General features: G+C 59.5%; 200 protein-coding genes and 23 pseudogenes (1 of these 223 only partly in view). 96 read left to right on the top strand and 127 right to left on the bottom strand.

Translation table 11 applies throughout. The features are described 5' to 3' along the window. Positions 1-2: 2 nt before the first annotated feature. The 5 genes from J2Z31_RS14620 to dapA all read right to left on the bottom strand — a co-directional run bounded on the left by J2Z31_RS14620 (position 3) and on the right by dapA (position 5518). The gene (locus tag J2Z31_RS14620; RefSeq protein ID WP_028002802.1) at positions 3-761 is read right to left on the bottom strand and encodes an SDR family NAD(P)-dependent oxidoreductase; all 759 of its coding nucleotides are present in this window, start codon (positions 759-761) and stop codon (positions 3-5) included. Continuing rightward, entirely contained in the window at positions 758-2248 is a 1491-nt protein-coding gene (locus J2Z31_RS14615) for an aldehyde dehydrogenase family protein (protein ID WP_028002801.1), read from the bottom strand. The genes J2Z31_RS14620 and J2Z31_RS14615 overlap by 4 nt, the downstream gene beginning before the upstream one ends. A gap of 24 nt (positions 2249-2272) precedes the next feature. Continuing rightward, positions 2273-3520 (bottom strand): NAD(P)/FAD-dependent oxidoreductase, encoded by a 1248-nt coding sequence (locus J2Z31_RS14610; protein ID WP_209602397.1) that lies wholly within the window; start codon positions 3518-3520, stop codon positions 2273-2275. Positions 3521-3536: 16 nt separating this feature from the next. Next, positions 3537-4571: a proline racemase family protein gene (locus J2Z31_RS14605; RefSeq protein ID WP_028002800.1), complete on the bottom strand. Its 1035-nt coding sequence runs from the start codon at positions 4569-4571 to the stop codon at positions 3537-3539. A gap of 68 nt (positions 4572-4639) precedes the next feature. After that, a complete protein-coding gene (gene dapA / locus J2Z31_RS14600) occupies positions 4640-5518 on the bottom strand; it encodes a 4-hydroxy-tetrahydrodipicolinate synthase (protein WP_028002799.1) in 879 nt (292 codons plus the stop codon). Between the two features lie 170 nt (positions 5519-5688). On the opposite strand from dapA, the gene J2Z31_RS14595 reads away from it, so the two are divergent. Both J2Z31_RS14595 and J2Z31_RS14590 read left to right on the top strand, forming a co-directional pair. Beyond that, positions 5689-6447, top strand: a complete 759-nt coding sequence (locus J2Z31_RS14595) for a GntR family transcriptional regulator (RefSeq protein WP_050577639.1) — start codon at positions 5689-5691, stop codon at positions 6445-6447. 8 nt (positions 6448-6455) lie between these two features. Beyond that, positions 6456-7229: a pyrroline-5-carboxylate reductase gene (locus J2Z31_RS14590; RefSeq protein ID WP_033058494.1), complete on the top strand. Its 774-nt coding sequence runs from the start codon at positions 6456-6458 to the stop codon at positions 7227-7229. On the opposite strand, the gene lhpI is transcribed toward J2Z31_RS14590, so the two are convergent. Next, positions 7219-8952: a cis-3-hydroxy-L-proline dehydratase gene (gene lhpI / locus J2Z31_RS14585; protein WP_028002796.1), complete on the bottom strand. Its 1734-nt coding sequence runs from the start codon at positions 8950-8952 to the stop codon at positions 7219-7221. The genes J2Z31_RS14590 and lhpI overlap by 11 nt on opposite strands. An 86-nt stretch (positions 8953-9038) precedes the next feature. Next, positions 9039-9836 carry an SDR family NAD(P)-dependent oxidoreductase gene (locus tag J2Z31_RS14580; protein WP_028002795.1) on the bottom strand — a complete coding sequence of 266 codons (798 nt, stop codon included), beginning with the start codon at positions 9834-9836 and terminating at the stop codon, positions 9039-9041. 189 nt (positions 9837-10025) lie between these two features. Between J2Z31_RS14580 and J2Z31_RS14575 the strand changes: the two genes are divergently transcribed. The 5 genes from J2Z31_RS14575 (at position 10026) to J2Z31_RS14555 (ending at position 15280) form a co-directional block, all read left to right on the top strand. Next, positions 10026-11024, top strand: a complete 999-nt coding sequence (locus J2Z31_RS14575) for a 4-hydroxyproline epimerase (protein ID WP_028002794.1) — start codon at positions 10026-10028, stop codon at positions 11022-11024. 83 nt (positions 11025-11107) lie between these two features. Continuing rightward, positions 11108-12100: an AraC family transcriptional regulator gene (locus J2Z31_RS14570; RefSeq protein ID WP_209602396.1), complete on the top strand. Its 993-nt coding sequence runs from the start codon at positions 11108-11110 to the stop codon at positions 12098-12100. Between the two features lie 386 nt (positions 12101-12486). Next, positions 12487-14496, top strand: a complete 2010-nt coding sequence (locus J2Z31_RS14565) for a methyl-accepting chemotaxis protein (protein WP_084617849.1) — start codon at positions 12487-12489, stop codon at positions 14494-14496. After that, a complete protein-coding gene (locus tag J2Z31_RS14560; RefSeq protein ID WP_028002791.1) occupies positions 14496-14966 on the top strand; it encodes a chemotaxis protein CheW in 471 nt (156 codons plus the stop codon). Before J2Z31_RS14565 ends, J2Z31_RS14560 begins: the two co-directional genes overlap by 1 nt. A gap of 77 nt (positions 14967-15043) precedes the next feature. Next, positions 15044-15280 (top strand): S-adenosylmethionine synthetase N-terminal domain-containing protein, encoded by a 237-nt coding sequence (locus tag J2Z31_RS14555; protein ID WP_028002790.1) that lies wholly within the window; start codon positions 15044-15046, stop codon positions 15278-15280. A gap of 17 nt (positions 15281-15297) precedes the next feature. On the opposite strand, the gene J2Z31_RS29630 is transcribed toward J2Z31_RS14555, so the two are convergent. The 4 genes from J2Z31_RS29630 to J2Z31_RS14540 are packed head-to-tail and all read right to left on the bottom strand — an operon-like array spanning position 15298 to position 19029. After that, a complete protein-coding gene (locus J2Z31_RS29630) occupies positions 15298-15420 on the bottom strand; it encodes a hypothetical protein (RefSeq protein ID WP_268828466.1) in 123 nt (40 codons plus the stop codon). A gap of 31 nt (positions 15421-15451) precedes the next feature. Then, positions 15452-16597, bottom strand: a complete 1146-nt coding sequence (locus J2Z31_RS14550) for a M20 aminoacylase family protein (RefSeq protein ID WP_028002789.1) — start codon at positions 16595-16597, stop codon at positions 15452-15454. Beyond that, positions 16598-17833: a Zn-dependent hydrolase gene (locus J2Z31_RS14545; RefSeq protein ID WP_028002788.1), complete on the bottom strand. Its 1236-nt coding sequence runs from the start codon at positions 17831-17833 to the stop codon at positions 16598-16600. Continuing rightward, the gene (locus J2Z31_RS14540) at positions 17830-19029 is read right to left on the bottom strand and encodes a diaminopropionate ammonia-lyase (RefSeq protein WP_028002787.1); all 1200 of its coding nucleotides are present in this window, start codon (positions 19027-19029) and stop codon (positions 17830-17832) included. The genes J2Z31_RS14545 and J2Z31_RS14540 overlap by 4 nt, the downstream gene beginning before the upstream one ends. A gap of 101 nt (positions 19030-19130) precedes the next feature. Between J2Z31_RS14540 and J2Z31_RS14535 the strand changes: the two genes are divergently transcribed. Continuing rightward, entirely contained in the window at positions 19131-19607 is a 477-nt protein-coding gene (locus J2Z31_RS14535; RefSeq protein WP_028002786.1) for an Lrp/AsnC family transcriptional regulator, read from the top strand. A gap of 326 nt (positions 19608-19933) precedes the next feature. On the opposite strand, the gene J2Z31_RS14530 is transcribed toward J2Z31_RS14535, so the two are convergent. The 3 genes and pseudogenes from J2Z31_RS14530 to J2Z31_RS14520 all read right to left on the bottom strand — a co-directional run bounded on the left by J2Z31_RS14530 (position 19934) and on the right by J2Z31_RS14520 (position 25393). Further along, complete coding sequence (locus tag J2Z31_RS14530; protein ID WP_028002785.1) at positions 19934-23197, bottom strand: error-prone DNA polymerase; 3264 nt, start codon at positions 23195-23197, stop codon at positions 19934-19936. After that, positions 23197-24712 (bottom strand): annotated as a pseudogene (locus J2Z31_RS14525) (Y-family DNA polymerase). Before J2Z31_RS14525 ends, J2Z31_RS14530 begins: the two are co-directional and overlap by 1 nt. After that, positions 24633-25393, bottom strand: a pseudogene (locus J2Z31_RS14520) (ImuA family protein). The pseudogenes J2Z31_RS14525 and J2Z31_RS14520 overlap by 80 nt, the downstream one beginning before the upstream one ends. Before the next feature lie 174 nt (positions 25394-25567). Between J2Z31_RS14520 and J2Z31_RS29320 the strand changes: the two are divergent. Together J2Z31_RS29320 and dinB (J2Z31_RS14515) are read left to right on the top strand one after the other, a co-directional pair. Further along, on the top strand, positions 25568-25834 hold the full coding sequence (locus tag J2Z31_RS29320; RefSeq protein WP_234939443.1) for a hypothetical protein: 267 nt from the start codon (positions 25568-25570) through the stop codon (positions 25832-25834). A gap of 3 nt (positions 25835-25837) precedes the next feature. Further along, positions 25838-26929, top strand: a complete 1092-nt coding sequence (dinB, locus tag J2Z31_RS14515) for a DNA polymerase IV (protein WP_028002783.1) — start codon at positions 25838-25840, stop codon at positions 26927-26929. Here dinB (J2Z31_RS14515) and J2Z31_RS14510 read toward each other — a convergent pair. From J2Z31_RS14510 to J2Z31_RS14455, 12 genes and pseudogenes are all read right to left on the bottom strand, one after another. Beyond that, a pseudogene (locus J2Z31_RS14510) lies at positions 26926-27321 on the bottom strand (SOS response-associated peptidase family protein); the annotation flags it as partial. The gene dinB (J2Z31_RS14515) and the pseudogene J2Z31_RS14510 overlap by 4 nt on opposite strands. Then, positions 27306-27499: pseudogene (locus tag J2Z31_RS14505) on the bottom strand (NAD(P)-binding domain-containing protein); the annotation flags it as partial. The pseudogenes J2Z31_RS14510 and J2Z31_RS14505, both read right to left, overlap by 16 nt. Before the next feature lie 28 nt (positions 27500-27527). Next, a complete protein-coding gene (locus tag J2Z31_RS14500; RefSeq protein ID WP_028002781.1) occupies positions 27528-28559 on the bottom strand; it encodes an L-idonate 5-dehydrogenase in 1032 nt (343 codons plus the stop codon). Positions 28560-28568: 9 nt separating this feature from the next. Next, the gene (locus tag J2Z31_RS14495; RefSeq protein ID WP_028002780.1) at positions 28569-29516 is read right to left on the bottom strand and encodes a 2-hydroxyacid dehydrogenase; all 948 of its coding nucleotides are present in this window, start codon (positions 29514-29516) and stop codon (positions 28569-28571) included. Next, positions 29516-30091, bottom strand: coding sequence for a gluconokinase (locus J2Z31_RS14490; RefSeq protein ID WP_050577638.1), 576 nt, complete (start codon positions 30089-30091; stop codon positions 29516-29518). The genes J2Z31_RS14495 and J2Z31_RS14490 overlap by 1 nt, the downstream gene beginning before the upstream one ends. Next, complete coding sequence (locus tag J2Z31_RS14485) at positions 30060-30827, bottom strand: SDR family oxidoreductase (RefSeq protein ID WP_028002779.1); 768 nt, start codon at positions 30825-30827, stop codon at positions 30060-30062. The genes J2Z31_RS14490 and J2Z31_RS14485 overlap by 32 nt, the downstream gene beginning before the upstream one ends. Positions 30828-30903: 76 nt before the next feature. Next, the gene (locus J2Z31_RS14480; RefSeq protein ID WP_028002778.1) at positions 30904-31578 is read right to left on the bottom strand and encodes a 4-carboxy-4-hydroxy-2-oxoadipate aldolase/oxaloacetate decarboxylase; all 675 of its coding nucleotides are present in this window, start codon (positions 31576-31578) and stop codon (positions 30904-30906) included. Between the two features lie 154 nt (positions 31579-31732). Then, positions 31733-32569: an ABC transporter substrate-binding protein gene (locus J2Z31_RS14475; RefSeq protein WP_028002777.1), complete on the bottom strand. Its 837-nt coding sequence runs from the start codon at positions 32567-32569 to the stop codon at positions 31733-31735. Between the two features lie 30 nt (positions 32570-32599). Beyond that, on the bottom strand, positions 32600-33364 hold the full coding sequence (locus J2Z31_RS14470; RefSeq protein ID WP_028002776.1) for an amino acid ABC transporter ATP-binding protein: 765 nt from the start codon (positions 33362-33364) through the stop codon (positions 32600-32602). Next, positions 33361-34119 carry an amino acid ABC transporter permease gene (locus J2Z31_RS14465; RefSeq protein WP_028002775.1) on the bottom strand — a complete coding sequence of 253 codons (759 nt, stop codon included), beginning with the start codon at positions 34117-34119 and terminating at the stop codon, positions 33361-33363. The genes J2Z31_RS14470 and J2Z31_RS14465 overlap by 4 nt, the downstream gene beginning before the upstream one ends. Then, positions 34116-34823: an amino acid ABC transporter permease gene (locus J2Z31_RS14460; protein ID WP_028002774.1), complete on the bottom strand. Its 708-nt coding sequence runs from the start codon at positions 34821-34823 to the stop codon at positions 34116-34118. Before J2Z31_RS14460 ends, J2Z31_RS14465 begins: the two co-directional genes overlap by 4 nt. Further along, positions 34816-35583 carry an SDR family oxidoreductase gene (locus tag J2Z31_RS14455; RefSeq protein WP_028002773.1) on the bottom strand — a complete coding sequence of 256 codons (768 nt, stop codon included), beginning with the start codon at positions 35581-35583 and terminating at the stop codon, positions 34816-34818. Before J2Z31_RS14455 ends, J2Z31_RS14460 begins: the two co-directional genes overlap by 8 nt. Before the next feature lie 284 nt (positions 35584-35867). On the opposite strand from J2Z31_RS14455, the gene J2Z31_RS14450 reads away from it, so the two are divergent. Beyond that, positions 35868-36773: a LysR substrate-binding domain-containing protein gene (locus J2Z31_RS14450; protein ID WP_028002772.1), complete on the top strand. Its 906-nt coding sequence runs from the start codon at positions 35868-35870 to the stop codon at positions 36771-36773. A gap of 28 nt (positions 36774-36801) precedes the next feature. On the opposite strand, the gene J2Z31_RS14445 is transcribed toward J2Z31_RS14450, so the two are convergent. From J2Z31_RS14445 to J2Z31_RS14405, 9 genes are all read right to left on the bottom strand, one after another. After that, positions 36802-38004 (bottom strand): pyridoxal phosphate-dependent aminotransferase, encoded by a 1203-nt coding sequence (locus J2Z31_RS14445; protein ID WP_028002771.1) that lies wholly within the window; start codon positions 38002-38004, stop codon positions 36802-36804. A gap of 55 nt (positions 38005-38059) precedes the next feature. Next, positions 38060-38839: a 5-oxoprolinase subunit PxpA gene (locus tag J2Z31_RS14440; protein ID WP_028002770.1), complete on the bottom strand. Its 780-nt coding sequence runs from the start codon at positions 38837-38839 to the stop codon at positions 38060-38062. Positions 38840-38876: 37 nt separating this feature from the next. Then, positions 38877-39875, bottom strand: a complete 999-nt coding sequence (locus J2Z31_RS14435) for a 5-oxoprolinase subunit C family protein (RefSeq protein WP_028002769.1) — start codon at positions 39873-39875, stop codon at positions 38877-38879. After that, positions 39872-40582, bottom strand: coding sequence for a 5-oxoprolinase subunit PxpB (pxpB, locus tag J2Z31_RS14430; RefSeq protein WP_028002768.1), 711 nt, complete (start codon positions 40580-40582; stop codon positions 39872-39874). The genes J2Z31_RS14435 and pxpB overlap by 4 nt, the downstream gene beginning before the upstream one ends. Beyond that, positions 40579-41043 carry a hypothetical protein gene (locus tag J2Z31_RS14425; RefSeq protein WP_028002767.1) on the bottom strand — a complete coding sequence of 155 codons (465 nt, stop codon included), beginning with the start codon at positions 41041-41043 and terminating at the stop codon, positions 40579-40581. The genes pxpB and J2Z31_RS14425 overlap by 4 nt, the downstream gene beginning before the upstream one ends. Further along, entirely contained in the window at positions 41040-42434 is a 1395-nt protein-coding gene (gene accC, locus J2Z31_RS14420) for an acetyl-CoA carboxylase biotin carboxylase subunit (RefSeq protein WP_209602395.1), read from the bottom strand. The genes J2Z31_RS14425 and accC overlap by 4 nt, the downstream gene beginning before the upstream one ends. Continuing rightward, complete coding sequence (locus tag J2Z31_RS30000) at positions 42431-42871, bottom strand: acetyl-CoA carboxylase biotin carboxyl carrier protein (protein WP_028002765.1); 441 nt, start codon at positions 42869-42871, stop codon at positions 42431-42433. Before J2Z31_RS30000 ends, accC begins: the two co-directional genes overlap by 4 nt. A gap of 325 nt (positions 42872-43196) precedes the next feature. After that, positions 43197-44699 carry a radical SAM family RiPP maturation amino acid epimerase gene (locus J2Z31_RS14410; protein WP_050577636.1) on the bottom strand — a complete coding sequence of 501 codons (1503 nt, stop codon included), beginning with the start codon at positions 44697-44699 and terminating at the stop codon, positions 43197-43199. 82 nt (positions 44700-44781) lie between these two features. Continuing rightward, positions 44782-45162, bottom strand: a complete 381-nt coding sequence (locus J2Z31_RS14405; protein WP_028002763.1) for a hypothetical protein — start codon at positions 45160-45162, stop codon at positions 44782-44784. A gap of 142 nt (positions 45163-45304) precedes the next feature. Between J2Z31_RS14405 and J2Z31_RS29315 the strand changes: the two are divergent. Then, positions 45305-45516: pseudogene (locus tag J2Z31_RS29315) on the top strand (site-specific integrase); the annotation flags it as partial. A 449-nt stretch (positions 45517-45965) separates the two neighbouring features. Here J2Z31_RS29315 and J2Z31_RS14400 read toward each other — a convergent pair. From J2Z31_RS14400 to J2Z31_RS14390, 3 genes are all read right to left on the bottom strand, one after another. Further along, positions 45966-46814, bottom strand: a complete 849-nt coding sequence (locus J2Z31_RS14400; RefSeq protein WP_234939442.1) for an HNH endonuclease — start codon at positions 46812-46814, stop codon at positions 45966-45968. Between the two features lie 244 nt (positions 46815-47058). Continuing rightward, on the bottom strand, positions 47059-47976 hold the full coding sequence (locus J2Z31_RS14395) for a nucleotidyl transferase AbiEii/AbiGii toxin family protein (protein ID WP_028002761.1): 918 nt from the start codon (positions 47974-47976) through the stop codon (positions 47059-47061). Continuing rightward, positions 47963-48754: a type IV toxin-antitoxin system AbiEi family antitoxin gene (locus J2Z31_RS14390; protein ID WP_028002760.1), complete on the bottom strand. Its 792-nt coding sequence runs from the start codon at positions 48752-48754 to the stop codon at positions 47963-47965. Before J2Z31_RS14390 ends, J2Z31_RS14395 begins: the two co-directional genes overlap by 14 nt. 128 nt (positions 48755-48882) lie before the next feature. Here J2Z31_RS14390 and J2Z31_RS14385 point away from each other — a divergent pair, with 128 nt between their 5' ends. Together J2Z31_RS14385 and J2Z31_RS14380 are read left to right on the top strand one after the other, a co-directional pair. After that, a complete protein-coding gene (locus tag J2Z31_RS14385) occupies positions 48883-49047 on the top strand; it encodes a DUF2188 domain-containing protein (RefSeq protein ID WP_209439324.1) in 165 nt (54 codons plus the stop codon). A gap of 583 nt (positions 49048-49630) precedes the next feature. Then, the gene (locus tag J2Z31_RS14380) at positions 49631-49957 is read left to right on the top strand and encodes a hypothetical protein (RefSeq protein WP_028002758.1); all 327 of its coding nucleotides are present in this window, start codon (positions 49631-49633) and stop codon (positions 49955-49957) included. A 174-nt stretch (positions 49958-50131) separates the two neighbouring features. On the opposite strand, the gene glmS is transcribed toward J2Z31_RS14380, so the two are convergent. After that, positions 50132-51955 (bottom strand): glutamine--fructose-6-phosphate transaminase (isomerizing), encoded by a 1824-nt coding sequence (gene glmS, locus J2Z31_RS14375; protein WP_028002757.1) that lies wholly within the window; start codon positions 51953-51955, stop codon positions 50132-50134. 843 nt (positions 51956-52798) lie between these two features. Here glmS and J2Z31_RS14370 point away from each other — a divergent pair. The 5 genes and pseudogenes from J2Z31_RS14370 to J2Z31_RS14350 form a co-directional block, all read left to right on the top strand. Beyond that, on the top strand, positions 52799-53992 hold the full coding sequence (locus J2Z31_RS14370) for a CaiB/BaiF CoA transferase family protein (RefSeq protein WP_028002755.1): 1194 nt from the start codon (positions 52799-52801) through the stop codon (positions 53990-53992). Next, a complete protein-coding gene (locus J2Z31_RS14365; protein ID WP_028002754.1) occupies positions 53989-54804 on the top strand; it encodes a citrate/2-methylcitrate synthase in 816 nt (271 codons plus the stop codon). The genes J2Z31_RS14370 and J2Z31_RS14365 overlap by 4 nt, the downstream gene beginning before the upstream one ends. A gap of 115 nt (positions 54805-54919) precedes the next feature. Beyond that, the gene (locus J2Z31_RS14360) at positions 54920-55321 is read left to right on the top strand and encodes a cupin domain-containing protein (RefSeq protein ID WP_028002753.1); all 402 of its coding nucleotides are present in this window, start codon (positions 54920-54922) and stop codon (positions 55319-55321) included. Positions 55322-55843: 522 nt separating this feature from the next. Then, on the top strand, positions 55844-56875 hold the full coding sequence (locus tag J2Z31_RS14355; RefSeq protein WP_028002752.1) for a DUF3991 and toprim domain-containing protein: 1032 nt from the start codon (positions 55844-55846) through the stop codon (positions 56873-56875). Between the two features lie 18 nt (positions 56876-56893). Continuing rightward, positions 56894-57268, top strand: a pseudogene (locus tag J2Z31_RS14350) (hypothetical protein); the annotation flags it as partial. A gap of 17 nt (positions 57269-57285) precedes the next feature. Here J2Z31_RS14350 and J2Z31_RS14345 read toward each other — a convergent pair. Continuing rightward, the gene (locus J2Z31_RS14345; RefSeq protein WP_050577635.1) at positions 57286-58197 is read right to left on the bottom strand and encodes an endonuclease/exonuclease/phosphatase family protein; all 912 of its coding nucleotides are present in this window, start codon (positions 58195-58197) and stop codon (positions 57286-57288) included. Positions 58198-58377: 180 nt separating this feature from the next. Beyond that, positions 58378-58704, bottom strand: coding sequence for a hypothetical protein (locus tag J2Z31_RS14340; protein ID WP_033058281.1), 327 nt, complete (start codon positions 58702-58704; stop codon positions 58378-58380). A gap of 18 nt (positions 58705-58722) precedes the next feature. On the opposite strand from J2Z31_RS14340, the pseudogene J2Z31_RS14335 reads away from it, so the two are divergent. From J2Z31_RS14335 to J2Z31_RS29310, 7 genes and pseudogenes are all read left to right on the top strand, one after another. Then, positions 58723-59517: pseudogene (locus J2Z31_RS14335) on the top strand (DUF7007 domain-containing protein). A 592-nt stretch (positions 59518-60109) separates the two neighbouring features. Further along, the gene (locus J2Z31_RS14330; RefSeq protein WP_028002748.1) at positions 60110-60697 is read left to right on the top strand and encodes a hypothetical protein; all 588 of its coding nucleotides are present in this window, start codon (positions 60110-60112) and stop codon (positions 60695-60697) included. Positions 60698-60821: 124 nt separating this feature from the next. Beyond that, a complete protein-coding gene (locus tag J2Z31_RS14325) occupies positions 60822-61067 on the top strand; it encodes a type II toxin-antitoxin system VapB family antitoxin (protein ID WP_028002747.1) in 246 nt (81 codons plus the stop codon). After that, a complete protein-coding gene (locus tag J2Z31_RS14320; RefSeq protein WP_028002746.1) occupies positions 61067-61471 on the top strand; it encodes a type II toxin-antitoxin system VapC family toxin in 405 nt (134 codons plus the stop codon). Before J2Z31_RS14325 ends, J2Z31_RS14320 begins: the two co-directional genes overlap by 1 nt. Positions 61472-61995: 524 nt before the next feature. After that, positions 61996-62121: a hypothetical protein gene (locus J2Z31_RS29995; RefSeq protein ID WP_268828461.1), complete on the top strand. Its 126-nt coding sequence runs from the start codon at positions 61996-61998 to the stop codon at positions 62119-62121. Next, positions 62118-62180, top strand: coding sequence for a hypothetical protein (locus tag J2Z31_RS29990; RefSeq protein ID WP_408022037.1), 63 nt, complete (start codon positions 62118-62120; stop codon positions 62178-62180). The genes J2Z31_RS29995 and J2Z31_RS29990 overlap by 4 nt, the downstream gene beginning before the upstream one ends. Before the next feature lie 207 nt (positions 62181-62387). Further along, positions 62388-66602, top strand: a complete 4215-nt coding sequence (locus tag J2Z31_RS29310; protein ID WP_234939441.1) for a Ulp1 family isopeptidase — start codon at positions 62388-62390, stop codon at positions 66600-66602. Positions 66603-66679: 77 nt separating this feature from the next. Here the strand turns inward: J2Z31_RS29310 and J2Z31_RS14305 are convergent. Then, positions 66680-66757: pseudogene (locus J2Z31_RS14305) on the bottom strand (IS6 family transposase); the annotation flags it as partial. A gap of 201 nt (positions 66758-66958) precedes the next feature. On the opposite strand from J2Z31_RS14305, the pseudogene J2Z31_RS14300 reads away from it, so the two are divergent. The 3 genes and pseudogenes from J2Z31_RS14300 to J2Z31_RS14295 form a co-directional block, all read left to right on the top strand. Further along, positions 66959-67186, top strand: a pseudogene (locus J2Z31_RS14300) (ATP-binding protein); the annotation flags it as partial. A 573-nt stretch (positions 67187-67759) separates the two neighbouring features. Next, a pseudogene (locus J2Z31_RS29305) lies at positions 67760-67861 on the top strand (ArdC family protein); the annotation flags it as partial. 697 nt (positions 67862-68558) lie between these two features. Then, complete coding sequence (locus J2Z31_RS14295) at positions 68559-69482, top strand: ArdC family protein (RefSeq protein ID WP_028002741.1); 924 nt, start codon at positions 68559-68561, stop codon at positions 69480-69482. Positions 69483-69497: 15 nt separating this feature from the next. On the opposite strand, the gene J2Z31_RS14290 is transcribed toward J2Z31_RS14295, so the two are convergent. Next, positions 69498-69926 carry a MerR family transcriptional regulator gene (locus tag J2Z31_RS14290; RefSeq protein ID WP_028002740.1) on the bottom strand — a complete coding sequence of 143 codons (429 nt, stop codon included), beginning with the start codon at positions 69924-69926 and terminating at the stop codon, positions 69498-69500. A gap of 85 nt (positions 69927-70011) precedes the next feature. Between J2Z31_RS14290 and J2Z31_RS14285 the strand changes: the two genes are divergently transcribed. The 5 genes and pseudogenes from J2Z31_RS14285 to J2Z31_RS14265 form a co-directional block, all read left to right on the top strand. Continuing rightward, on the top strand, positions 70012-70410 hold the full coding sequence (locus J2Z31_RS14285; RefSeq protein ID WP_028002739.1) for a mercuric transporter MerT family protein: 399 nt from the start codon (positions 70012-70014) through the stop codon (positions 70408-70410). Between the two features lie 23 nt (positions 70411-70433). After that, a complete protein-coding gene (locus tag J2Z31_RS14280) occupies positions 70434-70724 on the top strand; it encodes a heavy-metal-associated domain-containing protein (protein ID WP_033058277.1) in 291 nt (96 codons plus the stop codon). Position 70725: 1 nt separating this feature from the next. Beyond that, the gene (locus J2Z31_RS14275) at positions 70726-70902 is read left to right on the top strand and encodes a mercury transport protein (RefSeq protein WP_234710700.1); all 177 of its coding nucleotides are present in this window, start codon (positions 70726-70728) and stop codon (positions 70900-70902) included. Between the two features lie 66 nt (positions 70903-70968). Then, positions 70969-73194, top strand: a complete 2226-nt coding sequence (merBA, locus tag J2Z31_RS14270) for a bifunctional organomercurial lyase/mercury(II) reductase MerBA (RefSeq protein WP_028002737.1) — start codon at positions 70969-70971, stop codon at positions 73192-73194. A 33-nt stretch (positions 73195-73227) separates the two neighbouring features. Further along, a pseudogene (locus J2Z31_RS14265) lies at positions 73228-73443 on the top strand (zincin-like metallopeptidase domain-containing protein); the annotation flags it as partial. Positions 73444-73475: 32 nt separating this feature from the next. Here J2Z31_RS14265 and J2Z31_RS14260 read toward each other — a convergent pair. Continuing rightward, positions 73476-73652: a hypothetical protein gene (locus tag J2Z31_RS14260; RefSeq protein WP_167333624.1), complete on the bottom strand. Its 177-nt coding sequence runs from the start codon at positions 73650-73652 to the stop codon at positions 73476-73478. Between the two features lie 457 nt (positions 73653-74109). Here J2Z31_RS14260 and J2Z31_RS14255 point away from each other — a divergent pair, with 457 nt between their 5' ends. The 5 genes and pseudogenes from J2Z31_RS14255 to J2Z31_RS14240 all read left to right on the top strand — a co-directional run bounded on the left by J2Z31_RS14255 (position 74110) and on the right by J2Z31_RS14240 (position 76417). Continuing rightward, positions 74110-74421: a DUF736 domain-containing protein gene (locus J2Z31_RS14255; protein WP_028002734.1), complete on the top strand. Its 312-nt coding sequence runs from the start codon at positions 74110-74112 to the stop codon at positions 74419-74421. Positions 74422-74559: 138 nt separating this feature from the next. Then, positions 74560-74826 (top strand): type II toxin-antitoxin system prevent-host-death family antitoxin, encoded by a 267-nt coding sequence (locus J2Z31_RS14250; RefSeq protein ID WP_028002733.1) that lies wholly within the window; start codon positions 74560-74562, stop codon positions 74824-74826. After that, positions 74823-75052: pseudogene (locus J2Z31_RS29790) on the top strand (hypothetical protein); the annotation flags it as partial. The gene J2Z31_RS14250 and the pseudogene J2Z31_RS29790, both read left to right, overlap by 4 nt. A 375-nt stretch (positions 75053-75427) precedes the next feature. Continuing rightward, positions 75428-75592 (top strand): hypothetical protein, encoded by a 165-nt coding sequence (locus tag J2Z31_RS14245; protein ID WP_167333623.1) that lies wholly within the window; start codon positions 75428-75430, stop codon positions 75590-75592. A gap of 333 nt (positions 75593-75925) precedes the next feature. Beyond that, a complete protein-coding gene (locus tag J2Z31_RS14240) occupies positions 75926-76417 on the top strand; it encodes a hypothetical protein (protein WP_028002732.1) in 492 nt (163 codons plus the stop codon). Positions 76418-76856: 439 nt separating this feature from the next. Here the strand turns inward: J2Z31_RS14240 and J2Z31_RS14235 are convergent, their stop codons facing one another. The 4 genes from J2Z31_RS14235 to traC all read right to left on the bottom strand — a co-directional run bounded on the left by J2Z31_RS14235 (position 76857) and on the right by traC (position 79811). Then, positions 76857-77114: a WGR domain-containing protein gene (locus tag J2Z31_RS14235; protein ID WP_028002731.1), complete on the bottom strand. Its 258-nt coding sequence runs from the start codon at positions 77112-77114 to the stop codon at positions 76857-76859. 229 nt (positions 77115-77343) lie between these two features. Beyond that, positions 77344-79308, bottom strand: a complete 1965-nt coding sequence (gene traG / locus J2Z31_RS14230) for a Ti-type conjugative transfer system protein TraG (protein ID WP_028002730.1) — start codon at positions 79306-79308, stop codon at positions 77344-77346. Beyond that, entirely contained in the window at positions 79295-79510 is a 216-nt protein-coding gene (gene traD, locus J2Z31_RS14225) for a type IV conjugative transfer system coupling protein TraD (RefSeq protein WP_028002729.1), read from the bottom strand. Before traD ends, traG begins: the two co-directional genes overlap by 14 nt. A gap of 4 nt (positions 79511-79514) precedes the next feature. Beyond that, positions 79515-79811 carry a conjugal transfer protein TraC gene (gene traC, locus J2Z31_RS14220; RefSeq protein ID WP_028002728.1) on the bottom strand — a complete coding sequence of 99 codons (297 nt, stop codon included), beginning with the start codon at positions 79809-79811 and terminating at the stop codon, positions 79515-79517. Between the two features lie 258 nt (positions 79812-80069). On the opposite strand from traC, the gene traA reads away from it, so the two are divergent. The 4 genes from traA to J2Z31_RS14200 are packed head-to-tail and all read left to right on the top strand — an operon-like array spanning position 80070 to position 85733. Then, entirely contained in the window at positions 80070-83393 is a 3324-nt protein-coding gene (gene traA / locus J2Z31_RS14215) for a Ti-type conjugative transfer relaxase TraA (protein ID WP_028002727.1), read from the top strand. Next, positions 83390-83956, top strand: a complete 567-nt coding sequence (gene traF / locus J2Z31_RS14210; RefSeq protein WP_028002726.1) for a conjugative transfer signal peptidase TraF — start codon at positions 83390-83392, stop codon at positions 83954-83956. The genes traA and traF overlap by 4 nt, the downstream gene beginning before the upstream one ends. Continuing rightward, positions 83946-85109, top strand: coding sequence for a conjugal transfer protein TraB (locus tag J2Z31_RS14205; protein ID WP_028002725.1), 1164 nt, complete (start codon positions 83946-83948; stop codon positions 85107-85109). Before traF ends, J2Z31_RS14205 begins: the two co-directional genes overlap by 11 nt. A gap of 15 nt (positions 85110-85124) precedes the next feature. Continuing rightward, positions 85125-85733, top strand: a complete 609-nt coding sequence (locus J2Z31_RS14200; RefSeq protein ID WP_209602394.1) for a TraH family protein — start codon at positions 85125-85127, stop codon at positions 85731-85733. 226 nt (positions 85734-85959) lie between these two features. On the opposite strand, the gene J2Z31_RS14195 is transcribed toward J2Z31_RS14200, so the two are convergent. Next, the gene (locus J2Z31_RS14195) at positions 85960-87348 is read right to left on the bottom strand and encodes a transposase (protein ID WP_209602393.1); all 1389 of its coding nucleotides are present in this window, start codon (positions 87346-87348) and stop codon (positions 85960-85962) included. A gap of 463 nt (positions 87349-87811) precedes the next feature. Between J2Z31_RS14195 and J2Z31_RS14190 the strand changes: the two genes are divergently transcribed. Both J2Z31_RS14190 and J2Z31_RS14185 read left to right on the top strand, forming a co-directional pair. After that, positions 87812-89587, top strand: a complete 1776-nt coding sequence (locus tag J2Z31_RS14190; RefSeq protein WP_033058269.1) for an adenylate/guanylate cyclase domain-containing protein — start codon at positions 87812-87814, stop codon at positions 89585-89587. 492 nt (positions 89588-90079) lie between these two features. Next, positions 90080-90655: a hypothetical protein gene (locus J2Z31_RS14185; protein ID WP_234710699.1), complete on the top strand. Its 576-nt coding sequence runs from the start codon at positions 90080-90082 to the stop codon at positions 90653-90655. Between the two features lie 108 nt (positions 90656-90763). Here J2Z31_RS14185 and J2Z31_RS14180 read toward each other — a convergent pair whose 3' ends face one another. Both J2Z31_RS14180 and J2Z31_RS14175 read right to left on the bottom strand, forming a co-directional pair. Continuing rightward, a complete protein-coding gene (locus tag J2Z31_RS14180) occupies positions 90764-91057 on the bottom strand; it encodes a DUF982 domain-containing protein (protein WP_084617846.1) in 294 nt (97 codons plus the stop codon). A 134-nt stretch (positions 91058-91191) separates the two neighbouring features. After that, complete coding sequence (locus tag J2Z31_RS14175; RefSeq protein WP_028002722.1) at positions 91192-91395, bottom strand: hypothetical protein; 204 nt, start codon at positions 91393-91395, stop codon at positions 91192-91194. 99 nt (positions 91396-91494) lie between these two features. Between J2Z31_RS14175 and J2Z31_RS14170 the strand changes: the two are divergent. Then, positions 91495-91956, top strand: a pseudogene (locus J2Z31_RS14170) (DUF433 domain-containing protein); the annotation flags it as partial. Positions 91957-92131: 175 nt separating this feature from the next. Here J2Z31_RS14170 and J2Z31_RS14165 read toward each other — a convergent pair. Beyond that, positions 92132-92368, bottom strand: coding sequence for a helix-turn-helix domain-containing protein (locus J2Z31_RS14165; RefSeq protein ID WP_028002721.1), 237 nt, complete (start codon positions 92366-92368; stop codon positions 92132-92134). Positions 92369-92568: 200 nt separating this feature from the next. Between J2Z31_RS14165 and J2Z31_RS14160 the strand changes: the two genes are divergently transcribed. Further along, positions 92569-92898 carry a transcriptional repressor TraM gene (locus J2Z31_RS14160; protein ID WP_028002720.1) on the top strand — a complete coding sequence of 110 codons (330 nt, stop codon included), beginning with the start codon at positions 92569-92571 and terminating at the stop codon, positions 92896-92898. A 3-nt stretch (positions 92899-92901) separates the two neighbouring features. On the opposite strand, the gene J2Z31_RS14155 is transcribed toward J2Z31_RS14160, so the two are convergent. The 4 genes from J2Z31_RS14155 to J2Z31_RS14140 all read right to left on the bottom strand — a co-directional run bounded on the left by J2Z31_RS14155 (position 92902) and on the right by J2Z31_RS14140 (position 96417). Continuing rightward, on the bottom strand, positions 92902-93606 hold the full coding sequence (locus tag J2Z31_RS14155; protein WP_028002719.1) for an autoinducer binding domain-containing protein: 705 nt from the start codon (positions 93604-93606) through the stop codon (positions 92902-92904). A 161-nt stretch (positions 93607-93767) separates the two neighbouring features. Next, positions 93768-95339 carry a GMC family oxidoreductase gene (locus J2Z31_RS14150; protein WP_028002718.1) on the bottom strand — a complete coding sequence of 524 codons (1572 nt, stop codon included), beginning with the start codon at positions 95337-95339 and terminating at the stop codon, positions 93768-93770. A 78-nt stretch (positions 95340-95417) separates the two neighbouring features. Then, positions 95418-95948 (bottom strand): hypothetical protein, encoded by a 531-nt coding sequence (locus J2Z31_RS14145; RefSeq protein ID WP_028002717.1) that lies wholly within the window; start codon positions 95946-95948, stop codon positions 95418-95420. Between the two features lie 73 nt (positions 95949-96021). Then, entirely contained in the window at positions 96022-96417 is a 396-nt protein-coding gene (locus J2Z31_RS14140; RefSeq protein ID WP_028002716.1) for a VOC family protein, read from the bottom strand. A 191-nt stretch (positions 96418-96608) separates the two neighbouring features. Here J2Z31_RS14140 and J2Z31_RS14135 point away from each other — a divergent pair, with 191 nt between their 5' ends. Further along, on the top strand, positions 96609-96908 hold the full coding sequence (locus J2Z31_RS14135; protein WP_028002715.1) for a ribbon-helix-helix domain-containing protein: 300 nt from the start codon (positions 96609-96611) through the stop codon (positions 96906-96908). Positions 96909-96955: 47 nt separating this feature from the next. Here J2Z31_RS14135 and dld read toward each other — a convergent pair whose 3' ends face one another. The 4 genes from dld to J2Z31_RS14115 form a co-directional block, all read right to left on the bottom strand. Next, a complete protein-coding gene (gene dld / locus J2Z31_RS14130; RefSeq protein WP_028002714.1) occupies positions 96956-98671 on the bottom strand; it encodes a D-lactate dehydrogenase in 1716 nt (571 codons plus the stop codon). Between the two features lie 350 nt (positions 98672-99021). Continuing rightward, positions 99022-100107: a patatin-like phospholipase family protein gene (locus tag J2Z31_RS14125; RefSeq protein WP_028002713.1), complete on the bottom strand. Its 1086-nt coding sequence runs from the start codon at positions 100105-100107 to the stop codon at positions 99022-99024. 42 nt (positions 100108-100149) lie between these two features. Further along, on the bottom strand, positions 100150-100902 hold the full coding sequence (locus J2Z31_RS14120; RefSeq protein WP_028002712.1) for an acetoacetate decarboxylase: 753 nt from the start codon (positions 100900-100902) through the stop codon (positions 100150-100152). Positions 100903-101548: 646 nt separating this feature from the next. Then, positions 101549-101719 carry a hypothetical protein gene (locus J2Z31_RS14115; RefSeq protein WP_158500213.1) on the bottom strand — a complete coding sequence of 57 codons (171 nt, stop codon included), beginning with the start codon at positions 101717-101719 and terminating at the stop codon, positions 101549-101551. 353 nt (positions 101720-102072) lie between these two features. On the opposite strand from J2Z31_RS14115, the gene J2Z31_RS14110 reads away from it, so the two are divergent. Further along, the gene (locus tag J2Z31_RS14110; protein ID WP_028002711.1) at positions 102073-102555 is read left to right on the top strand and encodes a hypothetical protein; all 483 of its coding nucleotides are present in this window, start codon (positions 102073-102075) and stop codon (positions 102553-102555) included. Between the two features lie 140 nt (positions 102556-102695). Then, positions 102696-104678, top strand: coding sequence for a sigma-54-dependent Fis family transcriptional regulator (locus J2Z31_RS14105; protein WP_028002710.1), 1983 nt, complete (start codon positions 102696-102698; stop codon positions 104676-104678). 144 nt (positions 104679-104822) lie between these two features. On the opposite strand, the gene katG is transcribed toward J2Z31_RS14105, so the two are convergent. From katG to J2Z31_RS14060, 9 genes are all read right to left on the bottom strand, one after another. After that, positions 104823-107021 (bottom strand): catalase/peroxidase HPI, encoded by a 2199-nt coding sequence (gene katG / locus J2Z31_RS14100; protein WP_028002709.1) that lies wholly within the window; start codon positions 107019-107021, stop codon positions 104823-104825. A gap of 97 nt (positions 107022-107118) precedes the next feature. Continuing rightward, positions 107119-108747 (bottom strand): molecular chaperone GroEL, encoded by a 1629-nt coding sequence (gene groEL / locus J2Z31_RS14095; RefSeq protein ID WP_028002708.1) that lies wholly within the window; start codon positions 108745-108747, stop codon positions 107119-107121. Between the two features lie 63 nt (positions 108748-108810). Further along, positions 108811-109620 (bottom strand): iron-sulfur cluster assembly protein, encoded by an 810-nt coding sequence (locus J2Z31_RS14090; protein WP_050577634.1) that lies wholly within the window; start codon positions 109618-109620, stop codon positions 108811-108813. 5 nt (positions 109621-109625) lie between these two features. Further along, complete coding sequence (locus J2Z31_RS14085) at positions 109626-110648, bottom strand: amidohydrolase family protein (RefSeq protein ID WP_028002707.1); 1023 nt, start codon at positions 110646-110648, stop codon at positions 109626-109628. Between the two features lie 69 nt (positions 110649-110717). Continuing rightward, a complete protein-coding gene (locus J2Z31_RS14080; protein WP_028002706.1) occupies positions 110718-111086 on the bottom strand; it encodes an MmoB/DmpM family protein in 369 nt (122 codons plus the stop codon). A 17-nt stretch (positions 111087-111103) separates the two neighbouring features. Further along, complete coding sequence (locus tag J2Z31_RS14075) at positions 111104-112162, bottom strand: aromatic/alkene monooxygenase hydroxylase subunit beta (protein ID WP_028002705.1); 1059 nt, start codon at positions 112160-112162, stop codon at positions 111104-111106. Positions 112163-112213: 51 nt separating this feature from the next. Beyond that, on the bottom strand, positions 112214-113275 hold the full coding sequence (locus J2Z31_RS14070) for an NADH:ubiquinone reductase (Na(+)-transporting) subunit F (protein ID WP_028002704.1): 1062 nt from the start codon (positions 113273-113275) through the stop codon (positions 112214-112216). Next, a complete protein-coding gene (locus tag J2Z31_RS14065) occupies positions 113272-113466 on the bottom strand; it encodes a hypothetical protein (RefSeq protein WP_150852069.1) in 195 nt (64 codons plus the stop codon). Before J2Z31_RS14065 ends, J2Z31_RS14070 begins: the two co-directional genes overlap by 4 nt. A gap of 51 nt (positions 113467-113517) precedes the next feature. Continuing rightward, positions 113518-115188 (bottom strand): aromatic/alkene/methane monooxygenase hydroxylase/oxygenase subunit alpha, encoded by a 1671-nt coding sequence (locus J2Z31_RS14060; RefSeq protein ID WP_209439326.1) that lies wholly within the window; start codon positions 115186-115188, stop codon positions 113518-113520. Between the two features lie 511 nt (positions 115189-115699). Here J2Z31_RS14060 and J2Z31_RS14055 point away from each other — a divergent pair. After that, positions 115700-116173: a hypothetical protein gene (locus J2Z31_RS14055; protein ID WP_028002701.1), complete on the top strand. Its 474-nt coding sequence runs from the start codon at positions 115700-115702 to the stop codon at positions 116171-116173. A gap of 8 nt (positions 116174-116181) precedes the next feature. Here the strand turns inward: J2Z31_RS14055 and J2Z31_RS14050 are convergent, their stop codons facing one another. After that, a complete protein-coding gene (locus J2Z31_RS14050) occupies positions 116182-116445 on the bottom strand; it encodes a hypothetical protein (protein WP_028002700.1) in 264 nt (87 codons plus the stop codon). Positions 116446-116501: 56 nt separating this feature from the next. Between J2Z31_RS14050 and J2Z31_RS14045 the strand changes: the two genes are divergently transcribed. Genes J2Z31_RS14045 through J2Z31_RS14035 form a run of 3 tightly spaced genes read left to right on the top strand, consistent with a single transcriptional unit; the run spans position 116502 to position 118137 of the window. Further along, positions 116502-116816 (top strand): hypothetical protein, encoded by a 315-nt coding sequence (locus tag J2Z31_RS14045; RefSeq protein ID WP_150852068.1) that lies wholly within the window; start codon positions 116502-116504, stop codon positions 116814-116816. Between the two features lie 12 nt (positions 116817-116828). Continuing rightward, the gene (locus tag J2Z31_RS14040) at positions 116829-117953 is read left to right on the top strand and encodes a WD40 repeat domain-containing protein (RefSeq protein ID WP_028002698.1); all 1125 of its coding nucleotides are present in this window, start codon (positions 116829-116831) and stop codon (positions 117951-117953) included. Between the two features lie 10 nt (positions 117954-117963). Then, a complete protein-coding gene (locus tag J2Z31_RS14035; protein ID WP_167333622.1) occupies positions 117964-118137 on the top strand; it encodes a hypothetical protein in 174 nt (57 codons plus the stop codon). Between the two features lie 67 nt (positions 118138-118204). Here J2Z31_RS14035 and J2Z31_RS14030 read toward each other — a convergent pair whose 3' ends face one another. Both J2Z31_RS14030 and J2Z31_RS14025 read right to left on the bottom strand, forming a co-directional pair. Continuing rightward, the gene (locus J2Z31_RS14030) at positions 118205-118465 is read right to left on the bottom strand and encodes a ribbon-helix-helix domain-containing protein (protein WP_028002697.1); all 261 of its coding nucleotides are present in this window, start codon (positions 118463-118465) and stop codon (positions 118205-118207) included. A 118-nt stretch (positions 118466-118583) separates the two neighbouring features. Beyond that, positions 118584-119636 (bottom strand): NAD(P)-dependent alcohol dehydrogenase, encoded by a 1053-nt coding sequence (locus J2Z31_RS14025; RefSeq protein WP_028002696.1) that lies wholly within the window; start codon positions 119634-119636, stop codon positions 118584-118586. Positions 119637-119857: 221 nt separating this feature from the next. Here J2Z31_RS14025 and J2Z31_RS14020 point away from each other — a divergent pair, with 221 nt between their 5' ends. Next, positions 119858-121720: a sigma-54-dependent Fis family transcriptional regulator gene (locus J2Z31_RS14020; RefSeq protein WP_050577633.1), complete on the top strand. Its 1863-nt coding sequence runs from the start codon at positions 119858-119860 to the stop codon at positions 121718-121720. A gap of 163 nt (positions 121721-121883) precedes the next feature. On the opposite strand, the gene trbI is transcribed toward J2Z31_RS14020, so the two are convergent. The 12 genes and pseudogenes from trbI to traI all read right to left on the bottom strand — a co-directional run bounded on the left by trbI (position 121884) and on the right by traI (position 132018). Next, entirely contained in the window at positions 121884-123182 is a 1299-nt protein-coding gene (gene trbI, locus J2Z31_RS14015) for an IncP-type conjugal transfer protein TrbI (protein ID WP_028002695.1), read from the bottom strand. A 13-nt stretch (positions 123183-123195) separates the two neighbouring features. Further along, positions 123196-123633, bottom strand: coding sequence for a conjugal transfer protein TrbH (trbH, locus tag J2Z31_RS14010; protein WP_028002694.1), 438 nt, complete (start codon positions 123631-123633; stop codon positions 123196-123198). A 3-nt stretch (positions 123634-123636) separates the two neighbouring features. Next, entirely contained in the window at positions 123637-124449 is an 813-nt protein-coding gene (trbG, locus tag J2Z31_RS14005; protein WP_028002693.1) for a P-type conjugative transfer protein TrbG, read from the bottom strand. Between the two features lie 17 nt (positions 124450-124466). Next, positions 124467-125129 (bottom strand): conjugal transfer protein TrbF, encoded by a 663-nt coding sequence (locus J2Z31_RS14000; protein ID WP_028002692.1) that lies wholly within the window; start codon positions 125127-125129, stop codon positions 124467-124469. A gap of 24 nt (positions 125130-125153) precedes the next feature. Then, positions 125154-126332 (bottom strand): P-type conjugative transfer protein TrbL, encoded by a 1179-nt coding sequence (gene trbL, locus J2Z31_RS13995; RefSeq protein WP_028002691.1) that lies wholly within the window; start codon positions 126330-126332, stop codon positions 125154-125156. Positions 126333-126336: 4 nt separating this feature from the next. Further along, positions 126337-126504, bottom strand: a complete 168-nt coding sequence (locus J2Z31_RS13990; RefSeq protein WP_028002690.1) for a transfer trbK protein — start codon at positions 126502-126504, stop codon at positions 126337-126339. Next, positions 126498-127301, bottom strand: coding sequence for a P-type conjugative transfer protein TrbJ (gene trbJ / locus J2Z31_RS13985; protein WP_028002689.1), 804 nt, complete (start codon positions 127299-127301; stop codon positions 126498-126500). The genes J2Z31_RS13990 and trbJ overlap by 7 nt, the downstream gene beginning before the upstream one ends. After that, positions 127273-129729 carry a conjugal transfer protein TrbE gene (locus J2Z31_RS13980; RefSeq protein WP_028002688.1) on the bottom strand — a complete coding sequence of 819 codons (2457 nt, stop codon included), beginning with the start codon at positions 129727-129729 and terminating at the stop codon, positions 127273-127275. Before J2Z31_RS13980 ends, trbJ begins: the two co-directional genes overlap by 29 nt. Before the next feature lie 10 nt (positions 129730-129739). After that, the gene (locus J2Z31_RS13975) at positions 129740-130039 is read right to left on the bottom strand and encodes a conjugal transfer protein TrbD (protein ID WP_028002687.1); all 300 of its coding nucleotides are present in this window, start codon (positions 130037-130039) and stop codon (positions 129740-129742) included. Next, positions 130032-130415, bottom strand: a complete 384-nt coding sequence (locus J2Z31_RS13970; protein WP_028002686.1) for a TrbC/VirB2 family protein — start codon at positions 130413-130415, stop codon at positions 130032-130034. Before J2Z31_RS13970 ends, J2Z31_RS13975 begins: the two co-directional genes overlap by 8 nt. After that, positions 130405-131381 (bottom strand): annotated as a pseudogene (trbB, locus tag J2Z31_RS13965) (P-type conjugative transfer ATPase TrbB). The gene J2Z31_RS13970 and the pseudogene trbB overlap by 11 nt, the downstream one beginning before the upstream one ends. 10 nt (positions 131382-131391) lie before the next feature. Then, entirely contained in the window at positions 131392-132018 is a 627-nt protein-coding gene (traI, locus tag J2Z31_RS13960) for an acyl-homoserine-lactone synthase (protein WP_028002684.1), read from the bottom strand. Between the two features lie 354 nt (positions 132019-132372). Between traI and repA the strand changes: the two genes are divergently transcribed. The 5 genes from repA to J2Z31_RS13935 all read left to right on the top strand — a co-directional run bounded on the left by repA (position 132373) and on the right by J2Z31_RS13935 (position 140334). Beyond that, positions 132373-133596, top strand: coding sequence for a plasmid partitioning protein RepA (repA, locus tag J2Z31_RS13955; protein ID WP_028002683.1), 1224 nt, complete (start codon positions 132373-132375; stop codon positions 133594-133596). Beyond that, complete coding sequence (gene repB, locus J2Z31_RS13950; RefSeq protein WP_028002682.1) at positions 133593-134621, top strand: plasmid partitioning protein RepB; 1029 nt, start codon at positions 133593-133595, stop codon at positions 134619-134621. The genes repA and repB overlap by 4 nt, the downstream gene beginning before the upstream one ends. A 196-nt stretch (positions 134622-134817) precedes the next feature. After that, a complete protein-coding gene (repC, locus tag J2Z31_RS13945; protein ID WP_028002681.1) occupies positions 134818-136032 on the top strand; it encodes a plasmid replication protein RepC in 1215 nt (404 codons plus the stop codon). 439 nt (positions 136033-136471) lie between these two features. Next, on the top strand, positions 136472-138493 hold the full coding sequence (locus J2Z31_RS13940) for an ATP-dependent nuclease (RefSeq protein WP_158500212.1): 2022 nt from the start codon (positions 136472-136474) through the stop codon (positions 138491-138493). Then, entirely contained in the window at positions 138490-140334 is a 1845-nt protein-coding gene (locus J2Z31_RS13935) for a UvrD-helicase domain-containing protein (protein ID WP_084617842.1), read from the top strand. Before J2Z31_RS13940 ends, J2Z31_RS13935 begins: the two co-directional genes overlap by 4 nt. 476 nt (positions 140335-140810) lie before the next feature. Here J2Z31_RS13935 and J2Z31_RS13930 read toward each other — a convergent pair whose 3' ends face one another. From J2Z31_RS13930 to J2Z31_RS13920, 3 genes are all read right to left on the bottom strand, one after another. Beyond that, positions 140811-141743: a hypothetical protein gene (locus J2Z31_RS13930; RefSeq protein WP_150852066.1), complete on the bottom strand. Its 933-nt coding sequence runs from the start codon at positions 141741-141743 to the stop codon at positions 140811-140813. 606 nt (positions 141744-142349) lie between these two features. Further along, positions 142350-143447 carry a beta family protein gene (locus J2Z31_RS13925; protein WP_084617841.1) on the bottom strand — a complete coding sequence of 366 codons (1098 nt, stop codon included), beginning with the start codon at positions 143445-143447 and terminating at the stop codon, positions 142350-142352. Between the two features lie 9 nt (positions 143448-143456). After that, positions 143457-144731: an XRE family transcriptional regulator gene (locus J2Z31_RS13920; RefSeq protein ID WP_150852065.1), complete on the bottom strand. Its 1275-nt coding sequence runs from the start codon at positions 144729-144731 to the stop codon at positions 143457-143459. A 403-nt stretch (positions 144732-145134) separates the two neighbouring features. Between J2Z31_RS13920 and J2Z31_RS13915 the strand changes: the two genes are divergently transcribed. The 4 genes from J2Z31_RS13915 (at position 145135) to J2Z31_RS13900 (ending at position 149509) form a co-directional block, all read left to right on the top strand. Then, entirely contained in the window at positions 145135-146058 is a 924-nt protein-coding gene (locus J2Z31_RS13915; protein ID WP_150852064.1) for a dCTP deaminase, read from the top strand. Continuing rightward, entirely contained in the window at positions 146055-146744 is a 690-nt protein-coding gene (locus J2Z31_RS13910) for a class I SAM-dependent DNA methyltransferase (protein WP_084617839.1), read from the top strand. The genes J2Z31_RS13915 and J2Z31_RS13910 overlap by 4 nt, the downstream gene beginning before the upstream one ends. 465 nt (positions 146745-147209) lie before the next feature. Further along, positions 147210-148811 (top strand): adenylosuccinate synthetase, encoded by a 1602-nt coding sequence (locus tag J2Z31_RS13905; protein WP_028002670.1) that lies wholly within the window; start codon positions 147210-147212, stop codon positions 148809-148811. Between the two features lie 2 nt (positions 148812-148813). Next, entirely contained in the window at positions 148814-149509 is a 696-nt protein-coding gene (locus tag J2Z31_RS13900; RefSeq protein WP_028002669.1) for a DUF7002 family protein, read from the top strand. Between the two features lie 51 nt (positions 149510-149560). Here the strand turns inward: J2Z31_RS13900 and J2Z31_RS13895 are convergent, their stop codons facing one another. The 3 genes from J2Z31_RS13895 to J2Z31_RS29785 all read right to left on the bottom strand — a co-directional run bounded on the left by J2Z31_RS13895 (position 149561) and on the right by J2Z31_RS29785 (position 152434). Next, positions 149561-150109, bottom strand: coding sequence for a hypothetical protein (locus J2Z31_RS13895; RefSeq protein WP_028002668.1), 549 nt, complete (start codon positions 150107-150109; stop codon positions 149561-149563). Positions 150110-150319: 210 nt separating this feature from the next. Continuing rightward, positions 150320-151678, bottom strand: coding sequence for a hypothetical protein (locus J2Z31_RS13890; RefSeq protein WP_028002667.1), 1359 nt, complete (start codon positions 151676-151678; stop codon positions 150320-150322). A 444-nt stretch (positions 151679-152122) separates the two neighbouring features. Then, positions 152123-152434, bottom strand: coding sequence for a hypothetical protein (locus J2Z31_RS29785; RefSeq protein ID WP_209602392.1), 312 nt, complete (start codon positions 152432-152434; stop codon positions 152123-152125). Between the two features lie 648 nt (positions 152435-153082). Between J2Z31_RS29785 and J2Z31_RS29285 the strand changes: the two are divergent. After that, positions 153083-153279, top strand: a pseudogene (locus J2Z31_RS29285) (integrase); the annotation flags it as partial. Between the two features lie 1578 nt (positions 153280-154857). Further along, positions 154858-155199, top strand: coding sequence for a hypothetical protein (locus J2Z31_RS13880; RefSeq protein ID WP_028002664.1), 342 nt, complete (start codon positions 154858-154860; stop codon positions 155197-155199). Positions 155200-155205: 6 nt separating this feature from the next. Here J2Z31_RS13880 and J2Z31_RS13875 read toward each other — a convergent pair. Then, positions 155206-155790 (bottom strand): annotated as a pseudogene (locus J2Z31_RS13875) (integrase); the annotation flags it as partial. A gap of 334 nt (positions 155791-156124) precedes the next feature. Beyond that, positions 156125-157042 (bottom strand): recombinase family protein, encoded by a 918-nt coding sequence (locus tag J2Z31_RS13870; protein ID WP_028002661.1) that lies wholly within the window; start codon positions 157040-157042, stop codon positions 156125-156127. Positions 157043-157569: 527 nt separating this feature from the next. Here J2Z31_RS13870 and J2Z31_RS13865 point away from each other — a divergent pair. Next, positions 157570-158706, top strand: a complete 1137-nt coding sequence (locus J2Z31_RS13865; protein WP_209602391.1) for an RHE_PE00001 family protein — start codon at positions 157570-157572, stop codon at positions 158704-158706. Positions 158707-158779: 73 nt separating this feature from the next. On the opposite strand, the gene J2Z31_RS13860 is transcribed toward J2Z31_RS13865, so the two are convergent. The 6 genes from J2Z31_RS13860 to J2Z31_RS13835 all read right to left on the bottom strand — a co-directional run bounded on the left by J2Z31_RS13860 (position 158780) and on the right by J2Z31_RS13835 (position 166496). Beyond that, a complete protein-coding gene (locus tag J2Z31_RS13860) occupies positions 158780-159175 on the bottom strand; it encodes a hypothetical protein (RefSeq protein WP_028002659.1) in 396 nt (131 codons plus the stop codon). Next, entirely contained in the window at positions 159172-159729 is a 558-nt protein-coding gene (locus tag J2Z31_RS13855) for a hypothetical protein (protein WP_028002658.1), read from the bottom strand. The genes J2Z31_RS13860 and J2Z31_RS13855 overlap by 4 nt, the downstream gene beginning before the upstream one ends. A 3-nt stretch (positions 159730-159732) precedes the next feature. Further along, the gene (locus J2Z31_RS13850; RefSeq protein ID WP_028002657.1) at positions 159733-161667 is read right to left on the bottom strand and encodes a DUF3732 domain-containing protein; all 1935 of its coding nucleotides are present in this window, start codon (positions 161665-161667) and stop codon (positions 159733-159735) included. Then, positions 161664-162173 (bottom strand): three component ABC system middle component, encoded by a 510-nt coding sequence (locus tag J2Z31_RS13845; protein ID WP_028002656.1) that lies wholly within the window; start codon positions 162171-162173, stop codon positions 161664-161666. The genes J2Z31_RS13850 and J2Z31_RS13845 overlap by 4 nt, the downstream gene beginning before the upstream one ends. Further along, a complete protein-coding gene (locus tag J2Z31_RS13840) occupies positions 162160-163350 on the bottom strand; it encodes an ABC-three component system protein (protein ID WP_150852062.1) in 1191 nt (396 codons plus the stop codon). Before J2Z31_RS13840 ends, J2Z31_RS13845 begins: the two co-directional genes overlap by 14 nt. A gap of 209 nt (positions 163351-163559) precedes the next feature. After that, positions 163560-166496 (bottom strand): DEAD/DEAH box helicase, encoded by a 2937-nt coding sequence (locus J2Z31_RS13835; protein ID WP_234710697.1) that lies wholly within the window; start codon positions 166494-166496, stop codon positions 163560-163562. A 118-nt stretch (positions 166497-166614) separates the two neighbouring features. Between J2Z31_RS13835 and J2Z31_RS13830 the strand changes: the two genes are divergently transcribed. The 4 genes from J2Z31_RS13830 to J2Z31_RS13815 all read left to right on the top strand — a co-directional run bounded on the left by J2Z31_RS13830 (position 166615) and on the right by J2Z31_RS13815 (position 172294). Further along, the gene (locus tag J2Z31_RS13830; RefSeq protein WP_028002654.1) at positions 166615-167544 is read left to right on the top strand and encodes a DUF2971 domain-containing protein; all 930 of its coding nucleotides are present in this window, start codon (positions 166615-166617) and stop codon (positions 167542-167544) included. A gap of 585 nt (positions 167545-168129) precedes the next feature. Then, positions 168130-169221 carry a trypsin-like serine peptidase gene (locus J2Z31_RS29780; protein ID WP_050577631.1) on the top strand — a complete coding sequence of 364 codons (1092 nt, stop codon included), beginning with the start codon at positions 168130-168132 and terminating at the stop codon, positions 169219-169221. A 7-nt stretch (positions 169222-169228) separates the two neighbouring features. Continuing rightward, on the top strand, positions 169229-170161 hold the full coding sequence (locus J2Z31_RS13820; RefSeq protein ID WP_028002653.1) for a caspase family protein: 933 nt from the start codon (positions 169229-169231) through the stop codon (positions 170159-170161). 237 nt (positions 170162-170398) lie between these two features. Further along, positions 170399-172294, top strand: coding sequence for a trypsin-like serine peptidase (locus J2Z31_RS13815; protein ID WP_028002652.1), 1896 nt, complete (start codon positions 170399-170401; stop codon positions 172292-172294). Here J2Z31_RS13815 and J2Z31_RS13810 read toward each other — a convergent pair. The 5 genes and pseudogenes from J2Z31_RS13810 to J2Z31_RS13795 form a co-directional block, all read right to left on the bottom strand. After that, the gene (locus tag J2Z31_RS13810; protein ID WP_150852060.1) at positions 172291-173967 is read right to left on the bottom strand and encodes a phospholipase D-like domain-containing protein; all 1677 of its coding nucleotides are present in this window, start codon (positions 173965-173967) and stop codon (positions 172291-172293) included. The genes J2Z31_RS13815 and J2Z31_RS13810 overlap by 4 nt on opposite strands. Positions 173968-174270: 303 nt before the next feature. Next, positions 174271-175212: a hypothetical protein gene (locus J2Z31_RS13805; RefSeq protein ID WP_234939438.1), complete on the bottom strand. Its 942-nt coding sequence runs from the start codon at positions 175210-175212 to the stop codon at positions 174271-174273. Next, positions 175209-175703, bottom strand: coding sequence for a hypothetical protein (locus J2Z31_RS29275; protein ID WP_234939437.1), 495 nt, complete (start codon positions 175701-175703; stop codon positions 175209-175211). The genes J2Z31_RS13805 and J2Z31_RS29275 overlap by 4 nt, the downstream gene beginning before the upstream one ends. Then, positions 175700-176770 (bottom strand): DUF2252 family protein, encoded by a 1071-nt coding sequence (locus tag J2Z31_RS13800; RefSeq protein ID WP_028002650.1) that lies wholly within the window; start codon positions 176768-176770, stop codon positions 175700-175702. The genes J2Z31_RS29275 and J2Z31_RS13800 overlap by 4 nt, the downstream gene beginning before the upstream one ends. A 195-nt stretch (positions 176771-176965) precedes the next feature. Next, a pseudogene (locus tag J2Z31_RS13795) lies at positions 176966-177555 on the bottom strand (SOS response-associated peptidase family protein). Positions 177556-177613: 58 nt separating this feature from the next. Here J2Z31_RS13795 and J2Z31_RS13790 point away from each other — a divergent pair. Beyond that, positions 177614-178112 (top strand): annotated as a pseudogene (locus tag J2Z31_RS13790) (SOS response-associated peptidase family protein). Here J2Z31_RS13790 and dinB (J2Z31_RS13785) read toward each other — a convergent pair. Continuing rightward, the gene (dinB, locus tag J2Z31_RS13785; RefSeq protein ID WP_028002649.1) at positions 178109-179200 is read right to left on the bottom strand and encodes a DNA polymerase IV; all 1092 of its coding nucleotides are present in this window, start codon (positions 179198-179200) and stop codon (positions 178109-178111) included. The pseudogene J2Z31_RS13790 and the gene dinB (J2Z31_RS13785) overlap by 4 nt on opposite strands. A 3-nt stretch (positions 179201-179203) precedes the next feature. Then, positions 179204-179488, bottom strand: coding sequence for a hypothetical protein (locus J2Z31_RS29270; protein WP_084617838.1), 285 nt, complete (start codon positions 179486-179488; stop codon positions 179204-179206). On the opposite strand from J2Z31_RS29270, the pseudogene J2Z31_RS13780 reads away from it, so the two are divergent. After that, a pseudogene (locus tag J2Z31_RS13780) lies at positions 179457-179697 on the top strand (IS66 family transposase); the annotation flags it as partial. The gene J2Z31_RS29270 and the pseudogene J2Z31_RS13780 overlap by 32 nt on opposite strands. Before the next feature lie 51 nt (positions 179698-179748). Here the strand turns inward: J2Z31_RS13780 and J2Z31_RS13775 are convergent. Further along, a pseudogene (locus J2Z31_RS13775) lies at positions 179749-180772 on the bottom strand (IS110 family RNA-guided transposase). Between the two features lie 36 nt (positions 180773-180808). Here J2Z31_RS13775 and J2Z31_RS13770 point away from each other — a divergent pair. From J2Z31_RS13770 to J2Z31_RS13725, 10 genes and pseudogenes are all read left to right on the top strand, one after another. Continuing rightward, positions 180809-181105: pseudogene (locus J2Z31_RS13770) on the top strand (IS66 family transposase); the annotation flags it as partial. Between the two features lie 381 nt (positions 181106-181486). Beyond that, entirely contained in the window at positions 181487-181735 is a 249-nt protein-coding gene (locus tag J2Z31_RS13765) for an Os1348 family NHLP clan protein (RefSeq protein ID WP_028002647.1), read from the top strand. Positions 181736-181798: 63 nt separating this feature from the next. Beyond that, entirely contained in the window at positions 181799-182800 is a 1002-nt protein-coding gene (locus J2Z31_RS29985; protein ID WP_150824046.1) for a radical SAM/SPASM domain-containing protein, read from the top strand. Then, entirely contained in the window at positions 182790-184799 is a 2010-nt protein-coding gene (locus tag J2Z31_RS13755; protein WP_050577630.1) for a RiPP maturation radical SAM C-methyltransferase, read from the top strand. The genes J2Z31_RS29985 and J2Z31_RS13755 overlap by 11 nt, the downstream gene beginning before the upstream one ends. After that, positions 184789-186189: a clostripain-related cysteine peptidase gene (locus tag J2Z31_RS13750; RefSeq protein ID WP_209602390.1), complete on the top strand. Its 1401-nt coding sequence runs from the start codon at positions 184789-184791 to the stop codon at positions 186187-186189. Before J2Z31_RS13755 ends, J2Z31_RS13750 begins: the two co-directional genes overlap by 11 nt. A 61-nt stretch (positions 186190-186250) precedes the next feature. Next, positions 186251-187408 carry a patatin-like phospholipase family protein gene (locus J2Z31_RS13745; RefSeq protein WP_050577629.1) on the top strand — a complete coding sequence of 386 codons (1158 nt, stop codon included), beginning with the start codon at positions 186251-186253 and terminating at the stop codon, positions 187406-187408. Positions 187409-187487: 79 nt separating this feature from the next. Then, a complete protein-coding gene (locus tag J2Z31_RS13740; RefSeq protein WP_209602389.1) occupies positions 187488-189707 on the top strand; it encodes a gluzincin family metallopeptidase in 2220 nt (739 codons plus the stop codon). Beyond that, the gene (locus J2Z31_RS13735; RefSeq protein ID WP_028002645.1) at positions 189695-191296 is read left to right on the top strand and encodes a ComEC/Rec2 family competence protein; all 1602 of its coding nucleotides are present in this window, start codon (positions 189695-189697) and stop codon (positions 191294-191296) included. The genes J2Z31_RS13740 and J2Z31_RS13735 overlap by 13 nt, the downstream gene beginning before the upstream one ends. A 513-nt stretch (positions 191297-191809) precedes the next feature. Then, positions 191810-192337: a hypothetical protein gene (locus J2Z31_RS13730; protein WP_028002644.1), complete on the top strand. Its 528-nt coding sequence runs from the start codon at positions 191810-191812 to the stop codon at positions 192335-192337. 575 nt (positions 192338-192912) lie between these two features. Continuing rightward, a complete protein-coding gene (locus J2Z31_RS13725; RefSeq protein WP_158500211.1) occupies positions 192913-193083 on the top strand; it encodes a hypothetical protein in 171 nt (56 codons plus the stop codon). A gap of 584 nt (positions 193084-193667) precedes the next feature. On the opposite strand, the gene J2Z31_RS13720 is transcribed toward J2Z31_RS13725, so the two are convergent. Continuing rightward, complete coding sequence (locus J2Z31_RS13720; protein WP_028002642.1) at positions 193668-194981, bottom strand: hypothetical protein; 1314 nt, start codon at positions 194979-194981, stop codon at positions 193668-193670. 82 nt (positions 194982-195063) lie between these two features. Then, a complete protein-coding gene (locus J2Z31_RS13715; RefSeq protein WP_209602388.1) occupies positions 195064-196230 on the bottom strand; it encodes a gluzincin family metallopeptidase in 1167 nt (388 codons plus the stop codon). 526 nt (positions 196231-196756) lie between these two features. Here J2Z31_RS13715 and J2Z31_RS13710 point away from each other — a divergent pair. The 4 genes and pseudogenes from J2Z31_RS13710 to J2Z31_RS13695 all read left to right on the top strand — a co-directional run. Further along, positions 196757-197833, top strand: coding sequence for a tyrosinase family protein (locus J2Z31_RS13710; protein WP_209602387.1), 1077 nt, complete (start codon positions 196757-196759; stop codon positions 197831-197833). Between the two features lie 10 nt (positions 197834-197843). Beyond that, entirely contained in the window at positions 197844-198719 is an 876-nt protein-coding gene (locus J2Z31_RS13705; RefSeq protein WP_028002640.1) for a HEAT repeat domain-containing protein, read from the top strand. Between the two features lie 5 nt (positions 198720-198724). Next, positions 198725-199960 carry an SCO family protein gene (locus tag J2Z31_RS13700; RefSeq protein ID WP_028002639.1) on the top strand — a complete coding sequence of 412 codons (1236 nt, stop codon included), beginning with the start codon at positions 198725-198727 and terminating at the stop codon, positions 199958-199960. A gap of 339 nt (positions 199961-200299) precedes the next feature. Beyond that, positions 200300-200810, top strand: a pseudogene (locus J2Z31_RS13695) (ATP-binding cassette domain-containing protein); the annotation flags it as partial. 120 nt (positions 200811-200930) lie between these two features. Here the strand turns inward: J2Z31_RS13695 and J2Z31_RS13690 are convergent. The 9 genes and pseudogenes from J2Z31_RS13690 to J2Z31_RS13655 form a co-directional block, all read right to left on the bottom strand. Further along, on the bottom strand, positions 200931-203105 hold the full coding sequence (locus J2Z31_RS13690; protein ID WP_028002637.1) for an anthranilate synthase: 2175 nt from the start codon (positions 203103-203105) through the stop codon (positions 200931-200933). A gap of 704 nt (positions 203106-203809) precedes the next feature. Beyond that, positions 203810-204538, bottom strand: coding sequence for an MIP family channel protein (locus J2Z31_RS13685; RefSeq protein WP_050577626.1), 729 nt, complete (start codon positions 204536-204538; stop codon positions 203810-203812). A gap of 896 nt (positions 204539-205434) precedes the next feature. After that, a pseudogene (locus tag J2Z31_RS29265) lies at positions 205435-205554 on the bottom strand (NYN domain-containing protein); the annotation flags it as partial. A 128-nt stretch (positions 205555-205682) separates the two neighbouring features. Continuing rightward, positions 205683-205904 (bottom strand): hypothetical protein, encoded by a 222-nt coding sequence (locus J2Z31_RS13680; protein WP_028002635.1) that lies wholly within the window; start codon positions 205902-205904, stop codon positions 205683-205685. Next, complete coding sequence (locus tag J2Z31_RS13675; protein ID WP_167333626.1) at positions 205891-206607, bottom strand: acyl-homoserine-lactone synthase; 717 nt, start codon at positions 206605-206607, stop codon at positions 205891-205893. The genes J2Z31_RS13680 and J2Z31_RS13675 overlap by 14 nt, the downstream gene beginning before the upstream one ends. Before the next feature lie 67 nt (positions 206608-206674). Further along, a complete protein-coding gene (locus J2Z31_RS13670; protein ID WP_028002634.1) occupies positions 206675-207418 on the bottom strand; it encodes a helix-turn-helix transcriptional regulator in 744 nt (247 codons plus the stop codon). A gap of 217 nt (positions 207419-207635) precedes the next feature. Further along, positions 207636-208211: a hypothetical protein gene (locus tag J2Z31_RS13665; protein ID WP_150852059.1), complete on the bottom strand. Its 576-nt coding sequence runs from the start codon at positions 208209-208211 to the stop codon at positions 207636-207638. Between the two features lie 135 nt (positions 208212-208346). Beyond that, positions 208347-208784 (bottom strand): type II toxin-antitoxin system VapC family toxin, encoded by a 438-nt coding sequence (locus J2Z31_RS13660; protein WP_050577625.1) that lies wholly within the window; start codon positions 208782-208784, stop codon positions 208347-208349. Further along, positions 208784-209029 (bottom strand): type II toxin-antitoxin system VapB family antitoxin, encoded by a 246-nt coding sequence (locus J2Z31_RS13655; protein ID WP_028002631.1) that lies wholly within the window; start codon positions 209027-209029, stop codon positions 208784-208786. Before J2Z31_RS13655 ends, J2Z31_RS13660 begins: the two co-directional genes overlap by 1 nt. 715 nt (positions 209030-209744) lie before the next feature. Between J2Z31_RS13655 and J2Z31_RS29980 the strand changes: the two genes are divergently transcribed. From J2Z31_RS29980 to J2Z31_RS13620, 7 genes are all read left to right on the top strand, one after another. Next, complete coding sequence (locus J2Z31_RS29980; protein ID WP_150852058.1) at positions 209745-210089, top strand: HNH endonuclease; 345 nt, start codon at positions 209745-209747, stop codon at positions 210087-210089. A 176-nt stretch (positions 210090-210265) separates the two neighbouring features. Then, positions 210266-211294, top strand: a complete 1029-nt coding sequence (locus J2Z31_RS13645) for a metallophosphoesterase family protein (protein ID WP_028002630.1) — start codon at positions 210266-210268, stop codon at positions 211292-211294. A 417-nt stretch (positions 211295-211711) separates the two neighbouring features. Further along, entirely contained in the window at positions 211712-212563 is an 852-nt protein-coding gene (locus J2Z31_RS29260; protein WP_234710696.1) for a COG3904 family protein, read from the top strand. Positions 212564-213728: 1165 nt separating this feature from the next. Next, the gene (locus J2Z31_RS13635; RefSeq protein WP_028002629.1) at positions 213729-215681 is read left to right on the top strand and encodes a multicopper oxidase family protein; all 1953 of its coding nucleotides are present in this window, start codon (positions 213729-213731) and stop codon (positions 215679-215681) included. A 28-nt stretch (positions 215682-215709) separates the two neighbouring features. Continuing rightward, entirely contained in the window at positions 215710-216102 is a 393-nt protein-coding gene (locus tag J2Z31_RS13630) for a hypothetical protein (protein ID WP_028002628.1), read from the top strand. Positions 216103-216165: 63 nt separating this feature from the next. Then, complete coding sequence (locus tag J2Z31_RS13625; RefSeq protein WP_028002627.1) at positions 216166-217776, top strand: tyrosinase family protein; 1611 nt, start codon at positions 216166-216168, stop codon at positions 217774-217776. Positions 217777-217904: 128 nt separating this feature from the next. After that, the gene (locus J2Z31_RS13620) at positions 217905-218237 is read left to right on the top strand and encodes a hypothetical protein (RefSeq protein WP_028002626.1); all 333 of its coding nucleotides are present in this window, start codon (positions 217905-217907) and stop codon (positions 218235-218237) included. A gap of 328 nt (positions 218238-218565) precedes the next feature. Here the strand turns inward: J2Z31_RS13620 and J2Z31_RS13615 are convergent, their stop codons facing one another. The 5 genes from J2Z31_RS13615 to J2Z31_RS13595 all read right to left on the bottom strand — a co-directional run bounded on the left by J2Z31_RS13615 (position 218566) and on the right by J2Z31_RS13595 (position 226593). Beyond that, the gene (locus J2Z31_RS13615; RefSeq protein WP_028002625.1) at positions 218566-218808 is read right to left on the bottom strand and encodes a helix-turn-helix domain-containing protein; all 243 of its coding nucleotides are present in this window, start codon (positions 218806-218808) and stop codon (positions 218566-218568) included. Positions 218809-220172: 1364 nt separating this feature from the next. After that, the gene (locus tag J2Z31_RS13610) at positions 220173-223391 is read right to left on the bottom strand and encodes a hypothetical protein (protein ID WP_028002623.1); all 3219 of its coding nucleotides are present in this window, start codon (positions 223389-223391) and stop codon (positions 220173-220175) included. 23 nt (positions 223392-223414) lie between these two features. After that, positions 223415-225310 carry a flagellar biosynthesis protein FlhA gene (locus J2Z31_RS13605; protein ID WP_028002622.1) on the bottom strand — a complete coding sequence of 632 codons (1896 nt, stop codon included), beginning with the start codon at positions 225308-225310 and terminating at the stop codon, positions 223415-223417. After that, complete coding sequence (locus J2Z31_RS13600; protein ID WP_150852057.1) at positions 225307-226308, bottom strand: hypothetical protein; 1002 nt, start codon at positions 226306-226308, stop codon at positions 225307-225309. Before J2Z31_RS13600 ends, J2Z31_RS13605 begins: the two co-directional genes overlap by 4 nt. A 117-nt stretch (positions 226309-226425) precedes the next feature. Next, a complete protein-coding gene (locus J2Z31_RS13595; protein ID WP_167333621.1) occupies positions 226426-226593 on the bottom strand; it encodes a hypothetical protein in 168 nt (55 codons plus the stop codon). 313 nt (positions 226594-226906) lie between these two features. On the opposite strand from J2Z31_RS13595, the gene J2Z31_RS13590 reads away from it, so the two are divergent. After that, the gene (locus J2Z31_RS13590) at positions 226907-227449 is read left to right on the top strand and encodes a hypothetical protein (protein WP_150852056.1); all 543 of its coding nucleotides are present in this window, start codon (positions 226907-226909) and stop codon (positions 227447-227449) included. Then, positions 227449-227868: a hypothetical protein gene (locus J2Z31_RS13585; RefSeq protein ID WP_028002619.1), complete on the top strand. Its 420-nt coding sequence runs from the start codon at positions 227449-227451 to the stop codon at positions 227866-227868. The genes J2Z31_RS13590 and J2Z31_RS13585 overlap by 1 nt, the downstream gene beginning before the upstream one ends. Before the next feature lie 111 nt (positions 227869-227979). Here J2Z31_RS13585 and J2Z31_RS13580 read toward each other — a convergent pair whose 3' ends face one another. The 5 genes in view from J2Z31_RS13580 to sctQ are tightly spaced (at most 6 nt apart) and all read right to left on the bottom strand, a layout consistent with a single transcriptional unit that may run on beyond the window. After that, complete coding sequence (locus J2Z31_RS13580; protein WP_028002618.1) at positions 227980-228765, bottom strand: EscU/YscU/HrcU family type III secretion system export apparatus switch protein; 786 nt, start codon at positions 228763-228765, stop codon at positions 227980-227982. Then, entirely contained in the window at positions 228752-229561 is an 810-nt protein-coding gene (locus J2Z31_RS13575) for an EscT/YscT/HrcT family type III secretion system export apparatus protein (protein ID WP_028002617.1), read from the bottom strand. The genes J2Z31_RS13580 and J2Z31_RS13575 overlap by 14 nt, the downstream gene beginning before the upstream one ends. Before the next feature lie 6 nt (positions 229562-229567). After that, on the bottom strand, positions 229568-229837 hold the full coding sequence (locus J2Z31_RS13570; RefSeq protein WP_028002616.1) for a flagellar biosynthetic protein FliQ: 270 nt from the start codon (positions 229835-229837) through the stop codon (positions 229568-229570). Positions 229838-229839: 2 nt separating this feature from the next. Beyond that, positions 229840-230493, bottom strand: a complete 654-nt coding sequence (sctR, locus tag J2Z31_RS13565) for a type III secretion system export apparatus subunit SctR (protein WP_028002615.1) — start codon at positions 230491-230493, stop codon at positions 229840-229842. Then, positions 230493-230686 carry the 3' portion of a type III secretion system cytoplasmic ring protein SctQ gene (sctQ, locus tag J2Z31_RS13560; protein WP_050577623.1) on the bottom strand. 823 nt of this gene lie beyond the right edge of the window, so 194 of the gene's 1017 nt are visible here — the last part of the coding sequence; its start codon lies beyond the right edge, outside the window; it ends in the stop codon at positions 230493-230495. Before sctQ ends, sctR begins: the two co-directional genes overlap by 1 nt.

Raw genomic sequence — 230686 nt, 5'->3', positions numbered from 1 at the left:
CCCTAACGGATGTAGCTGCCGCCATTGACGTCGAGTGTCGCGCCGTTCAGCGATGCCTGGGAGGCGCGAAGGGAGAAGGCAACCAATTCAGCAACCGCTTCCGGTTCCGCCATTTCGCCAATTGGAATTTCTCCGACAGCCGCCTGCTTGCCGTTCTTGGCAACGAATTCCTCAGCCATGCGAGTACGCACCCATCCGGGTGCGATCGCAATCGCGGTCACACCATCGGCGCCGAAGCTGCGGGCGATCGATTTGGTCAAATTGACAAGCGCCGCCTTTGTCGCGCCATAGGGCATCGCGTCCGCCGCATAGCCCCGCTGGCCGGCCCGGCTCGCCATGTTGATGATACGTCCGCCACCGTTTGCCTTGAAATGCCGGATTGCTTCTTTCGCGAGATCGGCGGCGGCAAAGAAATTGACCTGGAAATCCTTTTGCCAAACTGAGCGCCATTGATCGGGTTCGGCGGCGATCGCAATGCGGCTCAGGATTCCGGCATTGTTGACCAGCCCATGGATGCGACCCGCCGCGTCGAGCGAGCGCTGCCAGAGCGCGAAAGCGCCATCCGGTGCCGACAAATCGGCTGACACGATGATGCCTTTCCCGTCGATCTCGGCATTCAGGCTTTCCGCGCCGGCTCGGTTGCGGCCATAATGGATAATTGGTCGGGCCCCGTCCTCTGCCAAAGCCTTGATGATGGCGCGGCCAATCTCGCCCGATGCGCCGGTCACCAGGATTGTCTGGCCGGAAAGAGGCTTGTTCATTGACCTGCCCCCGGCTTGATATACCAACCCCAGGGGTCATCGGTGGCAAATCGGGTGATCTGCTTGGTTTCGAGATAGTTTTCAAAACCCCAGCGGCCAAGTTCGCGGCCGATGCCGGACTGCTTGTAACCGCCCCACGGCGCTTCGGTGAAGGTCGGCTGCGAGCAGTTGATCCAGACGATGCCGGCGCGGAAGGCCGCGGCAACGCGTTCGGTGCGCGCATCGTCCTTCGACATGACGGCAGCGGCAAGCCCGAAGCGGCTGTCATTGGCGAGTTGGATCGCTTCTTCTTCCGTAGCGAATGGGCGGATGCAAACCACCGGCCCGAAGATTTCCTCCGTCCAAGCCTCGCTGTCGAGCGGCACGTCAGTCAAGATGGTCGGCTCAAGATAATAGCCCTTGTCAAGGCCTTCCGGCCGGTTGCCGCCACAAGCAACGGTCGCGCCGGCTGCCTTTGCTTTTTCTATATCGCGCATGACATTGGAATATTGCCGCGCAGAAACGAGCGGTCCGAGCAGGATCCCGTCATCGAGGCCATTGCCGATGGTGATCTTCCTGGTTTCCTCGATCAGGCGGGCAAGCAGCCTCTCGTAGATGCCCTGCTGCACCAGAACGCGGGAGGTGGCCGAGCAGACTTGGCCCTGATTCCAGAAAATACCGAACATGATCCATTCGACGGCCTGTTCGATATCGGCGTCATCGAAAACGACGAAAGGCGACTTGCCGCCAAGCTCGAGGCTGATGCGCTTTACGTCCCGCGCCGCCTGCGCCATCATCTTCGAACCGACCGGGCCGGAGCCGGTGAAGGCGAGCTTGTCAACCAGGGGATGGTCGACGATCGCCTGTCCGGCGATCGAACCCGCGCCTGTCACAACGTTCAGTACGCCGGCAGGCAATCCGACCTCATCGGCGATGGCGGCCAGTTCAAGCGCGGTCAGCGAGGTGAGTTCAGCCGGTTTCAGCACGACTGTGCAACCCGCCGCAAGCGCCGGCGCCACCTTCCACGATGCCATCAGCAACGGATAGTTCCAGGGGACAATCGCTCCCACGACGCCCATCGGCTCCTTGACCGCCTTGGAGGTGAAGCGGGCATCGCCGAGCAGGACAGGCTCGACGGATTTCGTATCGAATTCCTCAGCCAGTCCGGCATAAAAATCGAAGCAGCCGGCAGCGTCGGCGATGTCCCAGTCCGCTTCCGGGAAAGGCTTGCCATTGTCGAGCACTTCAAGCCGGGCGATATCGGCCTGCCGGGCGCGAATGCCGGCGGCGATGGCGCGCAGATATCTGGCGCGCTCGGCGCCGGCGAGTTTCGGCCAACCATCCTTGTCGAAGGCGCGTCGCGCTGCCTTCACGGCGAGATCGACATCCTCCTCGGTTGCCAGCGCAATCTGCCGGATCACCTCTTCTGTCGCGGGATTGATGACATCGGCCGTGCCGCCCTTTGCGGGGGCAACCCATTTTCCATCGATGTAGAGTTTGTCCTGCATGAGATACTCCATTGGCAACCCGGCTCAGAACCGGTCGGCGCGAAAGGGGGTAAGATCGACGGGCGGCGTGACACCGGAAATCAGGTCCCCCATCAGCCGCGCATTGGTCGCGGCATAGGTGAGCCCGAGATGGCCATGGCCGGTCGCATAATAGAGATCGCGATGCTTGGCAGAGGCGCTCATGACAGGCACCGTGTCTGGGAAGGCCGGACGGTGGCCCATCCATTCACTCGTCTGACGCACTTTCAGATCGGGCAGCGCTTCGAGCGCGCGCTTGACCGTGATCTTGGCGCGGCGATAGTCCGGTGCAGCGTCAATGCCCGCCATTTCCACCGTGCCGCCGATCCGGATGCCGCCTGCCGTCGGCGTCACCATGAAGGCCTTGGCCGGCCAGATGATCGAATGGCGCATGGAAATACCGGGATCCATGATCTGGGTGTGATAGCCGCGTTCGGTTTCAAGCGGAATCGGCTCTCCGAGATCCCGGGCCATGCGGGCGGTAAAAACGCCCGCCGCGAGCACGGTCTTTTCGGCTTTGATCGCACGACCATCCTTTAGGCGGACAGCCTTGATCCCGCCCTCGCCCGTCTCAAAGCCGCCGACGTCGCCGCGGACGATCGTACCGCCTAGGGCCTGGAAGCGTTCGGCAAGCGCCGTGACGAGTTTGTATGGGTCTGCCACCGACCGGTTGTCGGGAAAGAGCACCGCCTTGGTGATCTTGGTCGTCAGTGCCGGTTCAAGGTCGCGGATCGCATTACCGCCCAAAATCTCGTGACGAAAACCGAAGCGCTCGAGGATTTCGATATGATCGCGATCGGCCTTGAACTCGGCCTCGTCGGCATAAAGGCTGAGGCAGCCTTCCGCACTCAGCATGTGAGTCAGACCGGTCTCTTTCAAGAGCGCATCAAGGTCCTCCTGCACGCGGTGGCAGAGCACCGCGCCTGCTGCCTCGAGTTCGCGAAGCTTCGAGGGACGGCTTGCTGCCAGAAAACGCAGGAACCAGGGGATAAGTCGCGGCATATAGGACGGCCGGACGCGCACCGGGCCTTCCGGATCGAGAAGCCATTTCGGCATCTGTTTCCAGATTGCCGGTCGCGAGGCCGGCATGAACTCGGTCACCGCGATGCTTGCCATATTGCCGAAGCTTGCGCCGGTGCCCGGACCATCCCGCTCGATTAGCCGGACGGCATGCCCGCGGCGTTGCAGATCATAGGCAAGCGTGGTGCCGATAATGCCGGCGCCGACAATTGCGATCGTGGATGAAGTGTTCATGTTGCTGTCTGCCGGATCAAACGGTTGCCATCCAGGTGTCGGCCACGGTGAAGCCATTCGGATACGGATCGGTCGGATCCATGCCCATCTGGTGAAAACCGGTGATCCAGGCCTGGCCTGATATGGCGGGAATGACGGCATCGTATCGGCCGACCTTGGCCAGACCGTCAATCGAGCACAAAAAGCGGCTGCCGGTGATGGATTCATGCACTAGCGTTTCGCCGGGCGCGATCAGACCTTTGGCATGAAGCAGGGCCAAGCGGGCCGACGAACCCGTGCCGCAGGGCGAACGATCGCAACGCCCCGGGGAAACGACGACGCAATTTCTCGATACCAGTTGGCCGTTCTCGCGGCGTAGCGGACCCATGAATTCCGTGTTGGTGATGCCCGGAATGGCAGGGTTTTCGGGATGTTCCACCGCAAGCTGCTCCACGGCGGCGGTTTTCAGCCTCTGACCGACCTCGCACAGTTCCCGTGCTTCGGACGGGTCGACTGAAAAGCCGAGTGCTGCGGCGTCGACCATCACATAGGTCATACCGCCATAGACGATGTCGACCCCGACCGTACCCAGGCCGGCGACCTCGATCTTGCTGTCGACGTGATAGCAAAAGGCAGGCTGGTTCACGAGGCGGACGCTGGTCACCTTCCCATCGCGGCACTCGCAGCGTACACGGATGAGACCCGCCGGCGACTCGAGCGTCAGGTTTGTAACGGGTTCCTGCATCGGCAGGATGCCCGTCTCGAGCAGCACGGTCGCAACGCACATGGTGTTCGACCCGGACATCGCAGGATACTCGGTGGTCTCCAGGATCACATAGCCCATATCCGCGTCAGGATGGTTGGACGGCAGCACGATATTGGCATTGTGCCAGACGGCGCCGCGCGGCTCGAACAGCACCATTTTGCGGATGTCGTCCATGTAGTTTTCAAGATGAAGTTTCTTGTCGAACATTGTCTTACCCGGCACCTGTCCGACGCCGCCGACGATGACCTTGCCGCTCTCGCCTTCCGCATGGCATTCGACGACGGAGAGCACCTTTTTGAACCGCATGACCCCGATCCCTGAACCCAAGAAGCAATAAGGGCGCCCGACGCAACCGGGCGCCACCGGCTCGAAACTTACCAGTTGAGGATCGGCTGCATGGCGGCCTTGAACTCGGCCTTCTCGGCATCGGTCAGGGGGCCGAGCGGCGCGCGGCACTCGCCGACGGGCAAGCCCTGCAGCTCGCAGCCATACTTGATCTTCTGTACGAATTTTCCGGATTCGAGGATGTTCATCGCACGATAAAGGGTCTTCATCATGTCGCGCGCCTTGGCGATATCGCCTGACTTGTAGGTGCGGTCGAGATCGCAGCACGCTTTCGCCATGCAGTTCGACGGTCCGCAAATCCAGCTTTCCGCACCCCAGAACATGAAGTCGAGCGCAATATCGTCGGAACCGCTGACCAATTGGATCTTGCCCTCGTAGCGGCTGGCGATATCGATCGCCCGCTGCAGCACGCCCGAGCTTTCTTTGATGCCAATGACACGCGGATTGTCGGCAAAGTGGTCCATCAATTCGAAGCTGATATCGGAGCCGTCCTTTGCCGGGTAGCTGTAGAGCACCAGGTTGACGTCGACCGCAGCCAGCACGGTTTCATAGTGCTTGATCAGCTCTTCCTGGGTCGGGCGGGTGTAGAAGGGCGGCGCGAGCAAAACCGTGTCATAGCCGATCTTCCTGGCGAGCTCGGTCTGCTCGATAACCTCGCGCGTGGCCGGCGCATTCGTGCCGGCGATCAGGATTTCGCCCGGCTTGGCGAAGTCCTTGACGAACTGCAGGACGTCGCGGCGCTCCTCGGTGGTCTGGCTGAAATATTCACCCGTCGAACCGTTCGGTACCCAGCCGGTCACCCCGGCCTCGCGGAGATGGGCCAAAAGCTTTTCAAAGGACTTGAAATCGATCTTGTTGTTTTTGTCGAAGGGGGTGACGAGGGCGGGCATGACGCCGGTGAGTTTCATCGCGAGGCTCCATTTGACAAGAATTTAGAAGTGACTGTTTCGATCCGAGGGTCTTGGCAGTTCATTTGCGCCGTCCAGCGGCACCTGCATCCATCCTCTGCCTGCCGATGTTATGTCGTCTTAATGTCGACAAAGTCAAGCTGAAAGTTCCTTGTCGACACGGTGTCCTTATGAATCTATGGTCAAGGCATACAGGCGGGAAGGAATTTGAAGTGGAAGAACAGGAATCTAGGCGCATCCGTGGCACCGGCTGGAAAAGCGTCTACGACACGCTGCGAGCCGAGATCCTGGGGCTGAGGTTGCAGCCCGGCCAGCTTCTCGACGAGACGACGCTTGCCGAGCGTTTCGACATGTCGCGCTCCCCCGTCCGTGAGGCGCTGATCCGCCTGGCGGGCGAAGGTCTGGTGGTCACTCTGTCCAATCGCAGTACTATCGTCGCGCCGATCGAAATCGGGACGTTCCCCAAATATGTCGAGGCGCTGGATATCGCTCAGCGTATGAACACTCGCCTTGCGGCGACACTGCGTACCGACGCCGATCTCAAGATCATCGCCAAGCGCCAGAAGGAGTTCGAGGCGGCGGTCAAGACCGGCGTTCATCTCTCGATGTCGGAAGCCAACAAGCGTTTCCACATGGCCATTGCGGATGCCGGAAAAAATCCTTTTCTTGCTTCGTTCTATGAACGGCTTCTGGGACAAGGCCAGCGCATGCTGCACCTGCATTTCGAATATCTCGAGAGGACGCATGAGGGCTATCTCCTCACCGACGAGCACAACCTGATGCTGGAAGCGATCCGCAACCGCGATGTGGAGCGGGCGGACGAACTCGCCCACGCCCATACCCGCCAGTTCCAAGACAACTTCATCAATTTCATGCGCGAGAACTACACAACCGAAGCTCCTCTCATGCCATTGAACGCCGCAGAATGAGCCATGTCATGACCGGTCCGATTGGCTTTCTCGGAACGGGAACGATCACCAGGGCGATCATCACGGGTCTGCTTGCCGACCCTGAATTCGCAAACCCGATTATTGTCGCGCCCCGCAACGCCGAGATCGCGACGGATCTCGCGGCCACCTATCCGCAGGTCACGATCGCCGAAGACAATCAGGCTGTTTCAAACAGCTCCGAGGTGGTCTTTCTGGCCGTGCGGCCGCAAATCGCATCAGACGTCATTCCGCAAATCGGATTTCGTGACGGCCAACTCGTCATCAGTCTGATCGCCGCCACGGAGCGCGAGACTTTGCACGAATGGATCAAGTCCGATGTCGAGCTCGTACAGGCCATACCCCTGCCCTTTGTCGAGGACCGCGAGGGTGTGACCGCCATTTTTCCACGCAGCCCTCGCGTCGCAGATCTCTTCAACAGGATCGGGACGGCCGTGGAATGCGAGACGCGCACGGAATACGACCTGTTGGCTGCCGCCAGCGCGACCATGTCGCTTTATTTTGGCCTGATGGCACGCGCCGTCGATTGGCTTGAAGCGCAGGGTCTACCCGAGGACAGCGGTCGCGCGTACCTCTCGGCTCATTTTCAAACCCTTGCGAAGGTCGCGAGCCGTCGGTCCGACACCTCCCTTCACAGGCTGTCGCGGGAATACGCCACCAAGGGAGGCCTGAACGAACAGGTCTGGACGGATTTCGACCAGAACGGCGGAACGCGCGCTCTGGTCGACGCACTCGATCGGGTGCTGTTGCGTATCACGAAATAGAGCCTGCCGTCAGCCATCCGGGAAGCGCGGTCTCGGCAAAGCCGCTGCAGGCAGCGTCGACGCAGCGTTGTAGGCTTCCGAAATGGAACTCCCTGCCCACGGCGGCGGGACCGTAATGCGCATATTTGCCGGAATTGGTCATGATATATCTGACGCGGGGGGCAATGACAGGCTCAGAGATCAGGCACCAGCAGGTATCGTTGAGGAACCGGCCGCCGAACCTCGAGATCACATCGACAAAGCCTTCCTTCTTGGCTTTCTCGAAAACGTCCCTTCCGCAGGTCACGATCATGTCGACCTTATCCGACTTCATCCTGCCAGTACAAAGTGCCGCGAGCCGTTCGCATTCCGTCAGCGAGAAATGCGGGTTGCCCAGCGATACGAGATCGACATCCGCGGAGCCGGCATTGTTGAGCTCGCGCCACGTCTCGATCAACGCCTCGATCGTAATCGTGTGACGGCCCACCCCATGCGAGCCGCCCGTCGCCTCTTCGACGGTCCTTGCCTCCGGTGTTGCGCCAACAATGTGGAACATCGCCACAGCCGACGTCGTGGCAAAAGCCGCGCCGAAAGCCTTGAGATCATCGAGGGAGATCGGTAGCTCCTCCAGTCCGGTAAGAACGGGAATATCGTTCGTTGCGATCTTGCCCACGTGATATCCCAATGCCGGCCAGAAGGAATCGTCGAGCACATCAGGACGCGGAACATTTATCTGGAGCGTGGCGAGACGCTTCTCGGGAAGGTAACAATCGGCATTCGGCGCGCGCCCGGTTATGGCCACAAGAATATCGAGATAGTCCGGATATTTCATCGTGCGCGCACCCAGCACCGCGTTGGCAAACACCACGGCATTTGATTCCGCCCAGGCGATCCGCTGGCCGAATGCAGGCGCTCCATCGAGTAGATAGGGCGCACATGTATAGGTCGGCTCGACGCCCATGGCCCTATAGGTATCGGCCAGCTCATCGGACGGCCTGCCAAGACCCGGATCGACGCCGAGGCCTTGCCACAGGCGCCGATCGACGCAAAGCGAATTCATGGTCGAGCGTATGCGAACGCGGCCACCCAGTTCGAACAGTCTCCTGGCAAATTGAAGAACGCCCGACCCGTGGTAAAAGCATCCGTCGATATGCGCCATATCGACATCGATAAGGCTGTGGGCCCCTTCGATCTGCGCGGTTCTAATGATGATGCGCATGGCGACCCGTGCCGCCTCGCCGAATTCACCGTCGAGAAACCGCTGGTCAGTCTCGGTCAGTTCGAAACCTTCGAGATCGACGGTGATAGAATCGCCGTCATCGGCCATGAAGGCGGGAGCGGCTGCGTGGAGATCTACCTGGCCATCGTGGACGACCGCATGCCGAGCCTCGGCAAGTGAGGCAAAGTCCTCCGCGGACAGACGGACGACCGGAATGCTCTTCCGGAACAGCTCCTTCGCAATGAGCACGCCCAAGGTCAAGATCGTCTCCTTGTGCTGCAAGACGAGCGCGCTCGGAGCATGGCCGTTCATGATAAGTTCGAAGATGGCCAGACTTCCTGCGCAGGAACCCCGCCCGCTGGGGATTGCGAGGATCTTCCCGCAAACGCTTTGTCCATGCAGTGGATGGTGCGTGTCGATCACGACTCCGGTCTTGGGATGCACGCCTCCCATGAAACTGAGGCCGACGTTGGAAAACAGAAGCTCACCCGCTCCTATGCCGGCGACAAGACATTCTCCATTCATCGCTCAATACCCCGATGATTGCTGCTAGCGTCGCTGATTGACGTGCTTCTCGACACCATGTACCCGTTCGGGGCTACGTTATTCGTCTACGCCGGCTGGGCAGCTGCGTTAGTGTAAACCGAGTAGACCAGCCAACCGCAGTCCACTGGCAATGTCACACCTGTGATGGCAGCGGCTGCAGGCGAACAAAGGAAGAAGATCGCTTCTCCAATTTCGCTCGGCTCGACAAACCTGCCGAGAGCCGACTTGGAGATAACCTTCGATGGATCGCGTTCTCCCCTATCGATCCTGTCCTTCATCGCCGGAGTAAGGGTGTATCCCGGGGCCACGGCATTTACCCTTACCCCCTGCGGGCCCAATTCGGCTGCCATCACTTCCGTTAGAGTTTTCAGAGCCGCCTTGCTCATCGCATATGCGGGCTGCGGCAGCGCATGAAACGTCGTCAATGAGCACAGGTTGATAATCGCACCATGGCCTGACTCAGCCATTTTTTTCCCAAAGGCTTTGCCGGTCAAAACGCTTCCACGCAGATTAACATCGAGAATTCTGTCGAAATCCTCGATGCGCATCGATGTCAACCGCGTGGCGTTTTGAAGTATGCCACCCGAATTGATCAGAGCTGCAACTCCGCCTTCTAGAGAAAACACCTGCTCTGAAAATGATTGGACTGCCGCCTCGTCTGTAACATCGAGATAAACAGACTGCACGTCGAAGCCCCGAACGCTTAGCTCGCCAGCTATCTCTCGGCCGCGGTCAGCATTGATATCGGCGATAATGACTTTCCACCCCGAGGAGGCAAACTTCCGCACCGTCGCCTCACCGATTCCACTTGCTCCACCCGTCACTACCGCCCGTAGCGTCTGGCTGCCGGCGCTTGCGCTCATATCACCGCTCCCTTTCTCGGCAAGGCTTAAAGGCGTCGATCTAATGTCGACACAAACCTTCTGTCAACCGGCTCATTTGAAAACGGCTGTTCGATCGATGTTTCTGTCGACATTTGCACGACAATCTGCAACATATCGCTACCTGCCCCTCATGGGCGCTGTGTTCAACACTCAACGGAAGTGATTGGTATGACCCGCTACACGTTCGACTGCATTGAGGGCCATACGGCCGGCATGCCCGTTCGCCTAATTGTCTCTGGGCAGCCAGAGCTCGTAGGCGAGACACAGAGCGAGAGGCGACTGGATTTTATCACAAGGTACGATTGGATCCGCAGTGGACTGATGTGTGAACCGAGGGGCCATGAGATGATGTCGGGGGCAATGCTGGTTCCCTCGACACGGGAAGACTGCGATACAGGCGTACTCTACCTTGAGACATCAGGATGTATTCCGATGTGCGGTCATGCCACGATAGGATTGGTGACATTCATCATCGAAAAGGCGTTACTCGAACCGACTACGCCAGGAGTTGTGCGGCTAGACACCCCTGCCGGGGTTGTAGAGGCAAAATACGAAAAGACCGGCGACAAAGTCAGTGGGGTTCGGTTCAGCAACGTACCCTCGTTTGTTCTTGCCCGGAGCGTAGAATTGAACCACCCCGACCTCGGTCCCATCGTTTTCGACATAGCTTACGGGGGCAATTTCTATCCCATCGTCGAGAGCCAGAAAAACTTCAGGGACTGCGCCGACTATTCGCCTGAAGAGTTGCGGCGAATGGCGCAGGTTCTCGTGAAAATGCTGCCCGGCGTCATTGACGTTGTCCACCCGGATAACCCCAGTATTCGAGGCGCGCATCATACAATGTGGTGCGGCGCACCCACGAACGGCGGCGATGCACGTGCTGTCGTGATCGCCACTCCGAAGATCATCGATCGCTCACCCTGCGGTACAGGCACGTCGGCGCGTGTAGCGCTCAGGGCAGCCCGAGGAGAGCAGGAAATCGGCGATGTCTTCATCCATGAGAGCTTGATAGGATCAACGTTCAAGGGCCGGATCGAGCGGCACGTAACCCTGGCGGCAGGCATGCCTGCAATCATTCCAAGCGTCGAAGGGAACGCCTACATAACAGGCGCATCCACTCACTTGATTGATGACCAGGAACCATATGTTGAGGGTTTCCTGAGCTGACCTTAGGTCACCTGTTGATCTAAGCGTCAGCAATTTTTTGGCCAATATCCTTCGCAGCCGTCACTTGACCCACTTGCAGCAACATGCCGCATAACAATCCTTCCAAGCTCGTTTCGCGCTTTTCTGGCACTGATTTTGAAGAGATGGTCGATACCTTCACGCGCCATTTCGGCCCGTTGGAAGCATCCCCCACCGGCCCTTCGCAAAAGTTCCAATGGAATGCCGATTTTTGGAGCAGTGGCACCACGACGTTGGTCGCCGGTCAGTATTTAACCGGGTGGCAGGTGCGCGCCGAACCCGAAATGGCCGAATGGCTATCAATTCTCCTGCCACGCGAGGGCGCTATCGATGTGACTGTCGGTCACCGTGCCTTTGAAGGACTGCCTGGAAAACTGCTTCTGGTCAACAATCATCAGGCTGATCGCTTCGTCGTGCGCGGCGCTCCACACGTGTCCGATGTCTTGCGTTTGGACTGGACCCTCATCGCGAAGGCGGTCTCCGGAGTCCTTGACGTGCCATTGACTGGGACGCTGGACTTACATCCCCCGATCGACCTCTCTTCTGTCGAAGGAAAAGTCATGCAAAATTTACTGGAAGCGATCGTGACCGGCATGCGAAACGATGGGCCGCTCCTTCACGCGCCTGTTGCGATGTCGAATTTGACCAGTGCACTGGCGGAACTGGTGGTGCGATCGGTGCCTCATCGGCTCTCATATCTCCTGGACAAGAATGCTGCGATGATTGCCCCGTGGCATGTGCATCGGGCCATTGATTTCATGCGCGCGAATATCGATCGGCCAATTACGATGGCTGCGGTCGCTGAAACGGTGGGTGTTTCGATACGCGCTCTTGAGAACGGCTTTCGGACGTTCAAGGAAACGACACCTTCGGCCTATCTGCGCGCTATCCGGCTCCGCGCTGCGCATGCCGACCTTCTTGATCCTGCGAATCAACAATCCATCAAAGAGATATCCCTCAAATGGGGCTTCTTTCATTTCGGCCGTTTTTCCACTGCGTATCGAGAGGCATACGGAGAGAAGCCATCCGATACAAAAAGGCGAGCGACAAGCGCTTAAACAGAGTTCCCTTGTCCAATCTTGGAAGTTTTGTCCGCCTTCCGCACCGTGACACAGCTCAGGGTAGCGAACTTTAGGACCTGTTAAGCTTTACAATAAATTCATGGGGCGCCCATCCGGTCCGCGGCGGAAACGTCTGCACGGGAGCGGGCAGGGCCACTTGCTATTGCGCAGCAGGCAATTCCGTCCGACGCCTTTTCGAATGATTTGAAAGGTGGTTTCGCTCAAAACGACGTGGAAGCATGACGCCCTCCTGTCCTCATGAACCGGAGAACGCGCATCCTGCGAACCATGTCATTGCCTCTTCCCGCGTATAGCGCAAGCAGCTGAAAGTCAGCGCTATGCATCACTGAAGCATATTCAGCCCAAACTGGACGATTTTTGCCATGCCACACATCAAGCATCTGAGAACATCATCTAAGATCGCGACCATCTTCGCCATCCTTCTTGTCGTAGCCTGTACGATAAGCGTCTTCAACTATCGCAGCCTTCACTTCGTCGATCAGACGAGCGGGTGGGTCCAGCATACCAATGAGGTCCTCAGGGCTACGAACCGACTGCTTCTTGGGATGGTCAACCAAGAGACAGGGGTTCGCGGCTATCTCATCTCCGGCGACGAATCATTCCTGGGCCCCTTCAGAGAGGGACAGCAACTCTACGAAGAATCGCTGGCGCAGGCGAAAGAGTTGACGGCGGATAATCCGACGCAGCAAAAACGCCTCGACGATCTGGATGTGCTGGCAAGAGCGTGGCGCGCAAATGTCGCCGACGAGGAGATCGCCCTCATCAAGAAGTCCGACCAAATAGAGGTCGCCCGGAAAATGGAGGCGAGCGGGGCCGGAAAACAATCCATGGATGGCATCCGAAAGCTTGTTGCAGAGATCCAGGCCGAAGAACGCGCTCTCATGATCGAGCGCAACGCCGCTGGACGCGCGGCCGTAGACTCGTCGGACTGGACCGCCATGGGAGGAATGGCGGTGATGGCGGCATTTGCGGTGCTTGCCGGTTTCGCCCTCTATCGTGGTATTGCAGCTCCGATCGCCAGCACGACGGGCGTCATGCGCAAGCTCGCCGATGGAGACCTCGCGGTCGAAATTCCTTTTACCGATCTCAGGAATGAGCTTGGCGATATGGCGCGCGCTGTCGAGGTGTTCAAGCAGAACGGCATCAAGGTGCGTGAGATGAGCGACCAGGAAGCAGCGCTGCAGGCCAAGAGCGCCGACCTTCAGTCGAGCATCGGCCAGGTGGTGGCGGCGGCCGTCGCCGGCGATTTCACACAGCGCATCTCCAAGGACTATGACAACGCCGATCTCAATCGGTTTGCCGCCCAAGTCAACGACCTGGTGACATCGGTCGATACAGGTATCGCTGAAACACGCAGGGTGGTGTCGGCTTTGGCTGCGGGCGATCTGACCGAGAGCATGCGCGGGGAGTTCCAGGGAGCCTTTGGCGAACTGCAGCAAAACGTCAATGCGACGATGGCCAATCTCCGCGCGGTGCTCGGCGAAGTCCGTTCCGCGGTGGAGACCATCAACAGCGGTGCGACCGAGATGCGAAGCGCCTCCGGTGATCTGTCGAAGCGCACGGAGCAACAGGCGGCCTCGCTGGAGGAAACCTCCTCGGCGCTCGAGGAAATCACCGTCGCGGTTAGAAGCTCTACAGAGCGGGCGACGGAAGCCAGCCATATGGTCGACGAAGCCCGCAGGAGCACCGAGCAGTCGAGCGCCGTCGTGACGGACGCGGTCTCGGCCATGGGAAGAATCGAGCAGGCCTCCGGCGAGATCGGTCAGATCATCAACGTCATCGACGAGATCGCCTTCCAGACCAATCTTCTGGCATTGAACGCCGGCGTCGAAGCAGCGCGTGCGGGAGATGCGGGCAAGGGTTTCGCCGTCGTTGCCCAGGAAGTGCGCGAGCTTGCCCAGCGCTCAGCCGGGGCGGCCAAGGACATCAAGGCGCTGATCTCGCGTTCGAGCGGCGAGGTCCAATCCGGCGTAAAGCTTGTGACTGCGACCGGCGAAGCCCTCACCCTGATCCAGGGACATGTGGTCAAGATCAACGAGCATGTGCATTCGATCGCGAGAGCCGCCAAGGAGCAATCGACAGGCTTGTCGGAGGTCTCGACCGCCGTCAACCACATGGATCAGGTGACACAACAGAATGCGGCGATGGTCGAGGAATCGACGGCGGCGACCAATCGGCTCGCCGACGAGGCGTCCAATCTCTCACGGCTGATCGCCCGCTTCAGGGTGGATGGCTCGACATCGGGTCCGCGTATCGTCGCCCACGACGCCCGCCCCGCCGCCTCGCCGGCGCGTGCACTCGGGCTAAAGGTCGCCGGCGCGTTCGGTGGAGGCCGAACCGCGACTGCGGCGGCAGGATGGGAGGATTTCTGATGACTTGGGACAGCAAACGCAGCCCGGGTACGCCGTTGGAAATCATCGCCTTTCATCTCGGCGACCAGCAATTCTGCGTCGAGACCACCTCGATCCGGGAAATCCGAGGATGGGCAGCGTCAACACCGCTGCCCCACGCGCCGCCGCATGTGCTCGGCGTGATGAATCTGCGCGGCTCGGTCATCCCCATTATCGATCTGGCTGCGCGTCTCGGCGTCCGCAGCACGATCGACACAAGCCGTGCCGCCATCGTCGTTGCAGAAGTGGGAAACAACATCGTCGGCCTTGTGGTCGATCAGGTCTCCGATATTCTTTCGATCCGCGGCGACCAGATTCAGCCGGTGCCCGATCTCGGCATGACCTTCAACGCCAGCTATTCGCACGGCATCATCCCGCTTGAACGCGGCATGGTTTGCTTCCTCGACCTCGACAACATGTTCGCCAATCTCGATGAGACTGCGGCAGCCTGACCGATCGCCAGCAAACGCAGGCGCAAGCTCGCGGTCGACGCTGCGTTCATCGACAAAAAACGAAGTGAGAAGAACAAATGTCCCATACTGCTGTATTTACACCTGACAACCAGAACCGCTCGCAAGAAGCCGAGATCACTGGCCAAATGGATGTCGCTGTCTTGGAAATCCTCGAACGTGGCCGCAGTGAGATTCTCCAAATAACCAACTACCTGGAGGCACTTTATGCAAGAGTTCTCGCCGAGACAGCTGGAGCGACTGCCCTCTTGGTGATCGCGGGCGAGACGTCATCCAACCCTCTCCAAGCTGCTTAAGCCAAACCGGTTAGCGTTCACTTCCAAGCCGTCCAGCGCACGCCTCGATCGGCCATCGTCTGATTGACGTGTTGCTGCAGGACGAACTGATGCTCGAAGCGATCGCGCAGGATGTCGAACGGGCCGACGAACTGGGCCACGCAAGAAGCCCTGGTCTGGTTGCCGGCCCGATCAAAGCCGCCTGCGGACGATGCTCGCGTGGAATTGTGCGCCATAGATGAGCGCCTCGTCGTTAAAATCGTAGGTCGGATTGTGCAACGGGGCAGAGTGTGTGCCATTGCCGAGGAAGACGAAGCACCCAGGTACGAAGTCGAGGAAACGGGCGAAATCCTCCGAGCCGGTCATCGGCTCCCGACGCACGGCGACGTTATTCGGCTCGAAAACATCTGCGGCGGCTGCGAATGCCTCGTTGGTCAGCGCGGCGTCGTTCAGGAGCGGCACGAATTCCCTGGTATAGCTGACCTCGGCCGAGACATTGTAGGTCAGCGCCGTGCCTTTGGCGATCACGCGCATCTGCTTCTCGATCTCGGCGCTCACCTCCGGCCGGAAGCTTCGAGCGTCACCCAGAATGCGCGCCAGCCCCGGCAGGGCATTGCGCGTGCCGTCGGTGACAAGCTCGGTGACTGAGACGACGCTGATATCAGTCGGGTTCAGCCGGCGCGAGACGATCGTCTGGAGATTCGTGACAAGTGCGCAGGCCGCCACCAGCACCTCGTTTCCGCCATGCGGCCGCGCCGCGTGACCGCCGATGCCACGCAGCACGATCTCGAAATTGTCCTCGGCCGACATGATCGCGCCGGGACGCGTCTCGAAATGCCCGACTGGAAGACCCGGCATGTTATGGATGCCGTAGATCTCGTCGAAGGGGAAGCGGTGCATGATGCCATCCTCGATCATCGCCAGCGCGCCCCTGCCCCATTCTTCGGCGGGTTGGAAGACGAAGCGAACCGTGCCATCGAAGCCACCCTCTTCGGCGAGCATCTTTGCAGCACCCAGCAACATCGCCGTATGGCCGTCGTGCCCGCAGGCATGCATGACACCAGCATTCTTCGAGGCATAGGGCAGGTTGCCCTGTTCGGGAATGCGAAGCGCATCCATATCGGCACGCAGCGCGACCGAGCGATTACCGCTTCCCCGCTTCAATGTGCCTACAACGCCAGTGCCGCCAATCCCCTCGACGACCTCATCGAAACCGAATTCCCGAAGCTTTGCGGCGACGAAAGCCGATGTCCGCTTCTCTTCGAAGCCAAATTCGGGGTGAGCGTGAAGGTGGTGACGCCAGGCGCGCATGTCAGAAACCAGTTGATCGATGTCCATCTATTCCCCTCCCACGAGCTTGCGGACGACGTCGAGCAGGACATTGGCACCCGCGACCAGTTCGTCGTCTCCGGTGAATTCCTTGGGATTGTGACTGATGCCGCCCTTGCTCGGCACAAAAATCATGGCCGCCGGCGCCATGCGCGCGATCATTTGCGCATCATGGCCAGCACCGGAGGTCATGCGCCGCCAGGAGAGCCCCCGTGCCCTGGCAGCCGCCTCGATGCCCGCGACGATGCCGGCATCGAAGGTCACCGGCTCGAAGCGGGCCAACCGCTCGACGCTGATGGCCACACCCTCCTCCCCCGAGAGCATCTTGAGGAAATCGGCAAGAGCCGCCTCCTCCTGCTTCAGCCGCTCTTCATCCGGATCGCGCAGATCGACCGTGAAGGTCACCCGAGAGGGAATGACGTTGATCGCGTTGGGCTCGAAGGCCATGCAGCCAACCGTCGCCACCGTCGGCGTGTTCGAGGCCTTGGCGCGATCACGCAGGAATGTGATGACGCGGGCGGCAGCATAGCCGGCATCGCGGCGCATGGAGATCGGGGTCGTACCGGCATGGTTTGCATCACCCTCGACACTCACCTTCTGCCAGGAAATGCCCTGCAGGTTTTCCACTGCCCCGATCGCAACGCCCTCGCGCTCCAGCACTGGGCCCTGCTCGATATGCAATTCCATATAGGCACACGGTTTCAGAAAGCCCGGCTCGCGGTCGCCCGCATAGCCGATGCGGCGAAGCTCGTCGCCGAGCACAGATCCGTCAGTCCCGACCGTCGCCAGCGCCGTCTCGACATCCAGCCCGCCGGCATAGACGAGTGAGCCCATCATGTCGGGCGTGTACCGCACGCCCTCCTCATTGGTGAAGGCGACAACGACGATGGGCCGCACCGGCACGAAGCCAGAAGACTTTAGCGTCTCGATGACCTCCAGTCCCGCAAGCACGCCGTAGCATCCGTCATAGATGCCGGCATTGATGACGGTGTCGATATGCGAGCCGAGCATCAGCGGCGGACGATCCGCCGTGTCCTCTGCCCAGATGCCGAAGATGTTGCCGATACGGTCGACCGCGATCTCAAGCCCCGCCGCTTCCAGCCAGGAGACCAGGCGGTTACGGCCGTCCCGTTCGCTGTCGGACGCGGCAAGCCGTGTCAGCCGGCCCTCGCCATTTCGGCCGATAGCGCCGAGTTCACGCAAACGGCCGAGCAGCCGGACGGCGTCGATGGAAGGCGCCGTCATGCGGCACCCCGCGATAGGACCTCAGCGGGCGAAGCTCCGACGATCTCCTGATAGCGACCGGGATCGGTCGCACCCTCTGTATTGACCACGAAGACGCGGGATTCTTTACCGATGGAAAGGGCGGCCTTGACTTCGGGATCAGCAACCGCCTTCAGGAAGCCTGCGAGGCCCACGCCGCCGCTTTCGCCGGAGACGACCGCCGGATCACCCGCGACAGGATTGGCAAGACGCCGCATCACCGAGAGGGCATCCTCCTCATCGACCGTCAGGAAGGCATCGGCGGCGCGCGAGAGGATGCGCCAGGCAACGCGCGACGGTTCGTAGCATTCGAGCATCGCCATAACTGTTGGCTCGCCATGCGGCACCTTCACCGGATGGCCGGCACGCGCCGTCTCGAACAGGCAGGCAGCGCGCGCTGGATCGACGACGGTGAAGACCGGCCGCTCATCGCCGAGCACGATCGCCAAATGTCCGGCGACGGCCGCCGCGATGCCGCCGACGCCGGCTTGGATGAACACGTGGGTGGGCGGTGCCGGGATCTGGCGCAGCGCCTCGCGTACGAGCGCGGTGTAACCCTGCATCACCAGCCCCGGAATGCGCTCATAGCCGGGCCATGAGGTGTCTGAGACGATCGTCCAGTTGCGCTCCTCGGCAACGCGAGCGGCCTCCTGCACGGAATCGTCGTAGCTGCCCTCAACGCGAATCATCTCCGCACCAAACCGGGCGATCGCCCGCACGCGCGCATCGCTGACGCCGGAATGCACGAAGATAGCCGAGCGCGCGCCAACGAGCTGGGCACCCTGGGCAACCGAGCGGCCGTGATTGCCATCGGTGGCGCAGGCGAAGGTCATGCTTTCTGCGATCTGCCGAACGTCCGAAGAATGCAGCGCTGCCATATCTATCGTCCGTCCCTGTCGCACTGAAGCTTCCTCCAAGACGAGGCGGATGACAGCGTAGGCGCCGCCAAGTGCCTTGAAGCTGCCGAGCCCCAGCCGCTGCCCCTCGTCCTTGACGTGGATCGCCCCGACGCCGGTTGCCGCGGCGAGACCGGGCAGAGAAACGAGCGGCGTCTCCGCGTGATGGTCACGGTATTGCAGATGATGCTCCACGTCTGCCGCCGCTTCGAGAGCGAGCATATCAGCATCGGCAGGCTCGAGCGCACGTCGGTGATCGGAATGGGCGTTGCGGAGAAACATGCGGGCCTCCTTGGCTGTCCTGCAGAAACATATTGCAGGGGAGGCGAAAAAGGCGCTGATACTTGGAGGTGTTTTTGCAAGTTTGTTTCGCGGAGTCGCTCTTGCCACCCTCTTCTACCCCGCGGCTCGATGGATTCGACCGCAAAATCCTCGACATTCTGCAGCGCGACAACACGACCCCGCAGAGGACGATCGGCGAGGCCGTTAATCTTTCCGCGCCGGCCGTGCAGCGCCGCATCAAGCGCATGACGGAGGAAGGGGTCATCCGCGCAAATGTCGCCGTGGTCGATCCCGCTGCCGTCGGCCATGCGATTACGATCTTCGTGGAGATAGAGGTTATCAGCGAGACCGCAGAACAGATCGAAGAAGCGAAGCGCCAATTCGCCGCCGAACCGCAGATTCAGCAGTGCTATTACGTCACTGGCGAGGCAGATTTCGTGCTCGTCATTGTCGTGCCGTCCATGGCCGAGTATGAAGCCCTCACGCGCCGCCTCTTCTTCGGAAACAACAACGTCAAGCGCTTCCGCACCTTCGTTGCCATGGATCGCATCAAGGTGGGGCTCGGCGTTCCCACTTAGCGTGTAGCACCCGACGTTGGCGGACCTATGCGTGAGCTTGCCTCAAGTCACGGCGTATCAGATGGACCGACGACAGGACACTGATGAATACGGTCCTCATCGAGTCTTGGATTGACTGCGGCCAAGCGCGTGAGGCTCGACCATTTCCGTCGTCAACGCGGGCTGTTCGGCCAGATCGATGTGATCGCTTCGCGAGTCTCGCAATCCTGCCGGATACGGCCAGTATGGGCCATCAGATCAAACCGCCGTTCACATGCAGGGCTATCGTCAGCGCCAGCGGGTTTTCGGATGAAGGGAAAACTAAGCCAAATCATCCACATTCAGCATCACTGAAAATTCCGGCTCTTGATCTTCAGCGTATCGATATGAAGATCAGGCACGAACATGTCCCTCGCCCGAACGCCCGGAGGCGCTTTTTCGCGGGAATCCGGACTTCCAGGGGAGCCGTGAGCGAACTCATCGCCACGGCCGGTCGCCGGCCGGAATTCGCCATCGCGCTCGGCAAGGCTCGACAGATCGGCCGAGAGATCGAACAGTTGCTGGGCGACCAGGCGAACCACCTCGCCTTCCCGCTGGATCCTGCCGTTGATCGCCATCATGCTGGCGCCGAGCACCACACGCCTCGATCGCTCGAAAAGCCTTGGCCAGACGACGACATTGGCAATGCCGGTTTCATCCTCGATGGTGATGAACATCACGCCTTTGGCCGAACCAGGGCGTTGACGCACCAGCACCAGGCCGGCCGCCATCAGCCATTGCCCGTCCCGCGCCGTCATTGCCTCGGCACAGGTGACGATTCGGCGCTTCGCAAGATCGTCCCGCATGAAACGCAACGGATGCTGCCGGAGCGTCAGGCCGGTGTGGCTATAGTCCTCGACGACGTTATGGCCGTCGGTCATCTGTCTTAGCTCGACTGTCGGCTCCTGCTGCTCGGCAATCGCCCGGACTTCCCGTTCCGCCGCGGCCGTGAAGAGCGGAAGCGGTTCGTCGCGCAACGCCTTGATCGCCCAAAGTGCATCCCGTCGCTCGAGATGGAGAGACGGCAGGAAGGCATCGGCTTCGGCCAACTCCACGAGCGAGGCGACCGGCACACCCGACCGCCGCCACATGTCGTCGACGGAGGCAAAGGGTTCTTCGGCGCGGGCTGCAACGATGCGTGCTGCATCTGCCGTGGCCAATCCGCGCACCAGGCGCATGCCGAGCCGCACCGCATGCCGGCCCGTGCCTTCGACTGGCTCGAGCGTGCAGTCCCAGCGCGATTGGTTGATGCAGATCGGGCGGACCTCGACACCGTGCCCGCGGGCATCACGGACAATCTGGGCAGGAGCATAAAAGCCCATCGGCTGGGAGTTCAGCAGTGCCGCACAGAACACATCAGGGAAATGGCATTTTACATAGTTGGAGGCATAGGCGATCAGCGCGAAGGAGGCGGCATGGCTTTCGGGGAAGCCATAGGAACCAAAACCTTCGAGCTGCGAGAATGTCTTTTCAGCGAATTCCGGCGAATAACCGTTCCGGACCATGCCGGAGACGAGCTTGTCCTTGAACCGTGAGACGCCGCCGGTGAACTTGAAGGTCGCCATGGATTTCCGGAGCTGGTCGGCTTCGCCGCCGGTAAATCCAGCGCAGACCATCGCGACCTTCATCGCCGACTCCTGGAACAGCGGAACACCCAATGTCTTGTGGAGGACCGCCTCCAACTCCGGCGTCGGATATTCGACCTTCTCCTTGCCTTCGCGCCGGCGCAGATAGGGATGTACCATATCGCCCTGGATCGGCCCGGGGCGAACGATCGCCACCTGGATGACGAGGTCGTAGAAGGTCCGCGGCCTCATGCGCGGCAGCATGGACATCTGCGCACGGGATTCGATCTGGAAGGTGCCGAGCGTATCGGCCTTACGGATCATCGCATAAGTGGCCGGATCCTCCTGCGGGATGGTGGCAAGGTCGAGGGTTGCATGCTTGTGCTCGCTGATCAGCGCGAAAGCCTTCGCCATACAGGTCAGCATGCCAAGCGCCAGCACGTCGACCTTCATCATTTTGAGCGCCTCGACGTCATCTTTGTCCCATTCGATCACCTGGCGGTCAACCATCGCCGCCGGCTCGATCGGCACGAGATGATCCAACCTGTCATGGGTCAGAACGAAGCCGCCGGGATGCTGACCGAGATGCCGCGGCGCGCCCATCAGCTGCTGGGCAAGACTCAGGGTCAAAGCGAGGCGGCGATCTCCCGGATTAAGGCCCAGTTCCTTGACCTGCCGCTCACCGACCGTCTCCGACCACGACCAGATCCCCGATGACAATGCGTTGATCAGGTCCTCGGGCAGGCCCAACGCCTTGCCGACATCGCGGATGGCGCCTTTGGCGCGATAGCGGGTCACCGTCGAGCAGAGTGCGGCCTTGTCATGGCCATAGGTCTTGTAAATCCACTGGATCACCTCTTCGCGCCGTTCGTGTTCGAAGTCGACATCGATGTCGGGCGGCTCGTCGCGTTCCTGGCTGACGAACCGTTCGAACAAAAGGTCGTTCGTGTCGGGATCGATCGAGGTGATACCGAGCACATAGCAGACGGCGGAATTGGCCGCCGATCCCCTGCCCTGGCAGAGAATGCCTTGTGACCGGGCATACCGGACGATCGAGAAGACGGTGAGGAAGTAAGGCGCGTACTTCATCGTCTCGATCAGCGTCAGTTCGTGGCGGATCGTCTTTTCGACATGCGCCGGCAGCCCCTCGGGATAGCGCGTTCCGATGCCCTGCCAGGTGTAGTGCTCGAGCGACTGCTGTGCGGTCATGCCCGGGATCAGCGCCTCTTCAGGATACTGATAGACCAGTTCCTCGAGCGAAAACCTGCAGTGCTCGACGATCTCCATCGTGCGTGCGAGGGCTTCCGGGTAGCAGGGAAAGAGACGCGCCATTTCGTCCGGCGGCTTCAGGTAGCGATCGGCATGCCGCTCACGCTCGAAGCCGACATCATCGATGGTGGTGCCGGTGCGGATGCAGGTGACGACATCTTGGAGCTGCCGGCGGCCGGGCTCGTGAAACAGCACGTCATTGGTGACGACGGTCTTCACCCGGTGCTTTATCGCCAGGTTCCACAGCTCATGCAGGCGAAGCTGATCGTTCGGACGACGGCGCAGGCAGAGCGAGACATAGGCGCGGTCGCCGAATACATCGGCCATCTTCCTGAGCTGCACGGCACAGGTCTCATCGGCCAAGTCCGGCACCAGGATACCGATCAGCCCTTCGGCATAGAGCGCGACGTCGTCGAGATGCAGGATGCAGTTGGCTTTCCCGCCTCGTCCCTTGCCCAGCGTCAGAAGCCGGGTCAGCCGGGAATAGGCGGCGCGATCGGTGGGATAGACGAGGATCGACATGCCGTCCTGCAGATCGAGCCGGCAGCCGACGACCAGCCGCAAGCCGGTGGCGCGTGACGCTTCCAGCGCCCGGACGATACCGGCAAGGCTGTTGCGGTCGACAATGCCGAGCGCCTCGATTCCCATGAGCTTTGCGGTGGCGAACAGTTCCTCCGCCGAGCTTGCGCCGCGGAGGAAGGAGAAATGCGTGGTGACCTGGAGTTCGGCATAGCGCATCAGGCGAACACCCCGTGCAGGAACCATTTGTGCGATCCGGTTTCCACATCGACGCCGTCGCCCGATCGAAAGATCCAGAAACGTTCGCCACTGTCATCCTCAATCACGAAGTAGTCGCGAACCGCAGTCCATTCGGAGCCGCGTTTCCACCACTCCCCAAAAATCCGTTCCGGACCGTCGGCGCGCTTCACGCGACGCCGCTTGCCGCGCCAGGTGAAGGACACCGGCGGATGATCGGGCAAGAGTGCAATCACCTCGATCAGTTCTGGACGCGTTAGAAGCCGTGTCGGCCTCGGCCAGTGCATCGGCCAGGTGGCGCCGTCCTCATCGGCCGTCGGCACGATCCGATGGACGCTGCGCTCCGGGACGTCGCTTGCAACCGGCGCGACGCGGAAAATCCGCTGGCCGCCACGATTGCAAAGCACATCGATGAGCGGCGTCACATCGGTAACCTGCTCTTCGATCAGCGAAGAGGCTGACTGCACGTCAATGAGTGGCTCGGCGATAATGGCGGCCAGGCTGAGCTTCTCGATGCCGAAGCCGGGTTCGATCTTCTCGATCCGATCGCGGAAGAGTTTTGTCAGCCAGGCGATATCGCGGACTGGCTTCGCCGTGCCTGCCCGGAGCGACTGAAGCGTGTTGTCGACGCGGTGGATGATGAGGTCGGCTCGCCGCACGCCAAGTCCGCGCTTCTCGAGCTCCAGACAGAGCTGCCGCACCAGACGGCTCACGTATTTCTCAATGGTTTCCGGTGCGCCGATCGGCTCGGCGAAAGATTTTTGGACTTCGACGAGATCCGCGGGCCGGATCGGGTCGATCGGCTCGGCGACGCGGCCGAACAGCTGGTCGAGACGCCGTGCGACCTCGGGACCGAAGCGGAGCGTCAGCGGCGCCCGCGGCGTGGCGGCGAGTTCGCCGACAGTGGCGAAGCCGAGCGTGCGGAGACCTGCAACGGTATCGACCGGCAATCGCAGCGATGACAACGGCAGCCGGTTCACAGCCTTGGCGGTCTCGCCGCGGCCGACAATAACCGTCTCACAGCTGGTGGCACGGGCAAGCGCATGCGCGGCCCCCCAGGTATCGGCGATCGCCGCATGGGCAGCGAGACCTCGGCCGCGGAAGCGATTGACGAGACCGGAGAGCATCAGTTCCTCGCCGCCCTGGAGATGATCGGCGCCTTCCGTATCCATGACGATGCCATCCGGAGGATCCATCGCGACGACGGGGGGAGTATTGCGACAAGGCCCAGAGTGTCAGCCGCTCCAGCGTAGCGAGGTCGGCGACCGGATCGGCATTGATCATCGTGAGACCTTGGACCAGCGCCTGCGCCTTCGCGGCCGGCATGCCGACGCGAAGCCCGAGCTTGAGCGTTGCCCGATCAGCCGCCACAACCCATCGCTTCGAGCCGCTCCTGGCGATCACAACAAGGGGCGTGTCAGGAGACAGCGAAGGATTGGCGCGCCTGATCCGGTCGGTCGGCAGTGTCGGAAGAAAGACAGATACGACCCTGGCCATCGCATGCTCCGATAATAAATTCTCCTCCCTCCCCTGCCCTGACCCGCATGAGCTCCGCCAGCCAGCGCACCCTGCCGACGCCCGGCACAGGGAGCGGCTCGGACGGCAGCACCGAGATCCGCCAGCGGGTTGCCGCGGCCGTCGGCATCCCGAAGTCGGAAGCTTCTGTCTGGCGCCGCCAGCGGCGGATGACCAGACCCAACGTGCCCGACTTTTCCGCCGCCAGCTGCAGCCGGCGGGATGCCGTCATCGGCAGGCGCACCAGCTCGGCGACCACCGCGCCGAGGCCGCCATAGCGCAACGCCTCCTCGAAGCTTGCGAGCACCGTCTCTTCCTTGTCGCACTCGACGAAGATGACGCGGTCGGGATGAAGCCCGACCTGGGCGAGCGCCGGAAAGAAAAGATCGAAGCGCGTCAGGCACCAGACCACCTTGCCGGTCGTGCGCGCCGCGATGCCGCCGATGAAGAGTGCCGCGGCCGCGCCGTCGACCGCGCCGTTGCCGCCGCTGGCCACTTCGTGCAGCGCGCCATAGGCCAATCCTCCGCCCGGCAGCTGCGCATCGATCTCGGGACACCGAACGGCAAGACGCTTCGTTGGCGTGAGCCCGCCCCTTCCAGGCTGGCGATTTTCTCGCGCAGCTCGTCGAGGACGGCATTCGAAGTGGCGACAGCTGCGGTCATGATCTCCTATACGGCAACCCGTTTTCGGCTTGAGATGATGAAATATGTTCTGTATTTGTTCTCAAAGCGAACATGAGTCAATGCGCATGTGGCGCGTGGAAGTTGCGCGAGAGTGCCCATCGAAGAAATCCATGAAGGGATTCAATTCGATGGCAGGAATGGGAATTTTTTCGCATGGCGCGACCGGAGCCTGTGAACGATCTGGATCCGAGACTGAGGGATCACCGTGAGCCGATCATTGAATTTATCTGTCACCCATGTCATCGCCACTGCGCAGTTGAGCGCAAGCTGTTGGTGAAAGCATTCGGCGCCGGTGTAAGCTTCGCTGTGATCCGCCGCCGCATGGCAATGGGCTGCGAGCGTATGCAGACGCCGGAGGGTGACAAATGCGGCGCGCACTTCCCATTTCTGGACGAGCGAGATAGTCCTGATGGAAGCTAGGCGATGACAAACGACGAAAACAGCCAGCGTCCGCGCAAGATCGTTCACATCGACATGGATGCGTTCTACGCATCCGTCGAACAGCGCGACAATCCGGAACTCAGGGGCCTGCCGGTTGCGGTCGGCTATCCTGCTGCCCGCGGCGTCGTGGCGGCCGCCAGCTACGAGGCACGCAAGTTCGGCGTTCATTCGGCGATGCCTTCGGTGTCCGCGAAGCGCAAATGCCCCGACCTCATCTTCGTCAGACCGCGCTTTGACGTCTACAAGGCCGTCTCGTTGCAGATCCGTGCGATCTTCGCCGAATACACGCCGATGATCGAGCCACTCTCGCTCGACGAGGCCTATCTCGACGTCACCGAAAACCTGAAGGGGATGGAGATCGCCACCGAGATTGCCGCGACGATCCGGGCGAAGATCAAGCAGGTCACCGGTCTCAATGCGTCGGCCGGAATTTCCTACAACAAGTTCCTGGCCAAGATGGCATCCGACCTGAACAAGCCCAATGGTCAGGCTGTCATCACGCCGAAGAACGGCCCGGCCTTCGTCGAGCAGCTTCCCATCAAGAAGTTTCACGGCGTCGGACCGGCGACTGCCGAAAAGATGCACCGGCTGGGGATCGAGACAGGCGCAGACCTCAAGGACAAGACCCTCGAGTTCCTGGTAGAACATTTCGGGAAGTCGGGGGCCTATTTCTATGGAATTGCCCGGGGCATCGACAATCGCCAGGTCAAGCCGGACCGCGTGCGGAGATCCGTCGGCGCCGAAGACACGTTCTCCGAGGACATCCACTCCTACGGACCGGCGCGCGACGGTCTTCAGCCGCTAATCGAGAAGGTGTGGGGCTATTGCGAGGCCAATGAGATCGGCGCCAAGACCGTCACGCTCAAGGTCAAATATGCCGATTTCAGCCAGATCACCCGCAGCAAGACGGTTGCGGCACCTCTGCAAACGATCGGCGACCTCGAGGAGGTGGTCGGCCTGCTTCTCGCGCCGATCTTTCCGCCGCGCAGGGGAATCCGCCTGCTCGGCGTCACGCTGTCATCATTGGAACGGCAGATCTCTGAAATGGCACCGCAGTTGCGGCTGGCGCTTTAGACCGCCAGCGTTGCCTGGACAGGATCGATCGAATGGCGTTTGACCCGGAATGTCCCTGCCGGCAGCGAGCGAAGGATTTCGGCTTCGGGGAGAAGTCCGTCGAGCCACGCCAGGCGTTGATCTCGTGTCAGTACCGCCATCTGCCGGTCGTGAAACGGCGCGAGATCGGCATTCGCCTCGATTGTCAGGATGGCGTAAGCCTCCGGCCAGTCCTCGATCGCCGGCCGCCAGACCCCCGCGAAATAGAACCAGTCGCCATTGGCGAGCGAAAAGCTGAAGCTCCTGTGGCGAAACTCGGAAGCGGGCACCAGGCAACGGTGGGTTGGAAACGTCCTTCCCTCCGACCGGACGACGTTCACGGCGCGCGCATCGCCGTCGCGCGGGCGCAGTCCTCGATCGTCTCGCGGGGGACGATCTGCTCCTTGAGCGCGCCGGCATCGGCGTAGAAATTGCGCGTCGCCGCGGTGGTGCGGTTGAAAACGGCGATCCTGTAGCCCTTCTCCGCGATCTGAGCGCGAGGTTGGCTCCCATGACGCCGAGGCCGATTAGGCCGATTTCCGCCTGTGACATTGCGGGTCTCCAAACCTCTTTCGTCGCTTCAGAAGCTCAACTGGACCTTCATCGAACGGTTGCGGTCGCCGGCCGTCTCGAAGGCTGCAACCGCCTCCTCCAGCGGGAAGACGCCGGTCAGAAGCGGCTTCAGATCGACACGTCCTGCATTGATGATATCGACGGCCAGCCCGAATTCCTCATGGAACCGGAATGTGCCTCGCATCTCGATCTCCTTCGCCACCACCAGGTTCTGCGGAATGGAAACATCACCGCCGAGGCCGAGTTGTACGAGCACCGATCGCGGCTTGAGAACTTCGAGACCGGAACGGACCGCCAGGGCATTGCCCGAGGCTTCGAACTGGACGTCGAAATGCCCCTTGTTTGCGGCGTAGGCGGTAAGTCGATCGGCGTTCTCGGCGACGTTGATCACGCGATCCGCGCCAATCGACTGCGCCTTTTCGAGAACGCCATCCATCACGTCGGTCGCAACGACCTCCCGAGCACCATGAACGCGAGCGGCAATGATCGCCAGGGCCCCGATCGGGCCACAGCCAGTGACAAGAACCCGTTTGCCGAGCAGCGAGCCTGCCCGTGCCACGGCATGCAAGGTGACGGCAAACGGCTCGGCAAGCGCCGCTTCGTTGACCGAGACGCGGTCAGCGATCTTGTGGCACTGCCACTCCTCCGCGACTAGACGCTGGCTGAACGCCCCCTGGATATGCGGCATGGGCATGGCGCTGCCGTAGAAGCGCATGTTCAGGCAATGGTTCTGTTGACCGCACTGGCAAAAAGCGCATGATCCGCAGGGCCGGCTGGGCGACACTGCCACCCGGTCGCCGACGGCGAACCTGGAAACGCCTCCGCCGAGCGCCTTGATCGTACCTGCGACCTCGTGCCCCAAAATCATCGGTTCACGCAGGCGCACCGTGCCGAAGCCGCCATGATTGTAGTAGTGCAGATCGGATCCGCAGATGCCGCCAGCTTCGATCTGGACCTCGACCTGACCAGAGCCCGGAGCCAGCTCTTCTCGCTCCTCGATCCGCAAATCCTTGGCGGCGTGAATGACGACAGCCTTCATGGGCGAACCTCAAATAACAGGCGTGATGAGCGGAGCGCCGGCGAAATGGGCGGCAAGATTGTCACGGACAAGCTGTCCCATGGCCTTGCGCGTCTCGACGGTTCCGGATGCGTGATGCGGCTGCAGCAGGACATTGTCGAGCGCGAGGAACCGCGGATTCAGCTTCGGTTCGCCCTCGAAGACGTCGAGCGCTGCTGCCCCCAACACTCCGCTTCCCAGGGCATCGAGCAGAGCTTCCTCGTCGATGTTGGAGGCCCGCGAAATATTGATCAACATTCCCTCCGGTCCGAGCGCCGCGATGACGTCGCGCGAAACGATATGCCTCGTGGCGGCGGAGGCCGCCAGCGTAACGAACAGGAAATCCGACCTCTCGGCCAGTGCAACCGGATCGGCAACGAAGGTCATGCCTTCCGCATGGGGCTTCTCGGCAACATCGCTGTACGCGATGTCCATGTCGAAACCGCGAAGGCGCTTCGCAACCTCAAAACCGATGCGGCCGAGCCCGAGCACGCCCGCCCTGCGGCCCCAGACGCGCCGTTTCAGCGGATAGAGGCCCTTCGCCGCCCAGCTTCCGTCCGTTACCCAACGTTCGGCGCCGATCATGCCGCGCGACTGGCAAAGCATCATGGCAACACCCAGATCGGCGACGTCGTTGGTCAGCACATCGGGTGTATTGGTGACGCGGATGCCTCTTTCCCGGCAGGAAGCCAGATCGACGGCGTCGTATCCAACCCCGTAAACGGAGATAATTTCGAGCTTCGGCAGATTTTGGATCAACGCCGCCGACGCGCCGAGCTCGCCCCGGGTTGCAATGGCGCGGATGTTGGGCCCATGCTCGCTGATGTAGGCGTGCCGATCCGAGGCCTCATAGATCTTGTGGACCGCGTAACGGTTTTCGAGGTCGACAAGGTCCCAGTCCGGATACGGCCCCATGAGCAAGATTTTCGGTTTCGCCATCATACTCCTCCCGTGATTTCTTCGGTGGTCGAGCGACCCCAGCGGATCGCCAGGTTGCTCATCGCCAGCGCCACGACGCGTTCCGGCGACTGATCGATTTCGATCGTCACGACGTCCGTCTCGCCCGAAGGCAATTCGAGCGTGGCGAGCTGGCTGTCGAGCAGCGACGGCGGCATATAATGGTCCTCGCGCCCGCCCATGCGCCGGGCGAGCGTCGCCCGGCTGCCCTGCAGGAAGACAAAGGTGATCGGCCGTCCGGCGACGGCGCGCAGCCGCTCCCGGTAGGAGCGCTTCAATGCGGAGCAGGACACGACGACGGGCGGTCGGCGCGCCAAGAGCCCGCCGATCTCGTCGAGCCAGGGCCAGCGGTCGGCATCCTCGAGCGGAATGCCGCGCCGCATCTTGCCGACATTCGCCGGCGAATGCAGACTATCTCCTTCGACGAACGGACAGCCGAGATAATCCGCAAGCCGTTCGCCAATCGTCGATTTGCCGCAACCCGATGCGCCCATGACGACGACCGGCCCGAAGCTGCGACCGGCATCAGAGGCTTGTGGTGATGCCGCCGTCGACATAGAGCGTGTGTCCGTTGACAAAGGAGGAAGCGCGGCTCGCCAGGAAGACCGCCGAGCCGACCAGTTCCTCGACCTCTCCCCAGCGGGCCGCAGGCGTCCGCTTTTCCAGCCACGACGTGAATTCCTGGCTGTCGACCAGCGCCTGATTCAGCGGCGTCTTGAAATAGCCCGGCGCGATGGCGTTCACCTGCAAGCCATACTTCGCCCAGTCGGTGCACATGCCGCGGGTCAGGTTCCTGACCGCGCCCTTGCTCGCCGTATAGGGGGCGATGCCCGGGCGCGCGAGTTCACTCTGAACCGAGGCGATATTGATGATCTTGCCGCCGCCGCGCGCAATCATATGTCGGGCGACGGCCTGGCCGACATAGAAGACGCTGGAGACGTTCGTCCTCAACAATTGCTCCCAGCGCTCGGCCGGGAAGTCCTCGAGCGGCGTGCGGAACTGCATGCCGGCATTGTTGATCAGGATGTCGATCGGCCCGATATCCCTCTCGATCGCGTCGACCCCGCGCTTCACCGCATCGGGGTCGGTCACGTCGAAATCCGAGACCGCAACGTCATGATCGGCCTCTTTGAGAGAGCTCGCAGCCGAGGCCAGCTTCGAACGATCGCGGCCGTTGAGAACGATGGCCGCCCCGTGCTCGGCCAGCCCGCACGCCAGCGCATAGCCAATGCCTTGCGACGAACCGGTGACGAGAGCCCGCCTGCCTGTGAGGTCAAAAAGTGGAAAAGCCATAACTTCATATTCTCCTGTGCCGTCGCGCCTGACGGCGTATGCAGCGTGCCATCGTCGAGGCGAAGCAGGCCACATGTCAGTCTTCGACGACGAGACCCTTTGCCTTCAGCACCGCTTCCAATTTGCTGACCTCGACGACCGACTTGCCGGCTTTGTATGCGGCGATGTATTCGGCCTCGGCATCCTCCCTGGCCTGCGCCAGCTTCGCCACATCGCGTGCCTCCGACCGCCGCACGACGACCAGCCCGTCCGCGTCGCCGACGATGATGTCGCCCGGATGCACGATTTCGTCGCCGATCAGGATTGGCTCGTTGGTGGCGCCGAGCGTCTCCTTGACAGTGCCCTTGATGCAGACGCTCAAGGAAAAGACCGGGAAGCCAAGCTCGCGCAATTGAAGCGTGTCTCGAACGCCCGTGTCGGTTACGAGGCCGCCGATGCCCTTCGCTAGGCAGGCGTTGGCGAGGACGTCGCCGAAAGATCCGGCCTCTTCATACTCGCCGGCGGAAACGACGATGATGTCTCCCGGCTGAGCGTAGTTGATCGCGACCTGGAGCATGATGTTGTCGCGCGGCGCGCATTTGACCGTGAAGGCAGGGCCGCAGAGTTTCATTCGGTAGTCGATCGGCTTCAACCGGGAAGACAGCGCGCCTCTGCGACCCTGCGCTTCGTGAAGGGTCGCCGGCGAAAACTTGGCGATGGCCGCGATCTCGTCCTTGCTCGGACGTTCAAACCGTTGCTTCAGTCTGATCATTGAAACTCTCCTGGGGCCGCCGGCGGCTGCCGGCATTATTTTTGATCAACGCTGCGTGCAGCGCCCGCATGCGGGGCGCGCGCACGATTGCTCGATGACGCGGCCCAAGCTCGGGCCGCATCTTGGGAAAGCGATGTTCATCGCCATTCAGTGATTACGGGATCGGCTCGAACTTCAGTTCGGTGATCGGGACGACCTTGTCCGTGCGGGTCATCTTGTACTCGGTGTTCGGTCCGAGCCATTTGTCCCAGATCTTGTTGATCTCGCCCGACTTGTCGAGCGAGACCAGGATTTCGTTGATCTTCGCGGTCAATGCCGGCTCGTCCTTCTTCATGCCGATGCCGATCGGCTGGTAGAGCATGGGCTCTTCGATCATGCGCATCTCGGCGCCCTTGGTCTTCGACTCGTTGACGATCTTGGTCGTCGTCATCGTGTTGGCGACCAGTCCCCGAGCCTTCCCCTGCTGAACGGCGAGATATGCAGAACCGGTGTCCTGGAACGTCAGCGGCTTGGACTCGTTCTTGCGGATGGCTAGTTCGGACGTCGAGCCCTTTGTCGAGGCAAGCCGGACACCGGCAAAATCGGCCTTCTTCTTGCCAGGGTCATCCGCCTTCACGATCAGCATCTCCTTGGCAAGATAATAGGGATGGCTGAACTCGATCTGCTCTGCGCGGCTCAGAGTGTAGGCAAGATTGGCCACGGCGATATCAACATGCCCAAGCTTCACCTCGGGAACGCGTGCTTCGACCGAGAGCGGCTTGATCTCGGCCTTGACGCCGAGCTCGCGGGCAATCGCGTTGCAGAGATCGACGTCGAAACCCGCCATCTCGCGCGTTTTCGGATCCGGGGCAGCGAAAGGCGGCACGTCGGAAAAGGTTCCGCAACGGATCACCTTGGCCGCGGTGATCTCCGCAAGCTTGTCTGCCTTTGCCGGACCAGCGATCGCGGTCACCACGAGCGCGACGCCCAGGGTCCATGACTTCAATTTCATTGCTCGTTCTCCTCTGGAGTTGGTTTTTGGTTAATGCCGCAGATCGCTCAGGAAGCGCTGCGCTCGCGTCGTTTGGGGGCGAGAGAAGAATTCTTCGGGCGGGGCGGACTCGACGATCTGTCCCTGATCGATGAACCAGACGCGATCCGCGACATCACGGGCAAACCCCATCTCGTGCGTGACGCACATCATAGTCATGCCGTCGGCCGCCAATCCCTTCATCACGGCGAGGACCTCGCCGACCATTTCCGGGTCGAGTGCGCTTGTCGGCTCGTCGAACAGCATCACTGGGGGCTCCATCGCCAGTGCCCGCGCGATGGCGACCCGCTGCTGCTGACCGCCCGACAACTGAGCGGGATAGGCATGGGCCTTGTCGGCCAGACCTACGCGCTCCAGAAGTTGCGTAGCCTTGGCATAGGCAACGTCGCGCGGAACGCCTTTCACCCGGATCGGCGACATCGCGATGTTGTCGATGGCCGACAGGTGAGGAAAGAGGTTGAAGCTCTGGAAAACGAAGCCGATGCGGCTGCGCAACCGGTTGAGCTCCTTGGCAGGCATCGGCCGATGGATATTGTTGCCGTCGCAGATGATCGAGCCGCTTCCGATTTCCTCCAGCCGGTTTACGGTTCGGATCAATGTCGACTTGCCTGAGCCGGACGGGCCGCAGATCACCACGACCTCGCCACGAGCCACGTCGGCATCGATCCCCTTGAGAACCTCGTAGATACCGTAGCTCTTGCGGACGCCTTTGAGCTGAATCATGGGCGAGTTGTTCGAGGACACGGTCGTGTTCATGATGGCTGATCCGTGAGAGCTGCGAGTTTGAGGGATTTTGCCGTTGGCTGCGGCGCGGTGCCAGCGCGTTTGCGGGTGATCCGGCGCTCCGTGAGCACGGCCACCCGGCTCAGTGACCAGCAGATCACGTAGTAGACCGCAGCGAGGATGAAGAAGACCTGGAACGGCTGGGTCAGCAGTTGATTGTTGATCTGGCTGGCGGCGAAGGTCAGGTCCGGCACGTTGATCACGTAGCCGAGCGTCGTGTCCTTGATCGTCGCAACGAATACCGAAATGATGCTCGGGATCACGTTGTAGAGCGCTTGAGGCAGGATGACGAAGCGCATGGCACCGAGATAGCTGTGGCCAAGCGCCCGCGCCGCCTCCATCTGGCCGTGCCCAAGTGCCACGATCCCCCCGCGCACCACCTCGCTCAGGAATGCTCCCTGATAGACGACGAGCGTCACCAGCATCGTCAGGAAGCTCGGGACATTGGCCCCCGTGACGAGCGGCACGAGGAAATATCCCCAGAGGATCAACATCAGCAGCGGCACGCCGCGTGTGAAGTAGACGAGCGCGGTTACGGGCCAGTTCAGGAATGGCGACTTTGAAAGCCGGGCAAGCGCGAGCGCAATGCTCACCGGAAAGGCGAAGGCGATCGCCAGGACCGAAAGCAGCAACGTTGCCGCGAGCCCTCCGAGCGGTCCGTTCGGATACTGCCCGATGAGCAGCAGCAGCCAATAGTCGCGGATGATGGCGATGATGTCGCTGATCATGCTCGGCCGCTCCTGACTGGGTCCGCTCTGCGGGCGGTATAGGCGCCGAGCGCCATGATCATCAGCGAGAAGACGAGGTAGAGGACGGTGACAAGCAGGTAGCTCTCGAAGGTGCGGAAGCTTAAGTTCTCGATCTCCTTGACCGCGTAGGTAAGCTCCGCCACGCCGATCGCGACGGCAAGGCTGCTGTTCTTGAAGAGAGAGACGCTGTGGTTGATCAGCGCCGGCAGCGCGTTTCGGCTCCCTTGCGGTACCATCACGAAGCGCATGGCCGAAACGTAGCTGTGGCCGAGAGCGCGGGCCGCCTCCATCTGGCCGGGGCTCACCGCCCGCATGCCGGAGCGAAGGTCCTCGCTGAAATAGGCCGCCTGGCAGAGGCCTAGCGCGATCACTGCGAAGATCGCCTCTGCATTGTGGTCGTTCAGCCAGAAGGTGACCGGGTCCGGCATCAGCGTGAAGATGCCGAAATACCAGAGCAGGAGCTGCACCAGCGTCGGGACGTTGCGGTGATAGGAGACGTAAGCCGTGACGAACGCATTGCCGACCGGACCGGGCGCGTAGCGGAGGCCGAGCAGAAGCAGTGCAAGTGTCATTGCGAGAACCCAGGAGCCGATCGCCACGATGAAGGTCATCTTGATGCCCAGGAGCAGCATCGACACGTATTCGGGATTGCCCAGGATCTCAGAGAGGTCGAAGCTACTCACGCCTTGATCCCCGCTCCGGAGACTGCGGTTTTGCCGTCTGCAGGCCGCCCATCACCTGAAGTGTCGGCGTGATCTCCATATGACCTATGTTGACGGCGACCGGCGCAGCGATCGCAAAGGCTATGGCATTGGCGATGTCCTTTGCTTCGGGGAGCTCAAAGCCATCGATGAAGCGTTCGCGGATCTCCGGGCTGTCGCCATGGACATGCGCGAATATATCGGTTGCCACCCGCCCGGGGCAGATTTCCGTAACACGCACGCGCTTGCCGAAGGCATCGATGCGCAACTGGTTTGAGAGCATGCGCACGCCGGCTTTCGTCGCGTGATAGGTAGAATTTCCCCCGAAATTGTAGGCGCCCGCGATCGAGGAGATGTTGACGACATGGCCGCGATCACGCGCAACCATTCCGGGGACCACCATCCTGCAAAGGTGAAGAACCGCCCGAAGATTGACATCGATGAGGAGATCGATGTCGCCATCCTCCGCTTCGAGGAACTTCTTAGGGCGGTCGACGCCGGCATTGTTGACGAGAATGTCGAACTCGACGCGACTCGTGAGATCCGCAAGCGCCGCCCTATCCGTGACGTCGATCCCATGCGCCACACAACCGGTGCGCTCCGCGAGCTTGCGCAACGGCTCCGCACTGCGCGCGATTGCGTGCACTTCAAGCCCTTCGGCGCAAAAGCGCTCGACGACTGCGGCTCCAATTCCAGAGGAAGCACCGGTGACAAGGGCGGTTCTGTAATCGGAAAATGGCATCAGCGATCCCCTTTTGTTTCGGGAACATTAGCTGACCTTTCGAGCGCGCGATAATTCCGATTATCTTTGGAGGGATAAGCCTATCTTATGAAGGCGACGACTGCCTTCTATCGGATTGATTTCACTCGGGTAATTTGTATCGTCGCCGCACGGCGGACCAGCTTCCTTCGACCTGAGCCTCGCATTTCTCCCCCAAGTTTGGCTTGGGAAAGAAGGCGTTACAAGCTAACAGCCAGGTTGTAGTATTCGGATCCACTACAGCAACAGTGAGCGCAATTTCATCAATGGATATCAGGCGTTTCAAATCGTTTGTCGTGATCGTCGATACGGGCAGCATTACGAGAGCCGCGGATATCCTCCACATCGCACAGCCTGCGCTCAGCCAGCAGCTAGCCGCCTTGGAGGAGCACTTCGGGACGAAGCTGCTCACGAGAAGCCAGCAGGGTGTCGTCATGACGGACGCGGGCGCTCAGGTCTATCGCCACGCTCAGATCATCCTGCGGCAGATGGAGCAGGCGCATGCCGACGTCGCGGCTGCGGGAAAACACCTTGCCGGCCGCGTTTCCGTTGGACTGACGCCATTCAGCAGCGCAGCGACCCTGTCGTTCGAACTTCTTGCGGAAACAAGGCGGCGTTATCCCGGCATCGTGCTTCACCTCACCGAGAGCGTCGGGCAGACCTACAGCCAGATGCTGATGAACAATCGACTAGAAATCGCATTGATCCACGGTGCCGGTCCGATGAAGGGCCTGCGGTTCGAACCGCTTCTCAGGGAGGATTTCTACCTCGTCGCGCACCAGAAGTTCGGTATCGAGGCCGGCGATACACCTGTTCCGATTTCGGCGCTCGAACCGCTGCCTTTTTTGATGCCGCCGGCCTACAACTTCGTGCGACGCGCGGTGGAGACCGCTTTCGCGAGAAGCCGGGCGGATTTGACGGTGATCGGGGAGGTCGAGGTTATCCGGACGCTGACGCGAGCGGTGGGGAGTGGTCTCGGTGCGACGGTCATGCCGAAGGCCGTGGCGGATCGTATTGTCGCGGAAGGGGCGGGCCCGACCATCTGCCGGAGCATCTCACCGAAAATCGAAGAGACACTCTCTCTGTGCGTGTCGGAATACGCACCGCTGTCGGAGCCCGCCATAGCGGTGCAGGCGTTGCTGCGCGAACTGACGGAGCGGCTGAAGCAGTAAGCGCCGGAACCGCTCAAGCTCCCACATCTTACCTAAGATCACTGCAGAACTGCGCGATCCGATCGCAGCCGTCCGCAAGTTTCTCCATGCTGGTCGCGTAGGATATGCGGAAGAACGGGCTCATGCCGTAGGCTGCGCCCTGCACGGTCGCGACGTGCTGCTCATCGATGAGCGCCATGACGAAGTCCGTGTCGGTTTCGATCCTGCGCCCCGACTTGCTCGTCCTGCCGATCAGCCCCGCGATGCTCGGAAAGAGATAGAAAGCGCCCTCCGGCCTATGGCAGGTCAGGCCCTCGATGCCGGCGAGCCTGTCGAGCACGAAATCACGTCGCCGGCGATAGATCGCGGCGCGCTCCTTCAAGAGATCCTGCGGTCCGTCGAGCACTGCCACCGCCGCGGCCTGGGTGATCGTCGAGGTGCCGCCGCTGTTTTGGCCGTTGACGTTGCTTATTCCGGAAATGAGAAACTTCGGCCCGCCACAGAATCCCAGCCGCCAGCCCGTCATCGCGTAAGCTTTGGAGGCACCATTGACCGTGAGGACTCGGTCGTAGAGCCGCGGCTCCACCTCGGCGATCGTGCAGAACTCGAAGTCGTCATAGACGAGATGCTCGTACATGTCGTCGGTCATGATCCACACGTCAGGATGACGCAGCATGACCTCGGCAATCGCCACCATCTCCTTGCGGGAGCAGGCGGCGCCGGTCGGATTGTTGGGAAAGTTGAGGAACAGCCATTTCGTCCGCGGGGTAATGGCCGCTTCCAGGTCATCGGCGCTGAGCTTGAAGCCGTTCTCCTGGCCGCATGCGACGGAAACCGGCACGCCCCCTGCGAAACGAACGATGTCGGCATAGCTGATCCATGCCGGGGACGGAATGACGACCTCGTCCCCCGGATTGCAGGTTGCAAGGACCGCATTGAAGATCACCTGCTTGCCGCCACCGGAGACGAGAATCTGGCTGGGCTCGTAATCGAGATTGTTGTCGCGCTTGAATTTGCGGGCGATGGCCGCCTTGAGGGCCGGCGTACCGTCGAGCGGCGGATATTTGGTGTCTCCCGCCAAGGCCGCGGCATGGGCGGCCTCGATTGCATGCGGCGGCGTCGCGAAATCCGGTTCGCCTGAGGACAGAGAAACGACGTCGATGCCCCGCGACGCGAGGTCACGGGCACGCTGCGTCATCGCGGCAGACGCGGATACGGAGACATTCTTGAGACGGTCAGCAAGAGTCGGCATGGATTTCTCGTCTTTCAGCTTCGTTGACGATGTCAGATTTCCTCACGCCGAAAAGTCAGCGTGGATTTGACGCGAGGACTTCACGGGCGGGCGCGATCGTCGCTCCGGCAGCCTCGATCTCACTGCGGACGATGCGGGCAAGCTCGAGCGAACCCGGCGTATCGCTGTGGACGAGGATCGAGCGGGCGCGAACCGTAATCACCTGGTTGTCGATCGTGGTTACCGTCCCACTTTCGAGGAACTGCCGCACCCGAGCACGAACCGCTGCCTCTTCTTTCAGGACGGCGTTCGGCAATTTGCGCGAAACGAGCTGTCCATTGGAATCATAGGCCCGGTCTGCCAGGAAGAGCGTGAGGGTTCTCAACCCGGCACGGGTGGCCGCTCTTTCTATTTCGGTATCGGGCATGGAGAAGACGATGAGCTCGGGGTCCACCGATCTGATGGCTTGCATGATCAGGTCGGCAAGCGCGGCATCGCGGTTGATCATGTTGCCCATCGCCGCGTGGAACCCGATATGCGCGACCGGGACTCCTTCGGCCTTGGCGATCGCGGTCAACGCCCCTAGCTGGTAAAGGACCTGCTGGCGCATCTCATCCGCCTCGACAGGCATTTCCCTGCGCCCGAAACCGAGCCGGTCGGGGAAACCCGGATGAGCGCCGACGCCGACCCCGCGGGCCTTTGCCAGCCTCACCATCCGCGCCATCGTATCCGGGTCGCCGGCGTGAAAACCGCATGCGATGTTCGCCGACGATACCACGTCCATGAGCGCTTCGTCGTCGCAGAGCCGGTAGGGTCCGAAGCCCTCCCCCATGTCCGAATTCAGGTCGATCTTCATCCTTGCCTCTTCTGTCTTGGCTTTCTCAGCGCACGAACTATCGGCGTGACATCGCCGCCAATGCCTGGGTGAGCATGGGCAGCGTGCGACGAATATCGTCGAGATAGGCCTGTACCGCCCGCTCTGCGCCGCGCGCCTCGGCGACGCTCGATTGGACAAACCGGATGCGGCTGCCGATCCGCGCCTGGCCCAGCCGCCAAAGGTCGACGTCGATAACGCCCGCTATTTTGGGATAGCCCCCGGCGGTGTTGGCATCGCTCATCTGGATGATCGGCTCGCCCGACGGCGGCATTTGCACGACTCCGGGAACAACGCCGTGCGAACGCAACTCAACGGGAGAGGCAAGCCTGATGGGCTCCCCCGAGAGCCGGTACCCTGTACGGTCGCTTTGCGAGGAGATCTTCCACGTCTGCGACCAGAAGCGTTCGGCCTCGGCACCGAAGAGAACGTATTCCCCGGCGGGAATGGCTCGCACCAGAAGCGTGCCGTCCTCTGAAGCCGGAAAGTGTTCGGCAAGCGCGGCCGCCGGCGGCAGGGCCCCGAAGCCGCCCGGCGGTACAGCACATGCAAGCGCACCGCCAATTGCCAGTCGGTCATTCGCCGCTAGGAAGCGGCCCTCGAGCCCGCCGAACCCGCCGCGAAGAGACGTGCTACGCGATCCCATCACCGGCTCGACGTCGATCCCGCCGGCAAAGCTCAGGTAGGCGCGTGCGGAGCGCCGTGGCGCCTCGAGTTCAAGCACCTGTCCGCTTGAAACGGGAAGTGCCCACCAGGGCGGGAGCCGCCGTCCATCCACGCGCGCATCGCAATCCGCGCCGGTAATCGCGACTGTCATGTCCCTCTCGAATCGAAGGCGAAACGGAAAGGTCTGGACTTCGACAACGGCCTCCCCTTCATCGTTGCCGACAAGCAGGTTGCCCACCATCAGGGCAAGCCGGTCCATCGCGCCGCTTGAGGTCACGCCCGCGTTGCGGAAACCGAAACGGCCGAGGTCCTGCACCGTGTTCAGGGGACCGGTTTGAAGAACTTCGATCACAGTTCGATCCTCTCGGGAAGGAAGCGGACCCGATCACCGGGAGCGAGCAGCGCCGGCGGCGTCTTCGCCGGGTCGAACAGTTGCATTTCGGCGAAGCCGATCGAATTCCAACCGTTTGGTCCCGTCAGAACCGAGACGCCCGTCTGCATGCCGCCGATCGTGACCGTTCCCTTGAGCATCCTGAGGGACGGCACGGTCTTGCGCGGCATGTAGATACGTGGATCGAGCCCGTGCAGGTATCCAAAGCCGGGCGCGCTTCCCAGTGCGACAACCGTGTAGTTGCCCTGCCAGTGCAGCCGCACGATCTCTCGATCGCTCAGTCCCGAATAATCGCAAACGGCCGCAAGGTCCGTTGCATGCTCGCCGCCGTAGGTGACTGGGATTTCGACCGTCTTTCCGGTCAGGTCGACACTGCGCGCGCAATTCCATTCGTGCCTCAGACGAGCCTGCAATTGCTCCGGTTCCTCAGGCGTCTGCTTGAGGATCACGAGCAGGTTCGTGACTCCGGGAACGATTTCCCGAACCTCGGGCCAGGTCTCGACCGCATGCGACAGGGCCCAGATGCGCCTTTGTGTCGGGAGGTCGAACCCCCCCGGCGCCTCTATGAGGTAGGCGCCCGTGCCGATCATGGAGATCTTCGGCTCGTCGGCGGTGACCGCCGAGATCGTTGCGGGCGTCGGGAGAGCTTTGCCTTGCATGAAACTCATTGTGCGGGCTCAATCAGAAAAACGGTGTCGCCATATCCGACGAGGTCGCCGGACTCGACTGTGCAGGCCCCCAGTGTCCCCGCCTCTTCGGCGTGGATCGGCATGATGAGCGGCCCAACGCTGACGAAGCCGAGGATTTGCTCTGGCCGGACGGAAGCACCGATGGCCGCTTCGGCGGCATGGCGCGCCGGATGCACGGAGAGGAAGTGCCCTGCGATCGGTGCCTTGGCGGGGCTCACACTGGGAGGCTCCGTCGGACCCAACACAGGCCGATCCATGCCGGCGCCATGCGAGGCGGCGTCCTCCCCGGCCACGATCCGGACGAGCCGGCCGCCTTCCGTCTCGATCTCGATCGATCTCACACCGGCGTTTTCGAGCCAGAGCGCGATCTCCTCCAGCGTCGCCGGATCCAGTACTTGCTCGGCGAGCGATCCGCTCTTTCGCTTACGAGCCTTCGTCATTTTTTTCGCTCGCCCAACCACTTCTCAAGATAATGGATATCGGTCTCGCCAGCGCAGAACGCAGGGTCCTCGAAAAGCTCCTGATGGAGCCGAAGATTGGTCGAGATCCCGTCGATTCTGGTGTCCGCCAACGCCACCCGCATGCGGCGAATGGCCTGATCTCGCGTCGGCGCGTGGACGATCAGTTTGGCGATCAGGGAATCGTAGTGCGGCGACACCTTGTAGCCCGTCGTCACATGGCTATCGACGCGGACGCCAGGACCTCCCGAAAACTCAGCGGCGGTGATCCGGCCGGGTGACGGTGCGAAGGTGAACGGATCTTCAGCATTGATCCGGCATTCGAAGGAATGGCCATGTGCTGCCACATCGACTTGTGAAATCGTCAATGGCAGCCCCTGGGCAACGCGAAGCTGTTCACGCACGATATCAATGCCCGAAGTCATCTCCGTTACCGGGTGCTCGACCTGAAGGCGCGTGTTCATTTCGATGAAGTAGAACTCGCCGTCCTCATATAGAAACTCGAAGGTACCAGCCCCCCGATAACCGATCTGGCGGCACGCATTGGCGCAACGTTCACCCACCGCAGCGACGATTTCCGCGGGGATGCCGGGTGCAGGTGCCTCCTCGACCACTTTCTGGTGGCGTCGTTGCATCGAGCAGTCTCGGTGGCCGAGCCACACGGCATTGCCGTGCTCGTCGCAAAGCACCTGAATTTCGATGTGGCGTGGATGCTCGAGGAATTTCTCCATGTAGAGCTCCGGCCTGCCGAATGCCCTTCGAGCCTCCTCCCGGGTGACCGACACGGCATCGCTGAGCGCCGAGGGATTGTGCACGACGCGCATGCCCCTGCCGCCACCGCCGCCCGCCGCCTTCACGATCACCGGATATCCTATGGCGTCGGCAATGGTCTCGATCGATCTGATGTCTTCTGGAAGAGCCGCATCCGGACCGGGCACGCACGGAACACCCGCTTCGATCATTGCCCTTTTGGCAGCGATCTTGTCGCCCATCGTGCGGATCGCCGAGGCGGGTGGTCCTATGAAGATGAGACCCGCGCGCTCGACGGCTTCGGCGAAAGCCGCGTTCTCCGAAAGAAATCCGTAGCCCGGGTGAATAGCGCCGGCGCCGGTCGCCCGCGCGGCAAGCAGGACCGCAGCCTGGTTGAGATAACTTTGACCTGGAGCAGCGGGCCCGATGCAAACAAAATCGTCGGCCGTCTTCCGATAGGGCGCGTCCCGATCGGCGTCGGAACAGATCATGACAGTACGCAGGCCCAGCTCACGGCATGCGCGTTGAACACGCATCGCGATCTCGCCGCGATTGGCGATCAGCACCCTCTCGAACCGAAGTCCGCTTTCCCCATGGCACCGCATCTGAACGGGTGACATCATCCGATCTCCATCAGCGGCTGTCCCGCTTCCACGTCCTCACCATCGTTCGCGAAAATGCGGGTAATCGGCCCGGCCCTGTGCGCAGATACGGTGTTGAAGACCTTCATCGCCTCGACGATGCAGAGGCTCTGCCCCACCTCGACGACGTCTCCCAACTCGACGAAGGCGGGCGCGCCGGGATTGGGCGATCGATGCAGGACGCCAAATACGGGCGCCACGACAATTTGGCCGTCGGACGTCCGATTTTGCCGCCTATCGTCCTTGTCAGCAGCGATCGCCTCTGCTTGGCGGCTGCCTTTCGGAATTGGGTTTGATGAGTTTCTTTTGAACGAGCCACTCGATATCCGAATGGTGACACCGTCCTCGCTCACCATCAATTCGGAAACGCGCGAACGGCCGACAAATTCAATAAGCGTTCTGATCGTTTCCAGATCCATCCCGTTCCCACCCACTCATCGCTTTCGAGCCATCTTCCAGATGACCATTCAGATCGGTGGCCGATTAGGCCAACGATCAAACGAAGCGACTGGGATAGTTACACGACGGCTCAATTGATGGGGGCACACAAAGTTTCTATGGCAGTGCCCTGGCGCGGTGGTGCGCACAAAGAGGCAGTTGTCCGCCCCAGGACGGGTTCCCGGCGATGGACTTTTGCGCACAGACGGGAACATTCCTCGCTTTGAGACTTGAGGCACACCTGGGGGTGCAGACGCCTGAGCGTGCGCTCGCCCATTTTTGAGATCGCGCGGAGCTCCAGGGATATCAGACCCATTCGATGCTGCCCGTCATCTCGTTGCTTGTCTGCCAAGCAAAGCGGTCGTCGAGGTCCTCTTCGATCACCCCGGCCGCGTATAACTGATCGAGGAGGTCGGCGACTGCGAGCACGCTGGTTCCGTCCGTCGTGACCCGCATAACCAGCTCGGAGGCTGTGCAGTTACCACATGCGATCAGATCGCCAATGGAAATCGGAGCGACGTCGTCGAGCACTCGGTGTTCCCTGCTGCGTGAGCGGAGATCGAAGTACCGGTTCCCTGCTTTGTATTGCAGGTCCCTGCGGAAGCGGAGCGGCAGGTCGGGGGCGGGGCTCTCGAGCATGTGCTGATCGATCATGCTCTGTAGTCCTTCACGGAACTCGTCACGCGTCCTGAAGAAACATTGACCCACGATGCGGTACCCGAGAGGCCAGCGTTCGCTACCCGGTACCGGCGTCACCAGTTGAATACGTCCCTTCGGTATATTTACGAGGAAGCCGGAAACACAGGCGATCGTCGACGGAGAGCCTTCCGGCAAAGCGACCCCGAGCTTCTTCTTCCGCCCGCGCGCGCGCCCGGTGAAAGCCTTTGCCGTCGGCCCCTCTTTGCCCTGCAGGATCAGTTCGACCCCCATCAGCTCCTCAGGCGAAAACGCCATGTGAATCTGATTGAGATGTTCCGTGCTCAGCACTGAGAAACGATTCGTCGTAGTGCCATAAAGGTCGAAGAGCCCGAGCACGCGCCTGGTGAGTGCCTTATCCTTGAGCGGTGCGGCCGTCGTTGTTTGCGGCAATGCGCCCGTGATCTGATAATAGTCGAACAGAAAGTGGTCGTAGTGTGGGTTGTCCATAGGCTCTGTGGCCCAGTAGCAGAAGCCAGTACGGGCTGCCGAACCAAACATCTCGCTCGCGACACCAACCACGCCCCGCCAAAGCTCTGCATGCTCTTTGCTGTAGTCATAATAGCCTTTGAAGCGATCGGCCGAGAGGCCACAGAACCAGCAACCGACGCTGCAGCCTTCGCTCAGCTCGAAAGCGAGGATGGGGTGCGTGATCGACGGCGCCGATCCGCCCAATTCGTCGTTACAGCGCCGGATTTGGCGTTCGCGCCAGGCATGAAAGCGAGGGCTGATGATTGACATTTCGCCTTGGTCTCGCAGGAGGTCGCGATGGCGCAACACTGCGCGCATATAATCGTCCCACATCATAGCCAGCGGCCACGGGGCCGACTCCGGCGTGAAGCGGTATTTCAGGTAGTCACCACGCCAGAGCGGTAGCATCTCCGCTGGATCAACTTCGATGCCGTAGCGCTCTGTTACCGCCCGAGGGGCGTCGACGTTCTCTGAAAGAGCCGTACGGAACTTCATGTCACCAGCCAGCCGCTCCATGAAGCGCTTTACGTGTGACAACGTGCGCCGTTGCTCCGGCGTGCGCCGCTCAAAGATCTGTCGCCAATGTTCGTCCTGAGAGTGCAGGTGAGTCCTTGTAGCCGCATCTTGTAGGCCTGATGGCATGATCTCATCCGACGAGGTTTGCTTTCATGTTCTCTTCGCACCGGACCGTCCCGGCCAATGCGGTCAGAGCTAGGAAATTCCGTCAGGTCGCGACCACAACAACAACTACAACAAGTAGGACGACCGCGGCGAAGCTAGTGCCCTTTTCCGCGACTTGCACAAGGCTCGTGGGTACATCGGTAGCGTTATTGGCCAAGGCATTAGTCTGTACAAGGCTGGTCAATGCCGCACGGCTCGAACCACGCTTGCGACCCGCGATCGCGTCGAGCTTCTTGCTAGGTGACTTCTGTCGGCTGTTCAAACGGATGTAACTTTGAACCTCGTCGAGCGTGATGTTGTAGTTCAGGCTCTTTCCTATCGCTACAATCGATGCAAGGCCTGTAGCCCTTGGTTTGAGGTCTTCAAGCAGACTGCCTTCTTTTCCTAAATCGTTGACGAATCGCTCTACGTCAGTTCGCGGCATAGCAAATTTCCTCTTTGCTCAATGGTGTCAAACTATCGTCTCGCTCTCGCAAGCGATCGGATGAAGCCGTGAACAAGCAAGCACCGTACCAACCTGAAAATTTCTGATTTTGCGCGTGGTCTGACCGTACTTATCGGACTTGCTCTATCGCTGGCTCGAATGCCCCACACGCCCGTCCATCCGCCTTACACGCGCGCCGTCAGAATTCTCATGCTGACTGGACAGCGCGTCGAGGAGATCGCGCGCCTACATTTCGATCAATGGGATGCCAAGGAACGCATCACAGATTGGTCGACGACGAAGAATGGCAAACCGCATGCCATTCCTGTGCCTGAGATCGCGGCGGAGCTAGTCACTTGTGCAAGTCGAACGGCACACTAGAGGCAACCCGGGCGTACGTCCTTCTGAGGACGTGTCCAAGGCCGAACTCGCCGTCACAATTGTCGCAGTACCAGAACAGCTTCCATTCGTGCCAGTCAACAACCACGCCCTCTTGAGATTTGTGCATGAACCGTACGTTGATCGTCATACCAGACGCGCGCGCCAGTTCGCGGATAGACGGTCCGGACACTGAGCAAATGTCTCATGGAAGCCGGCTTGAATATTCCTCGCTGGGGGTTGATCAGCGGAACTCGCTGCCCGTCTATAAGGAATCCCGCCCGTAAATCGTCTGCTGTGATTACCCCACCAGCGCTCGCACGTTTGATATGTTCGACGGCTGCCAATCGAATGCGCGTATCTATCGGAGCTTCACTCATGGCGTCGTCCAGTCGGCAGCAAAAGCCCGGTTATGAGAGAAGCGTTCATCCCAGATACCGATGCTCTCGATGCCACGACAACGCGTCGACTGATGGCGCAGCATGTCGGTTCTTGGGAGGGCGAATGGGCGTTCCCTGAAGATCATAGTAGTGTCGACCGTTATCGAAGTCAGCTTTCAGACGGCCACTGACCTCGAACCGACCATCCGGCGAGACTGTGACGTATCCCAGGTCAAAAAGCCGGTGGATGTCAGTGCGAAGGAGCAAACCGTTCGAAGCCGCGTGCTCTCCACCGGCCTCGAAAGCACGGATGTGGGCGGCATCCAAAATCGGCAGGGTCTTTTCACCCGAGACAGCACAACGGCGTTCATAGCTATCGGTGATCGTCAGGCGAAACGCGCCCTGCCCTAATCTCGGCTTGATCAGCGTCGGCTTGCCGAAGCGCTCAGCTATGACCGGCTCTGTATGTCGAATCTCAGGAACCGAGTTCAATCGCTCTGTGACTGCGGACCATAGATATTGCCCATCCCCTTCCTCCGCGCTGAATCCCTTGCCGGTCACGATGTTTGGCGACCAGCTAGCTGGAATAGGCAGCCAGAGTTCTTTCGGCCAAAAGAACGGCTGGGTCAGTATCCGACAACCGATGACGGGATCCTGTCGATCGTCCAGGGCAATCGGATCGCGGCGATAGCTCGCAATTCGCGCCCGCATTTCAGAGCGACTGGAAACGCCGTTCTTAAGGCCAAAGGCTTCCCAGGCCAGAGACAGTGGCGCGATTGACGCGTGACCGAAAATGCCGCCGCCAACGATGAAGTTGTTTGGCGCATGCAGCTTGAAGAGGAATAGTTCGCCGGGCTGAAGCGCGCGAAACTGCGTCGTCCCGCTGGTTGCCAAAAATTGACTTCGTCATGAGGAACAGAGGCGCTCAACTGATCGAACCAGGCCTTGTCCGTAACGCCGACGAAGAGGCGAACCATGGCCTAGCCTCTCAGCTCGGCTGTGTTTTGAAGCGCCGACGTTCTGGCAATCCACATTGCCAGCGCCACAGCCCGAGAGCCAACTACTGCGGAGCATAGCTTGCAGATCGTCGTCGTCTTGTTCCTTTTCACTTCGGCGTTCCTCACGCGTCCACCGTGTCTCATGTCGCGAGCACCCGCCTGAGATCCGACAACAGCTTTTCTCGTCGGCCCTCCGAAAGTTCGGCCAAGTTGTCGACCTTCCAGCGCACCGCCGGCAAGTCCGCGGCTCCAGGCACTCCTAGCAAGTCCCACTCTGGCTCGCCGGCCTTGAAGGAGAGAAGAAAGCGCCGGTGCTCGGCAGGCATCTTGCCAACGACCTCGGCGATTAAAGCTTCACGAGCATCGTACAACGCCTCCAGGGTCACGGGCTCTTCCGTCATTCCGGCAAACCCAGCCTCGAACTCCTGCCGCAGGTCTTTGCGCGTCGGCGCCAAAACCTCCGCCATCGGCCTATTGTGGCTCAGCATGTATACAATGAAGGCGCGCCGTAGCTCATCGGATATACCCTCATTCGCGAGCAGATATCTGACATCGAACAGATCTCGCGGGTGCTGCCGATCCAAGGCGGCGACGATCTTGCCGGCGTAGAGGTCCGGGAAGGACACAACAGGCACCTCGGCATAGCCGAAGAGCTCTTCGACCCGGTCGCAAACTGCCCGTGTCTCGGGAGAGTAGACGCAGCCACGAATGACAGGTGTCACCTCGATCTTGATCTGCACACCGTCGGAGGTAACCAGCACCTTTGTTGCAGCGCCTTCGCTGTGCAGCGGCACGACCTGGGTGCGGCTGCGCGGTACATTCTCCCCTATTCGAGCAGCAATCCGTCGTATGGCAGCGTCAATGTTGGCGAGAGAAGTCGCGCGATCCTCGACCGGCAGATAGGTCAGATCGATATCGACCGACAGGCGTGGAAGGTCTCTAACGAAAAGATTGATGGCCGTGCCACCCTTCAATGCAAAGACATTCTCCTCTGCAACGAGCGGCAGAACTCGAACGAGGAGGCTGACTTGCGCGCGATAAGCTTCAGACGCCGGCATCGAGTGTCTCCGGCACAGTGATCTGATACTTGCTGTCCAGCCGACCGCCGACCACGATCTGGCGCTTACCACGACCGAGGTCGATACGTTTGAGATCGAGCCGGCCGAACCATGGATGGGCGTGTCGCTCGGCGAACCAGAGAAACAGCCTCTTCACCTTCACGCTGCGGCACGCTTCCAGCACGGCCTGAACCCGCTTCGGACTTAGAATGCGAACCGACTCCATTAGAACATCCGCTTGATGGAAGGTCTCCTGGGAAGGGAGAAGGTCAAGAAGCTCGCAAAATGCTCGCTCCGGCGCGGAGACGTCGAGCTCCCATCCCCAATGTCCCCATGCCATGCGCGTCCTTCCAGGTGCGTCGGCATCGAAGAGCTTGTCTGCCTTATGTTCGACGAACTGAGCGTCGGTCGGTATCCGCTGGACCCAGCCAGGCAGACTTCCATAGGCATAGAGGTGTATTTCTGGCTTGCCAGAAAAGCGGAGGTAGTGCGTCAAGCCTTGTAGCTCGAGGGCACTGCGGCCGCCGACGTGCACGGATTTGTCCAGAAGTCGCTGGAGCGAGATGATCACGCGCTGCCAGGCTATCGCCTGATCAACGTTGCCTGTCGGTCGCTGATAGACGCCACGAACGACACCTTCGAGCCAGCCCTGCGCCACGTACTTTTCGCGCCACTGCCGACGGTAGCCGTGTTTTTCCAGCCAAGCGGTGTCAACCACCAGCCCCTCGGGGAGCAGGCGACGAAGTTGGTTTATCTTTTCGTTCTTTTGACCTACCATTAGTGGGTGAAAATAGCACGAGTCCAAACCGCGGGACAAGTTCGGGAATTCGCATTTTCGACCCATCAATGGTAGGCATAAAAGCGCAATATTCAAACCACCAAGACACAACAGGCCTGGAGGAGGAAATGGCCAAGCTGCCGAAATTCACGCTTACGCACAATGAGAAGAAGGATCGGTGGGACCTGACCAAAGACGGCGCCAGCCGTCCCACGACGACCTTCGCCACCAAAGCCGAGGCCACCAAGGTGCCGCGCTCGAGAAGGCTGTCGGCAAGGCCGGCGGATCGGTGAAAATTCAGAAGGTCAATGGCGACTTCCAGGAGGAACGGACATATCCGCGTGCCTCCGACCCCAAAAAAATCACCGGGCTAATTCGTGTCCGTCTATCGTACATCGGTGAGAGCAAACAGCATAACCCGGACCATTAACGCAGTCGTAGCCGATCTTCCACCGGCCCAGCAGGAGGAAATCGCGAGGCGATATCACGCGTTGCGTCAAGTTTTGGCGCCCCCGCAGCGCGACAAGGCGCCAGACAACCTGCCGACCGGCGAAGGTACGGGTTCTCGCCTGCGCCGCCATTAATCTATTGGGACTTCCACACCCTCACCACCTACCACCGCGAGGGCGGGAAGCCGTGATCGTCATCGTCACCAAATAGCTGCTCCGCCTCAAAGCGACCCTCGATCGCCTGCGGGGACAGGCGAGCCTCGCGCTGCGCCAAGTGCTCTCTGGTCCAAGGCAGAAACGCTGACAATCTGGGGCTCGGTTCGGCCGGAACCTTCTCGGTGAGCATGGAGATGAGACGACGGAGCCGTTCCAGTTCGTCAAGTTCGGAGAGAATCGCCGCCAGTCCGGCGGTACGGCGATCCTCAACATGTTTGATACGCGCTACCAGTTCGCGGCGACGACGCTCTTCCTCGATCTTTCGCTGCTCTGCTTCTCGCCTGAGCCGATCTTCAGTTTTCGCTGCAGCAAGCACCGCAAGGCCGACAGCGATGTCACTGGCCATATTCTCGAGTCGCTGGACTTTGGCGTCGCGGAAGCTCCGGCGCGGCGCGGAGCCTCGGTAAACACATACCTGCTCGAACTCAAACGAGAGCTGGCCGGTCGGATGGTAGTCCCACTCCGGAAAGCGGGGCCTATCGAAGAAAACGTCGTCCCAGGAGTTTCGCCGCGGGAGGAATATATCGTCTTGAACTGATCCAGAAGATTCGGCCAGCGCAGCCTGACAGTCGTCCAGGGGCCGCCGAGTTGCACGGGCTCAGCCGCAGACCCACGGTTTTGCTCGCATTCCGGGATTTCGGCCCAACTGGGTACAAGGCGGCCGTCACAGCTGCCATGGACTCCCGACTTCGTCCCGTTTCCGGCGTGACGATCATTCGACAGTGACCGATTTTGCCAGATTGCGCGGCTGATCCACGTCCGTGCCCAAGAGAACTGCCGTGTGATAGGCAAGGAGCTGCACCGGCAGCGAGAAGATCATCGGAGCGATGATCTCGTCGACGTCGGGCAGCACGATCGTGTGCATCGTATTGAGCTTCGACACCGCCGCACCCTTTCCGTCGGTGATGAGGATGATCCGGCCGCCTCGTGCCGCCACCTCCTGCATGTTCGAGACCGTCTTGTCGAAGAAGCGGTCATGGGGCGCGATCACGATGACCGGCATGTTTTCGTCGATCAGCGCGATCGGTCCGTGCTTCAGCTCGCCGGCGGCATAGCCCTCCGCATGGATGTAGGAAATCTCCTTGAGCTTCAGCGCGCCTTCCATGGCCAGCGGGAAGCTGGTGCCACGGCCGAGGTAGAGCACGTCGCGGCATTTCGACAGCTCGCGCGAAAGGAGCTCGATCTTCGGCTGGATGCTGTTCAACACCTCACCCATGATACGCGGCATTTCGGCGAGGCTTTGGACGAGCACCTGCTCCTCCTCCTCATTGACCGTTCCGCGCGCCCTGCCGGCGCCAATCGCGAGCGCGGCGAGCACGGCGAGCTGGCAGGTGAAGGCCTTGGTCGAGGCAACGCCGATCTCCGGCCCGGCCAGGATCGGGAACACGGCATCGGACTCTCGCGCAATGGTCGATTCGCGGGCGTTGACGACGGCGCCGATCTTCAGCCCATGTTCCTTGCAATATCGAAGCGACGCCAGCGTGTCGGCCGTCTCGCCGGATTGCGAGATGAAGAGGGCGGCCGATTGCGGCGACAGCGGAATTTCCCGGTAGCGGAACTCGGAGGCGACGTCGATTTCGACCGGCAGACGGGCATAGCGCTCGAACCAGTATTTGCCGATCAGGCCAGCCAGATAGGCCGTACCGCAGGCGGAGATCGCGAGGCTCGGCAGCTTGGCGAAATCGATGTTGGAACTCGGCGCGACCAGGTTGTCGATGAAGTTGACGTATTGGCCGAGAGCGTGGGCCACGACCTCCGGCTGTTCGTAGATCTCCTTCTCCATGAAATGGCGATGGTTGCCCTTATCGACCAGATAGGCCGCCGCCATCGAAACCTGCCGCGGACGCGTGGCGATATTGCCGTCGATGTCGAAGATGTGCACGCCGGTCGTGCCGATCACCGCCCAATCGCCATCGATCAGATAGGTGATTTCATTGGTGAACGGTGCCAGCGCGATCGCGTCCGATCCCAGGAACATCTCTCCATTGCCGTGACCGATCGCGAGCGGCGGTCCGTTGCGCGCTGCCATGATGGTCGAAGGGTCGTCCTCGAAGAGGACAGCCAGAGCATAGGCGCCCCGCACGCGCTTCAGCATCGCATGCATGGCCTGCCATCGGCCCATGCCGTCCCGCCGATACTTGGCGACGAGCTGTGCCACAACCTCCGTGTCGGTCTCGGTCTGAAACTCGGCACCCGTGGCGATCAACTCATCCTTGATCTCCGCGAAATTCTCGATGATGCCGTTGTGGACCACTGCAACGCCGTCGGTGAAATGCGGATGCGCATTGCGTTCGGTCGGCGCTCCATGGGTTGCCCAGCGTGTATGGGCGATGCCGATGGCGCCAGGGAGAGGCTCCTCCTTCAGCTTGGTCTCAAGATTGACAAGCTTGCCCTCGGCGCGCCTGCGACGTAGTGCTCCGCCCTCAATCGTTGCGACGCCGGCCGAATCGTAGCCACGGTACTCCAAGCGCCTCAGCGCATTGACGAGCCGCTCCGACACCGGCTGGTTGCCGACGATGCCAACAATACCGCACATATCGCCTTTCGCGCTCCTTCCATGCCGATCGCGCCGTACTCAAACCCGCACCTGACCAGGGCTACATCAGCAGCTCCCGCATGGCTTCAGACGCCAATAATTTCTTCGACGGGCGCCACCTGTTGGTCGAACTTTCGTGCCGAGAATCGACGTACCGTGAGACACTTCAGCGCTTTCTAATAGCACTCAACCGGCTGGAAAAATTGATTCTTTGGATCACATCCATCCAAGGCATGGATTCACTAGCAACGTGTTTCGACAATTTGATGCGATGGGTCGCCTGGCGGTGCCACGCAAGGAAATCCGTTTTGTTTTGGAGCAAGCGCCGCAATGGACGACGTGCATTTCGGTGGCTGAACGCCGGCCATACCAACAGCGGAGTTTCGCCCCCCTAATGGAACTCCTGCGCTGCCGCCTCACGTTCAAGAACGCAGCTACGGTCGCGATCGAGATCGATCCGCGCACCTTTACGACGGAAATGGCCGAAGCCTCCGAAAGCAGCCGAGGTGTGTGCAGTTCGAGGTACGGCACCTCACACCTTCTGTCCGGCTTTGTCGGGCCCGCTACACAGAGTCCTTTAGCCAATCACCTATTTTTCTTCAGGCTAACTTGCTGACAAGTAACCGTTAAGGCTGTTCATCAGTCCGCGAGCGGAATTGGCACGAATCTTGAGTGTCTTTTGTAGAGGCGGCGGGAGCTGCCGAGCTGCAGTTAGGTCGCAGCTAGCGCCGAGGATTGGACAAAGCGAGGAAATGACATGTCATATCCGCTTCAGACTCCCTACGCACAGGCAGGCCGGCAAGTCCACGACCTCCCGAAAGGGGTGCAAGAAGGAAGAGCTAAGTGACGCGTGCGGCACTTACAGGTGTGAAGGTACTCGACTTGTCGCGGCTCGTCGCCGGCAATATGGCGACGTTGCAGCTGGCTGATTTCGGTGCCGATGTCATCAAGGTGGAACAGCCGAAGGTCGGAGACCCGCTGCGTCAATGGCGAAAAGGCAATCTCGATCTCTGGTGGCGCGAATACGGGCGAAACAAGAGAAGCCTCGCACTAAATATCAAAACGCAGCGCGGGCAGGAACTGCTTCTGTCACTGGTCAGGCGGGCCGACATTCTCGTGGAGAACTTTGTTCCCGGCAAACTGGAGGAGCTCGGCTTGCCGCATTGCCGCTTTCTCATCGAAAACTCCCGGCTTGTTATCCTGAGCATCAGTGCGTGGGGGCAGGATGGTCCCTATCGTAATCGTCCGGGGTTCGGCACGCTCGTCGAAGCGACGAGCGGTCTTGCATCCATGCTCGGTTTCGCTGATGGTCCACCCACGCTACCCCCTATTCCGATGGCTGACATGATCACCGGAATTTACGGTGCATTTTCAGCCCTTACCGCTCTACGGCACCGCGACGCGACCGGCGAAGGCCAGATAATTGATCTTTCCCTTCTTGAGGCCATCTATTCGGTCCTTGGGCCGGTGGCCGCAGAGTACGAAAGAACGGGCCGCTATCCGAAGAGGAACGGAAACCGCTCTACCAACTCGTCACCTCGCAACACCTATGCGACATCGGACGGGAAATGGATCGCGCTTTCCGCGTCGACACCGAAAATGGCGGAGAAGCTTTTTCAACTGACAGGGCTTGGTGATCTTCTTGATGACGAGCGCTTTGCAACCAATGAAGCCCGCGTCCGTAATGGCGACGAAACCGATCGGATCGTCGCCGAGGCACTCGGCAAGTTCACGTTGGACGAACTGATGCGCCGGTTTGACGAGGCGGGCGTTGCGGGCGCGCCGGTCTATGAAGTCCCGGATTTCGTGACGGATCCGCATGTGAAGGCCCGAGGCATTCTGGCCGAGTTCGACGATCCAGAACTCGGGGCTTACAGGATGCACGCGCCGCTTCCGCGCATGAGCGCGACGCCGGGCCGGATTCGCGCGCAGGGCCCACGGCTTGGAGAGCACAGTGCTGCAATTCTGGAGGAGAGTCTTGGTTTAACGCCGCAGGAAATCTTGTCGCTCGCCAGAGAAGGAGTCGTCGGCCAATGACCACCGGGCCGTTCACCAATTCCCATCTCTGGCCGACTGCGATTACTGCCTTCGACGAAGATCAGATCCTTATCCGCGGTAGGAATGTCGTGGATTTGATGGAGGCTCGAGATTTCGGCGCCGTCGCCTTTCTCCTGCTGACCGGTCGGCAGCCCACACTGGCAGAATCCGCCGTGTGGAACGCGATCATGATCGCATCGTCCGATCACGGTCCGACATCGCCTTCAACGTTTGCCGCGAGGGTCATAGCCAGCGGAAACCGCCGCGCGCCGGAAGCGGCGGTCGGAGGCGGCATTCTTGCAATCGGTGATGCGCACGGCGGCGCCGGTGAGGAGGCTATGGTTTTTCTCCAGGAGGGCTTGTCCCTGGCGCGACGGTCGGGCGGAAGCTTGCGGCTTTCGGCCAAGGAGATCGTCCGGAATTACAAAAGAGCGGGGCGCCGTATGGCGGGCCTCGGGCATCGTTTCCATGTCGTCGATCCGCGGACCGACCGGCTTTGGTCCCTGTCGCAGTCGTTCGGGCTGTCCGGCGACGGCATCGCCCTGATGAGAGAAATCGCGACAGAACTCAGTGAAGCGGTCGGACGGCCAATGCCCGTCAATGTGGACGGGGCGATCGCGGCGACCCTGACCGACATGGGATTGGCGCCCCCCGTTGCACGCATGGTGTTCATTCTGGGGAGGACCGCGGGTATTGCGGCCCATGTGCTTGAGGAGCTCGCACGGGAGAAGCCGATGCGCTTCCGGTTCGGTTTCCAATACGACGGCCCGTCGGCGGAGCAGAGCTTCAGCGGCAAGCGAGAGGAGGCTTGATCATGTCCAAAGCCAATATTCTGCGGCGCGGCACCCGGTGCGTTGGTGCATGTCATGGCGGCGCATGGCCAAGCTTGGAAGCTACCTCCCCCTACGTCAGGAGCAATACATGACAGTGGAATCACTAGGAGGAGGCATCACACGCGACTCCAAGGCGTTCGAACACGTGGAGTGGAATATTCTTGGCCAGAGATATCTTCACAAGGCAGACTGCGATTCGACATTCGCGTTCGAGACCAACTCCGAACCTGTGGTACCGGAGGGTGAGCTGGACCTGAAGCTCGACGGAGAATGGCAAACGGCGAGATCCGGTGACTTGGTGCGCATGCCACGCGGCGTTCCCCATGGTTACTTCAACAAGTCGGACAGGCCAGCCAGGGCACTTTTCTGGGCGTCCCCTGCTCGCAACCTCCACGATCTGTTCAAGGTCTTGCATAACATGTCCGACGTCGAAGCGGTCATTCGCGCCTCGGCCGAACACGAAGTCGATTTTCTTCCGCCGGAAGCCAACAATTGAATCGGTGGCAATCGTGGCGCATGTCTGAGGCCCAGATGAAGCAAGCCATTCCCGTTGTCTTGTAATAGTGTCCTGGCTCGGTTCCGGATCTGCCACGATCAACCCGCAAGGGGGCCGCTAAAAAGTTGCGGCCGCTCGGGGCTTTCGCCTTTGCGATGATCGCGCCCAGCTCCGGCCCTAGCCCGCGACCTGATGGTCCCGCTCACCGTCTTCGAAGTGGACGGCGTCTGCCGCCAAGCGAGATCGACGCCTCCGACGACCTTGAACTCCTGCATGAGTTCTTTCCCTAGGCGGCTGATTGAGCCGCTCCTTGTTCGTTCTCTGGGCCGTACCGGCTGCCGCTTGCGAGCCGGCTGCCGCAAGGGAGGCTGCGCCGTGGCTGGGGAGGCATGCACTGTTGAATCCGACAATTGCCAGCCACGCCCTTGCAGCCTTTGCTCTTCGCGGCGGCCAGGAGTGGTCCCGCGATGCTCCGGGGAAGAAAAAAGGTGAGAGGCCGATCGTGAGCGATCGGGAGAAAATATGACAAGGGAAGATATCGAGCAGTTGCGACAGCGTGTCTGTTGCTCCGCAGTGCTGGAGACGTCAGGCTTTGCTGTCGACGTCAAGGAAAGCACGCGCCGGGCCGTGAAGTTTCGCCGCGGTTCCGAAATTGTCATCGTGACGCACGAAGGTCGTGGCTGGTTCGATCCGCTCACGGACAGCAAGGGCGACATCTTTTCGCTCGTTGCGCACCTCGATGGCGTCGGGTTTGTCGAAGGTCTTGAGCGGATCGCCGCGCTTGTCGGCTTTCAGCCGTCGCTACCCACCTGGCGCAAGCTGCCGCCGCACCGGACGACTGTTACGTCAATCGCCGATCGGTGGGCACCGCGCGAAAGCCCTGTCCCAGGTTCGGGGGTGTGGCGGTACTTGAGATGGGAACGCTCATTGCCTGCCGCGATCATTCAGACGGCGATCAGACAGGGTGTTCTGCGCGAGGGGCCTTGCGGCAGCATGTGGGCTGCACATACCAACGAAACAGGCGCGGTGACCGGTTGGGAAGAACGGAGCGCGAACTGGCGCGGCTTCGCAACAGGTGGAGCCAAGGTTCTTTTTCGCCTTGGTTCCTCCCCTGCTTCACGGCTGTGCGTGACGGAGGCTGCGATCGACGCGATGAGCCTTGCTGCCATGGAAGGAATGCGAGAGGGCACGCTTTATCTCAGTACGGGCGGTGGCTGGTCGCCGGCGACGGACGCCGCCCTCCGCGCGCTTGCAGCCGATACCGAAGTTCAGCTCGTTGCTGCCACGGACGCCAATTCGCAGGGCGACGCGTATGCTCAACGACTTCGGGCCGTAGCCGAAGAAGTGGGCTGCGATTGGCTGCGCTTGCGGCCATCAGCGGACGACTGGAATGACGTGCTGAAGCAGCAGGAGAACGACAAAGCGGAAAGAGGAAGGTGGACACGTGCCGCATGCCCGATCGGCGCGTCAACGGTGAAGCTTCGCCCCGCAAAGCCGGCCCTTGACCCACCGATGCGCGATCGCGGCGGCCCTGGAGGTGTCAAGAAGGACTGAAGAGGATGGAGAGGTTGTAAGCTTCAGAAGGAAGGCACAGTCCCCATCGCATCGATCGGCGGCTTCGATTTCATCTTTGAGGGAGGGCGCTTCGGCAAGGGCGACAACTATAATTACCAGACGTTGCTACAGCGCACTGGGGCGACGTACGAGATCGATCTCGCCGTCACCGTCACGCCGCTGGGCGCCATCGCCCGGCTTGAACATGCGCTCAACGGCTTCGAGGACGAGCGGGAGCGTTATCGCCAGCGTCTCGAAGAGGCGCGTTGGCGGCTCGCCTCGTGTCGCTCGCGTGAGGGCGGCAAGTTCGCCTTCGCTGAGGAACTCGCGGAAAAGCGGCGCAAGCTGGCCGAAGTCAGTGCCGAACTCGCTGCCACCAAGGAGGCGGCTTGACGCTCAGCGAACTGGCTTTAGAACTTGAAGTCGATCGACTTCGCGCAATGATCGCTGAGGCGATTTCCGAGTTCGGCTGCTTCGGTTTCATCGTAGAGAAGCTCAACAAAGCTCTGATCGATAATGGCCTCCGTCGCAAGCTTGTTTGTGACGATGAAATCGATCGGCTCGGGGCGATCCGATTCCCTTGTTGTCGGGCATCGGGAGGCCTCCCTGAATGGAGTTCTGATCAGATCCAGCGATGCGGGATCGGCATCATCTATCTCGGCCCAAAGATGATCGTTCTGACCGTGTACATCAAACTTGCGGTTAAAGTCTCCAGCGATCACCACGGGCAAGCCCGTCGCTTCCTTCTCGTCGATCCAGTCTTCGAGCGGCTTCATCTGCATGGCCAAGGTCTTGCAATCGTCCGAAACCGGTTGCGTGAGGGATTTTGCAAAACAGGCCGACTTCAGATGCACACCGAGAAGCCAGAAGCGTTTCTCGTCCGCCTCGACGAGGACCTGTATGCCGCGGCGGACCGGGCGGCCATCACCGGGATTGATCACGCCGAGCGGCTCGTAGTCCTTGCCTTCCACAATCGTAGCCCGACCTTTTTTCACGACGACCGCAGTAAAGATGTCGGGATCGTTTCCGGGCTTGTAGCGGCTTTCGAACACCATATCCCATTCACTCTCCGGGAACACTCGGCGCAGTGCCGCGGGGTTTCCCATCTCCTGAAGGGCAATTACGTCAGCACCGAGCTCGGCCGCGTATTTCTGTAGCAGAATGTAATCGTTGTCCTCCCGGATGGGAGCGCGATCACGAAGAGCGACACCTGACTTGTCGTTCAGATTGTTGATGTTCCAGGTCGCGATCCGAATGGTCTCAGCCGACGCGGACGTTGCCGCGAGAAAACCGCTCACAACGAGCGCTGCAAGAGTCTTCATGACGTTCCTCCCGATCCCGACCGAAGTATGTTGCGGAGAAAGGAGAAACTCAAGTGATAGTTGTGTGATGAGCCGAGAGGAATGAAAGGGGAGAAGAGGAAACCTTTCGCAGAACGGTCCTCCCGCCGCCGCTGTCGATGGCCGGCTGATCCGCAAGGAGGGGCCGCGCAAGCTCCGTAGCTACACGTCGCCGGGATACTTCACCCTTTGCCAGGGTGACATCGGCAGCAAAACCACCATCATCGTGAACATCCACCGGACCTTCGCGCTGGATTCCGATCTCACTTTCAAGGTGCTCGAGCGTCCACCAGTGGGCGCGCGGTCCGCATCTTCGGCCGCGCCGGCGAAGCCCGCGAGCTGCTCCTCCTGGCCGAAAACCAGACCTCCGCCGAAACCTGGTTGAAGGCCCACCGCTATCCTGGCGCTGTTATGGAAGAAGTGACGGCCGATGAAGTGGCCGCCGCCGATGTCGAAGGGAGGGCGGCATGACCCTGCCCGATCTTCCAAACGATTACGCCAACTCGTATGCAGGGGGTGGAGTTCGGCATCAGCGCAGATGGATTTCCTGTCGCCCGCATCGGCGAATTGCTGCTCGCCATGGTCATCGGTTGCGATCGATCCGGCTTCCTTGCGAGCGCCTGGCGGCTTTCCCGGCCGCTCTCGGACCTGGAGCGTGAGGACTTCTACGGTCGCAACGGCCGCCTTGAGAGTGAGGCGGCTTTTCGCGCCGCGTGCTGGAGACAGCTCAGCATAAACGCGAGCTGGCGGCGCTTCGTCGGGTCCAGACCCGGATGTCCGCGAGCACACCATGGGGCATGTCGCAGCTTGCTATGATCTATGCCGAGGGCGTGGCGTCGCATAGCACCGCCACTCATAGGGGCATTCATCTGTCTTCCGACCGAAACAAACGCGTCAATGTGGCGCTTCGCGCGGATGGTGGCTGGTATGAGCAAGATGCCGAGTGGCGATCGTCGCGATCACGTTTCCTGACCTCTTCACGTCCCACGAGCGCAAATGCGCCGACGAGACTATCCGGAACAGTTGGCCGGATGTCTGGGAGAGAACCTACGGAGGCGAACTTGCCCCCGGCGAGTCGTGGGCCAAAGACAGGACCGCTTTCGATCGAGCCCATGCCGACGACTGGATCGCCGTCTCGGCGATCCAGTCCGATCATCACCCGGATATGACGGAAGTAATCGCAACCCGCGGCGGCCGGCGCAACGGCCACGCCGAGGAGATGCGTTTCCTCGTGCCCGCGCCGAATACGCAGCGCGTGGCCCCTTCGGCCTCGTCATCGATCCTGGCCGTCACGCTCCCTAAGAGGGGGCTTCCAGTTTTGTAAGCTGGCGCGGGAGGGCTGCGTGATGGCTCCAACGCCAACCCGCAACGCGCAACTCTCGCGCATAAGAAGCGCGGCGGCAGACGGAGCGCCAGCTGAAACTGATCGATCGCCAGATCCCACGCCGAATGGACGGGCCGCCCCGGTCCGACGGCTGCAACTCTATCGGCTGCCCAAGTGAACGGCCCCGGCCAAGACGGTCATCGCGTCTGTCGAGCGTGAGCCCAGCCTGGCAGGCGACGAAGTGCAGCGGTTTGGCAGCCAATTCCCTGTCCACATGTGGTTGGGCCGGACCCGTGCCGGTTTGCCCTTTCGGTTTTGCTGCGGTCTGACCCAGCGGCCGTTCGCTTCAAGGCCGCTTCGCGCCGCGGCGCGGCCGAAGACGCCGTTCTTCACGGAGCAGGCTCGCTTGGCTTCGCAAGGCAGGATGACCCGCTTGCCCGCAAACCGGCTCCGCTCTGCCTGTCGTCTTCGGACCTTGAAGCGACCGTCTTCCGCCGGTTCGGGGCGACCGCACCGAAGGGCACGCCGGCACGGGGCCGGAGCCACTTCGAGATTGGAAAGGAAGAAACCATGGCAAAGCCCGCTACCGCCTCTCGTCAATCCGCCCGCGTCGTACAGCTGCGCAAGGGCGCCACCGTCGAAATGGTCCGGCTCACATGCCCTGATAGCGCCCAGGCGCTGAAGATCGCCGAGAGCTTCGGAACCGCGATCGTCGACAGCGACGGAATTCGTGACCTCCACGAGCGCCTCATCTCCGAGACGGCTGATGCTCTGAGCGAGGGGCTCGGTGAGAAGGCCATGCAGATCCACCTGCAGCGGATCGTCGGCGCCTTCGTCGGTTCCGCGCACGGCGCGGGACAGTTCTACAGCCGCGCGGTCACCGAGGCGCGCGACGCCACGGCCAAGGCCGCTAACGACAGTCGCGACGAGGACCTTGACGGACCCGTCGGCTACGATAGTGCTGCCCAACGCAAGCGCGAGTTTGCCGCCGACATGGGCGCGCAGGCACACGCGCTCAGGATGGCTGCCGAGGGCGCCGTTGCAGCATACAAGCAAGTCGTCGGCGAGACCTGGAAGCCCTTCGATCGGCCCGTCGACAACCCAGGTCATTCCCTCGATCGCAAGGCGGCCCAAGCACAGATGTCGGCCTTCGACTGAGCGCTCGCACGGCGGGGCTCCGGCCCCGCCGTGTTGTGACGGGAATCAAGCCTCCCGGCAGCCTTGGAAAAGACCGCGCAGTGATCTACATTCTTTTGGAGAATTATCTACATGGAGATAACCCATGCCGATCAACGTCAACAATCCGGAAGCGGACGCGCTGACGCGCAAGTTCGCCGAAATGGCCGGCGTCGGCATCACCGACGCCATCGTCATCGCCATGCGGGAGGCGATCGAGCGTCGCAATCGCGCGGAGACGCCATTGCAGACTGCGGCACGTTTGCGGGAAAAACATGGGGTCGCCATGAGTGACGACATCCGCAAGCCTCTTCCCCGTGAGGCCTTCGACGACATGTGGGGTGATCGGTGATGTTCGTCGATGCCTGTGCGATCATCGCGCTTCTCTCTGATGAGCCAGAAGCGGCGCGCGTTTCCGACGCCTTTGCTTCGGCCAGACATCCGTTCACATCACCTGTTGCCATTCTCGAGACTGTCCTCGGCCTTGCCCGGCCCGACAAGTTCAATCTTCCGGTGCCCGCAGTCGAAACGATCGTAATGGAGTTCCTCGAGGCGCGTGAAATCGAAGTTCGCGATCTTCCGCCGGCCTCTGAGACGACGCGGCTCGCCCTCGTCGCCGCGCACCGATATCGCAGCGGCCGCCATGGTCTGAACCTCGGCGATTGCCTTCATTACGCCTGCGCAAAATTCCATGGCGTGCCGATCCTCGCCACGGCCGACGAGTTCAGGTCGACCGACCTCGAAACCGTTCCTTGAACCTGCTGAAGCAGTGACGCCGAAATTGGCCTGCCGCAACCCCGTCCGGCCTTCGGTCCTGGCGGAGCGTGGTGTTCGGCCAACGGCTTCGCCGTCCTCCACGTCCGTTCCGGCCATGCCGGTGCCATCACCCCTTTCCGCCAGGACCGTCCGGTGGAAAATTCACGCCTTCTACTTTCGATCGCCCCTGCCACGGCACTCTCTTCTTCGGGCATTACGTCGATGCTTCTACTTACTCGAGAGGTTTGCACCGCGATATTGGATGGAAGCAACGTCTTTATCACCTGAGAATTCCTTTCGCTCGACCACGATATTATCGCGGCGCTGGCCACATTGTTACCTCAGTATGTACGTCCCCAAGTATCTCCAGCGGGAGCCTCCTAGATCCAAGCAGTGAGGCGAGTCAACGTGCGCGCATCCGTTATCTAAATGGCTTCTATTGCCTCAATAGATTATTCAAATCGCCCAAAAAAGAATATGCAAGTGTCAGGTGGCGTCTGTGGCTGCAACAAAGGAGTATCTCGATGGCTATCCAAGGCGGCACGGGTGACGATAGTGTCTTCGGCGGCGCGGGCAATGACCAATTGACAAGCTCTACGGCGGTCCGGGTGCCGATACCCTCTTCGCCGGCGACGGAAGAGATCAACTGACCGGCGGTGATGGCCACGACACCTTGTGTTTCTGTTCCACAACCCGACCCCTGGGGTAGACACAAAGTACGGTCCGAATCCGGATAACACGACCATCGTGGATTTCGATCCGGCAGAGGACACCCTCGCCTTCGATGCTGTGGGCTTCTATAGCGACGGTTTCGGCGCAAACTTCGTCAACAACGCCGGCGGGCCTGGCCAAACCATAGAACAGTTTCCAGCCGCCAGGCCGTCATGAGCTGCTCGAAACAGGCAAAGGACATAGCATGGATCCCTTTAACAACGGCAATCCATCCCGCGTCTCAGATCTCGCCCGCACAGACGATGCAGGCTCGCAACAGCAGCAGACCGACCAGGCGCGTTTTCAGGAGCATCTGAACGCGTTGCAGCCGGGCCAGCATCGGCAAGCCGTTCCAAACAGCCGTCTTGCCAGGCGGACCGGCTCACATGCAGATGCGGTTGGACCGAGGATGCTGCAAGAGGAGGACGCCGGGGAAGGCGGTTCGCACTTGCCCTTTGTTCCACCAGCTCACTCACCTGCGCAGAGTTTTGACCAGGACGAGCTCTTTGCCGCCGCCGACCGCGCCGGGCCGTTGCCGGCTGCAAGTTTCGCTTCGGCGCAGTTCTGGCAGGATGCGGAGCGGGTGGTCCACTCACCCGCGCAAAGTGTCGATCAGCCGCGGAGCCGCGCAGCGATTGGGGGCGGTTACGAAGCTTTGAGTTCCATCCCGCCGCCGCGGGTCAACCTGCCCGCCACGGGATTTGGAAGCGCACCCGATGGCGTGAACCTCCCTCACGTCGTCGCGGACGCATATCGGCCTGCGGCCAATCAACAGGGCGATTTGACCGGCGCGCGCCATACAATGCCGGCCGAGGCGCCGCACCAGGCTGCCGTCGTTCAGCAAACGCGCAGCCGAAAGCGCGGCCGCGAGCACCCGGACGAGGCGCTTTTTGCCGCCTACCGTGCCGAGGCGGATAAAACAGCCAAGGTGAGTGAAAGCTCGATTGCTGGCGATATAACGGCGCTGCGCAAGTTCAGCAAATGGCTTGACGAGAACCACCAGAGCCAAATCGACGGTCGGATTGAGGACGAGCAGCTGGACGGCCTGGCGAAGGACTTTGCGGGCAACAATGCCGTACTACGGAGCGACACCAAAGTGGCGTTGGGAAGGCTCCGGCAGCATTTTGCCGGACAGCCTGTGACGGCTTCGACTGTTCCGCCCGGCACGAAGGACGATGAGGAACTCTTCGCCCAATACCGGGCAGCGAGGAGCGATCTAGCGGCGCTGCGCAAGTTCAGCAAATGGCTTGACGAGAACCACCGGACGCAGATCGCCGGCCGGATTGAGGACCCGGGGTTGGACGCGCTGGCGAAGGACTTCGCGGAGTGCGAGAGCGCGCGTATCAAGCCGGCGCTGAAGAGGCTCCGGCAAGCTTCTGTCAGACAGCCTGTGACGGCTGCTTCGAATGTTCGACCTGGCACCGATGATGAGGAACTCTTTGCCCAGGCTGCCGGCGATTTGACCGGCGCGCGCCATACAATGCCGGCCGAGGCACCGCACCAGGCTTCCGTCGTTCAGCAAACGCGCAGCCGAAAGCGCGGCCGCGAGCACCCGGACGAGGCGCTTTTTGCCGCCTACCGTGCCGAGGCGGATAAAACAGCCAAGGTGAGTGAAAGCTCGATTGCTCGCGGTATAACGGCGCTACGCAAGTTCAGCACATGGCTTGACGAGAACCACCAGAGCCAAATCAGGGGTCGGATTGAGGACGAGCAGCTAGACGGCCTGGCGAAGGACTTTGCGGGCAACGATGTCGCACTACTGAGCGACACCAAAGTGGCGTTGGGAAGGCTCCGGCAGCATTTTGCCGGACAGCCTGTGACGGCTGCTTCGACTGTTCGACCCGGCACGAAGGACGATGAGGAACTCTTCGCCCAATACCGGGCAAAAGCCGTGGTCAAAGAACCAACCGTGAGGAGCGATCTAGCGGCGCTGCGCAAGTTCAGCAAATGGCTTGACGAGAACCACCGGACGCAGATCGCCGGCCGGATTGAGGACCCGGGGTTGGACGCGCTGGCGAAGGACTTCGCGGAGCGCGAGAGCGCGCGTATCAATCCGGCGCTGAAGAGGCTCCGGGAAGCTGCTGTCGTACAGCCTGTGACGGCTGCTTCGAATGTTCGACCTGGCACCAAGGATGATGAGGAACTCTTTGCCCAGGCTGCCGGCCTCAAAGAAAGAACCATGGGAGGCGATTTGACCGGCGCGCGCCATACGATGCCGGCCGAGGCACCGCACCAGGCTTCCGTCGTTCAGCAAACGCGCAGCCGAAAGCGCGGCCGCGAGCACCCGGACGAGGCGCTTTTTGCCGCCTACCGTGCCGAGGCGGCTAAAACAGCCAAGGTGAGTGAAAGCTCGATTGCTGGCGATATAACGGCGCTGCGCAAGTTCAGCAAATGGCTTGACGAGAACCACCAGAGCCAAATCGACGGTCGGATTGAGGACGAGCAGCTGGACGGTCTGGCGAAGGACTTTGCGGGCAACGATGCCGTACTACTGGGCGACACCAACGTGGCGTTGCGAAGGCTCCGGCAAGCCTATGCCGGACAGACTGTCACAACAGCCAGATCGCGCTCGGTCCGCGAAGAGAACCAGGTGATCGAAGATGCATGTAAGGCAGCTGCAAGCGGGTACGGAAAAAGCACGCTAAATAACTATCGGAGTACTTTGGGTCGTTTCAACAGCTGGCTTAGTCAGAACTTCGGCAAGGGCATTGCCCAGATTGAACCCGCGGTGCTGAGCCGGGCAGTTGAAGAGTACGAGAAGAACGCAGGCCCCGGTTTCGGCACAGCTTGGAACTTTCTGCAGAGATATCGGCAAATGGTCGCAGCCAACAATGCGCTGGGCTTGGCAGCCCATGGGCAAGCGGCCTCGGCTTGGGACGCGCTGCGAGCCTTCCATGAAAAAGAGGCCGCACAGCCTGGTCCGCCAACGACTACCAATGTGCCGCAGTTCCATCAGACGACATTGCTCCCGCCACAGTTGGCCCCCGTGCCGGCCCCATCCTCGCCTGCTCAAAGTGCCGGCTCGTCCTCGACCTTCGCCGCCCTTGCGCCGCTGTCGCCCACACCTTATCGGCGTCCGGATTTTGATCTGAATGCGCTCCCGCCCGGGCAACTGGCTGAGGATGCTGACATTGGCGGCTCGGGCCATTGGACCGCAGTTGCCGGCTCGGCAATTGCCCAGCCCGGCTCGTCACGTAGATCATCGCAGATCTATGCCGGTCTTGATGACATCGTCGACTTGCAGGACGATGCCGGCTCCGCGCCGCGGTCGGACGCTGCCAGGTCGAGATCGATTGCCGGGCCATCGCCGTCATCGAGCGTGCCTGGCGAAGGTTCCGCGGCGTTGAGCGCTGCGCATGGCAGGCTCCCGGACCTCGGGCCACAGTTTGGCTCGCGGGAGCAGGCCGATTGGGGGGTAAGGCCCGCCGCCTCGCAGGAAAGTTACAATCAGTCGCAACTTTGGCAGGAGGTGGACCAAGCCGGAAGGCAAAGACCTGCCGGTTGGGACCGCCCCTGGTCAGGGCCGTCGCCGCAGTCGGGTCAGGACATGGGGCCAGCTCGGCGGTCCGCGTCAGCTCGCTCGTCTGATATCTACCGCGGTCTTGATTCCCTGGTCGATTTGCCGTCCACACCGGCCGAGCTACGTGATGATGCCCATTATGCCCCGCCTCTAGGTACAGCCTCCGACGCTCAGGTTAAGGCGCTCGATCCGCAAGCCTCGTCTCACGGCCGCAGCAGGCTGGCGCTCGACGCCACGGAATGGCTGGGGGATCGGCACATCCAGAGAGACTACGAGCTGCTGGCGCAGGAGCTGCAGAGGGACAATCCAGATCTTGCCGCCCGAACGCGGCTCGTCGACCCGCTGATAGCCCATTACCATCTGCGCCTGGGCTCCGATAATGCCGCCCTCAGGGCTTTCCAGCGCATCGTCTATGATCGCAATGGCAATGATACAGCCGACTTCCTGTTCCTGCCTGTCAACGATGCCAGCGCTACCGATCCTCAACGCCGCGGCACCCATTGGTCGCTGCTGCTGGTTGATCGAAGCGAGCGGGAAAGGCCGGTTGCCTATCATTACGACTCCGCCGGGCGGCTCAACGACCAGCCCGCGGCACAGCTCGCACAACGGCTGGGAGCCCGCCAGGAGCCGGTCCGCATAACCCAGCAGCAGAACGACTATGATTGCGGCGTCTTTGTGCTTGACGGCACGAGGGCGCTGGTCGGACGACTGGGGCAAAGGCCGCAGCCAGCCAGGCTGCACCTCGACAACCTCGTCATCGATCGGCAGGCACTCCAACACCGACTCGGTCATGGGGCTGTTACAGGAGTCGCGCTGCCCATCAGCCAAGCCTCCGATCAGGCCCGAGCCGAGCTAATGGCTTCCTTCAGAAGCAGAGAGCGATCTGACGCGGGGCGTTGAGTCTCAGTGGCTACCGTTAAGCAGATCAGCACTAGACGTCATGTTCCGAGGCGGAGATCGGTGGCCCGCCCGCACGTACGGAGCGCGAGCCATTCCTCAACCATGCGCAGGCTGAGCGGAAAGCGAAAGTAGAGCCATACTGCGTGCGCAATGATCTCGGCGGGAAAGCGGTGGTCATCGGCAAAAGATCAGGCGATCATCGTTTATGATGGCGGGATGTTAGGCTGGCTGCGCCGCTTGTAGACGCTCAGTTATGTGGAGCCGTATCGTGGGAAGTCGCGCGTCTGCGGGCTCTTGCGGTATCAGCTCCACATCTCTGCGCAGTGCACGTTAATCGAGTAATGTGCAGCACAACATTACTGGACGACTGGGGTCCCGAGAAGCTCAACGACGAGCAGCGGCGCGATCTCCTGGAGATCATCGAGGACCGCTACGAGAAACGATCCACCATCGTCACCAGCCAGGTGCCCGTCGATCACTGGTATGACATGATCGGCAATCCAACGATCGCCGATGCCATCCTCGACCGCCTTGTCCACAACGCCTACCGCATCGAACTGTCCGGCGAGAGCTTGCGAAAGCAACGTCAAACACCATGCCAAACCGCGCACGAAGGCGTACGGACATTGACTGGGTCCTGGGGAGCCTTCAGTCGGCCAGATTCACAGCCGACTTTGATCTCATCGTCATGACTGGGCATGCATTCCAAACCATTGTAAACGATGAAGAACTGCGGGATTTTCTCGTAGTTGTTCGACGCGCCCTTGCATGCGGCGGCTGTTTTGCTTTCGAAACGCAGAGCACCAAAGCGTGCCGCAGGTGAGTCAGAGCACCTTATGGTTTCTCGACATCGACACCTTGCGGAACATGCTGGAAGAATCGGGCCCGCAGATCGAACAGCAATTCGGCGACTTTGATGAAGTAGACTTATGCCACGATTCTCCCGAAATAATCACATTCGCAATCGGTTGAACACACGCGTCTGCCTCCCACCCCTCTACGAATTTTAGCTCTGACTGAATCGACGTCCGGGACAGACCGCAAGCGTTTTATGCCGAGCTCCTTTACTGAAATCATGCTTCTCTCTCGCCCCTAAACCGTGGCGCGGCATAATCCGGAACCCGGCATAATGCGACTTATGCCGATATCGGCATAACGTCCATTGGACTGCGCCCGCCAGCCGCGTCGGCCGTGATCTCTCCCGCTATGCCAAGGATAGAAGCGAGCGCGCACGCGAGGAACTGATTGCCTTATCTTGACAGTCTGCACCGACTCTCAGTGTCCTGCTGGCGTCGATGCAACAGGACTGACGGAGGCGCTATCCAGGCCGGCCGCAGCGCTCCCACATAGCTGGCGGAGGCCGGCCTGGATAGCGCCGGGCAAGTTGAACGCCTTCGTTGATGCTGGCTCCCTGCCTGAAGCAGGCAACTGATGCCAAAGGCCCGCTGACAGCCTTGTGCCAGCCGACCCTTTGTCCCAATGCCTGCATCACCGCAAGACATCGGCCCGCCTGGGCCCGTTCAGGAGCCTGTTGAAGGAGAAGCGGCTGTCCCATCTTCAGCGGAGTATCCTCCAGCGGGACCTCGAGCGAATGATGGCGGTCCTGATCAGCATAGACGAGGTTCGGACTGCGTCTGGCTCCTGATGCTCAGCTTATTGAGCTGTGCTGTCGCCGCCCGATCCGTTGACCCCAGGGATGTCGCCTTGCAGCCCTCGCCGCGAGACGACGCCGGCTGAGAGCCGCGTATCATCCAACCGTTTTGTTCCGGGCGCGCCGGTCATGGTCTGCGCCTCCTTAAGCTCGCCCGTCGAGGCAGGGCTCGGGTGTGGCAGACGCTGCCAGCCCATCAACCCTGTTCCGCACCAGCACCGAGAACAGGGTGTGACGGGCCGGCCTCCCGCGTCTGCCCCTGCCGCCTCGCCCTCGACGGAGAGGGCGAGCTTAAGGAGGCAGCAATGACCACAGATCGCACCCCCCAGACCCCGACCGATGTCTACGAGCGCGTCACCAGCCAGATCATCGCCGCCATCGAGGCCGGCGCCGGCGAATACCGGATGCCCTGGCATCACGACGGATCGGCCATCACCACGCCCGTCAACATCGCCTCAAGCAAGGCCTATCGCGGCGTCAACGTCATCGCACTCTGGGCTGCCGCGCACGCGGCCGGCTATCCCGCCGGCATCTGGGGGACCTACCGCCAATGGCAGGCGCTCGGCGCCCAGGTTCGCAAGGGCGAACGCGGCCACCTTGTCGTGTTCTGGAAGACCACCGATCGCGGCGAGGCGGACGATCAGGACGGCGAAGCGGATCGCGACGAGCCCGGCCGGCGCATGTTCGCCCGCGGCTATACCGTGTTCAACTGCGCGCAGGTCGACGGCTACACGCCACCCGCAATGCCGGTGCTGCCCGAGGCCGAGCGAATCGAGCGGGCCGAACGCTTCTGTGCGGCGCTCGACATCGACATCCGCCACGGCGGCTCGCAGGCCTATTACCGCCCATCTACGGATCACGTGCAGATGCCGGAGTTCGCCTGCTTCCGTGATGCCCTCGCCTATTATGCCGTGCTGCTTCACGAATGCGGCCACGCTTCCGGCGCCAGCCACCGCCTCGACCGCGATCTCTCCGGACGCTTCGGCTCGGCCGCCTATGCGATGGAGGAATGCACAGTCGAGCTCTTGAGCGCGATGATCTGCGCCGATCTCAGTCTCAGCGTCGAACCGCGGCCCGATCATGCCCGCTACATCGCTTCCTGGCTCGAGGTGCTGCGCTCCGACAAGCGCGCCATCTTCACTGCCGCCAGCAAGGCGCAGCAGATCGCCGATTGGATGCACGCGCAGCAGGCCGGCGCTCGCCAGCACGAGGTCCGGGGCGCCGCATAGGCGCCCCCAGCTCGATCAGATAGCGTTGCGCTCCTGGAACAGCGTCTCGATCAGCGGACATTCCGGGAGCGTGCCGTCGCCGCACTGGGCAACGACGTCCTTCAGCACTCGTTCCATGCGCTTGAGGTCGGCGATCTTCGCTCGGACGACAGCAAGGTGGACGGCCGCGACGTCTCGTACTTCGGCGCAGGGCCGGTCACGCTCGTCAACGAGACACAGGAGCTCGCGGATTTCGTCCAGCGAGAAGCCGAGCTCGCGGGCTCGCAAGACGAAGCGAAGGCGCCGCTCGTGCGTGCTGTCGTAGCTGCGATAGCCGCTCGCAGTGCGGGGCGGCTCGGGCAGAAGGCCAACCTTCTCATAATAGCGCACCGTCTCCAGATTGCAGCCCGTCCGCCGGGCAAGCTCGGCCCGCTGCATACCTGTCACCCCGGCGCGGTCGCCCATCGCAAACACCCTCTTGACCCTGTAGTTGCTACAGACTGCACACTAGCGCCTTGATAGGAGTTCAGCAAGGAAAGCGAGACCCGAGATGAATGCATCGCCACACGGAACGGCAGACATTGCGCCGATGAGCGAGACCGGCCGCCAGCGCCTGGTCGCAGCCGGAGGCATCCTCGGCGCGCTCGCGGCCTCCTCCTGCTGCATCATTCCGCTCGTCCTCTTCAGCCTTGGCATCGGCGGCGCTTGGATCAGCAACCTGACGGCACTCGCGCCCTACAAGTCCTACTTCGTCGCCGGGACGACGGGCGTTCTCGGCTATGGCTTCTACCTCGTCTACCGGAAGCCGTGGCGTGCGTGCGCCGACGATGCCGCCTGCGCGCGCCCAGCCCGCAGTCGCCTCGTCCAGTTCGCGCTCTGGATCGCAACAGTCCTCGTCATCGCCGCCTTCGCCTTCGACTATGTCGCCCCGCTACTGCTTTCCGCCTGACGCCGAGAGAGGAGACCCACCTCATGAAGAGTTTCAGTATTTGCACCGTGATCGGCGCGCTGATGCTGGCCCCGGCCGCCTGGGCCGGCGAGCGCACGGTCACCTTCGCCGTCGACAACATGACCTGCGCCTCGTGCCCCTACATCGTGAAGACCACCATGGCGGCCGTCCCCGGCGTTGCCAATGTGACCGTCTCCTTCGAGGCGAAGACCGCGACGGTCACCTTCGACGATACGAAGACGAACGCCGACGCGATCGCGGCCGCCAGCATGAATGCCGGCTATCCGGCCCGTCCGACGCAACAGGGCAGCTAAGATGACCGACCGCACTGCAATCCGCGCAGGCGTGGCCGGCGCGGTCCTTGTCGCGATCTGCTGCGCAGCGCCACTCGTCGCCCTGAGCCTGCCGCTGGCTGGCCTTGGCGTCTGGCTCGCTGGCGCGGGTCTGGTGGTGCTGCCGCTGATGGCCACCGGCCTCGGTCTTGTCGCATGAACCTCCATCATTGCCGGCAAGGCCTGCGGGCTGCGAGACAACGAACCACAAGAAGGGCATGAAGCCATGAACGACTGCTGCGCATCCTCCCCCTCCCCGGGCAAGGCTGTCATTTCGACGCCAGCGACAGCGCCGAGCTTTGCCGTGCGGCCGGGCGTGATGTTTCCTGACTGGTCGGTCGTCAAATCGCCGGCAGTCCGCGATGCGCTCAAGGCCATGGTCGGCTCCGACCACGTGCTCAATCGCTGGAGCGGTTATGATCCCGCCGCGGACCGCGTGCGCGCCGCGCTGCTCCAGCTCTATGTCGAAGACGGACGAGCTCCGAAGAGGAGCGCGCTGGCCGAGCGTGCGGAACTCAGCGAGGCCGCCATCCGGCCTCTGCTCGCAGATCTGCGCCGACGCGACCTCGTCGTTCTCGATGGCGAGCGGATCGTCGGTGCCTATCCCTTCACCGACCGCGACACGGGCCATCGGGTGACGCTGGACGGACGCGTGCTCAACACCATGTGCGCGGTTGATGCGCTCGGCATCGGCGCCATGACCGATCGCGATATCGCGATCGCCTCGGCCTGCCGTCATTGCGGCGCGCCGATCCGGATCACGACGCGGGAGCGAGGAAGGGCGCTGGCCGACGTCGCGCCGCGGGCGGCCGTCCTGTGGCTGAGCGTCCGCTATGAAGGCGGCTGCGCTGCGAGCTCGCTCTGCGCGACGACCGCGTTTCTCTGCTCGGACGAGCATCTTTCCGCCTGGCGAAACGGACGTTCGGCCGACGGACCCGGGTTTCGGCTGACGATCGCGGAAGGGCTGGAGGCCGGACGCGCTCTGTTCGGCCCGAGCCTCGCCGGTCTCAATACGACGGTCGCAAGTCGCCCTCTCCGAGCCAAGCTTGGCAATGGAGGCGCTCACGACCTCGTCGTGATTGGCGCCGGCTCGGCCGGCTTCTCGGCCGCGATCACCGCCGCCGATCAGGGTGCCCAGGTCGCACTCATCGGCAGCGGCACCATCGGCGGCACCTGCGTCAATGTCGGTTGCGTGCCGTCGAAGACGCTGATCCGTGCCGCCGAGACGCTGCACAATGCGCGCGCCACCGCCCGCTTTGCCGGTATCACGGCGGAGGCCGAAGTGACCGACTGGGGCGGGACCATTCGCCAGAAGGACGCGCTCGTTTCTGAGTTACGCCAAGCGAAGTATGTCGACCTGCTCCCTGCCTACAACGGCATCGCCTTTCGCGACGGGCCGGCGCGCCTCGTCGACGGCGGTGTCGAGGTCGGCGGCACGCGCATTCCCGCCGGCAAGATCATCATCGCCACCGGTGCGCGGCCGGCCGTACCCGCGATCCCCGGTATCGAGACCGTGCCGTACCTGACCAGCACGACGGCGCTTGACCTCGAGGAACTGCCGCACTCGCTGCTCGTCATCGGCGGCGGCTATATCGGCGCCGAACTCGCCCAGATGTTCGCTCGCGCCGGGGTAAAGGTGACCCTCGTCTGCCGGTCGCGCCTGCTGCCGGAGGCCGAGCCGGAGATCGGCGCGGCGCTGAGGGGGTATTTTGAGGGGGAAGGGATCACCGTCGTCTCCGGCATTGCCTACCGCGCAATCCGCAAGACCGAGGGCGGCGTTTCGCTGACCGTTATGCGTAACGGCCAGGATATGGCGATCGACGCGGATCGGGTGCTGATCGCAACCGGCCGCACGCCCAACATCGAAGGTCTCGGCCTCGCCGAGTATGGAATCGCCATCTCGCCGAAAGGCGGCATCATCGTCGACGACCGCATGCGCACGACCAAGGCTGGTGTCTATGCCGCCGGGGACGTCACCGGCCGCGACCAGTTCGTCTACATGGCCGCCTACGGCGCCAAGCTCGCCGCCAGCAACGCCCTCAACGGCGACAGTCGACGCTACGACAACAGCGCCATGCCGGCCATCGTCTTCACCGATCCGCAGGTGGCGAGCGTCGGATTGACCGAGGCCGCGGCGCGCGCCGCCACGCATGCCGTCCGCATCTCGACGATCGGTCTCGACCAGGTGCCCCGCGCGCTTGCGGCCCGCGATACCCGCGGGCTTATCAAGCTTGTTGCCGACGCCGGCAGCGGTCGTCTGCTTGGCGCCCATATCCTCGCGCCGGAAGGCGCCGACAGCATCCAGACCGCGACGCTGGCAATCCGGCAGGGCCTCACCGTCAACGATCTCGCGGAGGCGATTTTTCCATACCTCACGACCGTCGAGGGCTTGAAGCTCGCGGCACTGGCCTTCGACAAGGACGTCGCCAGGCTGTCGTGCTGTGCCGGCTGAACAACGCTGCTGACGGCTTGACTTTCAGGATATGTTGCCGAGCTTGGCAGCTGCTTCCTCTGCGCTGATCTCGGCATCGCGCCGGAACTCGAGCCGCGGCCGGATCACGCGTCCTACCTTCAGTCCTGGCTCACCGTCCTGTCCGGAGACAAACGGGCGATCTTCCACGCCGCGGCGCATGCCCAGCGTGCCGTTGCCTATCTTCACGATCTTCAGCCTGGGCGTGGCCAAGACCGACAGGCGGCTTGAATAGGTTAATGCAGCTCCCGGTCTTGCGTGGATTAGGACTGCCCGCCGCCAGCGGCGGTGGTAAACTCCGCTACCGGCTCGGTCGTCACCTGCAGATCTTCATCCGTTCGCAGGTCCAACTTTCCCCAGATCGACGTCTTCTGTGTGCCGGATTTCGGCTTGCGAGACGGATTGATTTTGACGGTGAACGGCTTTGTCTGCTTGCGCATGGGTCCTCTTCGGCAGAACGAATCGCGCCGCAACGATTTCCCGTGTATGGACCAACGCAACCGGCGGGTCTGCCGAGATCGATGCGGAGATGTTCACCGCAACGACCTGGCATCCGGAGCGGTTTCACCTGTGAGCCGTTCGAACAAATGCGATGGTACGCTGCAAGTCGCCGTTGCCATGCTCCTTCTCCTCATAGTTGCCAGCGCTCCCTTCTGCGGGCTCGATGAGGCATGTCTGACCGAAGAACGGCTTCGCCTCGATCGGCTTCCCGCAACGGGCCTCCAGAACTTTCTCCCCCTGACGGCTGTGCCGCCATTCCTCGCGGAACAACAAAGTTCTTCCGGCCGCCCTCCACAGTGTTCCGGCCTTTCAGGTGCGGTCCGATCGTCCCCGGTCTTTGCGACAGCCATCGAGGCCGCGAAGGGCGCGGCCCGAAACAAGGAAAGGAACATGACAATGGCTACCATCGGCACCTTCACCGCAAACGAAAACGGCTTCACCGGCTCGATCCGCACTCTCGCCCTCAACGTCAAGGCTCGCATCGCCCGCATCGAAAATCCCTCGGACAAAGGCCCGCACTTCCGCATCTACGCGGGCGCCGTCGAACTGGGCGCTGCCTGGCAGAAGCGCTCCGAACAGACGGATCGCGACTACCTCTCGGTCAAGCTCGACGACCCGAGCTTCCCGGCTCCGATCTACGCGACACTGACGGATGTCGAAGGCGAAGATGGCTTCCAACTCATCTGGTCGCGTCCGAACCGGGATTGATATTATTGGTTAAGGCCTCGCCGCCTAGGCGGGGCCTTAACCGCCGAAATGCACAGTATTTACAACAATGCTGTAAATGCCGGGTTTGTGCTGGTTCCGAAGTTATAGTGCGGTCGGCAAACACATCTGGAGATCAGCATGCCCCGCACCGGTGGTACTTATTCGACAAGCGATCTTTCCCGGAAGTCCGGCGATATCATCGCCGAGGCGTTGCGCCATCCGGTCACGATCACCCAACGCAACAAGCCGCGCCTCGTCCTTCTTAACATCGATGACTACGAACGGCTGATGCGGCAATCCGATGCCCGTTCAGTCGGCACACTCGAAACCATGCCGAGTGAGCTGCTTAACGAATTCGAGGCGGCGGTGGACGCCTATGCGGGGACCGACGAGACCAACCGATGAGCAGCTATGATGACATCCAGACCGCGACGGTCATCCGTTATCGCTGTTTATGGGCGCGGCAAGCCCGAAAGGCGAGACAGAGGGGCAAAAGGATCGGCCAGTCGCCGTCGGCGTGAGGCTTGCCCGACCTGACGGCGACCTGGTTCTGTTTTTCCCGATCACCACCAAGCAGCCCGAGCTGGCTCGCTTCGCGGCTGAAGTTCCGGCCATGGAGAAGCGGCGGGCCGCGGCTGTTCCGGCCTTGTGAGATGCGGCCGGATCGTCCCGGTCTTTGCCGCTGGGGCCGCTAAGGGGCGGCCCAAACCGGGACGGAGGAGCTACCGGCCCCCGCTCGCCAAGCAGGGCCAATCCTCATCGCAGAAGCCGGAAACAGGCATTGAGCCCGTTTCTGGCTTTTCGGTGCCAAACGAGAGGTAGGGTCTGCTCAGACAGTGCCATTTTGCCGTGGGGAAAGGGCCGCCTCAAGGACTTCGCGGTTCCTCCAAAATGCTGTCGCATTTCGGCTCCCCCACCCGCCGCGGTGCGGTCGCTTCGCGCTCCTTGACCCTGCCCTGTCGCCACGCCCGCGGTCGTCATCCTTCTCAAACTACAGGAGATGACGATGACCATCGAACAGCACATCGAAGAACTGCGCGCCGAGCTGCGTAACGCCGTCGACGCTAACGAGCGTCGGCAGATCGAGGCCGAACTTGAACTCGCCCAGGCCGAACGCGAAGTGATCTCGGCCGAGCAGGACGGCCGTGTAAGCGCCGAGCCTCCGTTCTGATCGAGGCTTACCTCCATCCCGTGAGCTTGGCCCGGCCGGATCGACCGGCCGCCCGGCTGTCAGGGATTTCACCCCTCGACGCTCCCCGTCGGCTCGCGCCGGGAACGGTCGCGTTCCCTTCGGGTACGCGGGGCTCTTCTCTCTCTGACCTCCTATTTTACTCCAGCAAATCCGGCGTCAAGGACGGCGCGGTCTCCCCAATTTTTCCGCCGCTGCGTTGCACTGCGCTTCAGAAAAATCGGTTCCCCCGCTTGCAAGTCGCGTTCCGCGATCCCTGACCCCTCTTTGCCACGGAGTGGCCGATCTCCGTCATAAAGATGAAGGAGATCACACATGACAACTGATCAGAACCTTACCCTCGTCGCCGCGCTCTCCGGTTTCCGGCTCCTCGTTCTCGCCAACCGCTTCGGCTGCGATACCGACTTCTCGCGAGAGCTCCATGATCGCCTGATCGAAGGACTGGATGCCGCCACCGCGCGCGTCCGGACCATCATGGCGTTGGAGCGGAACGTTCTCACCGGAGAGGACGAATTCGCCAAATATCAGTTGGACGGCGAAACCGAGATTTTCGGGCGCTTTGCCATCAATCTGCTGGACGATCTCGAAATCGATTTCGACACCCATGAGTATCGAGTCAATGGCGGCGATTGGGCCATTGCTTTGACAGCGGACTACACCGGCGTCGAAATCAACTATCCAGAGCTGGTTGCGCTTACCGAAGAAGAACTCGGCTCGCTGGCACCGATCATCAAGGATATTGCGCGAGAAACCGGGATCGCCGTACATGCGGCGCGTGCCACCTACGCTCGGTGCGCGGGATCCTGATCGGGATCCTTGGCGCAGTCTCAATTGAGGACTGCGCACGCACTCTCGGGCGAACGTCCTCTCCCACGCACCTGGTTTCAATGGCGCCGAACATTGACTGACGGAACCAGATCGCCATGCCATGGCGAGTAGCCCTGCCATTGCAGCGATAGCGATTGGTGTGTCCCTCCTTTTCGACCCGCCGCCTGCCCCCCCCCCGCGATGACCGCATTTCGAAAGGAGAGAAATCATATAGCAGTTCCCTCAATTCTTCGCCGCCACCTACCGCCGGCTTCGCACCCTCGGCAAGGTGATCAGCAATTTCTTCCGCAACGGAAAGCTAGACTAGGCCTTAGCTGGCCATCACGATCCTATTCTTCGTCGAGGTCGAGGTGTCGTTCGAGACCGACCGGAACCGGCGCCGCTGAGGCGCCGTAGAGCACCGCTTCGGCGGATTTTTTCATATGGGCATAGAAGCGCGCGGACGATAACCGCGTTTTCGTTTCCGTCGGAGCACATCGAGAAACAGCCGGACCGCTTCCTCTTCCCGGCGGAAATGATGGACCATCATCTGTCCCCTGGTTCCAATGCGGCCCCACTTCCGAAGCAGGCAGATGTCCCCGAACAGGTTCGGTTCGATCGACATGGCATAGTAGCGGGCCATATTCCTCGCGGGATCCGAGCGTTCGACGTAGAGGCGGTAGGGTTGAGAGATCATGACGTCAGGATCGCTGATCCGGGGAGTCGCGTCCAACGACACTTATGAATCGATGGGCATGGATCGATTCACATCGGTGATGATATGCGAAGGGCTTGGGCGAGACGCCTGCGGCGCACGGCTCTACTCGCTGCGCTCACGGAGCCCGCCCGCGGTCTCCGCCCCGTCGGGTGACGATCCTCTCGCGACCCCTCAGTCACACCATCCGTGTCTCTCACCGTCCCAGCGCCTAGCGAGACCCCCGCGCGTGGAAGAGTGCCAAGCTTCCGACAGCCGTCTTTCCGACCTTGTGAAACCTGTTCGTGCCGACGCAGGCCTTCATGTCTTCACGCCGGAACCAGATCGCCCTGCCGCAGCGAAGCGGCGGGTTGCCGGCGGTGAAGACGATCTGCTCGTCTGCCCGCATGCGAAGAACCTCATGCGCCTGGATCAGCGGCCGCGCCGCCAGCTGCTTCGATCGAGTCCGCGATGATCCCCTAGATTGGAAACTGCGGCTGACCTGGTCGATCTCGACCGTGGTCATGCCGCAGCGCTTCGAGATGTAGTCTGCGGTATCCGGATCGTTGATCGCGGCGAAAGAGATCCAGCTCGCGCTCTCGAACCATTTGCTCGCCGCATCGCGGCCGCCATAGGTCTCCCGCATCTGGCCAATCGACTGGTAGATCATCGTCAATGTGATGCCATACTTGCGGCCAGCGTCACGCGCGGTTTCCAGGATGCGCATGTAGCCGAGACGCGCGACCTCATCGAGAAGGAAGAGGGCCCTGTCCTTCACCTCGCCGTCGCGATTGTAGATGGCGTTAATGAGCGAGCCGATGATCACCCGGGCAAGACCGGAATGCGTCTCCAGTGTCTTCAGGTCGATGTTGATGAATACGTCGGTCTTGCCGGCCGCAAGCGCGTCGGTTGAGAAGGTCGAACCCGATACGAGTGCGGCATAGTTCGGATAGGACAACCAGTGTGTTTCCTTGACCGCATTGGCGTAGACACCGGAGAAGGTCTCCGGCGTCATGTTGACGAAGGCGGCGACATTCTCCTTCACGAAGTCCGAGTTCGAATTGTCGTAGATGGATTGCAGTCGCTCACGCAGTTTCGGTTCCGGCTCAGAAAGATTGGCCCGAACCTGCCGCAAGGTCTGGAACTCACTGTCGGTATGGCCGGACAGGCAGACGTCGGCGATCAGCGCGGTCAGAAGCTGCAGCGCCGATGCCCGGAAGAAGTCGTCGCGCACGCCGCGCGGGCCGCCGCTATCACTCATGATCCACGACGCGACGGAGGCGATGTCTTCCTCCTTGGTTCCGCCGAAGCGGCCGATCCAGTCGAGAGCGTTGAAGCCCGTTTCCGGCGCCTTCGGATCGAGAATGCGAATGAAACGCGCTGCATTCTTCCGATGCTGGTGAACCATCGGCGCCACTTCGTTCGAAGGGTCGAGGACGACAAGCGCACCGCCCCATTTGAGTGCCGTCGGGATCGTCACCGACGTCGTCTTAAAGCCGCCGGAACCGGCGAACACGATGCCGTGCGAGGATCCGAACGAGCCGTCGAAGCAGAGCAGCGGTGACTTGCCGCCGACGCCCCAGGTTTCGGGATCATCCGCACGAAACGAACGCGCTGCCGTGCTGTCCTTGTCGACGCGGTAGCGCTCGCCAATGACGATGCCGCCGGTATCGGGAAAGAGCTTTGCCGCGTCCTGCATCTTCATCCAGTCGGTCTCCCCATGCAGCGCCCTTTGTCCCCGGATGCGTTTCGGCTCGGCGCGTGCGAAGGCAGCGTTGCCGATCAGCGCGACGCGTAGCGCGAAACATCCCGCCACCAGCGCGGCAGCTGCGCCGATCATCGTTGCAGGGTCGAGATACGAGGTGATGGAGTTGCCCGCCGGCACCTTTCCGGCGAATGCGGCAAGACGTCCCGCCTCGCGTATCGCCGCAATCAGGATCGTTGCTGCGGCTCCGGCCAGAGCGCTGCAGCCGGCGAATTTGATGTTCGCGGAGCCGGCGCTCGCGAACAGAAAGATCACGCCAATCGCCGCGGCGCTGACATAGGGCGCGGCGATTCCGACGCGGCCCAGCGTCAGCCTCGCCGATTCCGTCTTGCCGAAGTTCGATAGCCACTGCTCGGTCCCGGTCATGCCGATGACGGCAAAGGTCATCAGCACGGCAGGGACAGCGACGAGAGCAAGCCTATTCGCCGTCATTGCCGAATGCCTCCGCGCCGATTGCGATCAACCGCGCCCGCTCACCTTCGTCGGACTTCAGCCGGTGGCTGAGTTCGACCAACGCCCCGAGCAGGAGCGCGCGCTTCTCGTATCGCAAGCCCGCCTTCACGATCAGCCCGCCGAGCTCGATCTTCTCCCGCGTGTCCTTTTTGCGGGCATCGGATGTCATTGTTCTCGCCATCCGCTCAAGCCTCGCCATTGCCGCCCTGAGCCGCGCCAGACGCGACCGCCGCGGACGACGCGCCGGCGCTGACGTCGCCATCCCCCTTTTTCCCTCCGGTCGATGCGCCCTGCCCTCCGCGAAAGCGTTTCGCCAGACTCTCGAAAGCCGCCTGAAGCTCGGCTTCCTCGATCGCGATTTCGCCAAGTCCTGCCTTGAGCGCAATCCGGCCGATCCGCTCGGCTTCTCGCGTTTCCGCGATCTTGAGTTGTTCCTGGAGCTTGGCGATTTCATCGCGAATTTTCGAGGAGGGTTTCCTCATTCCGTCCGTCTCCCTGGCTGAGAAAGCTTGTCTTTCGAGGGCCAGTTTTTCCGAACGGAGTGCGGAACGCACTACTGTGAATCCTACAATCGCCAAGGGCGATGCCTTGGTGAATGATCCCGGCCGTTCCGAAGGAGCGGCTTCCAAGGGCGCAATTATACGTCGCTGTCACGACGTCTTGCTCTGAGTGCCCTGACGGGGCCGCTGCTCCTGAAGAACCCGTTGAATTCGTTCCGCAAGCTGGGAGCTCAGACCGCCGTGGCCGTTCCTCATTTCTCCGTCAGCGTCGTTGGCCGTGGCTCCGGTCGCAGCGCCGTGCTGTCGGCAGCCTATCGGCACTGCGCCAAAATGGAGTACGAGCGGGAAGCCCGGACGATCGACTACACCCGCAAGCAGGGTTTGCTGCACGAGGAGTTCGTCATCCCGGCCGATTCACCCGAATGGTTGCGGTTGATGATTGCCGATCGCTCGGCCTCCGGCGCTTCCGAAGCCTTCTGGAATAAGGTCGAAGACTTCGAGAAGCGCTCCGACGCCCAGCTTGCCAAGGACATCACGATTGCGCTCCCGATCAAATTGACGGCCGAGCAGAACATCGCGCTTGTCCGCGACTTCGTCGAACGGCATGTGACCGCCAAGGGAATGGTGGCGGATTGGGTTTATCACGATGCACCGGGCAATCCGCATGTGCATCTGATGACGACCCTTCGACCACTCACCGAAGACGGATTCGGCGCCAAAAAAGTTGCGGTTCTCGGGCCGGACGGCAATCCGATCCGCAACGACGCCGGCAAGATCGTTTATGAACTCTGGGCCGGAAGCCTCGACGACTTCAATGCCTTTCGCGACGGCTGGTTTGCCTGCCAGAACCGGCATCTGGCACTCGCCGGTCTCGATATCCGGATCGATGGCCGGTCCTTCGAAAAACAGGGCATCGAAGTGGAGCCGACCATCCATATTGGTGTTGGTGCAACGGCCATCGGCCGCAATGCGGAGCAGGCGAGGACGCAGTCGTCGGCAGGGTCACCAAAGCTCGAACGGATCGAGCTGCAGGAGGCGCGGCGAAGCGAGAACGCACGTCGCATCCAGCGCCGGCCGGAAATCGTCCTCGAACTGATCACGCGGGAGAAGAGCGTTTTCGATGAGCGGGACGTTGCGAAGATCCTGCATCGCTATATCGACGATGCCGCCCTCTTCCAGAGCCTGATGGTTCGCGTCCTCCAAAGCCCCGAAGCGCTCCGTCTCGAGCGCGAGCGGATCGCATTTGCGACCGGAGCCCGGTTGCCGGCCAAGTACACGACGCGCGAGCTGATCCGGCTCGAAGCGGAGATGGCCAACCGCGCGATCTGGCTCTCGAGGCGATCCTCGCATGGCGTTCGGGAAGCGGTGCTCGAGGCGACGTTCGAGCGCCATTCGCGCTTGTCGGAGGAGCAGAGGACAGCGATCGAACATATCGCGGGACCCGAGCGGATCGCAGCCGTCATCGGCCGCGCCGGCGCCGGCAAGACGACGATGATGAAAGCCGCGCGCGCGGCGTGGGAAGCAGGCGGATACCGTGTCGTCGGTGGCGCGCTTGCCGGCAAGGCCGCGGAGGGTTTGGAGAAGGAAGCAGGAATAGCCTCGCGCACGCTTTCGTCATGGGAGCTTCGGTGGAACGAGGGCCGAAACCAGCTCGACGCGAAGACTGTCTTCGTTCTCGACGAGGCCGGCATGGTGTCGTCACGGCAGATGGCGCACCTGGTTGAGACGGTGACCAAGGCCGGCGCCAAGCTTGTCCTGGTCGGCGATCCGGAACAGCTACAGCCGATCGAAGCCGGCGCCGCGTTCCGTGCGATTGCTGATCGCATCGGTTATGCCGAACTCGAAACCATCTATCGTCAGCGCGAACAATGGATGCGCGACGCTTCGCTCGATCTCGCGCGCGGCAACGTTCGCAAGGCTGTCGATGCCTATACCGCACAGGGTCGAATGATAGGTTTGAGGCTGAAGAACGAGGCAGTCGATACGCTCATCGCCGATTGGAGCCGCGACTACGATCCGGCGAAGACGACACTGATCCTCGCCCATCTCAGGCGCGATGTGCGAATGCTCAACGAGATGGGGCGCGCCGAGCTCGTCGAGCGTGGCATTATTGGCGACGGTTTTGCTTTCCGGGCGGAGGACGGACACCGCAATTTCGCACCCGGCGATCAGATCGTTTTCCTGAAGAACGAAGGCTCGCTCGGCGTCAAGAACGGCATGCTCGGCAAGGTCGTTGAAGCCGCGCAAAACCGCATCGTCGCAGAGATCGGCGAAGGTGAGCACCGCCGGCAGGTCACAGTCGAGCAGCGGTTCTACAACAATCTCGACCACGGCTATGCCACCACGATCCATAAGAGCCAAGGCGCCACCGTCGACCGGGTGAAGGTGCTCGCTTCGCTCTCCCTCGATCGGCATCTGACCTATGTGGCGATGACGCGTCATCGTGAGGATCTCCGCGTCTATTACGGCTCTCGATCCTTCGCGTTTGCCGGCGGCCTGATCAAGATCCTGTCGCGCAAGAATGCCAAGGAAACCACGCTCGATTACGAGAGGGCCACCTTCTACCGCCAGGCACTGCGTTTTGCCGAAGCGCGCGGGCTGCATCTCGTCAACGTCGCCCGCACGATAGCCCGCGACCGGCTCGAATGGACGGTCCGCCAGAAGCAGAAACTGGCCGATCTTGCCCACCGGCTCCTCGCCATCGGCGCCAAGCTCGGCTTCGGCACCAGCACCAAACCGACCCACTCGCAAAGCAGCAAGGAGGCCAGCCCCATGGTTGCCGGCATCGCAACATTCCCGAAATCGGTCGAGCAGGCGGTTGCCGATAAGCTCGAATCCGATCCCAGTCTGAAGAAGCAATGGGAAGATGTCTCTACCCGCTTCCATCTCGTCTATGCGCAGCCGGAAGCCGCCTTCAAGGCCGTCAATGTCGATGCCATGCTGAAGGATGAGACCGTCGCCAAATCGACGCTTGCGAAGATCGCTGGCCAGCCGGAAAGTTTTGGTGCACTCAAGGGGAAATCCGGCCTGCTCGCAAGCCGCGCCGATAAGCAGGATCGCGAGAGGGCGGAACGCAACGTTCCCGCTCTTGCTCAAAGTCTCGGCGATTACCTGCGCCAGCGCAGTCAGGCCGAACAACGCCATCAGGCGGAGGAAGTGGCGGTCCGCCGCAAGGTGTTGATTGACATCCCGGCACTCTCTCCCAATGCACGCCAGACGCTCGAGCGCGTGCGGGACGCCATCGACCGCAACGACCTTCCGTCGGCGCTCGAGTTCGCGCTTGCCGACAAAATGGTGAAGGCGGAACTGGACGGATTTGCCAAAGCTGTCGCTGAGCGTTTCGGCGAGCGGACCTTCCTGCCCTTGGCCGCCAAGGATGCGAATGGCGAGACCTTCAAGACGATCACCGCCGGCATGAGCGCCGGTCAGAAGGCGGAGGTCGAGTCTGCCTGGGGCCTGATGCGCGCAGTGCAGAAACTCAGTTCACACCAGCGGACCACCGAAGCCCTCAAGCAGGCCGAGACGCTGCGGCAGACGAAGAGCCAGGGGCTATCGCTGAAATGACTATTCCTTTCATTGCAACGGCGTTGAGGAGGCGACGCGATAAAGCGCTCCTGCTTGGCTTCGCCACCATCACAATGGCGTTGCTGGGAACGATCTCGGTCGCCTGGTTCGGCGGCTACCGGATCAATCTCACGCCGAGCGAATCTCTCGGTCTCTGGCGTATCGTCAAGCTCGACAGACCGGTCGCCGCTGGCGACCTGGTCTTCATTTGCCCGCCGCAAACGGCAGCGATGCGGGAGGCACGTATACGCGGTTACCTGCGCTCCGGCCTGTGCCCGGCCGGCGTTGCGCCGCTCATCAAGTCGGTCGTGGCCGTTGAAGGACAGCGCGTCGAAGTTGGTACTAGCGTCTCCGTGAACGGCCGTCTGGTTCCCTCCGCCACCATAGCGCAGCGAGACGCGTGGGGTCGGCCAATGACGCCGTTCTCGGGCGGGATCGTGCCGGCCGATTGCGTGTTCCTGCACTCGGCTTTCGCCGGCTCCTACGACTCCCGCTATTTCGGTCCGATCCCGGCTGCAGGCATTCTCGGCCTGGCGCAAGAGGTACTGACCTATGCGCCGTGATTACCTACAGCCGGCAGTGCTGACCGTCGCGTCTGTTCTTGCCGGAATGGTTGGGTGGAGCGGGAATGTCCTGCTCCTTCCGGCGGCGCTGGTTTTCCCGATTCTCTGGGGGCATGCGCGAGCGAGATACGTGGCGGCGATTGTTTCGGCCGGATATTATCTGGCGGCATCCCGTGGTCTGCCGCAGGGCGTCGCGTCTTTCTACGCCTCCGATCTTTGGCCGGGCTTATTGCTATGGCTGTGCGCCTCGGGGAGCTTTGTTGCCGTGCATACCGTGCTCTGGACGAAGCGCCCTGACCGTCGACCGTTTCGCTATCTCTTGGTCGCTGCGCTTATGGCTGTACCGCCAATGGGCATCACGGGCTGGTCACATCCTGTCACGGCGGGCGGCGTTTTGTTTCCCGGATGGGGATGGCCAGGACTGGTGGCGATGACAGCCGGCCTCATGGGCCTCGTAACCCGCATGTGGCCGGCTGTTGCCATCGCCTTCGCAGGCCTTTGGCTCTGGTCCGCCGCCTTCTGGACCGATCCGAAACTACCTGAGGGCTGGCAGGGCGTCGATCTGCAAATGGGGTCATCGCTCGGCCGCGACGCCAGTATTCAGCGGCACCGTGATCTGATTGCCACGTTGACGGACCGTGCATCAGACGGCATCAGAAATATCGTTCTGCCGGAAAGCGCCCTGAGCTTCTGGACACCGACGGTCGAACGGCTCTGGGTCAGGGCTCTGCAAAGCACGGATATTTCCGTGATCGCTGGCGCCGCCATGGTCGATGCGGCTGGATACGACAATGTGCTCGTCACGCTGTCCGATAACGGCGGCAGGGTCCTCTATCGCCAGCGAGTGCCGGTGCCGGGCTCCATGTGGCAACCATGGCGGTCCTGGCTGGGGACACGTGGCGGCGCCCGAGCGCATTTCTTCGCCAATCCAGTTGCGACTGTGGGGGATCGTCAGGTTGCGCCACTCATCTGTTACGAGCAGTTCGTCGTCTGGCCGGTACTGCAATCGATGCTCCACGACCCAGACCTGATCATTGCAGTTGGAAACGGATGGTGGACCAAGGGGACTTCCATCGTCGCGATTCAGCGCGCGAGTGCCGTCGCATGGGCGAAGCTCTTTGCAAAACCACTTGTTATTTCCTTCAACACCTGAAGCCCAGGAGACGCTGTGTTGGACGCTGCCCTAATCAAAGAGTGCGCCGATCCCACCCTGAAGCCCGCGATCGTCGAACAATTCGTGTCGGCCGCGGGCTCCCCGGACCCTCTCGCCGTGACCGTCAAATCGGGGGGACGGTTGATCCTGGTGCCAAAGGCCACTTCGGCCGACGAGGCGATGGCCATCGTGAGGCAATATGTGGGTCAGGCGGTAGTGCGCGTCGGCCTGACACAGTTTCCGGCGGGCGTCGGCGTGAAGAACGCAGCGGACCTTCAGCCGGCCCTCGTCGATGCCTGCGAAAACCTTCGCAAGGGAACGTCGATGTTTGCCAAAATTTTGCGGATCGTCGCCAAGTGGTACGGAAACCCGACGAGCGAAGATGTCTTGCCGCAGATTTTCGAGGATGCTGTCTACGCTTGGCAGACGGGTGAGTTCGAAAGCGTGGGCGTGTTTCAGGCTTCTGATCCTGGTGGCAGCGTGCCGCCAAACTATGTGCGGCCTTCCGAAAAGGAAGACAGCGACACTGGCACTGCTCCAGATCCCAAATCAGAAAGCCCTGAAAACGATGCCGTTGGATCGGCGGAGATGCGGATCGATCTTTCCCGCATCGGCGTAAGATGAAGTGTGAACGCCTTCAAGCTGTTCTCTGTTTTTCCGCAGTATGAGGGCCCGCAACTTCGCTTTCCGGCTCCTTTGCGGGCGTGGGGCGGGAATGGCTCGTTTGAGCTGATATCGTTGAAAAACTCCGAGTTTGAGCGCCGTCGGAGCTGTGGGCGGCTCTTTTTCAGGGCTTCGCGAATTTGTTGCTGCCCTGGCGTGGGGCGCCCGTGGGCATTCCGCTAAGTCCTTAGGTGGCAATCGTGATGGGTCGGACGCGCATAGGCCTGAGCTTTGCCAGCCTTCTGAGGTTTTGCGCGGTGGCTGCGAGCAGGAATTCATCTCGCGCACCGCACGGACCTCGCAGTCTCAGCCGTGCCAAGCGGAGAATGCGCTTGAGATGAGCAAAGAGCATTTCCACCTTCTTGCGACGATGCCGTGAATGTTCATAGTCCGGCGTTTTTGCGATTGCTCGTGCCACGTCGCGCGCATCTTCGTTCACGTCACGCGGTATCTTCCGATGCGGCATGTTCGGGCAACACCGAGGCTTCGATGGGCACGCCTGGCAGTCTTTCTGACTCGCGCGATAGCGAAGCGTACCGTCCTTTGCCGGCGCTCCTCGAGGGTGGGCGTAGTTCCGACGAAAGCGGACGAGCTCCTTACCCTCGGGGCAAATGTAACGATCATTCTCGCCGTCCCAGATGAAGTCATCCCGAGACCACGTGCCATCGGTTCGGTTGGACTTGTCGAAGACCGGGATATGCGGCGCGATCTGCTTGTGTTTGACGAGCCAGGCAAGATTGTCGGCCGAGCCGTAGGCGCTGTCGGCCACCACATATCGCGGCTTCAGGCCAAACCGGTTCTCTGTTCGATCGATCATCGTGCGTGAAGCGCCAACTTCGGCTTGGCGGATGGCGCGGGTCGCCTCGACATCGAGAATGACGCCATGGTCGGTGTCGATAAGATAGTTGGTGGCATAGGCGAAAAAGGCATGGCCTTTATGCGCCCCAGTCCACTGCGCCGCCGGATCTGACGGCGAAATGAACTTCGGCGTCACCGGCGAGGCAGCGCCGAAGGCCGCATCATCGAGCACCGCCAGATACTCCTGCACCGAGCGGCTGGCATCGTCCTTCGCCTCATCGGTCTTCCATTCCGCGCTCGGCACCGAGCGCTGCTTGTTGGCGTCGGCGGCAATCAGGCTGGCGTCAACGGCAAAGCCTTCAGCACCGACAAGACCCTGTGCGAGGCAGCGCTCCACCACCGTCTCGAACAGGTGCCGCAGGATATCGCTCTGCCGGAAGCGGCCGTGGCGGTTCTTCGAGAAACTCGAGTGATTGGGCACCTTGCCGTCCAAGCCAAGGCGGCAAAACCAACGGTAGGCGAGATTGAGATGGACTTCCTCACAGAGCCGGCGCTCCGACCGGATGCCCATGCTGTAGCCGATGATCAGCATGCGCATCATCAATTCCGGATCGATCGAGGGTCGGCCCGTGCTGCTGTAGTAGGGCTGCAACTGTGCGCGGATGCTATCGAGGTCCAGGTGGCGATCGATGCTGCGAAGGAGATGGTCGGCCGGAACATGCTCTTCGAGACTGAAATCATAGAAGAGCTGCGCCGGAGCCGCCTGAAATCCCATCATTCGCCTGATCCCCTGCAAATCACTCAGAGGATTGAATCACGGCTGCAAAGCGCCAGCAATGACGAGTTTTTCAACAGTATCAGCCCCTTGCGGCCGTAGGGGACGAGGACCGGGAATGGCTCGATTGAGCCCAATCCGGTCCTTCCAGGTCTCGCCGCCAGCGGCAAAGGTGTCAGGTGAGCGGAAACCCAATGCGCAGACGCCGGACGGCGGCTTCGCGCCGAAGCTGACTTTAGAGAATGGCACCCTGATGCACTCCTAATCCAGTTCACTCCGCGGAATAACGCCGATCTCGATTGGATCGAATGCTGGTGGTGACAGTGTCGTCGCGCAGCCTGAAACGAGTCGAAAGCCGCCCCGACTGCATACACCGAGCAACTCCGGGGAGTTTCCCCTCAAAGCCGAGTTGCCGTCCGGAAAGGAAGATGCGAAACTCGCGTAGGCAAACTCTTGTGGTGCATTCGTGTCGGCGGCGGATCGAATCGAACGGCGGCTGGCGGCGATCTTCGCAGCCGATGTGGCGGGATACACCCGCCTAATGGGCCTCAACGAAGTTCAGACGCTTCGGACGCTCATGTCCCATCGCGAGATCATGGACGCCTTTATTGTCGAGCACGGCGGCAGGATCGCAAACACGGCCGGCGACAGTGTGCTGGCTGAGTTCCCAAGCGTCGTCGATGCCGTCCAGTGCGCCATCGCGGTCCAGGAGGCACTTTGGCGGGAAAACGAGGGGCAATCCGGCGAGGATCGTCTCCAGTTCCGCATCGGTGTCCACGTCGGCGACGTGATGGTTCGCGCTGGCGATCTCCTCGGCGACGGCGTCAATATCGCAGCCAGGCTCCAGGGGTTGGCCGAGCCCGGCGGGATTTGCCTCTCAGGCGACGCTTACAACCACGTCCGAAGGAAGGTGAAGGCCAGCGTCGAGGACCTCGGACCGCAAAGCGTCAAGAACGTTGAGGAACCCGTAAGAGCCTATGCCGTCGCTCTTGGTTTTGCCCGCCGGCTGCAGGGCGCAACAGCAGGGGACGCGAAACCGCTTTTGTTTCCCGACAAGCCCTCCATAGCCGTCCTGCCCTTCACGAACATGAGCGGCGACCCCGAGCAGGAGTATTTTGCGGACGGCGTGGTCGAGGACATCATCACCGCGCTCTCCCGGATCCGCTGGCTGTTCGTTATCGCCAGGAACTCCAGCTTCACCTACAAGGGAAAGACAGTTGACATTCGACGTGTCGGGCGCGAACTCGGCGTCCGCTATGTCCTCGAAGGCTCGATCCGCAAGGCGGGGAACCGCGTCCGCATCACGGGCCAGCTAATCGAGGCGGATACTGAAACCCACGTCTGGGCAGATCGCTTCGATGGCGACATCGTCGACGTGTTCGCCCTGCAAGATCGCGTCACCGAGAGCGTAGTCAGTGCGATCGAGCCAAGGGTGCAAAAGGTTGAGATCGAACGGGCTCGGAGAAAACGCCCCGAACACATCACTGCCTATGACCTGTACCTGAGAGCCCTGCCGGAGTTCCAGGCCTATACGCGCGAGGGTTTCCTTCGCGCAGAACGGGTATTGGAAGATGCGTTGGCTATCGATCCGTCCTTTACCGATGCTTGGACGGCCTTGGCTGACTGCCTAGGCAGATTATTGATCAGCGGCTGGCTGGAGCCTGTCGAAGAAGGCAAGACGCGGGTATGCGAGACGGCGTTGCGCGCCGTCGACCTGGACCCCGAGAACGGCCCCGCGCTGGCAATGGCCGCGTGGGCGCTGGCAGTCGTTGGAGACGATGCCGAGCGAGGTGCTGAACTCGGAGACGAAGCGCTGCGCGTCCACCCGAACTCGGCTTACGTGCGGATGCACTCCTCCTTCGCCTTCCTGTTTAGCGGGCAGATCGAAAAGGCCCTTCAGAATCTTGAGATCGCCCGCCGATTCAGCCCGCTCGACTTGCGGGCTTACACAATCTTCGCAGGTATCGCGAACTGCCACATCTTCGCACGACGCTTTTCGGAAGCTGTGCATTGGGCGGAGCGGGCGATCGAATTGTCGCCGAATTATGCAGTCGCTTTGCGGTCTTTAACTATCTCCCTGGCCCATGACGGCCAATTGGAAGCGGCCCGACGCGCGGGTGAGAGGCTGATGGCTGCGGTTCCGGGAATGTCAATTTCTTACACCCTGAAGCGACCGTTCGGCCTGCCTTGGATGATGGACCTGTGGATCGAAGGGCTCCGCAAGGCCGGCATCCCTGAATGATTCTAAGTCTCCTGATGTCGGTCGCTACACAGTCCCGCGAACGTCCGGATTCGGGCCGGCACCGGAAATTCCGGGTCCCGTCGGCGCCTCACAGCATGGGTGGAACTCGTCCCTACCAGCCGCCAATCCGAACGTCGTGAAAGTCCGCAATCACGCCGTTCCGGCCGATGATTTCCGGACCAAAGTCCCACCCTCTCCCGACGGATGAAACCGGAAAGAGCGATCCGTTGCGGACCTCAGCTCGTTCAACCAGAGCGGCTGTATCCAAGGCGGGATCAGCCATTGCGGTGACGCGCATTTGTGGACCTCGGGCCCTTTTCCTTGGCTTTTCCGCCGCTGCCAAGTGCTCCTCAATGAGGGCAAGGTGATCCATGCGCGCAACATAGCAAAAGCGGTCGCGCTTCGCGTTTCAGAACGCCCCGCCGAAGGACGAGCTCGCGCGGAACATCGCGGCGTCGCAGCGATTTGGTGTACAAACCGGGAGGCAATCGAATGTCGGCCATTGCGCGCGATCCTGTTCCAGATAGCACCTTCTCCTCCAACCAGCGGATCAGTGCGCCAGGCCCTGAACGTCGGTCACCGCAAAGTCGGAGCAGCCCGTTCACGTCGGCTGTCGCCAGCGGCACCATCGCAAGCCTAGTGACGACGGCGGCACTGGCCCTATTCGCCGGATTGGAGCGACGGAGCGTCTTTCAGCCAACCAATGCCACGAGCCATTGGCTTCATGGCGAGAATGCCGGCCGCATCAGGATCGCAGACGCGAAGCACACGTTGCTCGGCTACTGCACTCATCATCTGTCGGCGATCTTCTGGGCTCTGCCCTTCGAAGCATGGCTGGCGGCCGACCGCTCCAGGGAACCGACCGTCGTACTGCGGAAGGCGGCGCTGACCGCCGCAGTTGCCTACCTGGTCGACTACCACCTCGTCCCGAAGCGGCTGACACCTGGTTGGGAGACCGTTCTCTCGAAGAGATCGATCGGAATGACCTATGCTGCGCTGGCACTGGGTCTCGCGGCGGGAGCCATGCTGTCACGAAAAGCGCAACATCCGAGTCATGTCGCCAAATGAAACTTCCTGACCGGCGCCAGCGTGGCGACTATCGATCTCTCAAGACGGCCGCAGAAACCAGGGCGCGCAAATACTCTGATGTCTTAAGGGAGCAGCTCTTTCAGCCCGTCAGCGGTACCGGCTCACCATCTTCGCTTCAGCGCGCGAGCGCGGATTGCCAGCTTCGCTGCATGCAAATGACGCCTCGACGCATGCCGCCATGAAGCAATTCCGTGCCGAACTCGCATATTCAGCGTGATGCAATGCTGCACGACAGGCTCGGACGGCACGTGCGTGCAGCGGTCCATGGCTCGGCCATTCATTCTCCAGGAAATCAAGGGCATCATAGGGCCCGCAGAACTGGCGTCTCATGCCGTTTTGGAGCGTTACCCACAACGGTCCACGCCAGGGCACTTCCTTCATTTTCGGACCTCCTCAAAGGTCGTACTCAGCACCGCTAGTCCATCCTGTTCGTACACTACAATGATTCTGTGCCCGTGGTCACCCATTCAGGCCCGCCTATCGCGCTGCTGTGTCCGGGCGGGCTCGTTTTTGCCCTAGCGGACTTTGACTCTTTCAAGCAGATCAGCCGGGTTCCTGATGCCTTCCTGGTACAGCGCGATCAGCCTCTTTGCGAGTTCTTCAGCTTCCGGCGCATCGGACTTCAGCTTCGTCCTGGCGAGTTCGTTCTCGAACAGACGTTGGAGGAAATTAAGGTCATCCGGACGGATGATGCAGTCGAAATCTCGGAAAGGATACATGGCGCGGCCTCCATGGTTGGGGCGAAAGCGTAACGCATCTTCCGGCCCGCGGCGCCCTTGCCCATAGCCGCTGATGTTAGGAAGAATGCGCCTCAAATGAGGCGCCTCACTTCAGAAGAGCGCCTGTTCGCCATCAAGACCGCCGGCGCCCGACTTGACGCGCTCCGCGCCCTCGAGTGGGCTGCGCTGCTGCGTCAGGACTGGACCGTGCGCGACGAATTCCTCACCATCGATCTTTTGCCCTTCGTCAACGGTACCAGCGAACGGCTGGACGATCTGGCAGCAGCGCGTGAGGTCGTTTCAACCTCGCCAGACGCTTTAGGCGGAACGCCGGTCATCAGAGGCACTCGTGTTCCTGTCTACGATGTCGCAGCATCTGTGGCAGCCGGGCATCCCGTCGAGCGTATTCTCGACACCTGGCCAAGCCTTGATGCTGAGATGGTTCGCCTCGCCGTGATCTACGCTGAGGCAAACCCGCTACGCGGGCGGCCGCGCGTATCGGGCGATCTGCCAGAGGGCTCTACCATTTATGCCAACCGCCGTGTCGCCCGCCGCAGGAAGGCTCCGGCGGCTGCGGGTTTGTCTTCAGAATCAGGGGCTGGGCTAAAGTGCAAAACCGCCGGGCCTTGCCCGCACAAAAAGCGCGATTTCCGCGATAATTCCAAAAGCTTGCTGTTTATGGACGAGCACTAGGTAGTTATCACCTGCTCGATTTGAACCTGCAGTCGTCAGGATTTTATGCCTCGCGTGCAAACTGGCGTTCTTCAGTTGGGATCACCAGCTCAACGTGGCTAACACCCAAGGCTTGAGCCAGCTCGTAAAGAGTAATCACGGTAGGGTTGCGCCGCCCGCGCTCAAGGCCACTCAGATATTGCTGGCTGAAGCCGGAACGAGCCTCGACCTCTTCCTGTGTCAGGCCTTTCTCCCGACGCAGGCGGGCGAAATTCGAGCCGACCAGTTTGCGCATATCCATGCGCCAAAAGATCGTCGTTTACACACTCTAAGTTTATCAACTAAAGTATGTAAACGCGTTAGCATCGAAATGCCTTTCGATCCACGGCAGCAGCTTAAAATGTTGAGTTTTGATTCAACTGCCTTGGCTCGACACGGGGATGGAGCGGTTGAGCGATATGCGGAAATTTGGTTCTGGGCAGTGAAATCAGGGAGAAGCGGATGAACGATATTGGCTCATCCGAGGTGAACGACGCAAGAAGGGGGAAAGAGGCGCGCTACAGTGCGATGAACAAGTCGGAGCTTGAAGCACTGGCAGTCTCTGCGGTTCGCAAACACCGCCGACTTCTCGCGGCCGATCAGGCCGTCTACGAAGAGTGGTCGCGCGCAAACGACGATCCGTCGATCTCTGGTTCCGTGCTTCAGACGCTCCAAGACGAATACATCGCGCGCCAAAAGATCTCCGAGGCTCAACAGGAGGAACTCTCGGAAATTCTGGATGCACTCGGCTTCATTCCCGTCGTGCCTGTGGAGGATGAGAACTCGAACTAGAGCTCAGACCAGGCCACGATCCTTGGCGAGGGCAACGAGTTGCGGGACCGTCTTTGCATTGAACTTTTTACGAGCATTATCTAAATGGTGCTGCACGGTTCTGGTAGTAATCCCGATGAGCATCGCGGTTTCCAGCGCGTTCTTTCCCCTTATCGCCCACATGACGCACGTCATTTCGCGCGGCGACAGCATTCGCTTGGGGCTGACTGCGGTCGTTGCCGCAATGATCTTAAGCTGATAGTGGAGGGCCATCACCACTTGAACCGCCTTTTTGGCATTTAGCAGGCCAGAAATATCCACCTCTCTTTCGCGCGATGCGAAGGTCAGCATCATCGTGGATCCGAAACTTCCCTCGACCGGAATGGTGACGCCGCAACGAATGCCGTGGTCGACCGCCTCGTCGCGAAACCGCCGAAGAGGAGAAGATCCACGGGTGGGCCAGTCGTCGGCGGTCCAGAAGAAGATTTCGCGTCTGCGCTTTGCTTCAGTCACCACGGGATCGATGCGCGAATATTTGCCGCCGAGGTAGATACCTTGCCAGGACTTGGGATAGGAATTGAATGTCCTGATGTCGAGGCCTTCTGTTTGCAGATAAGCAAACCGGTCATACCCGTGGGAGTGCGCGAAGTTTCTGAGCGCACTTTTGATCATGTACTCGTCGTGCGCGGCTTCCAACATATCGATTAGCGATCGAAGGTTCGGGTCCACTGACATTTCTCCTATCTTCTTGACCCGGCGAGTTCGTTCATTAACGATGGCGCTCAGCCCGATGTGATACGACCTTAAGCCGGTTGGGCCATCGATCACGGCTGCGATTGGCCGCACGGAAGGACCGGCCGCAGAGTCAGCAGCGCCCGGCAAGCTGCACGTCAAATGGTTCCGGCGGCCATTTCCTTGGCAATATGGTCCGCCTGGCGGATAGCCAGTGCAACGATCGTCAGTGTCGGGTTTTCTGCTCCGCCCGTGGTGAACTGGCTCCCGTCGGATATGAAGAGATTCTTGACGTCGTGCGTCTGGCCCCATTTGTTGACCACACCGTCAGAAGCCTTGTCGCTCATGCGGTTGGTTCCGAGGTTGTGGGTTGAAGGATAAGGCGGCGTCGGGAAGGTGCGGATCGCTCCAATGGCCGAGTAGAGGGCCATCCCTTGCTTGTAGGCATGGTTGCGCATCGCCTCGTCGTTCGGATGGTCGGTGAACCAGACATCCGGGATCGGCATGCCGTACTGATCCTTGAGCTCGCGATGCAGCTTCACCGCATTCTGCTCCTGCGGCATGTCCTCGCCGACGATCCACATGCCCGCCATGTTGGCATAGTTGTCGAGCGCGGAGGTGAAGGATCTCCCCCAAGCTCCCGGATCGAGAAAGGCGGCCAGGAAGGGGAGGCCCAGCGACAGGGTTTCCATCTCGTAGCCCCCGGCGAAACCACGAGACGGGTCGTGCCGCGCCTCGTCTCGAATGATACCTGCCATCGTGGTGCCGCGGTACATATGCACGGGCTTTTCGAAGACAGCGTAGACCGAGCCAGTGGTGTGCCGCATGTAGTTCTTGCCAACCTGACCTGAGGAATTCGCCAGACCGTCGGGGAATTTAGCCGAGTGTGAATTGAGCAGCAGGCGCGGGCTTTCGATCGAGTTTCCGGCAAGACAGACGATCCTGGCCTTCTGCTCATGCAGTTGTCCCTCCTTGTCGGCATAGACGACGCCCGTCACCTTGCCGGTCTTGTCGTGCTCGATCTTGACCACATGCGCGTTTGGTCGAACCTCTAGCTTGCCGGTTGCCTCGCCCTTCGGGATCTCCGTGTAAAGCGTCGACCATTTGGCGCCCCACTTGCATCCCTGGAAGCAGAATCCGGTCTGCTGACAGCTCATCCGGTCGTCCCGATCGGCCGAGTTGATGGCCATCCGGCCGGTGTGACATTCCTTGTAGCCGAGCTTGTCGGCACCGGCCTTGAAGACCATGAAGTTGTTGTTGCCCGGAAGACCTTCGATGTCGTTGGTGCGGGTCACACCCATCTTGTCCTCGGCCTTGGTGTAGTAGGGCTCGAGTTCGGCAAGCGTCAGCGGCCAGTCGTTGAGGTTGGCGCCCTCTATCCCTCCGTAGTGCGTGAGGGTCTTGAACTCGTGCTCCTGGAAGCGCAGTGATGCACCGGCCCAATGGGTCGTTGTGCCGCCGACTGCCTTGACGATCCAGGCGGGCAAGTTGGGGAAATCCTTTGAAACGCGCCAGCCGCCGCCGGTCGTGCGATGATCGAGCCACGCAAGCTGGGCGAAACTCTCCCATTCGTCGTTGATGAAGTCCTCGTACTCGATGCGGCCACCCGCCTCGAGAATAACAACGTCGATGCCCTTTTGCGCAAGTTCGTTGCCGAGCGTGCCGCCGCCGGCGCCGGACCCGATGATGACGACCACACCGTCATCCTTGAGATCATATGGAGCTGCCATGATTATCCTCCCGAAATGTGCCTCTGCGGTGCAAAGCGTCCGTCTGCCCGCCGCCTCCTCGGGCGCGGGCGCATTCGCTCAAAGCCACTCGATGTCGTTGAAACCGCGGTTGATGTAGCCGCCCTCAGAGTAGGATTCGCCTTCGTAGCCGAAGATTGGCCAAAGCTCCTTTTGATTGTAGAGGCTTACGATGAGGTCCCCGCGTACCGCCTGGAAGAAGGGTGTCGTCTCAATCTCGCGCAGGATCGCGACCCGATCGTCCTCCCACGACAGACCGCGATAGCCGACGCTGCCGGCGCGCTTGTCGAGATCGGCGACGCCGTCCTCCATGAGCGCCTTGTGTGCGGCGTGCTGCGCGGCTCTGGTGTCCTGCCCCTTGACCGCGATGGCATAGAAGCGGTCGGCGAGCTGGTCGTGCGGATAGATGTCGCGGGCGAGCAGGATCAGGGTCGCAACAGTTTCGGGCCTGAGCGCTGTCGCCTCAAGGCCCCAGGCGTTCTCGGGACTGATGACCGCTCGACCGGAAACAATCAGGGCCGCGCCGACCGTTCCGCGTTTCAGCAATTCACGGCGCGAGATGCCGCGCCGGTTGTCGTAGATAGTCGCCATTGGCCATCCTCCCTTTTGCAATCGCCTGCGAGCCAGGCATCTCAGGCGGCGCCCTCGTCCAGGGGCCACGCCACTATTTGAATCGACCATGACGCTGCAAAACCTCGATCTTGTAGCCGTCCGGATCGGTGATGAAGAAGAAGCGGGCGAAGAGAGCGCCTTCGCGGTTGAATTCGACGATCTTATTGGGGTTCAGGCCGGCAGCCGCGACGCGCGCATGCACGCTATCGAGATCATCCACTGAAACTGCGAGATGGCCGTAGCCGTCGCCAAGGGTATAGGCCTCGGTACGGCCTTTGTTGATGGTAAGTTCGACCTCGAATTCGCTCTCATCATTGCTCATGTAGATAAGCGTGAAGGTGTCGAAATCCAGCCGATCGGCCACTTTGAGTCCGAAGGCCTTGTCATAGAAATCAATCGAACGCGCTTCGTCGAGAACGCGAATCATCGAATGGATTGCTTTTGCCAACGTCGTGCCTCCCCACATGAGGAGACGCTAGCTCGCGATCGAGACGCATTGGTAGCAGCGGATTACCGCAGGCAAAAAAGACCGCCAAAATGCGGTGTCAGGGCGAGAGCGGGTGAGTTCGCCCACGGCCGATGTTTGACATCAAACGCCGGGGAGGCATACTGGAAATCACAGGAATAGAGGGGGGAAGCATGTGCGAGATCTATGCGGGTCAGAACCCTGAGCGATACCGCCCGATTAACCGTTCCGTTCGCATTGGCGGCCATTCGACGAGCATTCAGCTCGAAGCCGCCTTCTGGGTGCTAATCGACGAAATTGCCGAAAAACAAGGCTTTTCGACTGCCCGGTTTCTGTCGACCCTCTATGACGAAGCGTTGGAGATCAACGGTTCGATATCGAATTTCAGTTCGCTGCTTCGCACGAGCTGTCTGATCTACCTGATGAATGGTGACAAGGCGCAGTCACAGACATTTCGGGTCGCCGCCGAATAGGCTTCCCTGTTCCTGCCGCAAAGCCTGCCTGCTATGGCTTCGTCCGTTCAGCACCAGCGCAACCGTTTCGAGGTCCGGCCAATACCCGGGTTGAAGCAGTTGCACGGGTCGAGTTCGCGATAGTGGGCCACCACGGCATCCTCGGCTTTGTAGAGATGCCCGACGTTGTGCTCGGCCGGGTAGCGCGCATTTCGCCGGTCCAGCAGTTCGAGGATCTTGTGTTCAGTTTCCAGCCAGTCGACTTCCTTCTTGACGATATAATCCTGATGGAAGACGTGGCAGAAGAAGTGTCCATAGTAGAGCTTTTTCAGGATCAGTTGCTCGACCTCGTCAGGAAGCCTTTCGATCCAATCGGTCTCATTCCTTGGCAACGCGACGTCGAGAGCGACGATGCCCCCGGTCGTCGCTCCGTGGATAGCGCGGTAGCGCACGGCTGCCCCGGCAACCGCGAAACGGTGGAGGAACGCGGCCAATCCCTCCTGCGGGGTGCATTCGAAGAAATCGCTGGCTTCGGAACGGAAAAGGGACGCAAGAAGGCTGCTCGTTTCGTTCACCGCTGAGCCTGCTGTCTTGATCATCAGATGATGCTGGAACCGGTTGCGGAATTGCTTGAGCCGTGGAGGAAGGTGAGACGGAAAAGGACGGCTGAAAGCCTGCATGACCCGATCACTCAAGTTCGCCGGCAGGAATGAAAGCCGTTCCGCAAGCGCGTCGAACCGGCTCTTCGCGGCAAAGAGCTTCGGCAGGTGTCCAGGCCCCAACGTCTTGATGAGAAGAAAGGTATCCTTGCCATAGCACTCCGCGATGTCGAAGGCATCACGATGAATGTACTCCGCCGCTACAGGTAGCATGGAAAAGGACGAAAGCATGGCGCGCCTGATACGCGTGAGTTCGTCGGGATCATTCGTGCCGATGTAGAAGACCCGTGCATCCCTGACCGCTTCGAATGTGTCGAGCCGCACCGCGAAGACGATGACCTTGCCCGCTGACCCGGAGACTTCGAACAGCCGCCTTGGATCCGCATTGAACCGAGCGGGCGTGGGAGCATCAATGTTGCGGACGTGATCGGCGTATTCGCGATCTGATGCAGCCTTGCTGCCATCCCACATGACTTGGTCGGGCCGGTACCCCTTTCGGTCCAGGCGGGAAAGCATTTCCTCCGGGTTATCTCCGAGGTCAATACCAAGGTGATTGACCAGACTTAGCCTTCCGTCCGCATCAACTCGGGCGTACAGCGCGAGTTCGGTGTAGGCCGGGCCTCTTTGGATGAGGGATCCGCCGGAGTTATTGCAGATCCCGCCGATCACGGAGGCGCCAAGGCAGGATGATCCAATAACGGAATGCGGCTCGCGTCCGAGCGGCTTCAGCGCCTTTTCGAGTTCGTCCAAGGTCGTTCCAGGAAACGCGACAACCTGCCGACCCTCTGCCAGGAGATGAAGGGACTTGATCCGCATTGTGTTGATGACGACCACGTCGCGGTCATACCCAACACCGTGAGGCGTTGAGCCTCCGGTCAGCCCTGTATTCGCCGCCTGAGCGATAACGGCGTTCCCGCCATTCACGCAGGTCTCGAGCACTCTCCAGAACTGCACAAGCGTCCCCGGCAGGACAACTGCGACCGCCTCTCCTTCGCCGAAGCGGTAGCCGCGTGTGAAGCGCCGCTGTCGCTGAGGAGAGCACAGAACAAATCTAGCTCCAACGATCTCCTCAAGCTGGCGGCGGAGCGGTACGCATGGTCGTTTTGTTGCCGCCGCAGGGGCCATCATTTTTTCTCCGATGATGTCAATTCGTCGCCAACGGCCTCGAAGCCTTGCTTCGCCGTTTAGTGCGCTCGGGACAATAAGACCTGGGCGCTGCTTTGTGGTGGTAACATGTCACCACTGACGCGTGCCGGATACGACAAAGACCCACGCAACTTTCTCGCTGCAATCAAGCTGGCTGCGACACGCATCTGGATCAGGTGGTTATGAGTCTATGCCCTAGACAACACCTCTCTCAAATCGCGCCTACGGAAAGAATGGCCGGTCCCCGTGCTAGGATGAGAAGGCTAACACCTCGATAGCGAGAGGGGTGCACCAAGGGCCGTGAAAATGATCAGGATTCCGATCATCGGTCACTCCGTCGCGGGGCTGTTGGATGGCGCGTCGTCGATCTGGGGCAACCTGAAACTGTCGCTGAACAGCTGACCGAGATCGAGCGTCGAGCGGACGCCAAGGTCATCGAAATGCTGGTCGATAAAGCTTTCGGCCCAGGTCCGTCCGCGCTCCTTGAGATAGAGGAGATAGCTCCATTCGGGCGCGAATTTGCTTGAGGCGCTAAGGTCCTGGACCTCCTCGTGGGCATGGATCAGATGAACGTAGCTGTCCCGATATCGCTCGGACTCCAGCCCTTCCGCCTCGATCAACTCGTGCAGGAGGTGGATGGAACGCAACTCGTTCAGGAGCGCTGCATTGAAGGTCACTTCGTTCAGCCGGTTGATGATTGCCCGGCCGGTCGTCGGCAATTCCTCGCGGATAAGCGGGTTGATCTGGACGATCACGATGTCTCGGGTGGCGCGATCGTCGACAAGCGGATAGAGAGCGGGATTGCCGATATAGCCACCATCCCAATAGGCTTCGCCGTCGATCTCGACCGCCTTGAACATGAACGGCAGGCAGGCGGACGCCATGACGGTGTCGACCGAGAGATCGGGTTGCGTGAACACCTTGGCCCGGCCCGTGCGCACGTTGGTAGCCGTGACGAACACCTTCAGGCTGGAGCACCGATTGACGGCGTCGAAATCGTTTGTGCCGGCGATCAGGTCGCGCAGAGGATTGATGTCGAACGGGTTCAGTTGATAGGGAGAGAACAGCCGCGTAAACTGTTCGAACCAGATATAGGCCGCGGAGTGGTCGAGACTGTAATTGTTCGACATGCGATCCCAAAGGGTGCGCTGCAGCGGCGACCAACGCGCAGCGTCGCTGACTGCCTTCCAGAATCCTGCCAACGCCTCGCGTCCACCTTCCGCCCCGCCTTTCTCCAGGCCGTCCGCAAGCACGACCGCATTCATTGCGCCGGCGCTCGTCCCGCTGATACTGCAGATGCGGATGCGATTATCTTCCAACAGCCGATCCAGCACTCCCCAGGTCAAAGCACCGTGGGACCCGCCACCCTGAAGCGCCAGATCTACGCTTTTTTTCAGTTTCACTTGGTCGGACATGGGATTGCCTCGGCTCTCGCGTGTCGACACTTTGATCGCGGTTCACGCGGTGTGCGGTTCCGCCAGGTAGTCGTGAACAACTGTGCCGAGGTCGAGCGTCAGATCCGCAATGAAATGGGCAGCTGAAACGACCTCCAGAACCGGTAGATCGGCAACGGGCGCGAGCGCGTGTGGCCGTAAGTCCAGGCTTGCGGGACCGCCCCATGCGCCCTTCAATATCACGTCCTCCATCTTAAGGCTTACGAGTTCGCACACGCGCAGACTGCCATCGACATGCGGGATAATCTTCAGCAGGAACGTCGGCTTGCACAGCGAGGCCAGCACCTCGGTGTGGTCGAGTGCCCAATGTTTAAAGCCCATGGTGCCTGTTGCGATCCGGACCGGGCCGTAGTCGAGGGTGCCCACCAGTGTGTCCCTATAGACCTCGACGGCAGGATGCGCGTATTTCTTCGGGAACCCCCACAACTCACGGCCACCAAGAATTGGCGGTCCGTCGTCCAAATACATTGCGTGCGAATAGCCGCCTGTCACGTCGTTAAACCGAACGGGAATGACCTGGCCAGATTCAATGTAGCTCCCGAAACCCGCAGAGTCGGGCATTCGAATAAACTCAAACTGTACTAAGGGATCATGGAATTCGAGAGGCTGAGGGACCACGCCGCGCAACCGGTCGGGGTCCGTCCGGTAGGTAATGATAAGGTACTCGCGATCGACGAAGCGATGTGGTCCCCTTGGGCAGGCGGGGCTTGTCAGCGGCATCGAATAGGCTTGGGCACGCACATCTCTGGACTTCAAGGCTACTACCTCGCGGCTCTGCATCCTTTAATGAGGATGCACACTGCTAAGATCTGCATGCGCCAAGCAAGAGGCATGCCAAATGGTAAATATATTGCCTGGATTATTTTTTTAGAATTTCCGCAACGGCCGCTGGCCTGTGGACCCATCTGATTTGACCTTTTTGTAAGAATCCCGTCATTCCCGGGTCAACAAACCCGTCGCGAGCCCCCGTTATCTTCGATCAGGGACCGACTGCACGGGGTCGTGCCATCCTCGGAGCTCGTGCCATCCTCGGAGCTAACGCGTGAAATACCTAGAGCGCATAGGGCGGCGAGGATCCCGCCCATTCCATACTGTGATCTCCACGACCTTCGCGATCGAGTTTGGCGCCTTCGAAGAGCTCATGCTTCCCCACCTGATGGCGAGCGGGGCCAGCAATCTCCTTCTCGTCTCGGATGAACGGATGGGGTCGCTCTACTGTCCGACGGCTCTGAACTTCCGATGCAGTTGGGCCGTGACTACGAGCTGTTTTCGCCTCCGGTCGCGAAGGGGTTGTTTCACCCAAAGGTTGAGCTTCAGATCGGCCGGCGCTCGGGCAGGCTGTTCGTCGGTTCCGCCAATATTACCGCCGGGGGCTTGGCAAGGAACGCCGAAGCGGGCCGGCCTACAACATGGCCATGGTCTGATCCTTGACCTTGTTGACCGCGCCGGTCTGCGGCTTGACCCTGAACTGAGGCACGCCCTCCAGACGCTGATGCCACCAGAATCCACTGCCTGCATGCTTGTTGAAGAGGTTTTCCAGCATGGTGCCGTGGCTGAGGAGAATGACCTGCAACCCACTTGGGGTTAGCAGGGCGGGCCAGCGCAGTGCGCAGCAGCTCGACGAGGCACAGCTTGTCTTTGCTGGTGCAGAAGCTGCAGCCGCGTGATCAGCTCGGCTTCACCCAAGCCGTCAAAGTGGATCCCGTGCATCCTCGATCTCCGTTCCCCCCAATGGTCAGGCCGAACATTCGCGAGCGCAATCACCCGCCGACCGCAACCCACAGAAACCGTCGGCAAGCCATCATCCACCAACATCCGAGCGTAGCAGCCCATTACTACCAATAAACCGTGCAATTTGCTAAGCTGCCAGACTTGAGGAGTGTTCGGCAGACGCTCCGACCAACGAGATCCTTGGGAGGAGGTTCGATGGTCGAAATCATTTCGAGGCGCGACGGCCCGCGACGCGAGGACGCTGAGATCAAGCAATTGATCGAGCGCAACCGGTCCGTCATAACGCGCATTGCCGATCACATCAGCGGCGGCGCCTATTCAGCCAACAAGACGGCAAATCCGCCAACACAAAAGGCTGAAGGCCTCATTATCCATCACGTAGGTTCCGGATCAGCGTCCTCCGCGGAGGCGTTGCCCTACATCCGGATCAGCTTGAATGGCCGGGTGGTTGTGGTGGACAGGAACACCGGGCGCCAAATCCACTATCTCGGTGAAATCCGACGGAAAAATGGTGTGGAGGTCTTTGTGCTCGCCACGAAGGAGAACGGCTTCATCTCCCCGTTGGACGAGACCTTCACTGACGCGCTTTCGGATTTCGACGGCAGGACCCTTGAGTCGAAATACACCGAAGAGAAACTCGCAGAAGAAATCAGCTCGGCTCTTGGGATCACCACGTAGCTATGGCGCAGCTCAGCCCGGCCCCTTTATTCGTCATCATCGCACGAAATATAGTATCTCAAGCAGAGACATAAGCCGACCCAGAAGAAAGGACCAAGCGCACCAGGATGTCGTCAGAAGGAAAGGTCAGAGCACCGCTAATGCTGGCGGGTGATTACGACGAATATGCGACGATGTCCGCCTGGGAAAACCTATTGTCCGGAGAAGCCGGAAAGGCCCGTCGCGAGCGTCCGGTACGCGGGATCATCCATGATTCCTGGGGGCGTTGCATTTCTGGCGGCATCGACGCTCAGCAACACGAAGCCCCCCTCAGCAACAGCAAGGATGACCTCGAATGCCTGACCCGCAATAGCAGCGAGTTGTTGACTGCGGCGCGCCGCTCCTTTGCGGTCGTCGGAAACCTTCTCGACGGCACCGGAGCAATGCTCGTGTTGGCCGACGAAAATGGTGTGTTGATTGACGCGATCGGTGACAAGCGCACAATTCACGATGGAATGGATATCCATCTCGCCATTGGCGGCAAGTGGACCGAGGACGTTGTCGGCACCAACGGAATCGGCACCGCGCTTTGGGCCGGAGAACCCGTCTTCGTGCATGCTGCGGAACATTTCTGCGCCGGCATAAAGTCGTGGACCTGCGCCGGCGCACCGATCCGCGACCCGTTCGACGGACGGATCATCGGCGTGGTTGACCTGTCCGGGCACCCGGACATCTTCCGGCCGCACAACACCGTGCTGGTCGCGGCCGCTGCGCGGGAGATCGAGAAGGCCCTGGCCGACCACCAGAACACCCAACGCACCCGCCTGCTTGAAGCCTTCATCGCCGAAGCACCTTGCTACAGACGCACCGACGGTCTGATAATCATCGACCATCTTGGACGGGCCGTCTATTGCAACAACGTTCCCGCCAACAGGCTGGCGGAATTTCCCGAGCCGCTTTCGACAGGGCGCGGCCGGCGGTTGCTGCCTGCGGCGGGGCCTCGCACAATTGCCGAACTCGCTGCTGCGCTTCCCGACCGGCTGCGCTCTTGCCACGTGAGCCCCCTCACCGTGGACGGTGATTTTCAGGGCGCGGCCCTCGTGTTTCCGGCCGAAGCCCGCCAAGTAGCCATTCCTTCCCCCCGGCGCCCACGATGCCCGACGCCCGAAGTGGCCAAGCTGATCGTCGGTCAAAGCGAAGCGATGCATGCCGCTATCGATGTGGCTTGCAGGGTCGCCCAATCGAGCGAAGTCACCTCACTGCTGATCGAGGGTGAAACGGGCGTCGGCAAAGAGCTTTTCGCCCGGCTGGTTCATCTCGTCAGCCGGCGCTCGGATAGTTCGCCATTTATCGCCCTCAACTGCGGGGCAATCACGCGGGAGTTGTTCGGCAGCGAGCTTTTCGGCCACGTCGCCGGTGCATTTACGGGGGCAAGCCGTGAGGGAAAGGCGGGGGCGTTCGAATTGGCCAACGGAGGGGTTCTCTGTCTCGACGAGATCGGCGAGATGCCGCTGGATATTCAACCTTTCCTGCTGCGCGTTCTGGAAGAGCGTGTCGTCTATCGCCTCGGAGACAACCGTGGCCGGCCGGTCGATGTACATCTGATCGCCTCGACGAACCGCGACCTGAAGCAAGAGGTGGCAGCGGGGCGGTTCCGGCGTGATCTGTACTACCGGATAAGCACCGTTGTTATCAACGTGCCGCCGTTGCGCGAACGGGATGGCGACATCGCCCTCCTGCTCGATCATTTCAACCGCAACATTGCCGAGCGGACCGGCGCCCCGCCGCTTGATTTCGCTGCCGAGGCGTTCGACAGGCTTCTCGACTACTCTTGGCCAGGAAACGTGCGCGAGTTGAAAAACCTGGTGGAAAGGCTTCATGTCCTGGCGGGAGGCCAACAAGTCAGCTTGGCCGATCTGCCGAGGGAGATCACGGAGCGTGCTGCGGCCTGGACCGCCTCGCCAGAGGGCGAATCCGGAAGTGAAATGCACTGTCGTATCGCGAATGCGGATGAGAAGTTCCTCCGAGACGCTCTCGAGGCCGAGCATGGCAATCTGAGCCGGGTTGCCCAGAGGCTAGGAATTTCGCGGCCGACCCTCTACCGTAAGCTCGAGCAGTACGGCATCCGTCGCAGCTTCACTTAACTTCAGTGAAGAGACCCACGCGTGATCAGAGCGTCGTCGTCGAAACAACGGGTCCGGAGGAGTCCGGACCCGTAGGCTGCGATTCGTAATCGCGAGACCTCATGTGGCCGGGAAGCGCAAGCGTGATAAGGCGGGAAACCCTCCTTAGCGCCAATCAAACCGATCAGCGTTCATTACCTTATTCCAGGCCGCTATGAAGTCTACCACGAACTTCGCGCCCGAATCCGCTTGTGCGTAGACTTCGGCAATCGCCCGAAGCTGGGAGTTCGAACCGAAGACCAGGTCGACGCGCGTGCCGGTCCACTTCCGCTCGCCGGTCGCGCGGTCGAAGCCCTCGAAAACCTCTTCAGCCTCAGAGGCCGCCTTCCAGACCGTGCCCATGTCGAGCAGGTTCACGAAGAAGTCGGTGGAGAGTGTCTCCGGGCGCTTGGTAAAGACGCCGTATTGGGACTGTCCGACATTCGTGTTCAAGACGCGCATGCCGCCGACGAGGACGGTCATCTCGGGCGCGGTCAGCGTCAGGAGTTGCGCCTTGTCGATCAGCAGTTCCTCGGCCGAGACGGTGAATTCGGCCTTCTGGTAGTTGCGGAACCCGTCGGCGATCGGCTCAAGAACGGCAAAGGAGTCGACATCGGTCTGCTCCTGGGAAGCGTCCGTACGACCGGGCGAGAAGGGAACGTCCACGTGATAGCCGGCGTCCCGCGCCGCCCGCTCGACGGCCGCGCAACCGCCGAGCACGATCAGGTCGGCGAGCGACACTCTCTTGCCGCCCGATTGCCGGTCATTGAACGCCTTCTGGATGCCTTCGAGGGTTTCGAGCACCACGGCTAGCTGGGCCGGCTGGTTGACCGGCCATTCCTTCTGCGGCGCGAGGCGTATGCGTGCGCCGTTGGCGCCGCCGCGCTTGTCGGAGCCGCGGAAGGTCGAGGCCGACGCCCAGGCGGTCGAGACCAGCTCAGAAATAGACAGACCCGATTCAAGGATCATGCCTTTGAGGGTGGCGATGTCCTGCGCGTCAACCAACTCATGATCGACGTCCGGGACCGGATCCTGCCAGATGAGCTCCTCTGAGGGAACTTCGGGGCCGAGATACCGCGAGCGCGGACCCATGTCGCGGTGCGTCAGCTTGAACCACGCCCGGGCAAAGGCATCCGCGAACTGGTCCGGGTTTTCGAAGAAGCGGCGCGAGATCTTCTCGTAGGCAGGATCGAACCGCAAAGCGAGGTCGGTGGTCAGCATCGATGGCGCGTGCCGCTTCGCCGGGTCGTGGGCATCCGGCACCGAACCGGCGCCTGCACCATGTTTCGGCTTCCACTGATGAGCGCCGGCCGGACTTCTCGTCAGCTCCCACTCATAACCGAACAGGTTCGAGAAGAAGCCGTTGCTCCACTTCGTCGGCGTCGTGGTCCATGTGACCTCGAGGCCGCTGGTAATGGTATCACCAGCCTTGCCGCTGCCAAAGCTGCTCTTCCAGCCAAAACCTTGCTCCGCGAGGCCGGCGCCCTCGGGTTCCGGACCGACCAGCGAGGGATCGCCCGCGCCATGGGTCTTGCCGAAGGAATGTCCCCCGGCGATGAGGGCGACGGTCTCTTCGTCGTTCATGCCCATACGGCCGAAGGTCTCGCGGATATCCGCGGCGGCCGCGACGGGATCAGGATTGCCGTTCGGCCCCTCCGGGTTCACGTAGATCAGACCCATCTGCACGGCAGCGAGAGGACTTTCGAGGCCTCGTTCGCCCGTGTAGCGCCTTTCGCCGAGCCAGGTGTCCTCGGCGCCCCAATAGATATCCTCCTCCGGCTCCCAGACATCCTCGCGGCCGCCGCCGAAGCCGAAGGTCTTGAAGCCCATGGATTCTAGCGCGCAGTTTCCGGCAAGGATCATCAGATCGGCCCAGGAGATCCCGTTGCCGTATTTCTGCTTGATCGGCCAGAGCAGCCGGCGCGCCTTATCGAGGTTGGCGTTATCCGGCCAGCTGTTAAGGGGCGCAAATCGCTGTGTGCCGGAGCAAGCGCCGCCGCGGCCATCGCCGGTACGGTAGCTTCCGGCGCTATGCCATGCCATGCGGATGAAGAGCGGGCCGTAATGACCGAAATCAGCCGGCCACCAGTCTTGCGAGTCCGTCATCAGGGCATAGAGGTCCTGCTTGACGGCGTCCAGGTCGAGTCTCTCGAAGGCTTCGGCGTAGTTGAATGCCTGCCCTATCGGATCGGACAGGGAGGAATTCTGGTGGAGGATTTTGAGGTTCAACTGGTTCGGCCACCAGTCCCGGTTCGACATACCCCCCAGCGTCGCGTGTGCGTGCGCGATCGGACATTTGCCCATGGTGTTCACCTTTGTATCCATATTTCCCTCCAGCGTGATTTCGAGAACGCGCTCATCAGACGAAGCGCGCATGAGTTCTTATCCCGGGCCGCCCCTGAGCGGGACGCGCCCATTGCGCCTACGGACGGCCGAGTTTCTCCGCTCCGCCGCCGAGGGCCGGTCCGGCTGTCGGGTCCTCATCCTCCGCAAGGTCGCCGACCAGCGTTTCCGTCGTCAGAATGAGCTTGGCTACCGAGGCTGCATTCTTCAGCGCCGTGCAGGTAACCCGCACCGGATCGATGATGCCGGCCTCGTACATGTTCTGATATTCTCCGAGCGCAGCATTGTAGCCGAAGCCGCCGTTGACGCCGGAGACCCTGGCCACGACGGCTTCAGGGTCGCCGCCGGCATTTTCGACAATCCGCCAGAGCGGTCGCGACAGCACTGATTTCACCAGCCGGACGCCCTCGGCGACATCACCTGACGCCTTTGCAAAGACGGCATCCAGAACCGGCGCGACCTGCGCGAGTGCCGTGCCGCCGCCTGCGACGACGCCATCCTCGACAGCCGCCCTGACCGCGTGCAGCGAATCCTCGATAAGTTGTATCGTCCGCTTCTGCTCGACGGGCGTGACACCGCCCGCATAGAGAACCGCCGTGCCGCCGGACAGTTTGGCCAGCCGCTCACGCAATTTGTCCTGCTCTATGTTGGGCGGAGCCACTTCATATTGCCGCTGCACCTGCGCGCGCCGTGCGGCGATCTTCGACGCGTCGCCGCCGCCGCCGATCACCGATGTTTGCGTGGCGCTGGTGCGTACGCGCTCGGCGGTTCCGAGATCGTCGTCGGTGACGTCCTCCAACCTTCCGCCGAGGTCACGGGCAATGACCCGACCCCCGCAAAGGATTGCAAGGTCCTCCAGCATTGCCTTGCGCCAATGGCCGTATTCCGGGGGGTGCACAACGAGGTATTTTCCCGGGCCCTCCCGTCCAAGCAGGGTAACGACCACTTCCGGCGACACTTCCTCGGCAATGATAAGAAGCGGCCGGCCAGCCTTCTCTGCGAGCGCGCGAACCGTGTCGAGCGCTTGTGGTTCGCGGATCTTCAGATCCGTCATCAGGATGAACGGCCGTTCAAGCACGACCTCCATCTTCTCCTGGTCCGTGACCATGTGATGGGAGAGATAGCCGCGGTCGAAGGACATACCCTCGACGACATTGAGGGTCGTGTCGGTCGTCACGCTGAAATCGGTGGTAATGACACCCTCGACACCCACCCTTTCATAGGCTTCGGCGACAAGCGCGCCGAGCTTCGGGTCCGTCGCGGCGATATTGGCAACGGCGGCAAGACTGCCGTTCACGGCCGGCTTGGCTGACGCCTTCAGCGCCTCGATGACACTGGAGACCGCAAGATCGATCCCCTTGCAGAGATCGACGGACTTTGCACCACGCTCGTTCGCCTCGATCCCTTTCTGGACGAGAGCGTTGGCAAGGACGATTGCCGTTGTGGTGCCGTCGCCAGCGATCTCGTTCGTCTGCATGGACACCTCGCGGACAATCTGCGCGCCCATGTTTTCGAAGCGGTCGTGCAGTTCGATCTCGGATGCAATGCTGACGCCGTCGCGTGTGACCATCGGTGTGCCGATCGGCCGGTCGATCATGGCATTCATGCCTTTCGGCCCGAGTGTGGGCTCGACGGCTGCAGCCAGCTGATAAACGCCGCGGGCAAGTGCGCGCCGGGCCTCAGAATTGTGGATCAAAAGTTTGGGCATAGTTCCTCCTTCCGCCCCGAGGGCGGCTCCTCCATCATTGTCTCGCCTGGCGAGGTTGTCGTATCAGCGCTGCACGTGCCTGCCGGTACAGTTGCGCGGCGGGACGCGGTCGAGCATGAAATCCACCAAGGTCGGTTCTCCGTCGACGACGTCCATTTCCTTGTAGCGGGTTGCCTTGAGCCCCCGGCACAGTGCGCCGTTGAATTCCATGTTGATGCGCACTGCCCTGAGTTCGGCGAGATAGGCGCCGAAGGCATCCGGGGGAATCTCCCGGTTGTCCCAGGTGACGAACGCCGGTTCGCAACCTTTTCGCCCGGGCCAACGCTCGATCAGTGCCTCGCGGTATCGCGACTTCATGGCCTCCGCTTCGTCGCCGCCAACCGTTGCGGCATCGAAGGACGACAGGTCCATGCCGAGGATTTCGCTGTCGGTCAGTCCCTGTTTTCGAAGGGCGAGCAGAACCGCCTCCTGCCGCCGCTTGAACGCCTTCACGCGGAAAGTCTCGCGCAGTGCATCGATGTCCTGGTCGCTCGACAGCTCGTCGAAAATCAGGCTGAACGGCTTGCCTGCCGCTATGCCGCGATTGACCTCGTCGGCGAACATGTGGTCGTGAAGCCGGATCGTATAGGCAGGCGCCCAGGAGAGCCCGTCGAGCGCCTGCCGGATGCCGTCAAGCATCAGAAAGGCGAAGCTCGGCGAGCACCAGTAGGTGGGCAACCGGAAATCCACCTCCACCGATCCGTTCTGCATCACCTCGGCGCGCTCGACGAAACCCATATCGGTCACGGGCTCGTCCAGCTCCGGATCATTGACCCGTGTGAGGCGAGCCCAAAGCTCGCCTCGGCGGTTGTTGGCAGAGAGGGCCGTGCTCATGGCCCCTACTCCGCGGCCACGCTGAACGGCGACGCGGCAAGCGCTGCCTTCCTGGAGGCGACGTCGATGTCGTAAAGTCGCGCCGCGTTCAGACCGAGGATTTTTTCCTTGATCTCCGGCGTCAGTTCCAGGCCGCGTTCGCGGGCAATATCCTCAGGCAGGTCGAAGGCCCAGAACTTCTCGACCAGCCAGCGCGGCTTCCAGATGGCGTAATCCGAGCCGAAGAGGAGCTTGTCAGGTCCAAGCCAGAACAAAAGTTCCGCCATCACCTCGGCGAAGTAGCGCGGCCTCGAATGAATGAACGGCATCGCAACCGCGAGCCCGCCATAAACATTCGTCTCCTGCACCGCAATCCAACAGAAATCGTCGAGCCGCGGCAGCCCGCAATGCTCAATGATCCAGTTGAGGTTCTGGAAGTCCGTGGCCGCATAGTCGACGTCGTGGACGTCGAAGGCATCCTTGCTCAGCGGAATGATCGTCGGGCCCTTGTGGACATGGATGTTTTTGATGCCGAGCTTCTCGCACAGCTCGAAGCACTTGTAGGCTTGGGGGTCGGTGAGCTTCCATCCCCTGGAGGCGCCGTTCCATTCGGCCGTGTACATCTTCACGCCCTTGACGTCGTACGTCTCCTTCATGAAGTGGATGTACTCCAGCGCCTTCTCCCCGTCCCGTGGATCGAAGGAACCATTTACGATGAAGCGGTCGGGGTAGAGCTTGGCCATCTCGGCGTTTCGCTCGATGGTGTTGAAGCCGTTCTTGTAGAAGTCCTTGAGGTAGGTGGACTGCACGATCGCGACGTCGTCGGGACCCTCGATGAACAGGTCGCGATAGAGGTCGTCGGCCGTGTATTTCTCGAATTTTTCCTTTGGCCAGAGCTGTTCTGCGGGGCTCAGCGCCGTGTGGTAAGCGTAGAAGCAGTCCACGAACTGCTTGCCATGAATATTGCGCTGGTTTTCGGGGCTTCCGTCCCAGAAGTGGGTGTGCCCATCGACCACGAAAATCTCTGTGCCGTCCGGTGCTTTGTACATGACTTCCTCCTCAGTTCATGTGTGATCGTAACGGTGCGCCGGCGGCGCACCGTTTTCTCGCGGTCCTGGTCAGATGTACTCGAAGACCTCGTCCATATCGCCGAACAGGATCACCGTATTGTCGTCGATGCGGACCATCCGCCCGTAGTGGGTGGACGTGTTCACCTCGAAGATCTCCGCCGTCATCTCGCGGCCGAGAAACTCGCTGATCTCGTCCATCTTGAAGATTAGCTTGCCGTTGCCGTCGATGCGGATCATCGCCGGCTGGTAGGTGACGATGACGCCCGGCTTCTGGCCCATGAACTCGGCGATGGCGCGCGCCTCGACGGAATCGTTCATGGTGACCCCACACTGATGCGAGATCGTCTGCTCGAAGGTGATGTCCTTCATCGATTTGAAGATATTGGAATTCGAAGCGTCACGTGCTGCTGTTGACATGTGCGTTCTCCCTGATGTCAGCTGTTGAGACCGAGTTCGCCGAGGATTTGCCCGATCCGCTCCTGGGATTGTGCCCGGATGTCGTCAAACGAGATCGGCTTGGAATGCGGCATCGACCAGATCGGCTGCAGGCCGAGAGCGGCCTTGTCGGCCAGCGCCCGATGCTTGGAGAGCCAGCTCAGGAAGAGCTGCCGGTTATGGGCGCCGTGCACCTCGTCATGGGCGAGCAGGTAGATGAGGTCGATGGTATTCGCGAGGTTGCGGTCGTAGTCGGCCTCAGCCGCGGAGATCACCGGCGGGGTGATGAAGTCGTGGTTGGCTGCCGCCGACTGCATCAGGAAGCCGGAGCGGAACAGTTCGCCGACCAGCGGCTCGAAAACGATGTTGATCGCGAAGTACTGCTCGAGATAGTCCGCCGAGCCCATGATCGTCTCGACCGCCTCGCGCGTGCCCTGCCAGATCCCGTCCTCGAGCCAGGCCTTTTTGCCGAGCGCGTCGTCCCATCCCGGGATGTCCATTCCGATTTCGGCGAGATAAAGCGTGATGTCCTGGGCAAGCCGCAGCTTGTAGGAAGAGTTGGTCAACGTGGCATTGTTGATCATCTGGGTGTAACCATAGCGTTGCGCCTGCATCAGCGAGGTGCCGAGGCCGAATTCCGCGTGCTTCCAGGCGCCCAGATGCGACTGCAGGATCTTCACCCAAACCTTGTCATAGGTCTTCGGCGCACCGGACTTCCGGCCGTTGGCGATGACGCTCTGCACCATCGTCTCGATCTTCGACTGCCGCTGATAATGGGTGCGTTCCCATTCCTGGTCGGGGGCACGGAAGGCGTGCCAATTCGAGCTGAGCGCGGCCGTGTTGTCCTTCACGTAGGCGCCCTTGCCGTTCGAGAAATTGATGATCCAGTTCTGGATCAGGTACCGCTCGGGATCAGGCTGGACGTCGACTGTGACGTCCTCATAGTGGGTGGCGCGCTGGCCGCGTGGATCGTAGTAACGGTACTTGCGGCTGTCGGAATCCGCGAATACGGCGGCGCCGGCCGCTCCTGAACCGACTGAACTCGAAATCGCTGGCATAATTTCTCACTCCCTTGTTGCAGTTGCTGAATGTCCCGCCACGGGCACTCCTCAATGGCCTGGTGTGGCGCTGGACGACGTGGTGAACTTGTCGAAGAAGATCCGCTCCGCTTCGAACCCGTTCATGAACAGGACAGGTTGCAGCGCGTCGATCATCGGCGGCGGACCGCAGGCATAGACATCGCCCTGCCCGTCCACCCCCAGTTCCTTCAGCGTGGCATCGACGCTTTCATGCACGAAGCCCCGCGATCCCTCCCAGGAGGCGTCGCCGTTGGCATGCGACAGCACGGGGATGAAATTCACGCTGGGGTGGCGCGCCGTCAGATCGGCGATCCGATCGAGATGAAAGAGATCCTCGCGCGTCCGGGCGCCGTAGAAGAAATAGACCGGCCGTTCCTCGCCGCTCTTCAGGTGGTCGTTCAGGATCGACCAGATCGGCGACATCCCGGAACCGGCGCCAACGAGCACGAGTGGTCCATCCCGCCCCTCACGCCGGAAGCAAGTGCCGTAGGGTCCGACTATGGTGACTTCGGCTCCGACCCGGATTCCTCCGGAATCGAGCTCTCCCGAGAATTTTCCTTCGGGGTATTTCTTGATGATGAAGGAGAGCTTTTCGGCTTCGTCCGGCGTATTTGCCATGGAGAACGAGCGCGTAATCGTCTCCCCTTTTTCCGTTGTGACTGTGATGTCGACATATTGACCGGCCCAGAACTTGATCGACGAGTCGAGTTCGATCTCAATCCCGCGGATGTCGTGTGTCAGCCGCTCGATATGGACGATCCGTCCGTAATAGGTCTTCACCGCGATCGACTTTGAGAGGACCTCCTCATCATAGTTGAGCAGTTCCACTGCCATGTCGGAGTAGGCGAGCGTCCGGCACAGGAGTATGTGGCCGGTGTCCTTCTCCATGTCGTTAAGTGCGAAAGTCGAATATCTGAGCATGTCGACCTCGCCGTCCAGCAGCACGCATTTGCAGGCCGAACACTGTCCTTCCTTGCAGCCGTGCGGCAGCGCGATGCCCTGGCGAAATGCCGCATTCAGAACCGTCTCGCCGCTCTCGACCTCGAATTCGACGCCGACCGGCTCCAGACGCACTGTGTGAGCGTCACTCATGTTATTAGCCTCCCGATTGCGAATACCTTCACTCGTATTTCCTGCTTCTGGCCGAGCGCGCCCCGGTAGCCGGCCGTGGCATTCTTCCAGTCGTCGGCCGGCGCGTTTGCCCCGGTGACGATGAAGACGGTCGCGGCAATGGCTGCCCAGAGCGCAACGGCGATGGGCAAGATGTAGCGAGCGCGTGACATTTGAGGCCACCAGCCTTTGTGCGGGCCGGCCGAAGCCGGCCCGCCTGCCAATCAATTGAAGGGCCGCACCTGGAAGCCGGCACGGTATTCGGCGAGATGCTTCTCGCGGGCGTCCGGGGTCATTTCGCGCAGCAGGGTCAAAGGCGACTGCAGCGTGTGGCCACGAACGTCGTCGAGGGTCCACATCTCCTTGTCGTCGAACCGCAGATGCGGTTGCGGAACGAGCGTCTTGCCGTCGGAGCGGACGAAATTGAGATCCTTGATCGCATCGGCGAGATCCCAACCGTGATAGAGGGTCTCCCACTCGCGCTTGCCGCTGAAGCGGCCCATGGCCGGGGTCGGACGCCCCTGGTACTCGTCGGAGAAGGCCTCCACCGCCGTCCAGCGATCGATCTCGTGTGCGAAGGTGTGGAGTTGCCCGTCGATCACGTCGGTGACGATGTCCTCGCGCACGACGCATGGCACCAGGCTCGACCAGCAGCGATGCGGATAGACGTAGCCGACATCCTCGTTGAAGGTGATGACCTTCTCGCCGCGATGGCTGAGCTTGTCGTACCACTTCCAGAAGTCGCCGAACTGGGCATACCAGCCCGGGTACTTATGCTCGAACCACTCGAAGTCCTGCTCGCGCTGGGCTTCGATGCGCCAGAAATTGACCGGCCAGCCGACTGCGAAGAACTGCGCGATCTTGTGGACGTAGAACTTCTCGGTGATGCGTTTCCACGCAGTCTGGACGTCGTCGTGGTGGATCTTGATGCCGTATTTCTCGAGCGGCAGCATGTAGGTGCGGTAGTAGTCCTCGAAGATCCAGCGATGCCACATCTCCGCATAGGATTCCTTCGACTTGTCGCGGTTGGTGGTACCGTATTCGATGAAGGTGCCGATGGCGGCGTCGACGATCGCGTGGTTCTGCCAGAAGGCGTAGCGCATGTCGCGCTCGAGGAGCAGATGGTTGTCCGGTTCCTTCAGTGCCGCCATCAGCAGCGAGTGACCGTTGCCGATGTGCCGGCTCTCGTCGGATTGCACGGAGAGGAACACGGTCGGCAAGGCGTAGTCACCGTTGCGGGCCGCTTCCGACGGCATCGCGACGAAGAGCGTGTTGGTGAATGCGGTCTCGGCGACGACGGTGAGATACATACAGGCGGCCGTCATCGTGTCGCCGGTGATGAAGCCCTCGCCGAACTGCCGGCCGATCGTCGTCGCGTAGCACTTGCCGAAGGCTTCCTCGGTGATGTCGAAGCCTGCGGGATCAATATAGTTCTCCATGTACCACTTCTTCAGATTCATCTGGATGGTGGAATGGCGAAACTCGTCGACCATCTGCATGGTGAAGCCGGTTCTGAGATCCTCACCGGGGGCAAGACGGGCCACCATCGCCATGGAGCGCGCGGCGGAAATTTCCGGGAAGGGAATGATCGCCAGGAAGAGCTTCATCCACTCCACCCAGCGCGGCTCGACATTGCGGAACATGTCGCCACGCAACGCTGCGTCGAGCGCGCCATAGACGCGGTTATCCTTTTCCTCCTGCATCGGGAAATAGGATCTGAGCACCTGCTTCATCGGATCGCGAGGCGCCTTGGTGATCTTGTAATCCGTCGGGAAGGTCATCGCTTCCTGGACATAGGTCGGATTCCAGCCGAGATCGGATATCTTCTTCGTCGCCTCACCGACGGATATTCCGCGCTGCGAGGTTATCTTGTTGAGCGTCAACGACGTCATGATGCAAAGCCTCCACGATTTGCGCCGCAGACCCCTTGGCCTGGGCGGAAGCGGCACATCGCCGCGGTTTGAGTTCAAGCGGACACAGCGGCACGCCTCCTCAGCGCAACCGTTCCGCCGTAGTGGTTCGCGGCAAAGGTGCTCGTGGGTGGGATGTCGCCAAAGCGCGGGCGCTGGCCACGCGACGGCTGGCGTCTGAACTCCCTTTCCCCACTCCTTCGTTCTTGTGGCACCGCGTCGGGGCGGTGGGCTTCTTATACGAAAGGATGAAGCAAGGGTCGTGCCAAGTCGAAAAATCCGCGTGACAACATAGAACCTAGGAGATCTTCGGCAGAAGTTCCCGATGATGTGTAAATAACCGCGTTACAAATGTAATTTACATATGTAAAGCGTTACACAACCCCTGATACTTTGGACAGAATACTTTGTAACTCACAATGAATCAAAGTTGAAAACTTAAATTTCTCTCCCATAATTCTTTGCGGATTGAAATTGCCGAATGGGAGGATCTGTGATGTCGAAAGAGGGCAAAGACCGGCAGGGCTTTGGGCCGGTGACCGGCTACAATAGCAACGTAACCGGTGACCTGGTGCGGCTGATGCCTCGCGACCTGGTCTTCCAGATACGCTTCCTCGGCGAGAGCCAATATCTGCTGCAGCGCTATTTCCAGGCGTTCATGGAATCGGAGATGGCCGCCCGCGGCCTGACGCCGGAAACACACCCGATGATCGGGTCATTCATCGAAACCCATGCCACGCTTCTGCGGGACTTTGTCTTCGCGGGTGTGTCTCTGTCCCACCAGTTCCGCCTGGAGGAAATCGAGCGATTGCTCGGTGACAAGGCGAACCTCCTGCGCGTGGATCTTTGGGATCAGCTCAGGAGCCATATCGAGATCGCGGAAAGGCAGTTCCAAAGCCAGCTTTCCGACCTGCCGGAAAAGCTTTCTACCTGGGAAAAGCCTGGGACAGCGCCGGGCGCAAAGTCATGACCGAGACCTCAGTGTCTATTGCCGAAGGGCTGCCAAGCCCCGAGAACGCCAGCGGGATGCTCGCGAAGCGCCTTGTGCACATCGGCCATCAGGACCGCCGCCACCTCGCCGCCGAGCGCATTGAGCGCATCCTGCGCCGCCGCCGTCGCATCGGCATCTCCGACGTCCGCCGCTCGCGCCATCACCTGAAAACAGGCATGGTCCGGACCCAGGCGCCTCGCAACGGCATCTCTCAATGCCGCGAAGAATGTCTTTCCTGCCGTTTCGAACATCTGGTCCACCTTTTGCCTCAACTGTCGGGGCACGGCACTAACGATAGGAGGTTCGGGTGAGCAAGCAAGAGCCATCATCTTCCAATTTGCTGCATCGGCGCCTGGCGCTCGTGGCCGAGCTTGCGGGTCTCAACGCCGAACAGCTGAAGCTGACACAGGCGCTGGCAGGGACCGAAATGGAGCTGCTGCGCCTCGAGCTCGAAGCCGACGCCAAGGGCGCGGAGCCACAACTGGTGCAGAACTTGCATGACGAGCAAGAGAGGGCGTCGGCGATGAGAGCGCGACTGAGGACCTGCGAAGAGCACATCGCCAACGCCGAGGAGGCCACGGCAGAAATCGACCGCCTGCTGGAGCAGACCGCAGGCGGCTGAGGGAGGAGCGAAATGAACCAGGAGAGTGCCCGCAATCTCACAATGTTCGATCTGTTCGCGCGAAGCTGGCAACGACGAGCAACCGTTATGGACTTGCGTTTCAACGCCGCCGGCACGGCGGTCGCCTTCGCCGGCGCTGACGGCAGTTTGGCGATCGCCCCGCTTGCCGACGCGGAAGCGCCCGAGAAGCGCATTCGCGTCAGCGCCGATTTCGGCCGGGCGACGATCCGGCCCCGCAAGGCGCCACCGCCGCCGTTGATCGAGACGGCGACCCTTGACGATCGCACACTTCCTCTTGCCGCGGGGCCGGCGGATCGTTTCATCGTCGCGAGCGGCGCGGGCGAACTCCTGTTTGTTGACGCCAGCGGCGAGATCGAAAGCGCCGGAATACGGGTGGGCGGCCCCGTCATGGCGCTTGACCACCGGGCGGCAAACGGAATTACCGCCATGAGCGACGGCGTGGACCTTTTTCTTTCGCACCACCGCAGCCCACCCGTTCGGCTGGAACCGGAGAATTGCGGGATCGCCGCGATTGCGCTGTCGCCGGACGGACTTCACGTTGCGGCCGGCACGGCAAACGGGCTGCTCCTTTGGGAAACCTCGGAGGCGACGGATCCGCAGAGCATCCACCTTCCCGCTCGACCGATCGCGATAAGATGGAGCGGCGACGGCCGCTGGCTGGCCTGTCCTCTCGGGCGGCAGGGCATTGGACTCGTCGAAGTCGCCACGAAACGGACGGCGGTCCTGCATGATTTTCCCGTGCCCGTGGAGTCGAGCTGCTGGAGCGGGCCGTCCAATGCGTTGATCGCCTCAGGAGCATTCCGCATCGCGGCCTGGACGATGGAAGCGCCCCCGCTGGCCGACAGCAGGTCGGGCGCGCTGATTGCCGGCCGATCGGGGCTCGTCGCCGTCGACCGCGTGGCCGCCCATCCCACGAGAAATCTGGTCGCCGCCAGCTATGCCAGTGGCCAGATCGTCGTCGCCCGCATTGGCGGCGCGGACGAATTGGTGGTTCGCCACGCCGGAGAAGCGGTCACCGCGCTCGAGTGGTCGGCCAACGGAAGCCATCTCGCCATCGGTACGGCGGACGGGACTGCGGCAATTGTCACCTTCCCGCCGCAAATCTTCAAATCATGAGGAGGAAACCATGCAGACCGAACTGACCCCTGAGGACAAGAGCAAGGACGAGTTTTTTGCACGCCTCGCCAGCCTTTCGGAAGAAATGATCGCAAAGCACGGCAAGGAGTTCAGCATGGGCGCGCTGGTGCTGGCGGCACGCTGGATCGCGGAGGGCCGGACAGCCGCGAACAAGACATCCTAAGCAAGGCTGGCCTTCGTCTGACGTCGAGCGCGCCGGCGCGAAGCCAACCGGCGCCGCTTGCCGCACTTCACCGTCCGCTCTCATGCAGAAGACAGAGGGTTCTAAGCACTGAGGCAAAATTCGGCAGGTCCTCGTACATGTGGGCGGCTTCCTCGTGCAGGACAGAAATGAGCTTCGGCGTTGTCACGCCCTCGGCGACCGCCATCGCATCGAGCACCTGCCAGAAGGCGGCCTCCAGACAGATGCTCGTCGAATGACCCGCAATCCTCAGCGGCCGGCTGATTTTCCGGAAAGGCTGCGGGCCCCTCGCAGTAAGGGTTTTGCACATGCTATTTCCTTCGGGATTCAACAGCGGCCGACCGACCTTTGGTCCAAAAAGCGACCGCCGCCCGGACGTCAAAGGTGCAGGCGGAAGGCCGAGCGCTCTTCCGCCTGCACAGTGCGGCTCAAGGGATGAGAACGGCCCGCCCATGGATGCGACCGTTGTTCAGATCCTGGAGCGCCCGATTTGCGTCGGCGAGACGGTATTCGACCGTTGTCAATTCGACGAGGCCCCGATCGGCGAGCGCCATCAACTCAACCAGTTCGGCCCACGTGCCGACCAGGTTGCCAATGATGTTCTTCTCGGTGATGACCATGTCGACGGTCGGGACGCGAATGTCCTCGCCGTAGCCCACGACGTAGTAGCTGCCCATCGGCCGCGTCATGGCGAGCCCTTTGGTCGTCGTGCCTCTCTCGCCGACAAAATCGATGACGGCTTCGGCACCCTGCCCACCGGTCATTGCGAGCACGGCCTCGACCTCGTTCCCATCAGCCTTGACGAGTTTGTCGGCCCCGATCTTGCCGGCGAGCGCCAGGGAGTCATCCGATTTGTCGACGACGATGACATCGGCGGCACACATTGCCTTCAGGCACTGGATGCCGATATGGCCGAGGCCACCGGCGCCGATCACGACGCAGCTTTCTCCCGGCAGAAGATGGCGCGTTGCCTTCTTCACCGCGCGATAGGCGGTCAGCCCGGCGTCGGAATACGGCGCGACATCCTTCGGCGCCAGCGTCCGCGGAAGCGGCACGATGTTGCGCTCCGAGGTGCAGAGATATTCGGCGTAGCCGCCATTGCAATCGAGACCCGGAAATTTTCCCGGGCCGTGCATGTCAAATCCGCGTCGGCAGGCAAGGCAGGTTCCTCCGGAAATCTTCGGATGGACGATGACCGGATCACCGACCTTGATGCCCTCGACTTCCTTGCCGACCTCTTCGACCCATCCGGCATTCTCATGTCCCATGATGAGCGGAAGGAGCTGGTCGCCGCCCGGGTCCATGTGCGGTCGCCAGACGCCCTCGATTATGTGCAGGTCCGTGCGGCAGACGCCTGCGCCACCTATGCGCACGATGACGTCCGTCGATTTGTTGATTTTGGGATCGGCGACCTCCTCGAGCGAGACCCACTGGTCCGTTTTCAGGTCGTCGTCGTATCGGTTGAGCACTTGAGCCTTCATCACTGTCTCCTCCTTGCCGGGCAAAGCCCTCCGGCTGCAAGGGGGAATGAGCAAGCGTCGTGCCATTCGCCTTTGACGCGGGGATTCAAGGATTTGCGTGGCCTTCGCATCGCGCAACGCGTCCACCCACTGAACAGCGCCCGCGTCGCCTGTTCAGTTTCTGGTTAAGAGCGCAGGGCACTCGCCGGCAGCCTTAGCGCGGTTACGAGAGGAGGAAAGCCATGCAGCATGTTTCCGGACTCGAGCGGGCACGCGCCGCTCTCGAACAGGGTGGCCGGATCCCAGCCGCCGCAGTGACACCGCTCGTTGCCGAAAGCTGGCAACGGTGTCGAGACCTCGGCCTCGATCCCTCGGGTATTCCACGCGACGTCGTCATTCCCTTCGGCGACGTGCGCCACAGACGGGATGCGAATGCGGTGCTGAGATCCTTGGCGCTTGCAGAAATGCAGCTCCTCCACACGCAGATCGCAGGTTCGAATTTCATGATCGCGCTTGCGGACGCCGACGGTGTCGTGCTCGACACGATCAGTGACGCGCATTTTGCCGAGAGCTCTGTCGGACGTTCCATCATTCCCGGCAGCATGTGGGGGGAAAGCGAGCGCGGGACCAACGCGCTCGGCCTCGTCGCGCGGGAACGTCAGCCGGTCGCCGTCTATGGACGCGAGCACTACTTCAACTGCCATGGGCACCTGAGCTGCATGGCCGCCCCGATCCTGGATACCAACGGCGAGGTCCTTGGCCTGCTGGATGCCTCCTGCTCGAACGAAGCACGTCAGCAGCATACGCACGCGCTCGTGCGTATGGCGGCCGCGCAGATCGAGAATGGGCTCATCTTTCGCGAGAAACCCGGCAATTTCATCTTCGCCTTCCATCCGCGCGCGGAATATCTCGATACCCTGTCCGCAGGCCTTCTCGCCGTCTCGGGCGACGGCACCGTAGTGTTGGTGAACCGACCGGGCATGGCGCTTCTTGCCGGGCTGCCGGCAGCGCACGGCGTGCATTTCGACCGTCTGTTCGAGGCCGGCTTCGGCGCGGCTATGGATGGGCTGCTGGGCGGCGGGATCATCCGCGTTCGCGACCGGGCCGGCAGCGGCGTGTTCATGGTCTGCCGCCAAATCGGTGAGGGCATGGCGATGCGCTCCAAGACACGGGCGGCCCCTTCCCTTCCGACCCTCATCAGCCACCCCGAAGAGCCGGACTTTGTTTGCGAGGATCGGTTGCTCAAGCGCGCCATGGCCGAATTGACCGAAGCGGCAGCGCTTCGCATGCCGGTCCATATTTTCGGGGAGACCGGGACTGGCAAGGAGTTGATGGCCCGCCATCTGCATAAGGTGAGCCGGCGAAAGGGTGAATTCGTCGCCCTCAATTGCGGCGCCGTGCCGGAGCCCCTGTTTATCGCGGAGATTTTCGGTCACGAGCGCGGCGCCTACACGAATGCTCGTGACGACGGTGCGCCGGGGCTCGCGCGCGCCGCCGATGGCGGCACCCTGTTTCTTGATGAGGTTGCAGACATTCCGCTTGCCTCCCAGACAGCACTACTGCGCTTTCTCGACTCGATGGAAGTGCGCGCCGTGGGCGGACAAAAGGTCCACAAGGTCGACGTTCAGATCGTTTCGGCCACAAATCGGAACCTGCATGACATGGTGAAGGACCGGGCGTTCCGTGCCGATCTGCTCTACCGGCTCAACGCCATCACGATAAAGCTGCCCGTCCTAAGCGAACGATCCGATTTCCCGCTCGTCGTGCAGCACTTGATGAAGAGGCTTGCGCCTCAGACGGCAATCACGGACGCGGCTATTGCTCGCCTCGCGCGGCGCGCCTGGCCCGGTAACATCCGCGAACTGAACGCGGCTCTCCAGCGGGCGCTCATTCGACGGCAGACGGACTATCTCGATGAGGATTCATTCGATGAATCGGATGAGGATGCTGTAATCGATTGCTGCATGAGCTGTCTGGACAATACCCTCAGCAGGCGGCGATGCTCCGAAATCCGCACCACTTATCGGCAGACCGGAAACAATGCGTCTGAAACTGCACGTTTGCTCAGGCTCTCTCGAACGACGGTCCACAAGCATATCCGATGACGGTATGTTTCCGAATGGCGCTTCGCGCGCGATCTGTCGAGGGAAGCCGCAACTCAAGCGGACCGGAGATCGTGCGCGATCGAGTCAAACACTGGTCCCCTGCAATGCTCACCCGCGTCAACCAGCGGCAGATGGGAGGACCCAGATCTCTGGCAGTGCGCCGCTAATTTGCACGATAGCCGGACGGAAATATGATGTCCTGGTCGACGAGGACATTGAACTTGTAGCCCGGCCGAATACGGATGGTCGGCTGCACATTCAGATTTTTCGAGATTGTCTGTTCTACCACTTGGCCGAAACCATCCGCGAAATTCCGCCTCGCGGCGTCTGACGCTGTCTCCTGCGTGCTACGCGTCGAACTCTGAGGCATCGACATGTCGATCCCTGTCCCGATCAGCGCGGTCAACGCGGCCGATCCGAAAGTCCGCCAGAGATGCCGGTCGACCTTGTCAGCAAAGCCGCCATAGCCTTCGGCGTCCGTACCCGCCATGCCGCCGATTTGCAGAGTCGATCCGTTTGGAAAAATGAGATCTGTCCAGACGACCAGCACCCGATCCTGTCCGAATGAAATCTTCGAGTCATATCGGCCGAACAGCTTGGCGCCTTGCGGGATGAGGACCCGATAGCCGGTCGCGCTGTCGTAGACGTTCTGGCTGACCTGCGCAGAAATGCGCCCGGGCAGGTCGGAGTTGAGGCCGGTGATCAACGTGGCTGGAATGACCGAGCCGCGCTTTAGCTCATAGGGCGACATTTGAGGCACGATCTTGTTCGGAAGATAACCGAGATCCTTGATATCCTGATTGAAGAAATCCTCCTTGGACATCTGGCCGTTTTGATCGACATTCTGCCCCATGAGCCCGGAATTCATCGCAGCGGCATAGAGGTCCGAGGCGCTGTTTGCTGTCGCCGGTGTATTCTGCTGACTGGCGTCCGCAGCATTTGCCGCCTTCTCGACGTCGGAGATATCGACCTTCAAGGGCGATTCGAGTGCCGTGGCGCGCGCCAGTAGGCGCGCCATCCGCTGGCGCTGAGCCTCGCGAATATACTGCTCGTGCTGCTCGCGCTTCAGTCGGGCCTTCCATTCCTCTTCGGACTCCAACCCGGGGCGTCGTTCTTCGCGCGCCGCCGGCCGGCGATCGACAACCGGCTCCTGTTTCCCGACCTTCTGCTCGGTGACAGGCGTCGGCTGGAAGGTCTCGCGTTCGACCGGCTCGCCGATAATGCCGTCCGTTACACCGCGTTTGAGTTGGTCGCCGAAACTGGTCGCGGGCGGGTCCGACGCGCTTTCGATATCATTGCTTCGATTGAAGACGAGACCCCGCCATGAGAGGCCGATCACGATGATACCGACGAAGAAAACGATGACGATGATGGCGACAATGATCGGCACGCGATTGAGGCGACGCATGCCCTTCTGATCGTCTGCCTGGCTTGACGCGCCGAGTTGCAGCGACTGCACCATGTGTCTCCTCCCGTCAGCTCCGTTGCATGATCGAAAGCGGGCTTGCTGGTATGGCGCCATCGGACGTCGCCGTATAGGCCCTGCCAAGAGCAATTGACGGCGTCGAAAGTCTTGCGAGCACCTGACCCTCGACGCCATCGATCGAGTAGGCGAGTTCGATCGGCTTGACGTCTCGTCCGACTTTCCCGTCGGTAATGACCGTGTAGCCCCAGCCCTTCAGGGCCGCCTCGAGCGCCATCGCGAACTCTGACGTGTCCTTGCTCATCTTGATGGTTGTCGTGCCGGCGGGGCCGATTTGCTCGGCAAGCCGGCTTGCCATGTCACCGGCGATGGCGCTCGCAGCGGGCCCGGTCGCCGGCATAGGGGTAGCCTTGGCGGTCAAGCCCACGTCGTCGCTTTGGCAACCGGAAAGAAGAACAGTAACGAGAAGTAAAAGGAAAAGTATCCGCATCGTTCAACCTCCCCGCCGGATGGTAATCTTCTGCTGGCGCCAGCCAACACCGGAAACGAGGATCGCCTTGTCGACGGCATAGTCGACGATCATCATGTCGTTCTTCATGCGATAGTTGACGATGCGATCCTGCCCGCCGGAGACGACGAACAGCACGGGGGCATCCTGGCCAGAAATGGACCTCGGAAACTGAATGTAGGTTTTCACCCCGTCCGAATAGACCCGCTTCGGTCTCCACGGCGCGTTTCCACTCACGGAGTAGGAGAAGTTGAGCTTATCCGGCGCGGTTCCGGGAATACCTCCTGTTTCGAGGCGCGCATTGATGTCGGCGAGCTTTGTTGAAACATCCTCGGGATATTCGAACCCTACGCGTGCCATGTATTGGCTCGGGTGGGATTTGAGCTGAATGTGGTATGTGCGACGCGATGTCGTAACCACCATGGAAGTGACGAGACCAGGTTCCGAGGGCTTGACAATCAGATGGACCGCTTGTCCACCGGTCGCGCCTGATGTCGCCGGTTCGACCTTCCAACGAACGGTGTCGCCAACCAGTACGTCGCGGACGATTTCTCCGCCCTGCAGCTCGATATCACAGACCTGCAGCGGAGAGCAGACGACGGACGGCTGCGTTTCCCCGTATAGGAAAATGACCTTTCCATCCGGCCCCGTGGTGACGAGGCCTGGCGTTCCACGCCATTTGCTTGACAGTTTGGTGCCCCGCACCTCGTTTGTGGTCATGCTTTGTGCGTGAGCGCCCGCCGCAAAGACGAGTCCGGCCATGCATCCGGCCGCTGCGATCAATCCATTTCTGTGCATTGCCGAATCCCCTGTCCTTAAAGTTGTGCCGTCCAGTCGAAATCCCGGACGTAGAGACCGATCGGATTGAGGCGGATGGTTGCCTCGTCCTGCGGCGCGGTCAGCGCGACCGTTACGATCCCACGAAACCGGCGTGTGCCAGTTTCCTTGCCCTTTCGATCCCGCTCGTACTCAGTCCAGTCGATCTGATAGGTCTGGTTCGAGAGCGCCACGATGTTGTTTACCTCGATGGCGACCGTTGCGGTCTTGGCCTTCTCGAAAGGCGAATTGCCCCGAAACCACGCGTTGATCTTCTCCGTCGATGGCTCGGACGTTCGAAGAAGAGCATATGTGCGGTCGATATATTGTTTCTGGACGACGGCATCGGGCGTGATCGAACGGAAGCTGGTTACGAAATTGCCGAGAGTCGCACGTACCACGCGCACATCCGCATATTCGATCTGTTCAGGGAAGCCGGCTGTCACCGACGTTCCGAGTTTGTCCACCTCGACGATGTAGGGCACGAGCTTCACCTGGGTACTGAGATACATGGCATATCCGAAGCCGATCACGGCCATGGTCAGGCCCAGAATGCCGACGAAACGCCATGCCGCGGCGGCTCGCACATAGGATCCGTAACGTTCCGTCCATTCCTGCCGCGCGGCGAGATAGGGGTTTTCGGGGACGCGATTCGCTGCCATCGATCCATCACTTTCTCATTGCTGTTAGTCTTTGCGTTCGGGGCGAGGCTTGTGCCCGCTGTAACCACCGCGACTTTCATCGAGCTTGGCGTTGGCAAGTCCTAGAATGGAACCTGCATAAGCGCCGGGCGAGCCGATCGCCTTCTCTTTTGCCGCGGAACCGGCAGCTTTGCCTGCCGATCCAAACCCGGCGCCGATTCCTCGAAGAGCTGCACCAGGAAACGATGAGCCAGCCGCTCTGGCGGCCTGACCTGCCGCAAAACCGGCTCCTGCCACGCCTGCCGCGAGGAACCCTGCGCCTGCGGAAAAGGATGCTGCTTGCCCGCCGTGACGGATCGTTTCCATGCCCCCGGTCACTGATGCACCTTGGACAACGCCCTGAATGATATTCGGCACGTAGATCGCAATGAGGAAGACGACCACGGCGATCCCGGCAATGGCAAGTGCGGTCTGGAACCGGTCGCCGACTTGGGGCTCATTCGCCAATCCGATGAGGACTTCCGATCCAATGCGGGAAATCATGACCAATGCCATGAGCTTCATGCCCACTGAGAAGGCGTAAACCAGATAGCGGACGGCGAAGTCTTTGGTGAACGACGACCCTCCAAGGCCAAGCATGATCATTCCGGCAAGCAGGCCGAGATACATCTCAACCATGACGGAGACGAAGATTGCCGCGACAAGAGAGAACGAGATGACCACGACCACCATCGCGAAAGCGGCCGAGATAGCGAGTGCATTATCCTCAAAAAGGCCGAACTGAATTTTTTCGGACATCTTGGTTGCAACAGCGAGCCCGGCGTTGAAGACGTCCGCCGGCGAGGCGGTGCCGCCTCCGGCGCCAATCTGGAAGAGACTGTCGACCACGGCCTTGGCGAAGGTCGGCCCCTGCGCCAGCACGAAAGCGAAGAAGCCGACGAACATGATGCGCCGGACGAGCTCGGCAAACCAGCTGTCGAGGGCCGCAGCCTGAAGGGCAAGCCAGACCGCTGCGATGCCGATCTCGATGGTAGCAAGAATCCAGAACAATGACTTCGCGGCGTCCATGACGGTGGTTTCCCACCCTTTCGCAGCAGTCGTGATCTGGTTTTGAAGGGACGTCAGTACCGAGCCCTCCTGGGCCAATGCGGGCTGCGCGGCCAAGGCGGCGAAACCGGCAAACAGTATGGCGACGGCAAGAGCTCGGAGTTGGTTCGCGTTCATAGATTCACCATTCGACTTTCATCTGGCCGCCCAACGTGGGGTACTCTCTCGACGAGCCGAAGAACGTCGCACGGCGCTCTTGTGCTGCTTGCTTCTCGGAGATGATGAACCAGACGCCGGCACTGCCGATCGTCGCCGCCATTGCGATGAGGATCAGTTTCGCTCTCACCATTGCACCTTCATTTTTTCACCGCCGGAAGTGGATGGCGCGGTCGCTCCGAAGAACTTCTCCCGCCGTGCCTGAGCGAGGTCCTTGTCGGTCTGCTCGGTCTGAAGCCAGGTACCCATCATCGTCATCTGCTGTGAGACGAGGCCGCGGAGCTTCTGCATTTGCGCGACTTGCTGCGCGGCGATCTGATGGCCGACCTGCAATGCCTTCATCTGCCCGTCGGCTGTCTCTGACATCGACCGTAAAGAGGACATTGTGGTTTCCTCGTTGTCGAACTGATCGGCCGTGAGGCTTGCTGCGTTCAGCGTGCTGGCAATCGTATCGCGGTTGGTGTCCGACCAGGTTTGATAGATCGAGGAGAATGTCCCATTGCTCGGCAGGTTGGCCTTGAAGGTGGCATAGCTCTGGAATCGCTGCTGCAGCACATCGTCAGCGTTGCCCATGGAAAAAGCGATGCTCTGGCCCTGATCGACGATGCTGCGGAGCTGATTGAGATCGCTCTCGACCTGCCCCCACATGTGCGATGGGAGCGTCGCGGTGTTCTGGAGCAGGTTCTGATAGATGTTCAGCTGCGTCTCGATCTGTTGCGCGAGCTGGCTGATCTGGGTGAGCTGGTTCTGGATCTGCTCGCCAGATTTCCCGACCAGCGCTACGAGCTCACCATTGTTGAGCACCTGTGTCCACTCGGTCGCCGCACCTGTAGCAGTGCCGGCATTTGCCGGTGTTACTGCGACGATCGTCAGGGCGACGGCTGCCAGACCGGCAAGCAATTCATTCGACGTCGAGCAGCGATGCGGCATCGTGAACTCCTCTCATTTGAAGCCATAGGATTGGCCAATTGGGGCCGTGTTCGGAACTGAGCGCGCGAATGCGCTTTAAGTCTTCCTTGCCGGATGCGCCGACGAAGCTGAGCGCCACGGGACCGAGCGCCATATCGAAGAGCCGCCGGCCTTCGGGTGTGACGACATAGTATTGGCGCTTGGGAATCGCGTTCGAAACGATCTCGATCTGCCGCTCGTTGAATCCGATCCGTTCGTAGAACTCGCGCGTCCCGGGCTCGCGTGCGGCGCCGTTCGGTAGGCAGATCTTCGTCGGGCAGGATTCCTTCAGCACGTCGATGATCCCGGAGCGCTCGGCATCCGAGATAGACTGGGTAGCCAGCACGACCGCGCAGTTCGCCTTGCGGAGCACCTTCAGCCACTCGCGGATCTTACTTCTGAACACCGGGTGCCCGAGCATCAGCCAGGCCTCGTCCAGCACGATCAGACTGGGCGAGCCATCGAGGCGCTTTTCAATCCATCGGAACAGATAGGTAAGCACGGGCACGAGATTGCGCTCGCCCATGTTCATGAGGTGCTCGATCTCGAAGGTCTGGAAGGCGCCGAGCGCCAACCCGTCCTCCTCTGCGTCGAGAAGCTGACCCATCGGCCCGTCAACTGTATAGTGATGCAGCGCGTCCTTGATCTCGCGCATCTGAACGCCGCTCACGAAATCCGACAACGATCGACCAGGTGCTCTCGCCATCAAACCGACTTCCCGCGAGATGGCGTTGCGATGATCGGGCGTGATGGTGACACCCTGCAGCGCGACCAGCATCTCGATCCATTCCGCGGCCCAGGCCCGATCGCCGTCACTTTCAAGGTTAGACAGGGGGCAAAAGGCCAATGCCTTCCCCTCCTCCGCATTGTCGCCGCCGATCTCGTAATGGTCGCCCCCGGCAGCCAGCGTCAGCGGCAGGAGCGAGCTGCCTTTGTCGAAGGCGAAGATCTGGGCACGGTCATAGCGTCTGAACTGTGCCGCGATCAGTGCGACAAGTGTCGACTTGCCCGAGCCGGTTGGTCCGAAGATCAGCGTGTGGCCGACGTCATCGACGTGCAGATTCAGCCGGAACGGCGTCGAGCCGCTCGCGACCTGCATCAGCGGCGGAGAATTCAGAGGATAGAAGGGGCAAGGTGCGATCGGGTTTCCCGACCAGACCGAATTGAGCGGGACTAAGTCGGCGAGATTGCTGGTATTGATCATTGGATCACGCACGTTGCAATACCAGTTGCCCGGCAAGCTGCCGAGGTAGGCGTCAGTGGCGTTGAGCGATTCGATGCGCGCACCAAATCCTTCGGCTTGGATCAGCCGTCGGATCGCCTCGGCTTTTTCCTGCAAGGCTTCCCGATCACCGTCGAAGAGAATGATGACGGGCGTGTAGTGGCCGTAGGCAACAACTTGCGAGGACGCGTGCGCGATCGCATCCTCGGTCTCTGCCACCATCATCATGGCGTCCTGATCGACCGACCGGCTTTGCGTCTGGAATAGCTGGTCGAAGAACGGACGAACTTTCTGTTGCCACTTCTTACGGGTCCGCTCCAACTTTTGACGCGCCTCTTCCGCGTCAAGGAAGACGAAGCGCGACGACCACCGATAGGTGAGCGGCATCAGGTCGAGACTGTTGAGGATCCCCGGCCAGCTCTCCGCCGGCAGCCCGTCGATCGCCACAACGCCGAGAAACCGGTTTTCGAGTTTCGGGGTCAGGCCATGCTCGAGTTCAGCGGTCGCGATCCAGTCGAGATACATAGGAGCATCGGGAAGTCGGATCGGGTGGTTCTCGCCGGTAATGCAGAAGCGGACGAATTGGAGCAATTCGTCGTAGCGGGCAACGCGCTCCCCTCCCCTCTCGGCAACCTCGCGCGTCTGCATACGCCGGATCGAAAGCGTGCTCGCGAAATATTGCTCGATCTCACGGACGGCGTTCTTGAAGATGAAAAGCACCGTGTCGGCATAGGTCTTCTTGCGGCTCTCCTCATCGGAATAGATGTATTTGCTGAGAGCCGTCCTTTTGGACTCCAACGGTCGGTAGGTGAGGACCAGTGCATGCTTGCTCTCGAAATGTCCCCGCTCACGCGTGAAATGCGCCCGCCGCTCCGCGTCGATCGCCCGCGTGACAGCATCAGGGAAATGGCAGTGGTCTTCCGGGGGATAGTCGATCGTCGGAATACGCACGGCCTCTACCTGGATCATCCATCCGCTTCCGAGCCGCGACAGGATTGCGTTGATCTGCCGCGAAAGTTCGTTGCGCTCGAGGTCGGTGGCGCTTTCGGAATCTGGCCCGGCAAAATACCAACCAGCCATCAGGCTTCCGTCTTTCAACAGAAGGACGCCGTTGTCGACCAGGCCGGCATAGGGCACGAGATCGGCGAACGACGGACCTGTCGCGCGGAAAAGCTTGAGAGCAACCATGATCCGCTCCTCAGTGGCGGCGCCAGGGCGAGGTCGTCGCCCGATAATAGGATCTGTAGGAGATGTGCCGGATATAGACGTTTCGCATCAGCGGGTCGGACTTGGCCATCATTCGCAGCAACCCGACAATGACGATCCAAACGGCGGCGCCGAAAAGAGCCGAGTAAAGGGTCAACACGACGAAGATCAGGATGACCGCGGCGATACCCGTGAGCAGGACCAGTTCCCGGTCGGCACCCATCAACAGATTCGGACGCGAGAGTGCACGGTGGATGCGATTGCGCTGAAGGCCGGACAAGGACTCAGCCATGAGTCCCCTCCCCTTCTCCGCTCTGCCCGCTTGGAGTAATCGACTCGTCTGCCAGTCCGATCGAGGCGCCGGTCGCACCGAACAGGCCGACGATGTTGGTGGCGCCAAGCAGGATGCCGGTGACGAGAACGATATACATGAGCCTCCGCGCGAAATCGTTGAGCTCACCCCCGAAGACCAGCATGCCGCCCGCGATGGCAACCGCTGCCAGCGCGATCGCACCAGCGACGGGACCGGTGATCGACTCCTGGATTTGCTGAAGCGGCCCTTCCCAGGGAAGGCCGCCGCCGGAACTCGCGAGGGCCGGTGCGACAGAGGCAAAAACCAAGGGAGCTGCAAGCAGCGCAATGGCGACTAATGCATTCTTACGCGACATGGCGCGCCTCCTGTTCTTCGGTGAGCTGGTCGGTTTCGATTTCGTATTGGCCGTTGACGTACCGCTCGACCTGGATGACATCGCGAACGCGCCGTCCGCTCGGCGTTCTTTCAATCGAGATGACGAGATCGACCGCTTCGCCAATCACCTCGTGCATGGGCTGCTGACTGGCCTCCGCGGTGAGTTGCTCGAGCCTGCGCAGTGCCGACATGGCGGTATTGGAGTGAATAGTTGCCACGCCACCCGGATGGCCGGTGTTCCATGCCTTGAGCAACGTGAGCGCGGCTCCGTCGCGGACCTCGCCCACGACGATCCTGTCGGGACGCAGGCGCATCGCGCTTTTGAGGAGCCGCGCCATGTCGACGGTATCGCTGGTATGAAGAAGAACTGCGTTGTCGGCTGCGCACTGGATCTCGGCGGTGTCCTCCAGAACGACGAGCCGGTCTTCCGGCGCGCTCTTCACGATCTCGCCGATCACTGCGTTTGCGAGGGTCGTCTTGCCAGAGCCAGTTCCACCGGAAATGACAATGTTCAGGCGTGAAGCCATCGCGCTGCGGATGGTCGCAGCCTGATTCTCCGTCATCATGCCGGAGCACACGTAGTCGTCCAGCGGGATAAGACGCGAAGCACGACAGCGAATCGTGAACGCGGCTTGGCGACCACCGGCGGCAAGAGACCTTCAAATCGGTGGCCGCCGATCGGCAGTTCTCCGGAGATGATCGGCTGTTCCGTGTCGACCGTCGACTGAAGCGCATGCGCAACGGTGCCGATCACCATTTCCGCCGCAGCTGACGACATCTCTCCGGCCGGCGCAACGCCATGCCCAAGCCGTTCGATGAACAGCTTTCCATCGGGGTTCAGCATGATCTCGACGACGTTGCCATCATCCAATGCGACGCAAAGCTGGTCGCCGAGGGCGTTCTGAAGCTTGCGGACGAGACGAGCATGGGAGCGAAGCTGTGTCACGGACTTCTCCTCATGCTGCTTGGCCAAGTCGGCCGATGATCTGAGAGCGGTAGTCGACGGGGCGGAGCTTCCGAAAAGTGCCCGCATTAGCCGTCAGAGTGCCGGCCACGGCCATGGTCGTCCCGATCCGTCTCGGCTCGCCAAGGCGCTGAAGCGGCCAACCGACACGGGCGAGGATCCGTTCAAACCGAATATCAGTCACCGTGACTATTTCGGTGAAACGGTTTGCCAGAGACCATTCGATAATCCCCGCAAACATGGTGAGCGTCGCCTCATGAACGGAACCAGCTCCCCTACCCTCAGCGAGGGAGGTGTCCACGCAAAAGCGCGAGCTCTCGACCATGGAGGAATGAGCATTAAGGTGACCTGCAGAAAGGAGCGAGGGGAAGACGTTCGTCACCATCGTGGGGCCGAGTGCTGGAAGAAGGCGGGCACATCCGGCCAACCGGCCCAACTTGGCGATGGCTAAAATGTAGGTTGGTTGAAGATCGTCGAAAGCATCCGACTCATAGCCTCCTGCAGCGTTGACTTCCCAACCCAACCGACCGGAAAAGACGCGGGCGCGCAGCTGATAATGGCTTTGGAGAAGTCGGGCTTCTTCGACATTCCGGGGCTTTGAGATCGCGAGAACCTGCATGAATTTCTCCGTCGTTAAAAATCGACGCGGAGGTAAGCACGGATCCGAATCGCTGTGCAGTTGTAGAATCCAACAGGGTTGTGCTGGTGGTGATTCGGGCAGTAGGTTGAGTGAACGACGGTTGGCGTGTCCCTGCCCGACTGCAGGGCTCACAGGAACAGTTTGGGATCAAGCTAGTGGAAGCGTCGGGCTAAGCCACGGAACGGAAACCAAAAATTCAAGAGTCCTCTTGGGATTTCTCTCCGGACCTTAACCATCTGTTAACCCTAAACTTCTGGACGGGTTAGGAGAATCGTGTTCTATCTTTGGCGGGCAATGGTCGGTAAACCGGCGGAAGGCCGCTAAGAGGAAAAGATGGCGATAGCAGAACGAGTGGAATCAGTTGTGTGCTCGAGGGAAGATGCTGGCAGCAAGATCATGCGCCACGCAGGGCTTCTGTCCGGGCAATTGCAGCAGCTCAGAACTCGCATGTATCCGCCAAGATCGGAAAAGACCTTACGTTCGTTCTTGACCAATGAAGTGTCGAAGCTGACGTCAATACCCGATTCGACCTTAAAGCTCATGTCGACCGAAGGACGCGGACCAGTTCCCAGCAGATTGGAGAATAATCATCGCGTCTACACGCTTGCCCAGATCAACGAACTGCGCGAATTGTTCGCGAAGCAGAAGCCGTCGGAGGCCCTGCGATTCCTTCCTCGCCGTCGGCCCGGCGAGCACCTTCAGGTTCTTGCAATCGCCAACTTCAAGGGGGGCAGCGCAAAGACAACGACCTGCGTGCACCTCTCGCACTACCTAGCCCTCCACGGCTATCGCGTACTCGCACTCGATCTGGACCCCCAAGCATCCTTGTCGGCTATGTTCGGCGCCCAGCCAGAGATTGACGTCGGCTCGAATGAAACGATCTACGCCGCTTTGCGCTACGACGAAAACGACCGTCGTCCAATCCGCGATATCATCCGCAAGACATACTTCGAAGGCATCGACCTCATTCCAGGTAATCTGGAAGTGATGGAGTATGAACACGAAACTCCTCGCGTTTTGGCGAACAAGTCGAGTTCCGGCGCGATCTTCTTCGAGCGATTGAAGCTCGCCCTTTCAGAAGTTGAAGCAGACTACGACGTCGTAATCCTGGACACACCGCCGTCGCTCGGCTTTCTGACATTAAGCGCGATATACGCTGCGACCAGCATGATCATCACGGTGCATCCGGCAATGCTAGACGTTGCATCGATGAGCCAGTTCCTGCTGATGATGGGCGATCTAATTAGTGTTCTTAATGAGAGCGGCGCTCAGTTGGACCAGGACTTCATTCGATACCTGGTAACACGACATGACCCCAATGACGCGCCGCAATCGCAAGTTGTCGCGATGCTCCGCCATATGTTCGGTACAGATGTCCTGTTGCCGACTGCCATCGAGAGCACTGCCGTTGAAGCCGCTGGCCTCGCGAAGCGCTCCGTGTACGAGCTCGAAATGGGGCAAATCGGACGGGACACCCAAAAGCGCGCCCGCGAGGCCGTAGACGCCGTAAACGAGGCCATTGTTCGCCTTATCAACGATAGCTGGGGGCGGACATGAGCAAATCTCCTCGTAAGTCGATTGTCGCCAGCTTCGGACTGCTGTCAGCAGAGCTGGAGAACAAGCTGGCCAGCGATCAGCAGCCAGCGCCCCCTGTTCCATCCGTGGGCAATCGTGTTGGGGCTGGTGTCATAGGCGCAGCCCACCGTGCGATCGACGACATTCGATCAGAGCGAGATCGGTTGAAGGCTCTCGTCGAGTCGGGCGGGGGGGCGATCCGCGAGCTGGATCCTTCCCTCATCGACCCCTCCCCGTACCCGGACAGACTGCCGGATGATGACGAGGCAAGCTTCGAGGCATTCAAACGTTCCATTGAGACCGAGGGCCAAAAGGTTCCTGTCCAGGTCCGGAAACACCCCTCGTCGCCCGGTCGCTATCAGATCGTGTACGGTCACCGGCGCTGGCTTGCTACCAAGCAGCTCGGCAAGGCCCTTCGAGCCATCGAGGTGGAAATTTCTGACCTCGATCTTGTTCTCGCGCAGGGGATCGAGAATGCAAGCCGCCAGGACCTGACCTGGATCGAGCGGGCGCTGTTTGCGTCGCGCATGGATGATGCGGGAATCAAGCCGCGCCATATCTACGCAGCGCTTTCGATCGAGGACACTGAACTGGCTCGTATGCGAAATGTCTATCGCGTCGTGCCGGCGGATATCATCGAGGCTATTGGACGGGCACCAAAGATTGGCCGGCCGCGATGGCTCGACCTTGCCAAGGCTGTTGCCGGCGATCCGGACACTCTCGATTCTATTCGCACTACGTTGGCCAAGGTGGACCCCGTTGAAACTTCCGACAAACGGTTCCAGCGCGTCCTGAGTGCGATCAAGCCAGCCACCAAAAAGGGCTTAGGTCCGACTCCGATTTCGGATGGTAGCGGTACAAAGCTTGCCGCGTTGGTGATGTCCCCGAAAGAGGTTCGAATCTCGGCCGAGGGCTCGCTCGGCATCGAGTTCTTGAAGTTTGTTGAGGCGGAACTGCCAAACCTTGCTGCGCAGTTTGCCCTTCAGCGAAACCACGAAAAGCCCTGACAGCTGTCAGGGTTTGTATCTTGTTCAGGAAAGGAAGCGCTGCAAAAGAAAAAGGCCCCCCAAACGTTGCCGTCGTGGAAGCCTCTCTCTGTGTGTGACAACTAGAGAATCGCATTTCCCCGAATCCCCGTCAAGAGTCTTTGGCACCGATTTTGGTGAGCAGCTTTCTTTTGCCTCTTAGAAGGTGAAGGAAAAAATGCAGAGTGGAAGTGTGACGACGCCTTTCGGGCGGCGGCCGATGACGCTTGCCCAGGTTCGGCAACAAGTTGCCGCGACCGTCATTCAGCCCGGCAAGTCGGCTGACAAATGGAAGGTCTTTCGAGACGCTTCCGAGGCGAGAGAATTGCTGGGACTTCAGGACCGAAGCCTCGCGGTCCTTGACGCCCTGTTGAGTTTTTATCCTGACAATGAACTCCGTCAAGACGCGCAGCTCATAGTCTTCCCATCCAATGCGCAGCTGACACTCCGCGCTCATGGCATTACTGGCGCCACGCTTCGTAGACACCTAGCCCTTCTGGTAGAGGCAGGTCTTATCGTGCGTAAGGACAGTGCGAATGGAAAGCGATACGCCCGAAGGCATAGGTCAGGCGAGATCGAAAGTGCGTTTGGCTTCGATCTCTCCCCCCTGCTCACCCGTGCCGAAGAGCTTGCTCAAATGGCGCAGCGGGTCGCGGCGGCTCGGGCGGCCTTCAGGAGAGCCAAGGAAAATTTGACAATATGCCGCCGGGACGTCCGTAAGCTCATCACTGCGGCGATCGAAGAGGGCGCAGACGGGGATTGGGAGAAGATTAACTCCAAGTACGTCGAGCTAGTCCGCCGCATACCGCGCACTCCAAGCCCTTCCGAGCTGTTGGGGCTTCTCCATGAAATGACGACGCTGCGGGAGGAAATCCTTAACACGTTGAAGTCTCAGCAAAATGCAGAAAATTATAGCACCAATGATGCTCACAATGAGCATCACAAACAGAATTCACATACCGAATCCATTCATGAATCTGAACCTCGCTCTAGAAACGAGCTGGGTGCGAAGGCGAGCCGGAAACAGGACCGTACGAATGAGGCGTTGAAGGTGTTTCCGTTGGGAACCGTGTTAAGGGCATGTCCGGAGATTTCGTCATACGGTCCGAACGGCGTCATAAGCAACTGGCGAGACCTGATGACTGCTGCCGTCACTGTGCGATCCATGCTAGGGGTCAGCCCATCGGCTTATCAGGAAGCATGCGAGGCCATGGGCTCGGAAAATGCGGCCGTGACGATTGCTTGCATTCTCGAGCGGGCGGGACACATCAACTCGGCAGGCGGCTATCTGCGAGATCTGACGTCTAAGACGAAGCGCGGTGTATTTTCACTTGGGCCTGTTTTAATGGCGCTTCTCAGAGCTCATGGGCAAGGTGACAAAAGAACCGGATGACCGGAAAGAGCAATGCGCAACTCCGATACCTCATAGTTGGCAGTTAGCGTCTGAAAGCAACAATGGCATCGCGATCGCTGTGGTTCAGGTGTCCTGCGGAGCCGCTCACTGTCGCCATGCGTGAGGGTCAGTTCCGGACGATACATTATGCGATTTTTTAGCCCAGAACGTGAACATCCTCGCAACAAGCCGTGCACAGGGCTCGTGGAAAACGGCCCCCTTAGTCCCCGTCGCGGCGGCTCATTAACATCGGCCGGGATATCCGGTGCTAGCCGAAAACGACACCAACGACCGCATCGCGGCCACGAAGCGGCCAATACCGCGGCTTTAAATATTGAGGATATGGCCGTGGGTGACCCTATCCCTGCACAAGCTCAAGTTGCTTTTGCGTTTGCCTATGCCAAAATCGTGATCATCGATTCCGTGACCGAGCATTGCTGTGCATTTAGAAACATTGACCCTTCAAAATTTCCGCTGCTTCGGCCAGAAGCCCGTAGCCATCACCTTCAAGTCCGGCATAAACGCCTTCGTCGGCAACAACGGTTCCGGAAAGACCGCAGCTCTCGAGGCTCTGAAAAGGCTGTTTTCGCCAATCTCGGCCGAACGTCAAATCCGGAAGACGGACGTCCATTTCGGACCCACTGAAGATCTTCAAATGCTGAAAGCGCTCGAGAGAGAAATTGTGATCGATGCTGTATTCGGATTTGAGGATCCAACGGCGTATCCCATGGTCTTCAGCGATCTATTCTTTTCGGCAGCTGACAGCAAGCTCCGGGTTAGAATTCGTCTTGAATGCAAGTACTCGAGCTCCGACGCTCTTACGGACGATCTCGAAACAAAAATCTACTCCGTGAAGACGCTTGATACCGTTCCATTCGGGCCGGACGACGAACGGAAAACCCCTCTCCGCGGACGCCCGACGCAGTACGCTGAAGTGATCTACATCCCCGCGCACCGTGACGCTCGGGGCGTAAGCCAGACAGCGCTGAGAAACCTTCTCAGCCGCCTCGAAAGTGCTGCGGACTGGAGTGACGACACCCGTTCGAAATCGAAAGGGTTCGCTGCCGATCTCGAGCAGAATCTAAATTCCACGGATGCGATGAAATACGTCAGCGCAACTCTCGACGGTTTCTGGAAGTCTCTCCATGACGGCCATTATGACGGCACTCCTCAGCTTGGGGTGGTTGCCACCGAGTTTCAGAAACTCATCAAGGATCTGACTCTTAGGTTCACCAAGTCGCCCGGTGGCGGCCAACGATACCTCGACGAGCTCAGCGAGGGGCAAACATCGCTGCTGTACTTCGCCCTGGCTGCGACATACCAAACTCTCATGTGGGACATGCAGAAGGCGCGCCCCAATCTGGTCGGCTTCCGTCCATCCGATTTCACGATGCCCGCCCTGACTATCTTCGCGCTTGAGGAGCCGGAGAACCATCTCTCGCCGTTCTATCTGCCTCGTCTGGTGGCTCTCCTGGACAGCCTGAACAAGACGGGATCGGCGCAGGCCATTGTGACCAGCCATGCCACCAGCATCCTCAGCCGTGTGCCTCCGAAGAACGTCCGGTATTTCCGAAATTCGCCTCAGACCCTAACGAGCACGGTATTGTCGCTGCCGTTGCCGCCGGAGAGGACGGAAGAGGACAAATTCATCCAGCAAGTGATCCTCGCCAATCCGGAGATTTATTTTGCGCGTCTCGTTATCATCGGCGAAGGCGACACCGAGCGGATCGTCATTCCCAAACTCGCCGAAGCACGTGGGGCCAGCCTGGATCCGTCTTTCATTGCATATGTTTCCATCGGTGGTCGTCACGCCCACCATCTCTGGAAACTCTTGAACGGGCTGGAAATACCCCACCTCACGCTTCTTGACTTCGACTTGGGCCGGTACGGTGGAGGCACCGGACGACTGAAGAATGCCGTTGCCTGGCTGACTGCACTAGGTCCGGAGTTCGTCCCCACCTATGCAGCCAGCACAGACCAGCCGGGCGTGCAAATTCCTGCTAACGTTAATGGCATACCTACGAACGAAGGGCTCACCCCCCAAAACTACGATGGCTGGGTGAAGTGGCTGCGGAGGTGGGGAATATATTACTCGGCCCCGGTGGATCTCGATATGATGATGATCCAGGCATTTCCCGAAGCCTACATTGCAGAGAAGCCCTACGCGCCGGAAAACTACAACGACGAGACAAGAAGGAAGCTGATGGAGGCCGTGTTCGGCGCGTCCGGCAAGGGACTGCCCGAGATAGAGGCAACGGGAAATAAGATCGCAGAGCAGCAGGTGCACATCTATCGAGAGCTCTTCAAGTCATCGTCAAAGCCTGGTTCACATCTCCTGGCATTTTCGAAGCTCTCCAAGGAACGGTTGGAGACTGGCTGCCCAGAACCCTTGCAAGCGCTCATCGAAAAGGCGAGGTCTCTCGTGTCGGCGGGCAATGCACAGACTGAGGTGGTGCGGTGACCTACGTGAACCCTGAACATTGGAAGCCATCCAAGGGCGTCTCCCTGGAAGGCGACGCGCTGGATATTGCACGCTCTACGAATTCCCGCTCCATTCTGGCAGGGCCGGGCGCCGGAAAAACTGAGCTGCTTGCGCAGCGAGCCAACTTCCTGCTCACAACAGGCGCCTGCCCACACCCTAGACGAATCCTTGCAGTTGCGTTCAAAGTCGACGCGGCGCGGAATCTTCAGGACCGAGTGGCGGCGAGATGCGACCCAAACCTGTCGACTAGATTCGAATCCCTCACTCTGCACAGCTTCGCCAAGAGGCTGCTCGACCAGTTCCTCGAAGCGTTGCCTAAAGAGGTAAGACCGCCCCCCGGTTACCGAATCTTTTCTCCAAATCGAGGCATATGGGATGACTTCAGAAACTCGGTCTCCCTCCAGTTTCCTTCGGTCATGAATTATAACGACCGAGACCTCTATAAACTCGTCCATTCGGTTCCTTCCGGAGATCTGTTTGGCAATGCTGCCGACGGCATTCGCAGCGCCTGGTGGGCATATTCCATACGGCGATCCACGATCACGTTCGAAATGGTGATGCTGCTGGCCCTTCGAATCCTTGAAACTCAGAATTCGATCGTTTCCGCCCTCAGACAGACCTACTCCCACGTGTTCCTGGACGAATTTCAGGACGTCAACGACCTGCAGTACAGACTGATCAAGGCCGCGTTCCACGGCAGTGACGCAGTCGTCACTGCCGTGGGAGACACGAACCAGGCTATCATGGCCTGGGCGGGTGCGCTTCCGGACATCTTCAACCGCTTCAACGACGACTTCGCCGCAGTGCCATCGAAGCTGTTGTTCAATTTCCGCTCCAATCAAGCAATTGTAGACCTGATCAATAGCATCGCTTCAATGTTCGAAACCAATCCGGTGATGACGCAGGCGGCAAGGAAGGACGATCCGGTTCCTCCCGACGCGATCGAAGGATGGGTATTCGAAGATCGAGAGGCTGAGGGGCGATACATTGCAAGCTTCATACGGGAAGAGCTGGGAGTAGATCCGGCGAGGAGGCCTGATGATTTTGTGCTGCTTGCGCGGGTTCGCGTCGATAATATTGAGCAGCGTCTCAAGCCCCACTTTGTTAAGGCCGGGCTGCGCCTGCGCAACGAGTCGCGAAAAGTGGGCGAACTCGAAATACAGGATTTGATGAAGGAGCAAGTGTTTCGGTTCATCATGGCCGCCCTCAAGATGGCGGTCAGCGTGCGACAAGGCGATCCGTTTCAGGTCTGCCGAGACACGCTTGCCGATCTCGACGGACACGACATCTCCACCGAGCGAGGAAGCTCCAGCAGTCTGCAGGCGGTCCAGAGGCTTGTCAGCGACCTCGGCAATGCTTTGGTCGGCAAACGCGCCGCCGACATCAGCGGTCACGAGATCGTAGACTTGGTGATGCCGCAGTCGAGACGGGACCAGTTCTCACGCGCATATAATGAGTATCGGGGTTCAACTCGCATTGCCGAGGTCCTCGATGCTTTTCGGCTGCTCTTCGACGAAAGTGCCAGCCAGCACACCGAATGGAAGGACTGCATCGACCTGATCGAGGGCCGCGGCGTCGTCAAACTCATGACAATCCACAAGTCTAAGGGATTGGAGTTCCATACCGTCACATTCATAGAGTTGAACGACGACGCGTTCTGGAAGAGCGGCGATGACGCAAATGTTTTCCTCGTCGCTCTTTCGAGGGCAAGAGAGCGCATCAAGTTTACTTTCGCACAAGACAGTCGCGGCTTCAAAAACGTTCAGGACTTTCTGGAACGGCTCGAAAAGGCGGGAGTCGTGTTTCTCAACAAACCGTAGCCGTGATTAACTTGCGCTTTCATCAAGAGGTACTGCGCTCATCTCGTCGTTCTTTTTTCCAGTATCACAGAAAATTGGCCATCAACTACCGCCTTTAATTTCTCGCAAGAAAGCGCCCCATTGGCGTAACCTCCCCCGACATTGCTCAAGGGAACTCGCATCCTTGCAATAGATCCCGGGGGGGACTCCGCCGAGCTCTTCGTCACGGCCCCGGAGGAATTCGGTCGCCTCACCCTCACCCAGAAGCGCGTATGCTTCCGTTTTCAAGAGCTTCCGGTATTCTGCAATTCTTGCCATCTCCGCGTCCGCCCATTCCTTTTGTTGCTTGATAGACACCAAGATGTCTTTCGCTCTTGCGGAACTGAACCCACCAGTCTCCGCTGCTGCGGCTGGAGATAGTCCGGACAATTCGATGCGCGGTGTTGTCAGCCAGACTTCCAATTCCTCTGCGGCGAAAAGAGGCCCTGCCATACTTTTCAGATCTGCGATGCGCTGGTTGCGCGCTTCAGCACGCTGTCACGCGCCAGTTCTAGCATCGCCTGTTGCTCCTCAGCGGCCGCAATAAGGTCGTCGATGGGCAGCGCTAATGCATCACTGGGAATAGCTGATCGGCCATCCAGCATTGCTTCGATCGCCCGCAATTCGCGCTCGATACGGACATGATGTTCACTCGATTCGAGAGCCTCCCGAAATGTGAGATTAGACTGTGGATCCACCGACGAGAACCATCCGCCAACCGTCACGGCTGACCGCCGAGTAGGGTCTGCTTCGTTCAAAATCCGCTTGACTTGCTCCGCGGCAGTATCGACGCGAAGCCGCGCCGCCTCGATCTCCATCGATGCTTCTATCCAAAGAGAGCCAACCGCAGGTGCAATGGTATAGCCCTTCATCAGGTGGGCGGCGATGCCCTTCTCCGTGAGGAAATCAAGGTAGGCGCAAACCACGCGCCAAGGTGCCCGAAAATCCTCTTGGTGTTGAGTTATTTTCTGCTCAACCGTCTCCCGCAGATAGAGGAAATCCCGGCGAATGAGATTGAGGCGCTGCAGGTACTGGCAAACGGAAACCGGCGTCTGCAGGTTTCGTCCTAACTTCCTATGAAGTAGGACATCGATCAGTATCGTGATCTGCCATTGGATTGACGAAACCGCGAAAACGGCGTTCCCGTCGAATTCGACACCTACAAGATCCGTGCCTCCAACGCGCTCGAGAAGCTGCCAATTTCTATCACGCTTGAAGCCGCCGGATACCGCACTTTTTGCCGCCCTATAGATCTCCGCGAGCTTCTTCGCCCGCTCTTCAAGCTCCCGTTGCTGCTCTTCCTCTTCCCGAGCGGCCTCCACACGCATCGACTCGAGGCCTTCATCAATCCCCTTGTTGAATATCCAGGACCTAGGTGCCGTTCTCAGCACAGCATCCCGCACATCCTCTAAGCATGCATCTCGAGGCGTTCGTGAGAGGTCAATTTCGACTGACGAAATACCCCTATTGCGTAAGCGCTCGATCTTGAGCTCGTCGCATGTATGGGTAACCGCTACCTCAACGAAAAGTGGACGTCCCTGACGGACGAGGTAAAGGTCAGGGACCACGTCGCGAAGATCGTAGTACTCGACTTGAGCGCGATCAAACCTCATCTCCATTGTTTCCGAAAGCAGTCTCCGCTTTTCTCCGAAAACGACTACTCGCTCCGGCAGCAGCAGACTAAGTTCTGTAGCGATTATCTGCTTCGCTAGTTTGTGAAGGGCTGTTTCCGGTCCCCCGCCACACGCCGGCCCCGAGTGCGCAAAATGAGCCACTTGTTTCTCGGCCTTCGTCTTGGCCACTAAGGGTCGACGGCAACCCGGACAGACACAATCACACTTGAGACCACGCTCGACCGACGAAATGTGAACGATTTCTCCGGACGGACGCTCCCCATAAACGAGTTCGGCACGATCCGAACTCCACCCATTTGCGCCGTCCGGTGCATGAGACGTCAACTGCTCCTCCGAGGTCGAACTGCGACGCTCGCTGCCGCTCTATTCGGTGAATAGAGAGTGCTGTTCCGCTACATGGCTGACCGGACCGTCCGCGAAGGTCACTCCGGCCATTGATCCAAGATCTCGCACCACACGCGTCATATGATGAGCCATATTCCATTCTCGCCACATCGATGGAGTTCCAGCGGCCGACATGCCCTTAGCGACCCGCCAAATAATGTCGTCGGCGTAAGAATAGCCCTGGCCGGCAAACTCACCGCTGCTCAGAACTCTTTCACACACTGCCCTCATGACCTCGCCCTGCTTTCCGGACTCCCTGCCCCTAAAGACGAATGTCGCCTTCTTTCCAGTGTAGCGAATATGCCGAATAGGCGCAGACCCTCCTCCTTTACGTCGGAACTTGATCTCGCCGTGGTCTGCGCCGAAATCACCGTAGCCAATAACATTCGGAGGCACCGAGCATTCGTTCAAAGCGGCAAGAAAGACCTGCCATTCACTCCGAGGTATGGAGCACTGGCTGTCGTTTTCGGCCGGGTTTTTGGTGGGAAAGTTCGAGCCTTGGAAAATTATGCGTGCCCACTGCGCCGCCGTGCCAAGCATGTCAAAGACTCCTGCAACTGATCCAGACACGCCTTCGACACTCAAAGGCGCCTTCGTGAAATCAACGAACAGAGCGCACTCAGTCGTTTCGCAACCAATCGCCTTCACGCCTTTCAAGAGCGAGTCGACGTCTACATCTTCGTATGGAAGGTAAATACCAATTCGCGGGGCAGAGGACCGAAGGAAATCGCGGTAAATTGGATTGAAAAGATCCTTGACGGTGGCGACGACGGCCAACTGCTCGTTTCGACGCTGCGCAATTCGGAATAACTGCTTAAGTCCCCCGTCCCCCAAAAACGGGGCAACATACTGGGCATCGAGATAGGCCGGATAAAGCGGCCAATGTTTCGCAATGCGCTCTCCAGTGAGAACAGCGATCTCCTCCTCCGTCAGGGGCTTGCCTTTCTCAGGGTCCTTTTCTTTAGGAGGGGCGAGAATGAAGCGCGGCTGAATATGTTTTTGGATATCCCGCGCAACTTTCCCGGTGGCGAGATATTCCCCCTGCTTAAACCGAAGAGCTGGATGATACGGAAGCATGAGATCTCCTTAGCTCGGGCCGATCAGCTGTTCGCGCACAGTGTTGGCGCCTATTTTGTTCGAAAATATTGAGTAGTTATTCCGTTCTTTCCGTATGCGACCGAAGACAATCGCTGGGTGGATGCCAAGCTCCTTAGCGAAACTCTCCACGACAACAGGAGAGTTGGCTATTCTAGCAGTCGATCTCCGCCATTTTTCTTCGGGTATGAGAATGTTGGAAGCGAAGGAATCAGCTTCCGCCTCCTGTTCATCAGTAGATACTGTCTCAAGCTGATCGAAGAAACCAGTAGCCAGTCCTGTCCGATAGTGCAGGACTGCATGACCGATTTCATGCAGCAGCGTGAACCAGAAATTGTCAATAGTGTCCTTCCTAATGGTCAAGGCGATAACTGGAATGTTGCCTTCGAGGAATGCCGCCCCATCAATTGCAAGACCGGGTATCTGAGGCTCCGCGATGAGCAGAATCCCTTTTTCTTTGAGCGTTTCCCGGGCCCGCCTTGGTCCATCGGGATGGGCACTCAGCCGAACGAGTCCAGCCAGCCAAAGTATATCCGCCGGATCGAAGGTCATCGCCTGCTGCGAAAGTTCCTCACGAGCCCGGGTAGCCACGCGTGCTCGCCACGCGTGAAGGAGTACATCCTCGCTATGGTCGGTCACGTTTAGGCCGGTCCGCAATAACGAAGGGCTACCGAACTCGATGCGATTTTCTGCGACGTATTGGCGAAGTTGCGCTTCGCTCATGTCCGTTGCGAACCAGCCGCGCGAGCGACCATGCTTCAGGATTTTTCGGATGTCCTCCCGAGTTACGTCTGCGATGACAGCATCCAAACCACGGAAGTTCGGATTCTCTGTGATAGTTGCGCTCAATTGGACACCGAGCAGCGCTGCTACACGAGCATAGTTTTTCAGACTAATAGAGCTGTAGCGATCAGCCTCATATCGCTGGATCTGCTGTTCTTTCACTCCCAGACGCCAAGCAAGATCTTTTTGGGAATAGCCCTTCGCGATCCTCGCCACGATGAGTGTTACGCCAGGATCCGTCCCAGATTGCTTGAGAAGGGAAGATGCATCACCAGCCTCTCTTGCGTATTCGAATGCCTCTATCGCCGAAAGTAGCCGAAGACGCTCCGCCTTCATCATTTTTGTGACCTGCGTCACGACTTCGGGTGGGAGATTTGAAGCGAGCTGCACGATGCCGCTTTCTGCCGACAACGCGTCTGATAGTTTTGCTACCCGCGCTCGCGCATCCCGCAGTTCTTTCTCATTCAGCACAATTCCGTTCATGATTCTCTTTTAGACAACTTTTTTGTTGTGGTCAATGACACATCAAATATGTTGTGTTTGGGTACCATTGGGACCGGAAAAGGGTTAAGAGTTGGAGCCATCTAAGCCGGACCGCCGGCAGACCAGCAACGGATCTGCCATTCCTCGGTCGAACGTTTCGTTCGAACCCTTTCGAATATTGATGTTCCTCGCGGGCTGCCACATTGAACATCGTCCGCGCAGCGGTTTAGTGGGCCGATGCTCCATGTGTAGGGGTTAGGCACATGCTCGGTCACCAGCTCGCTGCTGATCTGCCTCACCTCTCTTCATCACCGCGCTTTCCCGCGAACGCAGGCTTAAAGGGCCTTCACAAAATCCATCACACTCCTAGTGTAAGCTGGAAATCTGATTCTGGAGATTTTCTGTGGCAGTACTGTCTGACGAAGAAATTAGGTTTTGCATCGACCGCGGCGAATTGGTGAAGAATGGAGATCCTAAACGAGCGCAAGAATGCTCCTATTCATTTGTGTGCGGCTCTGCCTTCATCCCAGGAGAGACATCCGTCCCCATCGAATTTCAAGACGGCCAAAATGGAGAGGTCATTGTAAGTCCGGGCCAAATGATCTGGATAAGGACTCGAGAGCGAGTTAGTATCCCGAACAATCTGGTTGGTTTTTGGTGGCAAACAAACACGCTTTCGAGGAAGGGTCTGATGCTCGTGAACATGAGCATGGTGGAGCCGGGCTACGAAGGTGATTTAGCGTGCCTGTTTGTAAATTTTGCTAAGTCTACAGTCGTGATTACGAGTGAAACCCCTATCGCCAAGATGGTGTTTACCGAGCTTCGGGGACGCGTACTGTCACCGTATGCAAGTCAAATTACTCGTCAACAGTACGATGCCGCGCTGCGTCAGCTGGCAGTTGACCAACCGAAGACATTCTTGAAAGTTGCCGAGCTTTCGACGGAAATTGCAACTGAAAGGCAAACCGCGATCCGTCAGATCAACAGCATCGGCGATGAAATCAAGACTTCCGTTCGACATGAACTCACCGCAGCCAAGGAGGAGGCTGTCCATGAGTTCAAAAGGGACCTTCCGGCTGCGATCCGAAGCTCGTTCGGTTGGGCACTTGGTGCGTTTGCCTTCTTGGCGGGTGTTTCCTTAATAACGGACTATGTCAAAGGCGAGCTCTTTCCCGACGTGAAAGAAGTGGCTCGCTCTGAAGCGGATGAAGCGATAAAGCAGCGTATCACAGTCAGCGGAACTGCCAACTCGAACGATGTGAACGCGATTCTGGAGCGACTGTCTAAAATAGACGCGCGCCTGGGAGCCTTAGAGAAGAAACCATGATTCACACGTCCCCAACCCATCTCGACTCCAGAAAGGATGTCCTAACTCCCGCAGATGCCTACGATGCGGCATCCGTACGCTATGATGAGTGGAAATGGCAAGCCTTCTGGCGCTCAACTGAGGCACCATTTGTACTGAACACCATAGGTAGACACACCGATGCAGAACGCGATAGTCTTCTTGACGTGGGTTGCGGGACAGGATTTTATTTAAAAGAGCTACAGCCTTACTTTAGGTCTTCGGTTGGCATCGATGTAAGCCAAGGAATGCTCTCCATTGCCCGCGCTCGCGCCCCTTTATCTGAATTCATTCACGCCGATAGCGCCGAGTTCCGATCGAACACACGGTTTGACGTTGTGCTGTGTACGCGCGTCCTTTCTCATCTCGAAGACTATAGGATATCCTTGAGAATGATGATGCAAATGCTCAAGCCAAAAGGTCTACTCCTCATCTCAAATGTCGATGCATCCCATCCCTATGAACTTACAAAGCTGCCAACGGCGGATGGGAGCGTCATGGCCGCGACGTTCAAGCATCGGCAAAGCTCTATAAACGAGTATCTAAAACTTGCAGGTATGCAGCTAATATCTGATGCAGTATTTTGTGATGATGCGTCCTCACCAGTGACTAATTTGAGCGCCGCCCATGCAAAGCTGGGCTGGGCCTCAGCTTTTCAGTTCATCTGAAATCATTAACAAAACAGGACCATTGTTGTATGCTCCCTCGATAATATTTGCGATCTAACATAAAGATTATAGGACGCAGACGATATATTTATCTTTTCTCTCTATAAACGTCAGTACAGATGTTAATTTATTCCGCCGAAAACCCTATGGAAAGAATGGATATACTCACAGATCTGTTCATACGCAGCCCCAATCTGCTAATTCAACGCTAGGCCATGCGAGTTGGCAGCATCCTACGGCGGATGCGACCCGACGACCCACTCCATGAGAACTGTGCACCCGACAAGCCCGGAAAGCGAGCGCATATTAACCTAACGACCGAGTTCCTGCCCTTTGTAGGACCTTCTGAATAGGTAACGCCGCGAACCATTCCCACGACTGCAAGCTCTTCAACTTCTGCACGAATCACGATTTACTAATCGTCGCTTAGGGAATGGCATTTGTTCAACTGTCAGGGGAGTTTTTATGTGCAATGTAATTTTGATCTCTGGCCCCATCTCGGTTGGAAAATCAGCTCTAGTTAAGGAATTCGAAGCGCGTTTCGGCGCTCGCAAGGTATCCACGCGACAGCTCTTGCTGCAGCGGACCCCTGACGCCGGTCGCGAAGCTCTCATTCAGTTGGGATTGGACCTCGACGAGGAGACATCGGGCCGCTGGGTACTTGACGAGTTCCTATCGCTCGCGGGTGGCAATCTAGAAAGATCCATTTGGTTGATCGACGCCGTTAGAACTGTGCAGCAAATACAGCATTTTCGTACGAGATTCGAAAATCAGCTTATTCATATTCACCTCACAGCTCCGATTGGCATTCTCCGAAAACGCTACCTGGAACGCCCCGCGGAATTGCAGGAATTTGCAAGCTACGACGAAGCGCGTCTTCACGGGACGGAAAGAAGCATTGAAGAACTCGCGACAAAAGCCGATCGTGTTCTGGATGCGCACAAAAATAGTGCCGCTTCCCTCCTGGCCCTTGCGGCAAGCGGACTAAAGCTCTTCCCGGAGGGTATCCCACCACTCGTTGATGTTCTCGTTGGTGCACAATTCGGCAGCGAAGGGAAAGGCAACATCTGTGCCCATATCGCAAAAGAGTATCAAGTTCTCATGCGGGTCGGTGGACCGAACGCCGGGCACAAAGTTTCCTTCCCAAAATACGACTACATTCAGCTTCCTTCAGGAACGCAATCAAATCCCGAGGCGAAGCTCCTGATTGGTGCAGGCGCCACACTTTCTGTTAAACAGGTCCTGAAGGAGATCACCGATCTGAGCCTTACCGGAGACCGACTGTCGATCGACCCCCAGGCCATTGTTATCGAAGACGAGGACGTCAAGGTCGAAATGGGAAGCCTTGAGGCAATCGGCTCAACGAAGAAGGGGGTCGGTGTTGCAACTGCGAGGAAGATCCTCGGGCGTGGCGACAAGGTTCACTTCGATGCTCCGGTTCGCCTCGCTCAAGATATACCGGAATTCAAACAGTTTGTCCGATGCACGAAGGTCGAGCTCGAGAAGGCCTACCGGCGCGGCGACCGCATTCTGCTCGAAGGGACTCAGGGGACAGACCTGAGCATCCATCATGGTCATTACCCGTATGTCACATCCAGGGAAACGACCGCGTCAGGATGCTTGGCGGACGCCGGCATCGCTCCATCAAGGGTGCGCCGCGTGATCATGGTAACTAGAACGTATCCTATTCGCGTGGGTGGAAATTCTGGCCCGATGATGAACGAAATTAACTTTGCGACCATCGCTAAGCGAAGCGGCGTTCCGGAAGAGGATATCACCGGAACAGAAGTGGGCACCGTGTCAGGCAAAAAGAGGCGCATCGGAGAGTTCGATTGGGAGCAAGCACGACGGTCCGCAGTCCTGAATGGAGCAACCGATATCGCGCTTACGTTCGCTGATTACATTGACGCTTCAAACAAGACCGTGGCGGAGTATGCCGGGCTGACTGCCGAGACCAAGTCATTTGTTCAGAACCTCGAGCGTGTCACTGGTGCCAGGGTCACTTGGATTACAAAAGATTTCGGGCCAAATGCCATCGTGATCGACCGGCGAGAAAGCAAAGACTGAAGATGGAAATTGACCTTCTACTGCAGATGTACCCGCGGCTCTTCCATATGGCCGAGGATGGCGCATTTCCCTCTATACAGGAGCGTGGCCTATTGAGCGCCACGGCGCTCCTTGATCTCTACGAAATCAACGGCGCGCGACGCTTGGAAATCGAAGCCCAGCGCCGCCCTGAAAGCGTGACAATTTCAAAAAACGGTCTGCCAAATGCGGTAATCCGCGACAACAAGCCCATGACGGACAGCGCTCTAGAAAAGTGCCTACAGGACGGGCTGAGGCCAGAACAATGGTATCGCACGCTCAACGAGAAAACATTCTTCTGGCTTCACAAGAAGCGTTTGTGGAGGTTGCTGAAGGCCAAGGCGTACCGCGACTATCCGCAAACCATCCTTACAGTGGATACCGCCTCGCTTGTGGCTTCGCACCAGAACAACATCTTGCTCAGCCCGATCAACAGCGGTTCGACCATTATGAACCCTCAGCCTCGCGGCCGGGGTACATTCCTTCCGATCGCAGATTACCCCTTCGGCGAGCGGCGGAAAACGCGCGCGGTCGAAGACACACTAGTGGAATTGACGGTGCCATATGGTGTCCACGATATCATGGACCATTTGATATCAGCTCACCGCTTTGCGAACGGACAATTAATTGAACTGTGGCGCCGCCCAGGAGCGGACCTCGATGACGGGCCGCACGAGTAAATCATCACGATGAGGTGCAAAGCTGCACGAACATGGGCTCGTGCAGCGCCCTCAACACGTTAACTCATGAAATTTGGCGAGAAAGCGTTCGCGCGCGATGGAGGGGGAGAGAAACTCTACGGCGACGGGTGCAGGACGAACATCGGACTGCGCGGCCCAGTAGTCAGTTCCGACAGGCATGAGTTGCGCTTGCTCGGCCGCCAGCACGCGCAGATCTGCCAGCTTAACGTGAGGTGTAGCCATCTGATTGAGGCTAAAACGGCTGTAAATCGCGGCTTCGACGTTAGCTTCGATGGCTTTATACTCCGGAAGGAGTTGTTTGAGCGGCCTGGTAATATCGCCAATGAACGCTTCCGCAGCATCATGCAGCAATGCCTCGAGTTTGAACTCCCCTATCGTATCACAGACATGCAAGGAATGTTCTGCGACCGAATAGAAATCCCTACACTGACCGGCGTAGCGACATATGTTTGAAAGGCCCTGAGCGATGTCTTGTATGGTGAAGTGGCTATGCCACGGATCAAGGAGATCGAACCAGGTACCGCTTGCAAGCATGATGCTCGGCCCTGAGTTCATCTTGACAGCGACTTGAACGTTCATCGACACATCCTAGGGCGAATCATTTCCGTACTGCTATCTGAGCGGGATATTCAGATGGGTGGGGCAAAACCGCAAGCAGCAATAGGAGTTTGCTATGCGACCCCACGCGCCAATGCCACCCATGTTTTTTGTCTTCCACGTAAAAAACAATGAGCCAACGTTAACGAGATGCTCCTGAGAACCAGTCGCCTCTCCTACATGCCGGAGCGGTTAGACGCCTTTCAGCTTGGATGGCCGATTTGCCTTCCGAAGCAAGTCCGCAACGTGGCTTGTAAGTCCAACACGGCCGACTACCAGAATGCCCTCCCCTGGGGGCAGGGATGCCAACAAACTGCGCAACTTGTCCAATCCGGCAGAGCTTTCGAATTCTACCCACGTGTCGGCGTCGCCAGGAACGATGACGTCCGCGGTCGTACCCGTCCCGCCACAATGCAGTTGAACGATCCAAACGACATCGCCATCGTGCACCCATTCAAACCGCACAGGACCGAGGCGGCTTGCTAGAACAGCATATATGGCTGAAACATTCTCAACGACGAAGGACGGCAGCGTTTCCGGCAATTGGAGACCAAGCATGAATCGGTCCCCCTCCCCTCGGCGCCCCTCGATGATGATTTGGCCATTCGGGCCGGTTACCGCCGCGCCGGAAAACTCGGCTCGTACAGCCGACTGGCAAATCACCGAACGAATATTTGACCCGTCGGGATCCTCCGATGACAGTAGTGCGAACGGATCCAACCATCCCTTGACGGTCGTGTAGAGCCCTGGCTGCGGCTCGGTGGGCGCAGTCCGCGTCCAGACTTCTGACGATCCCGTGTCTCTTCCGAAAGTGAAGGGGGCCGTACGCCTGCCAATCACCGTCGTTCGGGGCACGGGAACTCCCAATGCGTTGGCGACGAGCAGGCCAAAGACCTTGTCCCCTAAATGGCGACTAAACCGGTTCGGCCAGGTTAGTGCAGCGGGAAGGAAACTCGGCGCATCGCGTTCAAGTTCCCATACAATTGTATGGCGTTGATGGTAACCACGCGGCTTAGGATGGATGCTGAATTCAACGCGGGAGCCTTGCGCAAACGAGAGTTCTGCGGAAAGCCCATAAACTGTGTTGAGGATGTTCAGTCCAATCGCGAGAGGCAACGATGCAGCCCCTGGTTTTTCCACACAGCGTGGCGTGTCGTCTGGAGCAAATTCAATCAGTTGGCCCTGTACAACCCCGGATACGCCGCCGTCATGAATGTCTATGGTCTCATTTACAATTAGGTGGAGATCCTCCGCCGCCAAGCGATCGAGGACTGCCAAAGTCTCTTCGACCGTTCGTAAGCCATATACAAACTCTCTGCTGCGGGGGCTGTTCGGCTCGTAGCTCCGAACGTTGACCATTCGGTCGGAACTGCGACCTAGGAGGGCTTCCACCGCTTGCTTGGAGTCCTGAAATCGGTGGTTTTCTTCAAAACCGGTAATCCTGCAATAACTCTGAACCAGGCGCCCTCCCAAAGGGCGGAAGGCCACAAACTGCGCGACATTAGCAGTAGCAGCAAGGGAGTTCAGAATCTCGTCTTTGTGCAGCGCCATACGAAAGTTTACCTGGTTGGAGTCTGATCGCACGCTCTTACAGAATCTGGTGCCGCAATAACACCCCTCGAGCAAGATGACTGGTGGATCGAGGCCAGCATCCTCCTCAATCGTTCTGCGGCAGCAATGACGATTTATTAACCATGTGAATTAACATCTTGAATCGTGGAAACGGAAACCAACCTGCCTTATCTTTCCGTCACCCGGACGCCGATTTCTTCGCGTGCTCACTACGATAGGGACCAAGTATTGATTGTGCGACTTTGCGGCGAAGGCGATGCGCTTTTCGCCAAGTGCCCCTTGTTCTCGCCGCGTTCGAGACCTTGATTCTCCGCTTGCGCCTAGAGTCTAGGTAGAAAGTAGACAAATAGGAACCAAGAAACCAGCCAATGGCCCTGACGGAAACGCCTGGCAAAGGCACTGGCCGAAACGACTGACGAACGATTACGAAGGCCACTCGGCGCGCGCTGGACGAGCGGCTGCGGCATCTCCCAAAGGCAAGGTATTGCGTTTCTTCTCGAAGAACTTGCTGCCAGTCGTCGACGATGGGCGAAGCTGCCGGTGCTGGACAACCGCTCTGCAGATGAGATCTTGGAGTATGACGAGAACGGGATCCCAACTGATGGTCATCGACGCCTCCGCCATCGTCGCGTCGCCTTCGAGGAGCCCGAACCGGAAACCTTCGAGCAAAAAGGTCGTCGACGCTCCACGACGCTTCATCTGGGCCGCAACACTCCTGGAACTCACAATCGTCATCGAGGCCTGCCTCGGCGAGGCAGCGACCGCAGAGCTTGATCTGTGCCTCGATAAGGGCGTCGAAATCGTCGCGCGGAGCAGTTCCTCGTGGCGGCGAGCCTGGCGCAGCGACGGCCAAAGGGCGACTTCCCGCAGGTCTGAATTATGGCGACTGCTTCTTCTAATGCGCTGGCAAAGAGGCACGGTGAACCGCTGCTATTCAAGCGTAACGGCTTCTCACCTACAGACATAGAGGCGGCATGGTGAAGAAGTGGCCGAACTTGACTCCAGTCGGCAGCATTCTTGTCCGTCAGCGTTCGGCATTGAGATGATGAGACGGGCTCCATTTGGGCCTGTTCGACAGCGGCAGGCGCCGCTCAACCTCGATGCGGCGATCACACCCCGACAGGCGCAGATAATCCATAGGCGATGGGCACGGTGCCTCCCGCCGTCTTTTCTGATGATCACACTCTCGTGCAAAGCGGCGTCCTGATAGACTCGGAATTCTTTGAATCCGCAGCGACGGTCACTGTCGACGTCAAACAAGCAGAACGGGTTTTTCGGAACTATTGCACGAGGCACTGGGGGCTGCACGCATGATCAACAACCCTCGCGCGGCAGATCGGAGCAGCCAAGCGATGCATCACCGGCCGAGGAACTCGACGTCCTACCGTCCCTCCCCTCCCCTGCCCTGCGACGAGATCGCTGCTCTTGAAGTTCGTTGCCCATCATCTCACGGATTGGTCATGCGCAGCGAGGATCCGACCCACGGCATGCCCGCGGAGGTCGAGGCTGAATTGTGTGCGGAGAAGCTGTTCAAGGCCGACGGCCTGCAGTTGCCGGGCATGCTGCGGCGGCCGGCCTCCTGATCCACGCTAACCCGCTGGCGCCGGCTCTTGGAAACGATGCTCCTCTTCAGCAGCTTCACGCAATCTGGCGCCTTCCTCACTGCGGATTTCGGCGCCTTCTCTGCCCTGATGGCAGGTTTGTCGGGATCGCCAAGAACCGCCGCAGTCTGCAATACCTCGACGCCATATATCCCTGTTGGCTGAATGTCCTTCGCTGCTTGAAACCAGCACCAGCACTGTCACGGTCTAGCCGCCCTGCTCTCTCCCAGAGCGTATAGCCGGTCCCTAATCAGTTCTTCGTCGGCGGTCTCCATGGTAAATGGCTCTTTTTCGACTGAGGTGGTGGATGATGTCGGGCGGCAGTAAAGCCCAATGCGCATCTGACGGGGAGGCTAAGCACCACGCGTGCTTCGAAAACGTCAGCAGTTTTTTCTTGTAGCTTCAAGCGAATACTGATGCCCACAGTGCCGCGATTCACTCAACCATCCTCAGTTCCCTGCTGCGAGAGCACCTTCTTGATGAGCGTCGACGCCCGCGCTCACCGGCTGAAGTGCCTTGTCGGTCGTGCAGTCAGCAGCAAGTTTGCGGCGTATACGAACGTGCGGCAGGCCTGCCGAAAGCTCCTGGGTGTCTCTTGCTCGCCGAAACCAAAGCTGACTGCTTTCTCATTGACTGCGGGAGGGATCCTGTCACGGGTGGATCATGAGCGAACGTTTCCGTTCTCCCCTTTTGATGCAAATGTCCTTCTTGATGAGGGAAAACCCTGACAGCTGTCAGGGTTTTTGATCTCAGGCTCGCCTCCGTTGTGGCAGCGCGGTAATCAGTCGGTTGATCTTTCCATTACATTTTCAGCAAGATTCTTGGATTAGTCGCTTCCAACAACCGAACGCCACCACGACCTCCGGATGCTGCATTCCCGGATTGGATCGCCTGCTATTCCCCGCCTTGGCAGGGGCGCACAGATGGCAGGCAGATCACATCGGAAAATGCCGCGCTTGAGTCATTGAGGTTGTCGAGGATGGTCATGGGAAGCGGCTAGGCGTTTCGGGTGTCGCCTCGCTTCGTGAACAAACTGATGAAGCTCAAACGCGGCCGAATGGCCGTCGCCGCGGCGGCAAAGTCATTTCTGCGGTGCTAACCTGAGCGCGCAGTGCGATTAGGCATGCAGGCCAGCAATCATCAGCGCCCGGAGATCAAAAATCCTGACAGCTGTCAGGGTTTTCCCTCCTCAAGGCATCGGAGCAATCTCTATTGTGGGACTCCGACCGCTCTTCAACCGGTCGAGACCGGCGGGCAGCGTTATCGCGCCCATGGCCCCTTCGACTGCGGGAGGACCGGCGCCGTCGCAAGGGAGAGAGCGTTCATGCATGGCTTCCCCGAGGACCGCTGGTCTGCTTCACTGTTAGGCGCGGCCCTCTCGTCACCCTTGTCGGTCCCTGGCGCACCCTCCGGGGCACCGCCCAGTTGCTCAATCGCTTCAGGCGAGGCGGCGATCCGGAAGCCCCATCCTCTTTCCTCCAGCGTAGGAACTCTATCCCGATTTTGCCATTGTTAGCGATCAGTTCCCGCAACGAGGAATTCCAAGGAGCAGGGATCGTGGAAGTCAGCGCCAGTGACCGCGAACTTATCGCGGTGATGAGACAGTATTTTGCGGCCAAAGCCGAGTTGGAGAGCTTGAGAATACAATTGGAGGCGGCACGACAAACAGCCGGCAAGGCGATCGGCGTGTTCTACGATCCCCGCCAGAACGCCGAGCACGCCGCCGACCTGCAACGCTCGCATTGCTTGAGGGGAGAGATGGCGTCGCTGATGCAGCGTGCTGAAGCCTGGGGCAGTGCAGCATCGGATGCTGACCAGCACGATAGATTGGAGGCGGAACCGGAACTGGAAGAATGGCAATCGTTTGAGAGGCGAGCCGAGGCATTCTTCGGCGCATAGTCACGCTTAGACGATCAGCCGAGCCGCTCGTCCATTCTTTCGTTCCGCGTTGTTGTAATGGCTGGCCGCTTGGCTCAACGATTTGTGCAGCGACTGCTGCATCGGTTCTGGCAGGGAAACACCGCGGTTTGTGGCCTTAGTCAGGTAGCCGGACATCAATTCATGCGCCGAAAACAGCATCGGATCGAGGCCGGCCTGCCTACAGCGCCGCTTCAGGATCAGGTTGACCGATTGCGGCGTGAGCGCCCGCCGGTCGACATTGCCCCACTGATCGATGCGCCGGAATACCGGCCCCTCCGTGACACGGTTTCCGTCAGCCATCGCCTCAAGGAGGTCACGGGCCGGCCGAACAGAATCACATGGGCGTCGCCATCGCTTCGCTGGTCTTCATGCGACCGAGATGAATACTGAGACAGGACAGGGCAGGGCAGGAGAGGACTTGTCGACCGGATCGGCGTGCACCGGTTCCTTGTCGATGAGGTCCTCGATGCGAAGCCCCGCCACTTCCGAGCGGCGACGGCCGCCTGAGGCAAATGCGGTCAGCAGCAGCGCCTGGTCACGCAGGTCGACCAGCCGATTGCGGCCAAGGGCATCTGCGCCGCTATCCACGCGGCCTCTCGCCTGGCAGGCCGCCTCTATCGATGCCATGGCAGAGCTTGCAGGTCTGGTCCAGTGTCGTGGTGTCGGAACCGTCCCGACCTTCGTGCATGAGGCCTTCAGGACGATCCGGAGAGGGGAGGGAGAGCAGGCGCCGGGAGACCCCGCCGCCGCGTCCCAGGAGGAAAGCGCTGTGCTAAAACTTCGGACCGATGGCGATTACCGTCGCCTGGCGCTGCAGATTTCAATAGCCAAGCTTGGAAGACCATGCCGGCGAGCAGCGGCAGGAAGAAGAACCGCGTGATCGGTCGCCTGATAAACTGTGCCCTCAGCGGCGGATAAGTCCAAACCGGTGTGCTTCGTCCAGCAGGTCCCGGACGGAGGAGGGCTGCCATTTCTTGCCGCCTCGCGCAGGGCGTTCTCCCATCTGGTCCAGTTGAGCGGCAATGTCGCGAAGCGACAGATCGGGATCGGCAATGGCGATCGCCGCCACCAGCTTCATCAGATGGTTCTCGGGAGCGCGGCGAGGGGACCGGGCGAGAAGCTCTTTTTCCGCGAGCTTTTCCCGGACCAAGCGATGAACGGCGCGACGAAGGCGCTCGACGGTCCAGTCGTGGCCGCGGCGATTGAGCACCCGCACGACATTGTCCCAACTGTGCTGAGGCCGGAGTTGCCGCACCATCGGCAGCCACATCTGCGCGGACGCAATGAGCTCGTCGAGATAAAGTTTCTCGCGTGCTTTTGAGACTGCTTTGATTGCCTCCGGTCGTCGTTCTCGCAGGCCGGGGTTTCCAGGAAGCTTGCCGCGCGCCTTCGCCGCCTTTATGCCGGCTTTGGTGCGTTCGGCGATCAGCGCTCTCTCGAGCTGCGCGACCGCACCGAGAACCTGGAGGGAGAACATGCCCTGCGGGGTTGAGGTATCGATCGGATCGCGGATCGATCGAAAATGAATCCCGCGTTGCTCGAGATCCTCGATCACTGCCAAGAGATGACTCACCGATCGGGCCAATCGATCGAGGCGGACAACGACGAGGACGTCTCCCGCAGTGAGCTCTCCGAGCAGCCGCGTCAAGACTGGCCTGGCGCGCGATGCCCCGGAGCCATGCTCCTGATAGATCCGATCGCAGCCGGCGGCCCGCAGCTCGTCCATCTGGGCATCGTGGACCTGGTCGTCCGTCGACACGCGGGCATAGCCTATCAGCCGCTTTAGAGGCTGTTGAACGTTAACTCTTTGTGGCTTCGCCATCGCGCTTTTAACGGCCTCGTTTCGAGGTGATTTGTACAGATAAGAAATGCGCGAGAAATTGCTCCTTTGCAAGCGTGGTTTATGCCCGAAACGGAAGGCCGTACAGCGCGAAATCTGGTCTGCGACAAGCGTCGGCCGTCGAACGTTGCGAAACCGCGTCAGTGGCCTCGTGTGGCTGAAACGCGATAAATCTGCTGTTTTGAAAGGGACCGATTGCCGCCCTTTCGCTTCAGACGGGCGGAGATGGAGAAATGGACGGGGGACAGCTCCGCAATCGGCCGCTCGGGAGAGGTCCAGTCCGCTCCATCAGGCAAATGAGTCCGCTGGAATAAGTGTGATAAAAGGACCGAAATGCCGGATTTCCAGGCGAACCCGCCCATCTAGGGCGACGGACATCGCTGATTTTAGCGGTTTCCGCAATCACTTGCGGTAAGCAGTACTTATCGGAAGTGAGACTTCGTCTTTGCGATATCATCCGGTGACGAATGCTAACGCACAACTAGAGTTCGTTTAGCAAATCATTTACCATGAATTCAATGCGTTACGATCTCGCCAAATTGCCCATCCAGAGCCTGCTGCGACCGATGTCGGACGCCGGCGTAGCACTTGCCCGCCTCGACGAGCGCGTTGCCCGCTCAGCCGTCGGCGCGGGGTGGATCGAGCGCATGCATTTCGCCGATGCCTGCGCTTCACTGTGGATCGACGGTGAGCTCGTGCATCTCGAAGACCTCGTCCTCCACGACGCCACAAAGGATATTCGCACGCCCACCCATGAATTGACCATCGCCCGCGATGTTTTGAAAACCCGCCGGCGCATCGCGGCGCAGCCACCCGGTTGGGCGCTCAGCCCTGAAGGCCTCCGCAGCCTCCGCGGGCAGGCACCGCCTGCGTCGCATGGCGCCGACGGCACTGTCGCGATCGACGCCGTCGCGCCGGATGTTGGCACGGTCGGAGGAGGGGAGGGGGAGGAGGACGATGACGCCGGTCCGCTTGCGGAAGAATTCGCTGCCATCGATGCGGTGCTGGCCCGATCGGAGGCTGCCATCGAACAAGCAAAGAAGCCCGGCCCGGCTCGGGCAAGGGAAAAGGATCCGCTGGTCTACGATCTCGACTGGAACGAGGACGAACGCCTGGAGGAATGGCGTGGCGTCGTTCGGCTGGCGCAAGATCTGCCGGCGGTGCTGCAGGCGATCGTCGCCCTGGATGCCTGGAACGAGTTGGCGGTGCTGCAGCACGCGCCCTGGCTCGGCCGGCTTTTTGCTGCATCCATCCTCCGCCAAGCCGGCGTCACCACCGGCGCCCATCTCGCCGCCATCAACCTCGGCCTCAAGACCGTGCCTGTTGATCGGCGTCGGCATCGCAATCGCGAAACCCGGCTCGTCGCCATCGCCCACGGACTGACCGCAGCCGGCGATCTCGGACTGAAGGAGCATGACGGGCTGGCGCTCGCACGGACCATGATGGAAAGAAAACTAGATGGCCGGCGCGCCTCGTCAAAACTGCCGGAGCTGATCGATCTGGTCATGGAGCGGCCGCTGGTGTCGGCCGGCATGGTCGCCGCGACGCTCGGTGTCACGCCGCAGGCGGCGCGGCGGATCGTTGGTGAGCTCGGTCTTCGGGAGATGACGGGGAGGGGGAGGTTTCGGGCATGGGGGGTGCTTTGAAAGCAGGGTGTGATAACTGTATGTGGCTTAAGCGTGGGTGGTCTCTCCGCGACCATCTTGCCTACTTGGCGTATCAGAGCCGGACACGTTTTACGACAAGCCTGACGAGTTGTACGATCGAAACGGCCGCGAGCAACAGCATAAGCAGTAGCGTAAGGACGAAGAACGCCTTGACGTCATCGTACGCCCATTCAGCGTGGTGCGTCCATACTTCCCACAATATCGCCATGCCGCGCGGCAAAAGAATTGCCGTTGACGCTATGGTGGCGAAGGCGAGCGGTACTGCCTTTGTGACAAGAGCACCCGTAACTTGCGTTCGTAGGGAACCGCGATCGTCAGGATCGGCAGGAGGTGTTGCGTCAAGCGCTGCTGTCACAGTCGGAAGCCAGAGTGTGTAGAGAGCTGCGAGGACGGCAAGCACCAAGCTCGCTGCGGAAATCGCGTCAGGTAGTTGTTCAGAAGTGCTCATGGGTAAAGGTTTTGAAGTTCGATGAACGCGCCATTGGCGACAAGATATGTGTCGAATGTTCCCGGCTTCCGCCGGATCGGGCTGCGTGGCGCGTTCGCCGCAGATAGTTGAGCATTGAGCATTTCGATCACGACAGCGTTTGGAAACCGAGCCTCTCGCTCCGCGCCAGCTTCGCCTTGGCATGCCCCGATGAAACGGCGGGCCGCAGCCTCCATCGTTCCCTTGAGACGTGCGCGGTGTCGCGAAAGCGTGGCGCGCAGCAGCGCTCGGCCCTGTAGGCTGGTCAGATTGAACAGACGAGCGATGCGCTCATCGGTTGGAAAGTTTGCGGCGGGCAATGCGAGCAGTATTGCCAGAAGTCGACGCTCGCGCATGTCCGAAACACTCATCATTGCTTGGCCAGCAAACATTTCTACATATTCTCTTAGCGCCGCCGGCGCATAGAGTTGCAGGTTCTCGCCGACATCTTCTGGGGTGCAGCCAAGCGTGTCTGCCAGTGCGACAGCATCATCGTCGGATAGTGCAAGAGTGAAGTTCAAAGGAATTTCCGGCATCGCTTATCCTTCCGGCCATTGGTATGGCACAAGCGCGCTATCTCCTCGCCACTCCCTGACGATAGCGTCCTCAAACCAATCGTCGGTGAGATGCGCGTGATCGAGAACGATCACCTGGAAGTCCGGCTTGATCTCTTGGCAAGCGTGGGCCATCAGCTTAAACAAGGCCTTAACAGCGGCCCGATCGGCATCCTTTTCGATCTGTTCAAGCCCACCTTCGGAAATGTCTGGCGGATAGTAAGCCTGTGTCGGCTGGTCGAAAATCAGGAAGGCCGGAACGGGGCGATCCCGTTCGCGAAGCCACCAGTGGATCGCGAGGTGGCTGAGCACGTGATAGCCTACCCAGTTCTCGCCGCTTCCCATACGGTTCAGTGGGATCGGGCCATCGACCGTATTGGCGACCACCGTAAGTTTCTTGACGTCCAATCGCAGCGAGCTGCCGCTATGTTCTAGATCAAGCTGACCGGAATAGTCCGTCATCTTCTGACTGATGAAGCTGAGGATTGTCTGCAGTCGCGATTCTATATCGTCGCTGTTGATGCGGGAGCGAACCGCAGCAATCAGACCCTTGACCTGCTCAATTTCCGCGGCAAGCTCCAGGTCGTCCCGATCCGGCGCCATCGATTCAAGAAATTCCGCGAGCCGGCCCAGAAAGCGGCCGCGCGAAACCATCAGGTCCTGACGGGCTTTGGCGGCCTCATCATCGAGAACGGCGCGCTGTAGCTCTCTCTGAACTAGCTTCAGATTGTCGGTAGCTTCGCCAATCTTGCTTTCGAGTTCCGCAATATGCCGTTGGATATGGGGGTTATCGCGGTAGAGGCCATCAAGCTGGGCGCTGACCCGCTTCAACGAGTCTCTCACCTGCGTAACGCGTGGAATAGGGGACTCCAGATGCGAATCGCAGAAGGGGCATTGTTTCGGCGCTTCAATGTCGGTCTTGAACAGCTCGATGCTCTTCAGGCGCGATCGCTGCTCGCTGACTTCGCGGGAATAGTCGGTCTGGTCGGAGAAGAAGGCACGCGCGGCCCGAACGTCCTGATTAAGGTCTCCCAGACGCTCTTGCAGCGTGCTCTGCTCGCCGCGGAGGCGCGCGATGGTTTCGCCGAAATCGGAAGTGAGGTCAGGTTGATCGATAGCGCCTTCCCCGATCCTTGCGAGGAAGGCGAAAACACTATCGTCCACGGCCTGATAGTCCTGGCGTATAAGCCCGACCTTCCTTCCCTCGTTGAGGATTCTCGTTAAACGGGACCGGCTGACATCGACCGCCTGCACATGCTTGGCCTGTTGAGCTTCCAGAATCCTCAGCTTCTTTTGAAGTTCGTCCAGCTCCCCGAACAGCCGGAAATGATCTTCATCCACCGCCCCAAGAAAGTAGGGAAGGGTATCCTTCATCGCTTGAGGCAGGAACTGCTCGTTCATCCGGTGGAAGAGCTGGTCTTGGCTGGCGATGGTATTTTGTTTCTGGAAGCAGAGGAAAAGCGCGTGCCCGATATCTGCTTCCAATGGCGGACGGGTGCCTGAGATCGGTCGGTGCTCGTTCTCCTGGATCCCCGCAAAACGCGTCACGAACTCCTTGAGGCTTTCCTCGGTGGTGTTCTTCGTGATCTCGTCGAGGGAGGGATAGGTGAGGTTCCGACCGCGGCGGAAAAACACCTTGGAGCCCGTGCCGGCACCCGGACCTGGATTGTCACGAGCGATGAACACTTCGTCCTCGCCCTTAGCAATGTGTAGACCGAACCATGATACCTTCTTGCGGATCGCTCCCTCGGCGACATTGTAGCTGCCGCGACCAAGGCAGTAGTCGACAATGTCAATGATCGCCGATTTGCCGGTCTTAGATTTGCCGGTAATGATGTTCAGACCAGTCTCACGAAATGGCACGATCTGCTGTTCGCCGGTGTGGCTGTAGACGACGATTGCCTTAATGATGAAACTCATGGACGTACTCCCAACGCCGCGGCGACCGACGTTTCAGATCCAGATTTTGCAAGCCATCTACCCATGAACTTCGATCTATCTATGATTTCTTTGGTTTCTGCGGTGGTGTCGTCCAAGAAAGACTTTGGGAAGGTTGCACGGCGATCTCCGGTCCGAAGATTTCCCGCGTCATCTACCGCGATCGTTTTTGTAGCAAGCCCGAACAGCACGGCCTCCTTCAGGTAGGGCGTGAGGTTCCGGGCTCTCGACGCAAATCCGATGAGCAGATCCTCGTTTTCCTGCACCCAGGCATAAAGCGAGGTGACCGTTGAATAAGGCAGTCGCTCCCGGCTGTTTCGGTGCAAGGCCGTCGACAGTGCGAGGATCAGCAAAAAGAGCGACGCCCCATCGCGGCCGTCCTTAGTGAAATCGCGCAGAAATTCATGCGACAGCGCGCACAGAAACGAGGGGCCGAAGAGGTTCGCTTCTTCAGGTGGGCGCCGGGTCCAGGGATCAAGCCGCGGCATCATCAGCTCCAACCGAAAGATGATCCAGGTAATTCGGATGCCAACCCAACTTCACTCGATCCGCCAACCCGTGGAACGATCCTGCCGTGATCCAGGTCTCAATCACATTCCGGAATTCGATCTGCTGCTGGCTTGCCCAGTGGAAGACCTTTCGGCCCATTGCGTTCTTCGAAGCGTCGTCGGCGGTATGGGCGTCACCGCATTCCTCGTCGAATTTACGTTCCCAAGAATCTTGGAGCTTTGCCTCATATCGCGCAACGTCACCGTCGAGGAGGAGGTTCTCTCGCGCCCATTTTGATCTTTGCGTATTCGATCGGTAATAGTCCTGAATCCCACGTTTAATCGCCCTGTCAGGCAGCTGGATCAGGCGCATCTGCTTGACGTAGGTCTCGCCTTCATCCTCAATCGAGTAGGGACGCTCACCGAATTCGCTGGGATCGCTCACGGGAAGGCCAAGTGGCCCGTAGAGAGCCGCGAATTCTTGTGCCTTGATCGCAATGTGCTGTACGGGGATGTCCGATGTCTCGACACCAACGAGACGCTTTGCAACGGCCCCGAGCCACCAGCCTTCGAGCGATTGCGCAACCCTGTCGGCTGAACTGGCCGACAGGATGCGAAGTTCCCCTTCGACTTCGTCGACAACATTGTGCAGATTTGGCGCGCCATCCACCACAGTAATTGACGCGAGCAATACGTCGGCTTCCTCCTCGGTCAACGCCAGGAAGTCGTTACGGCCCGCCTTCGATGTCTTGTTGGTCGAAGCGCGCGCCGCCGTTGCCAGCCGCTCTTTTGCCGTCTTACGCTCGGAGGAACCGCATTCAGCGCGTAGCATGGCTAGTGCTCCATCATCAGGAGCCGTCGCGGTCGTAATAAGAAACCGCCGCGTGTCGGCATTCGAGAAGGAGCCTGCTTTCAGTTGTGAAATCCAGATGCGGAGGGTTTTCCAGACATCGACACTGTTATCGGTGACGTCCTTTGAGCCAATATGATGCTTGGCCTGAACCACGCAATGCGCCAGATCTTCTTCATGGAAGGTTATATCGTCGAACCTCTCGATCGAGATATGGCAATTCGGCTTCACCTTCATTTCGCGGATCGCAAGAAGCAAAGCTAATCTGCATTGATAAAGGTAGCCAGCAAGCGAGCCGGATGCATTAAACTGGTTGGCCTCTCCCAAGCGTCTCTCCCCAGAAAACCTTATTGCGTAGGGTAATTTGATTTCCGCAAAAATTGCCAGAGCAGAAAATGCCCTCCCGCGATATTTAAACGATATATTTTTGTGCGTTGCTTGCGGCAGCGATCTTCTATCCAAACAACCGAAAATCGTTATGAGGACGCCGCTCGGGCATTATCAGAATTCGGATACCCGGATCGTGCAGTTCGGAATCAGGGTGATAGCACGACGCGGAATTTCGCCTGGGTGGTCTTCAGCAAATAGAGTTCGGTCGTTGCCAAGAGCCGTAGAGCGTCATCCGTGATCGAAGCAACCGAGCCTCCCGGCTGCACGAGCAACATCTCGAAATCGAGTTTCGCGCGGCGCGACTTCTCCTTGAAGTACGAGAGGTCCTTTATATTGCCTTTGAGAAAGCGGCTATAGCCTTCGCGTCCCCAGATTTCGTGACGTCTCTTCAGATCTTGATAAAGCGTCGGAAGCCCAGCGTGCTTTGCGGTTATGCTTTTCTGGGCCTGACCGCAGACGACATAGAAATTCCGGATGTCCTGGGACACACGACCCTCGTGGGCGCCCTTGCAGTGGACGAGGCTTAATCGGACAGTGGTCTCATCGACATCCTTGAGGCAAACAAGGTCAGCAGCTTCGCCCGCGCCGTCGTCGTTGAAGATAACGTCGAATTCACCCTTGATCTGCTCGAACGTCCGGAATTGGATTGTCTGCTGATCTCCAATCTTGTGCATAGACTCCTTGTTCAGTTCGATGCCATCCCAGTTCCAGGCTTCGAGCTTCTCCCGCTGGTAAAGCCCTGCGTCGAGCTTCACGGGAATGTGGTAGCAGTTGTAGGAATAGGTGCCGTCCGAATAGCGAACGATGAACGGATCCTTCTGGAGGTATTCGTCTAACGCAATTGCTGGCTGCGTACCGTATCGGAAAAAGACGGTCGGGCCAGAGAGGTGATCGTGGCGGTAGCCACCGGGGATTTCGTCGCTGATGACGAGCCTGTATTCGGAGGTTGCCTCGTCACACTCGATGCGAAAGACTATCTCGCCATACGGGCCGACATCGCCTAGCTTCAAGTCTACAGCGAAGACCGGGACCTCCAAGGACCCGAAGACGACATACTGTTTGTCGTTGAAGCGAGTTTGCGCCTGTTCACCCCATTGGGCTGCTATCGGCCACGCCGCGTGTGATTTCGTCATTCTTTCCGGACGCAAGAAATCGCGGACGATGTTGCTGTCGCTCTCGACGTCAGATGTAACCTTTGCCCACGTTGCCGAGGTCCATTCGATCCAGTCGGATATCGATCCGGCCTTCTGCTGCCAGACTTTGCCACGCCGCTGGGTTCCTCCCCAAAGAACGCGCTCACCGTCCTCGTATCCGAGACAGGCAAGGTTGTTTAGGGTAGATTCGGCCTTCTCAATGCTGGCGAGCCCTTCCGTGACGTTGGGACCAAAATACGAGGTGAAGCTGATCGCGCCAATGCGTGATGAACCCAGGCTCTTCACCAACGGGAGTTCAACATTGTTGAGGATGTTGAAGATCGGGGTTCCTGAAACCAGGGTTGTGTCGTTGTCCGTAATTGCCTTGGCAAGCTTCTCGGATCGCAGTGCATCGTAATCGCTTGCGAACAGGCAGAGAGATCCTGCAACCTTATCCCACCTGACAATTAGCAGGTCATATATCGTGTCGAACACATTCTGGTAGTTGCCCCAGGAGACATCGCTTGAACGGCAAACGACGGCAACCAGTACATTGTCGTGCTCACTTAATGCGTACCAGGTTTCGGACCCTTTCGGGAGCACTGACTCGAAGGCCAATGGACTCCATTCAACGCATTTCGTCCGGAAGAGCTGCGCCGAAAGTGCTGGCCGGAGATTCCAGAGCGAAAGATTGGAATGGAGGTTACCCGTTTCCTTGAGCGCTAGAACGACGTCCTGGAGCCGCAGCTCCTGATCAATCCTGTCCTCGCTCAACCGCTTGATGATGTGATCCCAGTCGGCGCCTTCCGCATAGAGGTCAGCGAGCTTCGCCTCCGCATCGGGATCGGCGATGTTTATCACAACCGAGGCCTCCCCAATCGCCTCCTTGGGGCCTTTGCGGGTGAAGCGACCGATGAACTGCAGGGTCACGGCGAGTGACTTATGTGTGTCGTGGAGTGCTGCGACCTTCAGGTAAGGCAGGTCGAATCCTTCCCCCAGCATGTCTACGCAGATCACGATCCTCGCGCCGGCGGCTCCGCGATCGAATAGCTGGTTCATGGCCTCGCGATTAGCGACTGTGCGTCCGGGACCGGAGTAAACGATCACTGGTTTCAGATCCGGTGCAAGACGTTGGTAGATGCGGCCAACGGCTTCCGCGCGATCCTTGGAGGATGTTCGCGCCATCATCAGATGATCGAGCTTCAGGTCGTCCCGATCGTGTCGGAGCGCGGCGATCGCTTCCTTGGCGATAGCGATGTCGTGCGCCTCTTCGTCACCATATTCTTCGATCGTCCTAAGATTGATGGGCCGATAGTAGTCGGCGGCTTGCGCGTCCCCGAGCTTGTAGTTGAAGATGATCTTGCCATCGATGCGCTTGCCGTCTCGACGAAACGGCGTGGCTGTGAATTGAAGAATTCTCTTTCCCGAGAAATGCTCGCGGACGCCATTCCACGTTTTCGCAGTGATGTGGTGGGCCTCGTCAACAATTAGATCAGAGCATGCCTCCGCAAGTCGGCGGACTACGGCCGGGTCTGAGGCTTCCAGGACGTTCGGCAGGGCTACGATGACGTTCGCATTACGAACAATCAAATCCAGATCTTCCATGGATCGGATGCCCGTGGTGATCACTGCAACACGTGGCTTGGCAAGGTCGTGGCCTATCACCTGTGCATCGGGCAGAACGCCGAGACCTATGAATTTGCGGGCGATCTGGCTCCGAAGCGCATCGCTTGGCACGAGAACCAGTGTGCGACCGAGGCGACGATAGACGAGCGTTGCAAGCATCGTCTCAGTCTTGCCAGTACCCGTTGGAAGGACGACGGTAGCGGGTTCGAATTGTATTCCGACCGCAAAGTGGGCTGAAATCGCGTGCAGGGCGCCTTTGAGTTGTGGGTCGTCGATGCGATTATTGGTAGCGAGAACGATGATATGGATTATCTGCTGTATCAAGCATTGCGGCTGGTTTCGCACGAACAATAAACAGGAATTTTCTGGGCGCTCTGGCGACCTCTTTTGCAGCGGCGTCGCCTAGGGTATCAATGCTGCGGAACATGGGGCGACCTACCAAATGAAATTGATCTTCAAGTACTTTTCAGAGAGCGTTGTTGAACGCGTTTTTGTTCGTGATGGCCATGTCGGCTTCAAGTGCAGCCTGCCAAAGGATTACAACGATCCGTTCGAACTTTTCCTAGGCGTAGACCTTGAACAAGGCTCCGACCTGCTGGCGACTTACAGCGAGGTGGTCCAGGAAATTCCGTCGCTGTTGACCACCTGCTTCTCGAAATCACCCGTCGTGACCCCAATGTGGGCACACTACGGAAACAATCACAAAGGATTCGTGATCGGGTTCGACGTTGCCGAGCTGCAAGAGGTCTTCCAAGATCTTCTGGTCCGCGAGATTTCGTACCGAGACCGACCAAGTGAGACGCTGATTTCGTTCGCGGAGATGGCAGCTCACCGGAAGAAGCCAAGGGACGCCATGGCCCTTCGGAACGCTGTACTTTATCAAGCTTACTTTTCGAAGTATCTGGAATGGAGCTACGAGCAGGAAGTGCGCGCCGTCAATATCGACGAATATGTCGAGAACGTGAGCGGCAATAAGATTCTCTATGTCCCCAAGCAATGTGTCGCGGCGATAGTCTCCGGTGCCAAGTCTTCCTCGCAGACGAGAGATGCTCTTCAGGAGGTAGCGCAAGAGCTCGGCGCCGACTTCTATATCGGGAGAATAGGTCGCAGCTATCCGATGCCTTACCTCATCACAGACGCGGGGAGTAGCAGAGTGTTTTCGGACTCGGAGATATCACCTCCGATCGCGGAATGCGCTGAATGTACCGAGCCACTAAGGGACAAGGGAGGTCTCTGTCCGTGGTGTTCGGTCGATGACGCTCACCGGATGGCCGCCGCCATGAACAATCCCTTTAGGATACTTGAGCACTATGGGCTTCTTGAAGAATACATTGAAAATTACCCGGTGGGGCCAAGAAAGCCGTACCAGTAGGCGCATCACTGCAGCGTGGTGGCAGTCTCGTCAGGCTCGAAGTGTCACAGAAACCTGGCGTTCTGACGCTGATGCCGAGGCTTCCTCGGCTGGAGGCCGTAAAGCTCGCGCACTAACGGCGAGTCGTCGAATTGCCAGTCTGTCCGAACCTCCTATGAGGCATGGTCGGTACTCAAGCTTACGGCTCTGCTAGCCGAGTATCCACAACCGTAGGTCAGGGAACGGCGGTTATCGCTAAGTTTGGATAACGGGGATCTCGATGAGGCGGCGGGATGGCGGACTCGCTCGCTCCCAACACTGTCATTAACCAAGTCGACAATGGGCAACAGCCGTCTTCAATTTATTCAGTGACTTAGTGTCTTCAGATCTGCCGGTCACAGGTTCAGATCCCTTCAACTGCGCGGATTCATGTGCAGCTTGTCCGCATTATTTTTGAAGTCATCAATATAAATCGCGAGGCGAAGACGGAGTAAATCAGCGGCGAAGACGTCCTGATGAATATTCGGACCGATCCGAAATGAATACTATCGCCTCATAAGGGTTTTCAGTTACTATGCAACCTAGGAAGTTCTTTGGAGGCTTGAAGTGCGAGCATTTGATGATAAGCTGCCGCTGGACTTAATCGACTTCTCGCAATATCTGCCGGACCTCACTACCCCCGGCTTTGACCCCGACACCATCAGATCAAACCTCAAGTCCAATCTTCGTCTGCGCTCAATCGTCGCTGGATTGCCAGTCAACGATGCGGCCGCAGCGGCGAGTGAGGCGTTGGTTGAGGCCGGCATTTCCGCCACCCTCAAGTCGATCAATGACCCTGGCGTCGAACTAGACCCTGCCGAAATACTTGGACAAGAGGCAGTCATTCGATTGACCGAGCGACCTGCGCTGCTTGTAAAAAACGACAGCTTTGCGTTGCCGCCGCAGCGTTGGGCGCGGCTGGATTCGCCATATCGGTCGGATGTCGAGCGGTTACTCCCTCTGGTCGGCCGTGTGGATATGGCCACCGGCAACACGCGCACGATGCTTGGCACGGCCTTTGTCGTCAGCGAAGATCTCATTATGACCAACATGCACGTGGTTGAATTGTTCGCCGACCCCGCGCCAGATTATAGCCGCTGGGTGATCCGCCACGGCGCCTTGCCAACGGTCGATTTCAAAGCAGAGCATGACATTCCAACCCGCAAGCAATTTAAGATCACCGATGTGGTACTCGGTCACAATCGCTTCGAGGCGGAGAGGATGAAAAGCCTGGATCTCGCACTTCTGCGGGTCGAGCGGCTTTCGTTCGCTCCTGCTGGCGTTTTCCTGCCGAAACCTGTTGCGCTGAGCAGTGCGGCGCCAAGCGACGACGACGACAAAGACCTTTATCTCGTGGGCTATCCCTGGACCGATAACGAGAATGTCGTGCCGCCCGAAATTATGCAGGCGATTTTTAACGACATCTACCAGGCGAAACGGCTGCAGCCCGGTGAATATGGAGCGGCGTTCGACGATTTTCTCGCTTTCTCGCATGATTGTTCGACATTAGGTGGAAATAGCGGTTCCTGTGTCGTCGATCTCCAGGCGGGCAAGGTCATCGGTCTTCATTTCCGTGGACTCTACAAGCGTTCAAACTATGCCCTCCAGATCTGGCGCCTTAAGGAGACCCTTTCCGGCTACGGGCTGAACTTTCAGTGAGCAGTCAATGACGTGCCATTGCATCGCGATCGGAATCGACGCCTATAAGAGCCCGGCCTGGAAGCTCGGCGCCTGTGCCGCCGACGCGATCCGCTTTGCTGACTGGGCGATCGGTTCGGGAGGCGTCGACCCGTCAAATCTGCGCATGATGGTGGCGCCACCGGGCGGCGCGCCGGCTAAGGTCGATTTACCGGACAGCGGGGTGCGCGTTGCCAACGTTGCGCCAACACGCAAGGCGATCATGGCACTGCTGCTCACGGAAATCCGCAAGCGAAATTGGGGCGCCAGCGATCGGCTTTACTTCTACTTTGCCGGCCATGGCTGCTCGCATGAATGGGCGAGGGGCCAACGCCCCGAGCCCGTGCTCTTCCCGCTCGATGTGAAGGAGCTTCCAATCGACAGCAATCTTCTACTGGGATTTGAGGACATATTGAGTCCCCTTCGCGCATATGGTCCCAGAAATCAATTGATCTTCATCGATGCCTGTCGCGACTTTGCCCTTGCTGATTATGCTTCAACCGCCGGCGCGTCGGTCGGTCGCTATCTCCGTCCCGTCCTCGACGATGCGGGATGCGCGCAGAATATTCTCTACGCAACCGCGCCTGGTGAGCGATCGCTCGAGCTCGGTTCGGGATACGGGGTATTCGCGACCGCGCTGCTTGAGGGCCTGAACGGGCATCCGGCAGCACTTCAGCGGCTTGCGGGCCAGACCGACTATCAGCTGACCTTCGCGCGCCTCGCCGCTTATGTACGCAAGATGGTCGAGACGCGGATCCGCCGTTTTCTCCTCGATACGCCGTATCGTTATGTCCAGGCCCCCGAAATCGACCCGGATGCCCGCCAGCCCGAGTTCGAGATCGCAACGATTGACGCGGCTCGCGTGCCGCCACAACCCCTGCATGTCCGAGTTACCCCAGGTGACAAAATCAATGAGGGCTGAATTGAGCTTTTCTACGAGCGGCAGCGTCTCAAGCCGCAGTATGGCCCGCCGCTCAAGGCGACCAATCAGTTGTTTCTAAAACCTAGTTTTTATGACGTCCGAGCACGCGCGCCTGGCCTCACTTCCAACCAGGTGACGATCGCCGTACCGTATGACGGGATCATCGACCTGGAGCTTAAACCTCCGCAGGCCCACGCGGTCCCCACCAGTCTATCGTTCGCGACAAGCGATCGCACCATGCCCATCGTCGCCTTCGACCCCGACAATAATCCCGTCACGGCTCTTGGTGTTGTCCATTTCAACGATCCCAAAGCCGGCCACTATCGCGCCGCCGTACTGAGCGCTGATCGGCCGCTCGAGTTGCGGCCGTTCGCGTTTCCTGAATGCGGAGACTACATCACTTTAGACGTGGCGCCGTCCTTACTGACCGGCGTAAGCGCCGCGGCGGTCCGCGACCTCGGCATGACCACGAGCGAGGACGGTGTCGAGCCCGCTGAGAGTTTGGGGCGCCAGGCAGAATTCAGGCTAACCTCGCTTCTCGCCTTTGGCGCCTACGCCGCATATTCTGCCCGTTCTGACGTTATGCGCCGTCTCCGGGCAATCAAGCTCAAGGCGATCAACCGCAAGTCCCAGGAAGCCTGGGTCACCATCCTCGTTGGGGTAACCGGATACGAACCGCTCAAGGGAGCAAGCGTCAAGGCGTTTCTGAGAAATGTGCAAGCCTTGTTGCCAGGTGGTTCGCCCGGCGGCGGCGATCAACGCCTGCGCCCCATTGTCAATCTCCCAGGAACAGCTTACTTGACTGCACGCTGCCCGCTCGGCAGCTACTCCGTCGAAGTGTCTTTGCCCGGCATACCGCCGACCCGCTTTGCGATGAACGGCATGGCAGGGCGAGTCTCGACCCTTGTGATCGGCGTTGCCGACGACGGAAATCTTGAGGTCCTGCAATACCTTTTTAAACTGGGCGGCGGTGACCTTGAAGAAACCGATTTGCCGTTGATCGAGAAAGCGCAGCGATTTTTCGTGGCCGGCCGACCGGTGCCCGCCTCGATCATCGATGCGCTGCTCGACGCCAAGATGACCGATCCGCTCACCGCGTGCCTCGCCGGCTACGCACTCGTCCGCGATGGCAGGCGCGAGCAATTTCGCGGCGACTTTCGGAAAGGCGACACCAGTTGGAACGAATACTCGGCAATGCAGAACATGCTCAATCATTTCGGTAATCTTTGCGACACGCACATCCTTGCAGGGCTCTGCGCGCCTGAAGACCGGCATAGCTATTTCTCCAAGGCGCTCGAATGCGGTCTCCCCGTTTTTGCCGACGGATTTCGAGTGTTGATAGATTATTTCGGCAAGGCGCTCGATCGGTACCCTTCCGAATTTGATCGCGCGCGGCGCACACTTTCGATCGGCACCGCCTATTCTTCCTGGCTTTCTCGCGAGCCACAACTTGCCGTGCAAAATGGCCGCTTTGAGCCTCCCCCCGTTCAGTGGCGCCAGCTTGAGATCGAACGTCCTCGAATCGAACGCTTTCTAACGGGATGCGGGCTGGTTACCGTAGTCGGGGACAAAGGCACTCAGGGCGCGGGAACCGGATTTCTTGTGGCGCCAGACCTGGTGGTGACCGCAAACCACGTTGTCGGGCAGGCGACTGAGACGGCGCGGGTCTATTTCTCCAGAGCCGACGAATGCCGGGTCACCGGCGGTGCCCCAGGCGATGGGATCCTTTGCGAATGCCTGGCGATTTACCCTGAAGCGCGCGTCGCCCTTCTTCGCCTCATGGAGCCCCTCAACTCCACCTTCGTGCTTCCAGTTTCTGAACTGGATCACGGCAAACCGGGCCGTGCTATCTGTGTGCTTGGCTATAACGTGGATCTCAAAAGCAGCGTAGTGCGTAAGTTTCTGCTCCCTGGCTTCATACTAGCCGCCGTTGACGAGGGCGAGACCTTTGACCACGACGCGTCAACCGTTGGCGGCAGCGGCGGAGCTCCGGTGCTGGATGTCGAAACTGGCACGGTAATCGGCATGCACTGGGGCGGTATGGCCGAGGGTGGCTACAAGCGCAACCGTGCCAGCCGCTTTCTCAGGCCGTTTATCTGGGAGACCGCGGGGCAGGCCGAAGCCGGCGGCTAATCTCGCTTGACCACGTCCATGCGTGGATCTAGCCGTTTGGGGATGCCGGCGATTTCCTCGCCGCCGAGCGGAAGGACTGCACTCGGCACCTCCAGATCGTAAGCTAACTGATAGGCGAGATGGTTCCAGTCATGGTCGAGCACCCCGGCATACCAACCGTTCACATCCTTGTCATCGATGATCAGGCTGGCGTCGCGGTTGTAGTTCGTACCCTCGTTGGTCCAGTTATGGCTGCCGATAAGCGTGAGACGATCATCCACCAGAATAGCCTTGGTGTGCACATTCTTCATGACTCGCACCTTGTGCATCGGGAAGCCATCGCGATCCAGCGCGCGGAGCGCGTCCTTCGTATCCTCCTGGATGAAATCGCGGAAGAATATTCGGGTGTTCTCGATAGCCCAAGCCTTCTCTCGCAGAGCGGTCACCAGCCTACGATACAAGGGCGAAGGTGTCACGTTGATCGAAAGGGACTGGTTTTGAAACCACAGTTTTGTCGTTGCCGACTCAATTAGGGCCAGTACCTCTTCTCCGAAATTGTCGGGCGTGAGCAGTGGCATGATACGCCGCTTGCGCCTCGCTAGTTTCTTTGGCGGAAAGGCCTTGTGGTACGGACGCGGCGCCTCGGGGAGCGCCGCGTCGGGCCCATCAGGGACACGGAACTCTAATGTGAATTCGTCATCGCTTGGCCATCGCACCGGGGAGGCGGGAAGCGGAGTGAGGTTGCCTGCTTCGGGACTGCTCTCGTCAAATTCAGAGGTTTCGCGATCTTTGTCGAGATAGGCTTTGAAGATCTCCGCAAGCTTCGAGCTTTTGACGACAATATGCCATTCACGATTGTAGCGCGCCATGTCGGCGCCATCTGCGGGAGTGCCGGCCGCATCACCTGCGAACCGACGCTTTGGTTGGTTCGAACTCTGCCAATTGCCACTTGACAGCCAGAACTGCTTAGCGTCTCGGACCGCAACCTTGATGTGATAGGCCGATGGAAACTGCTTTCGCCCACCCACTGAAGCCCAGGCGAAGCGGAAGCGCTCGCCAAACGCCGCTTCCAGCCGGGCTTTCACGTCGGCTTCAGGAATGTCCTCCGCTTTGGTCCCGCTGCCCAGCGATGCTTTGGGTCCAAGGCATAGGCCAAGCTTGCCGCCTTGCTGCCCGATTGCCTCAAGCGCATTCACAATGTGTGGCGCCGTCAAATCATACATCCCGATATTGAGATCGGAGGGGTCCGTAAGATACTCGCACAGGACCGCCCATCCGGCGTCCGGGCTCACATGCAACGTAAGCTCGCAATCTTCATTCACTTCGACGAGCTTTGACGGGTTGAGCGGTTTGTAGGTGAGCAGGCTATAGTCGCGTGGCGCCTCATCTGCGCCGCGCAGGAGGCCTGTTCGCCATTCGCGCGACAGCGCGTCCGCGTCATTTATGGTGAGGCCGTTGTATCGCAACGCCTGTTCTTCCATCGTCGCGGCAATCTTGAGGACCACGATACCGTCGATCTGCGGAGGTAGGTCCAGCGCGGCGGGCCGCCGCGCGATCACCTCAATATGATAATTGCTGTGGTCCGGACGCCCGTGGACCATTGTCGGAGCGGCGCGCACTGTAATCGTTTCAACCGAATCGAATATCGCTGCGTGCCGTTGAATCAAATCCTCTACAGCTTCCTGGTTCGCCAATGTCTTGCCCCCCTGTTTTGTGCGCCCTAAAGATATTACACCCTTGCGTTGCGCCGTAGCTAGACAGAATATACGTCACTTTCCATAATCATTCAGGATGACGGTCGGAGAAGATATCCTTCACAGATACACTCAATTTGCCTATCACTCCAAGAGGGTAAGTATTGTACTGCTGGAACTATCATTTCTCTTCTGAATTGTACAATAAAATGCCTTTGGCACGAGCTTGAATAAATCGATGCGACGCTGACGGAGTCCTCTGCCCAACCGTCCAACACTGACACCTGACCGGTCTCCCGAACCTCACCTTTCCTTCAGCTTCAGCGCCTTACGAAGCTCGGAGATGTGGTGCGGCACGGCCGCACCAGCGGACCATCTCCGGGGAAGCGTCCAGTACTTTGTGTGAGTGAAGAATGGAGGCCAGAACTTCCAGCCGACCGTTCCGTCTTTTGGTTCTGGCATTACAGCGATATCGCGAATGCCGGAAAACGTCCTGCCGTTCACGGCCAGGTCGAACTGTTTGCCGACTGGACCGGAAATGATGTCCCCCCAGAGGATAGCTCTGTGACGGGAGTAGATGTTTGTCCATCGTGTAAATGCGAATAGAGCCGCGTGGTGGGGCAGGCGCGGGGCAGCGGCATCATCATCGGTCCGATAGGACATGTGCCGCTTCTTGGTGGTCGCATCATATTCCAGTGTTGGGGGGCAGGTCGGCAGGATGCGCCGTTCCTGGGCCTTCCTGAGAGCCGGCTTGTCGTAGGCAAGGAGGAACTCCGCGTGCGCCAGTGGTGACCCAAGTGTTACGAAATCCGAAACGATCCAGGGATTCCCTTGCGCGTTCAACTCTTTTCTGCAGAGCGCCTGCTGCGCCTGATATGCATCGAGATCCACGTCTTGTTGCTGACGCGCATCAGCCAATTGCGGTTCCAATCCAGTCGCCCGGCGAATGAGAACCTCCATCTTCGCGAGCTCCGGCTGGTCTTCTGCCGCGGTCATTCTCGTGTTTAGGCGCGCGAAACTATGAGTGAGGATGTCGTAAGCCACGATCGTTCCCAACGAGTGCGCCGCGACCACGATCCGATCGTACTCGGACGTGACTGTTGTCCCGTCGGGCTTGATACCCATCAGCGATTCTAGGAGCTGCACTCCCTTCTCGCGAATTTCCTGGCGGCGAGCGACATTTGGTGGACTCGCCTTCACGTAGCGGGCAACGTCACCAAAGTATTTTAGCAGGAACGTGTTCACGAGACCGCCGACGGAAAGGCTTGCAACGCCTCCCAACACCGCCCAGTACCAGCCTTGCCTTCGGACGGTAGAAGCGACAGGAGGAAGCAGGTGACCGCAGCGATTGTGATGATCCAAAGAACAGTCCAAGCGAGGCCGAGCCCTTGCGGCACCCGACGCGGTGAGCGCCAGAGAAGATCTTTCATCCAGGCTCGAAAATGCTCGAACGAGGTTCCCTCCATGAGATGGGCCCAATAGAATTCGTAGAAGTGGGTGGAACCACGTCCCGGAAGGCTCTCTGTTGCCAGACGTCGAAGCTCGTAGGAACGGCTATACTCGTCCGGCTTGAACCAGATCGCGTTCGTCGTTCGTTTCGCGCCCGTAGAAGAATCAGGACGATTAGCATCAATGAGGTCAGAGTCAGTAGCCCACACTGACTCCGAGAAACTCATGAGCGTGTCCATCGGAATTTGCTCACCCATGCCATGGATCACGACGACTGCCTGTTTCATGCGTCCCCCTGCTGAAAGCGCTTCCACTTTTCGAAGTCCTTCATCACGAATTCTTCCGCAGCCTTCGAGGCGTTGTGCAGCCAATTCGACTCGCGTCTGGCGAGGTCGCTGTTGATGTCGTTGGCGCTTACTTTTCCCGCAAGATGGATCGCTGCCAGATCTGCTCCCATTGCTGCCAAAAGGTCCGGCCCATAGGCCCAAGCGTCTACTTTACTGAGGTCGATCTTTTGCGAATCCGATGCAATACGGCGGACGACGAAGTCAGAACGAACTTTCAGGAACGGGTCCGGTGAGCGATAGCGCCCGGTTGAGACGACCTGAAACAGTCCGACGGGGCCGATCTTTCCATTCGCCCACTCCCAAGCCGACGGAACCAGTGCTTTTGCCTCACGCACGACGCTTCCGCCATTCCAGGTGCCGATCGCAAGGTAGCGCGGACGTCCAAGTGAACCGCCGCCGCGCTGCCAGGTTCGGAAGATAATGTCGCGGGTGCCGGCGGGAAGCTGCTCCCTCAACAAGTCGGAAGTCTGGGGCGGCGGCACCACTGCGGCAGCCCCACTCAACTCGGTCCGAAAGGAGTCGATCTTAGTTGCAGGTCGGTTTACCAGCGCCTGCATCCAAGGAACCCTGTCATCAATGAAAAATGGGCCGGGCGCTTCAAGGCCGCGCCGATAACCCTCGACGATAGCTTCAACCCGAGCCTTCTCACTGCCCGGTAAATCCGGGGCAAGGCGAGCACTTGTTGCAAGACGCACGAGATCGCAGACGTACGGGAGCGTGGCGGCCTCGTCGAAGTCGTTGACGCCCCAAACCAGGCGTCCTTCCTCGTCCCGCCATGTGCCCCAGTTTTCGATATGAGCGTCGCCGACGTTCATCACCAAAGGCCCGCCACCCAATTCGGGCAGCCAGTCAAACAGCTTGCGAGCGAAACGGAAGCATGTCGCGCGAAAGAACTTGAACGGATCGCGCGCCATCCGTTCGTGCTTTTCATCAAGCCCCGCCTCCACGACGTCGCACTGCGTCGCGAGCCAATCCTCATACTTCTTGACTTGATCGACTATCGACACGGAAAATCTCAGTTGAGTAAAGCTTAAAGATGAAACGCCACCTACTGAGGCAGCTACCAGTACGTTATATATCAATAAAATGCAATCAATACCGCCATCTAGGTGGACTGATATAGAGGCTTTTGAAGTGGTTTCGTTCACAGGCCGCCGACCTGCGCTGAATTTGTCCTTTGAACGCCGGTACGGAACTGGCGATCAGCCGACCTGTTCCACCACCAGCGCGCCCGCCGGAAGCGACCTGATCAGCGATTTCGCGGAAACCGCCGGATTGAGCCACGCGGCCCATGAGTCACGCTCCAGGATAACGATCTGCCGGTCCTGGTATGGCGCGATGTCCGGCCCGGGCTCCATCGTCGCATGGTGAAGGCCTGTCCGACATCCGGCGTGTCGCGCCATATGCCGGCGATGCAGAAGATCGGCTCATCCTTCTTCGTGAACAGCCATTTGTCCTTGCGCTTCTTCTTCGGGTCCTTCGGCTCGGCGAACTCGTAGAAGCCGTCGGCGGTGATCAGGCAGCGATTGGAACTGAACTCGCGTCCTTCCGACCGGAAATTATACACCGGACGCTTGTTCGGCCCCGGCCAGCTCCAGCGCCGCTGCACGAGCTCGGCCTCATCCCGGGTCCCGTCGATCGTTCTGACGATTGGACCGATATCGGTGATCTTGATGTCCTCGCGTGGCTGCAGGTTCGGCGCGCCTTCGCCTAAGCGAATCTTGATCTTGAGCTCGGCGAAGTCCTCGACGATAGAGGCGACATCCACCATCAGCCGATAATCATTGCACATGTGTCCTCCGTCTCAGGGTTTGGTTTTGTGGGAATGTCGTTCCTGATATGTTCCATCTATGATGAGTGCGACCGTTTTCCAGTCCGACGCCCCGCTTGATGAGCGCCGCGTGATCATAAGGCGCCATGACGGCGATGTGGAGATGGTTGAACTGCCATGGGGCCTGCGGCCCCGCGACGGCGGTCTGCGCGCCGTGAACGTCGTTCGGTCGGAAGGGAGGACGTTTCCCACCGCACCGCTGCCTGGTGCCGGCCTTGGAGTTTCGCCATAGGAGCTTCAGCTTCTCGCTCGTAAATGGCGACTGGTTCTACTTCGCGGCGATCTGGCGGCCGGCGATAGAAGACTGGCCGGCGTCCTATGCCATCCTGACGATCGAGGCGAATGCCGATCTCGCGCCGTTTCACGACCGGCAGTTGGCGGTGCTGACACGCGATCAACGCCTGGCCTGGCTCGACGGATTTGTGCCTGAGGACGAAATCCTCCGTCCGCTGCCGGCAGGGACATTCCGGGTCAAGCGCCATTCGATCGATCCAGCCCAGCCGATGCTGGCCGTCTAAAGCGCCAGCCGCAACTGCGGCGCCACCCCAAACGTCCGCCGTTCCAGCGATGACAACGTGACGCCGAGCAGGCGGATTCCTCTGCGTGGCGGGAAGATCGGCGCGAGAAGCAGGCCGACCACCTCCTCGAGATCGCCGATCGTTTGCAGAGGTGCCGGAACCGTCTTGCTCCGGGTGATCTGGCTGAAGTCGGCATACTTGACCTTGAGCTTCACCGTCTTGGCGCCGATCTCGTTGGCCTCGCAATAGCCCCATACCTTCTCGATCAGCGGCTGAAGACCTTCGCGCGCCGGGCCGTAGGACTGGATGTCCTCGGAGAACGTGTCCTCCGCGCCGACGGATTTCCGCACCCGGTCCGGCTTGACCTGGCGATTATCGATGCCGCGGGCGATCCCATAGAAATAGGGTCCCGACTTCCCGAAATGCTCGACCAGAAACTCGAGTGTCTTGTCCTTGAGGTCTGCGCCCGTCTCGATCCCCAGCCGGTGCATCTTCTCGGCCGTTGTGGGACCTACGCCATGGAATTTCTTGACGGGGAGCGCCTCGACGAAGGCTTGGCCGTTCTTCGGCGTGATGACAGCCTGACCATTGGGCTTGTTCAGGTCGGATGCCATCTTGGCGAGGAACTTGTTGTAGGAAATCCCGGCCGACGCATTGAGGCCAGTGACCTGCTTGATCTTCGCCCGGATCTCCGCGGCAATCTCGGTGGCGATCTCCATGTCCTTCAGGTTTTCGGTGACGTCGAGGTAGGCCTCGTCGAGCGAGAGTGGCTCGATCATCGGCGTGTATTCGGCGAAGATCGCGCGGATCTGCAACGAGACGGCCTTGTAGACGTCAAAGCGCGGTCTGACGAAGATGAGGTCGGGGCATTTCCGTTGAGCGGTCACCGAAGGCATCGCCGAATGAACGCCGAACTTGCGTGCCTCGTAGTTGGCGGCCGCCACCACGCCGCGGGCAGCAGGATAGCCGACGGCAACCGGCAGGCCCCTGAGTTCCGGATTGTCGCGCTGTTCGACTGATGCATAGAAGGCATCCATGTCCACATGTATGATCTTGCGCGGGCGCTCGTTGCCTTCGTCGTTTGTCATCGCCTAGCTTCCATCAGCTCCCTCAGCCAAACATGGGAAGTGCGCGCCGCATTTGTCACCCTCCGGCGTTTGCATGCGCTCGCAGCCCATCGCCGTGCGCCGGCGGATCACCGCGAAGCTCACACTGGCGCCGAATGCTTTCACCAACAGCTTGCGCTCAACTGCGCAGTGGCGATGACATGGGCGACAGAGGAATTCAATGATCGGCTCGCGGTGATCCCTCAGTTTCGGAAGGTTCGTTAAGCTGGACTCATCACTTGATGTGGTGCCGGCGGAGTTGCGCGTCATCGTCACGCGCCGCCCCAAGTATGTCTTCAAAAATGAGGACGGCGTCATCCAGGGCACCGGCGCCGGCGCACATCATCGAAGGCGGCATTCCGACGGAAGCGCTGCTGGCCCAGATCGCTGTCTCCAAAGCCGATGGCCTGCCGCTCTACCAGCAGGAGGCGATCTACGCTCGCGACAAGGTCGAGCTCGACCGCAAGCTGATGGCGCAATCCTCCGTAGACCTCACCACACTCCCGACGTCTCGCGGCCCCGGTTCTGCCTTATGCAGCGGCAGATGTCGGAGCTTGATAGACGCCACCACGGGCCATCAGAGCCCAAGCGGTGCGCGCCAGTTTATTCGCCAACGCTACCGCGACAAGCTTCGGCGGCTTCTTCAAAAGCACTCTTGCTAGCCAGGAGCCGGCAGGCGCTCCATATCGTCTTGCCCAACGCACCACGGCGGTAGCGCCAAGAACAAGAATACGTCGAAGATCTCGTTGCCCATTTTGGATACTTTACCGAGCCTGTCCTTGCCTCCGGACGAATTCTGCTTAGGCGTGAGGCCAATCCAAGCCGCAAAATCACGACCCTTGCTGAAGATCTCGACTGATGGAGCTAAGGCTTCCATAGCGGTCGCGCAAATAGCACCGATGCCTGGAATGGTCATCAAACGGGAAGCGACATCGTCTTGTCTAGCGCGCGTCCGGAGATCTGCCTCTACCACGGCAATCTTCTCTGAAAGAAATGCAACCTGCTCCAGCAAGCCGTCGCAAAGGATCCGCGCAGCCTCAGGCAGGTCGGGGTGAGTTGCGACGAGTTCCCTCAAGTTGGGAAGGTGTTTGATACCCTGCGGCACAATCAACCCGTACTCCATGAGATGTCCGCGTAGTGCGTTGACTGTATGTGTGCGCTGTCGCACCAACAGGTTCCGAACCTTGAATGCCATGGATGAAGCCTGCTTCTCTGCGCTCTTCACCGTTACAAATCTCATCGTGGGACGCGATGCCGCTTCCGCGATTGCCTCAGCGTCAGCAGCATCGTTCTTCTGGCGTTTGACAAAAGGCTTCACATAGGAAGGATTGATCAGTCTGATCTCATGCCCCAGCTTGCCAATCTCCCGTCCCAATAATGGGCGCTGGCGCAGGCTTCCATCGCGACTACGCAGATCGGGAGCTTGGCTAAAAACTCAAGCAACCTTCCGCGGCTCAGCTTCTTGCGTAGGACCGCCGCTCCATCGGGGCCTGCGCCGTGGATATGGAATACGTTCTTTGCCAGATCCAAACCAACGATGGTAATCTCGTTCATGGACGTCCTCCTTGCAGGTCCTAACACACCCGCACTTTGGCACATTTGATGCCGTCGGGGGGCGTCCACTCCACCGGCTATGCCGCCTACCACAAGCTGGTCCGCTCCGATCGCGGCAATGACGGCATCACATTGGCTGGCTGCTGGTTGCAAAGCCGGCGGAGGTTTTATGAGCTGCATGTCGCGGAAAGCTCGAAGGTCGCAATTGAGACGGTCGAGCGTATGGTGAAGCTCTGGCAGATCGGAAGACCGTGCGCGGGCAAAGCCCTGGATGCTCGTGTCGCAGCGCGTCAGGAGGCCTCCGCGGCGATCGTCACCGACCTCTTCGCCCTCTGACAGTCAACCCTGCCACCGGTCTCCGTCACATTGAAATTGGCTGAGGCGCTCCTTAGGGGATCTTGCGGCGGCCTTGTATTCAGGGGCGTTTAGCAACTGCTCGTGGTAGCGACAAAATACCAGCTCTGCCTGGCTGCGGAAATGCTATTGTATATACCCTAGGCCCCAACGCCCTACTACAAAATTCCAGGACCGGGGGATTGACCTTAGAACGCATCCTGCTATTTTAGCAATTGCTAGTTGACGGCTTATGCTTTCCTACCCGGGGGCAACGAACGCTTTGGACGCCATGCAGAGTCCAAGCGAAGCTAATGCGCAAAACATCATTCGGCATAATGCTTTTGCAATTGACTTCACAGTTATACTTTGGAGGTCGAAATGCCAGCGACTGCACGCGATATTACGCTTGAAGACGTCCAAGAAATCCTTGGCCGAGCCTTGGTCGATGCCGAATTTCGTGAGGCTTTGCTCAAGGATCCAGAAGCGGCCTTCATGGTACTTGGGCTGAACATGTCTCAGGATTCGATAAACTTCTTCCGGGCGCTGAATGACCAAACATTCTTAGCTGCCGCGAATACTGTCGAAAATCGTCTGGGCGGGCGCCCAGTGATAGGGGCGTGGCTCTAAGAGCCCCGCTCACCGATAATTTGCCGCTTTCGGATATCTGACGCTAGCAGAAACGGGGCAGCGATGGGCGCAGGATATAAGCACCCGCTGGAAACGCTGGCGATTATGCCAAGCTGGAAGTGTGATGTTGTCTGTCATCACTGCGTCTTCAGTTCTGCGCCTTCCATAAATGAGCGGCTGAGCCTAGATGACATCACTGAGGCTATCAAGGAGGTAGCTGCAGTGTCGACTGTGAAGCGCATAACCCTGTCTGGGGGAGAGGCGTTCCTCGACTTTGATTATCTAACTTCGATTGCGCGAGTTACGCACTCGTGTGGCTTGCTTTTCAGGGTCGTGACCAACGGCTCCTTCGCTGTGGACCGGGTTACTGCCGAGCGAGCCATAGGATCACTAGCATCAATAGGAATCGAAGCAATTAGTTTGAGCTGGGACCAGTACCACTCGAGGTTCATAGATCCCGCGCGGATTCGCAATGCAATTTGTGCCTGCCGCAAGTACGGCGTGAGCGTTCGGTTGACGGCAGTGGTTAGTAAGGTGTCAAGCCTGTCATCAGCGTTGGAACTTCTCGGTGACGAAGCGTTCGAATTGCCGATAACACAAGTCAAGTGTCTTCCGGTGGGGCGGGCTGAAAGAAAGGTCAAACCCGGAGACCTGTTGCCGCCTGCTCCGACGGATCTGAAGCGCGCTTGTAGGGCAGACTTTGACACAATGTCTCTGACGCCCAACGGCGACGTTTTCCCATGCTGCGCCGTGGGAGGATTTACGGACGGAATTCGCTTAGGTCGATACCCCGACGAATCTATAAAGTCCTTGCTTACACGGAGGGATCGCGACCTTTTTTGGATTGTTTTAGCATCACAAGGTCCTCAGTTCTTTGTCGAACGCATGACGGAAGCAGAGAAAGTTAAACTGGGGCTCGTGCCTGGCGCTTTGCACGATTGTGTTGTCTGCCATCGTCTCTTCCGAGATCCAGCTGGAGCACAAGTTGCGGTTCGGGTCACCGCGCGGTTGAGAGAACAAGCTTCGCTCATATGGACAGAATTGGTATCGACCGATGCGCCATGAGGACCAAGCCTCAACTTACATATACCAGCAGCCGCGCTCCCAGCGTGGCGACGTCATTCTACTCTCGATGCCAATGGCATCCTTGAATCATCCCACGATCGGCCTCTCTCTTTTAAAGAGCGCGCTTCGCCGAAACGGCTATCACGCTGCGATCCGACATTTTTTCTTGGATTTCGCTGAATATGTGGGCCCGGCGGCATACTGCGACATCAATGATGACCGATATTTTCTCGCACTTGTCGGTGAATGGCTATTTTCAGCGGCCGCGCACGGTGACGTCTCAACAGACGACATAGGTTACATCTCACGTATTCTATGCGGCGAGTACAGGCATCTTGTTGATGCTCGTAAGGTGTTGAACATCTTAGAATCCCGGAAGAAGATATCTGGATTTCTCGACCATTGCATGGCTGCGATAGACTGGGAAGCATACGCGGTCGTCGGGTTTTCGTCGTCATTTCAGCAGACGATGGCCTCATTAGCGCTCGCCAAACGTATTAAGGAGAGATACCCGAATAAGTTTATTGTTTTTGGGGGAGCCAACTGTGAAGACGAAATGGGGACTGAGCTCCATCGTCTGTATCCTGTGATTGATGCTGTCGTAGGTGGCGAGGCCGAAATAACTTTTCCAGAACTCGTCAAGAGGTACCTCAACCGGGAGAATCTAGCCGGGTTACCCGGTGTGACAGTAAGGGATAGTGAGAAGGCAATCCATGCCCAAGGTCCATCACTCCCGATAGTCGATCTCGATGACTTACCGTTTGTGGATTACGACGACTTCTACGCTGATCGCCATCGAGCCCCTAATGTTTCAAAGTCCTTTGATGCCGTGCCTCTTTTTGAAAGCGCACGGGGATGTTGGTGGGGCCAGAAGCATCACTGCACATTCTGTGGTCTCAACGCTTTGGGAATGACGTACCGAAGCAAGAGTCAAGAGCGAGCCTATTCAGAGCTTCTCGGCATAGCCAATCGATACGGACGAGAGATTCTTGTCGTAGATAACATTCTAAATACAAAATACTTCAACCATTTTTTGCCGCGTCTCGCCAGAACGTTACCCCCACTGCTCATGCACTATGAGGTAAAAGCAAACCTACGAGCATCTCAGCTGTCAGTTCTCGCTCGCGCCGGCGTTCGGAAAATTCAGCCAGGCATAGAATCGTTTAGCACAAACGTCCTTCGCCTCATGCGAAAGGGCACTACCATGCTGCGAAACGTCCAAACCCTAAAGCTTGCTGCTGAGGCAGGCATTTATGTTGAATGGGGTCACTTGTATGGATTTCCCGGTGAGACCATAGATGATTATCGTTGCGTGTTGGGTTTGATCCCGTTTCTCACCCACTTGTCCCCCCCCAGTGGCGTTACCCGCGTCCGGGCCGACCGCTTTAGCCCGTACTTCAATGAACCGTCCGCATTTAACATTTCGATTCGACCATTACCCGCCTACGCACATATTTATAGCTCGGTTGGCTCATCCATTCAGAAGCTGGCATATCATTTTGACATCGAAAAGCCTGATGACCACCATTTCGAGCCAATCCATCAGGAACTTCACACGGCTTTGGAGAGATGGGACGCCCACGCCGCGACATCAGCGCTTTCGCTTCGGGAAAACAACGATGGAGAGGCGGTTGTCCGTGACTGTCGAGTTGGAACTGGCAACAATTTGCTTCGGCTCACTCGTCCTGCCACGCGAGCACTTGCTTTCGCGGCTGAAATCCAGGGAGTGCAAGGAATCCGCGACAAACTTGGCCGAGAATTTGGGGCATCGGTCGCTTCCGAGACGATCGAGGAACTACTTAGCCTGCATTTGCTCCTTCGTGAGGGCCAAGATGTATTGTCGCTGGCTCTTCGCCAGCCTGGATTCGAAAGAGCGCCCCTAAAAACAGAAATTAGAGACTCTTTGGAACATTCGTACTTCCACAGATCATCGGCGTTTCTGCCGCATGACGGGGGTGAACATGAAACGGTGGACTATACTATTATTCATGGCTGCTGATAACGATCTTGACCGCTTTGCTGTCAAAGATCTTCACGAAATGGAGTTAGTTGGATCTACTGACCAGGTCGATTTAATTGTTCAGGTTGACCGATACGGCGACGGCACAAGAGGACCGGCGCTGCGGGGGCCGATCATAAAAGACCCGAACTGGCAGCCCTATGATTTCAGGTTCATTTCGCCCTTGAATGAAATCGGTGAAACTAACACCGGTGATCCGTCTGTTCTCCAAGCGTTCATCGAATGGGGTGTATTGAACCACCCTGCCGAACGATATGCTCTGGTTATCTGGAACCATGGAAGCGGCTGGAAGCCGGAGTTTATATACGAGCAGGCAGAGGAAGTTGCCGGTGAGCGCTTGGCGCGGGCGATGCGCCATGTTGATTTTGCGGACCGCTACAAACGACGTCTTCAACGAATTCTATTTCGAAAAAATGCTAAGGAAGTTGTGACCGACTTCATTGGACGTACTCTCGTGCCGCTTATCGCCGCACCTGAGCGCCGATTCCTGGTCGGCAGGGATGCTCTGCTAACATCGCTGCAGCGCTCATCGGCGCGACCTCCGATGTTGTCTCTGCGGGAAAGGGATCGGAATGAGCTGGATCGCGAGCTAGAGTTGCTGGTTGATCGAGCTATTGGTCTTGACGAGACGTCCCAGCACGACGCCCTGGACAGTATCGAACTAAAGAACGCTTTGGTTGGAGCAATTAATCATATCGCCCAGAGCAGGGGCACACCCTTCAAGTTCGACATTCTGGGCTTTGATGCGTGCCTGATGGCGGGACTGGAGGTCGCCTTCCAAGTTAGAAATTTATCGTCGTTTGTTGTTGCTTCCGAAGAAATTGAGCCAGCGATCGGTTGGCGTTACGACCTGCTCGTGAACTCCATTGCGGCTGCCGATGGAAACATCAGCGCGCGGGATTTGTCCAGTGCTATGGTCGCTTCCTACATAGAAGGAATGCGGGATTATCGAATACGGCTGGTTACCCAGTCTGCTATAGACATGGAGCAAATTGAAGGTCTCGCAATGGCACTTGGCTCACTTGGCGAACTCATTTCTGAGATGATCGCACCAGAGTACATCTTACTAGCAAAAAGCGAAAAGAACGCCACTCGTTTTTATGACACTGATTTTCTGGACCTAGGACACTTTGCGACAATACTCAAGGACCATAAGAATGATCAACGCATCGAGAATTTCTTAAACGCACTTCAACACTCCGTTATTAGTTCAGAGTTCTTATTTGGACGTGAACGACAGAAGCCAACGGGGCTCTCGGTCTACTTCCCAACAAAACCTATTTATGATGGAGCGTACGCAAGTCTTGATCTCACAAACCAAATTAGTGGCTGGTCAGACGCAATTAAACAGTACCACTTTTTATCTTAGACCCCTGCTACTACGCGTTGCATGTCGCTTTTGGCTTTCAGGATGACAGTGGAGGCGCATTATGGCAGACGATGAGGCAACCGATCTTGACTCCGATCAGAGCAACGTAACTTCACTGATCGACGGTGAAAAACTGGAAGATGCAATCGGCCTCTGCCTGTCTGGTGGGGGATACCGTGCGCTGCTCTTCCATGCCGGCGCAATTTTTCGACTGAATGAATTAGGCTTGTTAAACAAACTCGATCGAGTGTCTAGCGTTTCCGGCGGCTCAATGGCCGCAGCCGCACTCGCAGTAGCCTATGGCAAATTTTCTTTCGATCCAAACGGCCGCGTAACCAATTTGCGCGAGACGTTTCTGGAACCGGTGCTCTCCCAAGCGGATGACTCCATCGACATTGCATCAGGTTTTGCAGGGTTGAATCCGTTCACGTCGGCAGCCGAGGAAGCTGCTAGGAGCTACGATCGAAATCTGACGCACGGTTCGACGCTGTCTCAACTCCCAGTGAAGCCGCGTTTTGTTTTCAATGCGACCAATCTGATGACAGGGAGCGCATTTCGTTTTCAGCGCGCATATATTGCGGATTACAAGATTGGCCAGTTCACGGGGCTGGACCTGAGACTGGCAGATGTTGTTGCAGCCTCAGCGGCGTTTCCACCGTTTCTCTCGCCTGCAATAGTCAATCTTTCACCGGGAACGATAGAGGCGCACACGAAGGGTAAAATGGCGACCGCGCCCTACACCGAGAAAGCTATACTTACGGATGGTGGCGTCTACGACAACTTGGGCACCGAGACAGTCTGGCGACGTTGCCGAACCGTGCTTGTGAGTGATGCCGGCCACCCTTTTAGTTTCGAAGACGAGCCAAAGCAGAACTGGCTCCAACAATCTCTTCGAGTGCTCGATATTGCAATGGATCAGTCTCAGAATTTGCGCGAGCGGATTCTCTCCCATGCTTACAAAACAGGCGCCAGACAAGGCGCGATGTGGCAATTGAGTACCGGCGTTGATGATAAGAGCCAGCGGCCACCTTTGCTTACCGAAACTGAATTTGACGAGGCGAGGAGTATTTCAACTCGACTCTGGCGAATGCCCAAGCGGACGCAAACCCTACTGCTCAAAGCTGGCTATGCGCACGCCGCGTCGCGACTGAGGACATATTTTGGACCTGCGGCGGGTGGACCACCGGACGCTCCAGACGGTGACCCTCCCGAGGCATAGCCCAATTTGCGAGCGCATCGCCAATAGGTACGGATCGAACAAGTCGCGGCTGCGTGTGCCCAAGGGGGGGTTAACTAAAATGGCACGAGAGTCTTCGTCGTCTGACCGCAAGCTACGCGTATTCGCGTTTGACCCCAGCTTTGCGCGTAGACTTTCCACATATCAGATGAATGAACTGGTTGTGACGATACCGGGTGAAATGGAGGCCCGTACGGAGCCAGGTCATTTCTCCGGTCCGGTCGGCGAATATTTGGAAGTAATAGACGTCGATCCCGCCAGCGGCTTGTTTTATCCGCCGGTCAATCTGGATGATCCCAAGCTCCTCGTCGGCAATGGGTTGGCACCAACTGAATCCAATCCGCAGTTTCATCAGCAGATGGTGTACGCGGTTGCAATGTCGACAATCGCGGCCTTTGAGAAAGCGCTTGGACGCATTGCCCTTTGGGCGCCACGTGAGAAGAGAGACGATCAAGGCAAGTTCGTATCTGATGAATTCGTCAGGCGCCTAAGAATATATCCCCATGCTCTACGTGAGGCTAACGCCTACTACAGCCCCAGTAAGAAAGCGCTCTTGTTTGGATATTTTGAGGCCGAGGCTGATCACCCTAGCGTTGTCCCCGGAAGCCTCATATTCTCATGTCTTTCGCACGATGTCATTGCACATGAGACCACTCACGCTCTCTTAGACGGCTTGCATCCGCGAATGTCTGAGGTGACCAATCCTGACATGCTCGCCCTGCATGAGGGGTTTGCTGATATTGTCGCGCTCTTCCTGCACTTCTCCTACCCTCAGGTCTTAACCAGCCAGATCGCAAAAACCCGCGGCAATTTGAGGAGCGACCATCTGCTCGGTCAATTGGCGCAGGAGTTTGGACTAGCTCTCGGTCGGGGTGGTGCGCTACGCGATGCCATTGGCGGTCCTGATAGCAATGGTACATGGCAGTTGCGGAAACCGGATCGTGCCGCACTGTCGCGAGCAAAAGGACCACATGCTCGAGGCGCCATTCTGGTAGCAGCTGTGTTTCGAGCGTTTCTGAACATGTATGAGTCGCGAACGGCAGACCTTTTCAGAATTGCGACGCAAGGCACGGGTGTTCTCCCACCCGGAGACATTCATCCCGATTTGGTGAACAGGCTGGCTGAAGCCGCTGCCAAAAGCGCGACCCATCTGCTTGAAATCTGTATTCGCGGTCTGGATTATTGCCCGCCGGTCGACATAACGTTTGGGGATTACCTGAGAGCGATCATCACTGCAGACACTGATCTCTACCCAGAGGACGAACACAACTACAGGGTCGCCATTCTTGAAGCCTTTGTTGAATGGGGGATCGTGCCGCATGGCATGCAAACAGTCTCGCAGTCGACACTCCTTTGGCCCACTCTTCGCGAAGTCGCAGCAGACATGGGAGTGAGCCAGCACAGTCAAGAACTTGAATCCGAGCTTGGCGTGTTAATTGCGGACGCGTCTGCAATCCGCAAGAAGTTAAAAAATCGACCAGATGTATCAACCAACATAAACGATCGATTAGACCGAATGGCCGAACAGATTTCGGCGCTGATGAACAGTGAGATGATGGCGCGGCTTGCCGGTAAGCGCGATCCAAAAGTTCCTGACCGCGAGCTTTCAAAGGTAACAGGAAAATATGAAATCGAGTCCGGACCGCCCCATTCTGCCAGCTCTATTCTGTCACAGAATCTACTCGAACTGGGTTTGGCGGCCGACCGAGAGATCACTTGGCATGCTCAAAATTTCTACGGCCAGTTGTTTTGGGGCCTCTTGACCGATCCGGACAACGCAAAATTGCTGGGCCTGTTAGGCCTTACGCGTGATGCGGAGGCGCCCTCTACCGTGTATCGGAGCAGAGCTACCCGGCTTCCTGCCATCCAGGTTCACTCCGTCCGGATGTCGAACAGACGCGGCACTCGCGGCCAAGTCGAGCGAGAATATGTCGTAGAACTGGTCCAAAGGCGGGCAGGGTTTCTCGACCTCACCAAACAACAAGAAATGGATCGGCGGCCAGAACCTTTTTGGGGCGACGAGAAAGAGCAGATAGACTTTCGTTTCAGGAGGGGCTGCACACTGCTGATTGATGCGCGCAGTTTTCGCGTGCGACGCGTCATTCGCACTCGCGGCGACGTCACGAATAACACTCAACTGGAACAAGTACGCAAATTTCTTGCCAGGAGTAGATCGCGGCCATTGGACGCTTTCCACGTAGTCTCGGACGCAGGTAAGTACGAGGCGTTTGCGATGTTGCATAGACATGTCTCAGAGGAGGACGCGTCATGGCAAGATTGACCCCGTCGGCTGGCAGTATTCTCGTAAGGATGTATCGCCAGGGCCATGGAGACTGCTTCCTTATGGCGTTTCCAGGCGACGACGGCGCGCCCCGGTATGTCTTGATCGACTGCGGCCTGAAGAAAAAATCCGAGATCAATGCCGATTGGCCGATCGAGAAGATTATCAAAGATATTGGTGAAGCGACCGACAATCATATCCATGTCGTCGTGGTCACGCATGAGCATGAGGATCATGTTAGTGGTTTCCTAGCGCGTTCGGTAGACGACCCGACGGCCAAGGCTTGGGACAGCATTGTCATCGACGAGGTGTGGCTTGCTTGGACAGAAGACCGCAATGATGAATTGGCGAACCAATTGCGAAAACGATTCGAGGACACGCTTCTTGCGCTGATTGGCCTTACAGGCGACCCAAGCGGAAATGCGCTTCGGAGCGGCTTGGGGTTCATCGGAGAAGCTCTCGCGTTTCACACTGGTGAAGAAGATGTCGGCATAGAGGTCACCATAAGAGCTGCGCAATTGCAGTCCACTGATCCGAACCTGTCACTACGTGAGGCACAACAGATGGCCATCGCAGGTGTCAGCAATAAAAAAGCGATAAAGTTCATCCGGGACCATGCTGAGAAAGGTGTTAATTTCCTGAGGCCGGACAAAGGGCCTTATGAAGTTCCTGGAGTGAGTGGTCTCCGCGTATTCGCTTTGGGTCCACCACGCGACGCAGCACTCCTACTTTCTTTGGATCCTCAAGGTGCTGAAGAGTTCAGGATGGGTATGGTTAGCGACCGCGAAAGTCGGACGCTGCTCGCTGCCTATGAAGAGGATTCAACGACCGACCGGCCATTTGGCAGACGGTATGGGTTGCAGATATCCGAAATTGCCGGTGCCGCTTCCGACGAAGCTTCGCAGTTTTTCATCTCGCACTATGGATTGAAAGCAACTCCCTCAATGCGGAGGAGCGGGCGCCGTCACCTGCCGCGCGCGCCGCACCCCAATGATTGGCGCAGAATTGACGATGACTGGTTGGGCACCGCTGATGAGCTAGCGCTGCGCTTGAATAGCGAGGTCAACAACACGAGCCTCGTGCTTGCTTTCGAGCTGCCGAATACTGGTAAAGTGCTGCTCTTCGCCGGTGATGCACAACGTGGAAGCTGGGTCTCCTGGAGCAAATTGAGTTGGCGGCCCGATGCTCCGGCAAACGCTATTACGGCGCGGGACCTCCTCTCCAGGTGCGTTCTTTACAAGGTGGGACACCACGGCAGCCACAATGCCACGCTGAACGGGGCCGCATCTGATGACTATGCGAACCTGTCATGGATGGCACAAGACGAGTTTCGCGAAGAATTTACCGCCATGATTCCGGCGAACGAACCTTGGGCTCTGGACCTGAAGCCGGTGCCATGGCGCCACCCGCTGAAAGCGATCTATAACGCGCTTCAAAAGAAAGCGCGTGGGAGGGTTCTACAGAGCGACAAGGGTGCGCCGATCCGACCAGACGATGTATCAGAGGCGGAGTGGGCTAACTTTTCGAAACGGACGAAAACTAAGGACCATTACTTCGAATACGAAATCCATGACAGCTGGTATCAGTGACGTAACCGTACAAGTTACAAAGGTGGTCCGCGATGTTCTTTCTTTACTCAGAATCGACCGTCCTTTGATTCTCCAAGACCGACAAGGCTATTCGCTAGAGTGGACCAAGTCGAGCCGTTGGATATACAAGAGTCTGAAACTGTCATACTGTTCGACTGCGTTAATGCGGACTGGTTCGATCAGCTTGACCGAAAAAAGGGATCCCCTTGTGGCGCATCGCCGTAGGTAATGAGCAAGACTACTCGGGCCCCAATGCTCAGATTTACGCTCTTTGTGTTTGAAATCGGATGCGAAGCGCCTACAATTGCTCGAGGCAAGAGAGGGGAATTTGGTATCATATTGAATTAGGCGAGCCGGAGAGCGGACCGCCGCGGGAACATGCCAGCTCGAGATAACGCGTTGGATATGAAACTCGAGCGCACCTAGATTTCTTTGAACCATTTCTAGGGTGAATGACCGGTGGATCTAACTGGCGGGTGGCGGCAGCGCCGCCGCCCGATGCATGGAGCGGTCATGGCGACAAAAGAACAGATGGACTTCTTCAAATCCGTTTACGAGGAGGAGGAGAAGCGCACGGCGACCCTGCTTGAGCACAGCAGGAGCAATGTGACGCTGGTCACCCTGTATTCCGGCTTCGCATTGTTCGTGCTTGAAAAGCAGGCAGACGGGCTTAGTGCCATGGGCTTCACGCTGTTCGCGGTTGCTCTCGGTGCGATGGCCGCTTCATTTTTCCTGTCACTGCTGGTGACAAACATTGCGACCTATGAAGCCCTGACCGATCCGGAGGAAATTATTGCCAAACTCGGCCCTACTCCGCCGACGAACGAAGAGTTCTTCGATGCACGTATCATCGATTACACAGCTGCCTATCACAGAAATTCTGCTGTGAATGACGGCAAGGCCGAATGGTTGAGTCTGGCCCGTTATGCACTGCTCTTGGGTGTCGTCCTACATGCCTCGTTCTTCGTCTGTACTGTCTGGGGAAGATCCAATGATAAAGAAGTCTCAGCCAACCAATACTTCGTCCTCAAAGTCGCCTGAGGGAAGGGCCGCGCAGAAGCGGAAGCCGCCGAAACAGCAGCCGAAGGAGGGGCACTACGGCGAGAGCCAGATGGCCGCTCTGAAAGCGCGAACGCCCAAAAATAAGAGATAACGCGTCACGAAAGGGTAAGACCGTATGTCCTCCTTCGGGAGTAGGTAGCTCTCCTAAGCGGTTCTTCCGAGGACTGCTTAGACAGGCCGGGCCGATCCTCATAACAGGAGGACGAATTTGACCCGACAACGATGTCGGTCGCTCCGCTTGATGTTCGGATCGATCTCTACGGTCAACGGCCGCAAGCCATCCTCACCAGTCCGGTTTTCGGACTTGAATCTGATCGGAACCTGAAAATCGCAGAGCGCATCAAGCGTCACGCAGAGCTCATCGGTCATCGGTCGTGCCGATCCTGATGAAAGCGAGGTCAGAGAGCGTCGGGAACTCGAAATCGAGCTGAAACCTTACGGCTATGCTGGAGCCCGACCGGTAACGGATATCGAGGAGATCGATCTCGACAAGATCCGCACTTCATGAAGGAGCGCGTCGCAGTTGCCTCGTCCGAAACGGGGGAGACAAACACATGATCAAGGTCGACAAGGATATTCTGCTCAATGCGGCTCCCGATGCCTCCCCTGAGGCCACCGCGTTGGCCGCGGACTGGCCGCCCTGTTTACAAAATCAGACGAGGCACGAGCGGCAGCCATCAAGACCTTCGACGACGGGCGTGATCCCGAACGTCGGATCTTTGTAAGAAATACATGACTTTCCTGGGAAAGGCCTTCAAAGGAAAATGCGCTTGGGGGTCCTTGAGCACATTAGAAAACCGCGTGTTCTCGGTAATCGAGGCTGCTTGCGCAAGCGGAATGCAGCTCTGGGCTAGCGCGACAGCCACAGGCCGGCCTCAGCCATCCAGGAACTGGGTCATGCCCTGACCGCCCCTGGCATCGACTTGCGCGCGGATGAGGGTGTGCGGTGTGGCGCCCACGTTGAAATGTCCGCATGGCCAGGGCCTATCAAGAGCAATGACGGATTGGTCAGATAATAGGATAATAGGCTACTGCGTATTCCAGCTTCTACGATCCCGAGATCAACCGCAGCTACGGCATGAAAATGTTACTGGGTGGCCTTCCCGGCCGCCTAGAAATCGTGAGCACGTGCGTCTCCCTTTGTATTCGCCATTACAGGTCGGCGGTGGTCGGTCTCGCTGCACTTGCTCGTCTGTCTGAGCCGCATCGGAGACCGCCGCTTTTATTGCAGGCGCTAGAAGTGCGCTGGGCTTTTCAAGATAACAGTTCATGCATGCTGAAGACCTAAGATTGAGATTTGTGAGTGGGCCTAAGCCTGATCGAGGTTCTGGTAGCACGCGCTGTTCCCACAGGGTGCACTGGGGATGGCAGACCCTGCCCAGTCGAGATGCACGTGCCCAGTCCCGTTGCCGCTTCTGCCCCCTGTCCTCAGAGGAGTGTCCAGTTGTACGAACCCCACCTTGTTATGGTCCGCAGTAGACCTGGTCGTCGGATGTCCATAGGTATTCGACGCCCCAGTAGGGAAAAGGCCGTAGCTGAAGATCGAGCGACACAGCGACGCCGCTCCCGCACTTGGTGGCAGCATCGCGTTCTTCCAGTCTCCTCCGTGATGGGTCGCTGCGATCCCTTGCACGGTCAGGGGGGCCCGCGGCCCAATGTGTTGATACGACGCGTCGGCTGGGAAAAAGAACGGTTCGCCCGCGCCGGGAGGGTCGACCTGGACCCAATAGCCGGAATCGTTTCTGCTCGTACCAGTCGCGCGGTGAAAGAGCGCGTTTCCGAACGAGAACGAAGCGACGCTGGTCACCAGCAAACGTCCGCCAGCGGACACGATCGACGCGGCGAAGGCGAGATGTGGTGAGGTCACGGACTGGAAAGGGGCGATCCAGGTCAGTGACAGCGATCGCGTGACGATCGGGCCGGACGACCAGTGATCATCATGCCAGTGGGACAAGACCATGAGAGGCGGGGCGCTGAGGCAGAAGTGAGGAATGGCGTGCGGTCTCGTTTTCGTGTGCGACCTGCTCCCGCCTCCGAAATCAAAGTAGAGCCTCGGAATGCAGATGGCTTCGCTGAAGCCGTTGGCCGAACCTTGGCCGACGTCGTAGACGGCCAATCGTTCGATTTTCGGATGTTTGAGGTTTGCGACATGGGCGGTCAGGTCGTCGTCCGATATTGTCCATTCATCCAGACTGTGCATTTCGTCCAGAGCGTCGGATGTTTGGGTCGAAACCACATGGGCGGACAGGACCGTCACTGGCTCCGGGTCGCCGAACAAATTCCGGTAAAGCCTCGAATCGCCGCTCGGAGCAATGATGATCTCGATCCACTGGTCTCCGATCCGCTCGCCAGTCGCGACTACCCAAGGGCCGCCTGCCTGACCGAATATATCGATCTCGAGAAAGAAAATGGGTGCCAAATCGATCGCACGCAGGCGGGTGTCGCCTCTACCCAGGAGACCGAAGTTGCCCGGTCGATCAAACCAGTCGGCATCGACGGCGCCGAGCAGCAACTCGTTCCTGCCTCTCTTAACGTCTTCCATCACGTCGTCCAATTTCGCGTAGAGGCGGTCCGGCATGCGAGGAAGTTCTGGTGGCACCGGGAAAACGAGAAACGGGTTCATCGCGAAGCTCCTGAATGCTTTGTTTGTTCTGCCACGGCACTTACAAAGGGCCGACAACACCCCTATCGACTGTCGACCTGTCTCACCCCATGTATTGCACCACGATCTGGTCGGGCATTTGCCGGGCCTTAGTCGTGTGCTTGTTCGCGCGGGCAATTTCGGCGACGACCACGTCCGCTGTAGCTGGAATGAAAAGGTCGCTGCGGTTGTCGTCGACGAAGCGGTAGGCGCCCCCGCGTGAGGCACCGATCGAATCTATGCTGTGAAGAATAGTCAGTTGCGGGCGGTCGAAAACGGCCGCAGCGGCAAGCACAGGCGCGCGTTCGGCCTCGTCGAGGATGCCGCGCTTGATAAACACGTCGAGCATCATAGCTCGGCATCCGTTCGGATCCGTCGGGTTGACCACCTGCTCTGCTCTCAATACCGCCAGAGCATAGTCACGAAACGTGACGTCGCAGGGAGGCAGTAGATCGAGAGGTTGGATCGCCATCATCTGCATACGCTGGATCGTGAACCAGAACATTTGTGCGAGTGACGAGGTCTTGGCAGTGGGATCGGCCTTTAGTCGATCCTCCTGCCGTTGCTTATATTTTCCGAGGAGAGCAATGATGATGTCGAACATCGCGCCAGTCAGAACCTGGGAACCAGATGCGGTCGCAGTTTCGCGTGCGACGTCTTTCATTGTCAGCTGATTGCGCGCGGATCTGAGGTAGGGCTGTCCGACCACGGCATCTCCGAATTGTTGGGCAAGCGATGACAACAATGAGCCTGAAGCGAGGTCGCCGGCGCTTTCGACGATGACGCTCTCGCGAAAGCCATTATTGCGGAACGCCATCAGGATCGCCGTCAGGTCTCCGAGGAACTCGTGAAATCCGGCTGTTTGGGAAAGAATGGACTCGAAATAATAAGGCCTCAGCCCGTCGAGTACGGCATGCCCGAATTCGTGATTGACGATGTCGCTGGAATGACAGGTGTAAATTCGCTGGCCGTTTTTTTCAAACCAGTAGAACTGAAGGGATTTGCTGAGCGGCAGGAGTCGGCGGGTCGAGTAGAGTTTCTTGCGCGTCTCCAGAGTGAGCTGTTGCTTCACAATATTCCGACCGGAGGCTCTACTCATATTCCACTCCCAAGGAGCCGCGCTTCTAGTAAGTTCGAGTTTGCTATCCGACAGAGCGGCTGAGTGCCGCTGCGAGAACGGTCTGGCAGAAGCGAGTTCTCGTCGGGTTTGCCAGCGGTCTGCTGGTGACACAGTTCACGCAACCTCCACCATGGTTTCGACGAGTCCCCCGTCTCCTACTGCCGTAGATTGCCCCGAATCCTCGAAGGTGGCGCGCACTGGACGAGCGGCACTGAATTCTTGCTAAATTAGAATTGAATTATTCTAGCATCAAGTGCATAGTTCACGCAACGCAATCTCTTCTCGGCTGGTTGAGATTGATCGACCGGGTGGCGAGCTCGACGTGCCGAAGCGGATCATCGTGGCACTAAAGAGCAGCGGGCCGTATTGGCTGAAAACAGCCCGTCCGCGTTGGCCGGGTACTCGGTCGAGTGACTACTGCAGGTGGGCTAGGCAGCGCCAGTAATCAAGGCAACTCGCAATGATTATCGATGTCGACTTTGCATCTATGCATGCCAATGGCATAGCCTATCTCAATTGGACCCCGCGCAAGCTCTCCGTCCGACTCGTTGACGCTCAGGCTGCAAACGCAGCGCGTGTGCGTTTTGCAAGCCGCACGGCGGTGGAATTGCGGTTCTCAGTCACGCGAGCAGGGCCGATGCAGCACACGCTGGAAGTCGACCTGCCTCTGGATGGCAGTCCGGTCGACGTCTGGGTCGCCGGCCTGTTCGGCACCGCCAGTACTCAAGACGGCGACAGCGGCTATACCATCGAGGACGTGTCCAGCGGCGCACAGCTGGCGAACCAGCCCGCTATGGTGCGTGTGCGCAAGAACGCCAACGGGCTCACCGATGGTGAGCGCGATCGTTTCCTAACGGCGATGGGCACGCTCAATGCAGCCGGCAGCGGGCGGTTCCGTGATTTCCGCGATATGCATGTGGACAGCCCTGCCTCCGACGAGGCGCATTTCGATGTCGGCTTCCTTCCGTGGCATCGGTGTTATCTACTTGATCTCGAACGGGAGTTGCAGGCGATCGACCCGTCCGTGGCGCTGCCCTACTGGCGCTTTGACGAGCCGGCGCCGAGTATCTTCACCACAGCCTTTATGGGGGTGCCGAACGCGAACGGCCGTCTTCTCTTCACTGCCGGCCACCCATTGGAGAGCTGGGTTACCGACAACCAGATCGGCATAATCCGCAGCATGGGTTTCTCTGCCGGGGCGCGTCCTTCCTCGGTACTGAGCGAGGCGGACACCCTGGCTCTCGCCCCGTTTCCGGGCGTCACGCAATACCGCAACTTTGCAGCCATGGAAGGCAACCCTCACGGCAGGGCGCACACCAGTTTTCCGGGATCGAGCTTCATTAGACGTATCCCACTCGCCGCCCGAGATCCGTTGTTCTTCATGCTGCATTGCAATGTGGATCGGATCTGGGCTAAGTGGCAGTGGCTCAACGAACTATTCGATCCGGCGGAGGCCGAGGCTTTCAGCCCCTCGGACAGCGGGCGGATCGGGCACCAGCTCGGCGACACAATGTGGCCGTGGAACCAGGTCACCGGTGACCCTCGGCCAGCTACTGTACCAGGTGGAACTTTAGCGCCTTCACCCGTCGTCGCGCGGCCGGGACCCTCACCGATGGTGAGTGACATGATAGATTACCAAGGCATATTGGGCGGCGATCCCTTGGGCTTCGACTACGACGACGTGCCCTTCGAACTCCCCGCCGGAATCGTTTGAGGCTGCGACCATGGATATCAAGGACTATCGCAGACAGCAGCAGGATCAAGTCGCGAAGGCGAGGGAGGCTGGTTACGTCTACGCCGCGCCCGCCGACATACCAGGCAAGGGTAAGGCGGGCGCCGATGCAAGAGCTGAGGCCGTCTGCAAGATAGAGCTAAACTCTCGCAACCTCGCCGAACGCATACACTATCTGCTCGAGCTGATTGGTCGCAAGAGCGAGACTGTCGCGGTGCGCAGTGCCGCGCTGGACATGCTGGCAACGGCGGAATTCGTCGGCCGCGCGTTTGCCGACTTCCGCCCCCAGGTGATCGACGCCATTCGCGCGCTGGCCGATGACAAATCGCCGGGGCTGCGTCAGAAGGCGCTGGAATATCTGGCGCAGGAGAGCGATGATTACGCCCGCGACATCTTGACCGGGGCTCTGGTTACTCCTGAGAAGGCACCCGTCAGCCAGGCAAAGGCGGTACAGCTTCTCGGCCTTGACGATCATACCAATGCCGCCAACCTCGTGCGCAATCAGTTTGACCAGTTATCGCCGCCCGCTCGCGAGGAAGCTGTTCGTATCCTCGGGACTGATCCGAAAAGTGCGCCGCTGCTATCGCAGCTTGTCCACGACAAGACAGTCGGCGAGAAGTTGCGCCGGATTACCGCCGCTGGACTGAAAGCTCTGGACGCCGAACAATTCGCCCAGACGGCGCGCGACGTGCTAACCGACCGCAGCGACAGCGCAACTTTGAAGGCCGCCCTCGTCGGCATGGCCCAGACAATAAGCCCAGCACATAATCTCGAAGGTGCGATCGATACTGCCCAGCGCCGAACGAAGTCGAAACGTTTGAAAGATGCGGCCCAGCGTTATTTTTCGACGCAGCGCAGATCGGAGTAACGTTCATGGTAGCGCTCGAGCTACAGGCGCTTGCGAGGGAGATTGATCGCGCCGCAGCGGGTCGCTCTCCTGGTGAGGATTTGACGCGGTACTTTCGCGACAGCGACCCAATCTACGCTGGCTTAGGTTCTGCCGATGTCGATCGGGTGAGGGCTTATGCATTTGCCGCGTTGGCGCGCACGGCGCCGGAATTTGGCCTTGCCGCAGCGCGAGAGGAGATCGGGACTGGGAATGCGCCCGGCCCAGTCGCAGCCGCTGCGCGCCTCGTCGCCGCACTCGACGCGCCGGATCGCGTCTGGCTTGATGTGCTAGCCGCCGCCGCCCAGCGCCTTCGGGGTCGTGACCAGAAGGTCTGGTTCGATCGAATCGCGGCCGGCACCCGCCCCGACATTTCGGAGACGGCGATGACTGAGCTTGCCCGTGCTTTCCTCATGGTGGCGCGGAAGAACGGGCTCGGTGCGGCGGACTGCGCGGAACGGATAGCGGCCGCGCCGGAGGGTTTTGCTCGTGCTGTGAGGGAAGGACTTGCCGCCGGCGAGAGTGAGGGCCCCACGATGAAAAAGGCCTGCTGCTGCGATGATGAGGCGGCGACTGCACCACCATCGCTCTCTGCGACGGAGGCTGCAAGTGGTCGCCTTGCCCAAGCCCTGCGCAATGGGGCCATCATCGGCGCCGCATCCAGCTGTTGCGATGCGGCGGAGCTAGGTCACGCGCCGGCCAAGATTCTTCCTGCCGAAATCTGGGCGGCTCCGATAGAGGATCAAGACGGCGGCGAGGCGACCTTAGGCGCGCGACTGCTCGGACGCCCTTCAGTGCTGGCGTTCTTCTACACGCGCTGTATGAATCCGCTGAAATGCTCGCGCACCGTCTCGGTCCTGGCTGCGACAGCGCAGCTCGCTGCAGCCGAAGGATTGGCGGTCGGCATCTTTGGCATGACTTACGACCCATCATGGGACACCCCGGCTCGGCTACGCCGCTACGGCGTCGACCGAGGCATGGCGTTTACGCCGGATGTGGCGCTGCTCAGGGCAACCTGCGACTGGAATGGACTGCGCGCGGCGCTCGACCTCGCTGTTGGCTACGGTCCATCGACAGTGAACCGCCACCGGATTGAAGTGCTGGTCCTCGACGCTGCCGGCCGTGCGGTGTTCAAATGTGATGGCCGCCCGCCGGAAGCTGCCGGCCTCCTCGCCCTGCTCAAAGGGGCGCACTGCCGGCGTTTCAAGGGGTCCGCCGACTGAGCGGCACACAACCATGAATTTATTTCATGACTTATGATTGTCTTCGTCGAAGTAATGCACCTCCTCGCGCAGAGTTTCGGTGTTTCACGCGGCCCACTCCTCCTCCCAATTGCTGTTCAGCTCTTTTCGGAAAGCCTGCCGCACCTCCTCCCGCAGCAGGCTTTTCATTTTCGGCTCAGGGCAGGAGGGCAGCCACCCGGTCCATACGCTCAGGAATCGAGAAGAATGCGCCGGTTTGCGTGACAATTGCAACCAGCCCGTGGCTAGGGGTGCCGGCAATCAACCAGGCCGTCTTCCCCAGGATCCGTTCGATAATATCAGCAGTCCAACAGCCACCGCATCCTCTACATTGAAGCCTGAGCAGCGTTGAACCGTGGCGAGAAGATTGGTCTTGTCGGCCCGAAGGGGGGTGGGAAAGACGACGAACTTTCGGATGACCACCAGCGAGGAACTGCCCGACGAGGGGCAGGTTTCGGTCGAGAAGGGCATGACGATCGGCTATTTCGATCAGGATGTCGGCGAAATGGCTGGACATTCGGCCGTCGCTGAAGTGATGGAAGGGGCAGGACCGGTCAGCGCCGTGGCGGCGGAGCTGCGCGAGCGCGCGCCTCTCACGCCTTGCAAGGTCAAAGGCGAGTTAAGAAGCTCGAAAAGATCGACCGCGCGTCGAGCCGCCGCGCCGCCGCTAGGCGGTTGCCTTTGAATTCCTGCCGGCTTTACGCTCCGGCGAAGACGTCGTCAACCTCAAGAATGTCCACAAGGCCTAAGGCAGTCGGACGATTTATCACGGCCTCGACTCACGGTACGTAGGCGCGAACGCTGGTGCATCATGGGCATCAACGGCGCCGGCACGGATGATGCCGATCGAAAAATGCCGACCACCACACAAAGGGAGGAAGCCCTCTTTTTTCTGGTGCATGGGCATTATCCAAGCAGCAGTGGCTATGATTTTGCGTCACGGGGCCTTCGTTTACGCCCGCCGCGCCAGATGCGCGACAACATTCTCGATCATACGCATGCCGGCATCGCCGCCGAGCGTCATGATGGATTCCGGGTGGAACTGCACGGCCGCCACCGGCTCCTTCACGTGCTCGATGCCCATGATCGTACCGTCCTCGCTTTCGGCCGTAATCGTGAACTCGCGCGGCAGATTGGAGGGATCGGCAAAGATCGAGTGATAACGGCCGACCGTCACTTCCTTGCCGAGGCCGGAAAAGACGACGCCGGGCTCTAGAACGCGGATGCACGACGGCTTCCCATGCATTGGCACGGCCAGCTGCCTGAGGTCACCGCCATAGGCCTCGGCGAGCGCCTGCAGGCCCAGGCAGACGCCGAAGATCGGCAGGTCGCGCGCCCGCGCCTTCTTGATCGTCGCCCTGCAGTCGAAGGTCTTCGGATTGCCGGGGCCGGGCGACAGCACCACCAGATCGGGGTCCAGACGATCAAAGACCTCTTCCGGCGCCGGCGTGCGCACGGTAGTGACCGTCGCACCGGTCTGGCGGAAATAATTCGCCAGCGTGTGGACGAAGCTGTCCTCGTGATCGACGAGCAGGATGTTGACCCCGGCGCCGACGGGCGCGCCATCGCGCGCCGCCCGGGCGCTGTTGGCGGCTTTGGCATCGCGAATGGCTGCAAGCATGGCTGAGGCCTTCAATTCGGTTTCGGCTTCTTCTTCTTCGGGATTGGAATCATAGAGCAGGGTCGCGCCCGCCCTCACCTCGGCGATCCCGTCCTTGATGCGGATCGTACGCAGCGTCAGTCCGGTGTTCATGTCACCGTTGAAGCCGACCATGCCGATGGCTCCACCATACCAGGCGCGCGGGCTCTTTTCATGGTTCTCGATGAAGCGCATCGCCCAGAGCTTCGGCGCGCCGGTGACGGTCACCGCCCAGGCGTGGCTCAGGAACCCGTCGAAGGCGTCCATGTCGTCGCGGAGCCGCCCTTCGATATGGTCGACCGTATGGATCAGCCGCGAATACATTTCGATCTGGCGGCGGCCGATGACCTTGACCGAGCCCGGCACACAGACGCGGCTCTTGTCGTTGCGGTCGACGTCCGAGCACATGGTGAGCTCGGATTCGTCCTTCTTGGAGTTCAGAAGCTTCAGGATCTGCTCGCTGTCGGCGATCGGATCGTCGCCGCGCTTGATTGTGCCCGAAATCGGGCAGGTTTCGATGCGGCAGCCGGAAACGCGGACAAACATTTCCGGCGAAGCGCCGACGAGATATTCCTGATTGCCGAGATTGATGAAGAATGAGTAGGGCGAGGGATTCGTCGCCTTTAAGCGTTTGGAAATATCGGAAGGCTTGCTCTCGCAGCGCTCCATGAACTTCTGGCCGGGAACGACTTCGAAGAGATCGCCCTTGCGGAAGCTCTCCTTCGCCTTGACCACCAGCTCGGCATATTCCCCGGGCCAATGATCGCTCTTCGGCGGAATGGCGTCCGTCTGGCGGAAGGGCTCGGCGGCGATCTCGCCCGACTTGCCTTCGGTGGAGACGCCGCCCTTGGCGAAATCGTAACGATCGACCCAGGCCTTGGCGGCGTAGTTGTCGACCACAAGGATTTCATCGGGCAGATAAAGCACCATGTCGCGCTGATCGGCGGGACGCTTGAGCTTCAGATCGATCGCCTCGAACTGGAAGGCGAGATCGTAGCCGAAGGCGCCGTAGAAGCCGATGCTGGTATCGGGCTGCGAGTAGAAGAGATCGGTCACTGCCCGCAGCACGGTAAAGACCGTCGGCGCCTTCGAACGTTCTTCCTCGGCAAAGAGGCGATCCGGCGTCTTCACAGTCAGGTCGAGGCGGCGGGCCGTGGAAGCGCCAAGCACCAATTCGGAAACCGTCTTCAGCTTTTCCGCGATGAAACCGAGAATGACCTCGCCGCGCTCGTTGTAGGCCTCGATCCATACATCGCGACCGAAACAGGACAGACCGAGCGGCGGATCGACGATGGCGGTATCCCAGCGGGTGTAGCGGCCGGGATATTCGTAATTTGACGAGAAGACCGCGCCGCGGCGCTCATCGAGCTTGTCGATATAGGACGAAACCGCATCCGCATACGGCGTCGGCCGGCGCTGCCGGGTGACGGTGATCCCGCCCTTCGTCTCATAAATTTCCGCACCATCACCCCGAAGAATCGTTACCATTGTTCCTCGCTCCGATCAGTGGTTTCCAATCATTCAATACCGCTCATCAACAGTTCGGGTAGATGGTGTTCGACACCGTTCATGCCTCACACGCCGAAAACGCTCGCCACATCTGTTTTGGCCGGCGCAGCGTCCCCAGCTGATTGATCTTCGAAGCGACCACCGAGCCGATGCAGGGCCACGTTGACACTTTGTACCTCGAGGCGGTTCTCACCGTGTATTCGAGAGATGGCAATCGCTGCGGGCGGCATCTCATTCACGATGTCCTGGCACGCGCTATCGGGGGCAGCTTGTCAAATCTTTACTGCTGCTCGCAAAGTGCTGACGCGCCGAAAGGCGGGTTGGCGTAATGCGGCGACCGGTCGTGACAAGGCAGCAAACTGCGATCCCGTTCCCTCCCAATACGTGATCCGGCGAGCGCCACATCACGCACCGATGTTTGCTGCGGCACGTTGCCCGCAACCACAAGCATGCTGACGATCAGGCAGGCGAGAAAGGTCGATGCCTTGAAACAGGGCTCGCCTTAGTTCGGCTTTGATGCGCTAGCCTTTGGAACACTTCCGCTACAATCATCCTTTGACTGACGCCTCATCTTTTCGGCAGTCGTATTTGGGGGGCATGAACCCTACTCCAACAAATCGCATCGCCGATTTTTCCGGAAGAAATCATGGCCCGGTTAGCGACAAAAGTTTGCGGACAAGCCCCTAATTGGATTGAGCAGCGGGATGGTGGGCAGTGCAATTGAGCTTGCGTGGGCGATGTGACAATCCAGGGGCGAGGGCCCCACTCAACTGAAGGAGGCCCGCCGCAGCGCCCCCTAGCATAGGGGCGAGGATATAGAGCCAGAGTTGATCGACTGCGGCTTCTCCTGCGAAGAGCGCCGGACCGAGAGAGCGGGCCGGGTTCACGGAAGAACCCGATACCGCGATGCCGGCAAGATGGATCGCGACCAGGGTAAGGCCGATCGCCAACCCGGCAAGCGCGCCAGCGCCGGCCTCTGCTGTACAGCTGAGCACTACGGTCACGAACAGGAACGTGGCAACGAACTCAAACAGGAACGCAGAGGACACCCCGTAGGCTGCCCAGCCGTTCTGAGCGAAACCGTTTACGGCGATATCGAAGCCGCCGACTTTATCCGTTGCTATAAGGTAAAGCACGCCTGCCGCCGCGATCGCTCCGACGCACTGGGCGGCGACGTAGGCGACGAAGTCACCCGGTCCAAGTCGCCGTGACACGAGGAAACCGAGGCTGACGGCCGGGTTGAGATGCGCGCCGGAGATTGGGCCGACCGTATAGGCCATCGCCACAACCGACAAGCCGAAGGCGAGAGCGATGCCCAGGGGGCCCACCTCCGAATGCATAAAGACAATCGTGCTGCAGCCGAGGAAAATCAGTGCGAAGGTTCCGACGAATTCGCAAGCATATTTGCTCATGTTCCGCTCCGTTGACTGAATTTGCCTGACGGATTTCCTGTTGCAATCCGCAGCATTGGAGACTCCGCCGGTCGGCCGAACTTCGGCGTCACGACGCGGTGCCCCAGCTTCGTAGAAAGCACGCGCCCTCTAAAAGAGCTCGCGAAAGACATTCGCCCTCTATCTTTCAGTTGAAGACAACTTTCTCTAGCGCCGTTCGGAAGATTGCCAAAACGGTTTGTTTGAATGGCAACGATCCACGCTGTGGATGGGATGTGTTTCAAGTCAGGTATCGTTGAATGATGTAGCGAAACGGCGCCTGACAGAGGACACGGTTGGGCGGAAGATCTCGGAATGGCCCGGGAAAGGAATTGGCGGTGCCTCAGTCAACTGAGCCTCGGTCTTTTTGTTTGGAACTAGGTCTGTAATGGCGCGAACACCGGTGCGGCTTCGACCACCTAAAGCGGGTCGCGATTTTTAGGATTTCAGATTCACGAATCGGGGTTTTCTGTGGTTCCCTCGCTTTGACGCGAGGGACACCATCGGCAAGCCACATCCGCTAGTCGTGTCATTGTATTTGTCGAGAAAGGTCACAGCCACCGGGCCGCGGCCCGGCACTTCCGAGTGTCGCCGCCTTCATTCAATGTGTTGACGACCTCCGCCGAGAGACCATCGAACCCACGGCGCATAACGACCGGCCGGCAACCCAGGTACACTTTTGTCCCCGCGGCAATCTGGATCATGACGCGTCGGTAGCATAGTCCATAATTGAGCCTTATGCCGCCTTCCATAAATCATGAGGTTTCGGTTCGTATCCCTTCAAGGCGGACTGGCGGCGGTCGCATCGATCGTTGATCGATCGTCTCGGGGGGTGAAAGCGGTCACTCGACCTTTACGCAAGACATGGCCTACCCTCCATAGGCGCGTTTCTGGAAGGCCGTCACCAACCAATAATCGATGTCGAAACCAAGCCGTTGGGGTCGCATAGAATTCGCTCCATCGATGAAGAGTCCGATCTTTTCGCGCGCGTCGAACATAGTGCCCCTTCGTGATGTATCGTGCCAAACCCCGCGCTTATGCGGAGGCGTCGGATCCTGCTTAGCAATCAGAACACATGCGACCGCCGTGGCACTGGCCTTTCTGCGATTGCAGGAGCAGCCACACCTCAAACCAATGGGCGTCCGGAAAGCTGCTCGTCAACCGCGGCCGGGTCCTTGCATGCCAGCCGGAGAACGCCGAGGACGTAGAGCAGCAACTCAAAATCTTGGGAACGATTGGTTCTCGTTAGGCAAATGACTATTTGCATCAAGTTCTCTGCCTCCGCCCCTACCAGCGCCTTGATGTATTCGGATTTATCCTCATCCGAAATTTCCTCAATTGGACGCATCGGCGCTCTCCTCAAGTATGGCTTTGGTTGGGCGAATTCTGCCCGGGGCCAGATAGGGCAAGTGCGTTAGGGAACGATCGGGTTTAAGCGGATTTCTTACCTCAGGTTCCAAGAGGAGCGTGCTGCCCTGCAGGGCATAAAGACGATGGTGTCGCATCAGGCCATACGCGGTGGGTCTTGCCTGGATTGGTACAACCAACCCGTCGTCGCGCAGCGAAGGCAAAGCAAGCGTGGTGACTTGCCACCCCGTCGAAATCAGGAGATTGACCAATTTCGGATGGGTTTCGACGATCAGCGAAGCGATGCCCGCAACCAGGCAGAATTCCATCACCCCGGTCATCAACACGTGCGAAGCCGGTATCTGATTGATGAGGATCTCGCCTTCAGCCACGACACAGCGCGTCCACTCATAAATCTCCGGTGAGCGCGGCCAGGCCCCCCCGTTCATGATCTCAGGATACACATCAGAAAGAAGATGTGGCTCCAAGGTAGGGAGCAATCGCGAGTAACCGACGACCCGGTCCTCGCAAAAAAGTGCAAGGTGCAGTGTCCCGTCGCCATCGAACTCGTCGATTTCTCGACCGTCGTCCCTGCAAATGGCCTCCCAGCCGAGTCTTTCCACGAATTGCTCGTGCCGAAACCGCCAGATTTTCTCCATTACGTCGCGGTTGGAAGCCGATCGACCGATACAAAGCTTTATCATTTCCACCCCTCGTTCCGGGGCAGAATGCGATAGTTCCTCTATCGCTTAAATGAGTAATTTTACTCAGTTATCGGAGAATTCCCAACCGGAAGCTCTCGGCTATCATTTGCGCGGAATTGACGACGTTGAGCTTGCGATGGACATTCATGATCTCGTTTTGAATGGTTCGGTGCGAGCGCCCGAGAATCTCTCCGATCTCGAAAGCCGTTTTTCCTGCCGCACACCACTGAATGATCTCACGCTCTCTGGCCGTAATCCTCAGCAGGCTTCGATCCATCGAACTCGCTTTCTGCATCATCAGACTGCGTAGGGAGTTGTGAGCGTAAATCGAGATGATGTGCAAGGCCCCTCGCGCGGCACTCGAGAGATCCAATTTCTCCGCACCAAAAGTCACAATCGCCTGAAACCCGCCGGCAGCATGCAGTGGCACGCTATATCCGTTATTCATGTGGAACTCTGTCGCTTCGTTCATGACGCGCCGTGCGTGACGCCCGAGCTCTTGATCGCGCAATGCCTCCGACCATACGAATGCGTTGTCCTGCATCTTGCTAAGATGAATGACCGGGTCGGCATGAACATAGTTGTTCGCTAGATAATGCTCGAACCACCCGGCCGGCCAGCCATTCAACATGAAGTAGGAGTCGATGCGCTCATTGGGCAATGGTATGCCGGAGATCGCAAAGCAGTTGAAGCCAAAATGGCGTGCGGCTCTATCCAGCGGCGCCAGGATATCGTCCGTGCTCTTTGCCCCTGCCGTTTCCGATAGGAAGTCGAACATAGTGTTCGCGGCAGCCAAAGCTTCAGGATCCAAAATCGCCTCCTCCATTCGCAAAGCGTTGCGGCATGTTAATTCATGCGAATCAATCGATCATTCTAAATCCCGCAACTGCCGGTAGAAATTGACCTTGCATCGTAAGCGGCAAATGGACCGGGTGTGTACGGCTCCTTTCGATTCTTCATTCAGCAGCGCGCAACGACGCGCCCGCCTGGACTGAGCGTGCAGGCCGACCTTATGCACGGATAACGCCTTACTTCCGGGCAACCCATAGCCGCGTCATTTCATCGTAGGCCTGTCTCGCACCCGAAACAGTCGTGGTCTCATCGTACACGTTGCAATGGGGCCATTCGCGGTCTGCCTCCCGCACGAGTCGCTGTCCGGCCAGTACAGCTTCGATCCGTTGCTGCATTGGCAGTTGGTCGATGCGTCGTCCGTCCACTGCAACGCGTATGGGTTTTTCGTCGCAAATATCTGCGTCGAACTCAGAATTTTGCGTGAGACGCGGGCCACGATGATCGATTTCAAAGATCGTCGCGACGCCGATGGGTAGACCGAAGTCTGTCGTTTGGTGGTAGCTCACCATCGCCCAGCACTTTTCGCGCTCGATAAGCTTGCCATACGGATCCCTTTGGTCATCTTGGCATCCTGTCGACCACTTTTCTTCGGCCCACGCGGACGATGGAACCGGGGCTTGTTGTGGTGCGGCTGCTTGGCACGCCGCTAAAATCGTGAGTGTCAGAAGGGCGGCAGTTCTCTTTGACATAATCCCCCCGACTCGTTCATTGCGGCAGGCCACAGAACACGCGGCAGACACCGCAGGTTTCATGCGTTATCCGCACTCATCACTTATGGTAGTGAGCCGGGATGTCAATTCGGCAGCATGAGGGGTTTTCGTTAGGGGCAGTAGGAAGGGCTTGCGAAAGGGGAGCCGTCCCCCGTCCCAACCCAACGTGGGCACGACCTAAGCTGCTTCTATATCAGTCTGTGAAAAGTCATTTCCTTTGTAGAGTAGGGGGAGGCGGTACTCCTTGGCGCAGGCATAGGAGAAGCAATCACCAAAATTCAGCCGTGCCGGATGGGCGACAAAGCGGCCATAGTTGCGAGCCGCTTCAATAGCCTTGCCATGCAAGGAGCCGTTCATCGACATTTCGCGGGCGCCGATAGTTTCCATGAACTTTCCTACGTCCTCTTGAACCCGATCGATCAACTCGGGCGGGGTAGGGGCCTGATCGCCAAAATGTGAGATCGAGATTATCCGGGCTAAACTGATCACGGCCTCGAACATCGAGATCGGCGAATAAAATTTAGGCTTTTCTGACATTTCGATTTTGGCGAGAAGGTAACCAGCATCTTCTTCGCCAGCCAGGATGGCAACGATTGCTGATGCGTCCAAGAACATCAAACTTCCCACATCTCGTCTGTGAACTTCTTCATGTCGAAATCTGGCGTGTTGGGTCCCATCTTGGCTCGCACACTGTCCTGAATCTTTTTGACTCGCTCTTTCAGTGGTACAGCTTGTTCCGCTCGCGCCAGTTCGTTTTGCAGGGCGCGCCGGACCGCTTCGGTCTTCGTCGGGGCCTTAGTGACCTGCTGGACCTTCTTTGCCAGCGCATCAACATCGTCGTCGCGGATGTAGAGAGCCATGACTTTTCCTCGCGATATGCAGCGCAGAATATTCGAATATAGTAGCGGGGATATACATCAAGCGCAAGGGTTAGGGCGTACCTAGCGGCAGTCATGCTGATGACCGTCAGGGCAGTCCTGTAAGCCGATCGTTACCGGAAATCGGCCGAAACTGATGAAACCTGGATCCCTGCCGCAGGCATAGAGCGCCGCGCAGCGGTGTGCCTCACCCCGTTGAAAGTCGGCGACATGATCGGCGCCGCAAGTCCTTTCGTTCTCGGGGCCCACATCGCGCTGACCGCTCTATAGATTGCGAGGCCGTATCTGCCAGACAAGGCGATTTTCGTCATCGCGAGAACTGGGGGAAGTTCAACCTCAACTGCGGTGATTCTTAACAAGGAGGGTCTGACCTTGCTATTGCAGCTGTCGAACGGGCGGAAATACGCGTCAAGAATGCCGGGTCAGGTAGAATCTCTTTCAGACACGGCGATCCGGCCGAAGCGAAAGCGCGGCAGTTGACAATCACAACGCTTTGTCTAGCTTGAAACAGCGGAAGCAAGCCTAAGCTTGCTTGGGGCTGATCAAGGCTCGCCAGTGAGTTGACCAATATGGCGCTCACACCGTTCAAAGACTGCGGAGTGGCGCATTTAGCGAGGATTCTCCTCCCAACTGAGGGGCGGGCTTTCTAAGGTTCGCTGCACGTCCGCTTCAGAGATGAAGCAAAGGACGTGGCCTCATGAGAAACAGCCGCAAGATAAAAAAGCTCAGGAACAAAGCCGCCCAAGGTCAAAACGAGCGTTGCTACTACTGCCGAGAACCCATGTGGGACGGAGACCCAACGGCATTTATTGAGCGCTTCTCGGTATCGTCAAGGGAAGCGCTGCGATACCGCTGCACCGCGGAGCATCTTCATGAAAGAGGCAGAGGCGGGGCCGATGTCGAGCGAAACGTCGTCGCTGCTTGCCACCACTGCAACAGGACTCGACACCTCGCGAAACGGCCGAAAGACGCGGCATCCTACGCGAAGTATGTCCGGTCCCGAATGGAAGTCGGGCGATGGCATCCTATCAGGCTACACTGACAGCCGAGCTTTGATGCAGCGCTACTTTTTCGGTCTGCGCCGACGCCCAGACGCTATCGGGCATGCGTCGGTTTGTTCTTCTTGGAGATCGAGGGCAAGCCACTTAGATAGGAAGCGCGACGGCTACGGCTGCGTCGTCGAGTTAATTCCACCACACGCGTCAATTCGGGCTTCCCATGAGGTTCCTGCTTCTCTCAGACATTCACGACAACCTTCTGGCGGTCCAGCAGATGCGAGCACAGGAATCCAATAGCTTTGACGCGCTCGTCGTTGCTGGAGACATCGGTTCGCATACCGCCCAGCAGATATTCGATGTCTTGGCTACTTTCAGATGCCCGGTGCTGTACGTCTATGGAAACTGGGATTACAAACTCGCCTACGACGCTTCCTTCGGCGACGCTTGCCACCATCTGCATCTGTCCCCGTTCGAATCTGGTCCCATAGCCTTTGTCGGCTTCAGCGGATGTACGGCCCATTGGGGACAGAACCCCGAGGCGCGGCGTCTGTTTCAAGAAGTAGACGACGCCAACTCGCAAATCATCCGTTCTCTCAGCGAGGCAAAAAACGGCGAACGACGGGGGAAGTCCCTCGTCGAGGCCGAGTACACCGCTGCGGTTGACGCATTGACGGCCGCAAGCCGGCGGCCGCCCTCTCAGAGGAAGCTCAAGGCGCTGGACGCAGATCGCCGCCGGAAACTCGCCGCGCTTTCCAAGGCGGTTGAAGAAGTGAAAAGCACGGACGCCTATAGCTTGTACGTGCATCAACGATCAGCCGTTTCAGGAGAAGCGCTGGTTCGAAATCGTCGCGCACTTAGCGAAGTCTTGGAGCAGCTCGATACGGCGAGAGAGCGAGCAGTTGTCGTGACCCATGACCGGCTATTCAAAACGCAAATCGATTTTCCAGGTGTGCCAATTTTTCTGTTTGGTCACCGACACGGTTTTGCCGAAACCACGTTTCAGGGAGCGAAGCATGTCAATGTCTCTGCGCTCGATATACGCCGTCTCATAAGGCCAAAGGAATTTTCGCGCGGCGATCATTTCGAACAGTTCCGAAATCTCAATGTCGGCAACTACGCCATCCTTGAATGGTCACAAGCAACCGGCTTTGCGGTGAAATGCGTCGGCCTCGAAATCGGTCTTGATTGGCAAGAGAACTGGGAACTTGAGACATCCTTTCAGATGCCAGGGGCACCATTTCTGTCATAGGTTGCGCTCTACCAAGAAAGTGCAGACTTCAATGACGCGGCTTCCCAGGGGACGACGCTCCCGTTCCGATCAATCGGCTTCATGCGAGAAGCTGCGCCTGATCCAGGTTATTGATTAGGCTGAATAGTCGCCCCGGCCAGCGGTCGAAGCTTCAAGACGGTGGGGGACGGAGTCCCCGCAGAATTTCGCGAGCCCAATCGAGGGCGCGCGTTGCGCGCTCGACGTCCAGCGAGCGGAACAAGGACGCTGCCCCAGATCGCCGGCTGGATTTTCCGCCTGTAGCGCTACAAGCTGCATTGTCTCCAGGCGCGCCTGCAAGAACACGCGTCCGTGGCATCGCCACCCAAGACAAGGTAATTGCAGTTGCCTAAGACATCGATATTCTCCTAGAACGGGAAGAGTGTTCGGGGGCGAGGCATGCGTATTGGGCTGGGCGTCTTGAGTTTGTTCGCCGGGTTGATGGTAGTTATTCCACACACGCACGCGGCTGTCTCAATCGAGGAGCTACAAATCCAAGGCGGCGAGACCGTACTTGTGGTTCGAGGCGAGTTCGAGTTCGGAGACAGGCCTGAAGCGCTGAGTGCCGCGGTCGCTCAATCTGGCGCGCGAGTCGTGACCTTCAACAGCAATGGCGGAAACGTCCATGCGGCCATGGCCTTCGGGCGGACGATCCGGGTGCTCGGACTTGAGACTGTCCAGTTGCGGGCAGCGGAGTGCGCCTCCGCGTGTGCGCTTGCGTTCGTGGGTGGTGCCAGGCGAACAGCAGAACCGGGTTCCATCGGGGTCCATCAATCCTCGTTCTCGGGCGACGCAGCGCTTGACGGCCACGAGGCGGTCGCGGCTGTTCAGGCCATGACCGCGGAGATCATGACATATCTCATCGAGATGGGGGTCGATCCGAAGCTCCTGCAGCTGAGCCTTTCGATCCCCAGTTCGGACATCCGGTACCTGACGGCCGGCGAGATGACGCAGTTTGGGGTGACGACATCCGTATCAGCCACAAATCAGACCGTCACGGCAGCCGCCGGAAACAGCCCGCCAATTAAGCAGGGGCCGACAATCGCCGCGCCCTCCGAGGAAGCCCGCGCACTTCGGTTTATTGCCGACTATCACGATGCGTGGTCGCGGGCCAACCCCGAGGCAATGGGTTTCATGAGCACGGCGTACGCTGACAGCGTGAGCTTTTACGGCAAGACGGTCTCACGAGATGAGGTCCTGAAGGAAAGGCTGCATTCGCGGAGCGCTGGCCGAAACGGGCTTACAGTGTGAAGTATGGCTCAGAGCGGGTGGTCTGCGCCTCGACGTGTACCGTCAGCGGTGTTGTCGAATGGTTCGCGCATAGCCCGAGGCGCGCGAAGTCTTCTTCGGGAGTAGCCGACTTCTCGCTGATTTGGGACCCCGCGACAAGCAGGATCATGTCGGAGACCGGCAAAGTTCTGACGACGGACAGGAAGGCGCGCGAACCAGCCAGGATAATTTCTCAATGGCATGACCAGAACGGTGATTGCAGGGGCGGTTCGGGCGACGCTGGCGAGACGTGGCATGCCTGCGATCGTCGAGAGGCCATCGGAGCGAAGCTCCAGGCAGTAGGCTGGTGCTACGGGCGCGACGGGGAAGCGGGTTATCAAATGGAGTGGCATGCCTGCGGAAGGTAGTCCGACGGGTTGCGCCTGCAGGAGTGTTGATGTGCTGACGAAATCCGAACTTCTGTTCGTCAAGACGCAAGGTCTTGACGCAGATGACGTGTTCGACGCGAAGGGGCGGTCGATCAAGGATGTGAGGAACAATGGCCGCCTTCCTGTGGGCTATCGGGCAGGAGGTCGCACCGTCATAGCCGAGTTTCGACCCAGCCCGCTGCACAGGGCCGGGGGTGGGCCACGGTGGGGAACTCCCGTCGCTGGTTTGTGGCCGACCAATCCGCTCGACGCCCGCCCTCTAGACTGAGGACAGCCCCGAGACGAAGACACGGAAGGCGGTACCCAACCCGCGGATGAGAGTCTGATCAACCGTCGTCTCTGAGCTCCACCCCCGGCCCTGTGCAGCCTCAGCAATCGGACTGCTTCGCACGCTCGCGCCAAGTGGCCGATGCCGCTCGCCTTCAGCCTTGACAGGGAACATGAGAGCTAGCGGATTTTGCATCCGAAAACATTGTAGCCCGGATTTTAGCGCAACCAGTAGTTTTACAGGGATGTGCGAGACACCGCTTTGCGCTATATAGTTTTCGAGGCTGAAAAGTAATGCACCTGTAACCGTCCATGGTTGTGAGGGTAATTTTCTCCGTGGTGAGAAGATAGGTGGGGCAACTCCTTCTATAAACATGCACAGACAAAGTGATATTCAGACTTCAAGCTAAGAGTCTGTTTGTATCACTGACGTCATGGACAATGCGGCCCGTCTCGCTCTTGCACTATAGGCAGAGGCTTGGGAGGTTTGTTTGTTTGCATCTCACAAAATTGCGCTTTTCGGTGTGGCGGGCATTCTTTCGGCCACCACCCATGGGCTACCGGCTGCCGCTCAAGAGACGAGGGCCGTGAGCAACCCACCGGCCTACATATTGGAGCCGGTCGCCAAAGCGCGGGCGAAGCTGGAAACCTTCGCGCAGGACCGGGCGACTTTTCCGGGCGAGGTTCTGCTCGATATGAACGTCACATACCTCGACCGTCAGATCTACAATCCGGCCACCGCGCGCTATGACCGAGTGAGGCTTCGCGGCTACCAGGACACCCGCCAAGCCAGCCCATCCGGTGTCGACACGCCGCTGGTCGGGCCCACCATCGATGTGCGCCCGGGAGAGACGGTGCGGATCACACTGAACAACATGCTCCCTCAGGATTCGACCTGCGGCATCGGCGGGGGCAGTGCCAATACCCCCCATTGCTTCAATGGTACGAACCTGCATTCTCACGGTCTCTGGGTAAACCCGTCGGGCAATGGCGACAATGTGCTGGTTTCGATCCGCCCTGGCATTGCGTTCCAGTATGAATACAACATCCCCGCCGACCATCCGGCGGGCACCTTCTGGTATCACCCGCACCTGCACGGCTCGACCGCATTGCAGGTGTCGAGCGGCATGTCCGGAGCGCTGATCATCCGTGGCGATCGCATGCCGACCCCGACGGAGACCGGCGATATCGACCGCCTGCTGAAGCAGCCAGACGGCTCCGATATCGCCGAGCGGGTCCTGGTGCTACAGCAGATCCAATATGCCTGCACCGACAGCGACGGCGGCATCACTTATGATTGCCAGCCAGGGCAGGTGGGGGGCATCGAAAGCTACGACCAGTTCGGACCTGGCACTTGGCCGGCCTCGGGCCGCTTTACCAGCATCAACGGTCAGGTGCTGGGCCAGTTGGCGCCGGCGGTGGCTGGGTCGGTCGAGCGCTGGCGGATGATCCATGCGGGAGTTCGCGACACCATCAATTTCGAGATCCGCCGGAAGACCGGCTCGGCCGCGTTGCGCGCGCTTACCGCGGCGGACACCGATAGATGGATTGACCAGAATTGCGGCGAGGATCCCATTCCGTATGGCGTGGTGGCCCAGGACGGCCTGACAATGGCGCAGGTGCAGATGCGGCAGCAGGCGGTGCTGCAGCCGGGCTACAGGGTTGATGCCTTAGTGGTGCTGCCGCAAGCGGGTGACTACTGCCTCGTCGACGCCGCCGCGCCGGCAGCGGCGAGCGTCAACCAGCTTGCTCCGAGCCGCCGCCTTCTCGGCATTGTCACCGCAGTGGAAGGCGAAACCGTCAATGGCGAGATCAGCACCTATCTGCAGGATTGGCTGATTTCGGCGGCTGAGCGCACGATGGCGCCGGATGTTGCCGGCAAGGTCATCGACGACCTCAAGAACGATATGCGGCTTTCAAGCTTTGTTCCGCATCCGGACATCGAACCGGGCGAGGTCACCGGCGAGCAGCAACTGGTGTTCAATATCGATGTGAAGCAGCCGGGCGGCACCTTCTTCGAGATTGACGGCCAGCCCTATGATGCCAACCGCATCGACCGGACGCTGCCGCTGAACGGCGTGGATGAGTGGACGCTCCGGTCGGATTTCGTCAGCCATCCTTTCCATATCCATGTCAACCCGTTCCAGATCATCAAGATCGTCGATGCGGCCGGCAATGATGTCAGCGCCCTTGGTGCCGACGACGACGGCGACCCGCAATATCCGGGACTGAAGAATGTCTGGAAGGACACGCTGTGGATCAAGAATCCCGGCACCGACCCGTCGACGCGTTACACGATCACGGTGCGGACGCGCTACCAGCGCTACATCGGCGAGTTCGTTTTGCATTGCCACATCCTCGATCATGAGGACCAGGGGATGATGCAGAACGTCAGGATTACCCTGCCGGACGGCAATGGCGGCACCGTTTCCGGCCATCATTAGGTCAGCTGATCGCCATGTGGGAGGAAATATGAGCTTCGTCGGCACTTGGAGTTATCGGAGCCTGATCAACAATCCCGACCTTTCGGCCGATTTCAGCACCCTGGAATTTGGTCAGGGAACGCTGGTGCTGACCGAGGTGGCGCCCGGCAGGATTGGCGGAACCATCGGCGGCCCCGGCTGGTCGTTGGAACTGACCGGCGCAGCGCGGATGGGCGACCCGGTCGAACTCAAATTTACCGGAAAGGGCGAGGTGGCCGGGGAGACCTGGATCTACAGCTATCGCGGCTACGTCGTGCCGAACTGGCCGAACGGCGTCGACCAGAGAGATGCCATTGTCGGCAGCATCGTCCGCGACGTTCCGCATTCGCACGGGACTGCTGCGGCCGGCTACGTCGCCTCCTGGTATGCCGTGCGGCAGTGATGCTCCACCCCTTGCCGTAGCTGCAAGACATTCGGACTAACACCTCATCAGGAGATAATCTCGATGACACGCACGCGATTTCTGACGGTTTCACGCCGCTCTTTCGTCAAAGGTGCAGCCGTTGCTGCCGGTACAGGCCTTTTCGCGCCGAGCATTCTGCGAGCGGCGACCAAGCATAGGCGCAAGAACATGACCAGCGCCGGCGGGCAGAAGGACCTGCAAAGTTATATGGATGCCGTCACTGCGATGATGAAGCTTCCACCTTCGGACCCGCGCAACTGGTACCGCAATGGCTTCATCCACCTGATGGATTGCCCCCATGGCGACTGGTGGTTCACCAGCTGGCACCGCGGCTATCTGGGCTATTTCGAGGAGACTTGCCGCGAATTGAGCGGCAATCCGGATTTCGCCTTGCCATATTGGGACTGGACGGCCAATCCCGAGGTCCTGCCGCCGCTGTTTGGCACGATTCTCGATCCCGTCAACAGCTCCGCCTACATTCCCGACCACAACCGCTTCCAGGAGATCATGCAGGCGCCGATCAAGGCCTATTGGGACAGTCTCAGCCCTGCCCAACTGCAGCAGCAGAACCTGCGCGGGTACCCCAATTTCGATGCGCTGTGGAGCGACGCGATGGCGAGCTTCGCCAATCAGCCGAACGCCCGCTTCCTGACGGCGCAGAATCCGAAACTCAATCCCGCCACCCAAACTGCGGTCGACATCGACACCATCAAGGCGTCGCTGGCGCCGACAAAATTCGCCAATGACGCGGGCGCTCCGGGTCTCGCTTTCAACAGTCCGGTATCGTCCAGCCACCAGGTGGCACCGGTCGGCTTCTCTATTCTCGAAGGCCAGCCGCATAACCGCGTGCATATGAGCGTGGGCGGCCAGAGCGCTCCCTACGGGCTGATGTCACAGAACCTGTCGCCGATCGACCCGATCTTCTTTCTGCATCATTGCAACATCGACCGGCTATGGGATGTCTGGACCCGCAAGCAGCAGGCGATGGGCCTGCCCGTCGGGCCAACCGCTGACCAACAGGGGCAGTACGATCCGGAACCCTATCTCTTTTATGTCAACGCTGACGGCAGCCCCGTGACTGACAAGACCAGGGCCGCTGATTATCTCGCAATCGGCGCCTTTGACTATGATTATGAGGCTGGCAGCGGCGAAGAGGTTATCCCGGTTGCAATCGCCGGCCGCTCGAGCCCCATTCCGGCGTTGGAAGCAGCCGTGCCTGCCTCCGCGGCCGTGGCCATAAACGAACCGGCGACCGCCAAGCTTACCGTTTCGCAGGAACTGGTGGATGTTGCCGCCAAGCCTTCGGAACAGTCGCGCCAATTCGCGAAGGTCAGCATCAAGCCCCCGATGGACGTTGGCGGACTGAATTTCCTCGTTTTCATCTTCCCCGAGGGAACGACGCCTGATCTCAACCCGGACGGACCGGATTTTGCCGGCAGTTTCGAGTTCTTCGGTGTCCGTCATCATCATACCGACACCGTCAGTTTCACCATACCAATCGACAAGACGCTCGACAGGCTGATCGACGATGGTAGGCTCAAAGCGGGCGAACCGATCGACTTCGCCGTTGTGGTCGCGGAAGCGGGCAAACGTCTCGAAGGCAGCATGCCGGCTAAGGCACAACTGACCGACATTCAGGTGGGGTCGTTCTGAGCCGAGCCGCTCGAGGCAGCGGACCCACGGTTTTGGGTCATGCCGTTGATCGCAGACACGCTCGCGGTGTTTTTGCAATGCTGGCAAAGGGATAACGGCAGCGCGCCTGCTGCGGGATTTTAGCGGAGATGGCCGATCAACAACGCAGAATTGTGATCAACCTGCCGCGAGCGCCGCGGCCGGACGAAACCGTGGGGCTCAATATCGTCACCGGCCCGTTACCGCTCGGCGCGGAAATCCGCTTTCGAACCGCCTCAGGCCACGTGATCGGTTCTGCCATTCCATTCGGCAGGACCGATCCTGACAAACAGCTGGTATTCCAGTTATCGCTTTCCGGCCGCTACATCGACGGCTCCCGGCTGGAAATCTTTGCGGATATGCTCGACGCCGGGAGTTCCCTACCGCGGGCGCCAACCGAACAGGAACTGGTCTCGGTGAAGGCGTGGATTGTGCAACAGTGAAGTTGTTCTTGTTACCATCTTGCGTCGAACGCCGATGGGCTGGGCCAGGCGAGGCGCGCCGTTATGCGGGAGTGCCCGAAGCCGAGATGGAGGAGGCTCTGGAAACAGCGAAAGGCACGCTCATCACGCGCGTGCGGCAAGAGGGCTGCGGCTGCCCTATGATCCGGGGTACCCGGGGCTCGATCTGGGCAGCCTGTTCAATTGGAGGCAAGTCGGGAGCATAGGTAAAGCCAGAATCCGGTGGTTTGTTGGCCACTTAATCAGGTTCTTCCATGTGCAGTTGGTTGAGGGGTAGCATGCCGGCTCTAAGGAGTCCCTGGCCTTTCCGCTAGTTCAGCAGGAACATGGAGGTTGGCATTTGAAGTGCAGCGGCAATGCGCCTGAGCCTGCCCGGATCGACATCAGCACCTTGTTCGATCCTTGTAATTTCGGCGCCAGTCAGACCGCAGGTTAAGGCCAGGTCCTCGATGCTATATCCTACCGCTTCGCGGAATCGCCGGACAGTGTCACCTATATCAACGTGACCCACGCGCGTGTCGAAAGCGTCTCTGTGGTGTATTGAATTCGTCATGAGATGATCCTTCGGTCATTGCGCAGGGAGCGCGTGCTCCTCGCGTGAAGGGAGCATGCAGCCTTGGAAAAGCAGGCCTACTCTATTGTTGCAGTGCAATATAAGTTCAAAAGATGACGATGCAAGGCTCGCCCGGGCTCTGGCGCCTCTTCCTCTGTGGCTTCTAAGACCTCTGACCCACCATGACGGCGAACAATGATCCGGAGGGACTTCATGGCAGCCTCCCCAACTCGAATTCGTTCCGCGGAGGCGAGGCTGTGGACGGCGCACCGTGCAGCTAACCATTTGCCGGTCCTTGGCGGCCGCCGCCGCTATGCCCCGTCGACCGCCGGTGGACCGTTTCAAGCAAACCCATCGATCTCAACGGATAGACATTCGGACAGTGTTGTAATCCGCAGCATTGGAGACTCCGCCGGTCGGCCGAACTTCGGCGTCACGACGCGGTGCCCCAGCTTCGTAGAAAGCACGCGCCCTCTAAAAGAGCTCGCGAAAGACATTCGCCCTCTATCTTTCAATTAAAGACAACCTTCTTTATCGCCGTTCGGAAGATTGCCAAAATTGTTTGTTTGAATGGCAACGATCCGCGCTGTGGATGGGATGTGTTTCAAGTCGGGTATCGTTGAATGACGTAGCGAAACGGCGCCTGACAAAGAACACGGCTGGGCGGAAGATCTCGGAATGGGCCGGGAAAGGAAATGGCGGTGCCTCAGCCAACTGAGCCTCGGTCTTTTTATTTGGGACTGGGTCTGTAATGGCGCGAACACCGGTGCGGCTTCTATGCAACCTAAAGCGGGCCGCGATCGGGACGCTCGACACGCGTTGGCCCTCGATGAGGAGCGAGAACAATACTCATCTCGGCTGACCACCTTCATGGCCATGTGCAGGAGTTCTCTGATCTGCCGGCCCGCATACCGGCTGCACGCTCCAAACCCAAGGCCGGGCGGCTCGCCTGTAGGTCTCCTCAAGAGGCGCGCCTTCCATGCCGAAATCGCGACCGGCAGCCGAGAGCACTGCCAAACTCACTTTTCTCCTCAATTAGGGCGAGTCGAGAACGTCGCTTGCGACATCGCCAATCGCGTAGTGCGCGGTCCTCAGAGCTTTGTGAAGGGAACGGTCATGGCGTGCGTGCCGACCGTGCTTTAATTTCAGGCCGTCGCCGGCTTTGCGGGCGCCGCGCCGGCGGCGCTTTCAATCCAGAAAGCAGGATCGAAAGCTGCGCCTCAGGGAGGATACATGAGGTCGCCTACCATCCCGAAAATTCCGGCGACGCGATTTTCTTGCCAGACTGCATCTGCTGGCGCGAACAATCCGCGCCGGTCTCGACGAGCCGAACTCGTTCGCGGCGTTCTCCAGAAGCTTTTCTGTTAGGCGGGCGTGCGCCCTATCTGGCGTGCGATGACGGACTCCCAATCGATGGGCGTCGCCTCGTGCTTCTCTACATCCCCGATTTTGATCGGCCCGATCTCAACACCGCGGGCGAACTTGATCGGGTCATCTACCAGCCGTCGCAGGGTTGATTCCATCTCTTCCGTCTGTTTCTGGAAGGCCTTGTTGTCCTTGATGCCCTGGTAAATTGTATAGCCCATCCAGGCAGCGGTGGAGACCAGATTGGCCATGCCGAAGGCCAGCGTCCAACCGCGCGCAAGGGCAAGGGTGCCGCCGGATCCCAGACCGATCGTTCCACCAGTCTTCACCTGGTTGATCAGGTTGCCGATTTGAATTCCCATGTTGGTGATGGCTTCCCCGGCAATAATGGTGTCGGCAGCAAGGCCTACCGAAATCAGGCTGATATTGACCGGATCGCCCCTCTTGACGTCGGCGATCAGCCAAAGCGCCTCAAGCGGTAGCCAGGCGGAAAAAATAAGGGCATTGGCGACGTTAACGCCGGCCTTGAGCAGTCCCGCGGAGTCTCGCCGCGCGGCCTTCGCCCAGTCGCTCAATTTGCTGTTGGAGACCTTCGCCGACTCTTTGAGCCCATCGCCGACCGCCTGCAGGATGTTCACGCCCGTCGAGGCGGCATAGAGGATGAGGGCAGAGAGACCGACATTGTCCCCCGACTTCAAGTTGAATCCGGCATAGACCGTGCGGGCGCCGTACATGAGGGCGTTGACCGAGCGGACGATAGTTTCCCTGTACTCTGTCAGTGACGTGCCGCTTGGGGCTTCCGTCACCCGTTCGTCCACCACCTTCTTGAGCAATGCGTCCGTTACTGTCTGGGCCTGACCACCGGGGCGGCTGAGCGACCAAACATAATAGATGATGCTCATCACATTGCCTTTGAAGAGCCCCGCTGCGTCGACGTTGTCACCGAAGAGGGAACGGCCCATGGAGGTGATGGTATCGCCGAAGAGATCTTCGAGATCGGTGTTGGCGCTGGAAAACGCCGTGGGATCTCCGATAACGAGATCGGGGGCACGTTCCTTGGCGAGGTCGGTTATCTTGCCCGCCATCTGCTCCACGATGTTCATCCCGTAACGCCCAAGCACCGAGATACTCCAGCCGTGTTCCTTGGTTCCGAACAGCTTTTCGGCAATCTGTGAGGAGTTGAGGCTCGGGCGGTCGCCGCGGACCAGGGAATGCGTTCCGCCGCCGCTGGCTATGCCGCGCCCGGCCAAGCCGGTGGCAATGCTGATCAACGCGCTGATTTCCTGCGGCGTGTAGGTATTGATGCCGCTACTGCGATGGAACTTCCCGTTCGCGTCGCGGTAAACGAGATCCTGACCAAGTGTCTTCGGCTGCACCCGCGAGACCAGCGCGCCCGCGTCCAGAAGCGCTGTCACCGCCTGCGCCACCGCCTCGCGATATTCGCCGGCGCCTATCCCGGAGCCTTGCGGCGCCTTCATCTGAAGTGTCAGCCGGCCCAAATGGCCGGGCAGCTCCTGTGCCGAAATCTCGCCTTTGGTGAATTTCTCCCACAGGCCTTCCACAATGTTCAGCACGTCGCTGGAGAAGGTCTGGCGCGCGAACGCCTTTTCGTTTCCCCCGCCGAACAGGTTCTCCGCCATGATCGAGGTGGCGTCGGAAAACAGGCTTGTCACCCCACCCGGCTCAAGTACCGGACCGAAGACGATTGCTTGAGGATCGGTTTGCTTGATGAAGTCGCTGAGAATATCGCCGGCGTTGTTGAGAGCAGTCACGTCGTGGTTCTTACGGACGACAGCATCCCAGGAGGCCAGATTGAAATCGGTCGCCGGCTGCGAGGCATCGCCGCGCTGACCGGAGGTGACGCCAGTCTCGCCCATATGGTCACCGGCGAGCTTCGTGCTCATGACCATCAGCGCGGAGAGTTCCACCGTACTCATGTTCTTGTTGCGCGCCGCGGTCGAGGCAAGCGCCGCGCCGTTGAACAGCATCTTCGCGCCGTCACGGAGCGCATTGGCCTTCTCGCCGGAAATGCCGTTGCGTTGCAGGTAGCGGTCGATGGCTCCATCGAGGCCCCGCACATCGCCGCCGTCGAGTTCCACGAAATCACCCCAGAGCTCGCGGAAGAGGGCGGTGAGTTCGGCTCTATATGTCTCCTTGCCCGCCCCGGAATAGTTGCTGGCGATAAGGTCGATGGTCTCGCCTGCGACGGACTCGAGGCTTGGAATGGGCTTGTCACCCCGCGTCAGATGCTTTTCCGTAAGCAGGCGTCGCATGGAGGCGATGTCATAAATGCCCGACTGGAACAGCGTATCCAGCTTCGAGACCTCTGGAATGGCCCGTCCACCGACGGTCCGCTCGTTACCATTGGCGAAATCGCCCATCTGCTTCATCAGATCGGAGTCGAACAATCCCTCGCCGAAGACTTCGCTGGCGATGAGGTTATCCTGTATCTGCGGCGTGACCGATCCAAGTCCCTTGGCGCCGGTGAGACCATCCAGGGCATCGGCGAATTCGGGCAGGCGCGGCAATACCTCCTTGTTGTAGAACTCTTTGTAGGCAGCCTCGATCTTATCCGAATTGGCGGTCACCGTGGCTTCCGGCAGCACCGACATATAGAAGGCAAGGGCGTTGTTGTACTCCTGCAGGATGGTCTGGATGTCCTTGCCCGACCTCAGGCCATCGTTGAGTATGCCGCCATTGACGATTTCGCTCTCAAAATTCCTGGTCAGCGTTAGGCGCAGGTCCTTCACTTCCTCATCACGCTTGATGGTGTTGTCGATGATCTTGGCCGCATCCGTCTCCGTGTCAGGAGCCACCCGGTTGCCGGTAGTGAGGATGTGCTTGAAGCCTTCGAACACCCTTTTTGTAAGCAGGGACTGCACTTCCGGGTCGGCCTCAAGAATGGCAATGGCGTTGTTCAGGTCTTTCCAGATCTCATCCTGATTGAGCGGCTTTTCGCCGAAACGCTTGGGCAGGTCGTCGTAGTGATCGTAATCCTCGCGTGCTTCAAGCAGATCGAGCAGCGTAATCAACTTCTGCTCTGCGGTGTACTTGTCCGGGTTCAGTGCAACGTCGATACTTTGGAAGTCGCGCTTGTCATCCTTGTAACCCTCGAAAATCCCCTTGTAGATTTCTTTCCGCAGGCTGGAATTGTTCAGCCGGTCCATCTCATTCCGGATCGGCGATGAAGTGTTCTGGTTGTTGACGGCTTCGACCATTCTCCGTTCCCTCTTTATTATTGTCAGGCTCCAACCGCGGCGATCACGTCGCAGGTGATTTCCTCACAGATGTCATCAGGTGAGAGCACCGGCATACGGCAACCGTGGCGAATCAGCAGCGCTTGCGACAAAAGCCGGATGTCGCTCTCCACGATAGCAACCGGGTCGCGATCCTCGGCATTCGCTGCGGAAAGCTTTTGCTTGGCGTCCTCTACCAACCGGCGCAGGTTCTCGCAGGCCTCGGCCTCCGCTTCTCCCGAGCTTTCTTTGAAGGCGCGCACGCTGCGCTCCCATTCCGGGCCGAGCGTGATGACGGGGAGTAACCCTCTTTGGTCCAGGAGGCCGAATGCGATCTGAGGGCCGAGCGCCTGTCGCGCGCGCTCTGCCATATCCTCCGGCGCCTCCGTATGATGGGAGGTGAGCAGGGCCTCGAGAAGACCACGTGGCTGAGACACGGTGACGCCGGAATCGAGCAGGCGGCGTATGACGGCGACGAGCAGCATGGGCGGTACCTGCGCCCGCACATCGCTTGCGAGCTTGCCCAGCCTCGGCTCGAGGCTCATGAGCCATTGCGTCGCGTCGTCGACGCTGAAGATCGATCCGATGTGGCGGCGGACGATACGCGCAATGTCGTTGGCAATCTGCTCCGCCGGTCGGTTCGGCGGACACTCTACGAGGCCTGCCGGCACGTTCTCGACCTGGATGTGCATGAGATCATCGCCCATGCGGGGATCGGCATTGAATGTCGGTACCGTGATGGCCACGCCCACGGCCCTGGCCAAGACGCCGATGCGGCCGTCGAGCTGCGTCCCCAAGCCTTCGGCCGCCAAGCGCGCCATGGTCGCCGCCGAGACCGTTGCGATAATGGGGTCGCCGTACTTTGTCCTGTCGAGGGAAACGGCCGCATGTTCCTCCGATCCCCGAGCCGCGCTGCCGGACGTCCCTGCCTGCCTCCGGCGCCACATTGTGAACGCGATGAATGCGAGCATGCCGGAGATCGGCCAGAGGACCGCATCCGGGAAGCCGGGTACGAAACTCATCAGCGCGGTCATGGCGGCTCCGACACCCAGTGCACGGGGCTCTCGCGCCAACTGACGGCTGATGTCCGTTCCGAGGCTGCTGCTGCTATCGTCGTTGACCCGCGTGACGACCGTGCCGGCTGCGACGGCCATCAACATCGACGGGATCTGCGACACCAAGCCGTCGCCGACCGAAAGCAGCGAATAGAGGTGGGCGGATTCCGAGAAGCTCAAGCCCCGCTGGAAAATGCCGATGGCGAGACCGCCGAGCAGGTTGACAGCAACGATCGCGAGGCCGGCGATGGCGTCGCCTTTGACGAAGCGCATGGCACCATCCATAGCGCCGAAGAACTGGCTCTCGCGCTCGAGCCTGGCACGGCGTGTCTGCGCCGCTTCGGCCGACATATGGCCGTTGCGCAGGTCGCTGTCGATGGCGAGCTGCTTGCCGGGCATGGCATCGAGGGTGAAGCGGGCTCCGACCTCAGCGATGCGCTCGGCACCCTTGGTGACGACGATGAACTGCACGAGCGCCACGATCAGGAAGACCACGAGGCCGACGAGAACGTTGCCGGCGACCACGAAGGAGCCGAAGGCGTGAATGATCTCGCCGGCGTCGCCTTCTGCCAGCACCAGCCGGGTCGTCGAAATGGTCAGCGACAGCCGGAAGACCGTGCCGACCAGGATCACGGCGGGGAATGTGGAGATGTCGAGAATGTTGCGTAGGTAGATCGTCGTGACAAGGACGATGAAGGCGAAGGCAAGATTGAAGGCAATCATCGCGTCAACGAGTACTGTTGGTAGCGGCACCACCATCATGGCGACTACCAATGCGAAGAAGGCGGCGAATAATATATCCGTTCTGCGCCAGAGGCCGGAAAGGACCGACGAGCCGGCCATCATTGCCCGGTTTCCGTCGAATCGACATTGGCGAGGTTCAGTTTCAGGCGCGGCTCCGGCTGCTCGAAATCGACGGTATCCCTCTTGCCCCCATGAGCGATTACGAGTTGTCCCGGCCGAATTTCCTCGATCCGCCATTCCCCCGAGATCGCGTCGCCTTCCCGGTAACGACGTCCATCTCGCCCGACAATGAACTTGACCGGCGAATAGCCTGCCGCCGCGACGAAGCCCTCGAGTCCGGAGGCAAGTCTGGTCCGATCGACCAAGGGAACGGGGCTGCGCCCGCCAATAGAGGACAGGATTGATGCAAGCCGTCTTTGACTTGCGAGATCGAGGGGCGAAGCGTTTTCTCCGACCAGAATTGCCTTCCTGTCCGGCGTGACCTCGGCCAGCAGGTTGAGCCCTGCGAGCCGGGTTGCCTCACTAAGCTCGGCGGCGATGGAGGCGGCCGTTGGGCGCGGCTCCGCCGAGGCTCGGCGGGAGGGCCATTCCGAAGGGGCCGGAGCGCCTTCGAAACTGAGGCTGGCGACGAGAAGCAGGGCCGCTATGGCCAAAAGTCCGGCGGCGGCGATACGCCGGCGCGAAGAACGCGCAACGAACGTCGAATTCTGCGGGAGGCCCTCGATGACGCATTCGACATCCGCAATGTGAATGACCGCGCCATTTGCGAGGATCGCGCGTTCGCCCTGGCGCAGGTCGCGTGTGCCGACTTTGATGCCTGTGCCGATTGCCTCGACGGCGGCGCCCGCCTGGCTGCCATCACCCCAGAGCTCAAGACGGAACGCCGGCTCAGCCTTCAGGCCAACGACGACGAGGTCGCATTCCGCACCGCCGCCGACCAAGTGTGTGCCCTTGCCGGGCACAAGTACGGAGGTGCGGCCACCACGCGTAACCCGCAACGACGGCTCGCCGGCGGCTGCCCGAGCACCGGCTCGCTCTGCCGGCGAACCCTTTCCAGTCGACGAGGCGGCGATTGAAGGCAAAGCAGGTCCCGCACGCATGGATCACTCCAATCGTTTCTGCTGCTGGCGCACTCCTCAACTTGGCATGGCGTTGTGAAGTGAAGAGCGCAATGCGGAAGAGGGCGGCGAAGCCGAATCGGCTTCGCCCCGGTCATATCAAGCCGGACCGATCTTCTTGGTGGCGTTGGCGACGCCATTGATTTTGGTGATTTCGGTCGCGACCTGCAGGCTCTGTGCCGTTGCTTCGTTCTGCGCAGCCTTGAAACTGGAAATTGCAGAACTGATTCCCCCTTCCAGGGTAGATGTAGGACTGGTACTAGCCATTTCTTGTCTCCTTGTTGAACGATACTCAGCCTACCGTAATCAAAGCGACAATCAATTTTTATTTTTGAATATCGTGCGATTCAGGGATAACAAATCAGTCTTTAATTTGTGGCTTAAATGAGTTGTATTTGTTTCATGGATATCGGTTTGAACGTAAAGTGAACGGAGTTTAACATGTTGACAATCTCAATGTACGGCTCTCCGCGTTAGTTCTACATTGAGATACGCGAGAAAGTTCTATCTGAGTCCGCAAGACAGTGCTAAGAGCTTCCAAACGAATTACGAAGGCGGAGGCACCATCGTGAGAGGCTGCATGTTCCTTGTCGCTACAGCCGTTTGGCTCGCACTCGCATCAATTGCGACCGCTGATGTGCGCAACGTGCGCCTCAAGGTCATTTCCCAGCCGGTGTCTCAGGTCGTCGAAACCCTGGAGTTCATGACCGGCATCCCGGTGACGCCCGTCGGGACCTTGAACGGGACGGTCGAGAACTGGACCGTGGACGGCAGCGGGGTGGAGGCGTTCCGGGCGCTTGGCGAAGCAGCGAACCTGTTCGTCGCCTTCGACGGAAGCCGGATGGTCATTTCGCCCAAGAGCGAGATCAACACTGTCGTCCTGGAGCAACGGACGCGAAGCTGGGATGTGGCGCGCAACGCGGTGCGGGCGCTGTTTCCGATATATCCCGAAACGGCGATCCAATACGATCCGACAAGCGATGTCCTGATTGTCCGCGGTCCCCCGATCTTCGTCTCCGCCGTCGAGAGCGTGCTTAACCGGTCCATGGAAAAAACGGTCCAGGTGTTCAAAGAGGGCGTGCCGGAAGTCGTGACCGTACAACGCACCTCGGCGCCCAACTGATGCCGAGGGCCATACCGGCGGCCGATGCGGCCGCCATCGGCCAGCTCGTTCGACTGAGGAGTGCCCGGGAGACCAGGCTTGCGCGACGGCTGAAGGAACTCGAGGAGCGGTTCGAACGGATCGAACGGGAGAAGACTTCCGCGGAAAGATTGCTGAATGACATCAGTCGGCGGGAAGACGAGGCTTCGCCGATCCGGAAAATGTCGCCCGGCAAGCTCGTCACGGGACGAGCTTTGCTTCTTGCCTCGCAGAAGCTTGAACTGATCGGTCGAGAGCGCTCCTTGGCGCAGGCGCGCGTCGAAGAACTCGATGCGGAACGCGCCGGCCTCTCCCGGATGCTGAAGGAATGCAGGACCGAGCTTGCGCTTGCGCGGCGCAAGGCGGCCCGGATGGATGCACTGGCGTCTCCGGATAGCTGAAGTTCAGGGCTGTACGAAGAACCGCGGCGCGAATAGAGGATTGCGCTTTAGATTCCTGTTTTTATGCATGTCGTTGGCCCAAAACCGCTGCACACTTTTGGGCGACATGCATTAGCCTTGCTTGCGCGGCGGTGAATTTCGCATCTCCGCGCCAATCTGCCGGCGTGCCGATTTCACATGCGGGTCGCCCTGGGTCTCCTTGTGCTCGCGCCGGGCTTCGGTCTTGGTCATCCGGTGTTCCCGTCGGAAGAGTGCGCGTGAGATGTGCAGGTCGAAGAACGCAGCGACGATCATGATGGCGGCCGAGATGACGGCGATCGTGCCGACAAGGTGAACCGCAACGCCCAGGACGCAGGCTTCGCCGCATAGCGGCGACCAGAAGATCCCGTTCAGGAAATAAAGAAGGGTGCCGGCGCCGGCGACGGAAAGAAGAGCCAGTTTCGCGAGTCCCTTGAGGAACTCCGTGAGGCTGTCGAGGGAAACGACTTTTTTCAGACCTTCCATCGGATTGAGACGGCCGAGATCGAAGCCCATTTGTTTCATCGATACGGGAAAGCCCTGCGCATCGATGATCGATGCCGCAAGGACGACTACCAATCCGAGGAGGAGTGGAGGCCAGACGATGCTGAGGAGCGCTGCGCCCATCTTAGTCAGCACCGACGCAAGCGCCGGGACCTCAGTGGGCTTGCCGACCAGCTGCAGCACGGCGTCGAAGAGGTGAACGAAATCGCCGATGATGCTGCCGAGGCCCCAGGCGAGATAGGTCGCGATCGCCAGCACCGAAAGCGCCACCGGCAACTCGCGCGATCGAGGGACCTGACCCTCCCGCCGGAGCCTGTCGAGCTTTACCCGGCTCGGGGGAAGGGACTTTTCCTCGGTATCGTCATTTTTCGCCATGGCCGACTTCCAGGAAGGCCTTGATCTCGGCGAAGGACTCTGTCCATAGCGTGCCGAAATAGCTGGTGACGAAAGACGAATAGACGACGAGCACGACGAGGACGGCGAGGTTCTTGAATGTAGCGCCGCTGTCGTTCAACGGGAACTGTTTCGCCGAGCGCCCGACGAAGGCCAGCGACAGCTCGACCACGCACATGACGATGACGAAAGGAGCGGCAAGCACCGCGCCGACGCGAAACAGTCGGGCGAAGCTTTCGAGGATAATCATCAGCCAATTATCGGTCGCGACCGGGCTCAGGGCAAAAAGCGGCCAAAGCCCGAAGGAATTGTAGAAGATCGCCACGAGGTCGATTACACCGCCCGCCGCAACGAATACCGCAAGCGCGACCGACATCAGCAGCGAACCGAGCGGTGTCGTCTCGAGCGCATTCACCTGATCGAAGAGATTGGCGGCATTCGCGCCGCGATAGACGTCGGTCATGTCTCCCGCCGACTGCGCCGCCCAGAAGGGAATGCCAAGGCCCATGCCAAGGAGACCGCCGAACGCCATTTCCTTCAACGACAGGGCCGCGAGGTCGAAATACGAGGTCTTCCCCGCGGCAAGCACCGAATAGGCATGGAAAACCGATGGGGCCGAAAGTCCGATGGCGAGGCCGAAGCGCAAGATGCCGACGATGCTGAAGAGCGAAAACAAGGGAAAAATGACCGTGATACCGAGGGCACGCGCGGCGCCCAGCAGCGCGGCGGCCGGCACCGCCGTCTGCTCGTTGACGAGGGACGCAGCCGCGAGTGCCATCGGCGCTCACCGTATCATGGTCGGGAAATCGTTGAGGATGTGGATCGAATGCTCGATCAGCGGCGTCGCCAGCGCCCGTCCGAAAACGAGCAGCAGGAAAGAGATCGAGAAGATCTTGACGATCTGCGCGATCGTCTGTTCCTGGATCTGCGTCGCCGCCTGGAAGATCGCGATCACCAGCCCAAGAACGGCGGCGAACGCGAGGATCGGTCCCGCCAACGCGAAAGTAGCGACGATGGACGTACTGATCTCGGTGGCGATCTGTTCCTCAACCATGATCATCCCGCATAGGAAAGCACAAGTCCTTCGAGAAGCCGCCGCCAGCCATCGACGGCGACGAAGAGCAGCAGCTTGAGCGGAGTCGACACGACAGTCGGCGACATCATTTGCATCCCGAGCGCAACGAGGATCGCGGAAACCGCGAAGTCGATCATCAGAAAGGGCAGATAGATCAGGAAGCCGATCTGGAAGGCCCGGGTCAATTCGGAGACCAGGAAACTCGGCGTGAGAATTGTGATGTCGTCCGGGTCGGCGGGTGTTCCCTGTGCGCCAGACCAGACCTGCTGCGACGATTGGACGAAGAAACCGCGAACCTCCTCGTCGGAGAATTTCAGCATGAAAGCCTTCAGCGGCGCCGAGAGCTCGGCAATGCCCGCCGCCATTCCGCCGATCGTGCCGAAATCCTGGCCGCTCGTCGCGAGGATCCGCCACGATTCCTGGAGCACCGGGTTCATGACGAATGCGGAAAGCACGATGGCGACGGCGAAAACCAGGAGGTTCGGCGGCGTCTGCTGGATGCCGATGGCATTGCGGACGATCAGCAGCACGACGGAAATCTTGGTGAAGGAGGTCGCCACGACCGCGATGACGGGGAGCGCCGAGATCGCCGCCATGGCGGCGAGACTTTGGGCAAGGGGAAAACTGCTTTCCATCAGTCGTGAAGCGCCGTGATGCGGACCGCTGCGAAGCCGTCCAGCGCGACGATCTCGCCGCGACCGATGATGCGGCCTTGCGCGACGATATCGACCGCTTCCGGTAATGTGCGGTCGAGCGTGAAGACATGCCCTTCGCCGAGCGCTTCGAGCTCGCCGAGCGGCAATTCGACGCGCCCGGCTTCGAAAACGA

The organism is Sinorhizobium kostiense (assembly GCF_017874595.1).
Classification (GTDB): Bacteria; Pseudomonadota; Alphaproteobacteria; order Rhizobiales; family Rhizobiaceae; genus Sinorhizobium; species Sinorhizobium kostiense.
Note: the sequence above shows the minus strand (reverse complement) of the source record. Positions and strands in the feature narration are given on the sequence as shown.

What these genes read in the sequence shown, in the direction of transcription:
- J2Z31_RS14620 (WP_028002802.1), bottom strand. Translation starts at nt 761, where the DNA reads ATGAACAAGCCTCTTTCCGGCCAGACAATCCTGGTGACCGGCGCATCG.
- J2Z31_RS14615 (WP_028002801.1), bottom strand. Translation starts at nt 2,248, where the DNA reads ATGCAGGACAAACTCTACATCGATGGAAAATGGGTTGCCCCCGCAAAG.
- J2Z31_RS14610 (WP_209602397.1), bottom strand. Translation starts at nt 3,520, where the DNA reads ATGAACACTTCATCCACGATCGCAATTGTCGGCGCCGGCATTATCGGC.
- J2Z31_RS14605 (WP_028002800.1), bottom strand. Translation starts at nt 4,571, where the DNA reads ATGCGGTTCAAAAAGGTGCTCTCCGTCGTCGAATGCCATGCGGAAGGC.
- dapA (WP_028002799.1), bottom strand. Translation starts at nt 5,518, where the DNA reads ATGAAACTCACCGGCGTCATGCCCGCCCTCGTCACCCCCTTCGACAAA.
- J2Z31_RS14595 (WP_050577639.1), top strand. Translation starts at nt 5,689, where the DNA reads ATGAATCTATGGTCAAGGCATACAGGCGGGAAGGAATTTGAAGTGGAA.
- J2Z31_RS14590 (WP_033058494.1), top strand. Translation starts at nt 6,456, where the DNA reads ATGACCGGTCCGATTGGCTTTCTCGGAACGGGAACGATCACCAGGGCG.
- lhpI (WP_028002796.1), bottom strand. Translation starts at nt 8,952, where the DNA reads ATGAATGGAGAATGTCTTGTCGCCGGCATAGGAGCGGGTGAGCTTCTG.
- J2Z31_RS14580 (WP_028002795.1), bottom strand. Translation starts at nt 9,836, where the DNA reads ATGAGCGCAAGCGCCGGCAGCCAGACGCTACGGGCGGTAGTGACGGGT.
- J2Z31_RS14575 (WP_028002794.1), top strand. Translation starts at nt 10,026, where the DNA reads ATGACCCGCTACACGTTCGACTGCATTGAGGGCCATACGGCCGGCATG.
- J2Z31_RS14570 (WP_209602396.1), top strand. Translation starts at nt 11,108, where the DNA reads ATGCCGCATAACAATCCTTCCAAGCTCGTTTCGCGCTTTTCTGGCACT.
- J2Z31_RS14565 (WP_084617849.1), top strand. Translation starts at nt 12,487, where the DNA reads ATGCCACACATCAAGCATCTGAGAACATCATCTAAGATCGCGACCATC.
- J2Z31_RS14560 (WP_028002791.1), top strand. Translation starts at nt 14,496, where the DNA reads ATGACTTGGGACAGCAAACGCAGCCCGGGTACGCCGTTGGAAATCATC.
- J2Z31_RS14555 (WP_028002790.1), top strand. Translation starts at nt 15,044, where the DNA reads ATGTCCCATACTGCTGTATTTACACCTGACAACCAGAACCGCTCGCAA.
- J2Z31_RS14550 (WP_028002789.1), bottom strand. Translation starts at nt 16,597, where the DNA reads ATGGACATCGATCAACTGGTTTCTGACATGCGCGCCTGGCGTCACCAC.
- J2Z31_RS14545 (WP_028002788.1), bottom strand. Translation starts at nt 17,833, where the DNA reads ATGACGGCGCCTTCCATCGACGCCGTCCGGCTGCTCGGCCGTTTGCGT.
- J2Z31_RS14540 (WP_028002787.1), bottom strand. Translation starts at nt 19,029, where the DNA reads ATGTTTCTCCGCAACGCCCATTCCGATCACCGACGTGCGCTCGAGCCT.
- J2Z31_RS14530 (WP_028002785.1), bottom strand. Translation starts at nt 23,197, where the DNA reads ATGCGCTATGCCGAACTCCAGGTCACCACGCATTTCTCCTTCCTCCGC.
- J2Z31_RS29320 (WP_234939443.1), top strand. Translation starts at nt 25,568, where the DNA reads ATGGCGCGACCGGAGCCTGTGAACGATCTGGATCCGAGACTGAGGGAT.
- dinB (WP_028002783.1), top strand. Translation starts at nt 25,838, where the DNA reads ATGACAAACGACGAAAACAGCCAGCGTCCGCGCAAGATCGTTCACATC.
- J2Z31_RS14500 (WP_028002781.1), bottom strand. Translation starts at nt 28,559, where the DNA reads ATGAAGGCTGTCGTCATTCACGCCGCCAAGGATTTGCGGATCGAGGAG.
- J2Z31_RS14495 (WP_028002780.1), bottom strand. Translation starts at nt 29,516, where the DNA reads ATGGCGAAACCGAAAATCTTGCTCATGGGGCCGTATCCGGACTGGGAC.
- J2Z31_RS14490 (WP_050577638.1), bottom strand. Translation starts at nt 30,091, where the DNA reads ATGTCGACGGCGGCATCACCACAAGCCTCTGATGCCGGTCGCAGCTTC.
- J2Z31_RS14485 (WP_028002779.1), bottom strand. Translation starts at nt 30,827, where the DNA reads ATGGCTTTTCCACTTTTTGACCTCACAGGCAGGCGGGCTCTCGTCACC.
- J2Z31_RS14480 (WP_028002778.1), bottom strand. Translation starts at nt 31,578, where the DNA reads ATGATCAGACTGAAGCAACGGTTTGAACGTCCGAGCAAGGACGAGATC.
- J2Z31_RS14475 (WP_028002777.1), bottom strand. Translation starts at nt 32,569, where the DNA reads ATGAAATTGAAGTCATGGACCCTGGGCGTCGCGCTCGTGGTGACCGCG.
- J2Z31_RS14470 (WP_028002776.1), bottom strand. Translation starts at nt 33,364, where the DNA reads ATGAACACGACCGTGTCCTCGAACAACTCGCCCATGATTCAGCTCAAA.
- J2Z31_RS14465 (WP_028002775.1), bottom strand. Translation starts at nt 34,119, where the DNA reads ATGATCAGCGACATCATCGCCATCATCCGCGACTATTGGCTGCTGCTG.
- J2Z31_RS14455 (WP_028002773.1), bottom strand. Translation starts at nt 35,583, where the DNA reads ATGCCATTTTCCGATTACAGAACCGCCCTTGTCACCGGTGCTTCCTCT.
- J2Z31_RS14450 (WP_028002772.1), top strand. Translation starts at nt 35,868, where the DNA reads ATGGATATCAGGCGTTTCAAATCGTTTGTCGTGATCGTCGATACGGGC.
- J2Z31_RS14445 (WP_028002771.1), bottom strand. Translation starts at nt 38,004, where the DNA reads ATGCCGACTCTTGCTGACCGTCTCAAGAATGTCTCCGTATCCGCGTCT.
- J2Z31_RS14440 (WP_028002770.1), bottom strand. Translation starts at nt 38,839, where the DNA reads ATGAAGATCGACCTGAATTCGGACATGGGGGAGGGCTTCGGACCCTAC.
- pxpB (WP_028002768.1), bottom strand. Translation starts at nt 40,582, where the DNA reads ATGAGTTTCATGCAAGGCAAAGCTCTCCCGACGCCCGCAACGATCTCG.
- J2Z31_RS14425 (WP_028002767.1), bottom strand. Translation starts at nt 41,043, where the DNA reads ATGACGAAGGCTCGTAAGCGAAAGAGCGGATCGCTCGCCGAGCAAGTA.
- accC (WP_209602395.1), bottom strand. Translation starts at nt 42,434, where the DNA reads ATGATGTCACCCGTTCAGATGCGGTGCCATGGGGAAAGCGGACTTCGG.
- J2Z31_RS30000 (WP_028002765.1), bottom strand. Translation starts at nt 42,871, where the DNA reads ATGGATCTGGAAACGATCAGAACGCTTATTGAATTTGTCGGCCGTTCG.
- J2Z31_RS14410 (WP_050577636.1), bottom strand. Translation starts at nt 44,699, where the DNA reads ATGCCATCAGGCCTACAAGATGCGGCTACAAGGACTCACCTGCACTCT.
- J2Z31_RS14405 (WP_028002763.1), bottom strand. Translation starts at nt 45,162, where the DNA reads ATGCCGCGAACTGACGTAGAGCGATTCGTCAACGATTTAGGAAAAGAA.
- J2Z31_RS14395 (WP_028002761.1), bottom strand. Translation starts at nt 47,976, where the DNA reads ATGCCGGCGTCTGAAGCTTATCGCGCGCAAGTCAGCCTCCTCGTTCGA.
- J2Z31_RS14390 (WP_028002760.1), bottom strand. Translation starts at nt 48,754, where the DNA reads ATGGTAGGTCAAAAGAACGAAAAGATAAACCAACTTCGTCGCCTGCTC.
- J2Z31_RS14385 (WP_209439324.1), top strand. Translation starts at nt 48,883, where the DNA reads ATGGCCAAGCTGCCGAAATTCACGCTTACGCACAATGAGAAGAAGGAT.
- J2Z31_RS14380 (WP_028002758.1), top strand. Translation starts at nt 49,631, where the DNA reads ATGTTTGATACGCGCTACCAGTTCGCGGCGACGACGCTCTTCCTCGAT.
- glmS (WP_028002757.1), bottom strand. Translation starts at nt 51,955, where the DNA reads ATGTGCGGTATTGTTGGCATCGTCGGCAACCAGCCGGTGTCGGAGCGG.
- J2Z31_RS14365 (WP_028002754.1), top strand. Translation starts at nt 53,989, where the DNA reads ATGACCACCGGGCCGTTCACCAATTCCCATCTCTGGCCGACTGCGATT.
- J2Z31_RS14355 (WP_028002752.1), top strand. Translation starts at nt 55,844, where the DNA reads ATGACAAGGGAAGATATCGAGCAGTTGCGACAGCGTGTCTGTTGCTCC.
- J2Z31_RS14345 (WP_050577635.1), bottom strand. Translation starts at nt 58,197, where the DNA reads ATGAAGACTCTTGCAGCGCTCGTTGTGAGCGGTTTTCTCGCGGCAACG.
- J2Z31_RS14330 (WP_028002748.1), top strand. Translation starts at nt 60,110, where the DNA reads ATGGCAAAGCCCGCTACCGCCTCTCGTCAATCCGCCCGCGTCGTACAG.
- J2Z31_RS14325 (WP_028002747.1), top strand. Translation starts at nt 60,822, where the DNA reads ATGCCGATCAACGTCAACAATCCGGAAGCGGACGCGCTGACGCGCAAG.
- J2Z31_RS14320 (WP_028002746.1), top strand. Translation starts at nt 61,067, where the DNA reads ATGTTCGTCGATGCCTGTGCGATCATCGCGCTTCTCTCTGATGAGCCA.
- J2Z31_RS29995 (WP_268828461.1), top strand. Translation starts at nt 61,996, where the DNA reads ATGGCTATCCAAGGCGGCACGGGTGACGATAGTGTCTTCGGCGGCGCG.
- J2Z31_RS29310 (WP_234939441.1), top strand. Translation starts at nt 62,388, where the DNA reads ATGGATCCCTTTAACAACGGCAATCCATCCCGCGTCTCAGATCTCGCC.
- J2Z31_RS14295 (WP_028002741.1), top strand. Translation starts at nt 68,559, where the DNA reads ATGACCACAGATCGCACCCCCCAGACCCCGACCGATGTCTACGAGCGC.
- J2Z31_RS14290 (WP_028002740.1), bottom strand. Translation starts at nt 69,926, where the DNA reads ATGGGCGACCGCGCCGGGGTGACAGGTATGCAGCGGGCCGAGCTTGCC.
- J2Z31_RS14285 (WP_028002739.1), top strand. Translation starts at nt 70,012, where the DNA reads ATGAATGCATCGCCACACGGAACGGCAGACATTGCGCCGATGAGCGAG.
- J2Z31_RS14280 (WP_033058277.1), top strand. Translation starts at nt 70,434, where the DNA reads ATGAAGAGTTTCAGTATTTGCACCGTGATCGGCGCGCTGATGCTGGCC.
- J2Z31_RS14275 (WP_234710700.1), top strand. Translation starts at nt 70,726, where the DNA reads ATGACCGACCGCACTGCAATCCGCGCAGGCGTGGCCGGCGCGGTCCTT.
- merBA (WP_028002737.1), top strand. Translation starts at nt 70,969, where the DNA reads ATGAACGACTGCTGCGCATCCTCCCCCTCCCCGGGCAAGGCTGTCATT.
- J2Z31_RS14260 (WP_167333624.1), bottom strand. Translation starts at nt 73,652, where the DNA reads ATGCGCAAGCAGACAAAGCCGTTCACCGTCAAAATCAATCCGTCTCGC.
- J2Z31_RS14255 (WP_028002734.1), top strand. Translation starts at nt 74,110, where the DNA reads ATGGCTACCATCGGCACCTTCACCGCAAACGAAAACGGCTTCACCGGC.
- J2Z31_RS14250 (WP_028002733.1), top strand. Translation starts at nt 74,560, where the DNA reads ATGCCCCGCACCGGTGGTACTTATTCGACAAGCGATCTTTCCCGGAAG.
- J2Z31_RS14245 (WP_167333623.1), top strand. Translation starts at nt 75,428, where the DNA reads ATGACCATCGAACAGCACATCGAAGAACTGCGCGCCGAGCTGCGTAAC.
- J2Z31_RS14240 (WP_028002732.1), top strand. Translation starts at nt 75,926, where the DNA reads ATGACAACTGATCAGAACCTTACCCTCGTCGCCGCGCTCTCCGGTTTC.
- J2Z31_RS14235 (WP_028002731.1), bottom strand. Translation starts at nt 77,114, where the DNA reads ATGATCTCTCAACCCTACCGCCTCTACGTCGAACGCTCGGATCCCGCG.
- traG (WP_028002730.1), bottom strand. Translation starts at nt 79,308, where the DNA reads ATGACGGCGAATAGGCTTGCTCTCGTCGCTGTCCCTGCCGTGCTGATG.
- traD (WP_028002729.1), bottom strand. Translation starts at nt 79,510, where the DNA reads ATGGCGAGAACAATGACATCCGATGCCCGCAAAAAGGACACGCGGGAG.
- traC (WP_028002728.1), bottom strand. Translation starts at nt 79,811, where the DNA reads ATGAGGAAACCCTCCTCGAAAATTCGCGATGAAATCGCCAAGCTCCAG.
- traF (WP_028002726.1), top strand. Translation starts at nt 83,390, where the DNA reads ATGACTATTCCTTTCATTGCAACGGCGTTGAGGAGGCGACGCGATAAA.
- J2Z31_RS14205 (WP_028002725.1), top strand. Translation starts at nt 83,946, where the DNA reads ATGCGCCGTGATTACCTACAGCCGGCAGTGCTGACCGTCGCGTCTGTT.
- J2Z31_RS14195 (WP_209602393.1), bottom strand. Translation starts at nt 87,348, where the DNA reads ATGATGGGATTTCAGGCGGCTCCGGCGCAGCTCTTCTATGATTTCAGT.
- J2Z31_RS14185 (WP_234710699.1), top strand. Translation starts at nt 90,080, where the DNA reads ATGTCGGCCATTGCGCGCGATCCTGTTCCAGATAGCACCTTCTCCTCC.
- J2Z31_RS14180 (WP_084617846.1), bottom strand. Translation starts at nt 91,057, where the DNA reads ATGAAGGAAGTGCCCTGGCGTGGACCGTTGTGGGTAACGCTCCAAAAC.
- J2Z31_RS14175 (WP_028002722.1), bottom strand. Translation starts at nt 91,395, where the DNA reads ATGTATCCTTTCCGAGATTTCGACTGCATCATCCGTCCGGATGACCTT.
- J2Z31_RS14165 (WP_028002721.1), bottom strand. Translation starts at nt 92,368, where the DNA reads ATGGATATGCGCAAACTGGTCGGCTCGAATTTCGCCCGCCTGCGTCGG.
- J2Z31_RS14160 (WP_028002720.1), top strand. Translation starts at nt 92,569, where the DNA reads ATGAACGATATTGGCTCATCCGAGGTGAACGACGCAAGAAGGGGGAAA.
- J2Z31_RS14150 (WP_028002718.1), bottom strand. Translation starts at nt 95,339, where the DNA reads ATGGCAGCTCCATATGATCTCAAGGATGACGGTGTGGTCGTCATCATC.
- J2Z31_RS14145 (WP_028002717.1), bottom strand. Translation starts at nt 95,948, where the DNA reads ATGGCGACTATCTACGACAACCGGCGCGGCATCTCGCGCCGTGAATTG.
- J2Z31_RS14135 (WP_028002715.1), top strand. Translation starts at nt 96,609, where the DNA reads ATGTGCGAGATCTATGCGGGTCAGAACCCTGAGCGATACCGCCCGATT.
- dld (WP_028002714.1), bottom strand. Translation starts at nt 98,671, where the DNA reads ATGGCCCCTGCGGCGGCAACAAAACGACCATGCGTACCGCTCCGCCGC.
- J2Z31_RS14125 (WP_028002713.1), bottom strand. Translation starts at nt 100,107, where the DNA reads ATGTCCGACCAAGTGAAACTGAAAAAAAGCGTAGATCTGGCGCTTCAG.
- J2Z31_RS14110 (WP_028002711.1), top strand. Translation starts at nt 102,073, where the DNA reads ATGGTCGAAATCATTTCGAGGCGCGACGGCCCGCGACGCGAGGACGCT.
- J2Z31_RS14105 (WP_028002710.1), top strand. Translation starts at nt 102,696, where the DNA reads ATGCTGGCGGGTGATTACGACGAATATGCGACGATGTCCGCCTGGGAA.
- katG (WP_028002709.1), bottom strand. Translation starts at nt 107,021, where the DNA reads ATGGATACAAAGGTGAACACCATGGGCAAATGTCCGATCGCGCACGCA.
- groEL (WP_028002708.1), bottom strand. Translation starts at nt 108,747, where the DNA reads ATGCCCAAACTTTTGATCCACAATTCTGAGGCCCGGCGCGCACTTGCC.
- J2Z31_RS14090 (WP_050577634.1), bottom strand. Translation starts at nt 109,620, where the DNA reads ATGAGCACGGCCCTCTCTGCCAACAACCGCCGAGGCGAGCTTTGGGCT.
- J2Z31_RS14085 (WP_028002707.1), bottom strand. Translation starts at nt 110,648, where the DNA reads ATGTACAAAGCACCGGACGGCACAGAGATTTTCGTGGTCGATGGGCAC.
- J2Z31_RS14080 (WP_028002706.1), bottom strand. Translation starts at nt 111,086, where the DNA reads ATGTCAACAGCAGCACGTGACGCTTCGAATTCCAATATCTTCAAATCG.
- J2Z31_RS14075 (WP_028002705.1), bottom strand. Translation starts at nt 112,162, where the DNA reads ATGCCAGCGATTTCGAGTTCAGTCGGTTCAGGAGCGGCCGGCGCCGCC.
- J2Z31_RS14070 (WP_028002704.1), bottom strand. Translation starts at nt 113,275, where the DNA reads ATGAGTGACGCTCACACAGTGCGTCTGGAGCCGGTCGGCGTCGAATTC.
- J2Z31_RS14065 (WP_150852069.1), bottom strand. Translation starts at nt 113,466, where the DNA reads ATGTCACGCGCTCGCTACATCTTGCCCATCGCCGTTGCGCTCTGGGCA.
- J2Z31_RS14055 (WP_028002701.1), top strand. Translation starts at nt 115,700, where the DNA reads ATGTCGAAAGAGGGCAAAGACCGGCAGGGCTTTGGGCCGGTGACCGGC.
- J2Z31_RS14050 (WP_028002700.1), bottom strand. Translation starts at nt 116,445, where the DNA reads ATGTTCGAAACGGCAGGAAAGACATTCTTCGCGGCATTGAGAGATGCC.
- J2Z31_RS14040 (WP_028002698.1), top strand. Translation starts at nt 116,829, where the DNA reads ATGAACCAGGAGAGTGCCCGCAATCTCACAATGTTCGATCTGTTCGCG.
- J2Z31_RS14035 (WP_167333622.1), top strand. Translation starts at nt 117,964, where the DNA reads ATGCAGACCGAACTGACCCCTGAGGACAAGAGCAAGGACGAGTTTTTT.
- J2Z31_RS14030 (WP_028002697.1), bottom strand. Translation starts at nt 118,465, where the DNA reads ATGTGCAAAACCCTTACTGCGAGGGGCCCGCAGCCTTTCCGGAAAATC.
- J2Z31_RS14025 (WP_028002696.1), bottom strand. Translation starts at nt 119,636, where the DNA reads ATGAAGGCTCAAGTGCTCAACCGATACGACGACGACCTGAAAACGGAC.
- J2Z31_RS14020 (WP_050577633.1), top strand. Translation starts at nt 119,858, where the DNA reads ATGCAGCATGTTTCCGGACTCGAGCGGGCACGCGCCGCTCTCGAACAG.
- trbI (WP_028002695.1), bottom strand. Translation starts at nt 123,182, where the DNA reads ATGGTGCAGTCGCTGCAACTCGGCGCGTCAAGCCAGGCAGACGATCAG.
- trbH (WP_028002694.1), bottom strand. Translation starts at nt 123,633, where the DNA reads ATGCGGATACTTTTCCTTTTACTTCTCGTTACTGTTCTTCTTTCCGGT.
- trbG (WP_028002693.1), bottom strand. Translation starts at nt 124,449, where the DNA reads ATGCACAGAAATGGATTGATCGCAGCGGCCGGATGCATGGCCGGACTC.
- J2Z31_RS14000 (WP_028002692.1), bottom strand. Translation starts at nt 125,129, where the DNA reads ATGGCAGCGAATCGCGTCCCCGAAAACCCCTATCTCGCCGCGCGGCAG.
- trbL (WP_028002691.1), bottom strand. Translation starts at nt 126,332, where the DNA reads ATGAACGCGAACCAACTCCGAGCTCTTGCCGTCGCCATACTGTTTGCC.
- J2Z31_RS13990 (WP_028002690.1), bottom strand. Translation starts at nt 126,504, where the DNA reads ATGGTGAGAGCGAAACTGATCCTCATCGCAATGGCGGCGACGATCGGC.
- trbJ (WP_028002689.1), bottom strand. Translation starts at nt 127,301, where the DNA reads ATGCCGCATCGCTGCTCGACGTCGAATGAATTGCTTGCCGGTCTGGCA.
- J2Z31_RS13980 (WP_028002688.1), bottom strand. Translation starts at nt 129,729, where the DNA reads ATGGTTGCTCTCAAGCTTTTCCGCGCGACAGGTCCGTCGTTCGCCGAT.
- J2Z31_RS13975 (WP_028002687.1), bottom strand. Translation starts at nt 130,039, where the DNA reads ATGGCTGAGTCCTTGTCCGGCCTTCAGCGCAATCGCATCCACCGTGCA.
- J2Z31_RS13970 (WP_028002686.1), bottom strand. Translation starts at nt 130,415, where the DNA reads ATGTCGCGTAAGAATGCATTAGTCGCCATTGCGCTGCTTGCAGCTCCC.
- traI (WP_028002684.1), bottom strand. Translation starts at nt 132,018, where the DNA reads ATGCAGGTTCTCGCGATCTCAAAGCCCCGGAATGTCGAAGAAGCCCGA.
- repA (WP_028002683.1), top strand. Translation starts at nt 132,373, where the DNA reads ATGGCGATAGCAGAACGAGTGGAATCAGTTGTGTGCTCGAGGGAAGAT.
- repB (WP_028002682.1), top strand. Translation starts at nt 133,593, where the DNA reads ATGAGCAAATCTCCTCGTAAGTCGATTGTCGCCAGCTTCGGACTGCTG.
- repC (WP_028002681.1), top strand. Translation starts at nt 134,818, where the DNA reads ATGCAGAGTGGAAGTGTGACGACGCCTTTCGGGCGGCGGCCGATGACG.
- J2Z31_RS13925 (WP_084617841.1), bottom strand. Translation starts at nt 143,447, where the DNA reads ATGCTTCCGTATCATCCAGCTCTTCGGTTTAAGCAGGGGGAATATCTC.
- J2Z31_RS13920 (WP_150852065.1), bottom strand. Translation starts at nt 144,731, where the DNA reads ATGAACGGAATTGTGCTGAATGAGAAAGAACTGCGGGATGCGCGAGCG.
- J2Z31_RS13910 (WP_084617839.1), top strand. Translation starts at nt 146,055, where the DNA reads ATGATTCACACGTCCCCAACCCATCTCGACTCCAGAAAGGATGTCCTA.
- J2Z31_RS13905 (WP_028002670.1), top strand. Translation starts at nt 147,210, where the DNA reads ATGTGCAATGTAATTTTGATCTCTGGCCCCATCTCGGTTGGAAAATCA.
- J2Z31_RS13900 (WP_028002669.1), top strand. Translation starts at nt 148,814, where the DNA reads ATGGAAATTGACCTTCTACTGCAGATGTACCCGCGGCTCTTCCATATG.
- J2Z31_RS13895 (WP_028002668.1), bottom strand. Translation starts at nt 150,109, where the DNA reads ATGAACGTTCAAGTCGCTGTCAAGATGAACTCAGGGCCGAGCATCATG.
- J2Z31_RS13890 (WP_028002667.1), bottom strand. Translation starts at nt 151,678, where the DNA reads ATGGCGCTGCACAAAGACGAGATTCTGAACTCCCTTGCTGCTACTGCT.
- J2Z31_RS29785 (WP_209602392.1), bottom strand. Translation starts at nt 152,434, where the DNA reads ATGACGATTGTGAGTTCCAGGAGTGTTGCGGCCCAGATGAAGCGTCGT.
- J2Z31_RS13870 (WP_028002661.1), bottom strand. Translation starts at nt 157,042, where the DNA reads ATGGCGAAGCCACAAAGAGTTAACGTTCAACAGCCTCTAAAGCGGCTG.
- J2Z31_RS13865 (WP_209602391.1), top strand. Translation starts at nt 157,570, where the DNA reads ATGAATTCAATGCGTTACGATCTCGCCAAATTGCCCATCCAGAGCCTG.
- J2Z31_RS13860 (WP_028002659.1), bottom strand. Translation starts at nt 159,175, where the DNA reads ATGAGCACTTCTGAACAACTACCTGACGCGATTTCCGCAGCGAGCTTG.
- J2Z31_RS13855 (WP_028002658.1), bottom strand. Translation starts at nt 159,729, where the DNA reads ATGCCGGAAATTCCTTTGAACTTCACTCTTGCACTATCCGACGATGAT.
- J2Z31_RS13850 (WP_028002657.1), bottom strand. Translation starts at nt 161,667, where the DNA reads ATGAGTTTCATCATTAAGGCAATCGTCGTCTACAGCCACACCGGCGAA.
- J2Z31_RS13845 (WP_028002656.1), bottom strand. Translation starts at nt 162,173, where the DNA reads ATGCCGCGGCTTGATCCCTGGACCCGGCGCCCACCTGAAGAAGCGAAC.
- J2Z31_RS13830 (WP_028002654.1), top strand. Translation starts at nt 166,615, where the DNA reads ATGAAATTGATCTTCAAGTACTTTTCAGAGAGCGTTGTTGAACGCGTT.
- J2Z31_RS13820 (WP_028002653.1), top strand. Translation starts at nt 169,229, where the DNA reads ATGACGTGCCATTGCATCGCGATCGGAATCGACGCCTATAAGAGCCCG.
- J2Z31_RS13815 (WP_028002652.1), top strand. Translation starts at nt 170,399, where the DNA reads ATGCCCATCGTCGCCTTCGACCCCGACAATAATCCCGTCACGGCTCTT.
- J2Z31_RS29275 (WP_234939437.1), bottom strand. Translation starts at nt 175,703, where the DNA reads ATGAAACAGGCAGTCGTCGTGATCCATGGCATGGGTGAGCAAATTCCG.
- dinB (WP_028002649.1), bottom strand. Translation starts at nt 179,200, where the DNA reads ATGACAAACGACGAAGGCAACGAGCGCCCGCGCAAGATCATACATGTG.
- J2Z31_RS29270 (WP_084617838.1), bottom strand. Translation starts at nt 179,488, where the DNA reads ATGACGCGCAACTCCGCCGGCACCACATCAAGTGATGAGTCCAGCTTA.
- J2Z31_RS13765 (WP_028002647.1), top strand. Translation starts at nt 181,487, where the DNA reads ATGCCAGCGACTGCACGCGATATTACGCTTGAAGACGTCCAAGAAATC.
- J2Z31_RS29985 (WP_150824046.1), top strand. Translation starts at nt 181,799, where the DNA reads ATGGGCGCAGGATATAAGCACCCGCTGGAAACGCTGGCGATTATGCCA.
- J2Z31_RS13755 (WP_050577630.1), top strand. Translation starts at nt 182,790, where the DNA reads ATGCGCCATGAGGACCAAGCCTCAACTTACATATACCAGCAGCCGCGC.
- J2Z31_RS13750 (WP_209602390.1), top strand. Translation starts at nt 184,789, where the DNA reads ATGGCTGCTGATAACGATCTTGACCGCTTTGCTGTCAAAGATCTTCAC.
- J2Z31_RS13745 (WP_050577629.1), top strand. Translation starts at nt 186,251, where the DNA reads ATGGCAGACGATGAGGCAACCGATCTTGACTCCGATCAGAGCAACGTA.
- J2Z31_RS13740 (WP_209602389.1), top strand. Translation starts at nt 187,488, where the DNA reads ATGGCACGAGAGTCTTCGTCGTCTGACCGCAAGCTACGCGTATTCGCG.
- J2Z31_RS13735 (WP_028002645.1), top strand. Translation starts at nt 189,695, where the DNA reads ATGGCAAGATTGACCCCGTCGGCTGGCAGTATTCTCGTAAGGATGTAT.
- J2Z31_RS13730 (WP_028002644.1), top strand. Translation starts at nt 191,810, where the DNA reads ATGGCGACAAAAGAACAGATGGACTTCTTCAAATCCGTTTACGAGGAG.
- J2Z31_RS13725 (WP_158500211.1), top strand. Translation starts at nt 192,913, where the DNA reads ATGATCAAGGTCGACAAGGATATTCTGCTCAATGCGGCTCCCGATGCC.
- J2Z31_RS13720 (WP_028002642.1), bottom strand. Translation starts at nt 194,981, where the DNA reads ATGAACCCGTTTCTCGTTTTCCCGGTGCCACCAGAACTTCCTCGCATG.
- J2Z31_RS13710 (WP_209602387.1), top strand. Translation starts at nt 196,757, where the DNA reads ATGCAGCACACGCTGGAAGTCGACCTGCCTCTGGATGGCAGTCCGGTC.
- J2Z31_RS13705 (WP_028002640.1), top strand. Translation starts at nt 197,844, where the DNA reads ATGGATATCAAGGACTATCGCAGACAGCAGCAGGATCAAGTCGCGAAG.
- J2Z31_RS13700 (WP_028002639.1), top strand. Translation starts at nt 198,725, where the DNA reads ATGGTAGCGCTCGAGCTACAGGCGCTTGCGAGGGAGATTGATCGCGCC.
- J2Z31_RS13690 (WP_028002637.1), bottom strand. Translation starts at nt 203,105, where the DNA reads ATGGTAACGATTCTTCGGGGTGATGGTGCGGAAATTTATGAGACGAAG.
- J2Z31_RS13685 (WP_050577626.1), bottom strand. Translation starts at nt 204,538, where the DNA reads ATGAGCAAATATGCTTGCGAATTCGTCGGAACCTTCGCACTGATTTTC.
- J2Z31_RS13680 (WP_028002635.1), bottom strand. Translation starts at nt 205,904, where the DNA reads ATGCGTCCAATTGAGGAAATTTCGGATGAGGATAAATCCGAATACATC.
- J2Z31_RS13675 (WP_167333626.1), bottom strand. Translation starts at nt 206,607, where the DNA reads ATGATAAAGCTTTGTATCGGTCGATCGGCTTCCAACCGCGACGTAATG.
- J2Z31_RS13665 (WP_150852059.1), bottom strand. Translation starts at nt 208,211, where the DNA reads ATGAAACCTGCGGTGTCTGCCGCGTGTTCTGTGGCCTGCCGCAATGAA.
- J2Z31_RS13660 (WP_050577625.1), bottom strand. Translation starts at nt 208,784, where the DNA reads ATGTTCTTGGACGCATCAGCAATCGTTGCCATCCTGGCTGGCGAAGAA.
- J2Z31_RS13655 (WP_028002631.1), bottom strand. Translation starts at nt 209,029, where the DNA reads ATGGCTCTCTACATCCGCGACGACGATGTTGATGCGCTGGCAAAGAAG.
- J2Z31_RS29980 (WP_150852058.1), top strand. Translation starts at nt 209,745, where the DNA reads ATGAGAAACAGCCGCAAGATAAAAAAGCTCAGGAACAAAGCCGCCCAA.
- J2Z31_RS13645 (WP_028002630.1), top strand. Translation starts at nt 210,266, where the DNA reads ATGAGGTTCCTGCTTCTCTCAGACATTCACGACAACCTTCTGGCGGTC.
- J2Z31_RS29260 (WP_234710696.1), top strand. Translation starts at nt 211,712, where the DNA reads ATGCGTATTGGGCTGGGCGTCTTGAGTTTGTTCGCCGGGTTGATGGTA.
- J2Z31_RS13630 (WP_028002628.1), top strand. Translation starts at nt 215,710, where the DNA reads ATGAGCTTCGTCGGCACTTGGAGTTATCGGAGCCTGATCAACAATCCC.
- J2Z31_RS13625 (WP_028002627.1), top strand. Translation starts at nt 216,166, where the DNA reads ATGACACGCACGCGATTTCTGACGGTTTCACGCCGCTCTTTCGTCAAA.
- J2Z31_RS13620 (WP_028002626.1), top strand. Translation starts at nt 217,905, where the DNA reads ATGGCCGATCAACAACGCAGAATTGTGATCAACCTGCCGCGAGCGCCG.
- J2Z31_RS13615 (WP_028002625.1), bottom strand. Translation starts at nt 218,808, where the DNA reads ATGACGAATTCAATACACCACAGAGACGCTTTCGACACGCGCGTGGGT.
- J2Z31_RS13610 (WP_028002623.1), bottom strand. Translation starts at nt 223,391, where the DNA reads ATGGTCGAAGCCGTCAACAACCAGAACACTTCATCGCCGATCCGGAAT.
- J2Z31_RS13605 (WP_028002622.1), bottom strand. Translation starts at nt 225,310, where the DNA reads ATGATGGCCGGCTCGTCGGTCCTTTCCGGCCTCTGGCGCAGAACGGAT.
- J2Z31_RS13600 (WP_150852057.1), bottom strand. Translation starts at nt 226,308, where the DNA reads ATGCGTGCGGGACCTGCTTTGCCTTCAATCGCCGCCTCGTCGACTGGA.
- J2Z31_RS13595 (WP_167333621.1), bottom strand. Translation starts at nt 226,593, where the DNA reads ATGGCTAGTACCAGTCCTACATCTACCCTGGAAGGGGGAATCAGTTCT.
- J2Z31_RS13590 (WP_150852056.1), top strand. Translation starts at nt 226,907, where the DNA reads ATGTTCCTTGTCGCTACAGCCGTTTGGCTCGCACTCGCATCAATTGCG.
- J2Z31_RS13585 (WP_028002619.1), top strand. Translation starts at nt 227,449, where the DNA reads ATGCCGAGGGCCATACCGGCGGCCGATGCGGCCGCCATCGGCCAGCTC.
- J2Z31_RS13580 (WP_028002618.1), bottom strand. Translation starts at nt 228,765, where the DNA reads ATGGCGAAAAATGACGATACCGAGGAAAAGTCCCTTCCCCCGAGCCGG.
- J2Z31_RS13575 (WP_028002617.1), bottom strand. Translation starts at nt 229,561, where the DNA reads ATGGCACTCGCGGCTGCGTCCCTCGTCAACGAGCAGACGGCGGTGCCG.
- J2Z31_RS13570 (WP_028002616.1), bottom strand. Translation starts at nt 229,837, where the DNA reads ATGGTTGAGGAACAGATCGCCACCGAGATCAGTACGTCCATCGTCGCT.
- sctR (WP_028002615.1), bottom strand. Translation starts at nt 230,493, where the DNA reads ATGGAAAGCAGTTTTCCCCTTGCCCAAAGTCTCGCCGCCATGGCGGCG.